Here is a 230,686-nt window from a genome sequence, read left to right as displayed (position 1 = left end):
GCCCTACGGCATGACCGTGGAGCAGCTCCAGGCGTCCGAGAGCTTCGCGGACGCCCTGGAGACGCTGGACGACAGCGCCGGCCAGGTGGAGCGGTACGAACACTCCGCCCTCGAGGACCTGGAACCGGCCCGGCCCGGGAGCACCGCAGCGTTCCAGGCGCTGATCACCTGGGTCACCGAGCGGGTGCAACAGCCCCCGTCGGTGTACCTCGCCCAACTCCCGCAGCGGGCGACGCACGCCGGCGTCGAGGCGCAGCTCCAGGAGACCCAGCGGCGCGCCGCCGCCGAGGTGCAGCTCCAGGCCCTCCGCGACCAGGGCTTCACGCCCGAGGACATCGAGACCTACGCCCGGGGGATCGACGCGGCCGACGAGCACGCCTGGGTGGCCGACTTCGTCCGCGAACACGGCCGCCTCCCCGAGCAGGAGGTCAACGGTCTGGCCCGGGCGCTGCACGTGCCCGGGTCCCTGGCACCGGTCCTGTACGACGTCGCCCAGCTCCTCGGCCTCGGCGCCGACGAGTACCACCTGCTGCGAGGGCTGCGCGCCTCCCTGCTGGACCACCTGTCCGAGGGCGGGGCCTCCCGCACCTGGCTGGAGCAGGTACTCGAAGAGGAGTGGGAGGGCCTGGGCGCCGAACCGGAGGCCCTCTACCTGGGCCGCCCCGGCGAGACCCGCTACCTGCGTAAACTCCTCACGATCCTCGACACCCACCACCTCCGCCTCGGGGACCTGGACCCCCTGGGCAACCACCTGTCGAGCTTCTCGGGGATCGGCTCACTGAGCGGCGTCAGCGAATACGGCACCGCGTCGCGCGCTGAGCGCCGGGGCTTGTGGCAGTACTTCTCCTACGCGGGCGACCTGGCCGTCCAGGCGGTCCGGGAGTGGCGCGAGCAGCGGCTGACGGCGGAGCAGCCGGCGTGGTACGACGCCGACGCCCTGTGGCAGCTCGCCGATGGCCTGGGGATGACGGAGACCGGTCCGTTGCTGGCTCTTGCCGAGGAGCTTCAGATGGTTCCGCAGGGTTTGGCGGAGATGGTCCGGGAATCTTCTGACGGCCCGGTGGTGCGGGATCCGGCGGAGCTGGTCGAGGCGCTGCTGAGGGAAGGCGTCGGCGCGGTGCGTATCCGGCTGGCGTCCGCCATCCTGCGCTGGCCGCCGGTGATCGGCACCGACACCGAGGCGCAGCTGCGCCGCGCCGCCACCGCCCAGGCACTCCAGGAGGTCGCGGACGTGCTGTTCCGGCAGGGCCGACGGGCCGCCGAGGAGACCGCCCGCCGTCTCTCCGACCGGGAACGGGGCGCCTCCGTGCTCCGCCTGCCGCAGGACCGGCACGCGGGGGCCGTCTCCTGGATCGGCACCGAGACGCAGCGCCTCAACCGGCGGCCGGGCAGTGCGGGGCCGATGCGCAATTGGCACGGTCAACAGAGTCGACCTGGCCCCGCGGATCCGTACGCGGCCTCCGGCTCGGGGAACGGCGGGCGATCCGGTGCGGGCGCCGGCTCCTCGTCCGGGCAGGACACCACGGACCCCAACGTCCGGCGCCTGGTGCGGTCGCTGGAGAGGGCCTCTGCGCCGGAGAGCGCACTGGCGCAGCCTGTACAGACATGGCTCATGGGGTACAGCCGCGTCACGCGCATGAATTACGTCAGGGACATCGAAGAATGGTGGCAATTCGCACGGAGTCGTCACCAGAGCCTGCTGAACCCGTCGCCCGTCACGGTGGCCGATTACGTCCGGGATCTGCAGACGAAGCTGGAGGACGAGACGCTCTCCGCCGGCCAGGTCAGGGCGGCCGTGGGCGCCCTCCGGGCCTTCTACGCCTCGCTGCCGGAGGAGTGGCACGGGCCCGTCGGCCAGGGCTTCCCGTTCGAGTTCGTGAGGGTCATGCAGGACCAGGTGGTGATGGACCCCATGTCGGTCGTCTCCGCGGAAGCGAGCGCTCTGCTCGCCAACGGGGGGCCACCGCTTCCGGAGCGCGGCCGGTCGGCCATGCGTGAGCCGTTCCGGCGGGAGATCTGGAATCGCCATCGGACCGATCCGGAGATGGCGAGGGCGATGACCGCGTTCGGCACCGCCGCTCTGGCCAATGACGATATGACCAGAGGGCTGACGGACGTCCTGGCGTGGCTGGCCTATGTCGGCGACCGCTCGTGGCGCGAGCTGCCGCTGCCCGCGAACGATCCCGCATTCCGGGACTTCGCGCTGCGGCACCGGGCCCAGGAATCCGGGGGGCCCGACGACACGGTCGCCTCGAAAACACACCGGAGGAGGATCAACAGAGCCCAACGCTTCGCCCGATTCCTGCACGGCAACTCCTGGCTGTGGCAGCAGCACGAGGAGGAGTGGCACGAGTCTCGCGGTGGCGGGAGCGACGCGTTGACCGGGGTGCATGGCACGGGAAGGGCGGAGGCTTTTCTCGCCTGGGCCGAAGGGTTTGTGGGCGCGGTTTCGTTCGCGCAGCTTGATGAGGGGTGGCGGCTGCTGGCTGACGAGGATGCCAAGGTGCACCGTGAGGGTGCGAGTGCTGAGGTCCGTGACAGGTTGCTGGCCCAGCTGCAGCGGCTGGTGCGCGCGACCCCGGATTTCCAGGAGGAAGTGCCGTATCCGTACGGGTTGCCGGCGGAAGGTGCTTCCGATGAGGAGTGGGCCGGGTGGCTTTCCCAGGTCGCCCGCTACGTCCGCTTCCCCGAGTCCGTGATCGCAACCGGCGCCGACGGCATGGCTCCCATGAGGGAACAGCTCCTTTTCCGCATCTCCCTCGGTGAAAAGCTTCGGTGGCAGCTGTGGAACGGCCGGACGGTGCATCATCTCCGGCCGGAACTTCGGGCCGCGTACAGCCGGGGCATCGACCACACGTTGGTCCAATTGCGTGCCGATGACGGGTGGTACGGGTCGGCGATCACCCAGCAGTACCTCGTCCCTCCGGGAAGGTCCACCACCCAGAATTGGCTTCCCGTGGTGCGGCGGCTTCTGACGGGCCTGATGCGGGAGCGGGAACCCCAACTCGCCACCGCTGTTTACGGCTGGCTGCTGGAGCAGCCGCTGCCCCGCCCCACCCGGGGTGCCTGGGCCGGTGCCTTCCAGGAGTGGCGTCGTTACCTCGCGCGGCCTGAGATCGGTGAGCATCCGTTGACCACGCTCCGTCGACCGGACGAGGAGTTCGCGAGCTGGCTCGCGGAACAAGGGAACACGACGGACGCCGGCGGTGCTGTCGCCAGCTTCTACGCTTATGTGCAAGGGTCCTGGTTGCGACCGGAACGGAGCGCAGGGCAGGAGGAGCCGCCTCCGGAGACCGGTGGTGACGAGCTGTTCGACCTGGACCCCTTCGAGCGCCCGGATCTCGCCTCCGCTCCGGTCGTGCAGGGGCACCCGGAGCAGGTCCCGTCCTCGGACACGGACCTGGTGAGGGGTACCGAGCAGGGGCCGGGGTCGTCCGGGGGTGACGACTGGGACAACCTGGTCGGGGACGAGGCGTTGTGGGACGTGGTGGAGAGCGGTCAGGCGGCGGATCCGTTCGGACCGGATCCGTTCGGACCGGACCCGCTCGTGAGCGGTCCGCACGGCACGGAAAGGGTCGGGACGGAGCTGAACACCTCCGGTCCGGACAGGGACTCGGCCGATGTGGAGATGCAGGAAGCGGACGGAAGTGAGCCGCAGTTGCCGGGTCCGTCCGAGGACCAGGACCTGCAGGAGCTGTCAGACCCGGACGGGAGCCTCCTGGACTTTCTCAACACCCACCCCTTCGACGGCCCCTACCCGGACCTCTCGCAGAACACCCTCCCCGACTCCACCTCGTTCCTGACCGAACCGCTCGGACCGGGCCCGCTCGTGAGCGGTCCGCGTGGCACGGGAAGGGCGGAGGCTTTTCTCGCCTGGGCCGAAGGGTTTGTGGGCGCGGTTTCGTTCGCGCAGCTTGACGAGGGGTGGCGGCTGCTGGCTGACGAGGATGTCAAGGTGCACCGTGAGGGTGCGAGTGCTGAGGTCCGTGACAGGTTGCTGGCCCAGTTGCAGCGGCTGGTGCGCGCGACCCCGGACTTCCAGGAGGAAGTGCCTTATCCGTACGGGTTGCCGGCGGAAGGTGCTTCCGACGAGGAGTGGGCCCGGTGGCTCTCCCAGGTCGACCGCTACGTCCGCTTCTCCGAGTCCGTGATCGCCACCGGCGCCGACGGCACGATTGCTCCGTTGAGGGACCAGATCCTTTTCCGCATCTCCCTCGGTGAAAAGTTTCGGTGGCAGCTGTGGAACGGCCGGACGGTGCCTCATCTCCGGCCGGAACTTCGGGCCGCGTACAGCCGGGGCATCGACAACACGTTGGTCCAATTGCGTGCCGATGCCGAGCAGTACGGGGCGGCGGTCGCCCGGCAGTACCTCGTCCCTCCGGGAAGGCGCAACCCCCAGAATTGGCTTCCCGTGGTGCGGCGGCTTCTGACGGGTCTGATGCGGGAGCGGGAACTCCAACTCGCCACCGCTGTTTACGGCTGGCTGCTGGAGCAGCGGCTGTCCCGCCCCACCCGGGGTGCCTGGGCCGGTGCCTTCCAGGAGTGGCGTCGTTTCCTCGCGCGGCCTGAGATCGGTGAGCATCCGTTGACCACGCTCCGTCGACCGGACGAGGAGTTCGCGAGCTGGCTCGCGGAACAACGGAACACGACGGACGCCGGCGGTGCTGTCGCCAGCTTCTACGCTTATCTGCAACGGTCCTGGTTGCGGCCGGAACGGAGCGCAGAGCACCCGGAGCAGGTCCCGTCCTCGGACACGGACCTGGTCATGGAAGCTGACTGGGAGCCGGAGCCGGCCGGGGGCGATGCCGTGAACAATGCCTCCGACCACCCGGGGTTGTCGGCCCCGTATGAGCGCGGTGGCGGGAGCAACGCGTTGACCGGGGTGCATGGCACGGGAAGGGCGGAGGCTTTTCTCGCCTGGGCCGAAGGGTTTGTGGGCCCGGTTTCCTTCGCGCAGCTTGACGAGGGGTGGCGGCTGCTGGCTGACGAGGATGTCAAGGTGCACCGTGAGGGTGCGAGTGCTGAGGTCCGTGACAGGTTGCTGGCCCAGTTGCAGCGGCTGGTGCGCGCGATGCCGAACTTCCAGGAGGAAGCGCCTTATCCGTACAGGCTGCCGGAGGAAGGCGCTTCCGATGAGAAGTGGGCCCGGTGGCTCTCCCGGGTCGACCGTTACGTCCGTTTCTCCGAGTCCGTGATCGCCACCGGCGCCGCCGCCACGATTTCCCAGGCGAAGAGAGAGCTCCTTTTCCGCATCTCCCTCGGTGAAAAGCTTCGGTGGCAGCTGTGGAACGGCCGGACGGTGCCTCATCTCCGGCCGGAACTTCGGGCCGCGTACAGCCGGGGCATCGACAACACGTTGGTCCAATTGCGTGCCGATGCCGAGCAGTACGGGGCGGCGGTCGCCCAGCAGTACCTCGTCCCTCCGGGAAGGCCCACCCCCCAGAATTGGCTTCCCGCGGTGCGGCGGCTTCTGATGGACCTGATCCGGGAGCGGGAACCCCAACTCGCTACCGCTGTTCACGGCTGGCTGCTGGAGCAGCCGCTGCCCCCCGACACCCAGGGTGCCTGGGCCGGTGCCTTCCAGGAGTGGCGTCGTTACCTCCAACGGCCTGAGATCGGTGAGCATCCGTTGACCACGCTCCGCCGACCGGACGACGAGTTCACGAGCTGGCTCGCGGAACGGAACACGACGGACGCCGGCGGTGCTGTCGCCGACTTCTACGCCTATGTGCAACGGTCCTGGTTGCGGCCGGAACAGAGCGCAGAGCACCCGGATCAGGTCCCGTCCTCGGACACGGACCTGGTGAGGGGCACCGAGCAGGGGCCGGGGCCGTCCGGGGGGGACGACTGGGACAACCTGGTCGGGGACGAGGCGTTGTGGGACGTGGTGGAGAGCGGTCAGGCGGCGGATCCGTTCGGACCGGACCCGTTCGGACCGGACCCGCTCGTGAGCGGTCCGCACGGCACGGAAAGGGCCGGGGCGGAGCTGAACACCTCCGGTCCGGACAGGGACTCGGCCGATGTGGAGATGCAGGAAGCGGACGGAAGTGAGCCGCAGTTGCCGGGTCCGTCCGAGGACCAGGACATCCAGGAGCTGTCAGACCCGGACGGGAGCCTCCTGGACTTTCTCAACACCCACCCCTTCGACGGCCCCTACCCGGACCTCTCGCACAACGCCCTCCCCGACTCCACCTCGTCCCTGACCGAACTGGAGCAGATGCCCTACCTCAACCCGAACCCGCCCACCCTGGAGGAGCTGCTCCGCGACCAGCAACAGCACGCACCCGGCACCGGCGCGATCGAGGCGGCGCACCCCACGGACGGCGCGGCGCAGCCCAGGGCGGGGGACACCGAGACCGCCCCGTCGACGGGCCCGTCGACCGCCCCGCCGACCGGCCCGGCCTCCTTCCCGCTGCTGGAGGAGCTGGACCCGCACCCCGCGGACAGGACCCAGCGGGAGGTGACCCGGGCCCGGAACGCGCGGCGCACGCTCCGTACCCACCTGGCGACCTGGGAGCAGTCGCGGCAGCCGCAGGGCGACCGGACCTGGCATCCGCTGCTGACCGGCGTGCAGACCTCCTTCGCGCAGCGCATGAGCGAGTTGGAGGCGTTCCTCGACGGGCACTCCGGGCTGATCGACGGCTGGGGCGGCCCACGGCACGACGAGGCCGTCGCCCGCTTCCTGACCGAACAGGTCGAGCCGTGGACGCGCGACGAGCCCCCGCGCCCCCCGGTCCTGCGGGACCTGCTCCGCGCCGGGGCCGACCCGGCCCAGATGCTCGCCCACTTCGGGAAGGACGACCCGGTCCTGGCCAAGGCCGTCGAGGACACCCTCGCCGCCGACCGAAGGAACTCCGGCACGGACCGGATCGTCCGGGCCCGGCAGTTCCTCCGGCTGGCCTGGCCGAAGCAGCCGGTGGCCGGACGGGTCCTGCCCGTGGACGTGCTGCTCACCGCGGCGCTGGTGGAAGGGCTCGGGATGAACCTCGGACGGGCCCTCTTCTCGCCGCCGCCCGAGGAGCTCTTCTCCCAGCAGCGCCGCCTCTTCGGCGGCGACCGGGCCGTCCGCGCGGCTCTGGAAGCCGTCGGCGCCCGCGACACGTTCGCCGCGTACTTCGACGGCGGGACCGACGCGCGGAGCGTCTTCGCGCACGTCATGGACGCCTTGGCGCGGCTCGACGGCTGGGACGGCAACTTCCCCGCCCGGCTGTCCGATCCCGTGGTGGAGAAGGTCCGCGACCTCTTCCACGAGCTCCACCAGTTCTTCCAGGCGTACGCCTCCGTGCCGTACGCGCACGCCGAACCGGCCTCGCAACCGCCGCGGCACACGACCGGCCCGGTCTTCGCCTACCAGGACAACCACGAGGGCCGCCCGCACCTCCCGGGCAGGCGCGCCCTGGTGCCCGAGGGCGGCGTCTTCCGCTATGACGGCGTCCACCGGCAGCGCTACCAGGAGCTGGTGCAGCTGTTCGCGACGGACGGGGCGGTCCACGAGGCGTACCGCAGGGTCAAGGGAGCGCAGATCGAGGAGGATCTCTGGAGGAACGGCTGGCTGCTCGCCGATGACCCGGTGGGCCTCATCCGCGACGGACACCAGCCCGTCGGGCGGGACTACGCCGTCGTCCGCGGGAGCTGGGGCAACCGGCCGCCGCGGAACCCGGCGCTGCTGCCGGAGCACCTGGTGCAGCAGCTCCTGGACAACGGCGTGCCGGACGCCGGCGCCGCCCGTACCGCGCTGAACGCCGTCATCGACTTCGCCGCCGGCAAGCCGTCCGCCTTCTGGGAGGAGTTCGGCGTCCGCGAGCCGTCCGCCATGGCCGCCGTCTCCGTCGCCGTCACCGGTATGCAGGTGCTGCCCGGCCACACCGGTGCCGTCCGGGAGCTGGTGACGACGGAAGAGGTGCCGTTCGAGATCGGCGAGGAGATGGACCTGGACCTACGCCACGCCGACCGGGTGCCGGGCCTCCCGAAGACCGGCGTACCCGGTGCGGCCCCCCGCTCCGGCGCGCAGACGTCGTACACCGCCACCATGGAGATCGTCTACGAGGGCTTCGACACCGTGGACGCGCACGCCCTGGCCCCCGGCAAGGTGCTGTTCCGGCCGAAGACCCGCGGGGTGGTCGTCTCGGTGCAGCGGGCACCGGAGCTGGACCTGACGGTCGCCTGGAAGCGGGACGGCCTGCCGGTCATCCGCCACGGCCACCGGGTCACGGTGGTGCCGATGGGGGAGGAGATCGGACCGCGCGTCGAGGTGCAGGCTCCCCCGAAGGAGTTCCAACGGTGGCTGGGCTCGCTCGGCCCGATCTGGGCGCAGCGGTTCGAGGTACGCCGCTACCAGCTCGGCGACGGCACCCGGCTCAGCCGTCTGATCGCCCGGCACCATCTCGCCCCCGACGCGGAGATCACGTGGAAGGGGCGGGCCGAGAGGATGCTGGCCGAGAAGAAATGGCAGGCCAAGGAGGCCGGGAAGCTCTACCACAACGTCGGACACCGCTTCCCCGACGGCGACCTGGTCCACTTCGCGGTGGAGTTCGTCACCGGCAAGGCCGTCCGCCACCACCACGTGGACCTCAAGCCGGGCCGCGGCCGGGAGAACAACCTCACGTGGTTCGAGAGCACCCCGACACACGTGATCGCGCACGAGTTGATGCACAACTACGGCACCTCCGACTGGTACGCGGAAGGCTGGCCGCGGCCCCTCGACGAGGACGGCTCGCTCATGTCGGGGACCGTCATCGACCGGTGGGGCCGCATCCCGAACGGGAACCTTCCGTCCGACGCCGCCGGGCTCCCGCCCAACCTGCGGCTGGCCGTCCACGACCTGACGATGATCTGGTCGTCCATCCAGCGGAAACGGCACCTGCTGGCAGAGGAAGCCACCACGACGAGCGGGACGGACCGGGCGACGGGCACGCCGAAGGACGCGAAGGGCAAGGCGAAGGGCGGACGGGACGGCTGGCTGCTCTCGACGGAGGCGGGGAACAACGAGGTGGAGGCCGCGACGGACGCCACGCCCAAGCCCCTGCCGCTCACCTTCGACCGGGTCACCGTCCCCCTGGAGGTGCGCCGCAGGGTGCTGTGGGGCGACTCCGGCACCTTCCGCGCCGGACGTATGGCGCCGCGCAACCACTCCAGCGTCCGTGAACGGCCCCTGCGGGTGGGCCCGCTGCTGCCCAACCACACCTACTGGGCGACGTTCCGGTCCTGGCAGTCGTCCGACGGCACCTTCGTCACCCACCGCGGCACCGTCGACGACAGCGCAGGGGTCTCGTCCGATCCGGGCGCGCCGGTGCTGATGTTCCCCGACACCCGGACCGAGGACGAGATCGTGTACGCGGCCCGGCAGGCGTACGTCGACTGGCGTGACCGGGGCGGCACCCCGGACCCGGGCGCCGGGCGGACCACGTTCGACGGCGTCTACCAGGGCCTGCGCATCCGTGGCGTCATCGATGCCACCGGCCGGATCCTCGATTTCGCCCCGCACGAGGACCAGACCGACCCGAGAACGGGCAGGCCGCTCCAGGCACCGCTCTTCCTCGACCAACTGCCCGGCCCAGCCCCCTTCGGGCTGCCGCGCCTCACCCGTTCTCTGGAGCGGTTCCTCTTCGTCGGCGACCGCGCCAAGCGGGTGGGGGGCTACTTCCTCTTCGACCAGAAGGTCCAGAGCATCCTCGGCACCTTGTACGAGCCTTTGGTGCAGCAGAACCCCAACGGCACTTTCTACGCCGAGGTGGAGGCCCTCGACGTGACCCTCGGTACCGACCGTTCCGAGGCCCAGGACCCCAACCGCTGGCACCCCATGCTCGACGCCCACCAGGGACGGCGCCTGCTCTTCCCGCGGGGCTGGAGCGAGGAGTACCCGCAGGGCTGGTCGGCGGACCTGCTGTGGCGGCATGTGCAGTCCGCCTATCGGAACGCCATGGAAAGCGGCCGGTTCGTCTGGCCGGTCGGGGAGGCCCGGCACCTGCACGCGGGCTACCTGTGGACGGGCGAGAGCGACGGCGTCCGCATCCAGGGCTACACCCTCCAGGGACGGCACATCTGGGTGCGGCCCGCCCCCTACCAGCCGCTGCCGACCTGGACGGACAGCAGCGTCACGGTCCATGCCCGGACACTGCCGGAGCAGCACACCCTGGAGATCGGCCGGAACGGGTGGAACTCCTACGGTCTCTCGCACGCCGTGCTCGCCGACGGGGACTTCGCCCTGCACGTCTGCCTCGACGTGCCCGTACCGTCCGGCATGACGCCCGAACAGATCGACCGGGCCTACGAACAGCTGGGCGCGATGCAGCAGGAGCTCGACGCGACGTACAACAAGCTGAGCCGGATCGACGGGGCCCCGGTGATCCGCTTCGCGATCCGGACGGCCCTGGAGAGCGACGCGCCGTCCGACGAGGCGATCACGGACTTCCTGGAGTTCTGCGGGACCACGGAACTGGCCCTGGCCGTGGAGGAGCTGGTCGGCTTCGAGGCGACGGAGGAGAACCTCAAGGCCCTGCTGGCCGCCGCCCGCGCGGCGATGGGTCCGCCGAACCCGTACGCACCGCAGCAGTGGGTGGAGGGGTCGCGGATGGACATGGCCTTCATCGCGATGTACCACAGCAGCGTGGAGGAGATCCTCTGGGACCCCCAGGCGGAGAAGCTGCTCAACGCCTACCAGGCGCAGGAGCTGGCGCCGTTCACCACCCGTGAGGACACCGTCGCGGAGCTGCTCACCCAGCAGGGGCACCGGTTCACCGAGCGCGCCCGGCACAAGACGCTGACCGGCCTGCCGCCGGACCTCACCATGGACGACGTCCGTCTGCTGGCGATCCGCACGGCCCTGCGGATCCAGAACGAGAGGCCGTCCGGTCAGTCCGCCGTCGGCTGGGTGCCGGACCACAGCGATCTCCAGATCCATGTCGAGCTGGACCCCGCCGGGCTCGTCGACGACTTCTTCCTAGTCCGCAGCGACCCTCCCGCGCCGCCGCCCGCCCCGCACGACGGGGGCGACAGCGGCAGCGACATCCTGGAGAGCGACATCCGGGTCCGTGACGAGGAGGAACCGGAGAAGGACGACATCCTCGACGTCCTGAGCGGCGGCGGCCAGGGCACGGAGAAGACCGACGACGCGGCCCACACCGCCGTCACCGCCGTCACCGCCGTCACCGACGACCAGGAGATCTCCGGCACCGGGCCGGTCCTCTCCGCCCCGCTCACCGGCGACGCGCCCCCGCACTTCACCGAGAAGCTGGCGCAGTTGCTCCTCCACGGCGACCGGGACCGTGGCCTCGCCGGCCGTCTTCTGCAGAACGCGGACGAGCAGCGCGGGCACGGCATCGTCTACGCCCCGCGCAAGAAGGTGCTGCGGGACGCCGACCGGAACCTGTACGAGGAGGACTGGCTGCACACGGACAACGGCATCCGTATGGCGAAGGTCCGGCTGCTGGACGAGAACGGGACGGAGCACGGCCCGGTCGGCGCCGCGTGGAAGGAGATCTTCCCGGCGGGGTGGACGCTCGACACCCTGCGCGACGCCGTGACCGCGGCCCACGAACACGCCTTGGAATCGGGGGAGGTGAGCCTGCACGGCGACGGCTACCTGTGGGCCGGTACCGGCAACGGCGTCCGCATCGAGGGGTACGTCCGCAACGGTGAACACCAGTGGATCCGCCCGGCGCGCCACCTCCAGCCGCCGGCCGGGCCGGAGACCGACGCGGAGGTGATCGCCCACACCGCCCCGGTGACGGTGGAGCTGCCGGGCGACGGCGGGCCGCTCCCGCTGACCGTCCGGCACGCCCTGCGGACCGACGGCGCGGCCGTGGTGCAGCTCACCGTCGCCCTGCCCCGCCCGGCGTCGGGCGGCACCGACGACGCCGCGTACGCCACCGCCCTCGCCCGGCTCCAGGAGCACCTGGACACCGTGCACCGGGGGCACACGGGGACGGCGCAGCTGGTCGCCGTCACGGTGGCCGCGGCGGAGCCCGGCGCCCACCCGGGCAGCGGCGACGACATCCTTCCCCTCCTCCTCTCCGGCGACGACGCGGACCTCGCCGCCGCGGCACAGCGGGTGCTCGGCACCGCGCCGGCCGCCGCGGGACCGGACGCCCTCCTCGCCGGGGTGCGGCGGCTCGTCCCCGTCCCCGGTGAGGCTGCCGCCTGGCAGCCGCGGACGGGGTACGGGACACCGCACCTCACCCCGGCGCTGCGGACGCGGGCCGCGGCCCATGTCACCGCGTTGACCACCGACGCCGAGGTCCGTGTGGTGTCCGGCGACCCGGATGCCGTACCGCACGGATCCGGCGCCGCCCGGCTGGCCGGTCAGCTCCGCGACCGGTTCGCACCGCAGGCGTGGCAGCGGCGGTACGCCCCGCAGTTCCTGCCGGAGGGCTGGAGCACCGACCGGCTGCGCGTCGCCGCGTATCTGACGGCCCGCAGCGGCCGGACCACCCCGCCGCCCGGCGCGTCGGAGTTCACCGTCGACGCGGGGCCCGAGGTCCCGTTCGCGATGACGGTGACCGTCGACGCCCGCACCGGGAACGTCCTCGACTACGAACTGCCCGATGTGCCGCCGGCCGGCACCGCCCCCGTGCCGTGGCCGGGCGCCACCCCGGGCGGCACCGGGAACGGCACCCCGCCGCCCCCCACCGGCGGCGGGAGCGGCGTGCCGGCCCTGCTGCGGGACGCGGACCGGCGCGCCGCGGCCGGTTCGCAGGCCCTGCACAGCGCGCCGAACGTGCCGCCCGGCGCCCCGCGGCAGCGGCGGGGCGCCTTCGGCGGCGCCCCGACCTCCGGCACGCTGCTGTCCCCGGGCCGTATCCGCGCCCAGGCCGTCGTGCGGCGGCACCTGGACACCGCGCGGTCCCTCGCCTCGGTGCTGAACGAGGTGGAGGCGGCGGCCGGTTCGCTGCCGCAGGGGTCCGTCGCCGGACTCGGCCTCGACCAGGCGGCGGTCGTCGCCCATCTGGCCGTCGTCCGCACGGCGGCCCGGGCCGCCGGTCTGCTGCTGGCGAACCCGGTGCCGCACCGGGAACTGCTGGACCTCCTCGGTGCGCCCGGTGGCAGCCACCCGGTCCCGGACCGGAGTTTCGAGAGCGGCTTCCGCTCGTACACCGGTCTCACCCCGGTCGACGCGGTCCGGCGCGCGGTGGAGCAGCGCCGCCTGGGCGCGGAGTGGTGGCAGCCGCTGATGGCGGCGCTCGGCCACCCCGAGGCCCCTGCCGCGAGCGCCCTCGCGCCCGTGGAGGTCGCGCCGTACGCCCTGCCGCAGCAGCTGCCGCAGGTCGTCGCGTTCGCCGGTGAACTCCACACACAGCTGCGCAACGGGGCGTTCGACAGCGCCTTGCAGCTGCTCGGCGGACTCCACCGCGACCTGCGCAAGCTGTGGGCGGTCCAGGACGCCTGGACCGCGGCGTACCACTCCGACCTGGAGAGCGAACTGCGCACCCTCGCCCCCCGGCGGGACCCGGACATCTCCTACGCGCTGGGCCTGGGCACGAGGGACGTGGTGAGCCGGGAGCTGGTCGACGGCTGGTACGAGGATCTGTCCCGGATGTACTACCACGACCACCAGTTGGGCGAGCTGCCGATGCCGCACGGCCACCCGGAGGACGGCTGCTATCTGCGGGCGCACCACATCGCTCTCAAACTCCAGCAGTGGAACGCCCCCGTCCGCAAGATCACCGTGGCGCGGACCGAGCCCCGGCTCCACGTCGCGAGCCCGAACGCCGCCGGAGCCGACAACGCCAGCGCCGGACGCGTCGAATGGGACTACCACATCGCCTGCGCGGTCCCCGTGCGTCAGGAGGACGGCAGCGTCGTCCTCCTGGTCCTCGACCCGGCCCTCGGCAGCGGTGTGCTCACCGGCGACGAATGGCTCGCCGCCATCGGTGTCGCCCAGGACGAGGGGCTACGGCTGATCGGCCCGCTGCAGGAGGTGCACACCGCGCTCATCGCCAACTACCTGGAGAACCCGGGCGGCTGGAAGGCGATGAGCGGCGGGGGGCTGCTGCCCCACCAGGCGATCACCGTCGTCACCGACCCCTACGCGCAGTACTTCCCCAATCCGAATCTGCCGCAGTGCCGCTCGCTGCGCGAGGCGGACGCCATCCAGCGCAACTTCAGCGACACCCTGCGCACGCACAGCCTGGAGGTGATGGAACGGGACATGGTCCGCGAACTCCGGCAGGAACTGACGGCCCGGGAGAACGGCGGTGGCACCGGCGGCACGGAGTGGGCGGCGGTCACCTACGACACGCTCGGCGCCACGGGCACCCTGGAGCGCCACCCGGATCTGGAACGCCGGCTGCGCGCACACCTGCCGGCCGGCCACCCGGCCCCGTCCGGGGCGCCAACCGCCGCCGGGGGCAGCCCCGTGGAGGGTGCGGACCTGGATATGATCCTCCAGGGCGCGAACTTCCTCGCCACCCCGGTCCTCGGTTCCATGTCGCCCGCCGCCTTCCAGGCACTGGTGAACTGGGACGGGCTCTCCGACACCGCCATGGACCAGACGCCTGGCCCCGGAGCCGGACCGTGACCCCGCCCCCGGCGACCCGCCCCGCGGACACCACCACCTCACGGACGCGCCCCGGCCCTTCCCGGGCGCGTCCCCCGAAGGCCCGGACGGCCGCCCCGGCCCCGTAACACCCTCCGTACACCCACCCGGAACAACATCAGCAGAAGGAGACGATGGCGCCCATGGAGCCGGAAGAGTCCCGTAAGGGGAGCGGCGCACAGCAGAACGCGGGCGGCGAGGCGGCGGCCGTCGAAGCGGCCGGAGCCGATGCGCCCGCCGCGCCGCCGGCCCGGGGGACCGGCAGGCCGCCCCGCACGGACGGCGCGACCGTGCCCGTCCTCTCCGCGGACACCGCGCCCACGCCCCGGCCGGCGGCGCACCGCACCCCCGAGACCCCGGCCCGTACCGCGGCTGCCGGCCGGACGGACGCGGCGGCAGACCCCGCCAAGGCGACGTCCGCCAAGGCCACCGCGCCGACCGCCGCCGCGTCCGACACCTCGACGGGGCTGGTGGCATCGGGCGGCCGGGTCTCCAAACCCATGGTCGCCGCCGCCGGTATCGCCGGTGTCCTGCTGCTCTGCTCGCCGTTCCTCATCTCGAAGCTGACGGCCGGCGGCGGGCACGACAAGCAGCCGCCGGCCGCCGCGTCCGAGTACGACGGGCAGGGCCGCGGTGCCGGGGTCGTGCCGGGGGCCGATCAGCCGCAGGGGCATCAGGCACCGCAGGACGGCGGCGCATCGGGCGGCTCCGGCGGCGGGGAGGGCGGCGCCCCGGCGGGCGGGGACGCGGCCACCTACACCGCGACGGCCGGGCCGGGCTGCACCGACAAGTCCACCGGATACAAGGAGCACGGCACCTACACCGACGGCGACGCGGGCTGGACGACGCACAAGGGCGGTTGGGCCAAGGACGGCTGCGACGGCTCCTTCGTCTCCGTCCCGATGGCGGGCGACAAGGCCGACGACGGCAACTACACCCTGTGGACCTTCGCCACCGGGCCGGTGAAGTCCGGCAGTTGCCAGGTCCGGGCCTTCGTCCCCGGGGACGACGACGTGAAGCACGTCGGCGGACACCCCACCCGCTACTCGGTGTTCGCCTCCGCGGCGGGGACGGGCAAGGCGCTCGGTGACTTCACCGTCGACCAGACCAAGAAGCGCGGTGACTGGGCGCCCGGCGGCACCTTCCAGATCACCGGCGGGCACCTCTCCGTCAGGCTCCACACCCAGGGCACCGACTTCGGCTCCGGCTTCGACGGCGCCCACCACGCGGCGTCCGCCGTCGCCGTGCGGTGCACCGGCTGACGCCCGTCACCCGCCCGCTCCCGACGTCCGCCGTGGCGCCGGGAGCGGCGGACATCCGGGCGGGGACGCAGGTCCGTCCGCGCGTACCGGACCATGACACCTCTTCGGGGGACACCCCGTGTTCACCTGGAATTTATAGGGGTCGCTAGGGGTTGGGGTGCGCTGCGCAGGGGGTTCGGGGCCTGGACAATGGAGGGGGACGACCGGGGCCGCGCGGTGAGCGGGCGGCCGGGCCCGTGCCACGGCGGTTTCCGCCGGGCCGGAAACGGAATGTCGCCCGGCGACCGGGGCGCGGACCTTGTCCGCCGCTTCAGGGGCCCTGGGGCGACCGGGAGCGAGGGTGCGACGCCTTCGGCGTGGAACCCTCCCCACCTGGTGCGGTAGGCAACCGAACGGGCCGACGACGGTCCAGACCACCGAGTTGGGCGAGCGGGGCGCAATCCGTCCCGGAACACGGACACAGCGGCGGGCGGTACAAGCGGAACGGCGCGGGGCGGTCGCTCCGCCTGCCCGACATCCGGCCGCGGCGCGCGGCGGGCGAGAGGAATGAGATGGGTATCGCTTCCGAGGCGGACACGGGTGCGGGGCGGACCGCGCCGGAGGAGGCCGACGCCATAGCGGTCGTCGGGCTGTCCTGCCGATTCCCCGGGGCCGACGGCCCCGACACGTTCTGGCGGCTGCTCCACGACGGCCCGGAGGCGCCCGGGGCGTCCGGCGGCAGGCGGTTCGGGCCCGGCGGCGCGGCCCGCTGGTTCGGGCCGGAGTCGCTGGGGGTGCCCACCGAGGACCTCGGCGCCCCCGACCCGCGGCAGCGGCTCTCCGCCGACCTCGCCCGGGAGGCCCTGGAGAGCGCCGGGATCCTCCCCGAGGGGCTGGCGGGCAGCGGCACCGGTGTGTTCCTCGGCGCGTCGGCGTGCCCGCGGCCCACGGTGCGCGGTGCTTCCGGCACCGACCGCACCACCCTCGCGAGCCGGCTCTCCGCCACCCTGGGCCTGCGCGGCCCGAGCCTGGTCGTCGACACCGCGCGCTCCTCGGCCCTGACCGCCGTCCACCTCGCCTGTATGGCGCTGCGCGGCGGCGAATGCGACGAGGCGCTGGCCGGCGGGGTCACCGTCCGGGCGTCCGCCGGCGCCACGGCGGAGGAGGCCGACGGCGGGCTCCTCGTCCTCAAGACGCTGCGCCGGGCGCTGGCCGACGGCGACACCGTGCACTGCCTGATCCGCGGCGGTGCGGTGAGCCACGACGGCGGCGCAACCGCGGGGCCGGACACCGCCCAGGAGGAGGCGGCGCGCCGGGCCCGCGCCCACGCCCGGGTCGACGCCGCCGCGGTCCGCTTCGTCGAACTGGCCGCCGCCGCGGGCCCGGTGCGCACCGCGGTTCCCGCCGGTTCGGGCGGCCGCCCGGTGCGGGAGCCGCTGCCCGCCGACGCCGGTGCGCAGCCCGAGGGTGCCGCCGCCGCGCTCCTGAAGACGGTGCTGTGCCTGCGCGCCGCGGCCCGTGTGACCGGTGAGGCGGCGGCGTGGACCGGCGCCCCGGAAGGGACGGGCCGCGCCGTGGAGCCGCTGTCGCGCCGGGGGAGCGAACCGGTGCTGGCGGGCGTCGGCGCGGACGGCGACGGCGGAGCCTGCCATCTGGTGCTGTCCGACTGGGTCGGCCGCCCCGCGCCGGCTCCGGCCGCGCACGGGGTGCGGCCGGGCGGAGCCGGTGTCCGGCGGGCCGACGACGGGCCCGCCACCTCCCCGGCGGAGACCGCCGCGACGCTGCGGGCCCGCGCCGCCCGGATGAGCGTCCACCTCGCGACCCGCCCCGGCTTCCGCCCCGAGGACATCGCCGACGCCCTCGCCCCCACCCCCGTCCGCCGCCCCCTGCCGCCGGCCGCCCCCGGCCCGCTCCCGGCGGCCGTCCCCCAGCAGCAGCCGGACGCCGCGACGTCGGCAACGCCCGCTCCGGACACGGATGACACGGAGGATGACGCCTCCGTCGACCTGGCGGCCGGGCTCAACGACGAGCAGGTGCTGGAGATACTGGGCGAACTGCCCCTCCAGCGGCTGCGCGAGGAGGGGCTCCTCTCCCGGCTGCTGGAACTGGCCGGGCACCGCTGACCCCTACCGCTCCCCGCCGTACACCGTGGACGGCGCGGGCCGTGCGTACGGCCCGCGCCCGTACGTCTCACCCCTGCGCCGCGACACCGCCCCGGGACCCGGCGCGGTGTCGCGGCGTTCCGGCGCACGGGCCCACAGGTTTTCGGACGCCACGGGATTCACGGGGGTCCGGAACCCGGGGTAATCCCCGAAGGGGTCCAGGGGTTCTCGGGAATTTCTCAAGAACCACTGGAGTCCTTCTTCGGGGACACAGGTTGTAGGGGGCAGGTGCTTGAGGATGTCGCGAGGGCTGCCTGACGTGACGAATCGACAGCAGGGCCGCCCGGCGCACTGCCGCGCGTCCCGAATGCTCCCTCTCCATACCTGATGTGTATGCGATTTTTGCCTGTCCTTGAGAGACGCCCCGTGAGTCCCGTTCCAGGGGGTCCTTCTAGGGGTTCGGAGGCGAAACTGGGGTTCGCGGTAGGGGCACCGAGCAGTTAAGTTGACGGTACGTTATCGAGCGGCGACGCTGTGCGTGGCGGGAAAGAGCGCACCGGATGCGTACCCGCGGGAACATCTGCGGCCCACCGCCTTTCCTGCGGAGGATGCCCGAAAAGGAATGTGAGAACCGCATTCAGGGCGTCCGGACCGGTGAACCCCACGGCACCGGAAACCCTTTCCTGCCCGACCGCCGGCGTATACGGGATGACGGAATTCAGCTGGAGAGCGAGGAGCCATCGTGCGGTACGAAATTCTGGGGTCGCTTCGGGTGATCGACGATCTGGCCGTCGTGCCGGTGAGCGCACCGAAGATGCAGGTCCTGCTGGCGGCGCTGCTCATCCGGGCCAACCGTGTCGTCCCACGGGACGAACTGACGAACGAGATCTGGGGGAGCGCCCCGCCCCGGCGCGCCACCGCCTCCCTCCACGTCCACGTCTCCCAACTGCGCAAGATTCTCACCCGCCCGGGACGGTCCGGCACTCCGATCGCCACCACGGCACCCGGCTACGTCCTGCGGCTCGCCCCCGGCGAACTGGACCTCCACCGCTTCCAGTGCCTGCTCCAGGACGGCCGCCGTGCCGCCCGCTCCGGGAACCACGAGCGGGCCGTCGACCTGCTCGGTGCCGCGCTGTCGCTGCATCGGGGCGCAGTGCTGGACGGCGTCGCCGGAGGGCCGGTCGTCGGCGGGTGTGCACGGTGGGCGGAGGAGGTGCGTATCGAATGCGCCGAACTCTTCGTGACGTCCGGCATCGCCCTGGGCCGGCACCAGGAGATGGCCGGCGTCCTGCGCTCCCTGCTCGCCCGGCATCCGCTGCACGAGGCGTTCTACCGGCAGCTGATGCTCTGCATGTTCCGCTCGGGCAGGCGCGCCGAGGCGCTGCGTACCTACCACTGCGCCCGCGACGCCATCCGGCAGGAGCTGGGAATCGAACCCTCCCGTGAACTGCGCGAGTTGCAGCGGACGATCCTGCTCGCCGACGGTGCCCCGCGGGACATGCAGCTGGCGGGTTGAGGTGACCGTGCCGCCCCGTCCCGGCGGCTCAGCCGGCCTGGTCCTGTCCCGCCTGCACGAGACCGCACTCGTACGCGAAGATCACCGCTTGGACGCGGTCGCGCAGCTGGAGCTTGGCGAGCATCCGCCCGACGTGGGTCTTGACGGTTGCGCCGGACAGCACCAGGTGCTCGGCGATCTCCGCGTTGGACAGCCCCCGGGTCACCAGGAGAAGAACCTCCCGCTCCCGGCAGGTCAGTTGTTCCAGACCGCTTGTGTCCTGCGGCATCCACGCATAGCGGTGCGGCCGCAGCCGGCTGATCACCGTTGTTCTCCTTGGTTGTCGATCATCGCGGACGAGCATGCCGAAGGGGGTGCGCAGCAGGTACCCCCAGTTGGAGGGGCGCACCGTGAGCCCCTCCGGCTGAGGGGGGTATTCCGCTCAATTCCGCGGTCAACCTCTTGGAAAAGAAGAGAAAGGTGAGGAGTGTGGACGGGGAATAAGCTTCTCTTATACAGTGGGGTCTCCATATGGTGGAGGGAGGCTTCTTCGGTGAAGTTGGCCGCGGTTCTCCCTGCCCGCCCAGGAGAGCCGTTATGAAGCGGTTCTGAAGCGATTTCGAAGCGATTCCGAAGTCGCTCCCGAGGTGCCGGGTGGCCCGTCGATCGCGCGGAATGCTTTCCTCGCACTGCCCCGCAGTCGACCATGAACTGGGGAAACGCTCGCATCCCGGGGGGCCTCCCCCTGTGTGTGCCTCTGTGCCGCTCCCTTTCCCCGGTGCATGTGGCAGGCGGAAGGTTGCGCTTCCGGTCACCTTCGGCGTATCAAATGAACTGCTGCCCGGCCGGTCGCGATGCGGAAGGGGCCGGGTGGCGTCGACGCTTTTCCGCTGCCTGTGTGACCTCGGCCCACGGTGCCGTACGGATTCATTGGAGGGGCGTTTTCCCATGGCACCCCATTCGGTATTCGCCCGACGTCCCCCGGGCCGCTCCGGCCGCTCCGGCGATGGACGGCGCCCGCTGCTGCTCGGGCCGCTCCGCGTACACCCGGGCGAGGCGCTCGGCCACCCCGGGGCGGTGGACGCGTCCGAGGCGCCCCTCCGCGAGCTGGGGCTCGGCCCCCTCGCCGCGGCCGACCTGCGGAACCGACGCGGCACCGGGCTGCCCCCTACGTCTTCCGGCGCCGCCACCGGCTGCGCGCCGCACGCATCTGAAGGGCTGGTTCGCCATGCAGACCCCCGCCGTGCCTCCGCACCACCGCACCCTCGACGCCCGGCTCGCCTACCACGCCACCCATCGGCCCGAACACCCCGCGCTGCGCTGCGCCGGAGTCGAGGTCACTTATGGACGGCTCTACGCCGAGAGCGCCCGCGGCGCCCTCGCGCTCGCCGCCGCCGGTCTCACCAAGGGCTCCCGCGTCGGCTACCTCGGCAAGGAGTCGGTCCGCTTCTACGAGCTGCTGTTCGCCTGCGCCGCGAGCGGCGCGGTCCTCGTCCCCGTCAACTGGCGCCTGGCGCCCGCCGACGTCGCGTACATCCTCCGCGACTCCCACGCCGAACTTCTCTTCACCGATGCCGAGTTCCTGCCCACCGCCCGCGAGATCCGCCCCGACCTGCCCGACCTGCGGCAGCTGGTGCTCCTCGACGGCACCGGCAAGGCCGCCCGTACCTTCCGCGACTGGAAGGACGCCGGACGCGGCGCCCCGGCGCCCGCCCTCTCCGACACCGGCGACGCCGTCGCCCAGATGTACACCAGCGGTACCACCGGCCTGCCCACGTGCGCCGTCCTCGCCCACCGCAGTTTCTTCGCCGCCCGCGGCGGCCCCGACAACGCCGGACCCGACGAGATCGGTTTCCGCCCCGACGACATCAGCCTCATCGGCATCTCCGGCTCTCACATCGGCGGCCTGTGGTATGCCACCCAGGGCTTCAACGCCGGTGTCACCAATATCGCGCTGCGCTCCTTCGGCAGCCGCGAGGCGCTGGAGACGATCCGCGGTTCCGGCGTCACTACGGCCTTCCTCGTTCCCGCCATGCTGCTCATGCTGCTGGACGAACCCGGCGCCGCCGAAGCCGACTTCGTCACCCTGCGCAAGGTCGTCCACGGCGGCTCCCCGGTCGCCGGGCCCCTCCGGCGGCGCTGCATCGCCGTCATGCGGTGCGATCTGGCACAGCTCCGCGGCCTCCCCGGAAGCGGCGACACCGCCGGCGGCCTGCCGCCCGCCGGCCACTTCTCCGGCAGCCCCCACCTGCGCGCCACCGGACGCGCCTAGGGTCTGCTGACACCCTCCCGTCGTTCGCCCGGAGGGCGGGTCTCGCGGCGCGCGGTGGTTCCTTCGCCGCCGGCCCGTCAGCGGGCCGGCGCCACCGCCCGGTCCCGCGCCACGTGCAGCAACTGCACCGTCGCGCGGCTCACCAGCCGGTTGCGGTCGTCGAAGACCTCCGCGGACCACAGCTGCTGGGTGAAGCCGCGGTGGACGGGGACCGCGCAGAGATGGAGTGTGCCGTCGACCGCCGGGCGGACGTGGTGCATCTGGGTGTCCGCGCAGACCGCCGCCTCGCCCTCCCCGGCGTTGAGGGTTCCGCCCGCCGCTGCCGCGCTCTCCGTCAGCGCCGCCAGCACACCGCCGTGCACCGTGCCCGTCGCGCCGTGTATGCGCGGGGACAGGGTGAGCGAGGCGAGCACCCGCCCCGGGGACACCTCCTCGTAGCGGATGCCGAGCAGGTCGTCGAGTGGATGCCGTGGGATGGGCAGCAAGGGTCTGCTCCCTTCAGGTGGGCCGGCGCCGCGGGCGGCGCCGCTGCACGAGGGTCGGCGCTCGCGCGCGTGGACCCGGCCGCCCCGGGGCGGCCGGGCGGTGCGGGCCCCGCGACGGGCCCGCACCGGTGCTCAGATCCAGTCCGGCTGCTCCGGTGGGATCCGGCGGCCGTTGGCGATGAAGAACGACCGGATGACGTTGCCGCGGAACAGCTGGCGGTTGCGCGGTCCGTCGAGCGCCGCGGAGAACTCCTTGACCCGGTCGCTGTAGAAGCCGCGCTTGCGGTACTTGCGGGTCTCCTCGTTGAAGATCTCCGCGATCATCTCGTCCGGCGTCCGCCCGACGAACTCGGCGAACTCGGCGACCGTGCCGAGCCGGGCCTCGCGGTCCTTTGTGTCGAGGTCCGACAGTTGTGCCGCGTACCGCTGGACGGTGATCAGATCGTGAAAGGCAGTGTCGGTCATGAACTTTCCTCAGCAGGCGCCGGCGCGGGCGCCGTCGTGGTTCGGGGCTGGTGGGGAGGGGCGGCGCCGGCGGGCCCGGCGGGGGAGTCGAGGCCGTCGAGGAGGTGCCCCATCCGGGACCGCTTCGTGCGCAGATAGCGCAGGCTCTCCCCGTGTGCCGGGGCGAGCAGCGGCACACGGGCGGCCACCCGCACGCCGTGCCGGGCGAGCGCGGTGACCTTGTCGGGGTTGTTGGTCAGCAGCCGTACGCCGGTGATGCCCAGGTCGTGGAGGATCGCCGCGCCCGCGCCGTAGTCGCGGCCGTCGACCGGCAGTCCCAGGGCCACATTGGCGTCCACCGTGTCCAGACCGGTGTCCTGGAGCTGGTAGGCGCGCAGCTTGGCGGCGATGCCGATGCCGCGGCCCTCGTGGCCGCGGAGGTAGACCACGGCGCCGGTGCCCTCGGTCGCGATCCGCCGCAGCGCCTCGTCGAGCTGCGTGCCGCAGTCGCACCGCAGCGATCCCATGAGGTCGCCGGTGGCGCATTCGCTGTGCAGCCGCACCAGCGCGTCGGCCGCCCCGGACACCTCGCCCGCCACGAACGCCAGATGCTCCACGCCGTCCGCTGCCGCGTACGCCACGCAGTGCAGCTCGCCGTGGGCGGTCGGGATGCGGGCCCGGGCCAGGCGGCGGACTCCCGCGGAGCCGTCGGGGTGGGCCGGAGGCCGCGTCGGCGCCCGGGAACCGGGCACCACCGCAGCCTCCGACATCAGCTCGGTTCTCACTCGGGGAGACCGAACATCCCCGCCAGGGCACGCAGCTCCGCCTTGCGGTGCGGCAGCGGCGCGGGCGCCTGGATCATCCCGGCGTCGGACAGCTCGGCGACGACCGACTCGTCGTTGCCGTAGCTGGCGCCCCAGGTGCCGTCGAAGTACAGGTCCTCGAAATCGGGGCGGGGCCGCTGGCCGCCGGCCTCGGTGCTCTCGGCGGAGTAGCCGACCAGCTGGATCTGGGTCGGGATGACGCTGTCGGGCATCTTCAGCAGCTCGCGGATCTGGTCGCGGCGGCCGGTGACCAGACCGGTGCCCAGACCCTCGTCCGTGGCGGCGAGCAGCGCGGAGCCGACACCGAGACCGCACTCGAAGGCGCTGAGCCACTTGGCGAACTCGACGTCACCGGCGAGCACGTTGAAGTCCGGCGTCTTCATCACGACACTGTCGACGAACTCCTCGGACCAGCCGTAGCTGGAGGTCAGGGAGCCCGACTCGATCAGCTTGAGCAGCGCGGGCCGCAGCGGCTCCCAGCCGGCCATGTCGGTGCACCACACGATGGCGACCGGCGCCTGGTGGGCCTGCGGCTGGTTGTAGACCGCGTCGATCAGTCCGTCGCGCACCGCGTCCGGGGTCTCGCCCTTGGTGACGACGACGGCCTTACGGACCTCCTGCGCATTGCCGTGGTGCGACTGGAGCCGCGCGGCGTGCAGGATCTTCTGGACCTTCTCCTTCTCCACCGGGCGCCAGGCCTGGTAGTAGCGGGTGGTGCGGCGCGTACCGACGGCGCGCTTGAATTCCATGGATACTCCTCAAGTGGATGGATGGATATCCACCGGTGCGGGTGTCGTCAGTGCCCGCACCGGGTCAGCGACCGCGAAGCAGATGCTTGCGGATCTTGCCTACCGAGGTGCGCGGCAGCCCTTCGACGACCTCCACACACCCCGGAACCTTGAACGACGCCAGCCTGGCCGCGCACCACTCGATCAACTGGCCCTCGGTGAAGTGGTGTTGACCGTTGAGGACGACGAAGACCTTCACCGTCTCGTCCCGGATCGGGTCCGGGACCCCGACCACCGCCGACTCGAAGACCGCCGGGTGCGCATTGACGACCCGCTCGATCTCGCTCGACGACACGTTCTCGCCCGCGCGCTTGATGACGTCCTTGCCGCGGTCCACGAAGTGCACGAACCCGTCGGTGTCCACCCGGACGTGGTCCCCGGTCCGCAGCCAGCCACCGCCCAGCGCCTCGGCCGTCGCCCCCGGATCGCCCAGGTAACCGGCCATCAGGGTGCGCCCCGGGACACCGCCGACCAGCAGCTCGCCGCTCCGGCCGCGCGCGACGTCCCGCAGCCGCTCGTCGACCACCCGCAGCCGTGCGCCGTGCACCGGGCGGCCCATGCTCTGGTTGCGGCGCCGCCCGTGCAGCGGGTTCATCAGCGGCGGCGCCACGGTCTCGGTCATGCCGTACAGCTGGAGCAGCGGCACCCGGAACCGCTCCTCGAACTCCGCGAGTTGGGCGTCGGTGACGTTCTGCGCGAACATCACGGCCCGCAGCCGGTGCGCGGCGTCGTGCACCGACGGCTGCTGCGCCAGGATCATCCGGATCGGCGCGGCGAACAGGCTCGCCACCGTCGCCCCCAGCCGTACCGCCTGCGCGGACCAGCGCGAGGCGCTGAAGCGCGGCGTCAGCGCGATCGACGCGCCGGTGACCAGCGCGGACATCGAGGAGTAGTACTGCGCGTTGCCGTGGAACAGCGGCAGCACGATCAGCTGCCGGTCCTCCTGCCGCAGCCGCAGCTGCCGGGCCACCACCTCGCCGGAGTGCAGATACGCCGCGTGCGGGACCACGACGCCCTTGGGGCGGCTGGTGGTGCCGGAGGTGTAGAGCACGCCGAGCGGCGCGGACGGATCGTCCACCACGTGCGCGGGCCGGGCCGGCGCCGTCGCCAGCGCACGCTCCAGCGACTCCGAGCCGGTCACCAGCAGCTGTTCGCAGCAGGGCGAGTCGATGGCGGCGACCTGCGCGGTGGTGAGCAGTTCGGGCTGGGTCAGGCTCAGCCGGCACTCGGCGTGGGAGAGGACGTAGGAGAGTTCGTCGGCGGTGGAGAGGGGGTTGGTGGGGACCATGACGGCGCCTGCCTTCGCCGCGCCGAACCAGGCGTCGAAGAACTCGGGACGGTTGGTCAGATGGACGTGGAAGCGGCTTCCGGGGCCGACGCCCCGGCTGACCAGGAGGTCGGCCATCCGCTCGGCGCGGCGGTCCATCTCGCCGTAGGTGACCGTCGTGACCGCACCGGACTCGTCCAGGAAGGAGAGGAACGGGCGGTCCGGACGGCTCCGGGCGTGTCGCCGCAGGACACCGTGGACGGTGTCCTGTCCTGGGCTGCTCTGCCGTAGTGGTTGCACGCGAAACAGAGTCCGGGGCGTAGATCAGTTCCGGCGTAACGAACCATCAACTCGCTGTTAACGAACGGATGATGAGGTCAGCCCGTACGCACCCCGTATGCCGCCCGGAACGGGCGAGAGCACCGGACGGGCGGAGCGTCCGGTGCTCTCGGTGAAGGGGGCGGAGGGGCGGGCCCGCAGGGCGGAGTCGGGGGAACTCCCGGGCCCGCCCCTCCGGTGCCGGCCGCCTTCAGGGGGCGGTCGGCGGGGTGAGCCTCGCGGCAGCGGCGCGGCCCGGGCGGGGGAGGACGTCCCGGGACGCGGCCGTGAGGGTTGCCGCGAGGCGGTCGGAGGGTCAGGGGCGGTTCGAGCCGTGCCGCCCGGAGCCCGGCCGGGGCTCCTGGTGGCGGGGGCAGCGCGCGCACCGGCACGGCGGGAACGCGGCGCTGACCGCGGGGTGCGGCGGCGTCGTACCCAACGGCACGTCCACGTAACGGACTTCGGTCCGGGCGGACGTCGTGGGGTCGATCCGGTACACGTTCATGGTCATGCGGGGCACGCTGCACCTCCGGCGCGGCGTGCGGCGGGGACCGGGGCGGTGGCGCGTTCGACGGGCGCGGGCCGGGCGGGACGTACGAGGGCAGGGGGCATGGGGGCGGGTCCTCTCCGTCAGGCGGGGGGTGACGGCCCGGGGGAAGGCCAGGCCGTAAGCGGGGAGGGCCGGGCGGTACTCACGAAGGGGCGCCGGCCGACGCCGGACGGCAGAGCTGCCGCGGCGTCTTCCCGCCATGAAACCGCCCCCGCCGATCGGCGGGCACCCCCTCCTGGGTGCCCCCGGACGGGGGTAGTCACCCGGGCCGCGACGGCGCCCCCGGCGCCTTCCGCGGTACGGCGGATGCGGGGCCCGACGGTCCCGGCGGAACAGCGGCTCAACTCCCCGTTAAGGAACGACCGGGCCGTGCGAAGGGACCCTACCGACCGGCGGCCGCACGGAGCAATCCCCTACGGGCCGCTGCCCGTTCCGCCTTCCGTGCCGGCCCGCCCCTGGCATCGGGTGATCGGGCCGTGACAGGATGTGCCCGGGAGTCCCGACGGCTGACTTAACTCGCCGTTGGGTCCGTGGACAGGGCTGCGCACGGCCGGCGACGGCAACGGCCGCACACGGGGGAAGGGCTAGGGGATGGCTGCGAAGGACGACACGGAGCACACCGGGAAGCCGGGCAAGGGGAAAGCCGGAGACGCGGAGAGCACGGACGCGCGGAGCGGCGCCGGACGCGGCACGGCGGTGCGCGGTGACGCGGCGCGGCAGGACACCGGCACCCTCGCCGAGCGGCTGGGCCGCCTCTTCACCCACATGCACCCGCCCGGCGCGCCGTACACCAACGCCCATGTCGCCGAGGAGATCAGCGGCGACCCGGAGCAGTACGGCGGGGTGCGCCTGACCGAGCAGTACCTCTCCATGCTGCGCAACGGCCGCCGGAGCAACCCCTCGCCCGAAGTCCTGCGCGCCCTCGCGAAGTTCTTCGGCGTCCCGGCCGGATATCTCCTGGGCGATCTGTCGCAGCCGCAGGCCGAGCGGGTGGAGGAGGAGGTCCGCTTCCTCGCCGCCATGCGCGACCAGCGGGTCCGCGCCATCGCCTTGCGCTCGGTGGGCCTGCCGCCCGACGTCCAGGAGAGCCTGACCACCATCATCGACCAGTTCCGCCGCCAGATGGACCTGCCCGGCAGAGGCGGTGCCACCGATGACGGTTGACCTGCCCCGGGCCGACGGGCCGGACCGGCTCTTCGCCACCTGGCGGCGCACGCACGACGACGGGATGACCATGCGAGTGGGGCGGATACGCAGGCGGTGCAAGCGGCTCGTCAAGGAGCTGGCACTGCCTGCCACGGTCGATCTGCGGGGCCTGTGCGACCTCGTCGGCGCACGCGTGGGAGCCCCCGTCCACCTGGTGCCGATGAGCCTCGACGGCGCCGCCTCCGGGATGACGGCGGCCACCGACGACGCCTACTGGATCTTCTACGAGAGCCGCACCTCGCCCTGGCACCAGGCCCACATCGTCCTCCACGAACTCGGCCACCTCCTCCTCGGCCACGACCGCGACCCCGCGCTCACCGAGGACGCGCTCCGGCTGTGGACCCCCTCCGTCGACGCCGCGACCGCGCTGCGCCGGATGGGCCTGACCCCCGGTCTCGCCCGCCACCACGGCTACGACAACCCCGCCGAACGCGAGACGGAGGTCCTGGGCACCCTCCTGATGGAACGCCTCGCCCCGCCCGCCCAGGACCCGCCGCCCCCGCCGGACGGCCGCGCCGCCGAACTCGCCGCCGCCCTCGGCCCGGCCCTCCAGCACCTCCGCCGCCCGGACGCAGCACCCGCCGCGGCCTCCGACGGCGAAGGCCCCGGCCCGGCCGACGGCACAGACCCCGAAGCCACCGACCCCGCCCGCGACGACGGCGGTGAGACCCGTGCCTGATGTCTTCGACGTCCTCTACCTCTGCTTCGCCGCGGTCGCCTGGACCCTCGTCGGCTACAAGACCACCGCCTGGCTCCGCGACCGCGCCAACGCCGATCTGGGCCTGGCCTGCGTGATGACCGGCAGCGTCGCCACCGTCTTCCTCTTCTCCGCCCCCAGCCTCTACCGCGCCTTCGACCGCCTGCTGGGCGTCGCCAACCTCGCGATGGTCTTCCTCTACTCCGCCGTCATGGTCTTCGCCGTCGGCGCCCAGGTGATGCTGGCCCGCTGGGCGGCGGGCGAGGGGGACGCCGCCCGCCGCCGCGCCCGCACCCGGGCCCGCGTCACGGTCACCGCCGTCGCGGTGCTCTGGGCGGTCGCCGTCACCGGCTTCGCCGTCGGCCGCCCCGACGCCGTCGAGCACCCCCGCGACTTCAGCACCGCCTACACCGGCGCCCCCGGCGTGATGGTCTTCCTCGGCCTCTACCTCGCCATCTTCGGCGCCAGCCTGGCGGCCCTCGGCACGCTCTGCCTGCGCTACGCCGCCACCCTCGGCGCCTCCTGGCTCGCCCGCGGCCTGCGGGTGATGTCCGCCGGATGCCACCTCGGCCTGGTGTACTGCGCCGCCAAACTCCTCGGCTTCGCCCTGTCCTGGGCCGACCGCCCCGCACCCTGGCTCTCCAACGGCGTGGCCCCGCTCAGCGCCTCGGTCGCGGCGCTCCTCGTCCTCACCGGTTTCGCCCTCCCGGCCGCCGGCCCGCGGGCGTCGGCCTGGCGCCGTCTGCGCCGCCTCACCCCGCTGTGGCGGCAGGTCACCGCGGACGATCCGGAGGTCACGATGGAGCGCGAGACCTGGCCGGGGCGGTGGCCCTTCGCCGACCTGGAGTGGCGGGCCAACCGCCGGATGGCCGAGATCCGCGACGTCCAGCGCGCGCTGCGCCGCCACGTCGAGTCCGACACCCTCGACATCGCCGGGGAACGCGCCCGCGCCGTGGTGCCCGACGAACGCCAGCGCGCCGCCGTCGCCGAGGCCGCCGCGCTCCGCCGCGGCCTGGAGAACCGCGCGGTGGGCCATGTGCCCCCGCACGCCGCCGACACCGTCGTCGTCGGCCACGCCACCGGCGACGGCCGCCTCGCCGCCGAGTACGAGCATCTGGCCCTGGTCGCCGACGTCTACCACTCACCGCTGATCGACACCGTCCTCACCGAGCTGCGCCAACGCAGCGCGACGGCCAGCCGCTGACGGCGGCACACCGACGGGGTGGCCCGGTACGGGGGTCCGGGCCGCCCGCACCACCTCCGCCGCGGGCGGCGACTTCCCGGTCCCGGACCGGGAAGTCGCCACCCGCGACCGGGGGAGCGCCCGGCCTTCCCGGACCTCAGTACCCTTGCCCGGCCGGGGAGTTCGGCCCGCGCGGCCCGAGCCGCCTAGAGTCGGGCACCATGCAGAACACCGCCGAGACCGGCCCCGCAGCACCCGTCGATGTGACGCCTCTGCTCGACGATCCGCACACCGCGTACGCCGCCCTGCGCGAGAGCGGCCCCGTCCACCGCATCGTCGGCCCCGACGGACAACCCGCCTGGCTCGTCACCCGCTACGACGACGTCCGCGCCGCGCTCGCCGACCCGCGGCTCTCCCTCGACCGCCGCCATGCCACGCCCGGCAGCTACCGCGGCTTCGCGCTGCCCCCGGCGCTCGACGCCAATCTCCTCAACATGGACCCGCCGGACCACACCCGGGTGCGCCGTCTGGTCGTCCGCGCCTTCACCCCGGGCCGCGTCGAGGCGCTGCGCCCCTCCGTACGCCGCCTCGCCGACGAGCTGCTCGACGCCGTCGAACCGGCCGGACGCGCCGACCTGCTCGCCGACTACGCCGGGCAGCTGCCGATCGTCGTCATCTGCGACCTGCTCGGCATCCCCCGCGCCGACCGGCGGGACTTCCGTGCCTGGACGGACCGGCTGATCACCCCCGACCCGTCCCGCCCGGAGCTGATGAAGCAGGCCGTCGGCGAGCTGTTCGCCTACTTCACCGGCCTCATCGCCACCAAGCGCGCCCACCCCGCCGACGATCTGCTCTCCGAACTCGTCGCGGTACGCGACACCCCGGACGCCACCGCACCGGACGCCCCCGCGCCCGGCGGCGACCGGCTCTCCGAGGACGAACTGACCTCGCTGGCCTTCCTGATCCTCTTCGCCGGATACGAGAACACCGTCCACCTCATCGGCAACGCCGTCCTCGCCCTCCTCGACCACCCCGAGCAGTTGCAGGCGTTGTGCCGTAATCCGGCCGAACTGCCGAACGCCGTGGAGGAGTTCATGCGCTTCGATCCGCCGGCCCCGCTCGCCATCCGGCGCTTCCCCCGCGAGGACCTGGAGATCGGCGGCGTCCGCGTCCCGGCGGGTGACTGTGTGCTGCTCTCCGTCGCCTCCGCCAACCGCGACGAGGCCCGTTTTCCCGCCGCGGACCGCCTGGACCTCGCCCGCGGCCTCTCCGGCCATCTCGCCCTGGGCCACGGAATCCACCACTGCCTGGGGGCGCCGCTGGCCCGGATGGAGACGGCGGTCGCGCTCGGCGCGCTCCTCGAACGGTTCCCCGGGCTGCGGCTGGACGTCCCGCGGGAGTCGCTCACCCACCGCCGGACGCTACGCGCACGTGGCCTGAACTCGCTGCCCGTGACGTGGTGAGCCGCCGACGAACACGCTTTCCGAGGCATAAGTGTTCTGCGATGCGGTAGAAAGGTGTTGAGACCCGCCCGGTGTGCATCCCCCGTCGCACCGGGCGGGTCGCTGTGCGTGGGGGCGCGCCGCAGCGGGCCGCGACTGTCGTCCGTCTGGCTCAGCCGCCCTGCGGGACACCCGGCAGCTCCCTAGCGTGATCGTCATGTCACTCGATGCATTCCTGTCCCGGAAGGCCGGTGCACTGGCGGTGCTCGTCGTCACCGGCGTCTCGTCGGCCTGTATACCGGCCCCGGCTCTCGCCGCCGACGCGCACCACCCGCCCGCTCCGGCCGTCGCCGGGGTGCAGGTGGCCGACGATCCCGGGGTGCCCCCGCTCCCGGAGAACCTCTCCGCCCTGTCGTGGGCCGTCACCGACGCCGACTCCGGCAGTGTCCTGGCCGCCAAGGACCTGCACCGCAAACTGCCGCCGGCCAGCACCCTCAAGACCCTGTTCGCGGTCACCGCGCTGCCGAAGTTCGCCGCGGACTCGGTGCACCGGGTCGAGCCCGCCGAACTGGAGGGGGTCGGCTCGGGCAGCAGTCTCGTCGGTGTCGAGGCGGGCAGCAGCTATACGGTGGCCGACCTGTGGCGCGGGGTGTTCCTGCGCTCGGGCAACGACGCGGTGCACGTCCTCGCGTCGATGAACGGCGGCTGGGAGGCGACCGCCCGGGAGATGCAGGCGAAGGCCCGGGAACTCGGTGCCAAGGACACGACCGTGAAATCCCCGGACGGATACGACACGCCGGGCCAGGTCTCGTCCGCGTACGACCTGACGGTCTTCGCCCGGGCGGGGCTCGCCAACGCCGACTTCGCGCGCTACTGCTCCACCGCCCGGGCCGACTTCCCGACCGCCGGCGGGGTCACCCGCATCGAGAACACCAACCGGCTGCTGTCCGGCACCAACGGGATGGCCCGCTACCCGGGGATCATCGGGGTGAAGAACGGCTACACCACCCACGCGGGCAACACCCTGATCGCCGCCGCCCGGCGCAACGGGCACACCCTGCTGGTGACGGTCATGAACCCGCGGTCCGGCGCGGCCAACGGCGTCTACAAGGAGGCCGCCGCGCTGCTGGACTGGGGTTTCGACAGCGTGGGCACCGCGGAGCCGATCGGCTCGATGACCCGCGCGGTGGCCCCGGGCCCCGATACGGAGCCCGCCCCGCACACCACCCGCACCGACGAGGCCGGCAACTCGCCGTGGCGGGACGCGCTCGCCCTGTGGGGCGGCGCCGTCGGCGCCGCCGTCCTCGCCATGGGTGCGGCACTGGCCCGGCGTCAGCATCTGCGCCGCCGGGCGGACGAACGGGACGGACCGCGGGCGCCGTAAGGGCGGTGCCGCCGACGGGCCCCGGCGTCGTGGCTCAGCCGCGCAGCCGCGGCGCCGCACCGGCCGCCGGGACCGGATCCGCCGGGGCGTCCCGCAGCCGTGCGGTCAGGCGCCGGGCCCAGGCGGTCAGCGCGGCGATGTCGATGCCGTACGGAGCGGTGTCCGCGTACGGGGCGAGGGCCGCCGCGCCGCGGTCGAGCAGGGCGACGGCGCCGGCGGCGTTGGCGCGGGCCGCGTGGGTGAGGCCGACGGCGAGCTGCGCCAGGCCACGCCAGAGGGCGCGCTCCGCTTCGCCGGCGGTCTTCCAGGCGTCCTCCAGCACCTCGTGGGCGTGGAACGGCATCCCCGCGTCGAGCAGCCGCTGCGCCTCGGTCACTGTCGCCTCCGGCGTCCGGACCACGCCCTCGGGCTGGCGGGCCACGCCCGGTGCGCCGTACGGCAGCGGCCGGCCGAGCCCGTCGCGGGGCCGCGCGTTGCGGGCCCGGCCGTCGGCGTCCCGGTCACGGCGGCGGACGGCCGTCGGCGGTGTGGCCGGGGCGGGCTCCGCCGCCTCCTCGGCGCAGAGGCGGCAGCCGTCGCGCGCCCCGTCCGGCCGGTCGTCGATCCGCCCGCAGACCTCGCAGACCCGGTCCAGCCAGCAGGCCGGGTCGCCGGCTTCGGCGGCGGGGCGGGGGGTCTCGGGGAGGGTGTCCCTCTGCTCGTCACTCACCCTTCGATTGTGCGCCGGGAACGGGGCCGCCACGCGTCCGGGTCACGGCACCCGGGCCGGGGACGAGGCATCGGGGACGCGCAGGGCGGGGGAGCCGTGGCCGTCGGCGGGCACGGTCCAGATGTCGCTGGAGCCGCTCTCCTTGCCGGGCAGCGCATAGGCGAGCGTGGCGTCGTCCAGCCAGGCGGCCTGGTCGTCGACGCTGCGGGTCTCGGCGAGCGGACGCTCCTGGAGGGTGCGCAGATCGAGGACGTAGAGCCGCCACGGGTCCCGGGCGCCGTCGCGGACGCGTTTCTTGAACGCCAGGCGGGTGTTGTCGGGGGAGAGCGAGGGGCACTCGACGTTCTCGCGGAGCGTGCGGGCCCGCCATCGGTGCAGGTCGCCCTTTACCAGGTAGGTCTTGCCCGCGGTGGAGACCGTCGCGTAGAAGGTGTTGTCGTCGCGGGCGAAGGTGACGCCCCAGTAGTTGACGTCGGGGGCGTGGTAGCGGCGGCCGTCGAGGGTGAGGGGGATGTCCTCCATGTTCTTGATCAGGTAGCCGGTGCGGGTGTCGAGGATCGAGGTGCGGGTGGAGAAGGACGTGGTGGCGTACGAGTCGCCGGTGGCGAACATCGTCCACGACAGCATCCGGCCGGACGCCGAGACCCGCGCCCGGTTGGGGATGCCGGTCAGCCCGATGCGGCGCTTCTCGCGCAGTTGCTCGTCGAGGACGACGGCGTACGAGCGCGGCGGGATGCCGGGGCGGCGCGTCAGGCACAGCCCGGTGCGGGCCGCGGCGTAGAAGCGGTCGCAGCGCGGGCCGCCGGTGGTGCGCCGCCCCGGTTCGTGGGCGGCGGGGGAGACGGCGGCGCCGGTGGCGGGCAGCCGGGCGACGCGGCCGGTCCCGGCGCCGGTCGAGCGGAAGTACAGCTGGCCGTGGTCGAGGCCGAACGCCGAGACGGGGTCGGCCGGTTCGGCCCGGCGGGCCGCGCCCACGGTGTACGCCACGGCGACCCCGGCCAGCAGCGCGCCGGTCACGGTCAGCGCGAGGACGCGGATCCGCAGCGGCAGCGCGGCGAACCGGGCCGCGGCCCCGGCGGCCGGCCGGGCGCCCGGGGAGGCGGTGCCCGGCCCGGGGCCCTCGGGGCGCGGGTTCTCGGGCTCCTGGGCCGCGGGCTTCTGGCGTCGAGGTGGGTTCATGCCGATGTGAGGTGCCTTTCCGTGCGGGGGAGCAGGAGGACCGCGGCGAGCAGGGCGACGGCCAGTGCGGCGACCGCGGCGATCAGCGCCGGACGGGTGCCCCACAGCGTCCAGGCGGCGCCGAACCCGGCGGCCGCCAGCAACCGGCACAGCGCCTGGCCGGTCTGGAGCAGCGCCATCCCGCTCGCCCGGCGTTCGGCCGCGAGGACCGGCCCGGCCAGCGCCATCAGGACGCCGTCGGTCGCCGCGTAGAAGACGCCGAGCAGCAGCAGGACGGCGGCGAGCAGCGGCAGCCCGGCGCCGGAGGTCAGCAGCAGGAGGTAGCCGCCGAGCAGGGCGGCGTGGCCGGCGAGGAACGGCACCCGGCGGCCGATGCGGTCGCCGAGCCGTCCGGCGGGCACCGCCAGCAGCAGATAGACCGCCGCGGCGCCCAGCGGCAGCAGCGGGAACCAGCTGACCGCGAACTCCAGCCGCCGTTGCAGCAGCAGATAGAGGAACGAGTCGCCGATGGTCGCGGCGCCCAGCAGCGCGGCGGCGACGAAGATCCGCCGGAACGCCCCGTCCCGCAGCGGGGCCAGCAGCGCGGCGCGCGGCCGGGGCGTGGTGGGCTGCGGTACGGGCGCCGCCGCGCGGTCCGGTACGAGGACGACGAGCAGCAGCACGCCCAGCAGCCCGACGCAGAAGCTGACGACGAAGACCGCGTCGTAGGCGTCGGCGGTGGCCCACAGCAGCGCGAACGCGGCGAGCGGGCCGAGCAGCGCACCGGTGGTGTCCATCGCGCGGTGCACCCCGAAGGCGCGGCCGAGCGCGTTCGGTGGGGCGCTGAGCGAGATCAGCGCGTCCCGGGGGGCGGTGCGGACGCCCTTGCCGAGGCGGTCGGCGGCGAGGGAGGCGCCGATGCCGAGGGTGGCGCCGCCGGAGAGCAGCAGCCCCAGGCGGGAGAGGGCGGAGAGGGCGTAGCCCCAGCCGGCGACGAGTTTGTGGCGCCCGCCGCGGTCGGCGGCGTGCCCGCCGAGCAGCCGGACGAGGGCGGTGGCGCCGTTGTAGAGGCCGTCGAGGAAGCCGAACTGGAGGGGGGAGAGGCCGAGTTGGATGACGAAGTACAGCGGTAGCACGGCGGTGACCATCTCCGAGGAGATGTCGGTGACGAGGCTGACCGCGCCGAGGGCCAGTACCGGCCCGCCGACGCGGCCCCGCGTCACCTTGGTCGCCGTGGTGGCCGCGTCCGTGGTAGCGAGATACATGGTGCCCGGTGCCCGCCTTCGGGATCAGTGGCAGGTGTAGGACGGGCTGCTGTCCTTGGTCTTGCCGTCCGTGCCGACCAGGTCCCAGGAGAAGCCGGTGTCGGTGAAGTTGAGCTTGACCACCCCGAAGGTGTCGGTCAGCCGCTTCTGGCTGTTGGGCTGGACCTCCTCGATCTTGTACGGGTGGGCGCCGCCCATGCCGCCGAGGAGTTCGACGATGCCGTTCTTGTCGTCCCGCTTGCCGTCCGGGTTCTGCGGGGCGAACCGCTCGTAGTGGTGGTCGTGGCCGTTGAGCACCAGCTCCGCCTTGGCGTCGTAGAGCGCCTTCCAGACGGGGCGGCTGACCGGGTCGTTGCCGTGTTCGCCGGAGGAGAAGAGCGGGTGGTGGAAGTAGGCGGCGACGCACTTCTTGGACGTGGCCTTGAGGTCGGCCTTGAACCACTTCAGCTGGGCGGAGGTGAGGTTGTTGGTGTCGAGGGCGATGAAGTGCCAGTTGCCCTCGTCGTAGCTGTAGTACGGCTTGCCGTCGGGGTAGGCGATCTTGCCGAAGTAGGACTTGTAGCCCTTGAACTCGCCGTCCGGGTCGTAGGTCTCGTGGTTGCCCGGGATGGGGTGGGTCTTGTTCTTGAACACGCCCCAGGTCTTGTCGTAGTAGCGGGTGAAGTCCTTGAGGCGGGCGTCGTCGTACTGGTTGTCGCCCATCGTCATGATGAACTTCGGGTTGATCTTCTTCACCAGCGCGGCGGTCTTGGGGTGTTCGCAGTCGCTGCTGTCCGCGGTGCACTGCTCGGCGATGTCCCCGGCGGCGACGGCGGTGAAGCCGCCCGCCGCGCGGTGCGGGGAGGCGTCGGCGCGTCCGGCGGGGGACCACATCAGCACGCCGCCGGCGAGCGCGAGGGCGGCGGCGCCGGCCGCCGGGATGCCGATGCGGGGGTTCTTGTGGAGGGGCTTCTTGGCGCGGGGGGTGGGCGTCATGTGCGTCTCCTGGTTCGGCACGGGGAGCCGTTCCCGAGGAATCCTGACGCCGAGTCATGTACGGGTCAAGACGTCTGCCCGTCATTGTTAGGAAACTTTCCTACTGCCCTCTCGTGAGGGCTGTGCAGGCATCAAATACCAGTCTGTCGGCAGGAGTTGACGTACCCGGGTGCGGCTTGCGGTACCGGCTCCCTCGGCCCTTCCCGTGCCCGAGAGCCCCGCTACGGCTTCTCCCTGACCCCGAAAGTGCGCCAGCTGGCGTTGCGGACGCCGTAGGGGCATCCGGCCTTGGCGTACCTGTACCGCCAGGCGCTGCGGACGGCGGTTCCGTCGTACACGCAGGTGTCGCGGCGCGCTCTCGCCCGGTTCCTCAAGGCTGCCACCGAACCGGCGCCGCCATCCCCGCACGACGCCCCGTGTTCCGGCGCACAGGCGCGCCGGGGGCGCGTGCGCCGGAGCCGGAACGCAGACGCCGGGGCCCTCGGAGGATGTCCTCCGAGGGCCCCGGCGGCGGCGCGTCAGACCGCGCGGATACCGCGTCCCGCCCAGGCGGGTGCGGGCACCACCAGCCCGGTGAGCCGGCGGTGCGTCGCCTCGGGCAGCGGCGCGGAGCGGCCCGTGCCCTGGTCGACGTGGAGCGCGAACAGCTCCTCCGTCGCCACCGGCGCCTCGCCCGGCTCACCCACGAACATCTCGTGCGCGAACCGCACCTTCTTCGCGTCGACGCCCAGCACCGAGGTGCGGACCGTCAGCGCGCTGCCGCGCGCCACCTCGTCCAGATAGCGGACGTGCGCCTCGACCGTGTACAGCGAGCAGCCCGACTCCGCGCGGTAGGCGTCGTCCAGCCCGGTCTCCGCCATCAGCGCGTCCGTCGCGAACCCGAAGACGAGAACGTAGTACGCCTCGCTGAGGTGGCCGTTGTAGTCGATCCACTCGTCCCGGACGGTCTGCCGGAAGAGGGGGAGCGGAGCCGTCATCGGGCGGTGCCTCCCAGGCGGCCGGTGGCGCGCAGCACGTCGATGACGCCCTGGTCGCGCTCGGCGACGAGATCCGCGTACGTCCGCTCGCCGGCGGCCTCCTCGCAGCCCTCGACCATCGCGTCGCGCAGCTCGCGGTCCAGCTCGGGGGCCTCCAGGCGGGTCCACGGCGACTTCAGCGACGGGCCGAAGTGGTCGAGCATGTGGCCCATGCCGCCCTCGCCGCCGGCCAGCGCGAAGGTCAGGCAGGGGCCCATGAACGCCCAGCGCAGCCCCGGGCCCTCGGTGATCGAGTCGTCGATGTCCTTCACCGTCGCCTCACCGTTGGCGACCATGTGCAGCGCCTCGCGCCACAGCGCCTCCTGGAGGCGGTTGGCGATGAAGCCGGGCAGCTCGCGGTCCATGGTGATGACGGACTTGCCCGCCACGTCGTAGAAGCGCGACGACCAGGCGACGGCGTCCGCGGCGGTGGTCTCGCCGCCGACGACCTCGACCAGCGGGATCAGGTACGGCGGGTTGAACGGGTGGCCGACGACCAGACGGCCCGGGTCGGCCGCCTCCGTCTGCATGTCGGTCATCGGGTAGCCGGAGGTCGACGAGGCGATGACCACGCCGGGCGGGGTGGCGGCGTCCAGCTCGGCGAGGAGGGAGCGCTTCAGCTCCAGCTTCTCCGGGGCGCTCTCCTGGACGAACTGGGCGTCGGCGACGGCCTCGGCGAGCGTCGTGGTGACCGTCAGCCGGTCCTGCGAGGCGCCCTCGGCCAGGCCGAGCTGCTCCAGCGCGGGCCAGGCGGCGGCGACCAGCCGGCGCAGCTTCTCCTCGGCGTCGGGGGCCGGGTCCCAGGCGGTCACGTCGTAGCCGCGGGCGAGGAAGTGGGCGACCCAGCCGCCGCCGATGACACCGGCGCCGATGCAGGCGACGCGGCGGACGTCCTCGGGGGCGCAGGGGGCGGGAGGAGTGGTGGTCATGGGGAACTCCAGGTGGTCCGGGTGGGGGAGGACGGGGCGGGGGCGGACGGTCAGCCGCGGGGCTTGAGGCCGAGGCGGGCACGGGCCTGGTCGGGCGTGGCGACCGAGGCGCCCAGCAACTCGGTGACCTGCACGGCGCGCTCGACGAGCTGGCCGTTGGTGGCCTTCACGCCCTTGCTGAGGTAGAGGTTGTCCTCCAGGCCGACGCGGACGTTGCCGCCGAGCAGGATCGACTGCGCCACCCACGGCATCTGCATCCGGCCCAGCGCGAAGCTGGCCCACTGCGCGCCCTCGGGCAGCATGTTCACCATCGACTGGAGCACGCCCGGGTCGGCGGGAGCGCCCCACGGGACGCCCATGCACAGCTGGAAGACGGTCGGGTCGTCGAGCAGCCCCTCGGCGAGCAGCTGCTTGGCGAACCACAGCTGACCGGTGTCGAAGATCTCCAGCTCCGGCCGCACCCCCAGCTCCTGGATGCGCTTGGCGCCCTTGCGCAGCATCTCCGGGGTGGAGATGTACAGATCGTCGCCGAAGTTGAGCGAACCGCAGTCCAGCGTGCAGATGTCGGGGAGCAGGTCCTCGACGTGCGGCAGCCGCTCCAGACCGCCGACCAGGTCGGTGCCGGGCAGCGCGCCCTTCTCCAGCGGCTGGTCGGCGTCGAGCACCAGGTCACCGCCCATCCCGGCGGTGAGGTTGATGATGACGTCGGTGCCGGTGTCCTTGATCCGGGCGACGGTCTCCGCGTACAGCTTCGGGTCGCGCGAGGGCGCGCCGGTCTCGGGGTCGCGGACGTGGATGTGGACGACGGCGGCGCCGGCCGCGGCCGCCTCGACGGCGGAGGCGGCGATCTGCTCCGGCGTCACCGGGACGTGCGGGGAGCGGCCGACGGTGTCGCCCGCGCCGGTCAGCGCACAGGTGATGATGACCTCGTTGTTCACGGGATTCCCTTCGGAAGGGGGCAGGGGAAGGCCGGCGCCGGGGCGGCGGCGGCCGGGGGAGCGCGCGGACTCAGTCCGCGGTGACCTCGCTCGCCACGAAGGCGAGCAGGGCGTCGTGCATGGTGTCGGGGCCGGTGCTGTCCGGCGCGGTGGCCAGGACCTGGGTGGCGAGACCGTCGATCAGCGCGGTCAGCCGCAGCGCGGTGAACTCCGGGTCCAGGTCGCGGAAGACGCCCTGGTCGATGCCGCGGCGCAGCACATCGGCGACGGTGGTGCGCCACTGCCGGTAGTAGTGCTCGTGGAGGCGGCCGATCGCGGTGGAGCGGGCGGCCTGCGCCCACAGGTCCAGCCAGACCAGCCACTGACGGCGCTGCTGGTCGGTGCGGGGCGTCTGAAGGGCGATCAGGTGCAGCAGCTCGCCGCGGGCGTCGGCCGCGGCGGCGAGGCCCGCAGCGCGGCGCGCGGTGTCCTCGTCCATGCACCAGCGCACCGCGGCCTCCAGCAGCTCGTCGCGGCCGGGGAAGTGGTAGTGCACCGCCGCGGTGCTGGTGCCGCAGGCCGCCGCGATGTCGGCGACCCGGACGCCGTGGAAGCCGTGCTCGGCGATGAGCCGGACGGTCTCGCGGACGATCTGGAGCGGGCGGCCGCCGTCCGGCACCGCCACCGGACCGGCCGCGGCCGGTGGTGCGGGGCGCTGCGCCGGGCCGAGGAGGCGCCCCGCGTCGACACCGGTGATGTCGGCGATGCGGACGATCTCGGCGACGGTGAAGCGGCGGCTGCCGTTGAGGGAGCGGGAGAGCTTCGAGGGGTCCATCACGATCCGGCGGGCGATCTCGCGGCGGCTGCATCCCAGCCCGTCGATCGCCTGCCGGACACGTTCCGTGAGCGCCCCGGCCTCATCGGGCACCCGGGCTGCGGGGTCGTCCGTCATGGTCCGGGACCGTAGCAGCCACGTTGAGACCATCGCAACGATGTGCGCTGATTACGTCAGCTAAACCTGCCATGAGCAGGCAATTTCTCGCGTTGAGCACACTGACTGATGCGCAAGTCAGTTGTGTGGTGTGCGAGGGCGGAGAGGCGGTCGAAAAGCCCTGATACCGGGGTGTGTGGGACAGTGGCCGCATGGCTGACCGGGGAGCTCAGCGGCCCACCGTGTCGGTGCCGGACGACTGGCCCGCCCACCCGGATCTCACCCTTGCCCTCAACCGCATGGGCGGATTCGACTGGGACCTCGACCGCGGGCTGCTGCACATGGACCCGCCCGCGCTGCGCCTCTTCGACGTGCCCCCGCAGGTCTACGACGACCGGCCCGCCACCCTCGGCGACCGCATCCCGCCCGGCGAGGCCGCCCGCCTCGACGCCCTCGTCTCCCGCGCGCTCAAGGACGGCAGCGACTCCTACGGCGCCTACTACCGCGCCCGCCACCGCGACGGCTCGCTCCACTGGATCCACAGCCAGGGCAGCATCCGCCGCGACGAAACCGGCCGCCCCGTCCGCATCATCGGAGTGGTCCGCGACGCCGAGGAGGAGTACCGCCACGCCGCCGAGCGGATCGCCGTCGACGAGGAGCGCCGCCGCCACACCGACGTCGTCCAGCGCACCACCGCCGCCCTCGCCCACGCCCGCACCGTCCACGACGTCATCGCCGTCCTCGCCGACGACCAGGGGCTGAGCCGGCTGCGCGCCGAGAACGTCATCCTCGGGCTGGTCGAGTCCGGCCGCATCCGGCTGATCTCCGAGGGCAAGGCGGGCAGCTTCGTCCCGGAGCTGGGGCTCACCCGGATCGGCGACGAGTTCCCCATGAGCGAGGTGGTGCGCACCCTCACCCCGCGGTTCGTCGGCAGCCGCGCCGAGTTCGAGGACTGCTACCCGCGCATCTGGCCCGCCATCGAACCCCTCGACGTGGGCTCCGCCGCCTACCTCCCGCTGATCGCCCAGGGCCGCCCGATCGGCGTCATCGGCATCTTCTTCCAGCGCGAGTCGGACTTCGGCGAGCAGGAACGCGCCCTGATGGTCGCCCTCGGCACCAGCATCGCCCAGAGCCTGGCCCGCGCCATGCTCCACGACCAGGAGCACGATCTCGCCGCCGGCCTCCAGCAGGCGATGCTGCCGCGCCGCATCCCCGGCGTCCCCGGCGCCCAGATCGCCGTCCGCTACCGCTCGGCCCGCCTCGGCCGCGACATCGGCGGCGACTGGTACGACGTCATCCCGCTGCCGCACGGCCGGGTCGCCGCCGTCGTCGGCGACGTCCAGGGCCACGACACCCAGGCCGCCGCCCTCATGGGCCAGCTCCGCATCGTGCTGCGCGCCTACGCCGCCGAGGGCCACGCCCCCGCCACCGTCATGGCCCGCGCCTCCGCGTTCCTCAAGGAGCTGGACACCGACCGCTTCGCCACCTGCGTCTACGTCGACGCGGACCTGAGCACCGGCTCCGCCCGCTTCGTCCGCGCCGGGCACATCGACCCGCTGCTGCGGCACGCCGAAGGGCTCTGCCGGCCGCTGCCCGTCGCCGGGGGACTGCCCCTCGGGCTCTCCGCCGAATTCACCCGTCTGGATTACCCCGTCACCACGGTGCAGCTCGCTCCGGGTGACACGCTGCTGCTCTGCACCGACGGCCTCGTCGAGACGCCGGGCATCGATCTCGGCGACGGCATCCGCGAGTTGGCCGCCGAGGTGCGCCGCGGGCCGCAGGACGTCCAGCGCCTCGCCGACCGCCTCTGCGACCTCGCCGACCGCGACCCCGGCGAGGACGACATGGCCTTCCTGCTGCTGCGCCGCCTCGGCGATCCGCACCAGGACATCGCCGGCCGCGTCCGGCGGCAGATCGCCCCCGCCGACCCGGAGGGCCTGAGCGCCGCCCGCCACATGATCCGCTCCGCCGTCCGCGCCTGGGGCGCCGGGGACCGCGCCGAGGAGATCGAACTCGTCGCCGACGAGCTGATCACCAACGCCCTGCTGCACACCGACGGTTCCTGCACCATCGCCGTCGAGATGCCGCACAGCGCCGTCCGGCGGCTGCGGCTGGAGGTCGAGGACGAATCCAGCAACCTCCCCCGGCGCCGCGAACCGGGCGAGGCCGGGGTCTCCGGGCGCGGTCTGCTCCTCGTCGACCGGCTGGCGGATGTCTGGGGAGTGGAACCGCGGGGCGGCGGCAAGTGCGTATGGTGCGAGTTCAACTGCCCCTGAGCCAGGGCCCGACGGCCACCCGGCAGGGCGCGCGGCCGGCCCGCCCCGCGGACGGACGCGCCCCGTGGGCACACCGGACGCCGAGACATCGGCACGCGCGAGGTAAGGACGCACCATGGAATCGCGGTCGGCACAACAGTCGGCACAGGCCCAGCAGCTGGCGGCGCGGCTGGACGCCGAAGGGGTCCGCAACACCGCCCTGACCTGGGTCGACAACGCGGGTATCACCCGCGTCAAGGCCGTCCCGGCACACCGCCTGGAGCAGGTCGCCCGCCGCGGCGTCGGCATGTCCCCGGTCTTCGACGTCTTCACCTCCGACGACGCCATCACCGAATCCACCCACATCGGCGGCCCCGACGGCGATCTGCGGCTCTTCCCCGACCTGGACCGCATCACCCCGCTCGCCGCCCAGCCCGGCTGGGCCTGGGCGCCCGCCGACCGCTACGACCAGCTCGGCGCCCCGCACCCCGCCTGCCAGCGGCAGTTCGCCCGCCGGATGACCGAACGGGCGGCGGAGCACGGCCTGGGGCTGCGGATGGGCTTCGAGACCGAATGGGTCGTCACCCGCGCCCCCGAGCCCGGCAGCCCGGCCGCCACCGACCCGGACGCCCCGCTCGACTTCCCCTGCGCCGGGCCCGCCTACGGCATGACCCGCGTCGTCGAACTCTCCGACTACCTCCGCGACGTCACCGAGGCGCTCACCGTCCAGGGCCTCGACGTCCTCCAGCTCCACCCGGAGTACGCGGCGGGCCAGTTCGAGGTCTCCACCGCCGCCGGCGACCCGGTGCGCGCCGCCGACGACGTCGTCCTCGTCCGGGAGACCGTCCGCGCCGTCTCCGCCCGCCACGGACTGCGCGCCTCCTTCGCCCCCACCGTCGTCGCCGGACTGGTCGGCAACGGCTGCCACCTCCACCTCAGCCTCCACCGCGACGGCCGCTCCCTGCACCGCGACCCCACCGCCGCCCACGGTCTGGCGCCCGACGCGGCGGCGTTCCTCGGCGGCGTCCTGGAGGCGCTGCCCGCCCTCCTCGCCCTCGGCTGCCCCTCGCCCGCCAGCTATCTGCGGCTCCAGCCGTCCCACTGGGCGGGCGTCTTCCAGTGCTGGGGCGTGGAGAACCGCGAGGCCGCGCTGCGGCTGATCACCGGGGCGCCCGACGACCCGGACGGCGGCCACGCCGAGCTGAAGCCCTTCGACGCCGCCGCCAACCCCTACCTCGTCGTCGGCGCGGTCCTCGCCGCCGGGCTCCACGGTCTGGCATCCGGCAGCGTGCTCCCCGAGCCGGTCAGCGGTGACCCGGGCGTCCTCGGCGTCCGCGAGCGCGGCCGCCGCGGCATCGTCCGCCTCCCCACCACCCTCACCGACTCCGCCGACCGGCTGGAGAAGTCGGCGCCGCTGCGCGAGGCGATGGGCGAGGTGCTGCACGGCGCGGTGCTCGCGGTACGCCGCGCGGAGGCCGCGCGGTTCGCGGGCGAGGGCGACGAGGAGATCGCCGCCGAGACCCGGTGGCGCTGGTGACGCCCGCGCCGCGGGACGGCCTGCCGCCGCTCGTCGACCACCACTGCCACGGCGTGCTCCGCCACCCCCTTTCCGCGGACGAGTTCGCCGGGCTCCTCACCGAGTCCGACCGGCCGGCCGCCCCGGGCACCAGCTACCTCGACAGCCAGGTCGGCTTCGCGGTCCGCCGCTGGTGCCCGCCGGTCCTCGGACTGCCGCCGCACTGCCCGCCCGCCGACTACCTCGCCCGCCGCGCCGCCGTCGGCGCCGACGAGGCCCGCCGCCTGCTGCTCACCGCGGCGGGCATCGGCACCTACCTCGTCGACACCGGGCTGCCCGGACCGCTCACCGGCCCCGCCGAGACCGCGGAGTCCGGCGGCGGCACCGGCCACGAGATCGTCCGGCTGGAGACGCTCGCCGAACACGCCGCCCGCCAGGCCGTGGACGCCGAGGAGTTCCTCGACGCCCTGGCCCGTTCGGTGCCCGGTGCCGCGGCGCACGCCGTCGCCTTCAAGACCGTCGCCGCCTACCGCCACGGTCTCGCCCTCCAGGCCCACCCGCCGGGCCGGGACGTGGTGCACGCCGCCGCCCGCGCCTGGCTGGCCGCCGGCGAGGACCGGCTCACCGACCCGGTCCTGCTCCGCCATCTCCTCGAACTCGCCGTCGCCACCGGCCTGCCGCTCCAGCTCCACACCGGCTTCGGCGACCCCGACCTGCGGCTGCACCACACCGATCCGGCCCTGCTCACCGACTTCGTCCGGGCCACCGCCGACACCGGTACCCCGCTCGTCCTGCTGCACTGCTACCCGTACCACCGCCAGGCCGCCTACCTCGCGGCCGTGTACCCGCACGTGTACGCCGACGTCGGCCTCGCCCTCGGCCACACCGGCGCCCGTGCCGCCGCGGTGCTCGCCGAATTCCTGGAGCTGACCCCGTTCGGCAAACTCCTCTTCTCCACCGACGCCTACGGCCTGCCCGAGCTGTACACCGTCGGCAGCGCCGTCTTCCGTACCGCGCTGCGCACCGTCCTCGACGACTGGACGCACCACGGCGCCTGGTCCTACGAGGACGCCGCCCGCGTCGCGGCGCTGATCGCGGCGGACAACGCACGGCGGCTGTACGGGCTGGGGGACGGCGCCTGAGGCGCGGCCGCACCGGGGCGGCGGCCGTCCGCCGGCCGCCGCCCGCGGTTCACCACCCGACCGCGTCGGCGAGCAGATCGATCTGTTCCGGGCCGCCGCCGTGCGGGAAGAGGATGAGTTCGTCGCAGCCGGCCCCGGCGTAGGCCGCCACCTCACGGGCCACCGCTTCGGGCGTCGCCAGCCCGGCCTCGATGCTCTTGCGGGTGAAGGTGCCGGAGGTGTAGTAGCGCTCCAGGCTGGTGCGCAGGCGCCGCTCCGCGCCCGGGCCCAGCGCGCAGTGGGCCGTCCCGACCAGACGCGGCGCGCCCGTCCTGCCCGCCGCCCGCCACGCCTGCCGGACGCCCGGGACGTGGGCGCGGAAGCTCTCGGCACCTTGGGCGCCGGCCACCCAGCCGCGGCCGTGGGTGACCATCCGCCGCAGCGCGGCTTCGGTGAAACCGCCCAGCAGCAGCGGGGGGCCGCCGGGTGTGGCCGGGCGCGGTCCGATGCCGTCGCCCTCCTGCCACTGTGCGGTGGCCGTTTCCAGCAGGGCGTCGAAGAGCGTGCCGCGGCGCCGGAAGGGCAGCCCGCCCGCCCGGTAGTCGTCCTCCCGGGCGCCGGGGGCCAGGCCCAGCACGAGGCGGCCGCCGGAGAGCCGGTCCAGCGTGGCGGCGGACTTGGCGAACAGCGCGTGGTTGGCGCGCAGCGGGGCCAGCAGGATGGTGGTGGCCAGCCGGATGCGGGAGGTGGCTCCGGCGGCGACGGCCAAGGCCATCAGCGGCTCGTACTGGTCGTAGACGAGCCGGTCGGTGGTGCCGAGCGTGGTGAAGCCGCGCGCTTCGGCGCGCCGGGCCCAGTCGGCGATCGACAGTTCCGGGTCGGGGCGCAGTACCGGCAGTCCGATGCCGATGTCCATGGGGCGTGCTCCTCCCGGGCCGGGCGGGACGGTCCGACCTCGTCGTGGGGCGACCGGGCAACCGGCCCGGTGGCGCCCGGGCGGCCCCTGCACGCTACCCGGCAGGGGCGCGCCCGCAGCGGTCACAGCCCGCGCGCGCCGCCCCCTGCCGGGCCCGTCACCCCATCGGCGTCAGCCGTCCAGCCGCAGCGCGTTCTTGGCGCGGTCCATGGCCTCGTCCGGGGCCGGGCCGTCCGGATGCTCCGTGGCCAGCGCCTGGTTGAGCGTGGCGAACTGACGCATCCGCCGCTCGTACCCGGCGAAGGCGGCACGGTGGTCGCCGCCGGCCCGGCCCACCTCGTCGGCGAGGACGTACGCCCCGGACAGCGCCAGGCTGCTGCCCTGCCCGGACAGCGGAGACGGGCAGTGCGCCGCATCGCCGATCAGCACCACCCGCCCTTCCGACCAGCGGTCCATGTGGATCTGGGCCATCGCGTCGAAGAAGAAGTCCGGCGCCTCGCGCATCGCCGCCAGCAACCGCGGCGCGGGGCCGCCCAGATGGCCCAGCTTCTCGGTGAGGAGCTGCTGTTGGGCGACGGTGTCGTGCCGGTCGAGGGCGAGGGGGGCGGAGCGGAAGCCGAGGATGGTGCGCAGCTCGGAGTTGTCGCGCGTCGGGTAGACACACAGGCTCGCGTTCCCCTCCCGCAGCCACAGCTGCCAGTCCTCCAGACCGAGGATGTTGGCGGAGCGGAAGACGCCGAGGTGGGCGCCCAGGTGGTGGACGTACCGCTCCTCCGGGCCGAAGGCCAGCCGCCGCACCGTCGAGTGCAGCCCGTCCGCGCCCACCACCAGGTCGAACGTCCGCCGCTGACCGCTGAGGAAGTCGACCCGCACCTCGTCCGCGTCCTGCTCCAGGGCGGTCGCGGAGTCGCCGAAGAGGTACTCCACGCCGTCCTGGGCGTGCCGGTGCAGCAGTGCGGTGAGGTCGTCGCGGAAGATCTCGATGTCCGGGCTGTCCAGCCGCCCGGCGCTCCAGGTCGCCTCGGTCGACCGCCACTGCTCGGCGCCCGAGCCGTCCAGCATCGACATCCCGCGCATCGTGGTCCGCGCCGCCCGCGCCTCGGCCAGCTGCCCGCCGCGCTCCAGCACGTCGAGCGCGACCCCGCGGACATCCAGCGCCTGGCCGCCCGGGCGCAGGCCCGGGGCGCGCTCGACGACGGTCACCGCGCAGCCGGTTCGGCGCAGCCAATGGGCCGCGGCGAGTCCGGCGACGCTGGCTCCGGAGATCAGTACGGACGTCATGGGTTCCCCCTCCATCGGTGTACGCGGCGGGGCCGCCGCGTACGCAGAACAGGAATGTACGGCGTACGCAGCGCCCGCGCCACCTCCGTGAACTGCATCTTCTATCGCTCAACTGTCCTTTGTGTACTAGGACATGAGGGGGTGTGGGGCCGTTCCCGCAGGTGGTCTCTGTCCTAGTACAGGAGCAGCGCGCGGGCAGAATTTCCGGAAGGATTGCGGCGGCGCGCCCGTACCGGTCGGCGCGCCGCACACGGAAGGAGCAGGACGTGGCCGAGCGCCCCGACCCGCCGTACCTGCGGATCGCCGCCGCGCTGCGCCGCCGCATCGAGAACGGCGAACTGGCCCCCGGCGACCGGGTGCCCGCCACCCGCCGCCTCGCCGAGGAGAGCGGCGTCGCCCTCGCCACCGCGACCAAGGCGCTCGCCGTCCTCCGCCAGGAGGGGCTGATCCACGCCACCGGGCGCGCCGGGACCGTCGTCGCCCCCCGGCCCGCCCCGCCCGCGCCCCGCCGCACCGCGCCCGCACCGCCGCCGGTCACCGCGCCCGCCGGGGACCCGGGGCGGGACCGCCTCGTCCGCGCCGCCATCGCGCTCGCCGACGCCGAAGGGCTCGCCGCGCTCTCCATGCGCGCCGTCGCCGGCCGCCTCGGCGTCTCCGCGATGGCGGCCTACCGCCATGTGCGGGGCAAGGACGAACTCGTCGCCCTGATGACCGACACCGTCCTCGGCGAGCTGGACCACCCGCGGACCCCGGCGCCGTGGCGGACCCGGCTGGAGGTGGGCGCCCGCGCCCTGTGGCGGGTGCACCGCGCACACCCCTGGCTCGCCCAGACCGGTCCGCTCACCCGCCCCCAACTGCTGCCGCGGCTGCTCGCCTACTCCGAGTGGATGCTCGCCGCCCTCGACGGCCACGGGCTGGACGCCGCGACCGTCCTCGACCTCAACGCCCTGCTCTACAGCCACATCCAGGGGCTGGCGGTGCACGCCGAGCGTGAGGCCCACGCCGCCGGGCAGACCGGGCTGACGGACGAGGAGTGGCTGGACACCCAGGAGCCCGCGATGTCCGCACTGCTGGGCTCCGGCGCCTACCCGACGCTCGCCCGGCTCCTCGACGAGGTGGGGGAGGACGGCTACGACCTGCGGCTCGACGGTCTCTTCGAGCGGGGGCTGCGGGCCCTGCTCGACCACATCGCCCGGCTCGTCGCGGAGTGCGCGCCGCCCGCCTGACGCCGCCGGGCGGGGGGCGCGAAAACGGCTCGCCGCCCCGTGGGGCAGGCATGCTTTACTTCCGCGTGCCCGATGCAACGAAATCCCCCGCGGACCCCGTACCGCTGCGCTCGCGAATATTCGCCGACCTCACACCGCTGCGCACCTCACCGGAGTACCGGCGGCTGTGGTGCGGCAACACCATCTCCTGGATGGGCCAGCAGATGACCGCCCTCGCGGTCTCCCTCCAGGTCTACGACCTCACCCATTCCACCTTCGCGGTCGGCCTGGTCGGCCTCTGCTCCCTCGTCCCGCTCGTCGTCTTCGGTCTCTACGGCGGCGCCATCGCCGACACCGTCGACCGCCGCAAACTCGGCCTCTACAGTGCCTCCGGCGCCACCGTCCTCTCCGTCGTGCTGGCCGTCGCGGCGCTCACCCACCGGCACCATGTCGCGCTGCTCTACGCGGTCGTCGCGCTCCAGGCCGTGTGCTTCGCGATGAACTCCCCGGCGCGGTCGTCGATGATCCCGCGGCTGCTGCCCGTCGAGCAGCTGCCGGCCGCCAACGCCCTCAACTCCCTGACCAGCAACCTCGGCCTGATGGGCGGCCCGATGCTGGGCGGCGTCATCGTCGGGCTGTGGGGCTATCAGGCCGCCTACCTGATCGATGTCGTCGCCTTCGGCGCCTCCCTCTACGCGATGTGGCGGCTGCCCGCGATGCTGCCCGAGGAGGACGACGGCGACGGCACACCGCGGCGCCGCGCCTCCGTCCTGGACGGATTGCGGTTCCTCGCCACCCGCCCCAATCTGCGGATGACGTTCTTCACCGACCTCTCCGCGATGGTGCTGGCGCAGCCGCGCGCGCTCTTCCCCGCCGTCGCGGTGCTGTGGTTCGCCGGCGACGCGAAGACGGTGGGGCTGCTGGTCGCCGCGCCCGCGGTCGGCGCCGTCCTCGGCGGACTGTTCTCCGGCTGGCTCGGCGGCATCCGCCGTCACGGCCTGGCGATCCTGCTGGCCGTCGGCGCCTGGGGCGCGGCCGTCGCCTGCTTCGGCCTGGCCCGCAACCTCTGGCTCGGCCTCTTCTTCCTGGCCGTCGCGGGGTGCGCGGACACCGTCTCGATGGTCTTCCGCTCCACCATGCTGCAGGCCGCGACGCCGGACCGGATGCGCGGCCGCCTCCAGGGCGTCTTCATCGTGGTCGTCGCGGGCGGCCCCCGCCTCGGCGACTTCCTCGCCGGTTCGGCCGCCGATCTGACCTCCCCGGCGGCCGCCGTCATCGGCGGCGGCCTCGCCTGCGTCCTGACCGTCACCGCCCTCGGCCTGGGCCGCCGCGCCTTCGCCCGCTACGACGCCCGCGACCCGCAGCCGTAACGGGCGACGGCGCGGGGGCCGTCCCGGCCGGGCGTGCGGCGCGGCCGGGAACGGGCCAGACTCGGAGACGGGGGGGATCCGCGCACGCAGCAGTCCACCTCCGAAAGGCACGCCGTGCAGCCGCAACCGATCCCGCACCGCGCCCGGGCGCGCGGCGGCGGCCCGGTGGCGTCCGGCGACCCGGGCCACGGGCGGTACGGCCCCGCCGCGGCCGACCCGGTCACGCCGCCCGGCCCCGGGGGCCCGGACCCGCTGCCGCCCGACCCCGGCGGTCCGCAACCGGACCCGGACGGCCCGCACCCGGAGCCCGGCGGTCCGCCGCCCGGGCCCGAGCCGCCGCCGGGGCCGCCCGGACCCGAACCCTCGCCGTCCCCGATCCCGCGCCCGCCGGGGCCCGATCCCGTACCGGACCCCTCGCCGGCCCCGTCGCCGCTGAGCTGAGCGGGGCGGGCCGCCGCCGGGCCGATCGTTCCGTCCCTCAGAGGAGGTGCTGTTCATGGCCATCGCCACGGTCAACCCGGCCACCGGCGAAACGCTCAAGACCTTCGAACCGCTCAACCCGGGCGAACTCGAAGACCGCCTGGTCCTCGCCGAGCAGGCGTACGACACCCACCGGCGCACCTCCTTCGCCACCCGCGCCGGGTGGCTGCACCAGGCCGCCGACCTGCTCGACGCCGACCACGAGACCGTCGCCCGGACCATGACCACCGAGATGGGCAAGACGCTGGTGGCGGCCCGCGCCGAGGTCGCCAAGTGCGCCAAGACCATGCGCTGGTACGCCGACCACGCCGCCGCCCTCCTCGCCGACGAGCACCCCGACCCGGCCGACGTCCGCGACTCCGGTGCCGCCCGCGCCGTGGTGCGCTACCGCCCACTGGGCGTCGTCCTCGCCGTGATGCCGTGGAACTTCCCGCTCTGGCAGGTCGTACGGTTCGCCGCGCCGACCTTGATGGCCGGCAACACCGGGCTGCTCAAGCACGCCTCCAACGTCCCGCAGACCGCCCTCTACCTGGAAGAACTCTTCCGCCGGGCCGGATTCCCGGCCGGCTGCTTCCAGACCCTGCTGATCGGCTCGGGCGCGGTGGAGGGGGTACTGCGCGACCCGCGGATCGCCGCCGCCACCCTCACCGGCAGCGAACCGGCCGGCCGCGCCGTCGCCTCCGTCGCGGGCGACGAGGTCAAGAAGACGGTGCTCGAACTCGGCGGCAGCGACCCGTACGTCGTGCTGCCCTCCGCCGACCTCGACGCCGCGGTGCGGGTCGCGGTCACCGCCCGGGTCCAGAACAACGGCCAGTCCTGTATCGCCGCCAAACGCTTCATCCTGCACGCCGACATCCACGACGCGTTCGCCGAGAAGTTCACCGCCGCGATGGCCGCGCTGACCGTCGGCGACCCGATGGACGAGAACACCGACGTCGGCCCGCTCGCCAGCGAGCAGGGCCGCTCCGATCTGGAGGAGCTGGTGGACGACGCGGTCCACCGCGGCGCCACCGCGCTCTGCGGCGCCCGCCGCCCGTCGCGGCCCGCCGCGGGCTGGTTCTACGAGCCGACGGTCCTCACCCACATCACCCCCGACATGCGCATCCACCACGAGGAGGCGTTCGGCCCGGTCGCCACGCTCTACCGCGTTGCCGACCTCGACGAGGCGGTGGCGCTCGCCAACGACACGCCCTTCGGCCTCAGCTCCAACGCCTGGACCCGCGACGAGGCCGAGCAGGAACGCCTCGCCCGCGATCTGTGCGCCGGCGGCGTGTACTTCAACGGCATGACCGCCTCCCACCCGGGCCTGCCCTTCGGCGGCGCCAAGCGCTCCGGCTACGGCCGGGAGCTGTCCGGCCACGGCATCCGGGAGTTCTGCAACGTCACGACGCTCTGGTACGGCCCGTAGGCCCGGCGCGGACGGCGCCGGCGGGAGGATCCGGTCGAGGCGGTAGCCGAGGATCCGCAGGACGTCCTCTGCTGCACGGCCGCCGACTGGGCCCACGGCCGCGCCAAGGCGCTCCCCACGGCCGCGCCAAGGCGCTCGGCCGCCGCGGCTGACCCGCCGGCGGGCGCGGGCCGGGGGAGCGGCGACCGGGGTGTCCCCCCGCGGCCCGCCTCACCCCTCGCCCGCCGGCCCTGCCCCGTCCGGGGCCGCCTCGCCGTCCGGCACCGTGAACTCGCACCACAGCGCCTTGCCGGAGCCGCGGGGCTCGGCGCCCCAGGAGTCCGCCAGCGCCTCCACCAGCATCAGACCGCGGCCGGACGTGGCGGTCTCGCCGGGGCTGCGGCGCCGGGGCCACTGGCTGGAACGGTCCTCGACCTCCAGCCGGATCCGCCGCGGCTCGCCCGCCAGCAGCTCCATCGTCACCAGCGCCCCGCTCTCCGTGTGCGTCAGCGCATTGGCGATCAGCTCGCTCGCCGCCACCTCGATGTCGTACATCACCGGCCCGGCCCGCCACTGGTCCACGGTGCGCCGCAGCGCCGAGCGGATGTCGGCGGCGCCCGCCGGATCGGCCTGGTGGACGTGGAGCCGCAGCCGCGGCAGGGCGCTGCCGCCCGGATCCGGCACCCGCCGCAGCAGCAACAGCGCCAGGTCGTCCTCCGACCCGGGCGCCGACCACAGCAGCTCCGCGAGCTGATCGGCGAGCGGCCCCAGCTCATCGGGCCCGGCCCGGACCGCCGCCGTCAGCGCGTCGATACCGACCGAGATGTCCTGCCCCGGCTGCTCCACCAGCCCGTCGCTGCACAGCAGCAGTGTCGACCCGGGCTCCAGGAACAGCTGGGTCTCGGGGAAGTGGTCGTGCCCGAACGCGGTCGCCACGCCGAGCGGCAGCCCGCCGCGGACCTTCGGCCAGTCCACATGCCCCGAGCCGTCCCGGACCAGCGGCCCCAGATGCCCGGCCCGCGCCACGTGCAGCGCCCCGGAGTCCAGATCCGCCTGGATGTAGGTGCAGGTCGCGAAGCGGTCGGTCTCCAGCTCCGCCAGGAACCGCGACGCCCGCACCAACACCGTCTCCGGCGGATGCCCCTCGCTCGCATACGCCCGCAGCGCGATCCGCAGCTGCCCCATCACCGCCGCCGCATGGGTGTCGTGCCCCTCGACGTCGCCGACCACCAGCCCCGTACGGCCCTGCGGCAGCGCGATCACGTCGTACCAGTCGCCGCCGATGTCGCGGCCCACGCTCGCCGGGTGGTACCGCACCGTCACCTCGCCGCCGGGGATCTCCGGCACCCGGCGCGGCAGCATCGTCGCCTGGAGACCCGTCGCGAACTCCCGCTCCTGGTCGAAGAGGGTCGCCCGCTGCAACGACTGCGCCACCACACCGGCCAGCGCCAGCGCCAGGTTCCGCGCCTCGGCGGACTGCCCCGACGGCTCGTTGCCGAACAGTCCCAGCGCCCCGATGACGGTGTCCTGCGCCACCAGCGGCAGGAACGACGCGCTGCCCGGCGGCAGCATCTCCCCGTACGGGCGCAGCCGCGGGAAGCGCGCGAGCAGCTCGCCGCGGGTGCGCAGGAAGCTGGGGCGCCGCGACGACACCGTGTCCGACAGCGGCAGCGTGTCGTCCAGCCGGGACCGCAGCATGTCCTCCGGTACGTCGCCCTCCAGCCCGGTCGCCGCGATCACCTCGAACCGGCCGCCCGCCACCAGCCCCAGGATCAGCGCGTCCGCCCCGAACCGCCGCGCCCCGCCCGGACCGGTCAGCACCCGCGTCACATCCGCCACCGACATCGCCCGCGCCAGCGCCGCCGTGGTCTGCTGCACCATCACCGTCTGCCGCTGCCGCTCCTGCTGCAGCGACCGCAGCAGCGCCGAGTCCGCCAGCTCGTTCGACGCCTCCCGCACCACCCCGATCACCCGGTACGGCAGACCGTCCGCGTCGTGCAGGATCCGGCCCTGGGAGTGCGCCCAGTGCATCGTCCCGTCGCGGTGGCGCACCCGGAAGTACGCACCGTACGAGGAGGCGCCGTCCTGGAGCGCCAGCGACAGCGCCCGGTCCAGGCGCGCGCCCTCCTCCGGCGGCACCCGCGGGGCCAGCGCCAGGGGCTCGCCGTTCCATTCGTCGGCCCGCAGGTCGTAGAGGCGCAGCGCACCGGCGTCGAGGTCCATGTGGCCGCGATTCAGGTCCCAGTCGAACGTGCCCATGAGGTTGAGATCGAGGCGGCGGCGCAGCCCGATCGGCTCGTGGTGCGAGACGCCCGGCGCCTCCTCGGGCACCGCGCGGACACCCGGGGCGGCCAGCGGGTCGTAGCGGCGCCCGGGATCGCCGCCGCTCCCGGCGGTCACCGAAGTGCCCGTCGCCCGGCTGTCACGGGCGGACGGGAACGGGCGGGGGACGGCGCCGCGGCCCGGTCCGGGCGGTGCGGCGCCGCGCGGGAGTGCGGGCCCCGGGCCCGCGGCCGCGCGCCGTTGACCAGGGCCGATATCCACCGGGACGCGGCCATGCGCTCACCCTAGGCCGGGGTGCGGCCCGCCGCATGTCCCGCTGCCCCGCCCGGGGCGTCGTTGACCGGGACCCGTCAGCCGCCGGGTCCGCCGCTACGCCGGTGCGCCCGCCCGCGCCCCGCCGACCGGCTCCGTGGTGCGGATCCGGTGGGCGCGGGTGGCCCTCCGGGCGGCGACGTCGACGGTGTACGCGTCGAGCGTGAGCGCGGCGCCCGACACCTTCAGCAGCATGAAGCCGTGGTCGGAGAAGTTCTGCCAGGCGGCCGGGTGGTGGAAGTGCGCCGTGCCGTCGCCGGTCTTGCCGGAGGCGCCGCACACCACCTGCCGGGTGCCGCCGGTCCGCGCCGTCGGCTCCAGCAGCTGGGAGGTGTGGTCGTGCCCGGAGAGGATCAGGTCGGCGCGCCCGAGGACGACCTCCTCGTACATCTCCTTGAGGTGGACACCGCTGGTGTAGTTCCCGAGGGTGAAGCCGTCGTACGCGCCGGCGCTGCCGTGCTTGCCGTTGTTGAGGTACGGGTGGTGGCCCAGGACGATCTTCCAGCGGGCCCGCGAGTCGCGCAGCGCGCCGTCCAGCCACTCCCGCTGCCCGCGCATGTACGGGCCGTCCCAGCGGTAGCGCGGGTCGATCTGGGCGACGTACGAGGACCACGGGATGGTGTCGATGGCGAAGAACTCCACCAGCGGCCGGCCGGCCGGGACCGGCACGCGGTAGTAGCGCTCCGGCATGTACCAGCGGCGGGAGGTCGCCGCGTACGCCACCTCGCGGTCGCCGCGGGACGGGTCGCCGCCGCTGCCCGGTATCAGCCCGGAGCAGTCGTGGTTGCCCAGCACCATCAGCCACGGCACGTCGATACCGGCGTTCGGCTTCTCGAACTTGTCCTGGAAATCCGTGTCGTGGTCGGACTCGGGCCCGTTCTCGTAGATGTTGTCGCCGAGTCCGACGGCCAGCTCCACGCCCTCGGCGCGGCAGACGTCCCGCGCCGCGGCGGCCACCGCGTACTGCGCCTCGTCGCCGGTGCCCGCGTCGCCCGTCACCAGGACGGCGAACTCGCCCCTGCGGTTGGGCCGTTCGGGGAAGGGGAACGCGCCGGGCGCGCCGCCGCGGGGCGCGGCGGCGGCCGTGCGGTCCCCGGCGCCGAGCGGCAGCACGCCGAGGGCGGCGCCGGCCACCGCGCCGCCGAGCAGTGTCCGCCGGTTCACCCACGGCACGGTGCGGCCCGTCGTCCGCAGCTCGGGCGCCCCCGCCGCGGGCTGCGCGGTCTCGTCCCGCAGCCACTGGTCCTCGGTCATGTCCGCGCGCGGCGGGATCAGTTCGTCGTCACACATGCCTCGCTTTTTCTCATGGGCGATGAGGCTGATGGTGAAGGTCCGATGAAGGCGAAGTGGACGTGTGTGCGACACCGGATGCCGGATGAGGGAGCTCTCGGTGCACTCGGTGCCATATGGGTCGCGGGGTGCGGTCCGCCGCGGCGCGGCCGGTGACGGCTCCCGCACCGCGCCTGCCCGCACGGCGGGTGGCCGTCCGTGCTCAGCGTGGCTGCCATCCCGTCGCGGCCGCCCAGCGCTCGGCGCCGCGCATCAGCACCTCGGTGGCGGGTTGTTTGATCTGCCCGTAGGCGGCGAGGTCCGCAACCCGCGCGGCCAGCCGCTGTTTGAACGTGCCCCAGGCCTGGCGGGCGTCCGCGTCCGCGCGCAGATGGTCGCGGAAGAGCAGCGCGAAGCGGGCGTTGGGCCCGTCGTGCTCCCGCAGGTGGAGGTTGCACCGGCGGGCGCCGGCGGGCGGGGCGAAGACCAGCTTGCGGCAGCGCCGGCCGGCCGCGACCTCGGTGCGGTTCCACGGCTCGGGGCGGCGCCGGAACCCGGCCGCCGTCAGCCGCGCCGTGGCCCGCGCGGCACACTGCTCGTCGAGCGGCCCCGTCCGCACCTGGATGTCCAGGCAGTCCTTGGCCGCCAGCCCCGGCACGGAGGTGGAGCCCACATGGTCGACCGCGACTGCGAGATCCCCCAGCACCTCCCGCAGCCGGGCGGCGTGCTCGGTGAACTCCCGCGGCCAGCAAGGCCGGTAGTCCACCACGGCGACCGGCGCGATCTCATCGTCGAAGGGCATGACCGGACGCTACCGCCCCGGGCGGCCCGGCCGCCCCTCCCGGTGCGCCCCGCGCCGCCGTGCCCGCCGGGCGCACCTCCGTCCACCGCCCGGGCCTCAGTGCGCGTCACCGGTACGGGTGCGTTCCAGGATCGCCGTCAGATCCGTGCCCGGCGGGAGGGTGCCGAAGGCGTTGCCCCACGCCCCGTCGAGCCGGGAGGCGCAGAACGCGTCGGCGACCGCCGGGGAGCTGTGCCGCACCAGCAGCGCACCCTGGAGCACCAGCGCCATCCGCTCGGCGACGGTCCGGGCCAGCAGCTGCGCACGCTCCGGGTCGGCCAGCTCGCCCAGCAGCTTCCGCAGCCCGGCGGCGGCCGCGTCCAGCCGCCGGTCGGCGCCCGCGGCGGCGTCGACCTCCGCGAAGTACGCCTCCAGCGCCTCCGGTTCACGCTGGAGGGCGCGCAGCACGTCGAGCGCCGCGACATTGCCCGAGCCCTCCCAGATCGACAGCAGCGGCGCCTCCCGGTAGAGCCGCGGCATCCCGGACTCCTCGACGTAGCCGTTGCCGCCCAGGCACTCCAGCGCCTCGCCCACATGCGTGCTGCCGCGTTTGCACACCCAGTACTTGGCGGCCGCCAGCGCCAGCCGCCGCAGCGCCGCCTCCCGGGCGTCGCCGGCCTGCGAGCGGTCCACGGCGGCCGCCAGCCGCATCCCCAGCAGCGTCGCCGCCTCCGACTCGACGGCGAGATCGGCGAGGACGGAGCGCATCAGCGGCTGGTGGTCCAGCGACCGGCCGAACGCCTGCCGGTGCGCGGTGTGGTGCAGCGCCTGCCGCAGCCCGGCCCGCATCGCGGCGGCCGATCCCAGCACGCAGTCCAGCCGGGTCATGTTGACCATCTCCACGATGGTGCGCACCCCGCGCCCCGGCTCGCCCACCGGCCAGGCCACCGCCGCCTCGTACTCGATCTCGGCCGAGGCGTTGGAGCGGTTGCCGAGCTTGTCCTTGAGGCGCATCAGCCGCAGCCCGTTGCGGCTGCCGTCCGGCAGGACGCGCGGCAGCAGAAAACAGCTGAGACCCTCCGCCGTCTGTGCCAGGGTCAGGAAGACATCGCTCATCGGCGCGGAGGTGAACCACTTGTGGCCGGTGATCCGGTAGCTCCCGTCGGCGGCGGCCACCGCGCGGGTGGTGTTGGCGCGGACGTCGGAGCCGCCCTGCTTCTCCGTCATCGACATGCCCGCGATCAGGCCCGACTTGGTCAGCGGCGGCCGCAGCCCGAAGTCGTAGACCCGCGAGGTGAGCAGCGGCTCGTACACCGCCGCCAGCTCGGGCGCCGCCCGCAGGGCCGGGACGGCGGCGTACGTCATCGAGACCGGACAGCCGTGGCCCGGCTCCGCCTGGGACCAGAGGTAGAACTTCGCGGCGCGCACCAGATGGGCGCCGGGCCGGTCGTCGGCCCAGGGCGCGCCGTGCAGCCCCTGCTCCACGGCGACCGTCATCAGCTGATGCCAGGCGGGGTGGAAGGTGACCTCGTCGACGCGGTGGCCGAAGCGGTCGTGGGTGTGCAGCCGGGGCGGCACCTCCTCCGCCCAGCGGGACTGCTCCTGGACGGCCGCCGTGCCCGCCAGCGCGCCGAGTTCGGTCACCTCCCGCTCGCCCCATCCGGCGCCTTCCCGGCGCAGGGTCTCCAGCAGGGCCGGCTCGTCCGCGGCGGTGAAACCGGTCAGCGGCGGCGGCTGATTCACGACTTCATGAGTGACGGTCATACCTCGACGTTACAGTTGTACGACAAGCGTGGAAAGGATGTAATGAATGAACGGCGCGGACGGCTGTGACCGCACCCCCGCAACGGCCCCCACGGGCACCCCGCGGAGTATGGCGGACGATGCGGAGGACCTGGGGGTAAGGCCGCTCACCGCGCGCTCCGTCGTCCTCAGCACCCTCCTGGGCAACCATCCGGCACAGCTGCCGGTCCGCGCCCTCGTCCGTATCGGGGAACTCTTCGGCATCGCCGAGGGCACGGTCCGGGTCGCACTCTCCCGCATGGTTGCCGCCGGCGATCTCACCCACGCCGACGGGGACTACGCCCTCACCGCACGGCTGCTGGCCCGCCAGCGCCGGCAGGACGACAGCCGCACCCCGCGCACCCTGCCGTGGTCCGGCGCCTGGGAGATCGCCCTGGTCACCGGCGAGCGCCGGACCGCCGCCGAACGCACCGCGCTGCGCCGCGCCATGGACGGACTGCGCCTGGCCGAGCTGCGCGAGGGCAGCTGGCTGCGCCCCGCCAACCTCGACCGCCCCCGCCCCTCCGTCGCCGACCAGTGCACCTGGCTCACCGGCACCCCCGACGGCGATCCGGTCGCCCTCGCGGGCAAGCTCTGGGACCTCGACGGCTGGGCCGCCCGCGCCCGTGACCTCGACGCCCGGCTCGGTGCCGCGGACGACCCCGCACACCGCTTCACCGTCGCCGCCGCGGCCCAGCGCCATCTGCTGACCGACCCGCTGCTCCCCGCCGAACTGCTCCCCGACGACTGGCCCGGCTCGACCCTGCGGGAGAGCTACGACGCCTTCGTCGACCATCTGCGCGATCTGCTCCGCCACTACCTCTCGCCGGTCGCCGCCCCCACGACGTCCGGCTCGGGGAGCGGCCCCGCCGGCCCCGGACGCGCCACCGGGGCCCGCCGCCGGAACTCGTAGCCCACCAGCACCACCGCCACCGTCACCAGGCTCAGCCAGAACTGCGAACGGCTGCCGGGGAGCACCGCCATCGCGGCGATCACCGCCGTCATCGCCGCGATGGTCAGCCGGCTCAGCCAGGGGAACAGCCACATCCGCAGCGTCAGCCGCGCCGGGTCCTCGCGCTCCAGCCGTCGCCGCATCCGCACCTGCGCGACGGCGATGGCCAGATAGACGAAGAGCGCGATGGCGCCGTAGGAGTTGATGAGGAACGAGAAGATCACGTCGGGGGAGATCCAGGCGGCGATCACCGACAGATAGCCGACCGACGTCCCGGCCAGCAGCGCCCGGCGCGGCACGCCGCCGCGGCTGACCTTCGTGAAGGCGCGCGGCGCGTCGCCGTTGCCGGTGAGGGCGAAGAGCATCCGTGACGACGTGTAGAGCGCGGAGTTCAGGCAGGACAACACCGCGATCAGCACCAGCGCGTTCATCACCGTCCCGGCGGCGGGCACCGCCAGCCGCTCCAGCACCGCCGCGTACGGACTGACCTCGATCGCCGGGGACGTCCACGGCACGACCGCGACCACCAGGAAGATCGACAGGACGTAGAACGCCACCACCCGCAGCACGATCGAGCGGATCGCGTCGGCCACCGCCCGTTCCGGCTCGACCGACTCCGCCGCCGCGATCGTCACGATCTCCGCACCGGTGAAGAACCCGACGCACGGCACCACCGCCGCCAGCACCGCGCCCACCCCCGCCGGCGCGAATCCGCCGTGCGTCGTCAGCAGCGCCAGCCCGCCCCGGGCGTGCGGCCACAGGCCCAACACGTACAGCGCGCCCAGGAACAGGAAGACGACGATCGCCACGACCTTGATCGACGAGAACCAGTACTCGAACTCGCCGTAGGACCGCGCCGACACCATGTTGGTCGCCGTCAGCAGGCCCATCAGGACCAGGCTGACCGCCCACAACGGCACACCGGGCAACCACAGCTGGACGATCCGGCCACCGGCCACCGCCTCCACGGCGACCACGATCACGAAGAAGTACCAGTACAGCCAGCCGACGGTGAAACCGGCCCGCAGCCCCAGCGTCTCGCGGACATGCGCGTAGAACGAGCCCTGCGCGGGCCGGGCGGCGGTCATCTCCGCCAGCATCCGCATGATCAGCACCGTCAGCACCCCGGCGGCCAGGAACGACAGCACCGCCGCCGGGCCCGTCGCGTGCACCACCACCCCGCTGCCGACGAACAGCCCCGCGCCGATCACCCCGCCGAGCGCGATCAGCCGCATATGACGGCGTTCGAGACCCTGCCGCAGCGCACCGTCCGCCGGTGCCGGGCCGCTCTGAGGGCCGTGCGCCCCCGGTGTCCGCGTACTCATGGGGGGCGACGCTAACTCCCGGACACTGCGGCACTGTTGCGGCAGTGTTTCACTCCCCGCGGGGCACCGGATTCCGTGCCGGTCGCGGGGCCCTCCCGCTCACCGCGGCAGCACGCACACCGCTGCCGCCGCCGCGAACGGCTCCCCGCGCCGCACCAGCGCCCCGGAGTCCGCGTCGACCGCGAAGACCGTCACCGTCCCCGACCGCTGGTTCGCCGCGAACAGCAGCCGCCCGTCCGGTGAGAAGGCGATCTGCCGCGGGAAGTCGCCGCCCACCGGCACCGTGTCCAGCAGCCGCAACCGCGCCCCGCCGTCCTCGACCGCGTACCGCGTCAGGCTGTTGTGGCCGCGGTTGGCCAGGAACGCGAACGCCCCGTCCGCGGTGACCAGCAGCTGCGCCGGATAGCTGGTGCCCTCACCGGTGCCGGTCGGCTGCGGCTCACCCGGCGTCAGCCGCCCGCTGCCCGGGTCGTAGCCGCAGACCACCACCGTGTTGTCGACCTCGTTCGCCAGATACGCGAACCGGCCCGACGGGTGGAACGTCAGATGCCGCGGCCCCGCGCCCGGCCGCAGCGTCGCCCGCGACGCCTCGGCCAGCTTCCCGGCGGAGGTGTCCAGCCGGTAGGTGTAGACGGTGTCGGTGCCCAGATCCACCGCCAGGACGTGACCGCCGTCCGGCGCGGTGAGGATCTGGTGCGCATGCGGCCCGTCCTGCCCGGGGCCGGGGGGCGGCGTGGAGTGGGTGACCAGGTCCGTCCGCTCACCGAGCGAGCCGTCCGCCGGGTCGATCGGGTGCACCGCCACGCTCCCGGACGTGTAGTTGGCGGACAGCAGCCAGCGGCCGCCCGGGTGGACCGACAGATGGCAGGGCCCGGCGCCGCCGGTGGGACGGCTGCCCAGCACCTTCGGCGGGCCCTGCGCCGGCAGCGCCAGCGCGGTCACCGCGCCCTCCTGCTGCTCGTCGACCGCGTAGAGCGTGCCGCCGTCGGGGGCGAGCGCCAGGTACGAGGGGTCGGGGACGCCGCCGACCGTGCCGGTGGAGGTCAGGGTCGCGTCCGCGGTGTACTCCGCGAGGATGATGCCGGCCCCTCCGGACGACGTGTACGTCCCCAGGAACACCGACCGGTCCGCCCGCGGCCGCCGGACCTCCTCCCGCTCCCCGCCCCGGCCCCGGGCCTGCGCCGGAGCGGCCTCGCGGCCGGTCAGCGCCACGCCCCCGGCCGCCACGGCGAGCCCGGCGGCGACGCCCCCGAGGAGACGCCGGCGCCCGATGCCGGGCCCCGTCCCTGCTGCGGTCATGCTCCACCTCGGTCTCCGGCGCTCGTGGCCCGCGAGGCCGCCGGCGACCAGCCACCCGCGGCCGGGCGGGGCCAGCCTGCCCCGGACGGCCGCGGCACGGCAAGGGGACGGCGGCCCCCGGTGCGGCGCCCCGAGCTGACACCTCGTCAGTGTGCGGTGGCCTTTCCGCTGTTGGTCGGGGGTTCCCGCGTACATCGCGGTGATGACGGCAGGGGTACGGCGTAGCACTTCAGAGGTACGCGAGGAAGGGCACTGCGGAGGATTCGGGCTACAGGTCCGACTTCATAGCGTCGTGATCAATACGGATCATGAACGAGAGGGCACCGCACCATGTACGGCAAGGCATTCGCGCCCGAGTACCAGGGCGCGCTGGGCGCGAAGCTCGGCGTCAACTCCTCCTACGAGGAGGTCCTGGCCGCCGCCGTCCGCGCCCACGAGGAGGCCGCGAGCCCGCTGGAACGTGCCCGCGCGGCCCTTGCGGCGGGTGAGGCCAACCGCCGGCTGGGCAGGGTCGAGGCGGCCGGCGCCGCCTGGCGCGACAGCTACCGCAGCGCCCGGGAGGCGGGCGACCGCGGCGCCATGGGCTGGGCGCTGTGGAGCGGCGGCACCCTCGCCCGCCAGTGCGGTGCCCTGCCGCTCGCCCGCCGGCTGCTCACCCACGCCGTCGCCCTCGCCGACGGCGCCGACCGGCTGGCCCACGGCTACGCCCTCGCCGGGCTCGCCGAGACCGGCCGTATCCAGGGTGACTACGAAGCCGTCGCCGACCTCCACGAACAGCTCCTGGCGCAGGCGCGCGCCCACGGCGAGCCCCGCCATGCCGTCTGGGCGCTGTCCGGCATCGCCCAGATGCACCGCAACACCGGCGACCTCACCGAGGCGCTGGCCCTCTTCGAGGAGTGCGTGGACATCGCCGCCGCGGCGGACGACAGCCGCGGCCACGCCTGGTCGCTGCGGGGCGTCGCGGACGTCCGCTCCGCGCTGGGCGAGACCGACCGCGCGCTGGAGCTGCTGTCCGAGGCGGAGGCGATATGCCGCGCCATGGACCTCGCCGCCGCCCTCGCCTACAACCACAAGATGCGCGGCAACGTCCTCTTCCGCGCCGAGCGGTACGCACAGGCGCGTGAGCTGTACGCCCTCGCGCTGGGGGAGTTCACGGACATGGCGGAGCCCCGCGGCCGCGCCCTGGCCGCGCTGGGCCTGGCGCGGTCCCGTGCCCGGCTGGGCCGCGACCACGTCGAGACCCTCGCCGAACTCGACGTGCTGGAGCGGGAGGTCCGCCGTATCGGGCTGCGGGAGGCGCTGCGGACGCTCACCGCCTTCCGGGGCGAGGTGACAGCGCGGTGGGCGGCAGAAACGGACGGACTTCTCGACGGTGCCACCATGCGCCCGACTCCCGTAGCTCGCGCCACGTCGTGAAGCGGTACTCGAAGAGCCGGGCCCGCACCCGCAGCGGCGGGGCGTCCGGGAACGGGTTGCCGCGCAGCAGCCGCAGCGTGTCCCGGTCGCCCGTGAGCAGCCGCTCCACGAAGCCGCCGAACCAGCCGGCGGCGTAGCCCGGCGACAGCGCGGCGAACCACATCAGCCAGTCGAGCCGCAGGTGGTAGGGGGCGAACTGGCGCGGCAGCCGCCCCACCTCACCCGGCTTCCCGTGGAAGGCGTACTCCTTCCACACCGTCTCCGGCCCGTCCATCGCCGACGCCGTCCCCTCCACCACCACCTCCCGCCGCACCCGCGTGACACTGCCGAAGGCGCCGTACGAGTTGACCAGGTGCAGCGGTTCGTACGAGGTGTTCATCCGCTGCTCACGGGCGAGGAGGTTGCGGGCCGGGCGGTAGCTGAGGGCCAGGACCCCGGCGGTCGCCGCGCAGACCAGGACGGTGAACCACAGCGGGGCGCCCGCCGGGAACGGCGGCGGGGTGACCCAGGGCCGGGCCCCGGCGGCGACGGAGAGGGCGAGCGCGAGGGTGAGCCAGTTCAGCCAGGCGAAGTTGCCGGAGAAGACCAGCCACAGCTGGGTGACGGCCATCGCCGCCGCCGCCCATCCGGCCACCGGCTGCGGGGTGAACAGCAGCACCGGCAGCCCCAGCTGCGCGACATGGTTGGCGGCGGTCTCGACCTTGTGCAGCGGGCCCGGCAGATGGTGGAAGAACCAGCTCAGCGGCCCCGGCATCGGCTGGGTCTCGTGGTGGTAGTAGAGGCAGGTCAGATCGCGCCAGCAGCGGTCCCCGCGCATCTTGATCAGCCCGGCGCCGAACTCCACCCGGAACAGCAGCCAGCGCAGCAGCCACATCACGACGACCGGCGGCGCGATGTCGCCGTTGCCGAGGAAGACCGCCAGCATCCCCGTCTCCAGCAGCAGCGACTCCCAGCCGAAGCCGTACCAGGTCTGGCCGACGTTCACGATCGACAGGTACATCACCCACAGCGCCGCCCACATCGCCATGGCCGCGCCCGGCGGCACCGCGTCGGCGGCGCCCGCGGCCACCGCGGCGGCCAGCAGCGCCCCGCACCACGACCAGGCGGCGAAGAATCGGTCCGAGTAGTGCAGGTGGAAGACGGACGGTGCGGCGCGGAACGGCACGCGCGCCACGAAGTGCGGCACGGGCAGCATCCCCTGCGCGCCGATCAGCGCCCGGAACTGCCGCGCCGCGGCGAGGAACGCGGTCAGATAGACGAGGGCCAGCAGCCGCTGGAAGACCAGGCGGCCGAGCCAGTAACCGGAGTCGGTGAACCAGTCCACCCGCCCAGGGGTAGCACCGCACGGTGCCGCCCCGCGGGCAGACGCTCCGGGCGCCACCCGACGCGCCGGTACGTCCGGGCGGCGGTGCCCGGCCGCAGAGGCGGCGGTCATCCGAATGGCGGGCACCGCAGGGCGGCCACGGCGCCCGCGGGCCGCCCCGTCCGGGCCGGTGACCGGGGCCGACGCGGTGCGGATCACCGTCATTCCGCGGAGAGCGGGGCAAAGCTGACGGGAAAAGTCGCGCGGGAGGGGGGAGGTGTCGTTAGGGTGGGGGACGACGGACGACCCTTCTGGGAGACGCCAACACCATTTGGCCCGTCGCGGGAACGCCACAAACCCTGGCCGATCTCCCGGTTTGTGAACGAGGCGCCACCGCGTCGGAACCAATACCTCTGATGAAGGAGTGCGTGGTGGCATTCGACAAGACGCAGTACAAGGAGCCCCGCCCGAAGCAGGGTGAACGTCCCGGCCGGATCAAGGAAGTCCGTAACCTTGAGGTCTGGGGACGCGGCGCTCCGGTCCGGCTCGCCGGCTGTGACGAGGAGCCCGTCGAGCCGCACATCTTCCGCGGCATCGACTGACCCCGGAGCACCTTCCCTCCCCGGTTCTCCCCGGGCGCGAAGGCACTCCCGGCACCGCAACCGCCCGTTCCCGCCAGGGAGCGGCACGACGGGGAGCGGCAGCGATCGGCTGCCGCTCCCCGTCGTCGTGTGCCGGAAGGCGACGCCCGTATACGGCGCGCAGCGCCTCCGTACCGATCACCGTTGCCCGGAAGGGCCGTTGCCGGGGCGATACCGCGCCGACCGGCCCTCGCCCCGTGCGGCGCCGGGCCCCCTTCCGAACCGTGGGCTCCACTGTCACCATGGCACCGCTTCCCATGAACGAACAGCGTTCCCGTACGTGAACGGGATGGGCTGCGCCGGGCCCCACCGCACGCTCCGCCGGTACCGCCCACGGCCCCGCGTCGCCCCCTCCGGGCAGTTCCCGGCCCCGGCCCGTCCCGTGGTGCTCGTGTCCGATCGTCGTACCCGGAAGGGGTGTGTCATGGAACGTCGGCACTTTCTCACCACCGGCACCGTCCTGGCCGTAGGGGGTGGACTCTCCCCGTTCACGGGGGGCGGTGACCGCGCCGCGGCGGCCGAGCGGGCGGCCGCGGGAGGCGGACTGCCCGCGCGGGCGGAGATCATCGCCGTGCTGCGGCGCGTCGCCGACCACTGGATCGGGGCGCACACCGACCCCGGCGACAACAAATGGGCCCGCGCCACCTTCTTCAGCGGACTGCTCGCCCTGCACCGGCTGACCGGCGAGCCCCGCTACGCCGCATACGCCCGCGGCTGGGCCGAGAAGCACGACTACGGACTCAACGACGGCTCCACCACCCGCCACGCCGACAACCAGTGCGCGGGCCAGGCATATCTGGACCTGTACGCACTGGACCCCGCACCGGACGAGGCGAAGATCGCGGCGCTGGACGAGTCGGTGCGCGCGATGGTCGACTCCGTGGCGGAGAAGCACTCCGACTGGACGTGGGACGACGCGCTGCACATGGCCATGCCGCCGTTCGCCCGCCTCGGCGCGGTCCGCGGCGACGACGCCTACGCGGCGGCGATGCACACCTTCTACACCCACACCCGCAACGCCGAAGGAGGCCCGGGCCTCTACGACGCCACCAGCGGCTTCTGGTACCGCGACAAGCGCTTCCTCCCCGGAGGGATCGTTTCTCCGGACGGCAGACCGGTGCTGTGGTCGCGCGGCAACGGCTGGGTCGCCGGCGCCCACACCAAGGTGCTCACCGCGCTCCCCGCCGACCACCGGCACGCGCCCGCCTACCGCACCGCCCTCCTCACCGAGCTGCGCGCACTGCGCCGCATCCAGCGCCCCGACGGCTTCTGGAACGTCAACCTCGGCGACCCCGGCCACCTGCCGGGCCCCGAGACCAGCGGCACCGTCTTCTTCCTCTACGCGACGGCCTACGCCCTGCGCACCGGACTCGTCCCGGCCCGGCTCTTCCGGCCGGTGGCCGCCCGCGCCTGGCACGCCCTGGCCACCCACGCCGTGCACCCGGACGGCTTCCTCGGCTACGTCCAGCCGGAGGGCGACCGGCCGGAGTCGGGCCAGCCGGTCGGCCGCGACACCACCGCCGACTTCGGCGTCGGCGGCCTCCTGCTGGCAGGGACGGAACTGGCGGCGCTGGTGGGATAGCGCCCGCCCCGCCCTCTCGCCGCGCCGGCCCGACCCGCCTCGCCCGGTCCCGCACCTGGGCAGGACCGGGCGAGGAAGGTGAGAGCCGCCGGGTCAGTCGGCCGATCCGTCGGGGACGATCTGGAGCTTGCGGCCGGTGCCCTTCTTGAAGGTCTCCAGCGCCTCGGCGTACCGGTCGAGCCCGAAGCGGTGGGTGATCATCGTCTCGGCGTCGATGACGCCCCTGCCCAGCAGCTCCACGGCGCGGCCGTAGCTGTGCAGGATCGCCATGCTGCCGACGATGCGGATCTCGTCGTTGTAGATGCGGAACGGTGAGAACTGCGCCTTCTCCTGGTCGGGGGCGCAGCCGAACTGCTGGAAGGTGCCGCCGCGGATGGGCCGGGTCAGCCCGTCCTCGATGGCGCGGATGTTGCCGGTGCAGTCGGTGACGACCTGCCAGCCGCGCGGGTGGTCGTCGGTGAGCGCGTCGGCGGTGGTGGCGACGGCGTCGGCGCCGAGCCGGCGGGCGACCGCGAGCCGGTCCTCGTTGAGGTCGACGACGGACACCGAGGCGGCGCCGGCCCGCCGGGCGACCTGGAGGTAGAGCAGGCCCATGGTGCCCGCACCGTAGATCAGGAAGTTGTCGCCGAGCTGCGGGGAGACGATGTCGAAGCCGCGGACGATCGTCGACAGCGGTTCGATGAGCGGGGCGTGCTCCAGGCGGACGGTCTCCGGCAGCCGGTAGAGGTTACCGACAGGGACCTTGACGTATTCGGCGCAGGCGCCGTCGACGGTGATGCCGATGGTGCCCCACTGCTCACAGAGGTTGCCGCGGCCGATGGCGCAGAAGTGGCAGGTGCCGCAGTAGATGGCCGGGTCGGCGGCGACGGCGTCGCCCTCCGCGTAGCCGGTGACGCCCGCGCCCACCGCGACGATCTCGCCGGAGAACTCGTGGCCGGGGATCACCGGGTAGCGGGTGGGCCCGAACTCACCCGCGAGCATGTGCACATCGGTGCCGCACAGTCCGGCGGCGGTCACCTTGACGACGACCTCGCCGGGGCCCGGGGTGGGGTCCGCGACGGTGGTCACGGTCAGCTTGTTCGGCTCCTCGATGACAACTGCGCGCATGTCGTTACCGCCTTTCGGAAGAGGGTGCGGGAGAGGGTACGGGGCTCCTGGGAGGGCATCGGGGCGGGGGCGCGGGCGAGGGCTCCGCGGCCCCGTCGTCAGGGCTTCCGGCCCCGTGGGTCAGGCGGTGAGGAGGTTGCGGGACTCGACCTGCCGGATCTTCTCGACCTTGGGCGCCGAGCCGCCGCCCGCGAACTCCGAGGCCAGCCAGTGCTCCAGGCAGACCAGCGCGGCCTCGACACCCATCGTGCGGTTGCCGAAGCAGGCGATCTGCGCGTCGTTGGACTTACGCGCCCGCTCGGCGCTGTAGCTGTCGGGGATCTGTGCCGCGCGGATACCGGGGACCTTGTTGGCGGCGATGGCCATCCCGATGCCGGTGCCGCAGATCAGCACGGCACGCTCGTGGTCGCCGCGGGCCACGCTCTGTGCGACGCGCTCGGCGACGTCCGGGTAGTCCTCGGAGGGCGCGGCGCTCAGATCGGTGACGGGGTAGCCCCGTTCGGTGAGGTAGGCGATCATCGCGTCCCGCATGACGATGCCGGCGTCGTCGGCGCCGATGGCGATGCGGACGGGGTCCTGGGCGGTGGTCACAGGGGTCTCCTGACGGGCGGGGCCGGGCGGCCGGGTGGATGGGGAAGGCGGCTCGGTCAGCCGCCGGCGATCTCCTCGACGACCTTGCGCAGGCCCTCGGTGTCGTGGGCGAGACGCCCCAGGAACAGTCCGTCGACGGCGCCGGCCAGTTCGGTGTACGTACCGGGGCCCGCGGTGCCGCCGTAGATCAGCCGCCCGCGGACGTCGTGGTCGCGCAGCGCGCCGCGGATCGCGTCGGCGACCGCCCGCACATGGCGCGCGGGGGCCGGTTCGCGGGCGCCGATCGCCCAGACCGGTTCGTACGCGACGACGATCTCGCTGCCGGGGGCGGCGCCGGACAGTGCGGCGCGGACCTGGGTGAGCGTCTCCTCGACGGCGTCCGCCAGGCCGTCGGCGCGGCGTTCACCGGCGCAGATGACGGGGATCAGTCCGGCGTGGGTGACGGCCCGGGTCTTGGCGGCCACCGTCTCGTCGGTCTCACCGAAGTGGCGCCGGCGCTCGGCGTGGCCGATCTCGACGTAGCGGGCGCCGGTCTCGGCGAGCATGCCCGCGGAGACCTCACCCGTCCAGGCGCCGCTCTCGGCCCAGTGGACGTCCTGGGCGCCGTAGCGGATGCCGGTTCCGGCCAGCAGGTCGCGGGCGTCGGCGAGTGCGGGGAAGGCGGGGAGGACGAAGAGGTCGACGGGGCGGGGGAGCGCGGTGAGGGCGTCGCGGAGCGCGGCCACCTCCGCGAGCCAGGCCCGGGTCCGCGCCAGGCCGAAGTAGAGCTTCAGCGAGACGCCGACCACCGGGCGCGGGCGCACGGAAGACGTCGAGTTCTCAAGGATCACGTCGTTCATGATGCTTCAAACAGAATCACATGTGAAGTTCTCAGATCAAGACGTGAATTTCACAAAGTGGGTGTGATGCGGTGGGCGTGGCCTCGGCTCGTCCGGCGGCGTCCGGCGGCAGACCCACCGCCGGACACCGCGGTCGCCCCGGGCGCCGGCCGCACCGCCCCGCTCCGCAGGCCGGCCGCCCGGCCGGGAGCTACGGCAGCCCCTCGCGCGGCGGCGGGAGGAACGCCGCCCGGTAGAGCTGGATCCCGTCGTTCCGCTGCAACCGGGAGTCCGCCACGGCGCGCAGACCGCGGCGGAAATAGGTGTGCCACCACGACCGGTGGTCCGCCGCCAGCGCGTCGTACGGCTCCGCGCCGGCGTCCCGCACCACCCGCAGCGCCCGGCGCCGGGCCGCACGGTCCGGGTGCGCCGGGACGACCGCCGCGTACAGGGTCCGCGCCCCGTACCCGTCGGCCCGCTCCCGCCACGCCGTGACCCGCGCCCCGCCGTCCGGCAGTGGCTGCACGGCGGCGTGCGCCTCGGCGTGCTCCTCGATCCGGGCGGGCGGCGGACCGGTGTCCCCCTCGGGCGCGGGCCCGCCCGCCCCGGCCGGACGGAACCGCCAGCGGAACGCCCGCTCCCCGGTGCTCGGGATCACCTCGACGGCCAGCAGGGGGCGCGAGGTGTGCACCAGCGCGCGCACCGTGAGGGTGCCGCGGTCGGTGGTGAGGGTGCCGGACAGCTCCGCGTCGCGCAGCCGCAGCCGCCAGTCCGCCCTGGTGACCGTGCCGCACGGCGCCAGCGTGAAGTGCCCCACCGGGGGCCGTACCGGACCGAGCGGCGCACCGTACTCCGGCCGGTGCTCGCGGACTTCGCCCTGCTGCACGGTGAACCGCACCGCGTCCGCGCCTGGTTCGGTGCACGCCCGGCCGCCCAGCAGCGCGTTCCCGAGGAACGGCGCCTCCTGCCACGCCGTGGGCAACCGCCGCCAGACGGGGTCGGCGTCGGCGAGCAGCCGCGCCCAGGAGTCGCCGGGCTCCGCCTCGCGCCCGGCCGCCCCGTCCTCGCCTCTGCCCGCCGCGGTCAGGGTGGGCGCCCCGAGGGCGCGCCGTCCCGGCGGGGAGGCGGGGGAGCGGTGGGACGGGGACGGTTCGACGGCCATGCGGCCTCCAGTCGGCGCGCGCGGCGGGGAACGGGCGCACGGAACGGCCGCCCGCCGCGCCGGCCCCTCCGCATGGTGGGTTCCCCGCCCGACGTTCCGGAAGCCCCCGCACGGGGCGTACGCCGAAGGGGGGAACACCTTCCGGACGGGCGACCGGCTTGCGGGAAAAGAGAGGCGGCGCGCGGTGCGAGCTGGATTCCCGGTGTGCCGCGCGGAGTGGGGGCGTGCTGCCGTACGCGTCCCGGGGCGCACGCCTCCGATGTCCGGGCGTCCGGGGCGGGCGCCGGTGAAGGGCGTACCCGTCAGGCTCCCGCGGGGGCGTCACCCGAGCCCCGGCCCCGACGGGCGCTCAGCACCCCGCCAGGTCCGCCGCCACCCGCGCCCGCCGCAACTCGTCCGCGCCGCCCGCCACGTCGCCGTGCGCCGCCTCGTGCAGCGCGCTCTCCACCCCGCGCGCCGCCGCCCAGGCCAGCAGCCGCGCCGGGTCCTCGTCCAGGGCGGCGCCGAGCAGCCGGGCGCGGGCGTGCAGCACCGGGCCCGGGTCGGGGTGTGCGAACGGGTCGTCGATCTGCGTCAGCAGCGGCCACGGGTCGTACGCCGGGTCGCCGGTCATCGGCTTGGGGTCGATGGCGAGCCAGGGGCGGCGCCGGGCGGCGAGGAGGTTGCCCGGGTTGGCGTCGCCGTGGACCACGACCGTCCGCCGGGCGCCGCGCGGCAGCGTCCGCAGCAGCCGGGCTCCCGACGCCACCAGCCCGGCGTCGTACCCGGTGCGCAGCCGCGCGGCCCGCTCCTCGACCAGCGCCGCCCACTCGTCGCACACCGCCACCATCGGCTCCGGCCCGCCGTCCGCCGGACGCGGCGCCTCCCACAGGGCGCGCAGCACCCCGGCGGCGAGGGTGAGCCGCTCCTCCGGCGGCAGCGGCGCGGCGGTGAGCGGGGTGCCCGGTGCGCACCGTTCGATGAGCAGCGCACCGAGCGCCGGATCGTGGTCGAGGAGCCGTACGGCGCCCTCGCCCGCCCAGGCGCGCAGCGCCGGAGCCTCGCCGTCGGCCTCGCGGTGCGGCAGCCCGACCTTCAGGACGGCGGGCGTACCGTCGGGCAGTTCGGCGGGCGCGACCCAGGAGCAGCTGCCGCCGTCGTACGGGGCGCCCAGCCGCAGCCCCCACCGCTCCTCCGCCGTCCGCACCAGCCCTGGCAGCCGCGCCAGCCAGGCCCGCCCGCCGGCCGTGCGGCGTGCCGTACGGAGCGTGGTCGGACCGGGCGGGAAACGGTCCGCGGGGTGGCGGCTGCCGGTGTCCATGCGCGCAGCGTAGAGGCGGGCGGGGCGCGACGGCAGGGCGTTCCGCGCCGGAGGGGCCGCCCGCCCTGTCCGCACGCCACCGGGTGCGCCCGCCGGGTCGTCGGGCCATCCGGCCGCCGTCCGGGCGATATCCCCGCAACCCACCTTTTCCGCTGCTTATCTGAAGAATCGTCTTGATATGCGTCAGGAATGAACCTGTACACCCGCTCCGCCGTGACCGCGCTGCTCGCCGCCCTCGCCGTCGGCTGCGGTGCCTCCCCGGCCGCCCACCCGCCCCGCCCGGCCCCGTCCGCACCGGCCGCGGCGGGCGGCCACGCCGGTGCGCCGCCACCCTCGGCCGCCAAGGCACCGTTCACCCTCGTCGCGTCCGGGGACGTCCTCGCCTCGTACCCGGCGGTGCTGGACACCGCGAAGGACGACGCGCCGGACTTCGCGCGGCCCGGTGCCGCGTCGACCGGCTACGACTACCGGCCGATGCTCAAGGGCATCAAACCCGTCATCGCCGAGGCGGACCTCGCGCTGTGCCATCTGGGCACCCCGCTCGGCCCGTTGACCGGCCCCTTCACCAGCTCCGGCGCCTTCCAGGCCCCGCCCCAGGTCGCCACCGCCCTCAAGGACGCCGGGTTCGACTCCTGCGCCACGGCCTCCGGCCACACCCTCGACCGCGGCGACGCCGGCGTCCGCACCACCCTGGAGGCGCTGGACACCGTCGGGATGCGGCACACCGGTTCGGCGCGGGACGCCGCCGAGGGCTCCCGGCCCGCGCTGCTGCGGGCGCGCGGCGGCGCCGAGGTCGCGCACCTCTCCTACGTACTCGGCGACCGCCGGGCCACCGCCCGCGGCGGCAAGCCCTGGACGGTGAACCTCGTCGACGAACAGCGGATCATCGCCGACGCCCGCGCCGCCCGCCGCGCCGGCGCCGACCTCGTCGTGGTCAGCGTGGAATGGGGCACCGAGTACCGCCCCGACCCCGACCCCGCCCAACTCGCCCTGGCCCGCACCCTCACCGCATCGGAGACCGACGGCCGCCCCGACCTCGACCTGATCCTCGGCACCGGCTCGCTCACCCCGCAGGCGTACGAGAAGGTCAACGGCGTCTGGGTGGTCTACGGGCTCGGCGACCAGCTCGCCGGTCCCATGAAGAAGTGGGCGGGCAACTGGGGCACCGTCGCGCGCTTCCGCTTCGCCCCGCCGGAGCGGCCCGGCGAGCGCTGGAAGGTGACCGACGCGGAGTACGTCCCGCAGCTCGTCACCCACGGCCGGCCGCTGCGCAGCATCAACCTCGGCTACACCAAGCTGTGGGCCAAGGAGCGCGCAGCGATCGGAAAGACCGTGCTCAGTAGGGGTGCCGCCGCATCGGGGCTCACGGCGGGACGCTGAGCGCGGGGTGCGGGCGGGCGTCGAAGGTGCGGATGCCGGCGGCGGTGAGGCAGGTCGGGCGCCCGGCGGTCCGGCACGGTGCGACGGGCGCCCGGCGGACATTCCGGTACGCGACCGGTGCGCGGCGCCGCCGCCCCGCACCGGGCCGGGCCCCGGCCCCGGGCGGGCGCCCGGTCCGTACCGGAATGCCGGACCACGGTGATCGCGCCCTGCCCGTCGTCCGCCGACGGAGGTACCGTCCTTTCCGCCGGATGATCGACCCCAACCCGCCCACACCCCCCAGGAGTTACCGGCCATGAAGATCACCGTTGCTGCCGATGCGTGCTGCGGCGCAGGTCAGTGCGTGCTCACCGCCCCCGACGTCTTCGACCAGCGGGACGAGGACGGCGTCGTCGTCCTGCTCGACGAGGCGCCGCCCGCCGAGCGGCACGAGGCGGTCCGCGAAGCCGCCGCCCTCTGCCCCGCAGGCGTCATCGAGCTGCACGCATGACGGCCCGCCCCCTCGCCGTCGTCGGCGCCTCCGCCGCCGGACTGGCCGCCGCCGAGACACTGCGCCGCTCCGGCTGGACCGGGCCGCTCACCCTGATCGGCGACGAACCCCATCTGCCGTACGACCGGCCGCCGCTGTCCAAGCAACTGCTGCACGGCACCTGGGCGAGCGAACGGCTGCTGCTGCGCACCGCCGGCCAGCTCGCCCCGCTCGACCTCGACCTGCGGCTCGGCACCCGCGCCACCGGCCTGGACGCCGCCACCCGCACCCTGACCCTCGACGGCGGCGAACGCCTCGTCTGCGCCGGCGTCATCGTCGCGACCGGCGTCACCGCCCGCACCCTGCCCGGCGCGGACGGCCTCGACGGCGTCCACACCCTGCGCACCCTCGACGACGCCGTCGCGCTCCGCGCCCGGCTGGCCGGTGCCGGGCACCGGCTCGTCGTCGTCGGCAACGGTGTCCTCGGCTGCGAAGCCGCCGCCGTGGCGCGGGAGCTGGGACACGAGGTGACGCTCCTCGGCCGCGACACCCTCCCGATGGCCCGCGCGGTGGGGCCCGAGGTCGGCATGTTGCTCGCCGAGGAGCACCGCACCCGCGGCGTCCACCTGCTCACCGGAGACGTCGCGGAGTTCCTCACCGGTCCGGCGCCCGGCACGGTCGGCGGCGTCCGCCTCGCCGACGGCACCGAGGTGCCCGCCGACACCGTGCTGCTGGCCATCGGCTCCGAACCGGCCGTCGGCTGGCTGCGCGGCGAGCCCGCCCTCGACACCACCGACGGGCTGCGCTGCGACGCGTACTGCGCGGCGGCGCCCGGCATCTACGCCGCCGGGGACGTGGCCCGCTGGGACCACCCGCTGCACGGCGTCCCGCTCCGCTTCGAACACCGGATGAACGCCACGGAACAGGGCATGGCCGCCGCCCGCAACCTCCTCGCCGAACTCGCCCCGGCGACCACGCCCGGCACGGACGCGCCCGAGCGCCGCCCCTTCGCCCCGGTGCCGTACTTCTGGTCCGACCAGTACGGCATCAAGCTCCAGGCGTACGGGCTCACCGCGGGCGCCGACCGGACGGAGACCACCGTCCTGGACCGCGCCGCGCGCAGCGCCGTCGCCCTCTACGGGCGCGACGGCTCCGCCACCGGCGTCCTCGCCGCCGGACTGCCGCCGCGCCAGGTCCGGGCGCTGCGCGCGGTCGTCGCCACCCCGCAGCCCTGGGAGGAGGCACGCGCCCGCGCCCGGGCGGTGCTCACCCCGGCCTGACGGTGCCCGATCATGGAGGGATGACCGACTCGTACGTACGGGTGCGCGGCGCCCGTGAGCACAACCTCCGCACCGTCGATGTGGACATCCCGAGGGACGCGCTGGTCGCGTTCACCGGGGTGTCCGGATCGGGCAAGTCCTCACTGGCCTTCGGCACCCTCTACGCCGAGGCGCAACGCCGCTACTTCGAGTCCGTCGCCCCCTACGCCCGCCGCCTGATCCACCAGGTCGGCGCGCCCAAGGTCGAGGAGGTCAGCGGACTGCCCCCGGCCGTCGCCCTGGAGCAGCGCCGCTCCGCGCCCTCCGCCCGCTCCTCCGTCGGCACCGTCACCACCCTCTCCAACTCCCTGCGGATGCTCTTCTCCCGTGCCGGTGATTACCCCGAGGGCGCCACCCGCCTCGACTCCGACGCCTTCTCGCCCAACACCGCCGCCGGAGCCTGCCCCGAGTGCCACGGACTGGGCCGCGTCCACCGCGTCACCGAGGACTCCCTCGTCCCCGACCCCTCGCTGACCATCCGCGAGGGCGCCGTCGCCGCCTGGCCCGGCGCCTGGCAGGGCAAGAACCTCCGCGACATCCTCGCCACCCTCGGCCACGACATCGACCGGCCCTGGCGCGAGCTGCCGGCCGCCGAGCGCGACTGGATCCTCTTCACCGACGAACAGCCGGTCGTCACCGTCGAACCGGTCCGCGAGGCGGGCCGCATCCAGCGCCCGTACAAGGGCCAGTACATGAGCGCCCGCCGCTATGTGCTGCACACCTTCGCCGATTCGAAGAGCGAGACGCTCCGCACCCGCGTCCGTGGCTTCATGATCACCGAACCGTGCCCGGTCTGCGCCGGACGGCGGCTGCGCCCCGAGGCGCTCGCCGTCACCTTCGCCGGCCACGACATCGCCGACCTGGCCGCCCGCCCGCTCGCCGCACTCGCCGCCCTGCTGGCGCCCACCGCGCGCCGTGACGACGACGGCGTCGCCGCCACCCTCGCCCGCGACCTCGTCGCCCGCATCGAGGTCCTCACCGAACTCGGCCTCGGCTACCTCGCCATGGACCGCCCGGCGCCCTCCCTCTCCGCCGGGGAACTCCAGCGCCTGCGCCTCGCCACCCAGCTGCGCTCCGGCCTCTTCGGCGTCGTCTACGTCCTCGACGAACCCTCCGCCGGACTCCACCCCGCCGACACCGAATCCCTCCTCGCGGTCCTCGGGCGGCTCAAGGAGGCGGGCAACTCCCTCTTCGTCGTCGAGCACGACATGGACGTGGTGCGCAGCGCCGACTGGCTGGTCGACGTCGGCCCGCGCGCGGGCGAACACGGCGGCCGGATCCTGCACAGCGGGCCCGTCGCGGGCCTCGCCGACGCCGCGGAGTCCGCCACCCGCCGCTTCCTCTTCGACCCCGCGCCGCCCCCGGAGCGCGCGCCCCGCACGCCCACCGGCACCCTCGCGCTGCGCGGTGTCACCCTGCACAACCTGCGCGGACTCGACGCCGACTTCCCGCTCGGCGTCTTCACCGCCGTCACCGGCGTCTCCGGCTCCGGCAAGTCCACCCTCGTCACCCGGGTCCTCGCCGACGCCGTCCGCGACCACCTGGGCACCGCGGAGGAACCGCCCGGCCCTCAGGACGACGGGGCCGCCGAGGACGCCGCCGACGACCGTGCCCGGATCGCCTCCGCCGAGGGCCTGTCCGCCGTCGACCGGCTGGTCCGCGTCGACCAGAAGCCCATCGGCCGCACCCCGCGCTCCAACCTCGCCACCTACACCGGCCTCTTCGACGCGGTCCGCAAGGTCTTCGCCGCCACCGACGCGTCCCGCGCCCGCGGCTACACCGCCGGACGCTTCTCCTTCAACGTCGCCGCCGGGCGGTGCGAGACCTGCCAGGGCGAGGGCTTCGTCGCCGTCGAACTCCTCTTCCTGCCCGGCACCTACGCCCCCTGCACCGCCTGCCACGGCGCCCGCTACAACCCCGAGACCCTGGAGATCACCTACCGGGACCGGACCGTCGCCGACGTCCTCGCGATGACTGTCGACGCCGCCGCGGAGTTCCTCGCCGACGTCCCCGCCGCCGCCCGCAGCCTGCGCACCCTGCGCGAGGTGGGTCTGGGCTATCTGCGGCTCGGCCAGCCCGCCACCGAACTCTCCGGCGGCGAGGCCCAGCGCATCAAACTCGCCACCGAACTCCAGCGCACCCGCCGCGGCCACACCCTCTACCTGCTCGACGAGCCCACCACCGGCCTGCATCCCGCCGACACCGAGGTGCTGCTGCGTCAGCTGCACGGGCTGGTGGACGCCGGGCACACCGTCGTGGTCGTCGAGCACGACATGGGGGTGGTGGCCGGCGCCGACCACGTCATCGACCTCGGGCCCGGCGGTGGCGCGGACGGCGGCCGGATCGTCGCCGCCGGCACCCCGCGGCAGGTCGCGGCCGCCCCCGGCAGCCGCACCGCGCCCTACCTGGCCCGCGCCGGTGCCCGACCTGCGGGTTAAGGTACGCGGGTCGCATCAGCGACACGGATCGTCCAGCACACGAAGGGGGCCCACATGGCAGACATCGAGAAGGCCAGGGAGCAGTTCGCGCGGTTCGACGAGGACGGCGACGGCCTGGTCACCGCCGAGGAGTTCCGGCGCGCCATGGCCGAGATGGGGGACCGGTACCTCACCGGCGCCACCGCTCAGACGATCATCAACTCCAAGGACACCGACGGCGACGGCCGGCTGTCCTTCGACGAGTTCTGGGCCTCGCTCCAGGGCTGAGCGCTCGTCCGGGGCGGACGCGGCGCACCGCCGCCCGCCCCGGACACCGCCCGGTCTCAGCCGGTCCGGCCCGGCCGCCCGGCCGCGTCCATCGGCGGCGGCGCATCCGCCGGCCCGGTGCCCCACCCGGACGGTGAGCCCCCCACGGTGAACGCCAGCTCCCGCGCCCCGCGCAGCTCGCCGGTGGTCAGATACGTCCGCTGCCGCACGGCGCCGTCGAGCCGCACCGACTGTACGTAGCGGTCCGTCGCGGACGTGCCGGGCGCCGTCACGGTGAAGCGGCCCGACGGGTAGAACCGCCGGTCGAGCCGCAGGTCGACGCGGTCGAAGACCGGGGCGCTCAGCCCCCAGGTGTCGGTGCCGGGCTGTACGGGGAACACCCCGATCGACGACAGCACCATCCACGCCGACATCGTCCCCAGATCGTCGTTGCCGGTCATCCCGGTCGGCCCGTCCGTGAACAGCGTCAGCGCCGCATGCACCACATCCGTCGTCTTCCACGGCTGACCGGTCGACAGATAGGTGTACGGCGCGATGAGATCCGGCTCGTTCTGCGGGTTGTACCTGTCCGCGTTGTAGTAGTCGTACGGACCGTTGACCCACACCTCGCGCGCCGTCTTCTCCGGGTCCTTCAGCAGCTTGTCGTAGGCGAAGAAGGAGTCCAGCCGCTCGGTGGCCTTCTCCTTGCCGCCGATGAGGGAGATCATCCCGGGCAGGTCCTGCGGCACCAGCCACTGGTACTGCCAGGCCGTCCCCTCGTGGAACCCCTCGCTCTTCGCCGGATCGGCGGGCCCGGTGAACGCGCCCTGCCCGTCCCGCGCCCGGAAGAAGCCGGTCGAGGGGTCGAAAACCGTGCGGTAGCTCTGCGCGCGGGCCGCGTACCGGTCGGCGTCCGCGTCGTGGCCCAGATCGCGCGCCATCCGCGCCAACGCCGCGTCCGCCAGCGCGTATTCGAGCGTCGCCGAGCCGCCGTGGTCGAAGTCGGAGTCCCCGGGCTTGGTGTGCGGACGGCCCTTGAGGAACGGGACGAAACCGTTCCTGAGGTACTCCGCGTTGCCTTCCCGGCCCACCGCGGGCGAATCCGCCGGCGGCACCCCGTCGGCGTTCCGCTTCAGCGCCGCGTACGCCTCCTCCTCGTGCCCTGCCAGCAGCCCCTGCCGGTAGGCGTTGGTCAGGAACGGCGTCACCGGATCGCCGGTCATGATGTTCGTCTCGACCGTGCCGTAGCCCCACTTGGGCAGCCAGCCGCTCTCCTTGCCGACCCGCAGCACCGACAGCGCCATGTCCCGCGACTCCTGCGGCGCGAGCAGCGCCAGCAGCTGCGCCTGGGTGCGGTAGGTGTCCCACAGCGACCAGTTCTGGTAGTACGTGAACCCGCGCGCCCGGTGGACGCGCTGGTCCCAGCCCCGGTAGCGGCGGTCCACATCGGTGCCGGTGTTGGGCGCGAGGAACGAGCGGTACAGCGACGAGTAGAACGTCCGCCGCAGCGCCGGATCGCCGCCGGCCACCCGCACCTGCCCGAGCCGCCGCTCCCACGCCGCGTCGGCCGCCGCCCGCGCCGCGTCGAAGGAGGCGCCGCCCTCCGCCCGCAGATTGCGCGCCGCGCCCGCCGCGTCCACATAGCTGATCGCGGTGGTCGCCTCGACGGTGCGGCCCTCGCGGGTGTCGAAACGGACGTATGCGCCGTGCCGCCCCGCCGCCGTCGAATCCGCCGCGCCGGGCGTCACCTTGTCGCCCTGCCACGTCCCGTAGGAGGCGAACGGCCGGTTGAAGCGGGTGAGCGTGTACACCGTGTACGGCCGGGTGTCCTGGCAGAAGCCGCGGCCGGTGACGGCGGTGCGCACGGTGCGCGAGTCCAGCACCTCCACCCGGCTGGAGACCACCTTGTGCAGCGCCTGCCCCGAGTTGAGCAGGACATTGGCCTTGTCCGTCGCCGGGAAGACGTACCGCTGCCGCCCGGTGTGCGCGGTGGCGGTCAGCTCGGCACCGATCCCGCCGTACGACGTCAGCCGGACCCGGTACGAGCCGGGGCGGGCCGACTCGTCGTCATGGCTGTAGGCCGCGGCGTACTTGGCGTAGTCGGTCTCGGTGATCTCGCCGGTGGTCGGCAGCACCGGCAGATCGCCGCCGAGACCGCAGCCCACGCCGGAGATGTGCACGGCGCTGAACCCGCGGATGTGGTCGTCGTCGTAGTCGTAGCCCGTGGTGTGGCCGGTGTCGGGGGAGAGCTGCACCATGCCGAACGGCACGGCGGCGCCGGGGTAGGTGTTGCCGTCGTTGCGGCTGCCGATGAACGGGTTGACGAGGTCGGTGAGGCGGCCGGACGGGGGCGCGGCCTGCGCGGCGGGGGCCGCGAGCGCGCCCCCGACGAGCGCGGCGGCCAGCACCGCACCGGCGGTGCGCAGCCGGGTGCGACGGGGCCATGGCATGGGTGGACCTCCGGGAGTGAGCGCTGCGCGGCCCACCGGACGCGGCGGGGCACCGGCACACCCGGCACGGCGGGTGCCGGGTCCGGCGCGGCGAGCGAGCCGACAACGTTGTCAGGGCGGGCTCATTCTTGGGGGCGGTCCGGTGCCCGTCAAGAGGGCGGACCGCCGCGGGAACGAGGGGTCACCGCCCGGTCTTCTTGACAATGACACGTCAAAAAAGTCCGCGGCAGTGCCTTGTTCTCTTCGCGGGGTCATGCCTCAATGGGCACCGCATTCAGGTTGCTGAACACACGTCAGATCCGTGTGCCGGCACGGGACCGCGCCGCGGCCCCGCGCGGACGCCCACCGCCCGCACCACGGCGGCCGGCGCCCCGACCACCTCATCGCCCCCCCCACGAAGGCGGAACCCATGAGACACGGCAAGCTCGGCAAGGCCCTCGGCAGCGCCCTCACCGTCGGCGCGGCGCTCGTCGGCACCCTCGCCATGGCGCCGGCCGCCGGTGCGGTGAACCCCGACACCGCCACCCTCGGCTTCGACTGCGGCACCTACGGCAAGGGCACCGCCACGCTCACCGCCACCCAGGACGGCACCGCCGCCACCATCAGCGTCTCGACCTCGGCCGTCACCGCCCCGATCGACGTGGCCGCGAACTCCGTCAAGTCCACCCTCACCCTCACCAAGAACGGCTCGGACACCGCCACCTTCAGCGGCAGCTCCAACCCGGCGATCCCGTCCGGCAGCGCCGTCAGCACCGGCCCGCTCACCGGCACCGTCGCCTCCGGCGACAAGCTCGAAGCCACCTCCCTCAAGGTCGTCGTCTTCGGCATCACCGCCACCTGCAAGGCCACCGGCCCCCAGGACCCGGGACCGTTCGTCTTCTGAGCCGCGAGGCGTCCGAGCCGCGAGGCGTCCGAGCCACGAGGCGCGAAAGGCGGCGGGTCCCGGGGATCACCCCGGAGCCCGCCGCCCGCACACCGGCCGTGCGGACGCCGTCAGCGCGTTCCGTCCTCCGCCTCCCGTCGCTCCGCCTTCGCGACCTCCGAGCGGCGGTAGGAGTAGCCGAAGTACACGCCCAGGCCGACCAGGAACCACACCACGAACCTGACCCAGGTCTGCCACTCCAGGAACGTGATCAGCCAGAGCGAGAAGAGCACGCCGAGCGCGGGGACCACCGGCATGCCCGGGGTGCGGAACGTGCGGGGGAGCTCGGGGTGTTTGTAGCGCAGCACGATCACCGCGATGCAGACGACCACGAACGCCAGCAGGATGCCGATGTTGGTCAGCTCCGCCGCCTCGCCGATCGGCAGGAATCCGGCGATGGCCGCCGACGCCGCCCCGACGATCCAGGTCACCCGGGTCGGCACATGCCGGGTCGGGTGGGTCTTGGCGAACCACTTCGGCAGCAGCCCGTCCCGGCTCATCGAGAACCACACCCGGGTCACGCCCAGCATGAAGGTGAACATCACGGTGAGGATGCCGATGATCGCGCCGACCGCGATGACGTCCGCGAGGCTGCTCAGCCCCACCGACTTGAACGCCGACGAGAAACCGCTCTCCGGGTCGATGTCCTTGTAGTCCTGCATCCCCGTGAGCACCAGGCAGGCCAGGACGTACAGCGCCATCGAGATGACCAGCGAGTAGATGATCGCCTTCGGCATGTGGCGCTGGGCGTCCTTCGACTCCTCGGCCGCCGTGCTCATCGCGTCGTAACCGAAGACGGCGAAGAAGACGGTGGCCGCACCGGTGAACGCGCCGCTCACCCCGAACGGGAAGAAGGGGTGGTAGTTGGCGGTGTTGATGTGGAAGAAGCCGACCGCGATGACGCCGACCACCACCAGCACCTTCAGCCCCACCACGATCATCTCGAAGCGCGCCGCGTTCTTGATGCCCAGCGTCAGCAGATAGGCGATGAGCAGGCAGAGGAGCGCCGCGAAGAGGTCCACCCGGTGACCCGGGCCGGTGCCGGGCGCGCCCAGCATCCAGTCCGGCAGCTTCGCCCCCATCTCGCCCACCAGGAAGCTGAAGTAACCGGAGATGCCGATCGCGACCACCGCCACGATCGCGGTGTACTCCAGCAGCAGATCCCAGCCGATGAACCAGCCCGCCAGCTCACCGAGGACCGCATAGCCGTAGGTGTACGCCGATCCGGCCTTCGGGATCAGACCGGCGAACTCCGCGTACGAGAACGCCGCGGCGGCGCTCGCGACGCCCGCGATCAGGAAGGAGATCAGCACGGCGGGCCCGGCCTTGCCGTTGGCGACGGTGCCGGCCAGCGTGAAGATGCCGGCGCCGATGATCCCGCCGACGCCGATCGCGGTCAGTTGCCACAGCCCCAGCACCCGCGTCAGCTGCTGGGCCGAGCCGCCCTCGGCCTCCTCGATGTGCTCGATCGGTTTGCGGCGCAGTACACCGTGTCCCGGACGCAACCCCATTGGTGACCTCCGTACCTCCGTCGTGGACTGACGGCGGCTCATGATGGACCCTCGACGGCCGGCGGGGAAGGCATCTCCCCGGGTGTTCACGCCGGCCGGGCGGGGAGTTCACCGGGGCACACCGCGGAGGGCGTCAGTCCGCGTTCTCCAGCCGGAAACCGACCTTGAGGCAGACCTGATAGTGCTCGACCTCGCCGTCGGCGAGGTTGCCGCGCACCTGGGACACCTCGAACCAGTCGAGGTTGCGCAGGGTCTGCGAGGCGCGCCGTACGGCGTTGCGGATCGCGGCGTCGACGCTCTCGTGGGACGTGCCGACGATCTCGGTCACCCGGTAGGTGTGGTTCGTCACGGTGGTCTCCCTGGCCGGGGCGGCGCTCCGCCCGTGCATCTCTCACCGTGCCCCAGCACACCCCGGCCCACCAGCGGAGTTGACCCGCCCGGTGCCCTGCGCGCTACGGGACGACCGTCACCGGCCAGCGCCCGGTCTTCACCAGCCGGACCGCCACCGACCCCATGATGCGGTGCCCGGCGGACTCCGAGGCGCCCACGACCACGGCATCCGCCCGCAGTTCGTCGGCCATCTGCACCATCCCGGCGTACGGGTCACCACGCAGCGTGTGGAACTCCCAGCGCATCTGGTACAGACCCTGCAACCGCTCCGTCGACCGGCGGATCTCCGCCATCAGCTCCTCGGCCACCTCGTGGGTGGCATCGACGACCGGCGCGCCCATCGTCGCCCCGGCGGGCAGCAGCGGCTGGATGTAGACCAGCGCCAGCTTCGCGCCCTGGCGGCGGGCCAGCCCGGCGGCGTAGGCGGCGGCGCGCCACGAGGAGCCGGAGCCGTCGACGCCGACGACGATGACCTTCGGGCCGTCCGTGCCCCGCTCGAACGCGGGCTGCTGCTTGTCCTCCACCCCTTGAGGTTATCCGTACGTCTGTCCGGACGGGCGGCCGGGCACCGGGTGGAGCGAGAGGCGGTCAGGCGGCCCGGGGCGGCCAGCTGCCCGGCTCCAGCACCCCCAGCACGTAGGCGCGGGCCACCAGCGCGGTACGGCCCTGGACCCGCCAGCGGCGCGCCAGCCGGGAGAGGTGGTAGTTGACGCCGTCCACGGTCAGCCCCAGCGCCGAGCCGATCGCCGCGGTGGTGGCGCCGCCCGCGGCCAGCGCCAGGATCCGGCCCTCCACCGGGCTGACCCGGCCGCGCGGTGCGGGCGGCGGCACCGACTCCCGGACCTTCAGCAGCGCCAGCAGCGCCGGGGGCCGCGCCGACGGATCGCCCACCGGGTCGAGGGACAGCTCGCCCTGCCGGGTCACCCCGTCCGTCCCCCGCCAGCCCACCGCCACCGGGTAGCGTGAGCGGCGGCCGAGCCGCAGCGCCTCCGTCAGCCGGTCCAACTGGGCCGTGTCCCGCGGCCGGAAGAGATCCAGCAGGTTACGGCCGCTGAGACGGCCGGGCGCGACACCCCACTCGGCGGCCATCGCGGGGTTGGCGATCAGCACCCCGCCGTCCGCCCGGCACACCGCGATCGGGAGGGGGAGCCGGTCGAGCAGGGCCAGGAAGTGGTTGCGCCACGGGTTCTGCGGGGCCGGTCCGGGCGGCGGAGGCACCTCCTCCGGCGCGTTCCCGGCGGCCCGCGGACCGCCTCCGTCCGGTGTTCCGCTGCGCACCGTGCCCGGCTCGGCTCCGTCCGCCATGCCCTGTCGCCCCTCCTCGTCCCGCCTCGCTCCGGCGGGAAACCCACTGCACAATCATGCAGTCGCCGCACCCGGCGGGGTACCCCTAAACCTGCGGTCCACCGTGTTGACCTGCGTCGGGGAAGCGCCGACGACAGGAGATCAGGGGTTGCCCCCCCCCGGTTCGCGCATCCGGTCCGCGGTGGGCGCCGGTGGCCGGTCGTGACGTTCTCCGGCGGGCGCGGGGGCGCGGCGGTTACGTTGACGGGGCCGCCGGGCCCGGGCCCGGCGGCACACGGCGCGGCGCCGGGCCACGCCGCCTTTGCCGGTCCGGTGCGGCCGGTGCCGGAACAGGGGAGTGTATGGCGAGGAAGGTTCTGATCGCTGGTGGTGGCATCGCGGGCACGGTGACCGCACTGGCGCTGCACAAGGCGGGAATCGCGGCGGAGATCTTCGAGGCGTATCCGGTCGGCGCCGATGACGTCGGCGCGTTCCTCGTCGTCTTCACCAACGGTCTGGAGGCGCTCCGGGTGATCGACGCGCACGGGCCCGTCGTCGAGCACTCCTTCGCGGCCCGGCGGGTCGCCCTGATCGGCGCGGACGGTGCGCTGCGCGGGGAACGCCCCATCTCCGGCGGTGACGGCCCCGGCCTCGGACCGCGCACCCTGCGCCGGGCCACGCTCCATCGCGTACTGCACGACGAGGCGGTCCGCCGCGGCATCCCCGTCCACCACGGCAAACGGCTGACCGGCGCCGAGACCGTACCCGGTGGGGGCGGCGAGCGGGTGGTGGCCGCCTTCGCCGACGGCACCACCGCCGAGGGCGACGTCCTCATCGGCGCGGACGGGCTGCACTCGGTGACCCGCACCCTCATCGACCCGGGCGCCCCGCGTCCGCGCTACACCGGGCAGCACACGGTCTGCGGCCGCTCCCGCGCCGACGGCCTCGCGTTGGCGCCCGAGACCTACACCATGATCGCCGGATCGCGGGGCTTCCTCGGCTGCACCCGGGCGCCCGACGGTGAGGTGTGGTGGTTCGCCAATGTGCCCGGCGGGGAACTGCCCCGGGGCGGCGGCCCGACCGCCGCCGAGTGGCGTACCCGCCTCACCGCGCTCTTCGCGGACGACGCCACGCCCGCCGCCGCCCTGGTCGGGGCCGCCGGTGACACCGCCGTCGCCTCCGGCTCCTACGACCTCGCCCGCACCCCGCGCTGGCACCGCGGCCCGCTCGTCATCCTGGGCGACGCGGCGCACGCGGCCGCACCCAACGCCGCGCAGGGCGCCTCCATGGCCATCGAGGACGGCGTGGTCCTCGCCCGCGCGCTGCGCGATCACGCCGACGCGCCGACCGCGCATACGGCGTTCGCCGCGTTCGAGGCGGCGCGGCGCGAGCGGGTCGAGAAGGTGGTCGCCGCCAGCGCCGGTCTGGCCGGACGGGTCGGCACGGCGGAGGGCAACCGCCGACGGGAGTCCGAGGGGGACGGCGGCTCGGAGTGGCTGACGGGGTATCGGATCAGCTGGTGAGCGGTGAGCGGTGGGCCGGGGCCGCGTTCCGTGCCGGGTCGACGGAAGGGACTACGCGTCCCGGGAGCGGCCGCCGTCTCCCGCCCCCTGCACCACCAGCAGCGCCAGGCCCGCCACCGTGAAGTTGCGGGTCGCCGCGTCCAGCCCGTTCCACTGCTTCGACTGCCACATCGCGAACCACTCGCCGCCGACCGCCAGGAACCCGGCGCCGAACAGCAGCAGCACCATCACCAGCCCGGCCACCGCGACCGTCCGCGCCCGTCCCGGGGACCCCCGTCGCAGCCGCAGCGCCCACCACACCGCGCCGACCGTCAGCAGCGCCGCGGCCAGCGTCTCCCAGACGATGATCGCTATGTATGCGCCGTCCTGCACTCCGCGGGAGGTCACCGCCCGCCACATCAGGTCCTGGTCCCGGAATGTCGTGTCCATCGCCAGCACATGACGGACGAACTCCTGGTTGGTGCCGAAATCCGTGATGTTGCCGAAGGCGACGAGCGCCATGTACAGCGCGACGATCCCGGTCAGCACGACCGCGGCGACCGGAAATCCGCTCCGCGGGGTCCGTTCGGACATGGTTGCTCCTCTGATCCGCCGGGCCCCTGCGGCCACGGCCCGTGCAGCCTGCCACGACCCCCGCCCGAAAGTGCCCGACCTGCCGTTTCCGGTCCCCGCCCGACGTCAACTCCCGTACTGTGCTGCCCATTCGACCGGGTGAGCGACCGGCGGACGGCGGCGCGGTGCGCGGCCGCGGATCGAGAGGAAGAGCGGGACGATGAAAAAGGTGTGGGGCGCGGGGGCGGTGGCCGTGGCAGCGGCCGGGATGATCACGGTGGCGGCCACCGCGGGCGCGGAGACGGCTCCGGTGACCTACGCGACCAGCACCTCCGTCGGTGTCCACAACGCCTACGAGAAGGACAAGTTCCCCTATCTCGCGGACGCGTTGGACTCCGGTGCCTCCCTCGTCGAGCTGGACGTCTGGACCAACGGCTTCGGCCGCTCCTGGCGCGTCTCGCACAGCAACCCGCTCGGCAACAACAGCAACTGCGAGGGCGCCACCACCCCGGCCGACCTGCGCACCAAGGGCCGCGACCAGGACTTCGGCGGCTGCCTCGCCGATATGCGCGCCTGGCACGACGCACACCCCGGCCACCGGCCCGTGCTCATCAAGGTGGAGATGAAGGACGGCTTCAACGACAAGGGCGGCCGCGGCCCCGCCGCCTTCGACGCCCTCGTCCGCGACAAGCTGGGCGACGCGGTCTACGGCCCCGGCGACCTCACCGGCGAGCACGCCACCCCGGACGAGGCGGTCCGCGCCGGCGGCTGGCCCCGACGGGACGCGCTCCAGGGGAAGTTCCTCTTCGAGCTGATTCCCGGCACCGTCGAGGAGAAGAACCCCCTCGACAAGCTCTGGACGGACGTCGAGTACGCCCGCCACCTCAAGGACCTCGCCGCTCAGGGCGAGCTGAAGCAGTCCACGGCCTTCCCCGCCGTGCACGGCGCCGCCGCCGGTGACCCCCGGAGCCGGTACGAGGACGCGGCGCTGCGCCCGTGGTTCGTGATGTTCGACGGCGACGCCTCGGCGTACCTCGCCGACGGCATCGACACCGCCTGGTACGACACCCGCCACTACCTGCTGATCATGACGGACGCCCACAAGGTGGCCCCGGCGATCGACGGAACCCGCCCGTCCGAGAGCGACGCCCTGGCCCGGGTCCGGCAACTGGCCGGCGCCCACGCCAGTTTCACCACCGCCGACTGGTATCCGCTGCCGTCCGTCCTCAAGACGGTGGAGTCGCGCGGCGCGAAGTGACGACGGCACGCCGGGGCCCCGGCCGCGCGGCCGGGGCGCTCACTTCCTCAGTTGCGTACGGCGGTTGACGAACAGCCGGGCGCCCGCGACGAGGCCGTGCTCGACCGCCTTCGGATTCCGCTCCAGCCAGGCGAGGGCCGGCTTCTGACCGGACTCGGACATCAGCGCGTACTGCTGGAGGTAGGCGGAGAGCCGGTCCAGGATCTTGCTGTCGGCAGTCCTGCGCAGGGGCTCCAGCGGATCGCCCGCCCGCTCATGGCTCGCGATCTGCTGGAACTCCTGCACCAGCATCTGCTGTTCCGGCGAGATCGACGAGGCGCCGAGCCCGGACACCAGACTGCTGAACGGCTTCTCCGACACCTCGTAGTGGTCACCGAGCGCCAGCTTCGCGGCGGCGGCCGCCTCGACGCCGAAGGCCCGCAACTCGGCGGTGATCTTGACGCTCCCCTGCTGGACGGTGCTGTCGTCGCTGTACGCCACGCTCCGGTCGGTGGGGAAGCGCTTGTTGACGTAGTCCAAGGCGTGCTGCAACTCGTGGGCCAGGGTCGTGGCGAACGCCCGCAGCTCCGCCGCGCCCGCCGTCGGGGGCGGGACGTCGAGGTAGAGGACGCCCTCCTTGGTCCCCGCGTCCACGTCGAACATCGCACGGCCGATCCGCGGCGCCCGCTCCACGAAGTTCACCTGGCGCCCGGCCTGCTGCACCTGCTGGACGAGGTCGGCGAAGGGCGCCACGACGTCCCTGCCCCGCCCGCCGGGGTCCGCTTCCCGTACCAGGTCCATGAACGCGCCGTCCCGGATGTACCGCTCCGCCCAGCCTCCGGACGGGTACGACAGACGGCGCTGCACCGGCGGCGGGTCCTGGTGGCCGGTGCCGGTGCCGGGGCCGTGGGCGGGCCGGCCGGTCTCCAGCAGCCGGGCGACCGCGGCGTTGCCGATGCTGCGCTGGAGTGCGCGCAGCGTCCCCGCCCGGTCGGTCGCGGGCGTCCGGGGCGTGGCGGGACGCGGACGGGCGCGGGCGGCGTCCCGGTCGGGGCTCTTGGCGGGGTCCTGCGCGCGCATGGTCGGCCTTTCGGGAAGACACGGGGCGGTTCTCCCCCTGCCTACCGTCCGCCGCCCGGCGGGGGGAGAGGCCATGGGGCAGACGTCCTGCCCCAACGGGCAGTCGCCACGCGCCGGGGCCCCGTGCGCCCTCACACCAGCGCGTCCCCGATGCTGTGCCGGATGAGCGTCTCGGCCAGTCCGGTCTCGTTGGGGAAGTCCATCGGGACGACGCCGAGACCCCGCCAGCCGGCCCCCTCGCCCTCCAGCAGGCTTTTGACCTTCGGGTTGAGGCGGTCCGCGTTGGAGCGGGGCGGCAGCAGTGCGGCGGTGCTGACGTGGTTGACGAACAGCTTGCCCGGCTCGGCGACCGCCTTGCGGAACTCCGCCTCGATCTTCGGGAACTTCCCGATCGGCTCGGCCATGTAGTCGTCCTGGATGTCGAACAGCTCCGGCGCGCCGTAGCGCACGCCCGGCATGTCGTCGGCGTCCGCCAGCAGCACCACCCGGCCGCGCGCCTCGCCCAGCGTCGGCAGCCCGCCGTCGAGCCGGAAGAGCGGGCGGTAGCCCTTGGCGTCGAGGTAGAGGTCGAAGATCCGGCGGAACTCCTCCGCCGCCACCTCGGAGTACTCCTGCTGCACCCGCATCAGCACCGTCTCCGACGGCTGCGCCGCGAGGAAGTCCCGGCAGGCGTTGAGTACGTCGCCGAACATCAACTCCTGGTAGAACGCGCCGTGGTGGATGGCGAAGACGTCCTCGATGGCGCGGCAGCGGACGTCGAGGTAGCGGATGCCGCTCGCCAGCTGCTCGGTGACCGAGGTGTTCTGGCACTCCACCCAGGGGCCGCCGTGCCGGGCGCCCGAATCGTGGGTGCCGGGGATCGAGAGCCGCTGGACCGGGGTGGCGTCGCCGACCGCGGCCAGCCAGTTCTCGGCGGAGACCGTCGCCGTACGGCGGCCGGGTGCGGCCACCGCGGCGCCCGCACCCGCGCCCGCCAGCATTCCGGCGCCCGCCAACGCCGCCGCGCCCTTGAGGAATCCCCGCCGGTCCAGCCCCATCCCCGCCACCCCTGCCCCTGGTCCGTCGTACGCCCGGGCCTACCGGTGCGTACAGGTGATCGAGGTATCGAACCACACGGGCCCGCCGGGCGGTATCCGCACGGCGGGCCCGAAAGGGCGGTGACGGGGCCGGATCCGGTCAGCGGCGGACCGAGAGCGACAGTGCGAAACGCCCTGCCGCATCCGTCCACCAGTGGGTCAGGTCCATTCCGGCGGTGGCGAGTTCGGTACGGATGCCGTCCTCGCGGAACTTCGCGGAGACCTCGGTGCGCAGCTCCTCGCCGTCGGCGAACGACACCTCCAGGCCGAGCGCCGGGATCTTCACCGTCAGCGCCCGGCGGGCGCGCAGCCGCATCTCGATCCAGGCGTCACCGGCGTTCCACCGGGCGAGGTGACTGAAGTCGTCCGGGTCGAAGTCGGCGTCCAGTTCGCGGTTGATGACGTGCAGGACGTTCCGGTTGAACGCGGCGGTGACGCCCTGCGGATCGTCGTACGCGGCGACCAGCGTCGCCTCGTCCTTGACCAGGTCCGTGCCGAGCAGCAGCGCATCGCCCGGGGCGAGCAGCGCGTGGAGGTCGCGCAGGAAGACGGCGCGTTCGGCGGGCAGCAGATTGCCGAGCGTGCCGCCGAGGAACGCCAGCAGCCGCGGCCCCGGGGTCTCCGGCAGTGTCAGCCCGTGCTGGAAGTCGGCGACCAGCGCGTGCACCGTCAGCCCGGGGTGCTCGGCGAGGAGGGATTTCCCGGCGGCCTCCAGAGCGGACGCGCTGACGTCGACCGGGACATAGGCGTCCAGCGTCCCCAGCGCGCCGATGAGATGACGGGTCTTGTCCGACGAACCGGAGCCCAGCTCGATCAGGGTGCGGGCGCCCGTCGCCGCTGCGATCGCGTCGGAGCGGGTGAGCAGGATCTCGCGTTCGGCGCGGGTCGGGTAGTAGACCGGCAACCGGGTGATCTCGTCGAACAGCTCACTGCCGCGGGCGTCGTAGAACCACTTCGGCGGCAGCTCCTTGGGGGCGTGGGTCAGCCCCCGCCGGACATCGGCGCGGAGCGCCGCCGCGGTGGCGTCGGTGGGCAGGGTGCGGGTGAGGGTGAAGGGGCTCACGGGGTGCGCTCCTTGAGCGGGGAGAGGCGGACGCCGCCGCGGGTGGCCCGCAGCAGGGTGGCGTCGGGCACCTCGGTCCAGTGGGGGGAGTCGTCGTACGGCTCGGAGGCGACGACCGTGCCGCCGCCGGGGATCGACAGATGGAAGAGGGTGTCGCCCCAGGCAGTGGCGGCGATGGTGGTGCCGTCGGTCAGCAGGAACGTCAGCCGGGAGCCGGGCGCCGCCTCGGCCACCGCCTCGACGGTGTGCGCCAGCGCCTGCCCCATGTCGTCGCCTTGGTCGAGCCGGCTGCGGATGAGGGCCCAACAGAACGCGGCGTCGCAGCGGGCCGCCAGCCGCAGCAGATCGGCCGGCGGCAGCGAGTTGGTGAGCGGCGCCAGCGAATCCGGCCAGCCGCGGACCGCGCCGTTGTGGCTGAAGAGGTACCCGTCGCCGGTGTACGGGGCGGCCGCCGCCTCGGCGTCGGCGCCCGACTCGGTGGCGTCCCGCACCGCGGCCAGCAGGGCGCCGGTGCGGACCACCCGGGCGATGCCGGGCAGACACTCGTCGGCCCAGATCGGCCCGGCGCGGCGGTAACGGGCCGGCTCGGGGTCGCCCGGCGCGTACCAGCCGACACCGAAACCGTCGGCGTTGACCGTGCCGTGCCGCTGGTGGCGGGGGGCCCACGACTGGCGGTACAGGCCGTGCGGCGGATCCAGGACGATCTGCCGCACGGGCACCGGCGGGCCCAGATAGGCGAGATGACGGCACATCGCTCACCACCCTCCCCACGGTGGCCCCGGGCGCCTCATGCGGCACCCGGGGCGGCGTCGCGGGCGGTGCGGAACCCGGCGAAGATCTGCCGCCGCACCGGAAGGTCCCAGTTGCGGAACGTCCCCCGGCACGCCACCGGGTCGACGGCGAACGAGCCGCCCCGCAGCACCTTGTACGTCCCGCCGAAGAACACCTCGGAGTACTCCCGGTACGGAAACGCGGCGAACCCCGGATACGGCAGGAAGTCGTCGGCGGTCCACTCCCACACATCGCCGATCAACTGCCCCACACCCAGCGGCGAACGGCCCTCGGGATAGCTGCCGGTGCGGGCGGGCCGCAGATGGCGCTGGCCGAGGTTGGCGTGGACGGGCTCCGGGTCCGCGTCGCCCCACGGATACCGCCGGGAGCGGCCGGTCGCCGGGTCGTGGCGGGCGGCCTTCTCCCACTCGGCCTCGGTGGGCAGCCGCCGCCCCGCCCAGCGGGCATAGGCGTCGGCCTCGTACCAGCTGACGTGCAGCACCGGCTCGTCGGGCGGCACCTCCTCGGTGACACCGAAGCGGCGGCGCACCCAGCCGCTGCCCTCGCGCCGCCAGAACAGCGGGGCGCGCAGGCCGTGTTCGCGGATCTGTGCCCAGCCCTCGGCGGCCCACCAGCGCGGCTCGTCGTAGCCACCGTCCTCGATGAAGCGCAGATAGGCGGCGTTGCCGACGGGCGCGGTGTCGAGATGGAACGGTGCGACGGTGCGGGGGTGCGCGGGCCGTTCGTTGTCCAGCGCCCACGGCTCGGTGGAGGTGCCCATCGTGAACGGGCCGCCGGGAACGAGGACTTCGGCGGGGAGCGGGCCGTCGGTGGTGTCCGGGGGCTCCGGTGCGGTGAGGGCGGCCGGGCCGCGGCGCAGCTGGTGGGTGATGAGCATCGTCTCGTCGTGCTGCTGCTCGTGCTGGGCGATCATGCCGAACGCGAAGCCGGCGTCCAGCAGCGGAGCGCCGTGCAGCGCGGCACCCTCCAGGATGTCCAGGACCCGGCCGCGGACCTCGGCGACATAGCCGTGCGCCTCGGCGGGGCCCAGCAGCGGCAGCGACGGGCGGCTGGCGCGGGGGTGGGCGAACGCGTCGTAGACGGAATCCAGCTCCGGACGGAGGGCGTCGCGGCCGCCGACGGTGCGCAGCAGCCACTGCTCCTCCTGATTGCCGATGTGCGCGAGGTCCCAGACCAGCGGCGACATCAACGGGGAGTGCTGGGCGAGGAGATCGGGCTCCTCGACACAGCCGGTCAGCAGGTGGGTGCGGTCGCGGGCGGCGAGCAGCGCGGTGGCCGCGCGGGCCCGCAGCGCCTCGGGATCGTGGGTCACGGGCTCTCCTTCCCGGAAGCTGTACCGGCCTCGGGCGGATCCACGGCGGCCACGTCCTCCAGAGCATCCAGATGATCGTCGGCGGGGCAGCGGCCACGGGCGACGTAGCGCGCGGTGAACGCGTCGACGGCGGCCAGCACCTCGGGCCCGGCGCCCAGCCGGGGCAGCGCCTCGCGTGCCGCGTCGAAGCAGGTCAGCGCGGCGGCGTGCAGCTCCGGGTCGGTCAGCGCGGCGCGCGCCGCGCGGCGCCACAGCGGGTTGCGGGGCGCGGGCCGGGTGCCGGCGGTCTCCGCGAGGGGTTTGACCGCGCGGTAGGCCCGCTCGGTGGCCTCGGGGTCGTCGAAGAGCGCGGTGGTGACGGCCAGCGGGACCACCCAGCCGCGCTCCCCGGGCTGCGCATCGATCATCCGCAGCTCCAGGTGGCCGCGCGGGCGCACCGGTGGGAACAGCGTGGTGACGTGGTAGTCGAGATCCTCCAGGGTCGGCGGCCGGGGCGCCGCGCCGCGGATCCAGTCGCGGAAGGTGAGGTCCTCGGGTGCCTCCCAGGGGCCGTCCGCACCGCGGATGCACATCACCGGGGCGTCGAGGACGTACCGGGCCCAGGCGGTGCGCGGGTCGCCGTCGGGCGGCGGGGCGAGGGTGCGTGCCGGATCGAGCCGGGACCACATCAGCTGCCGGGTGGTGCGGTAGCCGGTGGGACAGCCCTCGCTGGTGGGGGAGTTGGCGAACGCCGCGGCCAGGACGGCGCCCAGCAGATGGGCCAGCAGCCAGCGGCGGCCCAGGCCCAGCGGGCCGGGCTCCTCGTGGCCGGCGTCGAGGCAGACCTGTACCGACGCGGTGGCGCACATCATGGAGCGGCCGGCCGGGCCCCAGCGGTCGAAGTACGCCTCCATCGCGTCGTACCGGGGCTCGGCGAGGATCCGGCTGGGGGCGTGCCAGGGGTTGTGGCCGTGCCCGGCGAGGCCCAGGCCGTGGGCCCGCACGACGGGCCGGACCTGCGCGAGGTCGGCGGCGACCGTCTCGATGCAGGACATCAAGGAGGCCGAGGGCGGCGAGCTGAGCTCCAGCTGACCGCCGGGCTCGAAGGTGAGCCGGGACGCGAGGGGAAGCTCCCGCAAGGCGTCGGCGGCGGCGTGCAGCCGGGGTGGTGCGACGGGACTTCGGGGGGCGCGGGCGTCGTGGACCAGCCACTCGATCTCGACGCCGATCCGGCGGGGCGGACCGGTCTTGAAACAGATTCCGCGCAGATGGGCTTCGAGTTCGGCTTCGCTGACCGCGGGTCGTACGGGCATCGCTTCCCTCTCCCCTCCGGGGCGGCTGGGCTGCCGCCCTCCACCTAAGCCGCTGTGGCGCGGGTGCTCAAGGGGGCTTCGGGCCCCCGCGGGCGGCGGACGGCGGCGGACGGGCCGGGGCTGCCCGGCGCGGCGGGGGCGCACCGTACCCCCGGGCGGTACGGCCGTCCGGGTGAGGCGGTGCGGCGGCCCCGGGGGCCGGTCCCGGAGTGCGCTGCCCGGCGGCCGGTCACTGGCGGTAGCCGCCGAGGAAGCGGCCGATACGGCGGATGGCCGCGTCCAGGTCGTCGGCGTGCGGGAGGGTGAGGATGCGGAAGTGGTCCGGGCGCGGCCAGTTGAAGCCGGTGCCCTGGACGACCTGGATCTTCTCCCGCAGCAGCAGATCGAGGACGAACTTCTCGTCGTCATGGATCGGGTACACCTTCGGGTCCAGCCGGGGGAAGGCGTAGAGCGCGCCGCGGGGCTTGACGCAGGAGACGCCCGGGATCTCGTTCAGCCGCTCCCACGCCACGTCCCGCTGCGCCCGGAGACGGCCGCCGGGCAGTACCAGGTCCTCGATGCTCTGCCGGCCGCCCAGCGCCGCCTGGACGGCGTACTGCGCGGGCGCGTTGGGGCACAGCCGCATGGAGGCGAGGGTGCCCAGGCCCTCCAGGTAGTCAGCGGCGTGCTGCTGCGGCCCCGAGACGACCAGCCAGCCGGAGCGGAAGCCGGCGACGCGGTACGCCTTGGACAGCCCGCTGAAGGTCAGACACACCAGGTCGGGGGCGAGCGCGGCGGCGTGGTGGTGGATCTCGCCGTCGTAGAGGATCCGGTCGTAGATCTCGTCGGCGAGGACCAGCAGCTGATGGCGGCGGGCGAGGTCGAGCATGCCCTCCAGCAGCTCGCGGGGGTAGACGGCGCCGGTGGGGTTGTTGGGGTTGATGATGACCAGCGCGCGGGTGCGGTCGGTGATCTTCGACGCGAGGTCGTCCAGATCCGGCAGCCAGTCCGCCGACTCGTCGCAGAGGTAGTGCACCGCCTTGCCGCCGGCCAGGGTCGTCACCGCCGTCCACAGCGGGAAGTCGGGGGCCGGGATGAGGACTTCGTCGCCGTCGTCGAGCAGCGCCGTGACGGCCATGGAGACCAGCTCGGAGACGCCGTTGCCCAGGTAGACGTCGTCGACGCCGACCTCGGGCAGCCCGCGGCCCTGATAGTGCTGCGCCACCGCGCGGCGCGCCGCGAGGATGCCGCGGGACTCGGTGTAGCCGTGCGCCCGGGAGAGATTGCGGATGACGTCCTGGAGGATCTCCTCGGGTGCCTCGAAGCCGAACAGCGCGGGATTTCCGGTGTTCAGCCGCAGCACGCTGTGCCCGGCCTCCTCCAACGCGTCGGCCTGCTCGATCACCGGACCCCGGATCTCGTAGCAGACGTCGGCCATCTTGCTGGACTGCTTGAACTGCATACGGCGGCCTCCCCTTCGTCGTTCACCGGGCCGCGGGACGTGGCCGGGGCGCGTGGCGGGGTGTGCCCGCCCGCGCCGAACCGACCGGCCCGCGTCCGCCGCGCGGTGCGGCGGATTCCCGGTGTTCCTCACCGTACTGTGCACTTTGGTTTACCAAGCTCGCACTTGGAAAGTCCAACCATATGTCTATGCTGGAGTCATGTCGCGCCGAAGTTATGACCAGTACTGCGCCGTCGCCCGCGCCCTCGATGCCGTCGGTGACCGCTGGACGCTCCTCATCGTCCGCGAACTGCTGGGCGGGGCCCGCCGCTACACCGACCTGCACACCGACCTCCCGGGCGTCAGCACCGACATGCTCGCCTCCCGCCTCAAGGACATGGAGCGCGAGGGCCTGGTCACCCGCCGCCGCCTCGCCCCGCCGGGCGCCGCCTCCGTCTACGAACTCACCCCGCGCGGCCGGGAGCTGCTGCCGGTGCTCACCGCCCTCGCCGACTGGGGCGCCCCCGCCCTGGGCGAGCCCCGCCCCACCGACGCGGTCCGCGCCCACTGGTTCGCCGTGCCGCTCCTCACCCGCCTCGCCGCCCACTTCTCCGGCGACCCGGCGACCCCCGCCGCTCCCGGCATCGGCGTCCTCGACGTCGTCCTCGACGAGGGCACCTTCCACGTCACGCTCGGCGGCGACACCCCGGTCTACGGCGACGGCCCGGCCCCCGAACCGGATGTCAGCCTCCGGATGTCCACCGCCACCTGCGTCGACGTCGCCTACGACCAGGTCTCCCTCGCCCACGCGCTGGAGTCCGGCCGGATCGCGGTCACCCCGGCGGGCGAGGCCGACGCCGTGTCCGCGGGGGCGCGGGGAGCGGGCGGCACCTCATGACGCGGCGTCCCCTGGCGGTCTTCGATCTGGACGGCACGCTCGCCGACACCGGGCACCGCCAGCACTTCCTCGACCGGCGCCCGCGCGACTGGGCCGCGTTCTTCGCCGCCGCGCCCGAGGATCCACCGCTCGCCGAGGGGGTCGCCCTGATCCTGGCCGACGCCCGCGACTGCGAGATCGTCTACCTCACCGGCCGCCCCGAGAAGTACCGCCGCCCCACCCTCGACTGGCTCGCCGCCCACGGCCTGCCCGAGGGCGCGCTCCGGATGCGTGCCGACGGCGACCGCCGCCCGGCCCGCCACACCAAGCTCGACCTGCTCCGCCGCCTCGCCCGTGGCCGGGAGGTCCGCCATCTCGTCGACGACGACGCCCTCGTCTGCGAGGCGGGTGCCCGCGCAGGCTTCCCCGTCGTCCACGCCGACTGGGCCACCCCGTCGGCGGCCCTGCGCGACGCCCAGGAACGGGAGGGACGGACGTGAGAGGGGACGCGGGCGCGGCGGGGGAGGGGCCGGAGGGGACGGGGGAGAGCAAGGAAGCGCCGGAGGCCGTTCCGTGGAGCACGCACCGGGTGGTGCTCCTTCCCGACCGGGTCGTCAAGACGTACCGCCCGGGGCACGGCGACGCCCGGGCGCGTGAGATACGTGCCCTGCGGCTGCTCGCGCTCCACGCACCGGGGCTTGCCCCGGTGATCCTGGAGCACGGCGCGTCCCGGGCCGGTGTGCTGACGATGAGCCGCCTGCCCGGCACCCCCCTCCGCGGCCGCCCGCTGGGCGCGCCCGAGCTGCACGCCTGGGCCGCGGCGCTCCGGACCGTGCACACCGCCCTCCCGCCCCGGGAGCTGGCCGCGCTGCCGCTGCGGCCCGGTCACCAACGGGCGGTGACCGAGCGGCTGAGGCGCTGGTACGCCGCCCCGGCGGACCGCCCGCGCTCGCCCGTCGTGCGCCGCGCACTGGACGCGGGCCGTGCCTGGCTCGCGGCCGCCCCGCCCGGCGTCACCGGGGACGCCCCGGACCCCGGTGCCGTAGCGCCGGGCGTCACGCCCTGCTTCGGACCGGGCGACGGCAACGCCGCCAACTACCTCGGGGACGGACACCGGGTGCGGCTCGTCGACTTCGAGGAGTCCGGGCGCAGCGACCGTGCCTGGGAGATCGCGGAGATCACCGAGCATGTCGCCGGATGGGTGGCGGAGCCCCTCGACGTCCCCGCACTGCTGCGCGCCTGCGCCCTGACCCCGGCGGAGACCGCCCGGCTGGCCGACTGCCGCCGCCTGCTCGCCCTGGTCTGGCTCTTCCTGCTCGCCGCCGACGATCCGGCGCGCCCCCGCAACCCACCGGACACCGCGGAACGCCAGGCCCGCCGCCTCCAGGCGCTCCTGGAGAACTGACGGCCCGTCTGCTCCGGACGGCGGTACATCCGTCCCGCCGGGCACCGTTCGGCGGAGCCGTGTGGGACGTCTCCGGCGGCATCGGGCATGGCTCGGACCATGCATCGTCGCTCCTCGCCCCTGGCCCGTACCGGAACCGCCCTGCTGCTCGTCGCGGCCGCCCTGGCCGGACCGCTCGCCTCCGCCTCGCCCACCGCCGCCCTCACGACACCCCGTCACGATCCGGCCCGTACCGCCTCCGCCTGGCTGCCCTACTGGGGCGACGTGGACGCCGCCTACCGCGATGCGCTGCGCCACGCCGACCAGCTGCACACCGTCAGCCCGTTCTGGTACGAGGCGACCGGGGACAGTGCCGTCACCGCCCACCCGGGTGCCGGGCGCCGCGACATCGTCCGGGGGCTGCGGCGGGCCGGGATCAAGGTGGTGCCGACCGTCACCGAGACGCTCGGCGCGAAGGACATGGCGGGGCTGATGCTCGACCGGCGGCGGCGCACCGCGCACGTCGAGGCGCTGGTGCGTACCGTGCGCGGCCACGGCTACGACGGCATCGACCTGGACTACGAGACGATGGCGCTCACCGGCAGCGCCGCCGACCACGCCCGCGTCGCCACCGGGTACAATGCGCTCACCGCCGACCTCTGCGCCCGGCTGCACGCCCTCGGCAAGCAGTGCGTCGTCACCGTCCTGCCGCAGACCGGCGGCTCCGGCGCGGCGTACGACTACCGGCAGTTGGGAAAGGCCGCCGACCGGCTCCGCATCATGGGCTACGACCTGCACTGGTCCGGTGGCGAGGCGGGGCCGCTCTCCTCCCGGCAGTGGTACGACACGTTCCTGCGCCGGGCCACCGCCACCGTCCCCCGGCACAAGATCGAGGTCGCCTTCCCCGGCTACGGCTGGGACTGGGACCGGACCGCCGGCGGCCGCGCCACCCACCGGACCTGGAAGGAGGCGGAGGCGCTGCGCCGCAGCACGGGCGCCGCGTACCGCTTCGACGCCGCCTCCGGCACCCCGCACTTCACCTACCGGCGCGACGGCCACACCCACGAGGTCTGGTACCAGGACGCGCGGGGCGTCGCGGCGCACAGGGAGGTGCTGGACCGGTACGGCATCCGCGGCACCGGGCTGTGGGCGCTCGGCTTCGAGGACCCGGCGAGCTGGGCGGAGCTGCGGGGCCACGCGGTGCGCCACCGTCCCGTGCGGTGAACTGACGTCCGGTGAACCGCCGGGCCCCGCGCACCCGCCCGCGCCGGGTCGCGGGCGGGTGCGCGGGGCGCCCGGCATGCCCGCCGGACGGTTTCCGGAAGCGGTTCCCTCCGGGATACCGACCGCTTAGTATGCCCGTGGCGCGCCGGAGCCCCCACGGTCCGCGCGCCGTCCGCGTACCGACGGCCCGGGAGGCAGCTGGTGAAGGCATGGCGCGTACACGCGAACGGCGAACCGCGTGAGGTGATGCGGCTGGAGGAGGTGCCCGAGCCGCAGGCGGGCCCCGGGCAGCTGCTGCTGCGGGTGCGGGCCGCGAACGTCAACTTCCCGGACGCACTGCTCTGCCGCGGTCAGTACCAGGTCCGGCCGCCGCTGCCGTTCACCCCGGGCGTGGAGATCTGCGGCGAGGTGCTGGCCGTGGGCGAGGGCGCGTCCGGTGCGGTCGGGCAGCGGGTGCTGGCCCAACCGCCGCTGCCGGACGGCGGGTTCGCCGAGCGGGTGGCCGTGGACGCCGCGGCCGTGCGCCCGGCGCCCGGATCCCTGGACGACGCCGGGGCCGCCGCCCTCCACATCGGCTACCAGACCGGCTGGTTCGGCCTCCACCGCCGGGCCCGGATCCAGCCGGGGGAGACCCTGCTGGTGCACGCCGCGGCCGGTGGCGTCGGCAGCGCCGCCGTCCAGCTCGGCAAGGCCGCGGGCGCCCGGGTGATCGGTGTGACCGGCGGCGCCGACAAGGCCCGCGTCGCCCGTGAGCTGGGCTGCGACCTCGTCCTCGACCGGCGCGCCGACGACATCGTCGCCGCCGTGAAGGACGCCACCGACGGCCGCGGCGCCGATGTCGTCTACGACCCGGTCGGCGGCGACGCGTACACCAAATCCGTCAAGTGCATCGCCTTCGAGGGGCGCATCGTCGTCGTCGGCTTCGCCAGCGGCGCGATCCCCACCGCCGCCCTCAACCACGCACTGGTGAAGAACTACGCGGTCCTCGGCCTCCACTGGGGCCTCTACCAGACCAAGGACCCGGACGCCGTCGACGCCTGCCACGAAGCCCTCACCGAGCTGGCCGCCAAGGGCTCCGTCGCCCCGCTGATCGGCGAGCGCGTACCGCTCGAAGGCGCCGCCGACGCCGTCCAGCGCGTCGCCGACGGCACCACCACCGGCCGCCTCGTCGTCCTCCCAGGGACGGGGGACGGCCGATGACCGACGCCGCCGACCTGCGCGCCCGCACCGCGCGGCTGCTGGCCGCGCACCCGCCCGCCACCACCGCACCCCTCGACTTCCTGCGGGCCCGCTTCGACGCCGGACTGGCCTGGGTCCACTTCCCCGAAGGGCTCGGCGGGCTCGACGCGCCGCGCGCTCTCCAGGCGGTCGTCGACGCCGAACTGGCCGCCGCGGGCGCCCCCGGCAACAACCCCGGCCGCCTCGCCATCGGCCTGGGCATGGCCGCGCCCACCCTGCTGCGCCACGGCACCGAGGAGCAGCGGCGCCGCCATCTGCGGCCGCTGTGGACCGGTGAGGAGGTCTGGTGCCAGCTGTTCAGCGAACCGGGCGCCGGCTCCGACCTCGCGGCGCTCGCCACCCGCGCCGTCCGCGACGGCGACCGCTGGGTGATCGACGGCCAGAAGGTCTGGACGTCCAGCGCCCACCTCGCCCGCTGGGCCATCCTCGTGGCCCGCACCGACCCCGCGCTCCCCAAGCACCAGGGACTGACGTACTTCATCTGCGACATGACCGCCCCGGGCGTGGAGGTCCGGCCGCTGCGGCAGATCACCGGTGAGGCCGAGTTCAACGAGGTCTTCCTCACCGGCGTCTCGCTCCCCGACAGCCACCGCATCGGCGAGGTCGGACAGGGCTGGGAGGTGGCCCGCACCACCCTGATGAACGAGCGGGTCGCCATCGGCGGCGCCGCCACCCCGCGCGAGGGCGGCATGATCGGCATCGCCGCCGCCGACTGGCGCACCCGTCCCGAACTGCGCACCCACGACCTCCACCAGCGGCTGCTGACACTCTGGGTGGAGGCCGAGGTCACCCGGCTCACCGGCGAACGGCTGCGCCAGCAGCTCGCCAAGGGCGCCCCGGGCCCCGAGGGCAGTGGCATGAAACTCGCCTTCGCCCGCCTCGCCCAGCAGATCAGCGGCTGGGACCTGGAATTCCTCGCCGAGGACGGTCTGACGTACGACGACTGGACGCTGCGCCGCCCCGAGTCCGTCGACTTCACCGGACGCGAGGCCGGCTACCGCTATCTGCGCGCCAAGGGGAACTCCATCGAAGGAGGCACCTCCGAGGTGCTGCTCAACATCGTCGCCGAACGCGTCCTGGGACTGCCGCCCGAGCCGCGGACCGACAAGGACGTCGCGTGGAAGGACCTCCCCCGATGACCACCGGCACGCCCGCATCCGACCTGCTCTACGGCGAGACCGAGGACGATCTGCGCGCCGCCGTCCGCGCCCTGCTCGCCTCCCGCAGCGACCCCGCCACCGTCCTCGCCGACCTGGAGGCGGGCCGCGCCTGCGACACCGGCCTGTGGGACGCGCTGGCGAACGGCATCGGCGCCGCCGGACTGCTGATCCCCGAGGAGTTCGGCGGGGCGGGCGCGAGCGCCCGGGAGGCCGCCGTCGTCCTGGAGGAGACCGGCCGCTCCGTCGCCCGGGTGCCCTATCTGACCAGCGCCGTCGTCGCGGCCACCGCGCTGCTGGGCTGCGAGGCCGGTCAGCCGCCGGTCGGCGCGCTGCTCACCCGGCTGGCCGCGGGCGCCGTCGGCATCCTCGCCGTGCCCCTGTCCACCGCCCCCGACCAGCCGTTCCGGTCCGCGCGGCCGACGGTCCGGGCGGAGGCGGACGGCACCCTCCGCGGCACGGTCACCGCCGTCGCCGACGCCGCCTGCGCCGAGGTGCTGCTCGTCCCCGCCGACGGCCCGGACGGCCCGGCCCTCTACGCGGTCGAGGTACCCGCCGCGGGCGTGGTCACCACCCCGCTCACCCCGCTCGACCTGACCCGCCCGCTCGCCACGCTCACCCTGGACGGCGCCGCCGGGACGCCGCTGGCCACCGGCGAACGTGCCGTCGCGGCGGTGCGCGGGGCGCTCACCGCGGGCGCCGGGCTCCTCGCGTCGGAACAGCTCGGGATCGCCGAATGGTGCCTGACCACGGCCGTCGCGCACACCAGCACCCGCAACCAGTTCGGCCGTCCGGTCGGCTCCTTCCAGGCGCTCAAACACCGGATGGCCGCCCTCTGGCTCGATATCGCCTCCGCCCGCGCCGCGGCCCGCAACGCCGCCGACGCCCTGGCCACCGGCAGCCCGGACGTACCGGTCGCCGTCGCGGTGGCCCAGGCGTACTGCGCGCCGGTCGCGGTGCGCGCCGCCGAGGAATGCCTTCAGCTGCACGGCGGCACCGGCATGACCTGGGAGCACCCGGTGCACCTTTTCCTGAAGCGGGCCAAGAGCGACGAGAGCGCGCTCGGCGCCCCGGGCCGCCACCGCGCGGCCCTGGCGGAGCTGGTGGACCTGCCCGCACCGTGACCGCCCGGGGCGGGGAGGAACACACCGGGCCGCTCCCCGCCCCGGCTCGCCGGGCCTCGGTGTCGCTTCCCGCCGTCGCGGCTGATGTCCTGAATACGCCGTTCGGGTAGCGTCGTGGGCATGAAGACCGTCAGCCACCGTGTGCTGCTCCTGCCCCTCCTGGCCCTGCTGGCCGCGTTGCTGGTGCCCGCCGTGGCACCGGCGTCCACCGCGCGGGCGGCGGGCGGGCTCGATGAGGCGTCCGCGGCCCTCCGCAAGGGCCCGGTGTACGTCGACCCGCGCGCCGCCTCCCAGCTGCCCCGCGACCGGGCCGACGCCCTCGCCAAGAAGATCGAGAACTCCGGTAAGCCGGTCTTCGTCGCGGTGCTGCCCCGCACCGCCGAGTACCGCCCCGACACCCTGCTGCGCGATCTGCGCACCAAGACCGGCATCAGCGGCGTCTACGCCGTGGAACTGGGCGACGGCTTCAACGCCGGCGCCGACACCCGGGTGATGTCCCGCGGTTCGGTGCAGAACCTCGTCGGCGCGGTGAAGCGCTCCGGGTACCCGTCCGTCGACGAGCGGCTGAACAGCTTCGTCGACACCGCGATCCAGCAGGCGAACGGCCACGCCCCGGCCGCCTGGGAGGGCGACGGCGGTGGGGGCCCGGGCACCGGCACCCTCGTCGGACTGGGCGTGCTGGCCGTCGTCGGCGGTGGCGGCGCCTACGCCCTCACCCGCCGCAACCGCCGCCGCCGCGCCGAGCAGGAGCGGGCCGCCCTGGAGGACCTGCGGGTCGTCGTCGACGAGGACATCACCGCGTTCGGTGAGGAGCTGGACCGGCTGGACTTCCGCCCCGGTGAGCCCGGCGCCGACGACGCGATGCGCGACGACTACAGCCGCGCGCTCGACGCGTACGAGACCGCCAAGACCGCGATGGCGTCGGCCGAGCGGCCGGACGATGTGCGGGCGGTGACCGAGGCGCTGGAGGACGGACGGTTCTCGCTCGCGACGCTGGCCGCCCGCCGCGCCGGAGCCCCGCTGCCCGAGCGGCGCCTGCCGTGCTTCTTCGACCCGCGGCACGGACCGTCCGTGGTCGATGTGGAGTGGGCCCCGGCGGGCGGCGCCGCGCGCACCGTCCCGGTCTGTGCCGCCGACAAGGCGCGCCTCGACGACGGCCGCGAGCCGCTGGCCCGCACGGTCCGCACCGCGGAGGGCGACCGCCCCTACTGGGACGCGGGCCCCGCCTACGCGCCCTGGGCCGGCGGCTACTTCGGCGGCGGGCTGCTGCCCGCACTGCTGGTGGGCACCGTGCTCGGCAATCTGATGACGGCCCCGCACGCCTACGGCGCGGACCTCGGCGGCACCGAAGGCGGCGAGTTCTCCGGCTCCGACTTCGACCCCGGCGACTTCAGCGGCGGCTTCGGGGACGGCGGTTTCGGCGACGGCGGGGGCTTCGGCGGCGGTGGCGGGGACGGCTTCGGCGGCGGGTTCTGACGCCGGGACACCGCGGGCGGCGGCCGGGGGGGAACCCGACGCCGCCCGCGCCCGGCGGGTGACCGGACGGTCCGCCCCGCAGCGGCCGCCGGCCGGAGGCCCGCCGCCGCCCGGCGTCAGCCCGTCCGCTCTCCGGACTGCGGCCCCGCGCCCGTCCGCACCACCCGCTTGAACCCCAGCCTCCGCGCATACCGCGCCCGGGCCGCGAACTCCGCGTAACACCACACCGCCGGGCGGCCGACCTCCTTGCACAGGTGCAGCACCCGGTCCGGGCCCAGATGCACCCCGACGTGCGCGCCGTACCCCTCCGGGCGCCCGGCCACCGGCCCGCCGTCGAAGAGCACCAGATCCAGCGGGCGGGCCACCGTGACGCGACGGGTGGCGACGGTGTCCGCCCACAGCTCCGACGAGCGCAGCGGCGGTGCGACCAGGCCGTGGTGGTACAGCACCGCGTACGCGTAGAGCTGGCAGTTGGCGCCCACAGGTGGACCGGGGGCGCCGTTCCCTTCCGGTGACGGCCCATCAGGTGACATCGCTCCCGGATGGCGGGCCGCCGAGTAGGCGATGTCGCGCAGGGCCGCGGGCAGCCCGCCGAACGGGTCGGGGCCGTACGGTCCGGGGCCGGAGTTCCGCGTGTCGGACGTCATCGGGGCATCATCCCGCGCCGATCGCGCCCGCGCCGACGGCCGCGCGGTCGCGGAGGCTCGACGGGCCGACGTATCCGACCCGCGAGGAGAGCTCCATGCACCGTCGCCACCGCACCGCCGCCGTCCGGGGCGCGGCCGCCGCCGTCGTCCTGGCCGCCGTCACCCCGCTCGCCGCGGCGCACGCCGCGCCGCCCCCCGACCCGAGCCCGCAGCCCACCAACCGCGCGATGCTCGACGCGATGCGGCGCGACCTGGGCCTCACACCGGAGGGGGCGCGGGCCCGGCTCGCGCAGGAGACGGAGGCGGCGCGCGCGGCGAAGGCGGTGCGCCAGGCGCTGGCCGGACGCGCCGCCGGAATGTGGTTCGACAAGAGGAGCGGCAAGCTCGTCGTCGCGGTGACCGGGGACGCGGACGCGCGGCTGGTGAAGGACGCCGGGGCCGTCGCGCAGCGTGTCACGCACAGCCGCGCCCAGCTCACCGGGTTGCTGGAGCAGATCGACGCCAAGGCGGGCAAGGGCGTGCCGGGCGTGACCGGTTGGGGCGTCGACGAGCGCGCCAACGCCCTCACCGTCCGGGTCGACACCCGCGCCAGGACCGCCGCCACCGACTCCTTCGTCGAGGAGGCCCAGCAGCTCGGCGCCCCCACCGGCATCGCGGTGCACGTCGTCCGTGCCGCCGACGCGCCGCGCCGGCAGGGCGGCACCGTCGTCGGCGGTGAGAAGTGGACGCCGGGCGAGGAGGGCATCTGCTCCATCGGCTTCTCGGTGACCGGCGGCGGCCGCCGGGGCTTCCTGACGGCGGGTCACTGCACCGAGACCGCGGACCAGCCCGCGTACGGCAAGGACGGCAGCCGGATGGGCACCTCCAACCGCGGCGGCACCCACAGCGTCGACGACCGCGAGGGCGACTTCGGGCTCGTCGACGTGGATCAGCCGACCTGGAAGCTGAGCCCCGACGTGGCCGGTCAGCGAGGCGCCCCGGTCGCGGTCACCGGAGCGCAGGAGGGCATCGTCGGCACCTCCGTGTGCCGCTCGGGCGAGGCGAGCGGCTGGCACTGCGGGGAGATCACCGCCGTCGACCAGACCGTGGACTACGACGGCGGTGTGATCGTCGACGGCCTGTCCTTCACCGACGCCTGCTCCGCCGCGGGCGACTCCGGCGGCTCGTACGTCACCCAGCCCGGCGACCCGAAGGCGGTCGGCATCCACTCCGGCGGCGGGACCGCGACCTGCAGCACCGGCGGCGACACCATGACGGTCTTCCAGCCGGTCGAGGAGGCGCTGACGAAGTGGCAGCTCACCCTGACGACCGCGGGCTCCTGAAACGGCCCTGCCGCGACGGCGGTCGGCGCCGGGGCCCCGGATCCGTACGGGCCGGGGCCCCGGGGCCTCAGCGGACCCGCACCGTCGCGACGGCGGAGGTCCGCCAGGGCTTGGGGTGCCGGTCGTGCGGTCCGGTCAGCCCGTACGCCACCGCACGGAACTCCACCGGGCCGCGCCGCGCGCTCTTCGGGTGCGCCACGGCCCGTGCCTCCGGGCCGCCCCGGTCGACGACGGCGCCGCAGGCCACCTGGTGCCAGGTCTGCCCGCGGCCGCGTTCCTGCAGGCACACCCGCAGGTAGGAGGCGGCGTCGTCATCCCCGTGCGCGGAGACCGTGAAGGTCTTGCCGACGGCCGCGGTGCGGGGCGCCGTCACCTCCACGGTGCCTTTGGCGTACGCGGGCACGGCGGTGAGCGCCAGCGAGGCCAGTCCCAGCGCGGCGGTCACGGCCACCTGCCGCCGGCTCGGTGTGTACGTCGTCGGTGTCCCGGTCTTCGTCGTCCTGATCATGGGCTTCCCTTCCCGTGGCGCCTCCTCCGGACGGCGGCCACGGAGCATCTCGTCGTGCACTCGTGGTGTGACGGTCGAACGGGAGCGGCCCGTGGGTGGCGTGTCCCGCACCCCTCCAGAGGGCCGGGGCACGCCGCGGGTTGCGTCCGATGTGGGCGGCATTACGGATTCCTGACCATGTGCCGCCCCGGGCATGGGGAGGACGGTACGGGCGCGGTCAGACCGGGACCGTCCCGGTACGCACCGGAAGACGGTCCTCCGCCCGCTGGAGCGCCCGGAACTCGTCGTACCAGACCGGGCTGGGGGCGGGCGTACCGTCGGCGGAGGGCCGGACGGTGAGGTTGGAGTAGACGCTGTTCAGCAGCCACGGCGTGGACGCCGGCCCGATGTCGTGGACCATCGCGGGCCCCTGCGCGAGGCCGTACGCGGCGACCGCGAGGCGACCGGTGGCGCGGAACCGCTGCACCTGGCGCGTCAGGAAGTGCCGGTGGGAGCCGAACCACGGGCTGTCGAGCAGCAGACGCTCCCAGTCCGCCCGCGGGAGCGGGTGCGCGGCGGCGTCCCGGAGCGCCTGCCAGACGGGGGTGCCCGCCGGAACGCCGCGGCTGCGGGCGAACGAGGCGGGCACCCGGTCCTTCAAATGCTGCTTCCAGAGCCGCACCAGGGAGAACTCGGTGGCCAGGAAGCGCTGGTCGGGGCGTATCCGGGGCAGGACGTACGTCAGGTACGCCTCGGTGTCCTCGAACGCGGCGACATGGGGGTGGAGGTCGACGCCCTCGATCTCGTGGGTGTCGTGGACGAAGGCCAGCCAGCGGGCATGCGCGGCGTCGTGGGTGGCCGGGTCCTCCAGATGGTTGAGGGCGCCCATGTAGAGGCGGGTGCGGCAGCCGTCGGGGAAGCGCTGTTCGCGCCGCTCGACGATGTGCCGCGCGAGCGCCTCGTAGAAGGCGTTGAAGCGGCCGCGGCGCTGGTCGTCGGCGCGGGTTTCGAGGAACGGTTCGTTGCCGATGCCGAGGATGTCCACCGTGCCGAGCGTCGCGTCGAGGACCTGGTCGACGCGGTTCAGCTCGGTGTCCATGGCGGCGCTGCCGGGGGCGGGCAGCGGACGCCCGGTGAAGGGGAACTTCAACGACAGCACCGTGCCCCGCCCGGCGTGGCTCGCGGCCAGCAGGGCGGCGATGCCCCGCTGCCGGTCGGCATGACCGTCCTCGACCTCGGGCATCGGCACGAAACCGCGGACCCAGCCGGCCCGGACGTCCCTCAGCCGCTCGGGAGTGGTGCCGCGCGGATCCTCGTTGAAGTTCGCGGCGAGGACCCCGGAGGGGGCGTGACCGGGGGCCGAGGACGCGGAGCCCGTGCCGCCGTTCCCCGCCGCGCCGTCACCGCGCGTGGCACATCCGGCGGCCAGCAGCGCCCCGGCGGCGGACATGCTCCACAGGACCCGCCTGCGCGTCGGTGCCCCGCCCTGCCCGTCCCGCTCGTGCGCCACGTCCGCCACGCCCTTCATCCCTTCATCCTCTCGCCCGGTCGCGATCTCCCGTGCGCTCCAGGGAGTGTCTTCACACGGCCTTGAGTGGCGGATCCCGGACGTCGTGCCCGAACTCGGCCAGCGCCGTGGCTGCCGCGGCCACCGTAGCGGCGACCTGCTGACCGACCGGGCCGAACGCCGAGGTGGTCCAGCCGGTGCGCAGCCGGCCCCCACCGCGGGTGTGGCCTGCGGCGGGCAGCGCCACGGCGTAGGGGGCGCTGCCGTCGGGCCCTTCCATGAGGGAGAGCGCCAAGCGCAGGTCGCGCACACTGCGGGCCATGGGCCGCGCGTGCCACCAACGGCGCGGTGCGGCGGGAAAGTGGCCGGTCATCGGCACCCTGCCCCCCGGGGGTGCGCCGCGGGTGCTCCGCGAACACGAAGAGCAGCAGGCCGCCACCACGGCGAGCAGGTGGCGCACCGAAGCTGTCGGCACCCCGTCGGGGCACCTACGGCTTCGGGGCATGCCCTCCTCCGTGGGAGCGTGCCGCCGAGCGGCTGGGCGCCCCGGCAGTCCATGACGGCGCATCACCCGGCCGTGATCCGCCGCTCAAGGCCATGTGAAGCCCCTCCCTGGGGGCGTTCGGCCCGCGGGACGGTGCGGCGAACGGAGCGGGCCACGCCCTGCGGCCGGACGCGGAACACCCCGCCGCACTCCTCCGGCCGCCGCAGCCCGTGCTCGCACCGCCACCGGATCTGCGTGACGAGATCCACCTGGACGTGCTGGGTGCCGGGACCGTTGTCCGGCCCGCCCTCGGTGACCAGCGGCGCGGTGTTGAGCCGGGTGTGGTGCACCGTGCCGTCGTCGGTGGTGAACTGCGCCGCCAGGTCCCAGGTGCAGTACGTACCGGGCGGGGCGACGCCCAGCACGCTCAAGGTCTGCGGGGGAGCCGCGCCGCCGAGCGGAATGGTGTGGTGGGCGAAGTACGGCTCGCCCCAGTGCGGATCCTCGGCGTCGGTGATGAACCCGTTCGGCGCGCCGGCGGGTTGCGCCAGCTCGTACGCCAGTCCCTTGATCGGTGAATCCCCCTGGGCGGGGGTGTGGATCTCGGCGACCATCGCGGATTTCCGGCAGCGGATGTGTGTCGCGTCGATGCCGGTGACGGTGATCATCGAGCTGCTGTCGCTGACCAGGTCGACGTAGGAGACCTGCCCGCTGCCCGGCGCGGTGTCCCGCGCGCCGAGGCTGAACCCGGTGGCCGCCACGGCGTCCCGCAGGACGTCGGCGTCGTACTCGCCGCGGTGGACGCCGTCGATCTGGCGCGGGGTGAGCGGTGTCCGGGAGAAGGCGGAGTACGGCGGTCCGTAGGCGGTGCGGGGGAGGGGGCGGAACGCGGCGTGGAGGTAGCCCTTCTCCGCGTCGAGGGCGCTCTGCGCGGCGTCCCCGATCCGCGCCTCCGTCCCGGCGGTGAAGTAGGACCGCGCCAGCCCCAGCCCCACCAGGAACGCCGCGGTCAGCAGCGCGACGGCGTAGGTCGCCAGCCGCTTCCCGCGGCTCAGCCCGGCCGACTCCGGGTGGACGGTGTCGGCGACGAACCGCCCGCCGGTCCGGACCCACCGCCAGGCTCGCGCGCCCCGCCCCTGCCCCGTCCCACCGTCCGGTTCGTCGCTCACGGTCGCCCCCGTCCCGTAGGGGCAGCAGTCTGCCACCGGGATCCGCGCACCGGAACGGCTGCCGCAGGGCGTCCGGGGGCCGCGGCGGACCGCCGTCCGGAACCGGCCGGTACCGGAACCGACCCGCTTCGCGGGCGCCCCTTTACGTACGCTTTAATTGCGTTGACCATGCAATAGCGATCCCTATGCAGAGGAGATGAGGATGACGGCCCGGTTTCCACGGGGAGCCGCCGCGGTGACGCTGGCGGCCGGCCTCGCGCTGAGCGCGACGGCCTGTTCCACACCGGAGGACGGCAAGGCCGCCACCGGACGTACGGACTCCGCGGTGGTCGGCATCGCGTACGAACCGGACACGCTCAGCCCGCTCCTCGGCTACGGCAAGGACGGCAACTCCAAGATCTTCGACGGGCTGCTCACCCACGACGCCGGGATGCACCTCAAGCCCGCCCTCGCCACCACGCTGCCCAAGGTCACCGACGGCGGCCGGACCTACACCTTCGACCTCCGCCGGGGCGTGACCTTCAGCGACGGCAAGCCCTTCAGCGCCGACGACGTCGTCTTCACCTACTCCACCATCCTCGACACCAAGACCAACAACGCCTCCAAGGCGGAGCTGGACGCCCTCAAGGGTGTCGAGAAGAAGGACGACCACACCGTCGTCTTCCACCTCAAGTACCCCTACGCGCCGTTCGCCGAGCGCACCGTCCTGCCCATCGCCCCGCAGCACATCGCGGGCAAGCAGGACATCAACCACGGCTCGTTCACCACCAAGCCGATAGGCACCGGCCCCTACGTCCTCACCCACTGGTCCAAGGGCGAGAAACTCACCTTCAAGGCCAACCCGCACTACTGGGGCGGTGCGCCGAAGGTGAAGAACTTCACCATGGCGATCATCAAGGACGACGACATCCGCGCCACCCGGCTGCGCTCCGGCGACCTCGACGGCGCCATCCTGCCGCCGGAGCTCGCCGCCACCTTCAAGGGCGACAAGCACCGCACCACCGTCACCGCCACCACCTTCGACTACCGCAACGTCACGCTCCCCAGCGGCAACCCGGTCACCGGCGCCAAGGCCGTCCGCCGCGCCCTCGACCTCGCCGTCGACCGTGAGGCCATGGTCAAGGGCATCCTCAACGGCGCCGGGAAGCCCGCCTACGGACCGGTGCCCACCGACAGCCCCTGGTTCGCGAAGGGCACCGAGCGCCCGCACGACCTGAAGAAGGCCGAGCGCATCCTCGACGACGCGGGCTGGAAGAAGGGCCCGGACGGCATCCGCACCAAGGGCCACCAGCGCGCCTCCTTCACCCTCTGGTACCTCTCCGGCGACAAGCTCCGCCAGGAACACGCCCTCGCCTTCGCCTCCGACGCCAAGAAGGCCGGTATCGAGGCCAAGGTCGAATCCGGCACCTGGGAGGCGATCGAGCCGCGGATGGCCAAGGACGCGGTCCTCGCCGGCGGCGGCAGCCCCGCCGACCCCGACTTCGACCAGTACCTGCTGCTGCACTCCTCGCTCGCCGGGGACGGCTTCAACAACATGTCGCGCTACGCCGACAAGACCGTCGACGCCAAGCTCACCGAGGCCCGCCGCACCGACGACCAGTCCGCCCGCAAGGCCGCCTACGACGCCGTCCAGCGCCGCCTCGTCGACAACCCCGCCTACACCTTCCTCACCCACGTCGACCACGTCTATGTGATCGCCGACCGCTGGAAGGGCCTGACCACCCAGACCGAACCGCACGACCACGGCCTGGCCTCCGGCCCCTGGTGGAACGTCGAGGACTGGCAGCCCGCCACGTGAGGCACCGCACCTTCCTGCCCTGGGCGGCGATGGCACGGATGACCGGCCGGCGGGCGCTGCTCGCCGTGCCGGTCCTCCTCGCCGTCACCTTCGGAGTCTTCGCCGTCGCCGCGGCGTCGCCCTTCGACCCGGTCCGCGCCTACGCGGGCGACGCCGGGCTCACCGCCTCACAGGCCAACCTCGATCAGCTGCGCCACAACCTCGGCGTCGACCAGCCGCTGATCGGCCGCTGGTGGCACTGGCTCACCGCCGCGCTCACCGGCGACCTCGGCGACTCCGCCACGCTCCGCGCACCCGTCACCCAGGTCATCGGCGAACGCCTGGGCTGGTCGGTCCTGCTCTGCGCGCTCGCCTTCGTCCTCGCCGTCGTCGTCGGTACCGCCCTCGGTGTGGCCGCCGCCCGCCGCCGCGGCGGACTCCTCGACCGCGCCGTCACCTCCCTCGCCTACACCCTGGAAGCCGCACCGCCGTTCTGGCTCGGCCTCCTCGCCGTCTGGCTGTTCGCCCTGAAGCTGGGCGTCCTCCCGGCCGGCGGCCTCACCGACACCGGCACCGACCTCGCCACCCCCGGCCAGATCGCCCGCCACGTGACGCTGCCCGCCCTGGTCCTCGCCGTCTCCCAGCTCCCGTGGTTCGTGCTGTACGTACGGCAGGGCGTCGGCGACGCGCTGGAGGAGGACCCGGTACGCGGCGCCCGCGCCCGTGGCCTGCGGGAACGCACCGTGTTGCTGCACCACGCACTCCGCTCCGGACTGCTGCCGGTCCTCACGCTCATCGGCTCCCGGGTGCCGGAACTGATCACCGGCGCGCTGCTGGTCGAGACGGTCTTCAGCTGGCCGGGCATCGCCGCCGCCACCGTCGAGGCGGCGACCGCCGTGGACTTCCCGCTGCTCGCCGCCCTCACCGTCCTCGCCACCGCCGCCGTCCTCGCCGGCAATCTCCTCTCCGACCTGCTGTACGGTCTCGCCGATCCGAGGGTGGGCTTCGATGGCTGATGTGCACACCACCGCCCCCGGACCGGGTGCGGAACCCGGACCCGGCGCCGCCGCGGCGGCCGCACCGGCCGTGACCTGGCACCGCCGCCCCGGCACCGGCCGCCGGCGGCGCACCCGCACCGTGCGGGTGTGGGCCAGCGCCGTCCTCGTCGCCGCCGTGGTCCTCGCCGTCCTCGTCGTCCCGCTGCTGTTCCCGCTGGACAACCAGTCCGTCGACCTGGCCCGGAAGCTCCACGCCCCCTCCCTGGCCCACCCCTTCGGCACCGACGAGGTCGGCCGCGATCTGCTGCTGCGCTGCGTCTACGGCCTGCGGGTCTCGCTGCTGGTGGGTGTCGTCGCCGCGCTGGTCGCCGTCGGACTGGGCACCGCCGTCGGCGCGCTCGCCGGGGCGCTCGGCGGCTGGGCGGACCGCGCCGTGATGCGGCTCGTCGACCTCTTCTCGTCCGTGCCCCATCTGCTGCTGGGCATCTTCATCGTGGCGATGTTCCGGCCCGGCGTCTGGCCGGTGATCCTCTCCGTGGCGCTGACCCACTGGCTGTCCACGGCCCGGATCGTCCGCGCCGAGGTGCTCTCGCTGCGCTCCCGCCCCCATATCGACGCGGCGATCTCCGGCGGCGCCTCCCGGTGGCGGGTGGCCGTGCGGCATCTGCTGCCCGGCGTGCTGCCGCAGGCCGGACTCGCCGCCGTGCTGATGGTGCCGCACGCCATCTGGCACGAGTCCGCACTCTCCTTCCTGGGGCTGGGCCTGCCGGCGCACGAGGCGAGCCTCGGCATCATGGTCAACGCCGCCCGTGGCTCGCTGCTGGCGGGCGCCTGGTGGCCGACGCTCTTCCCCGGTCTCTTCCTCATCGTGCCGACCCTCGCCCTCGCCGGGCTGGCCGGCGCCTGGCGGGAGCGGATCAACCCCCGCCGCCGATCGGAGCTGATGCTGTGACCGCGTCCCGCACCGCCGCACCACCCGCCCCCGTTCTCTCGGTGCGCGATCTGTCGGTCCGCTTCCGGATGCGCGGCGGCCACCACGTCCACGCCGTCTCCGGCGCCTCCTTCGACCTGGCGCCGGGCAGCTGCCTCGCCCTGGTCGGCGAGAGCGGCTGCGGCAAGTCGGTCCTCGCCTCCGCGCTGCTCGGTCTGCTGCCGGGCAACGCCGAGACATCCGGCGCGGCCCACCTGACCGCCGCCGACGGCGCACCCGCCGTGGAACTGCTCACCGCCGACGAACAGCAGCTGGCCCGCACCGTCCGCGGCCGCCGCATCGGCCTCGTCCCGCAGAGCCCCGCCGCCCACCTCACACCCGTCCGCACCATCCGCGCCCAACTGGAGGAGACGGTGCGGGAACTGGGCGCCGGGCGGGCCGGACCGGAGCCGGCAGGAGCGGTGAGCGGCGCGTCCGCCGGACGGCGGCCCGGGCGGCGCGCGGCGCGGGAGGCACTGCGCGCGGCGGCGGAGCAGGCCGCGGCGCGCGCCGCGTTCCCCCTCGACCACCTGGACCGCTACCCGCACCAGCTCTCCGGCGGTCTCGCGCAGCGCGCGGCGAGCGCCCTCGCCCTGGTCGGCGACGCCCGGCTGCTGCTCGCCGACGAACCCACCACCGGCCTCGACCGGGACCTCGTCGACCGCACCGTCGACGCGCTCCGGGCCCACGCCGACGACGGCCGGGCGCTGCTGATGATCACCCACGATCTGGCGGCCGCCGAGCGGATCGCCGACCACGTCGCCGTCATGTACGCGGGACGGATCGTCGAACACGCCGACGCCGCCACCTTCTTCGGCGCCCCCGGCCCCCGCCACCCCTACGCCCGCGGCCTGCTGGACGCGCTGCCCGGCCGCGCCTTCGCCCCCATACCCGGGCTGCCACCCGAGCTGGGCGCCCTCCCGGACGGCTGCGCCTTCGCCGCCCGCTGCGCCCGCGCGGATGCCCGGTGCGCCGTCCGCCCGGAACCGTCCGGCGGCGTCGCCTGCCACCATCCGCACCCCGGCCCGCCCCCGGCCGACGCCCCCGAGAAGTCCGAGGAGAAGTCCGAGGAGAAGGGTGACCGCCGTGCTCGAACTGCGTGAGATCACCGCCGGATACGAGCGGCGGCGCCCGGTCGTGTCCGGTGTCTCCCTGACCGTCGCGGCCGGCGAGTCGGTCGGGCTGCTCGGCCCGAGCGGCTGCGGCAAGTCGACCCTGGCACGGGTCGCGGCGCTGCTCCACCGGCCGGACGCCGGGACGGTGACCGTGGACGGCGTGGCGGCCCCGGGCTGGCGCCACCGCGCGCCCCGCGCCCTGCGCACCTCCTTCGGTGTCGTCTTCCAGCAGCCCCGGCTCTCCGCCGACCCCCGGCTGCGGCTCGCCGACCTCATCGCCGAACCGCTGCGCGCCACCGGCCGCCGCACGGAGGCGCCCGCCGCCGTCGCAGAGCTGGCCCCCGCCGTCGGCCTCACCGCCGATCTCCTCACCCGCCGCCCGCACGAGGTCAGCGACGGGCAGCTGCAACGCGCCTGCCTCGCCCGCGCGCTGGTGCTGGAGCCGCGCTGGCTGATCTGCGACGAGATGACCGCGATGCTGGATGCGTCCACCACCGCGGCACTGGTTGCCGTCGTCGAGGCGTACCGCGCCCGTACCGGAGCCGGTCTTCTCGCCGTCGGCCACGACCGCACGCTCCTGGAGCGCTGGTGCGACCGGACGGTGCGGTGGTCCGACCTGGCGGAGACGGAGCGGGCCACCGCACCGGGGGAGGGGCCCGAAGCGGCGTGAGACCGCCGGGCCCGGTCCGCTACCCCCGGCCCTCCGCCGCGGCGATCAATATGCCGGTCAGCTCCTCCGGCCGGGAGACCATCGGCCAGTGCCCCGTGTCGAGATCGACGCGGCGCCAGGTGTCGTGCGTCAGCAGATCGGCCACCGTGGTGTCCGGCTCCGGGCCGTCGAGCAGGCACTTGACGTAGGTGGCCGGCAGGGCGCCGAGCGGGCGCGTCAGCTGCGCGGGCTCGGACAACGAGGCGCCCGGATGCGGCGTGGCGCCCGCCACAAGGCGTGCGATCTGCGCATCGGAGAGCCCCTGGCCGGCAAGGTCCGCGGCGGTCGGCGGCGCCCACCAGCCGTCGTTCGCGGCGAGCACCGAGGCCAGCCGCTCCGGCCCCTCCCACCAGCCGGAGACGAACGACTCGCCGTCGACCGGCACCTCGGAGTCGACGAAGACCACCCGGGACAGCCGCCCACCGATCCGCTCGGCCGCCTGACCCACCGGTATGCCCGAGTAGCTGTGCCCGACCAGCACCACGTCGTGCAGATCCCGCCGGGTGATCTCGTCGACGATGTCCTGCACATGGGTCTGCTGCCCGGCCGGGACGCCCCCCTTCTCCGCGACGCCGCTCAACGTCAGCGGATGGGCACCGTGCCCCGCCGCGCCCAGCAGCCGTGCCACATCGCCCCACACCCAGGCCCCGAGCCAGGCCCCCGCCACCATCACGAATTCCGTCATGCGGGCAACGTAACCGAGGGGTCTGACAACGCCCGCCCGCCGAAGGCCCGCAGCCGTTCGACGACGGCCCGGACGGCGGGCCCGGCTACCCCCGGACCCGGCCCCGCATACCGTCGTCACCGCAGCTCGGCGCCGGTGGCGCCGCAGCTCTCACGGCGCCACCGGCGGCTCCGCCTCGTGCGCACGGTGCAGCAGTGCCACGAAGTCCGGGGCCTCGGGCAGGACTTCGCCGCCGATGCGGTGGACGGCGACGGCGGGGGCCCGGGAGTTGAGGACCACCGCCCCGCGGGCCCACCCGGCGAGGCCGCCGGCCCGGACCTCGGCGTCGCGCTGGGGCACACCGAGCTTCCCCAACTGCCGCTTGACGATGCCCTGCATGACGCCGTCCAGTACCTCGGCGACCGGCCACACCACCGCCGTACCGTCCCAGAAGGCGAGGTTCCAGACCGTGCCCTCGCTCAGCCGCCCCTCCCGGTCGACGAAGGCCGCGTCGTCGAAGCCTTCCGCCACCGCCTGCCGCAGGAAGAACCGCTTCGCGGGCTCCCCGACATGCTTGACGGCCGGCTGGAACCGCTCGTGCACCACCGCCGCCAACGCCAGCGGACCCGACGGCGGGAGCCCGGCGGACGCCGTACGGATCAACACCTCGGGCTCACCCGCACCGGCCGCGAACGGATCGCCCGGCGCATGGACCAGCACCCGCAGCGACACATCGGCGGGGCTCACCGCCAGCGCCGCCCGCAGGTGGGCGCGGATCTCGTCGTCCGGGGTGGCCTTCCCGAACAGTTCCCGCGAGGCGTTGCGCAGCCGCGCCAGATGGAGGTCGAGTCCGCGGATCAGACCGCCGCGTACCTGCATGGCGGTGAAATGGGAGGGGCTGCCGAACGCGACCGCCGCCAGCTCCCCGGCCGTCGCGTCCCGGCCGTTGCGGTGCACCACATGAGTCGTCATGTGCGGCCAACGCCCCATCCGGTGCCGTGGTTCCCGTACGGAGGCCGGAAACGCGCCGCGCGCCCCTCCGGAGGAGAGGCGCGCGGCATACGGAGGCGGACCGCTCAGCGGCGCCGGACCAGCGGGAACGGCAGCGTCTCGCGGATCGACAGACCGGTGAGGAACATGACCAGCCGGTCCACGCCGATGCCCAGACCGCCGGTGGGCGGCATCGCGTACTCCAGCGCCTGGAGGAAGTCCTCGTCCAGCTCCATCGCCTCCACGTCACCACCCGCCGCCAGCAGCGACTGGGCGGTCAGCCGCCGCCGCTGCTCGACCGGGTCGGTCAGCTCGGAGTAGGCGGTGCCCAGCTCCGTGCCGAACGCGACGAGGTCCCAGCGCTCGGCCAGCCGCGGGTCCTTGCGGTGCTGCCGGGTCAGCGGCGAGACCTCCGTCGGGAAGTCCTTGTAGAACGTCGGCAGCGTCGTGCGCTCCTCGACCAGCCGCTCGTACATCTCCAGCACGACGTCGCCGCGGCTCATCTCCGGCTTCACCGGCACCGACGACGCGTCGCACAGCCGCCGCAGCACCCGTGCGTCGGTGTCCGCGTCGACCTCCTCGCCCAGCGCCTCGGAGATCGCGCCGTAGACGGTCTTGACCGGCCACGCCCCGGAGATGTCGTGCTCGACCAGCCGCCCGTTCGCATCCGCCTTACGGGCGGTCGCGGTGCCGAACGCGGCGACCGCGGCGCCCTGGATCAGCTCCCGGGTCAGATCGAGCATCACGTCGTAGTCGGCGAACGCCTGGTACGCCTCCAACATCGTGAACTCGGGGTTGTGCTTGTACGAGATGCCCTCGTTGCGGAAGGTCCGTCCCATCTCGAAGACCTTCTCCATACCGCCCACGCACAGCCGCTTGAGGTACAGCTCGGGCGCGATACGGAGGTACAGGTCGAGGTTGTAGGCGTTGATGTGGGTGTGGAACGGGCGGGCGTTGGCGCCGCCGTGGATCTGCTGGAGCATCGGCGTCTCGACCTCCAGGTAACCCCGGTCGATCAGCCCCTGCCGCAGCGCCTGCACCGCCGTGCTGCGGGCCCGTACGGTCTCCCGGGCGTCCTGCGAGACCACCAGGTCGACATAGCGGTGGCGGACCTTCGCCTCCGGGTCGGTCAGACCGCGGCGCTTGTCGGGCAGCGGCCGCAGGCACTTCGCGGTCAGTCGCCATTCGGTGACGAAGACGGTCAGCTCACCGCGGTCACTGGCGCCGACCTCGCCCTCCGCCTCGATGTGGTCGCCGAGGTCGATGTCGGAGCCGAAGCGCTCCAGCAGCTCCTTGCCGGTGGTGTCGCGGGTCAGCGCGATCTGGAGGTCACCGGACCAGTCCCGCAGCACGGCGAAGAGCACACCGCCGTGGTCGCGGGTGAGCAGCACCCGGCCGGCGATCCGCACCGTCTCCCCGGTGTGCGCCCCGGCCTCCAGCTCCGGGTGTGCGGTGCGGACCTCGCCGAGCGTGTGCGTACGCCGCACCCCGACCGGGTACGGGTCGGTGCCCTCGGCGCGCAGCCGCTCCAGCTTCAGATGGCGGGTGCGCACCTGCTCCGGCAGCGCGGCCAGCTCCCGTTCCCGCTGCTCCTCGGCGGTCGGCGCCTCGCTGACCAGGCCCAGCTCCTCCAGCGAGGGCAGTCCGGCGGTGCTCGCCGGGGCCTGCAGCTTCTTCTTGTGGCCCTTGCCCCACAGCTTGCCGAGGCTGGGTACGGCGACGAAGCCCTCGGCGATGCCGGAGGCGAGGCCGATCCGGGCCAGCGCACCGGTGTCGGCGTAGCAGAGGAACCGCGGGTACCACTCGGGGGCGTACTTCGCGTTGGAGCGGTAGAGCGCCTCCAGCTGCCACCACTTGGAGAAGAAGAGCAGCAGCCGGCGCCAGAACTTCAGCACCGGACCGGCGCCGATCCGCGCGCCTTCCTCGAAGGCGGAGCGGAACACCGCGAAGTTCAGCGAGATGCGGTGCACCCCGAACTGCCCGGCCTGGGCGCAGAGCTGCGCGACCATGAACTCCATGACGCCGTTGGGCGCGCTGCGGTCGCGCCGCATCACGTCCAGCGAGATGCCGTCGTCGCCCCAGGGCACGAACGACAGCAGCGCGATCATCCGGCCGTCGCCGTCGAACGCCTCGGCCAGCAGGCAGTCGCCGTCCTCGGGGTCGCCGAGGCGGTCCAGCGCCATCGAGAAGCCGCGCTCGGTCTCGGTGTCGCGCCAGGCGTCGGCGCGGTCGATGACCTCGCGCATCTCGGCGTCGGTGAGCGCCGAATGACGCCTTATCCGGCAGGTGGCGCCGGTGCGCTGGACGCGGTTGACGGCCTGCCGGGTGACCCGCATGTCGCGGCCGTCCAGCTCGAAGTCCTTGACGTGCAGGATCGCCTCGTCGCCGAGTTGCAGGGCGCCCAGACCGCAGCGGGCGAACGCCTTCGCGCCCTCCTCGCTGGCGCCCATCACGGCCGGCTGCCAGCCGTAGCGTCCGGCGACCTCCAGCCACGCCTCGATGGCCTGGGTCCACGCCTCGCGGTCGCCGACCGGGTCACCGCTGGCCAGGCAGACGCCCGCCTCGACGCGGTAGGTGACGGCCGCCTTGCCGCTGGGGGAGAAGACGACGGCCTTGTCGCGGCGGGTGGCGAAGTAGCCCAGCGAGTCGTCGCCGCCGTAGCGGGCCAGCAGCGCCCGGATACGGGGCTCCTCGTCGCCGTGGAGCGCCGCCTCCAGACGCTGTGAGCGGAAGAGTGTGGCGGCGGCGTTGAGCAGCGCGAGCGCGCCGAAGAGACCGAGCAGGAAGATGATCCAGTGCGGCGGGTGGCCCTCGACGAGCCGACCGCCGACCAGCCCGCCGCAGACGCGGTTGGCCGCCCACAGCAGCCGGTTGCCGGCGCCGTGCTCCAGCGAGCCGGGGAACAGCGTCACCAGGCCCCAGCCGAGCAGCACCGCGGCCACCAGCCCGGCCACCAGCACGCCCGCGGCGCGGGCGAAGGCGCCGCGCCGGGTGATGGCGTAGAACTCGCGGTGCGAGACGACGAGCAGGACGAGGATGGCGGTGCACACCGCCAGCGAGACGGCGAACTCCCAGTACCCGGCGGAGAGGAACAGCGCGTCGGCGAGGGCGACCAGCAGCATGTAGGCGACGACGAACCACAGCGCCACCCGTTTACGGGCGGCCATCGCCGCGCCGAGCAGGAACAGGAAGACGGCGTACGCGAAGTTCGGTGCCACCGGGATGGTAAGGGTGTCCAGCCAGTAGATCGCCGGGTGGAGCCCGCGCCGCAGCGGTCCGAAGAGCGCCGTGACGGCGCAGAAGAGGCCCAGCACACCGAAGGCGATGGCGAAGCCGTTGGGGACGCGGCGCCGGAAGCGCAGCCACCCCGTGAGTTGATCCTGGTCCTGCACGGTGCTCATTCCGTCACATTAAGCATGGAAAGGGGATATTCGGCTGATACGGGAGTGCACGGTCGCCGCGCACGGCGGGCCGCCTGCCCCGCGGGTCGTCGTGGGGCGCGCGGGGTGCGCGGTCGGATCATGGCGGTACTTCCGTCGGCCGGGGGTGTGCGCCGACGCGGATGGCGCCGGGCGTATCCGTCGCTAAGACGGCTGCGGCGGAGGCCCCGTTGCCCGCGGGAAAAGTGATCCGCGACACACGAATGCCGGGAACTCCGGGGTGCGTCCGGGGGTGCGGGCGGCGTGACCCGCAGTGATCACCCGGATGGGGCACCGTATCGCGGGTGGGGATTTGCCTGAAATGCGCCAAACTTGCCACTCCTAGCCGTCCGATCGGGCGGCCGTCGCGGAGGTGCACCCATGGCTCTGACGATCTCGGTCGTCCTGTTGCTGCTCATTCTGACAGCGATCTTCCTGCGCAGTGGAAAGCTCAAGCTCTCGCACGCCATCGTCTGCGCACTGCTCGGCTTCTACCTGGCGAGCAGCAACATCGCCCCGGACCTGCGGCACAGCCTCTCCGGCGCCGCCGACGTGATCAGCAGCGTCCGCCCGTAACCGGCCCCGGCGGCGGGCCGCGCACCGGCCGGGCGCGGTGTCATCCGCCCGTGAACACCCCGAGCGCGTTCGGCACCGGGCGCTCCGCACCGCCCGACGGATGGTTGCGCACCACGACCTGCCCGCCGTGCGGTGCGCGGGTCACCAGGGTCGAGGAGCCGCCGCCGTCCAGATCCACGCCGTCGCGCGCACCGAGCCCGCGCAGGAGCGTGGCCAGCTCGGCGAGGGTGAGCCCCGGCTCGCCCGGCGTGCCGTCCAGTGCCAGCAGATACAGCGTGCGGCCGCCGTCCCCGATCCCGGCGCCGGTCCGCACGGCCGGCGTGCCGGGATCGGTGCCCGGTACGGTCCGCCCGTCCCGCAGCACCGCGAACCCGCCGACCGCACACCGCAGCGGCGCACCGTCCCGGCCGGTCAGGCGGTGGCCGATGCGCACCGGATCGCCCGGCCGCAGCGCCGCCAGCCGCCGCGCGCCCTCCTCGCGGCCCAGCAGCACCTCGGTGCCGGGCGGCACTCCGGCGCCGGGCCGGTCGGCGACCGCGGCGACCCGGCCGTGGGCCACGGCCACCTCCCGTACGCGCGTGGCGCAGGGTGCCGCCCGGTCCGTGTCCGTGCCGCAGACGGCGCGCGCCCGCGCGGCCGGGCCCCAGCGGGGGGTGTACGCGCCGATGCCGTCCACCGGGAGCGCGTACTGGTTGAGCCCGGAGAGCGGCAGCGTGCCGTGGCCGCTCACCGCGGCGCCGTGCAGGGTGAGCCGGTCGAGCCGCGCCCGCCGGTCGTAGCCGATGCCGAGGACGTCCTCGGGGCTCGCGCCGGGCGGTGGCGCGGGGCCGAAGCGCTGGCCGGCGGGGACCGCGGCCTTCAGCCCGAGTCCGGCGGCGACGGCCGGGCCGGACGGGGCGCCGGTCGCCGGGACGCCGGGGTGCTGGGTCTCGATGAAGTGGAAGAAGTCGCCGTTGACCGCGGCGGTCGCCCCGCGCGCCGCGGCCAGTGCGGAGACCGGCGCCCGCGCGCCGACCGCGCCGGGGTACAGCAGGTCCACCGAGACGCGCGGTGCCCGCAGATCCACCGTCAGCAGGTGGCCGTGGGCGGTGCCGCGCTCCACGGCCACCTGGAACGTCGTATAGGTGACGCCGGGCGCCTGCCGGACGAAGGGCGCGGTGGTCAAGGTGGCGGCGGCGCTCGCCGGAGGGCTGCCGACCGCGGCCGGCAGGCTCCAGACGGCCAGCGCCGCCAGTGCGGTGTGCACCGCGCCCCATCGACGTCGCACGGTCCCTCCCGAGGTCGCACCGATCCTCGCGGATTCCGGCGTCGTCGCCGTGGCGCGGGGATGTCGGCGCGGCGGACATCTCGGGAACGCCGCCCGGGTGGCGGACCGTCAGGCGCGGCCCTTGACCAGCTCCATGTAGCGCGACCAGTCCCAGTACTGGCCCGGGTCGGTGTGGTCGGTGCCGGGGACCTCGACGTGACCGATGATGTGCTTGCGGTCCTTGGGGATGTTGTAGCGGTCGCAGATGGCCGCGGTCAGGGCGGCGGACTGCCGGTAGAGGGCGTCGGTGAACCACTTCGGGTCGTCGACCCAGCCCTCGTGCTCGATGCCGATGCTGCGGGTGTTGTAGTCCCAGTTGCCCGCGTGCCAGGCGACGTTCTTCTCACTGACGCACTGGGCGAGATAGCCGTCGGAGGAACGGACGACGTAGTGGGCGGCCGCCTTGTGGTTCGGGTCCTGGAAGAGCTTGAGGGTGTCGGCGAAGGTCTCCTGCGTCACATGGATGACGACCATCTCGACCGGATACTCCGTCGGACGGTTGGCCTCCGTGAAGTTGGCGGGGTCGGCGGCGGCCCAGTGCACGGGCGGATAGGCGGCCGCCCGGGGGCGGGCGGTGCGGGGGCGGGCGGCGGCGCTGCCGGCCGGGACCAGCGCGGCGGCCGCGGCGAGCGCGGCGGCGCCGGTGAGCAGGCGGCGGCGGGGCAGGGAGGTGCGGTCGGACTCCATGCGTACTCCTGACGAGGCCGAGGGGGGACGCGTACATGACACGTGTGGCCGGTGTGTTCATGATGCGCAGCCGTCCCCCGGATGCCAAGGGTCCTCGGATGGTGCCAATGGGCGAACCAAAGACGGAACTCGCAGGTCATACAGGAGAGTTGGCGGTGACACGCCGTCACTCGGATGCCGTAGCGATCGCCGTGCCGGCCGGGCGCGTCGCCCGGCCCGGCCCGGCGAGCGGCGGTGACGCGCCCGGAACGGCCCCGGAAGCGTCCCTCACCGCCGCAGCAGCGCGTCCCCGTCGGCCAGGGTGGCCGTCAGCCGTTCCCAAGTGGCGGTGTCCCGTTCGAGCGGTGCGTACGCGGTGCCGCGGGCGGTGCCCCAGCGCCGCGCCACCGCCGCCGGGTCCTCGCCCAGCAGCAACCCCGCGGCCTGCGCCGCGGCTCCCAGGGCGACCAGCTCACGGGCCTCGGGCACCTCCACCGGACGCCCCGACAGCCGTCGCACCGTCTCCCGCCAGGCCCGGCCCCGCGCACCGCCACCGATCAGCAGCAGCGGCGCATCGGCCGCCGACTCGGCGTCCAGCACCTGGTCCACCGCCTTGAGCAGCGCGAACACCGCGCCGTCGTAGGCAGCCTGCAGCACCTGACCGGGCGTCGTGTCGTGCCGCAGCCCGTGCAGCAGACCCGAGGCACCCGGCAGATTCGGGGTGCGCTCCCCGTCGAGGAACGGCAGCAACACCGCCTCGCCGCCCGGTTCGACCGCCTCCCGGTCACGGCCCAGCAGCGCGGCGATCCGGTCGACGGCCAGGGTGCAGTTGAGCGTGCAGGCCAGTGGCAGCCAGTCGCCGCGCGCGTCCGCGAAACCGGCGACCGTCCCGGACGGATCGGCCGGCCGCCGCCGTGAGACCGCGTAGACCGTGCCGGACGTCCCCAGGCTCAGCACCGGCCGGCCGGGCCGCAGCCCGAGCCCCAGCGCCGCCGCCATGTTGTCGCCGGTGCCCGCCGCCACCAACGCCCCGCGCGGCAGCGGCAGCTCATCGGTCCGTACCGTACCCGCGGCCTCCCCGGGCCGGGCGACGCGCGGCAGCGCGGCCGGGTCCAGCCCGATGTGGTCGAGGATCCCGGCGTCGTACGCCTCGGTGGCCGAGGCCCACCAGCCGGTGCCGGACACGTCGCCCCGGTCGGTGACCGCCTCACCGGACAGCCGCTCGGTGAGGTAGTCGTGCGGCAGCCGGACCGCGGCGGTGGCGGCGGCCGCGGCCGGTTCGTGCTCGCGCAGCCACGCCCACTTGGCGACGGTGAACGCCGCGCCCGGCACACTGCCGACCCGCTCGGCCCACGCGGCGGCCCCGCCCCGCTCCGCCACCAGCCGCTCCGCCTGCGGCGCGGACCGTACGTCGTTCCACAACAGCGCGGGCCGCACCGGCGCGCCCGCCGCGTCCAGCGTGACCAACCCGTGCTGCTGCCCGGCCACCGACACCGCGCCCGCCTGCCGCGCCGCGTCCCCGCACTGCCCCAGCGCCTCGGCGAGCGACGCCCACCAGTGCCCCGGATCGCTCTCCTTGCCCGCGCCGCCGCCGACGGCGTGCGGGGCCCGGCCGCGGGCGACGACCGTGCCGGACGCCGCGTCCACCACCAGCACCTTGGTGGACTGCGTCGAACTGTCCACACCGACGACGAGCGGTCCCGCTGCCTGTGCGCCCATCGCGCTCTCTCCCTCCGCCCGGCCGAGACCGGGCCGTTCGACCACCCCGTGCCCGGGGTGCTCCCCGGTGCGTGCCGCATGCTAGGGGGTGTCTTCCCGATCTCCGTGGGGCCGTGACGCCCGGCACCGCGACCTGATCGTCGAAGAGTGAAATGACACCCCCTGGGGGGGGGTGTCCGGGGAGCGGCGCCCCGGGCGTGTGGCCCGAGGCGCCCGGTGGCTCAGCCGAACAGCGCGCGGACGAACCGGAGCTGCTCGGTCCGCTGATGCCCGCCGCCGCCCTCGTGCCCGTTGAACCGCCACACCTGCTGCTCCTTGGGGCCCGCGTAGTGGTGGTACGCGGCGAAGCCGGTGGACGGCGGGGTGATCGGGTCGTGCAGCGCGGTGTCGAAGAGCGCGGGAGCCTGTGCGCGGACCGCGAAGTTCAGCCCGTCCACGTGGTCGAGGGTGGCCAGCGCCCGGTCGATGTGCAGCCGCTCGCCCGCGAAGTACCGGACCAGTTCGCCGTAGGGCTCCTCCTTGGTGATCTCCAGCGCCCGCCGGATGTCCGTCAGGAACGGGACGTCGATCAGCGCCCCGGCGACCGCCGGCACCAGGCCCGCCACCGCCAGCGCACACGCCCCGCCCTGACTGCGCCCGGCCACCACGATCCGCGCCGGATCCACCGCCGGATGGGCACCCGCCGCCTCCACCGCGCGGACCGCGTCCGCGTACAGCCGCCGGTAGTAGTACGTGTCCGGGTCGAGCAGACCCTGCGTCATCTTCCCCGGCACCCCGGGGTGGGCCGCGCCGACCGGATCGGGGGTGTCGCCCGGCCGGTTGGGGCCGCTCTGCCCGCGCGCGTCCATCACCAGCGTCGCCAGCCCGGCGCACGGCCACATCAGCCAGTCGTGGGGGTGGGCGCGCCCGCCGCCGTAGCCGAGGTACTGCACCACGCACGGCAGCGGCTCGGCGGCGCCGCGCGGGACGAGGAACCAGCCGCGGACACGGTGCCCGCCGAACCCGGCGAACTCCACGTCATAGGTGTCCAGGAGGGTCAGCCCGGCGTCGGTGGCGGTGAACCGCGGGTCGAGGTCGTGGGTGCGGGTCTCCGTCAGGGTCCGCTGCCAGAAGGCGTCGAAGCCGGGCGGTTCGGGCAGCGACGGGCGGTAGCGGCGCAGTTCGTCCAGGGGCAGGTCGATGAACACGTCAAACCTCCGGGCCGTAGGGTGGAGCGGTGGCTGCGGACCAACCCGTGCCCAGCTGCCGGTTAATTCAGACGTCGTTCGTCCCAGCTCTGTCACCGAGTTTCCCAAGACCCCGTAAAGAAGCGATTATCTCTGTCATGAGCTTTCCTCCGCCTCCGCCGCCCCCGCCGAACCAGCCTCCGAACGACGGTCAGGGCGGCTTCGGTCCGCCGCCCGGCGGCTACGGTGCCGGGGGCCCGGTGCCGGGTGGGTACGGGCAGGGCGGGTTCCCGCCGCCGGGAGGGCAGCCGGCCGGTCCGCCGCCCGGTGGCTTCGGCCCGGTCGGCCCAGGCTACGGCCCGGCGGGTCCGGGCGGTCCCGGCGCTCCCGGGGGCTGGCAGTCGCCGCCCCCGCCGCCGTCCGGCGGCGGCAACGGCAAGATCATCGCGGCGATCATCGGCGGCGGGGTGCTGGTGCTCGCCGTCGTCTTCGGCGTCATCGCGATGAGTGGCGGCGGCGACGACGACAAGAAGAACCGCGCCACTCCGTCCCGCAGCACCGACGTCTCGCCGAGCGCCACGCCGGACGACGGGCCCACCACCGCCACGGACTTCCCGTCCGACCCCGCGAGCGCCTCGCCGTCGGAGAGCACCATCCCGTTCTTCAAGCTGGAGGTCGGCGACTGCTACGACCTTCCGGCGGACGGCAGCGGCAACAACGACGCGGCGTCCTGCGACGACGCGCACGACGCCGAGGTCGTGAGCATCCACCAGCTGCGCTCCGGCTTCACGTCCAGCTCCGACATCAAGGACGAGGCCGCGAAGATCTGCAAGAGCGATCTGGAGAGCAAGGCCGCCCGCCAGCCCTCCGGCACCGCCGAGGGGACCTACGTGCAGTTCCCCAACCTCAAGGGCTACAACCTCGGCATCAAGAGCGTCAGCTGCAGCCTGATGGGCAACCGCTCCGGCACGAAGAAGCTGCACGCCCCGCTCTCCTGAGCGGTCACGGGTGCGCTGTCCGCCGCGGGCCGGGCGGCGCACCCGGATCGGCCGCGTACGGCCGAAACCTGCCGCTCCGGGGGCCCGGGCGGGCAGCTTCCCCCACGGATCGCCCGGCGGCGCACCGCGTGCACGCCGGGCCGGGCGGCCCTCGTGCAGGCCGGGCCCCTCACCCCCGCAACTGCGCCGCCAACGCGGCGATCTGCTCGGGGCCCACCCGGCAGCAGCCACCGATCAGCCGGGCCCCCGCCGCCGCCCAGCCGGTCACCTGCTCCGCACGGAACTCCGGCGCGCCGCACCACGTCCGGGCCCCGGCGTCCCAGCTCTCCCCGCTGTTCGGATAGACCACCACCGGCTTGCCGGTCACCCGCGCCGCCACCTCGACGGCGCGGTCCGCGTCCGCGGGCGCACAGCAGTTGACGCCCACCGCGACGATCTCGTCCGCATCCGCCGCCACCGCGAACGCCTCCTCCAGCGGCTGCCCCGCCCGGGTGCACGCCCCCGCCACGCTGTACGAGAGCCACGCCGGGACGTCCAGGCCGCGCACCGCCCGCACCAGGGCCCGGGCCTCGTCGGCGTCCGGCACCGTCTCCAGGGCCAGCACGTCCGGACCGGCCGCCGCCAGGACCTCCAGCCGGGGCCGGTGGAAACGCGCCAGCTCGGCCACGGTCAGTCCGTAGCGGCCCCGGTACTCCGAACCGTCCGCCAGCATCGCGCCGTACGGTCCGGCGGACGCGGCGACGTACAGCGGCCCGGCGACGCCGCCCGCCCGCGCCCGCCCGGCCGCCTCCCGGGCCAGCGCCACGGAGCGGCCGAGCAGCGCCCTGGTCTCGGCGGCGCCGATCCCGCGCCGGGCGAACCCCTCGAACGTCGCCTGATAGCTGGCGGTGATGGCCACCTGCGCGCCCGCCGCGTAATACGCACGGTGCGCCTCGATCGCCGCCTCGGGTTCCTCGGCGAGCAGCCGCGCCGACCAGAGTGCATCGCCGAGATCATGACCTGCGGCCTCCAACTGGTTGGACAGCCCGCCGTCGAGGACCACCGGCCCCGCGGCGAGAGCATCGGCGAACGGCGCGGACGTGCGGACCATCGGTAACCTCTCCAGGAGAACGGCGAAGGGGGACGGGCGTCACCCGGGCCCGTCCGTCCGGATCGTAACGCCGCCCGGTGACAGTGAGCCGTCACCCGGCGCCCGGATCCGGTGCGACCCTGGTCAGCGCCGTGTGCAGCCGCTCCAGCAGGCTCCGGACGGCCGGCCTCGGAGAACCGTCCGACCGCCAGGCCAACGCGACCCGGCCCCGCAGTGGCGGTCCGGTCAGCTCACGTGTCCACAGCCCGGCCTCCGCCGCGACCGCCGTCGGCAGCGCGGGCACCACGGCCACCCCGAGGCCCCGTGCGGCGAGCTGGGTGACCAGCCCCGGGGACGCCGCCTCGAAGGCGATGTCCGGCCGGAACCCGGCGCGCGTACAGGCGCGTTCGAGCACCGCGCGCAGGCCGGTGCCGCGCGGCAGCCCGATCAGCCGCCGCCCCTCCAGCGCAGCGAGCGGCAGCGCCCCACCGGCGGCACGCTCGAAGACCGGGTCACCGGGCGCGGCGGCCGCCACCAGCGGCTCGTCCACCACGAGCCGGAACGACACCCCGGGCGGTGGCTCCTCCTCGGTCAACCCGACTGCGGCGAGGTCCAGTTCGCCGCTGCGGAGCGCGGCGAGCATCCGTTCCGAGGTGTCCTCGGTCAGCGCGATCTCCACGCCCGGATGCCGTTCGTGGAAGCCGGCCAGTACGGAGACCACGTCGAAGGAGTGCCCCGCGGCGCCGGAGATCAGCCCCAGGCGGACCCGGCCCCGCAGCAACCCGGCGAACTCGTCGGCCGTCTGCCGTACACCGTCGACGGCCGCCAACGCGGCCCGCGCGTACGGGAGCACCGCCTCGCCGGTCTCCGTCAGCGTCACCCGCCGCCCCGAACGGTCCAGCAGCGGCTGTCCCAACTCCCGCTCCAGCTGCCGGATCTGCGCGCTCACCCCGGGCTGGGCGACGTGCAGCCGGGCGGCGGCACGGGTGAAGTTGGCCTCCTCCGCCACGGCCACCAGATAGCGCAGCTGCCGAAGCTCCATAACCACGGATTCTAGTGATCACAACAATCCGTTCTTGGACGCGGGGAGCGGCTCCCGTACACCCTGGAGACACGGTGAGCGGCTCCGCCCACCCCATGAGCACACGGGAGAACGACGATGGACATCAGGGCCCTGATCGCCGCGGAACGCCAGGAGCTGGCGGACGTCTGGGACGGCCTGCCGGACGCCTCCTGGGACGCGCCGACGCTCTGCGCGGGATGGCGGGTCCGCGAGGTCGTCGCCCATATGTCGCTGGGCTTCCGCTATTCGCTCGCACGAGTCGCACGGGAGCTGCTGGCGGCCCGCGGGAGTCTGCACCGGATGACCGACCGGTGCGCCCGCCGCGACGCCGCCGTCCTCACCCCGCGGGAGCTGGCCGAGGCGCTCCGCACCCATGCGCACCACCCCTGGAAGCCGCCGGTCGGCGGGTTCGTGGGCGCCCTGGGCCACGACGTGATCCACGGCCTGGACGTCACCGTCGCGCTGGGCCTGGACCGCCGCGTGCCCGAGGACCGGCTGAGCGTCCTCCTGGAGAGCGTCAGACCCCGGACCGTACGGTTCTTCGGCGCCGCGCTGGACGGTGTCGCGCTCCGCGCCGACGACCGGGACTGGACCTACGGCACCGGCGCCCCGCTCACCGGCTCCGCCCAGGACCTGCTGCTCGTCGCCTACGGCCGCAGGCTCCCGCCGGGCCGCCTCCGGGGCGAGCGGAGCGACCGCTTCACCCTGAGCTGAGGGAGCCTCGGCGAGACGGCCCGGTGCCCGCGTCACGGCCGCCTCACCGCACCGCGGAGAACGTGAACGCGAACCGGGCGGGCCCGGCCGCCAGCCGGTACCGGGGGAGCACACCGGGACCGCAGGAGCGGCTGCCGAGACCGTGCTGCGCGTGATCGAGGTGGAGCCACACCTGCTCACCCGGCGTCAGATCCGTGGTGTGCCGCGCCGCGTCCAGCTCCTCGGTGGTCCAGCGCCGGGCCGTGAGGAAGAACTCCGGTACGCCGTCGATCCGCAGGCCCGTACCGTCGGCCCGGGTCAGCTCCGCCCACCGCACACCGGGCCGGGCACCGTTCTCCTGCGGGCGGACGTACGGAGTCTGCAGCGCGTCGACGGACGACTCCCAGCGCCCCAGACGCGCGGCCGCCCGGCTGTCGGGGTAGCCCTCGCCGGGCCCGCCACCGCACCACCGCGCCCGGCCCAGGCTCCCCGCCACCGCCATCCGCAGGCCCAGCCGGGGGAGCGGCACGTGCCATTCCCCCTCGGGTTCGACGACCACCTCCAGCCGCAGCAGCTCCGCCGTGGCCGTCCAGCGGTGGACCACACGCAGCGCCGCATCCGTCCCGGCGGCCGCTACCCGGGTGTGCACCGTGAGCGCCTCCGACGAGACGGTGACGGCGTCGGTGCGGTGCCGCATCCGGTGCAGACCGGCCCGGCGCCAGGCGGCGGCGGGACCCGGATCCGGCTTGTCGGCCGCCGCCTCGTCGTTGTCGGTCGGCGCCCGCCACACATCCAGCCGCGGGCCGCGCACCGCCTCCCCCGCCACCGCGGTGAGCAGGCCCGTCGCCGGGTCGAAGACCCCGGGGCCCAGCGTGAGATCCGCCCCCGACCGGCGCGGCGCCACCGACGGCCGGGCGGGCGGGCCGGAGCGGCCCCCGGGCGCCGGTGCGGGCAGCTGGCCCCAGGCGACCTCGTGCCCGGCCGGTGCCCACGCCGTCGCCTCCGCCAGCACCGCCCGGACCGTCCACCACGCCTCCGGTGCACCCCCGTCGGCGCGCGTCCCACCAGGTGAGGGGGGCACCGGCGGCAGCGCGACCTCGGCCGTCGCGCCCGCCGCGGTGTCCGGGACGGCCAGCGTGCCCGAGGCGCGTGCCACTCCGTCCACCTCGTACGCCCAGTGGAACGCCAGCCCCGAAAGGTCCGCGAAGTCATGGAGATTGCGGATCACGACCGTCCGCGGCGGGCCCTCGGCGTCGCCGCCCGCCGTGATCCGTACCGGCTCGACGACCTTCTTCAGCTCCGTCAGCCCCGGGGACGGCGTACGGTCCGGGAAGACCAGCCCGTCGCAGACGAAATTGGCGTCGTGCAGCTCCTCGCCGAAGTCGCCGCCGTAGGCGTGGAATTCCGCTCCCTGCGGGGTGGTGTGACGCAGCCCGTGGTCGAGCCACTCCCAGACGAAGCCGCCCTGGCAGCGCGGGTAGGTCTCGAACAGCCGTTGATACTCACTCAGTCCGCCCGGGCCGTTGCCCATCGCATGGCCGTACTCACACAGGATGAACGGCAGGTCACGCCGCCGGGCGGCCAGGGCGGCGCCGGCCGGCGGCTCCTCCGTCCGCCGCCCGATCCGTTCCACCTCGGCGTGGTCGGCGTACATCCGGGAGTACACATCGGTGTCGGCGCAGCTCGGGTCGCCCTCGTAGTGCAGTGGCCGGGACGGATCGCGTCGCCGCATCCAGGCGGCCATCGCGGACAGCCCGCGCCCGGTGCCGCATTCGTTTCCCAGCGACCACATGATCACGCTGGGGTGGTTCTTGTCCCGCTCGACCGTGCGGCGGGCCCGGTCGAGCAGCGCGGGCTCCCACCGCGGATCGTCGACCGGGTTGTTCCGCCAGCCCAGCGCCCGGAAGCCGTGGGTCTCCAGATCGCACTCCTCGACGACCCACATCCCCAGCTCGTCACAGAGATCGAGGAACGCCGGATGCGGCGGATAGTGGCTGGTGCGCACCGCGTTGAGGTTGTGCCGTTTCATCATCAGCAGGTCACGCCGCATCGTCCCGCGGTCCAGGGCGCGGCCCCGCTGCGGGTCGAACTCATGGCGGTTGACGCCGCGCAGCAGGATCCGGCGGCCGTTGACCCGAAGCAGCCCGTCCGCCACCCGGACGGTACGGAAGCCGATCCGCAGCGGAATCCGCTCGCCCGGCGTGACCAGCTCGCCGTCGTACAGCACCGGGTTCTCCGCCGTCCACGGGCGGACGGCGACGGTCGCGCTCTCGCCCGTCGCCAGCTCCAGGCCGAGCGACGGCACCGTCACCCGGCCCGGTGGATCGCAGCTGACGCGGAGCGTGCCGAGGCCGGTGGTGTGGTCGTACCCGGCGTGCACGAAGTGGTCGGCGACCGCGCCCTCGGGACGGCTGTGCAGCTCCACCTCGCGGAAGATGCCCGGCAGCCACCACTGGTCCTGGTCCTCCAGATAGCTGCCCGACGACCACTGGTGCACCCGGACGGCCAGGACATTGCCGCGGGGGCGCAGCAGCGGGCCCACCGCGAACTCATGTGCCAGCCGGCTGCCCTGGAAATGGCCCAGCTCCGTGCCGTTGAGCCACACCCGGGCGCAGGACTCCACCCCGCCGAAGTGCAGGACCGACGGGCCGTCCGGCCAGTCCGGAGGCAGATCGAAGCGGTGGCGGTGATCGCCGGTCGGGTTCTCGTCCGGCACCCGCGGCGGATCGACCGGGAACGGGTACGCGGTGTTGGTGTACGCGGGCGCGCCGTGTCCCTGGAGCACCCAGTGGCCCGGAACCTCCAGCTCCGCCCACCCGGCGTCGTCGAACTCCGGGGCGGCGAAAGCGGTGTCCTGGTCGGTGGCGGTGGCCGACAGCCGGAACCGCCAGTGGCCGTTCAACGACAGCCGGACGGCGTCCGATCCGGCGTACCAGGGCCGGGGCGGCAGTGTGCCGCTCCCCGGTGACCGGTCCTCGTGATACGGCACGGTGGTCCGGCCGGGCGCCGGTGGGGTACCGGTCATGGCTCCTCCTCGCTGCGGGGCACCGGCCCGGTGGCGGGCCGTGGTGCGACGGGGGTCGGTGCGATGGGGATCGGTCCAGCGAAGCACGGCCCGCCGCCCGCCCGCAGGAGGGCGGCAGGGATCAGCCGGACACCCGGGCGCACCCGGGGGCCGGGGCGGACGACGAGCGCTACCCGGCGCCCGCCCCGGCCCGCGGATCCGGGGCGTCCGGGCCGGATATCGCGGTGACGAGCGCCGCCGCCGGATCCTCCGCCGCCGGTCCGGCCGGCGCCCAACGGCCCTGCTCCTTGCGGTACGGCCACCAGCGCCCGTCCCGCCCGTGACGCAGTTGCGCGTCGCCGCCCCGCACCGTCCAACGGGCCCGCGACATCCGCAGCTCGGGCCGCGCGGTCTCCGGCCAGGCGGCGGCCAGCTGCGCCCGGGCGCGTACCAGATCGGCCGGATCCGGCACCCGGTCCTCCTCCAGGACGTCGAGCGCCGCCGCGCCGCCCAGCCGCCAGGCGCGGACCGCCAGCGCCATGGCCCGCGCATCCCGCCCCGAACCCGCCGTCAGCCGTGCCGCGGCCTCGGGCCCGGGGCCGGCGGCGGCCAGCCGCACGGCGTCCTGCGCGCGGGTGAGCGCGGGCGGTGCCTGCCCGGGCCGCGCGGCGAGGGCTCCGGCCAGCAACTCCCGGGCCCGCGCCGCCGCGTCCGCCCGCAGCAGCTCCAACGCCGCGACCTCCACCCCGGGCTCGGGCGGGGTGCCGCCCGCGAGGGGAGCCGGGGCGTCCCAGGTCTCCACGGGAGGCGGCGGATCGGGCAGCGGCGGCAGCGCTTCCTGCGCCGCATAGACCTGCGCCGCGGGAGCGCCGACGACCGCCGGCGGCCGGTCCCCGGAGGCGTCGGCGGCCCGCGCCGCGCTCCTGGCCTGCAACTCGTCCAGCAACTCCCGCTCCCCGCGGCCGCGGACCAGCAACAGCAGGAACGGGTCCTCGTCCAGCAGCCGGGCCAGCTGGTGGCAGAGCGCGACGGAGTGCGCGCAGTGGTCCCACTCCTCGCAGCTGCACTCCGACTCCAGATCGCCGATGCCCGGCAGGAGTTCGATCCCGATGTCGGACGCGTCCTCGGCGAGCACCGGCGGCATGTCACGGTCCAGCAGGGCGGCGATGTGCCCGGCGCGGTCCGCCATCACGTCCAGCAGCCGGTCCCACTCCCGCGGGCTCAGCTGTTGCAGCAGGACATCGGTGCGGTGCCGGGTGTGATCGCGGTCCTGCACCATGGCCGTGATCCGGCCCGGACGCACCGACACGGCCCCCACCGCACCGGCCCGCGCATGCCGCCGCCCCTGCTTGACCTGCTGCCCGTCGAGCGCGGTGTCCTCCAGCGCCTTCAGCCACGCCCGGCCCCACCAGCTCTGCGCGAACGCCCCGCCGCGCACTGCGGGCAGCGCTGCGAACGTCCGCTCGGGCACCGCCTCACGCCCGCCGGAGGAAGCACCCCCGTACTCCGCCCGCATCTCCTTCACGAAGCCCGTCACCCCGTCCCCCTCGCCTTCCCGTACGTCGTGTCCGTCGTGCCCCTGATGCGGCCGCCCCGTCATCCGGGCTCTCCCCGCAGGGTGACCAGCTCCGCCAGCTCGGCGTCGGTCAGCTCGGTCAGCGCCGCCTCGCCCGCGCCGAGCACCGCGTCGGCCAACTCCTGCTTACGGGCGAGCATGCCGGCGATGCGGTCCTCGACCGTGCCCTCCGTGATCATGCGGTGCACCTGGACCGGCTGGGTCTGCCCGATGCGGTACGCACGGTCGGTGGCCTGGGCCTCGACCGCCGGATTCCACCAGCGGTCGAAGTGCACGACATGGGAGGCGCGGGTGAGGTTGAGTCCGGTGCCCGCCGCCTTCAGCGACAGCAGGAACACCGGCACCGCGCCCTCCTGGAAGCGCCGCACCATCTCCTCCCGCCGCGCCACCGGCGTCTGACCGTGCAGCATCTGCACGGGAATGCCGCGCCCCGTCAGATGCCGCTCCAGCAGGCGCGCCATCTGTACGTATTGCGTGAACACCAGCACACTCGCCTCCTCGGCCAGCAGGGTCTCCAGCAGTTCGTCGAGCAGTTCCACCTTTCCCGAACGCCCGGCGATCCGCGGGGAGTTCCCCACGCCCTCCGAAACCGGCGCACCCGTAGGAGCCCCGGTTTCCGTCACCGGAACGTGTGCCTCCGGCCGAACGGAGGAGATCGTGGCGGTGCAGTCCAGCTCCTTGAGGTACTGCGCCGGGTGGTTGCAGATCTGCTTGAGCGAGGTCAGCAGCCGGACCACCAGCCCGCGCCGCGCGAACCCGTCCGTCCCCGCGATCTCCGCGAGCCCCTCCCGCACCACCGCCTCGTACAGCCCGGCCTGTTCTGCGGTGAGGGCCACCGCGCGGTCGGTCTCCGTCTTCGGCGGCAGTTCGGGGGCGATCCCGGGGTCCGACTTGCGGCGGCGCAGCAGGAACGGCCGCACCAGCCGCGTCAGCCGCTCGGCCGCGGCCACCGCACCGGGGGAGGCGGCGCCGCCCTCGATGACCTGGGCGTATTGCCTCCGGAACCGGCCCAGCGGTCCCAGCAGCCCCGGTGTCGTCCAGTCGAGGACGGCCCACAGCTCGGAGAGGTTGTTCTCCACGGGCGTGCCGGTCAGCGCCACCCGCGCCCGGGCAGGCACCGTCCGCAGCGCCCGTGCGGTCGCCGAGGCGGGGTTCTTCACATGCTGCGCCTCGTCCGCGACGACCAGCCCCCAACCTGCCTCCGCCAGCCGCGCGGCGTCCAGCCGCAGGGTGCCGTACGTGGTGAGGACGAACGCGTCCGGCGCGAGACCGGCCAGACTGCGCCGCGCGCCGTGGTAACGGCGGACCGCGGTGCCCGGGGCGAACTTCTCGATCTCCCGCTGCCAGTTGCCCAGCAGGGAGGTGGGGCACACCACGAGTGTGGGGCCGGCGGTCTCCGGGGTGCCCGCACGGTGCAGATGCAGTGCGATGAGCGTGATCGTCTTGCCCAGCCCCATGTCGTCGGCGAGGCAGCAGCCCAACCCGAGTGAGGTCATCCGGTGCAGCCATTCCAGTCCGCGCAGCTGGTAGTCGCGCAGGGTGGCGGCGAGCGCCGCGGGTTGCGACACAGGTGCCCGGTCCGGGCGTTCCGGATCGGCGAGCTGGTCGCGCAGCGCTGCCAGTGGACCCGTCACCTCGACCGCGACCCGGTCGCCGGCATCGGTCTCGGCGCTGCCGGTCAGCGCGGCTCCCAAGGCATCGAGGGGCGTGAGGACGCGGTCCGTGCGCCCCCGGGCGGCTCGTAGCGCCTCCGTGTCGACCAGCACCCACCGGTCCCGCCACCGCACCAGCGGCCGGCCGGCCTCGGCGAGCCGGTCCAGCTCCGCCCGGCCGAGGGCCTGGCCGCCCACCGAGAAGCGCCAGCTGAACGAGAGCAGCGCATCGGCCGACAACAGCGCCGCCGCGCCACCGGACCACCCGCCCCACTCCGCACCGCCGTCCTCCCGCGGGGCGGCATCCGCGGCGCCGTCCTCGGCGGCCACCGCCGGCGCCGCCTTCCCCACCACCGCGTGGCTGGTCACGCCGGTGACCAGCTCCTTCGGCCAGTGCACCTGCACCCCGGCGGCGGCCAGCGACCGTCCCGCCGGACCCAGCAGGGCGACGACCTCCTCGTCGTCGAGCTCCAGCGTGTCCGGCACCGCCGCCGAGAGCAGCGGCGCGAGCGGCGCCCACGCGGCGGCCGCCCGACGCAGCGTGACCAGGGTGTCCATCCGGGCCCGCGCGCCGAACGCCTCCCCGGTCGCCGGGCTCCCGGCCCACACCTCCGCCGCGTCCGCCACCACGCCCGGATCCGTCACGCTGTGCACCTGGAGGACGGCCGCGAAGGTGAGGCTCCCCGGGGCGGCGAGGAGCTCCGGCGCGCCCGCCCCGGAGGCCGTGGACAGACCGCCGGGCCCGCGGACCTCCAGCCGCAGCGAGAGCCGTACGCCCGCGTCGTGCCCGGCGGCGATCTCCGCCGCCCAGGCGTGCTGCTCCGGGATGTGCTGCGGGGCGGGCGCGGCGAAGGCCGGGGCGCCGGTGACGAGATCGGCGGCGGGGGAGCGGGGCAGCCCGTCGGCCACCGCATCGAGGAAGGCCCGCAGATGCCGCTCCGCTTCCGGCAGCACGACGCCGTCCGGAGCGGAGCTGTCCGCAGCGGGGAGTGGCGCGGCGCGCGCGTACGGCGGCATGGCGGCGGCCAGGGCACGCACCCGCTCCCCGTCCGCCGCATCGAACGGCCCCAGCCGCCAGGCGTCGTACCCATGAGGGCTCAGCCCGGGCAACAGCCGCCCCCGCGCGACGAGTTGCAGCGCGACCAACGCCGCCGTACCCCAGAAGGCGACGGAGGGCTCCGCGCCGCCCCCGCCCCGGGCGCGCGTGAGCAACGGGAGCGCCGCCGCGACGGGCAGCAGAAGGGCCGGTACGTCACGGAGCGCGATGCCGTTGCCGTCGCCGGGGAGCGCGACCGTCAGCCGATCGGTGGTCGCGGGCAGCTGCCCGTCCGGCACCGGTACGAGGGCGGCACCGGGCACCGTGGTGGTCGCGGCGTTGAAGGAATCCAGGGCGGTGTCCAAGGGCGCACCGTCCGGACGCCAGAAGGCGATCTGTCCGGTACGCGGTGGGTCCGCCGGCAGGAAGGTGGCCGTGCAGCCGGCGAGGGCGGCCGACAGATCCGGCCGACGGGCGGAGGGTGACAGCGGGAGGCGGGTCACGGCGAAACGGACTCCTCAAGTTTGACTACTGTCCGATGTGGCGCCCGAGGGTACAGGACGCGCAAGCTGTTCATGGAACCTGCGGCGCCTGGACGGCGTTCAAGAAGTGACAGAGCGCGGTACGTGCCGCGGAAGGGGAGTGAATCGATGTCCACACGCGCGAAGGTCGCAGTGGGTGGCGTCGCGGCAGGAGTCATCCTGCTGTGGCTGCTGCCGCTCTGGGCGGCCCTCCTGGTGATGGTCGGGGTGCCGGTCGTCGCCTATCTGACGCTGGACCCCTCCCAGCGCCGCCGCCTGCGGCACGTGAGCCGCAAGCAGCTGGGTCGCTGAGACGGGCAGGAACCGGGGCGCCTTCCGCCGGCAGCGGGCGAACACCGTCTGCCGACGGGGGCGCCTCCGGCCTTCCTGAAACCGCCGGTGACCCGGCGCTGTCCGCGATGCATGCGAAGACCGCTCGTGGCACATGCATCCACCCTGCGACGTGCGCCTGAGGCCGTTCGCGCCGACTGAGGTGCCCTCTGCGATGCCGTCGGACCACTCCCCTGCGCGCCCGGCGCCGAAGCGCCCCCCGCCTCGTGAGGGCACGCCCCGACGCCGCGTTCCCCGCCCGTCGGGCGAACGACAGCACTCTGCGCGCACGCCCCGGCTGCGCACCCGCCCTAGGTCTCCGGACCCGGACGTCTTCCCGGGGACCGAGACCATGGCCCGATGCCGGCACGCCCCTCCCGTACCTACGCTCGCGGACACGACCACAGGCGGCCCGTCCGCCGTCGACATCTGCGGCCAAAGGGGGCCACCGTGCCGTTCACCGGCGCCAGCCACATCCGCATCGCCCGGCCTTCCCGCGATCTCGTCCGGGCCGAACGGTTCTGGGTGCGGGGGCTGGACCTCGCGGTCCTCTACCGGGTGACCGGCGAGCCCGGGCTGCCCGACCTGCTCATGGTCGGGCACCCGGACGCCTCCTGGCACCTCGAACTGGTCCATGACGCCCAGCACCCTGAGGAGCCCCGCCCCACCGAAGAGGACCTGCTGGTCATCTATCTGGACGGGCCCGTCCCCGACGAGCTGGTGTCCCGACTCGTCACACACGGCGGCAAGCGTGTCAGCTCACCGAACCCCTACTGGAACGAATGGGGCGTCACCCTCGAGGACCCCGACGGCTACCGTCTCGTCCTGTCCACCCGCGGCTGGTCGAACTCCTGACGGTCCTCCGGGCTGGCCGTCCGGCCCGGGAAATGCCCCGGGCCGGACGGCGTTCCCTCCCCTCTCCTGGCCCTGTCACACCGATCCGCACGCCGTGCCGGTCAGTCCGTGCTCACCCCCGTCGTACGGCCTGCGCGCCCGTGTCAGCACACCGGTACGCCGGGCGCGGCGCCACCGGCCGGTGGTTGTCCGAAGGGTGCCTGCGGACTCCGGTGACCGTGACGGCCCTCCTGCGCAGCCCCGCGCGGGTGTGACCCGTCGCAGAGGCACCGCCGTCCTGGAACACCGCGCCGCGGGACCTACCCGAACCACAGCCGCGGCCCTCTCCGCGAGCCGTCGCGGCCCCCGCGTCCGCGCCCCCTGCGGGCGCTCCGGCGTCCGCCGTGCCGGGCGGGCGCCCCGCCGTTGCGAAGGTCCGTGCGCGTACCTGTCCCGCCACCGTCATCCGAACGCGCGCACCACTCATCACCTGCATCAATGCCTCCCCGTGAGCCTTGTCGACCGATGCAGGACAAGTCCATCACGAGGGTCTGACAATCGACGTCGACGCACCCGGCGACGCCCGGACCACCCTCAGACGGGGCGCGCCGCGAGCGCGTCCAACGACGCCAGCAGCGCGGGGAGTTCCGGGCCACGTCCCACGGGGTGCACCTCGCCCGGCTCCTCGTCCAGCAGCACGAACGCGATGTCGTCGGTGCGGGCCACCATGCTCCACCCCGGGCCGTCCACCCGCAGGGTGCGCGCCTCGCCCGCGGCGAACGACGACCGGACCCGCCCCGGCGGCGGAGGCTGCGTCACATAGCCGCGCGCCTCGTCCAGAACCCGCCGGACACCGCCGTGCGGCTGCGTGCCGGGCGCCACGAATGTCACCTCGCCGGCGGCCTGTTCCCGCCACACCGCCCACTGCATCGCGATCTCGTCGGCACCCAGCCGCCGCTGCGCCGGGCCCCACGCGGAGGCGTCCGGCGGGGTCAGCGGCGGCCGGCCGCCCTCCTCGGGGGCCGGATCGTGCGGCTCGGGTATCCCGGGCGCGGCCACTGCCAGCGCCAGCGGCCAGCCGGGCAGCGCGGCGACGACGCTGTCCTCCCCGGGGGAGAGGTCGTACTCCATACCGCAGTCCCAGGCGGCGACGGCACACGCCACCAGGGACACGTCCTCGGTGGCCACCGTCCACCGGGCGCCCCGGGCGTCCTGCCCGAGGACCAGGCCGTACCCCTCGGCGTACGGTTCGAGGCCGAGGCCCGCGCACACCTCGGGATAGTCGTCGCCCAGCACGCTCGGGAACTGCGCGGGCGTCAACAACACCGCCGTCAGCACGAACAACTCGTCGTCGCCGGCGCCCTCGCTCGTCGCCACGCACGCCACCCCATCCGGTCCGTCCGACATCGTCGGCGCACCTTAAATGGCTCGGTACGGCCTTGTCACCAGAAGCGGGCGCCACCGCCCGCCGTCCGGGGGCCGGACCGCGCCACGGCATCTTCCGGCCACGCTGTCCGGCGTATGGCCGGGACGCGCTCCCAGGCGCCTACAGTCGAAGCCTTCCAACCGAACGGCCGGGGCGTACCAGGTGCAGCGCTACGACTGGCTGAAGGAAATCCGGCGACTCGATCCGGACCGCGACTTCCTGCGGATCTACCGCATCACCGCGACCCACGAATTCCCCTGGGACATGACCCGGGCCCTCGAACTGGCCCTCTACCGCACCTATGCGGTGCCCAGTATCGGCCGCCTGCTGGCCGAGACCGCCGAACTCACCGACCGCACCCAGAAACGCTACGACGACACCGCGCTCCTCCTGGGCGCCGCCGTCGAGCACGGCTTCGACGGCAATCGAACGGCCGCACCGCGATCCGCCGCATCAACCAGATGCACCGCAGCTACGACATCAGCGACGACGGCATGCGCTACGTCCTGTGCACCTTCGTCGTGGTGCCGAAACGCTGGATCGACCAGTACGGCTGGCGCCGGCTGAGTGACCACGAGACCCGCGCCATGGCGACGTATTACGCCACTCTCGGCCGTCACATGGGCATCACCGACATCCCGCGTACGTACGAGGAGTTCGCCCACTGCCTCGACAGCTACGAGGCGGCCCACTTCGGCTGGGACGAGGGCGCCCGGCGGGTTTCGGATGCCACCTTGGACCTCATGGCGGGCTGGTACGGCCCGCTTGCCCCGGTGGTGCGCGGCGCGAGCATGGCCCTCCTGGACGACTCCCTGATCACCGCCTTCCGGTACAGGCCGCCGCATCCGGCCGTCCGTACGGTGGTGCGTACCGCCCTGCGGCTGCGCGCCCGCGCGGTACGGCTGATGCCGCCGCGCCGGCACCCGCACTACGCCCGGCAGAACCCCGAGATCAAGGGCTACCCCCACGGCTTCCGCGTCGCCGACCTCGGCACCTTCCCGGGGCGCTGCGCCGGTGCCTGCCCGGTGCCGCATACGGAAGGCCCGAGTCCGTCGACTGCCCCAGAGGCAGCCGCCCCGGGCGACGCTCCCTAGCGCTCACCTCTGCGCACGGCCACCGCCAGATAGCGGTTCTCCTCGTCCGCGTACCGCACCAACTCCCAGCCCGCGGCGGCCAGCAGGGGCCGCAGGTTAGGCTCCGCCCGCAGGTCGTCCGGGGTGAGCGCCCGGCCCTTCCGGGCGGCGAGTGCGGCCCGGCCGACCGGATGGAACAGCACCAGCCGTCCCCCGGAACGGACCGCCCTGGCCCACTCGGAGAGGCTGTCCGCAGGGTCCGGAACATGCGAGATCAGCCCCGCGGCGAAGACGGCGTCGAGCGCCGCGTCGCCGACGGGAAGGCGGGACGCGTCCGCCAGCAGCAGCGAAGCCGACGCGTCTCGCCCGGCCCGTACGGCGGCGCCCAGCATCTCCGGGGTGAGGTCGGCGCCCAGGACGGTTCCGCGCGCCCCCACCGCCGCCCGGAGTGCGGGCAGTGCCCGGCCCGTGCCGCAGCCCGCGTCCAGGACCCGCTCCCCGGGCCGCAGGTCCAGTGCGGCGACCCCGGCGGCGTAGGCCGGTCCGTCGTCCGGGAAGCGAGCCTCCCAGTGGGCCGCACGCGGACCGAAGAACTCCCGTACCTTCTGCGGGTGTCGGATCTCTCCGTCGGCCATCGGGTTCCTCCGGGGCAGGACGGCGGTCGCCCGGGGAGGGCGGCGCCGGGGCGGAAGGCGCGGTGGACGGGCGGGCCGCCACCGCACCGGTGTCGTGGCCCCAGTGTGCCGCGCGCCGCGCCTTCCAGGGCGACGCGGCCCGAGACCGGACGCCGCCCCGGGTTCATGCCGCGAGGTCGGCCATGGCGATCACCTTGTCGACACGGACCCGGACCACCAGTTCGCCGGGGACTCCGTTGCGCGCCCCGAACTCCTCGGCCCGCTCCTCACCCATGTAGCGCGCCGCGATGCGGGTGGCCCAGTGCCGGACGTCCGGCACGTCCTCACCGATCTCGGCGGTGCCCTGGACGACGACGAACGAGAACGGCGGCCGCTCGTCGTCCACGCACAGCGCCACCTTGCCGTCCCGCAGCAGATTGCGGCCCTTGACGGTCTCCTTGCCGGTGTTGAACACCAACTCGTCGCCGTCCACGACGAACCAGACCGGAGCCACATGGGGGCGGCCATCAGCCTGTACGGTCGACAACTTGCCGGTGCGGGTTCCCTCGGAGAGGAACTTCAGCCACTCTTCTTTCGCCATTTTTCGTGCCATGGGCACATACTCCCCATCCGCAGCGATCGTGCTGCGCAGGGCGCGCCGCAGGGCCGCTTGCCGAGACGCCGGAGGTGGGCCACGCTGGCACAGCAGTCATGTACCGGCTGCCGTCCGCGCCACAGGTGGGGACGGGGACACGGGGAGGAAGCAGCATGGCACTGACCAGCGGGCTCGACTGGCTGCTGGATGATCTGACGCAGCGTGTGGAGAAGGTGCGGCACGCGCTGGTTCTCTCCAACGACGGCCTGGTCACGGGCGTGAGCCAGGGCCTCGCACGGCAGGACGCGGAACATCTGGCCGCGGTCGCCTCGGGCCTGCACAGCCTCGCGAAGGGCTCCGGGCACCACTTCCGCGCCGGCCGGGTGCGGCAGACGATGGTCGAATTCGACGACGTGGTCCTCTTCGTGACCGCCGCCGGGGACGGCAGCTGCCTGTGCGTACTGGCGGGCCACAACGCCGACATGGGGCAGATCGCGTACGAGATGACGCTGCTCGTCAACCGCGTCGGCGAACATCTCGGCGTCGCGGCCCGCAAACCGCAGAGTTATCCACAGGGTCGAGAGCGGAGTTGACCGGCTGTCACACACCCCCGCTACAGTCGTGACTGTCAGTGACCAACTGGATTGCGGGGGATTCCCATGACAGTCATGCACGACGGACAGCAGACGCTCACGATGAGCCGGGCTGCCCATGAACTGGAGCTGAGGACGGGGGAGCTGGAGCTGGCCATCCAGCTCGGCGCGGTCCGCACGGTCCCGGCGGGGGATGCTCCGCGGCCCGCCGCCGCGCACCTCCGGCGCCGAGTCCCCGTCGGAGAGATCCACCGACTGCGGTCCGGGCCGGACTACCCGGACGCCTTCCGGGAGCGGATCCGCACCGTCGGCACCACGGAAGCCGCCGCTCTCATGGGCATCGGCCCCGGCCGCTTCCTGCGCCTGACCAAATCAGGCTGCTTCACCCCGGTCCGGTTCTACGTCAACCGCTACGGTGCCCTCGTCTGGCTCTACCTCGCCTCGGAGGTCGCCGTCTTCGCCGACCGCGCACCCGAGCTGCTGCACTCCAACACCCCGGCGGCGGTACGGACGATGCTCGAAGAGGGCCAGGACTGGCGCGCCCGCCAGTGGCGTGGCCGACGCGTCGCCCAGCTCATGGGACAAGCGGCCGACGCCTGGGAAGCGGCCGCGGTACTCGCTGCGGTGCTGCCTCCGGAGGAATTCGCCTCCGTCGTCCCCGACACGGCGGAACGGGCCGTGCTCCGCGACCTCAAGCCCCACTTCGCCTCCGTGATCACCGCCACCCCGGCCGCCCGCGAGGCCTACGAAAGCGTCCTGGTCGCCGACGCGTTCGACGAGGTGCTGTGGTACCGCGTCAACCTCAACCGAGCCGTCGAACGGGCCCGCGACGAGGCACCACACCGCCCGCGGAGCGTCACCAACGGACCGTCCGCCGTGCCCCGCCGCCGACGCCCCACGGCACCGGCCGGGCCCGGCCGACGCGGACCGTCGGCCTCTCACACCGGCCGGAAGAGGCCCTCCTGGACGACGGAGACCAGCAGCCTGCCCTCCCGGTCGTAGATCGAGCCGCGGGCCAGGCCCCGGCCGCCCGTCGCGATGGGGGACTCCTGGTCGTACAGGAACCACTCGTCGGCGCGGAACGGCCTGTGAAACCACATGGCGTGATCGAGAGAGGCGAGATCGAAGCCGCGTGGCCCCCACAGCGGCTCGACGGGCAGGCGGACCGCGTCCAGCAGCGTCATGTCGCTGGCGTAGGTCAGCGCGCAGGTGTGCACCAGCGGATCGTCACCGAGCGGCCCGACCGCGCGCATCCATACCGCGCTGCGCGGCTCGGCGCCCTCGAGCTGCTCCGGCGTCCACCGCAGCCGGTCGACATACCGGATGTCGAAGGGCTGACGGCGGGCCATGCGCTCCAGGGCCTCGGGCACCGCGCCCAGATGCGCGCGGGCCTCCTCCGCGATCGTCGGCAGATTCTCCGGCCCGGGCACCTGACGGATCGGCGACTGATGGGTGAAGCCGGGTTCCGGCTTGTGAAAGGAGGCGGTCAGATTGAAGATCGTGCGTCCCTGCTGGACGGCGACGACCCGGCGGGTGGTGAAGGAACGCCCGTCACGCACCCGCTCGACCTCGTACACGATCGGCACCCCGGGGCGGCCCGGGCGCAGAAAGTACGCATGGAGGGAGTGGACCGGCCGGTCGCCCGCCACGGTCCGCCCCGCCGCCACCAACGCCTGGCCCGCGACCTGCCCGCCGAAGACCCGCTGGAGGGACTCCTGCGGGCTCCGGCCGCGGAAGATGTTCACCTCGATCTGCTCCAGGTCGAGCAGATCGACCAGCTTCTCCGCCGGATTCGTCATGGCCGGCAGCTCTCCGCCACGGCCTGCCACCTTGCGTTCACAGCTGCCCCACCTCCGTCACCCGCACCACCGCGCGCCCCTCCTCGTCGGAGGCGGCCAGATCGACCTCGGCGGAGATGCCCCAGTCATGGTCGCCGTTCGGGTCGGCGAAGGTCTGCCGTACCCGCCACAGACCGTGCTCCGCATCCTCCTCGATCTGCAGCAGTTTGGGACCACGCGCGTCCGGGCCCGTTCCCAGCTCTTCGTACTCGTCCCAGTAGGCGTCCATCGCGTCGCCCCAGGCATCGACGTCCCAGCCGGAGTCTGCGTCCAGCTCGCCCAGCTCCTCGACCTTGTCCAGCGCCGCGAGCTCCACCCGCCGGAACATCGCGTTGCGGACCAGCACCCGGAACGCCCGTGCGTTCGCCGTGACCGGCCGGACCTGATCCGCGCGCTCCGCGGCCTCCTCCGCCGTCTCCGTCTCCGGGTTGGCCAGCTGCTCCCACTCGTCCAGCAGGCTGGAGTCGACCTGCCGCACCATCTCGCCCAGCCAGGCGATGATGTCCTCGAAATCCTCGGACTTGAGATCGTCGGGGACCGTGTGGTCCAGCGCCTTGTACGCGCTCGCCAGGTACCGCAGCACGATGCCCTCGGTACGCGCCAGCTCGTAGAACGAAGTGAACTCCGTGAAGGTCATGGCACGTTCGTACATGTCGCGGATGACCGACTTCGGCGACAGCGGGTGGTCACCGACCCACGGGTGGCTGTGGCGGTACAACCCGTACGCATGGAAGAGCAGATCCGCCAGCGGCTTGGGGTACTCGACGTCCATGAGCCGCTCCATGCGGTCCTCGTACTCGACGCCGTCGGCCTTCATCTGCGCGACCGCCTCGCCGCGCGCCTTGTTCTGCTGGGCCGCGAGGATCTGCCGCGGGTCGTCCAGCGTGGACTCCACGACCGACACCATGTCCAGCGCGTACGACGGCGACTCCGGGTCCAGCAGGTCGAACGCCGCGAGCGCGAACGTCGACAGCGGCTGGTTCAGCGCGAAGTCCTGCTGGAGGTCGACGGTCAGCCGCACGATGCGGCCCTCTGCGTCCGGCTCCTCCAGCTGCTCGACGATGCCGCCGTCCAGCAGCGAACGGTAGATCGCGATGGCCCGGCGGATGTGCCGCAGCTGATTGCGGCGCGGCTCGTGGTTGTCCTCCAGCAGCCGGCGCATCGCCTCGAACGCGTTGCCCGGCCGGGCGATCACGGACAGCAGCATCGTGTGTGTCACCCGGAAACGCGAGGTCAGCGGCTCGGGGTCGGAGGCGATCAGCTTCTCGAAGGTGTTCTCGCCCCAGTTGACGAACCCCTCGGGCGCCTTCTTCCGCACCACCTTGCGCCGCTTCTTCGGATCGTCGCCCGCCTTCGCCAGCGCCTTCTCGTTCTCGACGACGTGATCGGGGGCCTGCGCCACGACGAAGCCCGCGGTGTCGAAACCGGCCCGGCCGGCCCGCCCCGCGATCTGGTGGAACTCCCGGGCCCGCAGCGTCCGCACCCGGGTGCCGTCGTACTTGGTCAGCGCGGTGAACAGCACCGTACGGATCGGCACGTTGACGCCGACGCCGAGCGTGTCCGTCCCGCAGATCACCTTCAGCAGACCGGCCTGCGCCAGCTTCTCGACGAGCCGCCGGTACTTGGGCAACATCCCCGCGTGGTGCACGCCGATGCCGTGCCGCACGTAACGCGACAGGTTCCGCCCGAACTTCGTGGTGAACCGGAAGTTCCCGATGAGCTTGGCGATCTCGTCCTTCTCGGCGCGCGTGCACATGTTGATGCTCATCAGCGCCTGCGCCCGCTCCACGGCGGCGGCCTGGGTGAAGTGCACGATGTAGACCGGCGACTGGTGGGTCTCCAGCAGTTCGGTCAGCGTCTCCGTCATCGGCGTCGCCCGGTACTCGTACGACAGCGGAACGGGCCGGGTCGCGGACCGCACCACCGACGTCGGCTTGCCGGTGCGCCGCGTCAGGTCCTCCTCGAACCGCGACATGTCACCGAGCGTCGCGGACATCAGGATGAACTGCGCCTGCGGCAGCTCCAGCAGCGGAATCTGCCAGGCCCAGCCGCGGTCCGGCTCCGCGTAGAAGTGGAACTCGTCCATCACGACCTGGCCGATGTCGGCGTCCTTGCCGTCCCGCAGGGCGATGGAGGCGAGCACCTCGGCGGTGCAGCAGATCACCGGGGCGTCCGCGTTCACGGACGCGTCGCCCGTGAGCATGCCGACGTTCTCGGTGCCGAACAGCTTGCACAGGTCGAAGAACTTCTCCGACACCAGCGCCTTGATCGGCGCGGTGTAGAAGGTGACCTGGTCGTTGGCGAGCGCGGTGAAGTGGGCACCGGCCGCCACCAGGCTCTTACCGGAGCCGGTCGGGGTCGACAGGATGAGGTTCGCGCCCGAGACCACTTCGATCAGCGCCTCCTCCTGGGCAGGGTAGAGCGCGATGCCCTGCTGCTCGGCCCAGCTCGAAAAGGCTTCGAAGAGGGCATCGGGGTCGGCGTCGTTCGGCAAATGATCGATGAGGGTCACGCCCCCATACTGCCTGGCCCCGGCCCGTATCCGGGAACCGGCCGCTCATATGGAGATCATCTGGCGTTACGCTGTGTGGCCGACCAGGCGTCACAGAGACCGGACACCGGAATTCAAGGGGTGGGGAACGACCATGATGGGACCGGCGCATTCGCTGTCCGGGGCCGCGGCCTGGCTGGGGGTGGGTGCGGCGGCCGCAGGCGCCGGGTATCCGATGCCCTGGCCCGTGCTCGTCTGCGGAGCTCTGATCTCCGCCGGGGCGGCGCTCGCCCCCGACCTGGACCACAAGTCCGCGACCATCTCCCGTTCCTTCGGGCCGCTGTCGCGGATGGTCTGCGACGTGGTCGACAAGCTTTCGCACGCCGTGTACAAGGCGACGAAGATGCGCGGCGACTCGAACCGTTCCGGCGGCCACCGCACGCTCACCCACACCTGGCTCTGGGCGGTTCTCGTCGGCGGCGGTATGTCGCTCCTCGCCGTCGAGGGCGGGCGGTGGGCGGTGCTGGGCATCCTCTTCGTCCACATGGTGCTGGCCATCGAGGGGCTGCTGTGGCGCGCGGCCCGGGTCTCCAGCGACATCCTGGTGTGGCTCCTGGGCGCCACCATGGCGTGGATCCTGGTGGGCATCCTCGACCAGCCGGGCAACGGCGCCGGCTGGCTCTTCACCGAACCGGGCCAGGAGTACCTCTGGCTTGGTCTGCCGATCGTCCTCGGTGCGCTGGTGCACGACATCGGCGACGCCCTGACGGTCTCGGGCTGCCCGGTCCTGTGGCCGATCCCGATAGGCCGCAAGCGGTGGTTCCCGGTGGGGCCGCCGCAGGCCATGCGGTTCCGCGCCGGAAGCTGGGTGGAGCTGAAGATCCTCATGCCCGCGTTCATGCTCCTCGGCGGCATCGGCGCCCTGGGAGCGCTCGGCTACGTCTGACCCGCAGCCCGGCCCGGGCGGCGCGGCCCGCCGCTGCGCCCGGGCCGACCGCCGTCGCCGCGACCGGCCGGGGCGCCGTGGCGGCCGGGCCGACGCCCGCCGTGCGGGTGCCCGGCCGCCACGTACGGAAGCGCCCCGGCCGTGCGGCCTGGCGCGCCCCCGTCTCAGCCGTGCCAGGAACGCCACAGCGCCGCGTACGCACCGTCGGCGGCGACCAGCTCCTGATGGCTGCCCAGTTCGCTGATCCGGCCGGCCTCGACCACCGCGATCAGATCCGCGTCGTGCGCGGTGTGCAGCCGGTGGGCGATGGCCACGACCGTACGGCCGTCCAGGACCTGCCCGAGCGACCGCTCCAGGCTGCGGGCCGCCCGCGGGTCGAGCAGCGAGGTCGCCTCGTCGAGGACGAGCGTGTGCGGATCGGCCAGCACCAGCCGGGCCAGCGCGATCTGCTGTGCCTGTGCCGGGGTCAGCGCATGACCGCCGGAGCCGACCTCGGTGTCCAGACCGTCCGGCAGCGACCGCGCCCAGCCCTCGGCGTCGACCGCGGCCAGCGACGCCCACAGCTCGTCCTCGGCCGCGCCGGCGCGGGCCAGCCGCAGATTGTCGCGGAGCGAGCCGACGAAGACATGGTGTTCCTGGTTGACCAGCGCCACATGCGAGCGAACCCGTTCGGCAGGCATGGCGGACAGCTCCGCGCCGCCCAGCGTCACCGACCCGGTCCGGGGCCCGTAGATCCCGGCCAGCAGTCGGCCGAGTGTCGACTTCCCGGCCCCGGACGGACCCACCAGCGCGAGCCTGCTGCCGGGCCGTACCCGCAGCGACACCTCGTGCAGCACATCCACGCCCGGCCGGTAGCCGAAGCGCACCCCGTCGGCGTGGACGTCCCGGCCGTCCGGGGTGAGCGCCGCGTCGGTGGCGTCCGGTTCGATCTCCCGGACGCCGACGAGCCGAGCGATGGAGACCTGCGCCACCTGCAACTCGTCGTACCAGCGCAGCACCATGTCGACCGGCTCGGTCATCATCTGCGCCAGCAGCGCACCGGTCGTCAGCTGCCCGGGGGTGATCCAGCCCCGCAGGACGAAGACGCCGCCGAGGATCAGCACCGTGCCGTGGAGCAGCACATACGTCACGTTGATCACCGGGAAGAAGACCGACCGCAGATAGAGCGTGTACCGCTCCCAGCGGGTCCATTCGTGCACCCGCTGCTCGGAGAAGGCCACCCGCCGCCGGCCCAGGCGGTGCGCCTCGACGGTGCGGCCCGCGTCGACGGTCTCGGTGAGGGCGGCGGCCACCGCGGCGTACCCGGCGGCCTCGGAACGGTAGGCGCGCGGGGCGCGGGCGTAGTACCAGCGGCAGCCGATGATCAGCAGCGGGAGCGCGATGACGACGGACACGGCGAGCGGCGGCGCGGTGACCACCAGCCCGCCCAGCAGCAGGGCGATCCAGACCACCCCGATGGCCAGCTGCGGTACGGCCTCTCGCATGGCCTCGGACAGCCGGTCGATGTCCGTGGTGATCCGGGACAGCAGATCGCCGGTGCCCGCCTTCTCCAGGACACCCGGCGGCAGCGCCACCGACCGGACGAGGAAGTCCTCCCGCAGATCCGCCAGCATCTCCTCGCCGAGCACCGCCCCGCGCAGCCGCACGATGCGGACGAAGACGGTCTGCACCAGCAGCGCGGCGAGGAAGAACGCGACGGTGGTGCCCAGCGGGAGGGAGGTGGCGCCGGAGGAAAGGTCCTCGACGAGCCCGCCGAGCAGATAGGGGCCGGCCATCGATGCGACGACCGCCGTGGTGTTCACGCCGATGAGCACGGCGAACGCCGTGCGGTGGCGCCGCAGCAGCCCGGCCACGTAGGACCGCACCGTCGCCGGGGAGCCGACCGGCAGGGTGGTGGCGGTCTGCGGGGTGTCCGGATCGTGCTCCGGTGGAGCCAGGCCGATCATGCGGTCTCCTCGATGGGTGCGGTACGGGCGGTGGCGCCCGCGGGCTGCGGGCGGTCGCCGTCGGGGAGGTCGGGCGGCGCGGTGTCGCGGGTGACGACGGCGCGGTACGCGGGGCAGGTACGGAGCAGTTCGCGGTGCGGAGCGGCGGCGACGAGGACGCCGTCGCGGAGGAAGACCACCTGGTCCGCCCGGTCGAGCATCAGCGGGCTGGCGGTGAGGACGACCGTGGTCCGGCCGGTGCGCAGCGCCCGCAGCCCGTCGGCGATCCGCGCCTCGGTGTGTGCGTCGACGGCGCTGGTCGGCTCGTCGAGGACGAGGACCTCGGGGTCGGCCACCAACGAGCGGGCGAGGGCCAGACGCTGGCGCTGGCCGCCGGAGAGGGAGCGGCCGCGTTCGGTGATCCGGGCCGTACCCGGATCGCCGGACGGGTCGGCCGATGCCTGGGCCAGTGCGGCCAGCACATCGCCGCACTGGGCCGCGGCGAGCGCGTCGGCGGGCTCCACGCGGCCCGAGGCGGGGATGGAGAGGAGGTCGCCGAGGGTGCCGGAGAGCAATGTCGGGTCCTTGTCCTGGACGAGGACGGTGGCGCGCGCCGTCTCGCGCGGCACGTCGTCGAGCGGGGTGCCGCCGAGAAGGACGGACGGCGGGGCATCGGCCGGGTCCGGGGGAGCGGCATCGGGCCCGTCGGAGTCGGTGGGCCGGGGTTCGGCGTCCGGCGCGTGGCCGCCGAGGCGGTCGGCGAGCCGTCCGGCGGCGTCCGGGTCGCCGCAGACCACGGCGGTCAACCGGCCCGCGGCGGCGGTCAGTCCGGTCACCGGGTCGTGCAGATCGCCGGTGAGCGGGCTGTCCGGGGCGACGCCTCCGCCGGTGGTGCGGGTCAGGGCCAGCACCCGGGCGGCGCGGTCGGCCGAGGGACGGGCGAAGGCGTACGCCATGGCCGTCTCCTCGAAGTGGCGCAGCGGGAAGAGGAGGAAGGTGACGGCGCTGTAGACGGTGACCAGCTCGCCGACGGCGATCCGGCCCTGGAGGGCGAGATGGACGCCGTACCAGACCACCGCGACGAGCAGCAGACCCGGGAGGGCGACCTGGACGGCGGAGATCAGCGACCACATGCGGGCGCTGCGGACCGCGGCCCGGCGCTGTTCCTGGGAGGCGGTGCGGTAGCGGTCGAGGAAGAGGTCCTCGCCGCCGATGCCGCGCAGGACGCGCAGTCCGGCGACGGTGTCGGAGGCGAGTTCGGTGGCGCGTCCGGCCTTCTCACGCTGGGCGTCGGCACGGCGGGTCGCGTGTGGCAGCAGCGGCAGCACCGCCAACGCCAGGACGGGGGCGCCGACGGCGACGACGGTGCCGAGTGCCGGTTGGTAGAGGACCAGGGCGACGCAGACGCCGACCGAGGTGACGGCCGCGGCGCCGAACCGGGAGACACCCTCGACGAGCCAGCCGATCTTCTCCAGGTCGCCGGTGCCGACGGTGGTGATCTCGCCGGAGGCGACCCGGCGGGTGAGGGTGGCGCCCATGTCGGTGGCCTTGCGGGCGAGGAGCTGCTGCATCCGGGCGACCGCGGTGATCCAGTTGGTCACCGCCGCCCGGTGCAGCATCGTGTCGCCGAGCGCGACGAGTGCGCCCAGGACGGCCAGCAGCCCGCCGGCGAGGGCCAGTCGGGAGCCGGACCGGTCGACGACCGCCTGGACGGCGAGGCCGACGGGTACGGGGAACGTGGCCTGCGCACCGGTGTGCACCAGCCCCCAGAAGAGGGCCTTGAGCTGGCCGCCCAGTTGGGTGCGGTAGAGCCAGCGGAGGAGTGCGCCGCCACTGCGGGCGTCGGGTACGCCGGGGTCGGCATGGGGAAGGTCGCGAATCTGCATGGTGTCCAGAGACGTCGGGGTGGGGCGCCGGGTGCGGCGCACGGGGGCGGCAGGGCCGGGTGCGGCCCGGGAAGCGCGGGGCGGACCGGGCGGGGAGCGGTGCACACGGTTCGTACGGTCGGTGGCGGTGGCGGATGCGGACCTGAGGGGGAGGGGAGGTCGGAGGGCCCGAGATGGTCGGCGTCGGAGGCGGGTGAGGTCCGGGGGACGGTGCGGTGCCCGTGGTGCCCGCGCCCGCCGCCGGTTCGGCTCCGGGCCGGCACCGTGCGGGTGCGCGCACCGGACGCCGCGGCCCCGCCGGGCAGGGCGGATGACGCGGCGTCGCGGACACGTTCAGGCAGGCTGGCGTGGCGGCCGGTTGATTTCAAACGGTTTTTCCGCGGTGCGGGCCGGTCCGGGCCGCTGCGGACCGGCCGACGGACCGTGACCGGCGGGCGCACGGACCGCGGCTGAGGCGTTGTCGGTGGCGGGTGGGAGCATGGGGACATGCGACATGCGGGTGGTGTGAGGCGAGCCGTGGCGGTGGCCGCGGCGGGGCTGGTGCTGCTGGTGGGCTGCGGCTCCGCCGGTCGGAGCGATGGGCAGGGCGACGACCACGCCGGTGCCCGGGCCCACGGCGGGCACCGTACGGATGGCGGGAGCGACGCCGCCCGCGCCGCTCCGCGCACGCAGGTCCCCGGCATCGGTCCGGCGCTGCGCGCCCGTATCCCGGCCGCCTCGCGCCAGGTCGTCGCCGTCTACGGCCGGGGCGCCGACTCTCCCGACGCCACGCTCGTCCTGTACGACAAGGGCGCCGACGGCTGGGAGGAGAAGGGGAGTTGGGCGGCGCACAACGGGCGCCACGGCTGGACGACGAACCATCACGAGGGCGACAAGCGCAGCCCCGTCGGCGTGTTCACGCTGACCGACGCGGGCGGGGTGCTCGCCGATCCCGGGGCCCGGCTCCCGTACACGCACACGGCGGCGTTCACCCCGCCCACGTACTGGTCGAAGAACACCCGGCACGACTTCGACTACGTCGTCGCCGTGAACTACAACCGCGTACCCGGCCGGTCGCCGCTGGACCCGGAGCGGCCCGAGGGGCAGGCCAAGGGCGGCGGGATATGGCTCCATCTCGACCACGGCAGCGGCACCTCGGGCTGCGTCAGCATCGCCAAGGAGGGCATGGCCGGTCTGCTCCGCGCCCTCGACCCGGCGCGCCGTCCGGTCGTGGTGATGGGGGACCGGGCCCATCTCGAAGGGTGACGCCCGGGCCCGGGCGCAGTGGCCCGGGCCCGCCGCCGGCGGTTACTCCGCGGGCTTCTCCGAGTCCATCCCCGGCCGGGCCTTCTTCCAGTGGCCGCGGGTGAAGTCGGGGATCTCCTGCGGTGTGCCGCCCGCCTTGATGGAGGCGTCGCTCAGCGGGACGGGCGCGGTCCAGGTGGCCGCGTCGTACACGTCGAAGTCCGGTACGAGGCCGAGCCGCATGCACTGCATCATGCGGAAGACCAGCATGTAGTCCATGCCGCCGTGGCCGCCCGGCGGGTTGGCGTGTTCCTTCCACAGCCAGTGGTCCCACTCCGCGTACTTCCCGAAGTCGCCCCACTCGTCGTTGCTGTGGTCGGGCTCGAGGTAGATGCGCTCCGGGTAGTCCTCGAAGACGCCCTTGGTGCCGCCGAGGCTGTTGATCCGGCTGTAGGGGTGCGGCGTGGAGACGTCGTGTTCGAGGCGGATGACGCGGCCCTTGGCGGTCTGCACGAGGCTGATCGTCCGGTCGCTCTCGATGTACGACTCCTTCCAGCTCGGGTCGCCGGGCGGCATGTGTTCCTTGCGGTAGGCGGCCAGGCCCAGTGAGGGGGTACCGAAGCTGGCGATGCGGACCGCGCGGTCGCCGCGGTTGACGTCCATGTAGTTGGCGACGGGGCCGAAGCCGTGGTTGGGGTAGAGGTCGCCGCGGAGGCGGGTGTGCCACAGGCGGCGCCAGGGCCCCTCGTAGTACTCCGGGTCGAACATCAGGCCGCGCAGATCGTGGTTGTAGGCACCGGCGCCGTGCAGCAGATCGCCGAAGAGTCCGGCGTGTGCCATGCGCAGCACCCGCATCTCGTTCCTGCCGTAACAGCAGTTCTCCATCTGGAAGCAGTGTCTGCGGGTGCGTTCGGAGAGGTCGACCAGTTCCCACAGCTGGTCGAGGCGGAGGGCGAGCGGGCACTCCACACCGACGTGTTTGCCGTGGCGGAGCGCGGTCGCGGCCATGTCGAAGTGGCGGTCCCAAGGGGTGGCCGCGTAGACGAAGTCGATGTCGCTGCGGGCGCAGAGGTGGACGAAGTCCTCCTCGCCGTTGGCGTAGACGGCGGGCGCCGGCTGTCCGGCGTCGGTGACCTTCTTCGCCGCCTGCGCGGTCTTCTCCTTCACCGGGTCGCAGACCGCGACGACGCGGACGCCGGGGACCGCCAGAAAGAGATCGATCATGCTGCCGCCGCGGTTGCCCAGCCCGATGATGCCGACGCGTACGGTGCTGCGCGGCTCGAACGGCACCCCGATCATGGTTCTTCCCCGGGGCGCCGGGGCCGCCGCAGCCGGCGCCGCGGCGGGAACGTGCGCGGGGGAGGCGGCTGCGGCCTGGCCCGCCGTGAGCCCGCCGAGGCCGAGGCCGGCGCCCGCGGCGCCCGCGGTCCACAGGACCGAACGGCGGCTGGGGCCGGGCTCGTCGGCGGGGGAGCCCGCGGCCGGGCGGCCGTCGGACGCGGATGCCTGGTTCTGCGGATGGGCCTCGTTCATCGGTCCTCCAGGGGAGCGGATGGCGGGTGCCTACGTGAACCTCGCCCAGGACCCTGGCGGTTGCGCGGCCGATGGCACAAGAGGGCCGGTTGGACGGAGCGTTCGGGCGCTTGGACTTCTCGTCGACCGCCTCGGCAAGGCGTCACGGAGTCCGGTCCGGGAGCGGGGAGGGCACGCCCGGCGACGCCCCATACGTCCCACCCGGCCCGCAATCCCTTGCGTAAATACCTGAAAAATCTTACGACGAGCCTTGACGTGTCCACGGAAGGGCGGCAGGCTCCGACGCGGAATCCCCCCACGGCGGCCTGGCGCCTGGCTGCCAAGGGCCGTCCCGTCATCCCTGGCGGGACAGCCCTTAGTTCCCGGGCGCGGCACGTCCGCGCCCGTTCGTCGAAGGAGCCGCAAGATGCAGCAACGTTCCCGAGTGCTGGGCGGGACGCTGGCCGGTGTGCTGGCCGCCGCCGGTCTCGCCGCGTTCATGCCCTGGCCGTCCCAGGCCACCCCGGGCGGAGAGCGCCCGGCCGCCGCCCCGGCCGGGGAGAAGACGGTCACCGCCACCCTCTTCGAGCGCCCGTTCGCGGAGGTCGCCAAGGCGTGCACCGACCAACTCGGCCCGGCCGGCTACGGCTACGTCGAGGTGTCGCCCGCCTCCGAACACATCCAGGGCGGCCAGTGGTGGACCTCCTACCAGCCCGTCAGCTACAAGATCGCCGGGCGGCTCGGTGACCGTGACGCCTTCGCGGCGATGACCAAGGCGTGCCATGCCGCCGGGGTCAAGGTCATCGCGGACGCCGTCATCAACCACATGTCCGCGGGCTCCGGCACCGGGACCGGCGGCTCGCAGTACACCAAGTACGACTACCCCGGCACCTACCAGGACCAGGACTTCCACGGCTGCCGCAAGGACATCTCCGACTACGGCAACCGTGACGACGTCCAGAACTGCGAACTGGTGGGCCTCGCCGACCTCGACACCGGCAGCGACGCGGTCCGCGGCAAGATCGCCGGCTACCTCGACGACCTGCGCACCCTGGGCGCCGACGGCTTCCGGATCGACGCCGCCAAGCACATGGCCGCCGACGACGTCGCCGCCATCAAGGCCAAGATGAGCCAGGACCCCGGCTACTGGGTCAGCGAGGTCATCGCCGGTGACGGTGAGGCCGTCAAGCCCGAGGAGTACACCGGCATCGGGGACGTCGACGAGTTCCGCTACGGCACCCACCTCAAGAGCGCCTTCCAGGCCGGCACCATCGCCCAGCTGAAGTCCGTCGGGGACGGCAAGCTCCCCGGCGACAAGGCCCGTACCTTCGTCGACAACTGGGACACCGAGCGCAACGGCTCCACGCTCACCTACAAGGACGGCGACCGCTACACCCTCGCCAACGTCTTCCTGCTCGCCTCGCCCTACGGCTCGCCCAACGTCTACTCCGGCTACACCTGGGACGACAAGGACGCGGGCCCGCCCTCCGGCGGCGACGGCTGGACGGACGAGCACGCCGCCACCGCCGTCACCGGGATGGTCGGCTTCCACAACGCGGTCGGCTCGGCGGAACTCGCCAACTGGTGGGACAACGGCGGCGACGCGATCTCCTTCAGCCGCGGCACCTCGGGCTTCGTGGCCCTCAACGACGGCGACGGCGACGTCTCCCGCACCTTCACCACCGGCCTGCCGGCGGGCACGTACTGCAACGTGGTCAAGGCGGCGCCCGGTGACTGCGCGGGCAACACCGTCACCGTCGGCGACGACGGCACCGCGCAGCTGACGGTTCCGGCACGGAGCGCGGTGGCGCTGCACACCGGCGCCGAGGAGTGACCCGCGCGGGGTGCGCGCCCGCCCCCACAGGGCACGCACCCCGCGCCTCAGCCGCCCTCCGGCCGCGTCGCCCGCTCCAGCTGCGTCAGCACCGAGCGGTAGCGCGGCGTACCGAGTGCGTGGTCCATGCCGACCTCGCACATCCGGTTCGCCGACAGGTACGCGTCCCACTCCCGGGCGGCGACCTCGGCGGCTTCCCGGGCGGTCGCCGACTCCGTCAGCTCCCGGTGCAGCATCCCGCGGTCCCCGGCGAACGCGCAGCACCCCGCGTCGTCCGGCACCACCACCTCCGCGGCGCACGCCTCGGCCACCTGCCGCAGCTCCGCCTCGTCGCCGAGGTGCTGCATGGAGCAGGTGGGATGGAGCACCGCGGAGCCGATGCGGTGGTGGATCTCCAGCCGCGGCAGCAGCTCGCGGGCGGCCCACACCACCGAGTCGACGACGGTCAGCTCCGCGTGCAGGGCGCGGTTGGCGGGCGTCAGATACGGCTCCACCTCCCGGGCGATGCCGAGCGCGCAGGACGAGGCGTCGACGATCAGCGGCAGCCGTCCGCCCGCGGTCCAGCCCCAGGCCGCCTCCACGATGCGGTTGGCCATCACCACATTGCCGCGGTCGTAGCCCTTGGAGTGCCAGATCGTGGCGCAGCACGTACCGGTGACGTCCGGCGGGATCCACACCGGCGTACCGGCCCGCCGCGCCAGCTCCACCACCGCCTCCGGCAACGACGGGCCGGTATCGCCCGCCGGGCCGCCGAAGATGCGGTTGACGCACGCCGGGTAGTAGACCGCGGTGGCCGCCGTCCGCCCGGTGGCGGGCAGCTCCCGGGCCGCGGCGCCGGGGAGTCGCGGCAGCCAGCGCGGGACGAGATCGGGGCGGACGGCCCTGCGGGCGGCGTCGGTGACCCGCTCCAGCAGGCGGCCGTCGAGATGCCCGGCGGCGGCCACGGCCAGCCGCGCGGCGCGTTCGACGCGTCCGAAGTGCCGGGCAGCCAGTGCCGCGGCCCGCTCCTCGCGCGGTGAGTGCCGCCGGTGGCGGAAATCCTTCATCAGCGCACCGGTGTCGATCCCCACCGGACAGGCCAGCTTGCAGGCCGAATCGCCCGCGCAGGTGTCGACGGCGTCGTACCCGTACGCGTCGAGCAGGGCATCGGTGACCCGGGAGGCGGGCGGCTGCCGCAGCATCTCGCGGCGCAGCACGATGCGTTGCCGGGGTGTGGTCGTCAGGTCCTCACTGGGGCAGGCCGGTTCGCAGAAGCCGCACTCGATGCACGGGTCGGCGATCGCCTCGACGGTGGGGATGGTCTTCAGGCCGCGCAGATGCGCCTTCGGATCGCGGTCGAGGAGGACGCGCGGGGCGAGGACGGAGTGCGGGTCGACGGTGCGCTTGATCCGCCACATCAACTCCGTGGCGCGCGGCCCCCATTCGCGTTCCAGGAACGGCGCGATGTTCCGCCCGGTGGCGTGCTCCGCCTTGAGGGCGCCGTCGAACCGGTCGGTGACCATCGTGCAGAACGCGTCCATGAACGCGGCGTAGCGGGCCACGTCGTCGGGGCGGGCGGCGTCGAAGGCGAGCAGGAAGTGGAGGTTGCCGTGGGCGGCGTGCCCGGCGACCGCCGCGTCGAAGCCGTGCCGGTCCTGGAGCTCCAGCAGCGCCGTGCAGGCATCGGCGAGCCGGTCCGGCGGCACCGCGAAGTCCTCGGTGATCAGCGTGGTGCCGGACGGCCGGGAGCCGCCGACCGCCGTCACGAACGCCTTACGGGCCTTCCAGTAGCCGCCGATCACCGCCGGGTCACGGGTGAAGGCATTGGTGACGGAGGCGGCCGGCGCGACCAGCTCCAGCCCGTCCAGCAGCCCCCCGGCAGCCTCCGCCCGTGTGGCGGCCGCCTCCTCGTCGGACTCCCGGAACTCCACCAGCAGCGCGGTGGTCTCCTTCGGCAGCCGCGCCCAGTCGGCCGGCGCCCCGGCCACGCGCACCGACGCCCGCAGCGTGTTGCCGTCCATCAGCTCCACCGCCCGCGCACCCGCGTCGTTGAAGCCGGGGACGGCGGCGGCCGCGGCGCGCAGGGTGGGGAAGAACAGCAGCGCGGTCACCGGGTACCGCTCCAGCGGCAGGGTGTCGAAGACGGTCTCGGCGACGAAGGCGAGCGTCCCCTCCGAGCCGACCGCCAGGCCCCGCAGGATCTCGGTGGGCGTCGTGCCGTCCAGGAACGCGTCGAGGCGGTAGCCGTTGGTGTTCTTCAGCGCGTACTTGGCGCGGATCCGGGCCACCAGCTCCGCGTCCGCCTCGATCGTCGACTTGATCCGCAGCAGCCCGGCGCACAGCTCCGGCTCGGCGTGCGCCAGCCGGTCGTCGGCGTCCGGCTCACCGGTGTCGACGAGGGTGCCGGACGGCAGCACGAGGGTCACCGACGCCAGCGTCCGGTAGGAGTTGCGGGTGGTCCCGGCGGTCATTCCCGACGCGTTGTTGGCGACCACCCCGCCGAGGGTGCAGGCGACGGCGCTGGCCGGGTCGGGGCCGAGCACCCGGCCGTGGCGGGCGAGCGCCGCGTTGGCCCGCAGCACCGTCGTCCCGGGCCGGATCCGCGCGCGGGCGCCGCCGTCCAGCACCTCCACGCCCCGCCAGTGCCGCCGCACGTCGACGAGGATGTCCTCACCCTGTGCCTGCCCGTTCAGCGACGTACCGGCCGCCCGCAGGACGACATGGCGGCCCTTGCCGTGCGCGTAGGAGAAGACGGCGGAGATGTCGTCGATGTCCTCGGCGACCACGACGACCTGCGGGACGAAGCGGTACGGACTGGCGTCGGAGGCGTAGCGGACGAGGTCGGAGACGGTGTGCAGCACCTTGTCCGCGCCGAGGAGCGCGATCAGATCGCCGCGCAGCGGTTCGGGGGTGCCGTCCGCGCGGTCCGGGGGGACCCGGTCCGGCGCGGCGCCGCCGGACGGGACGGGCCGCAGGGCCTCCGGTTCCGGCTCCAGCAGGGGCATGGGACTCCTCCGGTCGGCTCGTGCCCGGCCCGCCGGGCGGACGACGGGGCGTCAGCGGTGCGGGCCCTCCCGGTCGACCAGGGTGGCCAGCAGTCCGCCGAGCGTGTCGCGCTGTTCGGTGCTCAACGGGGCCAGGATGTCCTCCGCGGCGCTGCGGCGCGCGCAGCGCAGCGCGTCGAGCGTGGCGCGCCCCGTGCCGGTCAGCTCGACCCGGACCACCCGGCGGTTGGCGGGATCGGGGACCCGGCGCACCGCGCCCTGGCCCTCCAGGGCGTCGACCAGTGTGGTCACCGCCCGGGGCACCACCTCCAGGCGCGCGGCGAGGTCGGCCATCCGGGGCGGGGCGTCGCCGTAATGGGCCACCGTCCGCAGCAGCCGCGACTGGGCGGGGGTGAAGGCGAGGTCGAGCTGCGCCATGCGGTGCTTCTGGGCGCGCTGCATCCGGCGGGTCAGCCGGACCAGCTGCTCGGCGACGTTCGCGCCGCCGGGCGCGGGCTCGGCCGCCGGATCGGCCGCCCGGGCCGGGTCCGGCGAGGGCATCGGGTCGGAGGAGGGCATGATCAGAGGCTATCAGGACAGAGTTCATTATGAGCTTAGGTAACAATCGGCTAGGCTCCCGGGAAAACCACGCAATGCGCACCCGACACCCTCGAAGGAGCCCATGCGCCGCGACGAACCCGAGTGGACCCCGCCGGCCAAGGACCCGGACGCCCCGGATCAGCCGGTCCAGCTCCGGCGGATCCTCGCCCTCTTCCGCCCCTACCGCACCCGGCTGGCCACCGTCGGCCTGCTGGTCGCCGCCTCCTCGCTGGTCTCGGTGGCCGGACCGTTCCTGCTCCGCGAGATCCTCGACGTGGCGATTCCCGGGCGCCGCACCGGTCTGCTCACCCTGCTCGCCCTCGGCATGATCCTCGCCGCCGTGACCAACAGCGTCTTCGGCGTCCTGCAGACCCTGCTGTCCACCACCGTCGGCCAGCGCGTCATGCACGATCTGCGCACCTCGGTCTACGCGAAGCTCCAGCAGATGCCGCTGGCGTTCTTCACCCGCACCCGCACCGGCGAGGTGCAGTCCCGGATCGCCAACGACATCGGCGGCATGCAGGCCACGGTCACCTCCACCGCCACCTCGCTGGTCTCCAACCTCACCTCGGTGGTCGCCACCGTCGTCGCGATGCTCGCCCTCGACTGGCGGCTGACCTGCGTCTCGCTGCTGCTGCTCCCGCTCTTCGTCGGGATCAGCCGCCGGGTCGGCAACGAACGCAAACGGATCACCTCGCAGCGCCAGAAGCAGATGGCGGCGATGTCCGCCATGGTCACCGAATCCCTCTCGGTCAGCGGCATCCTGCTGGGCCGCACCATGGGCCGCGCCTCCTCCCTGACCCGCGGTTTCGCCGAGGAGTCCGAGCGGCTGGTCGGCCTGGAGGTCCGCTCCAGCATGGCCGGACGGTGGCGGATGGCCACCATCGGCATCGTCATGGCCGCCATGCCCGCGCTCATCTACTGGGCCGCCGGACTCGTCCTGCAACTCGGTGGTCCGGCCTTCTCCCTCGGGACCCTCGTCGCCTTCGTCACCCTCCAGCAGGGCCTGCTGCGCCCCACCGTCTCGCTGCTCTCCACCGGCGTGCAGATGCAGACCTCCCTGGCGCTCTTCCAGCGGATCTTCGAATACCTCGACCTGCCGGTCCCGCTGGCCGAAGCGGAGCGCCCCGTCCGTCTCGCCGAACCCCGCGGCGACCTCCGCTTCGAGAACGTCTCCTTCGCCTACGACACCGCCGCCGCGCCCACCCTGAGCGACATCGACCTCACCGTCCCGGCGGGCAGCAGCCTCGCCGTCGTCGGCGCCACCGGCAGCGGCAAGAGCACCCTGAGCTACCTGGTCCCCCGGCTGTACGACGTGAGCGCCGGCCGGGTCACCCTCGACGGCACCGACGTCCGCGACCTCGACTTCGACACCCTCGCCCGCGCGATCGGCGTCGTCTCCCAGGAGACCTACCTCTTCCACGCCTCGGTCGCCGAGAACCTGCGGTTCGCCAAGCCCGACGCGAGCGACGAGGAGATCGAACGCGCCGCCCGCGCCGCCCAGATCCACGACCACATCGCCACGCTGCCCGACGGCTACGACACCCTCGTCGGCGAGCGCGGCTACCGCTTCTCAGGCGGTGAGAAGCAGCGTCTGGCGCTGGCCCGCACCATCCTGCGCGACCCGCCGGTCCTCGTCCTCGACGAGGCGACCAGCGCGCTCGACACCCGCACCGAACACGCCGTCCAGCAGGCCATCGACGCGCTCAGCGCGGGCCGCACCACGGTCACCATCGCCCACCGGCTCTCCACCGTCCGCGACGCCGACCAGATCGTCGTCCTCGACCGCGGCCGGATCGCCGAACGCGGCACCCACGCCGAACTCCTCGCCGCCGACGGCCGCTACGCCGCACTGCTGCGCCGCGACACCCACCGCGCACCCGACGGCGATGCGGGTGACCCATCCCTCACCACCAGCGGCGATCTACCGGTGCCACAACAAGTGACTCGCGGGTAGGGTCAGGCGCGCGGCGGCCGGTTCAACGGTCGGGGCGGCCGCCGCACCCTTCCCTGCGCCGCCGTCCGGCGCCGCGCCTCCCGCGCCCTGCCGCTCTCCCCAGGGTGCGCACCCCGCTGCAACTCCCCGGCCCCGCCCGGTGTTTCCTCCGATGAACGACACGGCGACGAGCGCGTGGACCGGCCCGCCGCCCCGGGAGTTCATTGCCGTTTCCTTTCGTCCTCCGCAGCCCCTGGCGGACAGCCGTCCGGCCGGTACATGATCACGGGACGGCCCGGCCCCCCACCGGCAGCACCGGCGGAAGGCGAGCGGGACGGCAACGCCCCAGGACGTACGCAGGACCGAGCGGAGGACCATGTCGAGCGCAGAACACACCGAACCCCTGACGAAGGGCGCGCCCACCCGCTCGACGTCCCCGACGCGCCAACTCGCCGCCGCCTCGGTCGGCAATGCGGTCGAGTGGTTTGACTGGTACACATATACCTTCCTTGCCACGTACATCGCCGCGCAGATCTTCCCCGAGGAGGCGGCGAATTCGCTGGTGCCGCTGCTCGCGACGTTCGCGGTTTTCGCGGTGGGGTTCTTCATGCGGCCCGTCGGCGGGCTCCTGATGGGCGCGGTCGCCGACCGTCGCGGGCGCCGTGCGGCGCTGACGGTGACCATTCTGCTGATGGGTGGCAGCAGCCTCCTGGTGGGACTGACGCCGACGTACGCCACAGCCGGGGTCCTCGCACCGGTCATCCTCGTCCTGGCCCGGCTGCTGCAAGGACTGTCGGTGGGCGGTGAGTTCGCCGCGTCGACCACGTTCCTCGTGGAGTCGGCCGGGCCCGGGCGGCGGGGGCTCTTCTCCAGCTTCCAGTACGTGTCGACGACTGCCGGACAGCTCGTCGCGTCCGGCATAGCGGCACTGCTCGTCGCGAAGCTCGCGCCCGCCGCCATGGGCAGTTGGGGCTGGCGCGTCCCGTTCGTACTGGGCGCACTTCTGAGCCTCGTGGGCTTCTGGGTGCGGCGCGGTGCGCACGAGACGCGCAGCGAGGAGCAGACCGAGGCGCCCCGTCCGGGCCTCTTCGAGGCGCTGCGCCGCCATCCGCGCGAGTCGCTGCTGATCTGCGGCATCACGGCAGGCGGCACGCTCGCGTACTACACGTGGACGTCGTACCTGCCGACGTACGCCGAGCTCAACGCCGGGGTGGGGAAGTCCGACGCGCTGCTGGCGGGCACCCTCTCGCTGACGTTCTTCGCCGTGCTCCAGCCCGTCGCGGGCATGGTGTCCGACCGCTTCGGGCGCAAGCCGCTGCTGCTGATGTTCGGGATCGGCTTCGCATTGCTGAGCGTGCCGCTGCTGCGCGCGCTCGACGGTTCCTTCGTCACGCTGCTGCTCGTGCAGTGCGCGGGCATGATCCTGCTGAGCGGTTTCACAGCCATCTCGGCGGCCGTGAACGCGGAGACGTTCCCGGCGAGGGTGCGCGCCGCGGGCATCGGTTTCCCCTACTCCCTCACCGTTGCCCTCTTCGGCGGCACGGCGCCCTATATCGGCACGCTGTTCAAGGACCTGGGGCAGGCCGGCCTCTTCCCCGTGTACGTGGCCGTGCTGTGCCTGGTCTCCTCCGCCGTCTACCTCCGACTGCCCGAGACCGCCCACCGCACGTTGGAGAGGTGAGGAGGCGGGACACCGAACAGGGTCTGCTGCGAAAGTGGATCAAGGTCGCGGTGATCACGTCCGTGGGACCTGTGATCTGACGAGGGGGCAGTGAGCCTGACTTGAGCCGCCGTTGCCTGTGGGCAAGATCCCAGGCCGCCCGCGGACGTGGACGCGTCGACAGTTCGACGGCATACGGTGCATCGTGGCGCGACCTTCCGGAGAGGCACGGTCCGTGGGACCGGGCCTTCGGCTCTTCCGGCGCCGGCAGGGCGACGGCGCCTGGAAGTGGATCGTCGAGCAGCTGCAGGTCAGGGCCGATGCGGAGAATTCCTGGCCGCCGTCATCCGGCCTTCCCCGAAGCGCTCCTCGCCGCGTTGGGCGCAGCCGCCCGTGCCTGCAGACGAGCCACCCGCAGCGGGCTTCGGGCCGAGCGCCGAGATCCGGATCCGCGGCGGTCCCGGACCCGGCCCCGGAGCGGGCGACCCCGCAGGCGTAGGGGGTGCCGGGCTCGCGCCGTGGGCGGTCTTCCGTACACACGGAGGCGCCGCCCCTCCCTGGGACGGGGAGGAGCGGCGCCGCGGTGCGATTCGTCAGACGAGCCAACCCACGAGGTGGACGATGCCGGCGAGCAGGTTGGTGAGGATGTTCATCGCGGTGTTTCTCCTTGTGCGTATGTGTGTGGGACCAACTCTCCGGTCCAGCAAGGGATGTCGACCGGAGGCGCTGTGACGGTCTGCAGCCCCTCACTTGCGCCCCGTAATCATGACCCGGCCAGAGAGGTACAAGTGACCACTTCGGGGATCGATCACGCCTTCCGGCGAACACTCGATCCCGCGTTCGTGTGTTCCCTTCCCGGGTGAGCGCCGTCCTCCGTGCGGGCGTTCCGGGAGCCCGCCCCGTCCGCACCGGCTGGATGCGGCGGGCCGCCGAGCAGCTGCGCCAGGTCGTGGACGGCCGCCCGCCCGGCACGGTTCGCCCCGATCGTGCTCGCCGACGGCCCGTACCCCACCAGATGCACCCGCGGATCGCGCGCCGCCCGGGTGCCCGCCAGGCGAATGCCGCCGCCCGCCTCCCGCAGCCGCAGCGGCGCGAGATGGCCGATGGCCGCGCGGAACCCCGTCGCGTACAGCAAGGCGTCGGCGGCGACGGTGCTTCCGTCCGCCCAGACCACGCCGTCCTCGGTGATCCGCTCGAACATCGGCAGCCGCCGCAGCACCCCGTCCGCGCGGGCCCGGCGCATCGCCTCCGTCATCGGCAGGCCCGTCACGCTCACCACGCTGCGCGGCGGCAGCCCCTCACGGACCCGGCGCGCCACCGCCGCGACCGCCGCCCGGCCCTCCGTCTCGCCGAACGGACCGTCCCGGAAGACCGGCGGCCGCCGCGTCACCCAGACCGTGGCCGCCGCCACCGGCGCGATCTCCAGCAACTGCTGCACCGCCGACGTCCCACCGCCGATCACCACGACCCGCTTCCCGCGGAACGCCTCCGGCCCCGGATACCGCGCACTGTGCAACTGCCGCCCCCGGAACACCTCCTGGCCCGGCAGGCGCGGTACGAACGGACGGTCCCAGGTGCCCGTCGCACTGATCAGCCCCCGCGCCGCATACGTCCCCTCCGACGTCTCCACCAGCAGCCGAGCGCCGGGACCGGACCGTACCGCCGACACCTCGACGGGCCGGTGCGGACGCAGCCCGAAGCGCTCCTCGTAGCGGGCGAAGTAGCCGCCGATCACCTCCGCCGACGGGCGCTCCGGATCGGCGCCGGTCAGCTCCATGCCCGGCAACGCGTGCATCCCGTGGACCTTCGCGTACGTCAGCGTCGGCCAGCGGAACTGCCAGGCGCCGCCGGTGTGCGGCGCATGGTCGAGCAGTACGGTGTCACGGTCCGGCACATACCCCGCCCGACGCAGGTGGAAGGCGGCCGACAACCCCGCCTGACCTGCACCGATCACCGCCACCTCGACCTCACGCACCGCGCTCGGCCCACCGCTGTCGTCCATGCCCGCAGCAACGACGAGGGGCGGCCGGATCTTCCCGTACCGCCACCGACGTGACGGAACGGACCCGGCCGCCCCGGGGCAGGTGACGGCTCAGCGCCCGCCGGCGACCAGCAGCGGCGCCCCGCCCGGCGCGGACGCCGGACGGCCGTTGGCCGCCGGGACACCCTCCAGAGGCGACGGGACACCGGCGAGCAGCCCCCGCGCCGCCAGCTCGGGCCGGACGCCCTCACCGAACCAGTACGCCTCCTCCAGATGCGGATAGCCGGACAGCACGAAGTGCTCGATGCCCAGCGCGTGGTACTCCTCGATCCGGTCGGCGACCTCCGCATGGCTGCCGACCAGCGCGGTTCCCGCGCCGCCGCGGACCAGACCGACGCCGGCCCACAGGTTCGGCGCGATCTCCAGCTTGTCCCGGGAGCCGCCGTGCAGCGCCAGCATCCGCTGCTGGCCCACCGATTCGCTCCTGCCCAGAGCCTGCTGCGCCGCGGCCACGGTGTCCGGATCCAGATCCCCGAGCAGCCGGTCCGCGGTCGCCCACGCCTCCTTGGACGTATCGCGGGAGATGGTGTGCAGCCGGATGCCGAAGCGGACCCCGCGGCCCTCCTGCTCGGCCAGCCCCCGTATCCACGCGATCTTCTGCCGCACCTGCTCCGGCGGCTCGCCCCAGGTCAGATACACATCGACGTTCCGCGCGGCGACCGGCCCCGCGGCCGCCGACGAACCGCCGAAGAAGATCTGCGGCAGCGGGTCCGGCGGCAGCGCCGTCAGCCCGCCCTCCACCTGATAGTGCTCCCCCTGGAAGTCGAACGGCTTCCCGCTCCACACACCCCGTACGACCTGCAGGAACTCATCGGTGCGGGCATAGCGCCGATCGTGGTCGAGATGATCGCCGAACCGCTTCTGCTCGGTGGAGTCACCGCCGGTCACCACGTTCAGCAGCAGCCGCCCGCGCGAGAGCCGCTGATACGTCGCGGCCATCTGCGCGGCCAGCACCGGCGAGATCACCCCCGGCCGGAAGGCCACCAGGAACTTCAGCCGGTCGGTGACCTGCGTCAGCGCCGTCGTCGTCAGCCAGGCGTCCTCGCACCACGTACCGGTCGGGGTGAGTACCGCCTCGAACCCCAGCTGTTCCGCCGCCTTGGCGACCTGCGCGAGGTATTCGATGTCGGGCGCACGCACCCCGCTGGCCGGCGTGATCCGGTCACGCTTGATGCCGCCGTCGGTATAGGCGTGCCGGTCGACCAGAGTGCGCCCGTCGCCGCCGGTCGGCAGGAACCAGTGCAGATGTACGGACATGTCAGTGGGCCTTTCCGTAGGAACGCGGCGCCGTACCCGAAGGCGGCAGATCGCGGTTGAAACGGGGATCGACGAACTTCCCGAAGTCGAAAGAGCGCGGGATCAGCCCCTCATGGGCGAACGCGTCGACGATCCGCTGCTCGGAGGCGACAGCGGCCTTGTCCAGCGCGACCTGCACCGCCGTGCCCTTGGTGCGCCTGACCGCGTCCAGCGCCACCCGCTGCGGCATACCGGTCTCCCGCGCCCACACCTTCGCCCAGGCATCCGGGTGCGCGTACACCCAGTCCTGCGCCCGGCGCAGCCGCTCGACGTAGTCCTTCAGGGCCGCCGCCTTCTTCGCCTCACCGAGCGCGGCGGGCGCCGCCACCTGGAAACTCAGCCCGTTGACCACACCCTGCCCGGTGGCGAGCACCCGCGCGCCGGCCTGATCCAGCGCCTGCGAGGTGTACGGGTCCCAGACCGCCCAGGCGTCCACCTTCCCGCGGGTGAACGCGGCCAGCGCATCGGCCGGCTGGAGGTAGTTCAGCGTGACATCCTTCGGCGACAGCCCCGCCTTCCGCAGCTGCGCCAGGAGTTGGTAGTGCGCCGAACTGCCCTGCGCCACCGCGATCGCCTTGCCTTTGAGCTGCGCGGTCCGCGTCAGCGGGGAATCCTTCCGCACCAGCAGCGCATCGCCCTCGGCGCGGCTGTGCGCACCGGCCACGACCTTGATCTTCGATGCGGCCGCCGCGGCGAACACCGGGGGAGTGTTGCCCACCCCGCCGATGTCCACGGCACCGGCGTTCACCGCCTCCAGCAGTGGCGGCCCGGACGTGAACGTCGACCACTTGATCCGGTACGTGAGACCGTCCAGCTCCCCGGCGGCCCGCAGAATCGCCTCCGAACCACCCTTCTGATCCCCGACGTTGAGGGTCACCGACCCCTTCCCGTCGACGTCGCCGCCGCTCCCGCCCACCGCACCGGCCACCCGCGACGCGTCACCGCAGGCGGCCGGCAACACCGCGAGCGGCACCAGCAGCACCGACCGGGCAAGCCGCCGTACACGTGCTCTCATCAGCTGTCCGTTCCCTTCTCCCGCCACCGTCACCGCGCCACCCCGCCCACCGCGACGGGCTCACTCCCGGTGCCGCCGCCACCCGCCCGCTCCGCCACGCCGAGGTGGTCCAGCAACCGGGCCCGCAGCTCCGCGAACCCGGGATCGGCGGACGTACGCGGCCGGGGCAGCGCAATCGGCGTCTCATACGCGATCCGGCCCCCGTCCATCACCAGCGCACGGTCCGCGAGCAGCAACGCCTCGTCCACGTCGTGGGTGACCAGCAGCACCGCGCAGCCACGCTGCCGCCACACCTCCGCGACCAGCCGCTGCGCCGTGATCCGGGTCAGCGCGTCCAGCGCACCGAACGGCTCGTCGAGCAGCAGCAGGTCCGGCTCCCGCACCAGTGCCCGGGCCAGCGACGCACGCTGCGCCTCGCCACCGGAGAGCGTCCGCGGCCAGGCATCGGACCGGTGCCCCAGCCCGACCTCCGCCAACGCCCGCTCTGCTACTGCACGTTCGGGACGCCCCGGCAGCCCCAGCAGCACATTGCGCCACACCTTCTTCCACGGCATCAGCCGGGGCGCCTGGAACGCCACCGCCTTACGGCGCGGCACCCACACCTCGCCACCGATCTCCCGGTCGAGCCCCGCCAGCACCCGCAACAGCGTGGACTTCCCGCATCCGCTGCGCCCCAGCAGCGCGACGAACTCGCCCGGCGCCAGCGTCAGTTCCAGCTCGTCGATCACCCGCCGCCCGCCGAATTCCCGCACCAGCCCACGGGTACGGACGGCCGCCCCCCGGCCCTCGTCCGGCCCGGCACCTTCCGGCCCCTGGCTCACTTTCCGGTGAATGTCGGTCGCCATTGAAGCAACAGCCTTTCCAGGGTACGGACGAGGAAATCGGCAAACAGACCGAGCAGCGCGTACACCACCAGGCACACCACGATCACATCGGTACGGAAGAACTCCCGGGCCTGATTCATCAGGAATCCGAGACCGTCATCGGCATTCACCTGCTCACCGAAGACCAACGCCAGCCAGGCGGTCGCCAGCGAATACCGCAGCCCCGTCATCGCACCGGGCAACGCCCCCGGCAACACCACATGCCGCACAAGCCCCCACCGCCCGAGCCCCAACGACGTACCCGCCTCGACCAATTGCGCGTCCACGCCCCGGATTCCGGCGTACACATTCAAGTACAGATGGAACGCGACCCCCAAAGCAATCAGCGCGATCTTCGGCGCCTCACCGATACCCAGCCAGATGATGAAGAGCGGAATGACACCCACCCACGGAATGGACCGCAGCATCTGCACCGTCGCGTCGATCAGATCCTCCCCGGCCCGCGAAAGCCCGGAAAGCAGCGCCAGAATGATGCCGACCGCTCCGCCGAGCACCAGCCCGACGGCAACTCGCCGCAACGACACCGCCATCGCCGATGGCAACGTCCCGTCCGCGACGAGCCCCGCGGCAGTACGGGCGATGGCGCCGGGCGAGGCGAGCACGTCCTCCTGGAGCACCCCCGTTGTGCTGAGCAACTGCCATCCGGCCAGCAGCGTGACGGGCCCTGCCGCCCGCCGCAACCAGCGCGGAATCCCGCGCCGCCCTCCGGAGACGGCGACGACCGGCTCCAGCTCGGGTGCCCGCGGGACGGACCCCGCCACCGGCGCCGCCCCCGATCCACCGGGTGGCGCCGGTCCTGCTGCTGTGTGGCCGAGGTCGAGACTCATCGGGAACTCCAGGGGCGGCAGCCTCGGGGAAAGGCATGCCTTGAAGGGAATCACTCCCACCGAGAACGGCGCCCCGTACGCGGCAAGGGAATGCCGCCGTACGACATGAACGCCTCGCGGCTCGGGCGCGGCACGGTCCCACCACTGCGGGGTGGAAAAAGCCGTGCCGCCCCCGATTCACGGGAAGTGAGGAGAGGGGGAAGAGGAGGAAAAAGGGGAGGGGAAAGAGAGAGGGCGAGAAGCGCCGACGGGCAGATATGTATATGCCAGTCTTCGATGGACGTCAGTTCCCGCTGTGCGCCGACAGGCCGTCAGCAGCTGGAACGGACCTCAACAACACCGCAGCGGCAACACCGCGCCGCGCAGCCCCGCACTCCACCGCGACAACACGCGGCAGACGTCACTCGCAGCAGGCCGATATGACCACGCGTCGTGAGCAAGGCTGGCGTCCACATGCGCCGAACGTATCCGCGCCCTCGCGAACGGGTCAATCATCGTCTCGGCAGATGGATATTTATTGCGGACACATTGCGGGGCGCCGGGGGTTCTCAGGGGCGCGCTCCGGGGAACCACCGGAACGCGCTCTCCGGAAGATCATCGGACACGCGCCCGCCCGGAATCCACCGGCGGCATCACCGAGCCAGGCCAGACGACCGCACACGCCCGCACAGCACCCCATGCCCGCCCCACAATGGCTCCATGAGCACCGCATTCACCACCCGCACCCTGAGCGTCACCACCGGCACCCACGAGACCGTCGCGGACCTCACCGCCGACTGTGACGCCTTCCTCCGGGAGGCCGCGGCGGACTGCGACGGCCTCCTCAACGTCTTCGTCCCGCACGCCACCGCCGGCATCGCCATCCTGGAAACCGGCGCCGGCAGCGACGACGACCTCCTCGCCGCCCTCCGCACCCTCCTCCCGGCCGACAACCGCTGGCACCACCGCCACGGCACCCCCGGCCACGGCCGCGACCATGTCCTCCCCGCCCTCGTCCCACCCCACGCAACCCTCCCGGTCCTCGGCGGCCGCCTGGCGTTGGGGACGTGGCAGTCGGTCTGCCTGGTCGACACGAATATCGACAATCCGCGGCGGGAGGTCCGGCTGAGCTTCCTGGGCTGACCAAGATCGCCTCCCGAGGGGCGGCCGCCATTTCTCCGTACCCTGCGAGCTCGAAACGGAGCGACCTTGAGCGGTACGGACCAGAACATGATCGAACGATCCTATGACGGATGCGGTAAGTGTCTGCTCGGCGTGCGGCGACTGTCGCGCGTGAAGGCATCCACATCGTCACCGGAACGTCAGCGCAGTGATGTCCTCACGGCTGCTGCAGCGGTGGGCGGCCACATCATCGGCTGGGCCGACGACTGGGAGGTCTCCGGGGCGACGGACCCCATGACCCGCCCACAACTGGGCCCCTGGCTGCGCGGGGAGAGGGGTCCGCACGACGGCCTGGTGGCGGCTGCCGTGGACCGCCTCGGCCGTAACGTCGTCGACTGCCTGAACACCGGCTACAAGATGCGCGAGGGGAAGCACCTCGTCACGTACGGCCACGACGGTCCCTGGGATCTGAACGACCCGGCGGACGAGAACCGCTTCACGATCGAGGCATGGGGCGCGCAGATGGAACTGCGCGCCATCCAGCGCCGCAACCGCGACGCCACGCGGAAGATGCGGGCTGCCGGACGCCCGAAAGGGAAGCCGTCCTACGGCTTTCGGTTCGTCCGTCTCCTGCCGGGAGACCCGGTCGATCATGTCGAACTGGACCCGCACGCCGCGGAGGTGATCCGCCAGGTCGCCCGGCGGATCCTCGCAGATCCCAAGAACGTCATGCCGAGCAGCGAGGCGGCCCGCCTCAACCGCGCAGGCGAGCCGAGTCCCGTAGACCGCTGGGCCGTGATGTACGGCAAGCGGGCGCGAGGTCGCCCCTGGCACCCGACCAGCCTGCGGAACATTCTGCTGTCCGAAGCGGCCCTCGGATTCCTGATGCATCAGGGCAAGCCCGTGATCGACCAGCACGGACACCCGGTCCGGCTCTGCGAAGGGCTGTGGGACCGGACTACCCACGAGGCACTGAAGCGGGCAGTGCTCTCGCGGACGCTGCAACCTTCCCCGAAGCCTCCCCGAAACCTCGGAGAGGGCTCGGCGCCTGGATCCTGGATCTTCTTTCCCTACGGGGCACACAGTGCCTGCCGCCCAATGAACGCACGCTCCGGTGGTTTGGCCCGGCCGGGATTCGGCTCTAACCTGCCCGCCCACCAGGCGTGGACCAACCCGGTCGACGTGGCCGCCGCCTACGCCGAGGAGCTGTGATGGGCACCCGTACCCGCGAACCGCAGCTGCTCGGCGAGGGTGTCCTGGAGCGGATGGCCCGGATCCTGGCGGCCCGCAGCATCGGCCCGGCGTCGGTCGCCGCGCCGGCCGACGAGTCCGAGCCCTTCGCCCCGCTCGACGCCCTGTCCGCCGGCATGCCCCCGCGCTACAGAGATGCCGTTGCCGACCACCCCCAGGTTCTGGCTTGGGTCCGGAATGTCGCCGAAGCCGCGGTGGCCCCGAGCCGGGGAGCCCGGCGGCAGGTCGCCACCGGCCCCAGCCTGCTGATGGCCGGGGTCGTCGGCGCGGGCAAGACCCACCAGGCGTACGGCGCGGTCCGGAGACTGGTGCAGAGCGGCGTCGGCGTGCGCTGGCGCGTGACCACCGCCGCCGACCTGTACGCCGACCTCCGCCCGCGGGCCGGGGTGGACAGCGAACCCGGGACAGCCGCCAGTGGACCCTGCACCACCCGGCCCTCGCGATGGACTGGATCGAGGAACTCGTCCGCGACATCCGCCAGCAGAACCCGGAGAAGCGCCGGTGACCGCCAACGACCCGGCGCCCACCACGAACGGACAGCACCGCCACCCCACGACGGCTCCTGGCGGAGCAAGTTGTCGCGTACGACGGTCCTACGGTCCGTTGTACGCACTTGCCCCCGCCCAGGAGGGCGCGGGAAGCCCGGTTGGTCCCCGAGCGAGGGCGCACGGGGACCAACCGGATGCCCGGCACCAGGGGGCGCCGGCCGGAGGGGGAGAAGCCGACGGCAACGCCGGCCGCGAGCAGCCGAGCCCGAGCACGCCGGCCTTCCCCGACCGCACACCGCGCCGCCGCAGCCGCAACCCGAGCCCGCGCACCCGCAAGACGACCACCCGCCTCTCCGGCACCGAGAAAGCCGAGATCGACACCGCCGCCGCGCAGCGCGGCGTCACCGTCGCCCGCTTCCTCGCCACCGCCGGCCTCTCCGCCGCCCGCCACCACCCCCGTACACACCAACGAGCAGCTCGACACCGTCATCGACGAACTCGCCGCCCTGCGCACCGCCCTGGCCCAGGAGCTGGCCCTCCGTGGAATCCCCGTGACGGGCTCGGCCTGCCGCGCCCGACGCGACTGGCTGCTCATCAACCACGGCCGTAACGTCTGGGCCGTCTGCCGGTGCAGCAACCAGTGGCTCGAACCCGAGATCACCCGCGCCGACTTCGACGCCCTGATCGCCGTCCCGGACGGAATGACCTACCCCAGCGTCGAACAGGGCCTCGCCGCGCTCGGATTCGACGGGGCCTGCGCCGGTACTTACCTGCAGTAGTGCAGCGTCGTTCCGGGGTACTCCAACGACGAACGCTGAACACATCCCAATCCGCCCCCTCGGATTGCTAACTTTCTTACTTGGCCGCATGCGCGCGAAAAAAGCTGCAGTAACAACTTAAAGTGGCGCGACCGGGATCACGAAAAACTAAGACCGCGGGTAGGGGGTGCTGTCGCGAGCGCCGCGATACCGCCGCTCGGATCAGCTGGTGGCGGGCCTGCGAGGGTGGTTTGTCGTTGGGGGAGAGGTGCCCCATACGATCGGCCGAGAATTGACAGCTTGTTACTCGCTACCGCTGGTTCTCTGGTTTTTCTGGCCGAATCGGCCGAGACCTGACAGGGCGCACATGCCCCACGCCTCCGCATCCCGGACCGAGACGCATTTGCGATAGAGCGCACTCCAGCTCCTAGGTTCGGAAGTATGCGATACATCAAACTCGGGTCGACCGGACTGGAAGTCTCCGCCCTCACCCTCGGCTGCATGAGCTTCGGCGAGCCGGACCGGGGCGGCGAGCCCTGGTCGCTGGGCGAGGACGCCAGCCGGGACATCATCAAGCAGGCCCTTGAGAGCGGCGTCAACTTCCTCGACACGGCCAATGGGTACAGCGCCGGAAGCAGCGAGGAGATCGTCGGCCGGGCGGTCAAGGACTTCGCCCGGCGCGAGGAGGTCGTTCTCGCCACCAAGGTCTGGATGCGGATGCGCCCCGGTCCGAACGGCGCCGGGCTGTCCCGCAAGGCGATCTTCGCCGAGCTCGACGCGTCCCTGAAGCGACTGGGGACCGACTACATCGACCTGTACCAGATCCACCGCTGGGACTACGACACCCCGATCGAGGAAACCCTTGAGGCGCTGCACGACGCGGTCAAGTCCGGGAAGGTCCGCTACATCGGAGCCTCTTCCATGTACGCCTGGCAGTTCGCCAAGGCCCTGTACCTGGCTGATCTGAACGGCTGGACCCGGTTGGTGTCGATGCAGGACCACTACAACCTCATCCACCGGGAAGCGGAGCGGGAGATGCTCCCGCTCTGCGCCGACCAGGGTATCGGCGTGATGCCGTGGAGCCCGCTGGCGCGGGGCAGGCTGACGCGGGTCCGGGACACCGCCACGGCGCGTGCCGAGACCGACGCCGGCGGCACGATCCTCTATAGCGACGGGGACCGGGCCGTGGTCGAGCGTGTCCACGAGATCGCGGGCAAGCGGGGTCTGTCCCCGGCTCAGGTCGCCCTGGCCTGGGTCATGCGCAACCCGGTGGTGACCTCGCCCATCATCGGGGTCACCAAGCCGGCGCAGCTGGCCGACGCGGTCGCCGCGGTGGATGTCGAACTCGACGAAGACGAGGCCGCCTACTTGGAGGAGCCCTATCAGCCGCACGAGGCCGCCTACCTGGAGGAGTCCTTCTACAAGCAGCGGCCTGTGGCGGGCTCCCGGTAGTCCGGGCCGCCGCCGGGCTCGGTCTCCTGGCCGACACGCGGGCGGCTGTGGACGGCCCTGCCGCTCAGCCGAAGTGCGGCCGAGCTGCTGTTCCGAGCACCCAGAATCAGCAGGCATTCAAGATGTTCCCGGCTCCTGCGTGGCGGCTTCTGGACGGAGACGGATTCTTCCTGTCCAACCCGGGGTTCGAACACTGCTCGGGCACCGAAGCGACATGCGCGTGGAAGAAGATCTGATGTAACGGCGTGAGACACAGGTGAGAGGGGAAGCCCGGGCTTCCCCTCTCACCTTTGTCTATATGCGCAGTCAGGCCGTCAGGGGCGTCCAGAGGCGTTCGTCGTCAGGGTTGATCATGCTGCCCCACACAAGAGCGCCTTTGACGAGTCCGGGCTTGTCGGAGGTCGCCAGGCCGGGGGTTTCGAGAGAATCGGCCATCTCTTCAAGGAAGTCGGTCAGCGACTCGTAGGCGACTTCCGGATGGTGCTTTGCGTAGCGGGTCCAGCGGCACAGTCTTCCCGTTTCGGCGTCCAGGTAGAGACCGGAGGTCTGGTCGTCGGCGGAGAAGGAGAAGACGGGGATCCAGGCCGCGCGCCAGGTGATGGTGTCGTCGGTGTGGCGGCGCTGGTAGCTCATCTCCTGGCTGTACTTCGTGGCCACCGTCTCCAGGCGCATAAGGGCGTGGCCTCCCATGAGAAAGGTGGAGTACCGGTCTGCCTGCGTTCCTGCGCAGCAGGCCCATAGGGCTTGGAGGGAGACGGGTATGCGGACGCCGGTCTGTCTCTGGAGAGTGGCGACGGCGTCGGGGGAGGCGCCGGTGAGGAGGAGGGCGCGGGTGCGGGGGGGGCGTGGTGGGTGATCCAGGTTTCGATGCGGGCCCAGGCGTCTGTCACCTGCCGGGTTTCGATGTCCTGGGTGCTGGGGGAGTGGCCGGTCACCGGTTCTCCTTGCCGTGGCGGTGGTGGTTGTCCGGGGACAGTAGACGGCAACGGCCTGACCGACCGGAGATCATCGTGAAGCAAGTCGTTGTGCTCGCCCTCCTGCTCCTGATCCTGGGGTGGGCGATGGCGAGTGTGTGGAGCGCCTACCGCCTGTACGTGGGAATCCGCGACCGGCAGTGGCGCGACGCGAAATGGTGGGCCCACCTTCTGTCCGCGTCCCTGTTCACCGCCCTGGCGGTGTGGCTCCGGGGGCTGTTCAGCATGGGGCTCAACGTCCGCGAGGAAAGCCAGTTCACCCACCACCAGCCCTACGACGATGCGTACCAGGACGCGCACACCGCCGAGTACAACAAGTGGTTCCCGCTGCACAGCAAGTGCAATGCGAACTACGACATGGTCCCGGCGTGGGTGAATCCGGTCGTCGTGCTTGCCCTGGTCGTCGCCCTTGTCTCCCTCGCCGTGCTGGTGCAACGAGCAGCAACGCGGCGCTCTTCCTCGCCTGCAAAGGAAAACTCATCGTGCAGTTGACCGGCCCCTCCCGTCGCCAGGTCCTTTCCGTTGGCGCGGCCGTCACCGCGGCAGCGGTACTCACGGACCTCGGCGCCCCCGCTCAGGCCGACGCGGCCACAGTCACGTGGTCGAAGACCTCGTCCCGCAACGGCTGGCCCGTGCTCCGGGCAGCCGACTCGTTCGTCATCGAAGGCAGCGGCCGCAGCGTTCGCCTCGCCGGAGGCGACGCCGCCACCGTACTGCTGCACATAGCGCGCCGTTTCCACTATGAGATCGACGCCCTCCGCAGCGGCGACGTGCACGGGTGGACCGAAGACCACATCGTGTCCGAACCGTACGAGTCGAACTACCTGTCCGGAAGCGCTCTCGCCATCCGGTCGGCCGGCTACCCGGTCGGTGCGCACGGCAACTTCTACCCCAACGAGATGATCGTGATCCGCGACATCCTCGCCGAATTGGAGGCACCGTGGCATGGGGAGGGGACTTCTCGACGCCCAAGGAGCCACACTTCGAGATAGCCGCGCGGCCGGGACACCCAAGGCTCAAGGGCGTTGCCCGCAAGATCCGCGGCTGGGACGAAGACCCGGGCAACGCTGGCGCGGGCGCGACAGATGCCTTCGAGCCAGCCCGCATGAAGGAGGCGCGCGCGTTCGTCCAAAGCCGCTGATTCTGTCGACACAGCGTGGCCGGACCATTTGGCTTGCCGGGGTGCTGCCCGAGCCCGTCGGGCATGCACCCACATCCCGACTGGCTGGGGCCGGTGTCGGTGATCGTGGCCGACGCCAGCCACGGCCGCAGCGCCTCCTTCCGGGTCGCGTTGGTGGACCGCGGCGGGCCCAGCCGGCATCGATCAGCGGCTGGACGGAGTCGGCCCAGTACATCTACGGGCTCGCCAGGAAGCGTGCGTTGTCGTCGTAGGGGGCGGCTTCGGTGTAGTCCTGGGCCAGGGCGGTGGTGAGACCGGCGACGATCTCGGCCGGGGTGACATGGTTGAAGGACGCCGTCCAGCGAGGTGCGGAGGTGGCGTCCTCGGATGCGGTGATCTGCCACAGTTCGAAGTCGTCGCCGAACCAGCCGATCCGGATCCTCTGATCGGGCGAGGTGACGAGGAGTTGACAGGGGCCCTCGTCGAGGTCGTGGTGGGGCCAGTGGGCGACAGGGGCGAATCCGGCGTCGCCGGTTCCGTCGGAGCCGGCCAGGTACTTCGGGCTGACCAGTACCTGCTGGTGGGGATCTTGGGCGTGGGGCTCCTGGGTGTTCATCGTCGAGGTTCCGAGCGTGTGGGAGGGGAGCGCGCCCGCGTGCGGAGCGGATGGTCTGGTCGACTGCACGCGTGCGCCGTAGCGGCGTTGGAGAGACGCTGGTTCTCAGGGGCACCCCGATCACCGGCCGCGCGCGGGGGCCGACATGGCGGTGACCGCCGCCGGTGCCCGCGGTTGTGGCTGCGGTTGTGACTGCGGTGCGTGGCTGAACAGGGAGCTAGACGAGTTATTCCGATGTGATCAGTGGTCGTAGGCGATCAGAGACCGCATCACCGGCTGTGCGGTCTTGTGGTTGTGCCAGATCGCTGCGGCCAACGCGAGGACACGTTGGGCGACGCGGACAGCGACGCCCTCGAAAGTCCGGCTGCAGCAGCTGTGCCCTGCGCAAGGTCAGATCGGACTCGAACTCCTTGGAGGCGAAGCCTTTGTCTGCGATCAGCAGCAGGCCAGACCGGCCGGTGACCGCGTCCGGCTCGCGGTCCAGCATGGCCGTCAGCACCTCGCGTTCGTCCAGCTTGGGGTTCGCCAGGGCCCACAGGATCGGCATCCGACGCGAAGCCAAGCATCGCCTGGGCCACGGCGAGGCAGACCAGTCCGAGCTGCTGCAGTTCGTTCGATCCCGACGCCACGCGATCCTGCTCATCCGCCGCTCCGACGGCACCCGCAGGGCCCGCCGTTGATCTGCGGGCGACGACGGCGCGGCGCCGCCTGACGCGGCCCGGTCCAGGCGTCAACGGGTAGTGTGGGCACCGCCGTTGACGTGCAGCACCTGGCCGGTGAGGTGACGGGCGGCCGGGGACGCCAGGAAGGCGACCGTGCCGGTGACGTCGTCCGGGCGGCCGGGGCGGCCGGTGGCGGTGGCCGCGATCAGCTGCTCCCGGCGGGAGTCGGCGAGGTGGTCGCGGAAGAACTCGGTGTCGGCGATGTAGCCGGGCGAGACCACGTTGGAAGTGATCCGGCGGGCGCCGAGCTGCCGGGCCAGGTCGAGGTTCCAGGAGGCGAGCCCGGCCTTGGCCGCGCCGTAGGAGCCCGCCCCCTGGTCGGCGGCGATGGAGCCGATGTGGATCACGGCGCCGTCGGCCGCCAGCCGGTCGTCCAGGGCCCGGGTGGTCAGCGCGGCGCTGACGAGGTTGGCGTCGAGGTTGGCACGGAAGTCGCGGGCGTAGGCGGCCAGGTCGGCCGCGCCGTCGGCATCGAAGTCGGTGTTGCCGCCAGCGTTGTTGACCAGTACGTCCAGGCGCTCGGGCAGGGCCGCGGCGAGGTCGAGCAGCGCCGCGGGGTCGGTGTGGTCGCAGACCAGGGCGGTGGCCCCGGGGTGGGCGTCGGCGACCTCCTTGAGCGGGCCGGGGCGGCGGCCGGTGAGGAAGACCCGGTCGCCCTGGGCCGCGAAGTGCCGGACGAGGGCGCGACCGATGCCGGTGCCGCCGCCGGTGACCAGGATGGTGCGTGCCATGAGGTGGACTCCGTCCGTGACGTTCAGATCCCGCACACGGTGGTGTGGCGGGACCCTGTGTTCAGGGCTAAATTTAGACCTGAACTTAACACTTCCGGGAGGTCCCCGTGGCAAGCACACCCAAGGCTCAGGACGACGGCAACGACCGTGCGCCGGGCCGTACTTCGCCCTACCCGGTGGAGGAGATCGCCGTCGCCTGGCAGCGCGAGCGGCCCGGCACACCGGTCTCCTCCATCGGGATCGTCACGCCCCTGTGGCGACTGGCGAAGCTGCTGGGCGACGACCGGCGGCGGGTGCTGGCCCGGGCCGGGGTGGACACCGCCACCCTCGACCTGCTGAGCGTGCTGCGCCGCAGCGGCCCGCCATACACCCTGAGCACCCGGGAGCTCGGCCGGCGTTCGCTGATCACTGCGGGGGCGATCTCTCAGCGGGTGGCCCGCGCCGAACGCGAGGGCCTGGTCGGCCGCCGGCCCGGCGTGGGCCGCCCGCGGACCGTCCTGGTCGAGCTGACCCCGGCCGGCCACGATCTCGTCGAGGCCACCGTCGACCAAGTCCTCGACCGCGAGGCCGAGTTGCTCCACTCACTCTCCCCCGAGCAACAGGAGCAGCTCGCCGGGCTGCTGCGGATCCTCCTCCAGGACGTCCAGCACCGGCTGGGCGACGGCCGGATCAGCCACGTCGGTGAGGACTAGGCGGTTTCGTTTGGATCAGTTGGTCGTTGGTCCGGGTGCGCCGTTGAATGACGCGCAGCAGGTGAGGATTGCGTCGTTGCTCCCGGATCGGACACCGAGCGGGTGGCTGCTGGCGGGATCATCGTGAGGTGACTGATGCGATCGCCTGGTGGTGGGGGATCGGGGACCGGTGCTGCATTGCACTGCGGGGCAGGCGTGGGGGTCGGGACCGCGGAGGTCCAGCGACGGGAAGCCCTACTCGTCCAGGAAGCCAGCTTTCCTGCGGTTACAGCGGTTACGTGATTGCTGTGAACGTCTCCTGAGGGGTTTGGGGGAGTCGCTGCGTGCGGAGTTTTCGGTCACTAGACTCGACGCTCTAGTTAAGGGGGCACGGTGGTGACAGGCCGCGTATACCAAGTAGACCCAGACGTCGTATTCCAATCCTCGCTGGACTTTCTCAGGACCAAGGACTTCGTCTACAACATCGCCTCCGGCCTAGCAGGAGATCTATCCAACTCGGCAGGAATGGCGGGCGACGATAGTACCGCGCACAGTTTCGCCACAAAATACGAACCAGCCGCACGTTCAATCGTCTCCGCGATCGGTAAGCCGGGCAAGGTATGGCCGCCATCTCCAGTCGGCTGCTCGCCATGGCCACCAATTACCTCATGGCGGAAGACCATGCAACTCGTGCCCTCGCAGGGAAAATTGACACCACAAGCCCGCTCAAGTCGAGCCCAGGCGCATGTGACCCCAGCCAGGCACACAACTCCCTTCCCATGGTCACTGGCTCCAAGGAAGTTCACGAAATCCCAGTCATAGGGAAGTTCTGGCCGCAAGGTGACCCGGAAAAGCTCCGCAACGCTGCCCATACATGGGCTACCTGTGCCGACTTGATCGACGAGGCGCAGGGCAATGCTCGACGGCACGCGGCAGACGTCAAGGAACAGTGTCGCGGCGAGGCATTCGATCGCTTTCACGACTACACCGCCAAGGTCTACAGTGACCGCGCCAGCGGCGGGAAAAGTACCTCACCTTCACTGCCACTGATGGAGAACATCTCCGCCTCATGCCGCCTCATGCATGATGCGTGCAACGAATACGCAGACGCCATCGATACCTGCCGCCACACCTTGATCGGACTGGGCGTCGCCGCTGGTGTCGTCACTGCAGCGGGCGTCATCCTCACCGTCTTCACCCTCGGTGCCTCGGACGGAGCAGCAGCAGCCGGAGACGCCGCCCTGGCCGGGGAAGCCGCAGCCGCAGCTGGCGTCCTCGCCACAGCAGAAGCCGACTCGGCGGCCGCGGCAGCCGTCGCGGAAGCAGAAGCCATCGTCGCCCGCCTCGCCGCCCAGCTCAACGTAGGGGCGGGCACGCTGTCAGCCAACGGTGCCACACCGACAAACCTCCTCTCCTCCAGCTCCCCGGCCGGCCCCGTAGGGCCGGTCCCGCCACCGACTCCACCGCCCTACCCGCCCTACAGTCCCAGCGAGCAGGCCGCAGCAGCTGCATGGATCCAGACCTGCCCCCAACGGGCACCCAACTATGGGAACGCAGAGGACCGCGCCTACCAAGTGCGTGTCGCCGGCAGCCCCGAACGGAGCGTGGACGGCGCCGACGGATCGAAAATATGGGCCGATGGATACCGGCCCGCCGACGGCGCGCTCATCGACGCGAAAAACGTGCGCAAAATGGGCTGCAGCCCACGGCAGTTACGGGGAATACACGAAGATTCCTTCAGTACGGGCCTGATGCTCGGTAAGGATGACAGTGAGATAGCGCGCTACGGAGAAGCCCTGAGGAACCCCAACAATCACGCGCAATACCTTGAAGTTGACACGCCCGATCAATCGACGGTGGGGTACTGGCAGTACCTCTGCGCAAAGCACCACGTGCCGAGCAACGTCCGTCACGTCCCCTAGCGTGGGAGAGAAATCGTGATCACCGGAATCTTCATCGCTGCCCCTGAAGGCCACCAGTGGGCCCTGCGCATCGAAGAGTTCGAAAGTGCACTACAACAGCGCTTCCCTGATGTGCGTACGGCGACCCGTCATTCTCCCGTCACCGGAAACCGTGCTCTCGATTTCGATGTGGAGATCAATGGCGAGGATGTATGGGGTTCCTATGTCGACCGCACGAACCTGGTTCTTGCGGAAGGGGAACCCTCGCTCTGGGCAGAATCTGTCACTTGGTTTCTCAGCCTTCTCCCTGATGACGCCTCAGCTGTAGCTATGGTCGAGGCCAACCCTGACGAGGTCGCTCCAGTCCGCAGAGACGCGAACGCCGACTCCATCACGCTGCTGCTGGAAAGCCTCTGCGAAAGGGCGTAACCAGATGGGCCGTTGACGCAGCCACCGCCCAACCGAGGAGAGCCCACCCGGCCGGGGCGGCGCTATACCCGGGTGAGCCTGCTCATAATGGGAACTGCAGAGCGTGGGATGCTTCGCCTGGCCATCGAGGGATCCTCCAGGATGGGCCCGGCCCCTTGGGCTCCGGGCCCATCGTGTCCGGAGGCCGTGCGCCCCTTGAACTGGTTGATGCGCTTTGCAGGAGTGCCAAGTCGCCGCCGCAGGGAGCTCGTCGCGATCTCTCACCCCAACCCACGCAGCCCCGCCAACTGGCTGACGCCCTTCAACTCGCCGGTAGGCTGGGAGCCGGTGCCTGCCGGAGCGGGCACCAGCGGTCAGAAGTAGGGATTCCCGGTCGACCGGTCGGACGCGGTGGCGGCATCGAGCAGCTCGGTGAGGTCCTCGGGATCGGAGGCGCGCTGGTCGATCCACCACCCGGCACGGGTGAGAGTGCGGGCGGTCTCCTCCATCTCTGCCCACTCCGTCTCGCTGGTCTCCCCTTCGACAACCAGGGCGGTGTAGGCGGCGGCCAGGACCTGGTGGCGGCAGCGCACGCCCCAGGTGACGGCTCGCTCAGTCCCCTCCAGAGGAGGCATCCGGTACTGCTGCGATCAGGCTTCGGATGCGGCCTGTTCTTCGGCCCGCTTGGCCTTCAGCCAGGCGGCCCGTTCCTGTTCGTCGCCGTCCTTGGAGGCCCGCCAGCAGTCGGTGCACTCCTGCTTGGCGAGCCACGCGGCGAAGCCCGCGCGGCGGTCGGCCGCCCGGTCGGACAGGTCACGCCCCGGCCGAGTGGCCGCAGGAGTGGCTGATCTGCCAGATGGTCTTCACGGTCATGGGACCTGCTCCTTACGAGAGGGGCAGCGGGTGCGGGAGAAGGCGATGCGCGGGTCGACCGGGCTCCCTGCCAGGGCGGAGGCGGTGGGAGCGGGAACTGGCGGCTTGCCCGGGAGGACGGCGCAGGCGGGGCTGGCGGCGAGCGCGGCCGCGCCGAGGGGGGACGGGCGAGCGGTGAAGCCCTGGCCGTGCTCGGGGCGGACCGCGGGCGTGGGCGCAGGGGAGCGGCGCGCCGATACGTCCCGGGCGAGGCGGGGCTGTACAGCTACCTGGAGACCGAACCGGTGCATCGACACCGTGGTGTTGGCGACCTTCTCCAGGGCCTCGCTGGGGTCGATGGAGAGGGTCAGTGTGTAGACGTCCAAGTCAGGAGCATGCCGCCAGCCGTGCTCTTCCAAGACGTGTTGGCCGGCGAGTGCGGAGGAGTGGTCGCTGGTGGCTGCAGCGATACCGAGCTGCGGATTCGCGGCGAACGCGACATCGGGCTCTGCCCGCGGGACCAGGCCACGGTCGAAGGCCGCGCCGGAGTCCAGCGTGGGGTCGAATGCCGCGTCCGCGTCGACCTGATAGCCGGCCTTGCGCAGCAGCGCCACGGCCCGGGTGGCGCGGGTGGGTCCGTCATGCTGCTGGTCAGCCAGTGCGTACAGCGTCGGGTGGTCCGGGACGGGGTGGAAGTCGAGCCGTTCCAGCATCCAGGTGCCGGCGGCGAGTTGTTTCGGGTCCGAGGCAACGACGCCGTAGTCGGGGTGGCGGCCGACTGCGCATCAACACTCTGTGAACTGTCGGTCGAGCAGGCGGCGGAGGCGCTCCCGGCGCCGATGGCGAGGATCGGGACGGCCAGCAGCAAGGGTGCGGTGGCGCAGAGCCCGACCGTGGCTCCGACGGTCTTCTTCATCGCCGCCGCCGTTCACCAAGGCGACCACTCCGGACGCAGAGCGGCGCCGGGTCAGGGCGTGGGCGTATCAGGGCATGCTGCATCGCAGCGGCTCCTTGAGGTCGTAGGAGGCGCGGTGCCGACTTCTCGTGCAAAGCCGTCGGCACCGCGCCGATGTGAATCCGCCTCTTGGGGCGGGCCCGGGGCAGGGGAGTTGGTAGCTCCCGGACGCCGGTATCAGGTCACTTGCGGCAGCCAGTCGCGCTCGTAATCTCAGGCGATACACAAGGGGCTCCTCACGGAGTCGAGAACGGGGAGAACGGGCTGCCCGAGCCACGCACGAGACGCAAAAGCCCTGGTCAGCGCAGGTCAACAGGGGCGGAGCTGGGCTCCTTCCCAGTGATGAGGCGAGACAGTAGAGCGGATTTCCGGCCGCACCAAACGACTCCCATGCCCGGCCCTGGAGCACGGCACGGGTCGTTGGGTGCGGCTGGGAATCGCGGCTAACCTCCGGCGCGCCCCGCTCGACGACACCGCCGTCCGGAGAGCGGGGCCATTTCCTTCGCGCCCTGAGAGAGGCCCCTGCATGAGCTACACGCTGCACCGAGGCGACGCCCTCACCGTGCTGAAGAACCTGCCCGACGAGAGCGTCAACACCGTCATCACCGACCCGCCCTACAACTCCGGCGGACGCACCAGCTCGGACCGCACCGGCCGCACCGCCCGCGCCAGCATCGCCTCCATCCCGGCCTCAATCCGACGTTGAAGCTCAACCTCCAACGCCACCGTCGAACCCCGAAGCTCCACGTCACGGCCAGCAGCATCCTGCTGAAACAGCATCAGGTCGGTCACCAGGCCCCCTCCGCGATCGGTACAAGGGGGTAATCGAAACTGGCATACGAGTCTTCCGAGAGGAGCCACTGGCTGTGGGAACTACCTGTGACCTCGGCGTGGGCCAGCTCAGGCCGCCGCAGCTGAGGCGCGCTGCGGGCGGGGCTGGCCACCGGAGTGGGACCTCCCGACAACCACGGGCCGCGCCGCCTCGTTTCGCGTACGCGGTGATGTTGCGATCCTCGGCCGCCCCGAAGGGCCGTCGGGGTGCGGGAGCGGCTCCGCGTGGCGCCGGGGAGCGGAACCCTGGAAGTGTCCGTGAAGGCGAGCCGATATCGCGGGACTGCGGATGCGGCGAGGCGCTGTGTGCCGGAATTCCGTAGGGCTTCGCGGTGGTGTCACACCAGGTCGCGGCCCGGTGCATCGCTTGACCTCGGGGAACGAATGGCCTATCAGTTTGGGACAGATCACTGGAGCGCCACGATGAAGCCACTGGTCCGCAATGCAGCGCTGAGCAGCTACATGGAGCTCAGCGAGTCCCTCGGCGTCGATCCGCACGCCCTGATGAAGTGCGTGGGACTCGACCCGGTCGGGCTCGCCGTCCAGGACCGGTGGATATCCGGCACCGCCGTCACCGACCTCCTCGAACTCTCCGCCGTGGCCGCCCGCCGCGAGGAGTTCGGCCTGCTGCTCGCCGCGCGTCGCCGCTTCTCGAATCTCGGGCCCATCAGCCTCGTCCTGCGGGAGGAGCCCGATGTCCGCAGCGCCCTCCAACTCCTGATCCGCCACGAGCGGATGTGCAACGAGATGATGCGCAGCCGGCTCACCGAGGCGGACGGACTCGCCACCGTCAAGGTGAGCCTGGAGCTCGGTGAGGCGCGCCGGGCCCGGCAGGCCATCGAGCTGGCCGTCGGTGCCTTCCACGGATTTCTGCGGGTCTTCCTCGGTGCCCGCTGGCGGCCGGTGTCCGTGTGTTTCACCCACGGAGCCCCTCGCGACGCCACCGCACACCGGCGTTACTTCGGGCCGGTGGTGGAATTCGGCCGGGAATTCAACGGACTCATTGTCCACGCCACCGCGCTCGACACCCCCAACACGATGTCGGACCCCCTGCTGCGCGGCTACGCCCGCCAGTATTTCGAGTCCATCGTGGTGACGTCGGAGACCACCGAGCTGGACCGGGTGCGCGAACTGATCGAGGTCCTGCTGCCGACCGGGCGCTGCTCGATCGAACAGGTCGCGGGGAGCCTGGGCATCGACCGCAGAACCGTCCACCGGCATCTGGCCGCGTCCGGCGAGACGTTCTCCTCGCTCGTCAACGCCACGCGCGCACAGCTCGCCGAGCAACTGGTGGCGAACCCGCGCCGCTCCCTGACGGAGATCTCCGGCCTGCTCGGCTTCTCCGCCCCCAGTGCCTTCTCCCGCTGGTTCCGCGACCGGTTCGGAGTCAGCGCACGCGAGTGGCGCACCCGCCGGGCGGCCGGCCCTGTCCCCAACTGACAAGTCTCCTGTCACCTCCGGTGAAGCGCGGCACGTCACCCGCTCCTAACGTGGCCGTACCGCAAGGAAAACCGCAGATCCCGGAACAACGGCCTTGCGGGCGCACCGAGTTGACCCGACGGCGACTGGCGGTCCTTAAGGCCGTCGCCTGCGCTCACCAGGAGATGACCCGTGCACTTCCTCGATGACTCCCTGCTGCCCGAGAACCAGGAGAAGCTGGTGATCCAGGCCGCTCCCTACGGCCCGGAGTGGCTCCCCGGCGACACCGACGACCTGCCCCTGACCATGGACGAGCACGTCCAGGCCGCCGTCGACTGCTACCAGGCCGGCGCCACCGTGCTCCACATCCACGTACGCGAACTGGACGGTCATGGCTCCAAGCGCATGTCCATGTTCAACGAACTGCTCGGACGGCTGCGCGAGGCCGTTCCCGACATGGTCCTGCAGATCGGGGGATCGATCTCGTTCGCCCCCGAGGACGAGGGCGCCGAGGCGAAGTGGCTGAGCTACGACACCCGTCACCTGCTGGCCGAACTCACCCCGCGCCCCGACCAGGTGACGATTGCCATCAACACCAGCCAGATGAACATCGTTGAGATCATGTCGGACGACGACCTGGCCGGCACCTCGATCGCCAAGCCCGACTACTACCGGGCCTACCGCGACATGGTCGTCGAGGCCGGTCCCGACTTCTACCTCGAACACCTCAAACGCCTGCACGACAACGGCATCCAGCCGCACTTCCAGCTCGCCACCATGGCCCAGCTGGAGACCGTCGAGCGCCTCATCCGCAGCGGCGTCCACACAGGCCCCCTGGTCCTCAACTACGTGGCCATCGGCGGCGGGTTCGCCGGGCGTCACCCGGCCGACCTGATCGAGTTCGTCCGCCGGGTCCCCGACGGCGCCGTTCTCACCATCGAGTCCTCGATGCGTGCCGTCGCCCCCATGAACGCCATCGCCATCGCCCTGGGCGTGCACGTCCGCGTGGGCAACGAGGACAACCTGTGGGCGCGCAAGGGTGAGCGCATGAGCTCCGTCCGGCAGGTCGAGCAGATGGTGCGGATCGCCGACGCCCTCGGTCGCGACATCGCGAGCGGCGCGGAGGCCAAGGAGATCTACCACCTCGGCGAGTACTACGCCGACACCGACCAGACCCTGAGCCGCCTCGGCATGGTGCCCAACCGGCGCCCCGGACAGCGCGGGTTCATGCTCCGCGACACCACCCGCTGACCACCACCGAACGAAGAGAGCACTCCGTGGCACACGCCATCCGCTTCCACGAGACCGGCGGCCCCGACGTCCTGCGACGAGAGCAGGTCACCGTCGGCTCTCCGGGCCCCGGACAGGTCCGCGTCCGGCACGAGGCCATCGGCCTCAACTTCGCCGACACCTACTTCCGCACCGGCCTCTATCCCGCGCCGCTGCCCGCCGGTCTCGGCGTCGAGGGCGCCGGGGTCGTCGAGGCCGTCGGCACGGGCGTCACCCACGTCGCCGAGGGCGACCGCATCACGTACACCGGCAGCCCGCTCGGCGCCTACAGCACCGAACGGATCATGCCGGCTGCCCCGCTGATCCGGTTGCCCGACGGCATCGACTGCGAGACCGCCGCCGCGATGACCATGCGGGGCCTCACCGCTGCCTACCTGCTGCGCCGGATCCATCCGCTGAAGCCGGGGGACACCGTCCTGCTGCACGCCGCGGCCGGCGGCGTCGGCCTCATCGTCTGCCAGTGGGCGAAGCTGCTGGGCCTCACCGTGATCGGCACGGTCTCCACGGAGGCCAAGGCCGAACTCGCCCGGGCCCACGGCTGCGACCACACCATCCTGTACCGCCGGGAGGATGTCGCCGCGCGCGTGCGGGAGCTGACCTGTGGCGCAGGTGTGCCCCTCGTCCTCGACAGCATCGGCAAGGACACCGTCGCCGGGTCCATGGCCTCCCTCAGCCGCCGCGGCCTGCTGGTGTGCTTCGGCACGGCGTCCGGCGTGCCGCCCCTTGACGCGATGCAGCTCGCCGTCCACGGCTCGCTGTTCGTGACCCGGCCCGCGCTGGCCGACTACATCGCCGAGCCGGCGGAGCGGGACGATCTGGCCGGCGAGCTGTTCGGCCATGTCGCCGCCGGCCGGATCGCGATCCAGATCAACCAGCGCTACGCCCTCGACGACGCCGTGGCGGCGCACCGTGCACTGGAAGCGGGCCACACCACGGGTTCGTCCGTCCTGCTCCCCTGAGCCCCCGAACACTCCGAGCCACCCCGCCGTTCCGAGCCCCCGAACCGCAGGAGCGCACACATGACTCAGACCTCCACCCGGACCCGGATCCAGGCCGAACCGTTGACCTGCACCATCGGAGCCGAACTGCACGGCGTCCAGCTCAGCGACGCCACCCGCGACGACGCACTCTTCGCCGAGATCAAACAGCTTCTGCTCCGCCACAAGGTGTTGTTCCTGCGCGATCAGGACATGACCCGGGCCGAGCACGTCGCCTTCGCCTCCCGCCTCGGCCCGCTGGAGGACCACCCGGTCCTCGGCAGTGACCCCGAGCACCCCGGCCTCGTCCGCATCTACAAGGACCTGGACAGCAAACCCGAACACTACGAGAACGCCCTGCACTGCGACGCCACATGGCGCGACTGTCCGCCGATGGGCGCCGTGCTGCGCTGTGTCGAGACCCCCGAGGTGGGCGGCGACACGATCTGGGTCAACATGGTGGAGGCCCACCGCAGGCTCCCCGAGCACATCCGCACGCAGATCGCCGGCCTGCGTGCCCGGCACAGCATCGAGGCCAGTTTCGGCGCGGTCATGCCGAGGGAGGAGCGTCATCAGCTCAAGGCCCGCTACCCGGATCCGGAACACCCGGTGGTCCGCACCCACCCGGAGACCGGGGAGAAGATCCTCTTCGTCAACGCCTTCACCACCCACTTCGTCAATCATCACACCCCCGAGAACGTACGGTTCGGCCAGGACCACGCCCCCGGCGCGAATCTCCTGCTGAACTACCTGATCAGCCAGGCGGCGGTCCCCGAGTACCAGGTCCGCTGGCGCTGGACCGAGAACAGCGTGGCCATCTGGGACAACCGCTCCACCCAGCACTACGCGGTCCAGGACTACTGGCCCGCCGTCCGCAGGATGGAGCGTGCCGGGATCGCCGGTGACCGGCCCTGCTGAGCCGGTGACCCGCCGCTACGCGTGGCTGGTGTTCGCCCTCAGCTTCGGACTGCTGCTGTCCGACTACATGTCGCGGCAGGTCCTGAACGCGGTGTTCCCGCTGCTGAAGGCCGAATGGACGCTGTCAGACGCCCAGTTGGGGTCTTTGAGCGGCGTCGTCGCCCTCATGGTCGGCGTGCTGGCCTTCCCGCTGTCGCTGCTCGCCGACCGCTGGGGCCGGGTCAGGAGCCTGGTCGTGGCCGCGGTGGTGTGGAGCCTGGCGACCCTGGGCTGCGCCGTCTCCGCGAGCTACGGCCAGATGTTCCTGGGCCGCTTCATGGTCGGCGTGGGGGAGGCGGCCTACGGAAGCGTCGGCATCGCGGTGGTGCTGAGCGTGTTCCCGGCACGCCTGCGGGCCACCCTCTCCGGCACCTTCATCGCCGGCGGCGCCTTCGGGTCCGTACTCGGCGTATCGATCGGTGGGATCCTCGCCCAACACGTCGGCTGGCGCTGGACGTTCGCCGCCATGGGCCTGTTCGGACTGGCCCTGGCCGCGGTCTACGGCATCGTCGTGACGGACCGGAAAACGGCATCGGCCGATGCCGGAACGGGCGGCGCACCGGACACCGGGAAACCGCTGCGGTCGCTCCTGCCGCGGCTGTTCTCCCCCCTCTCCGTCCTGTGCGCCTACGTCGGCAGCGGATTGCAGATGTTCCTCGCGATGGCGCTGTTGACCTGGATGCCGAGCTTCCTCGACCGCTCCTACGGTCTGGCACCCGCCGAGGCCGGACTCGCCGCCGGCGTCTTCGCGCTGATCACCGGGGTCGGCATGGTCGGCGGCGGTATGGTATGCGACCGGCTCGGGCGCCGGAACGCCCAGCTGAAATGGACCGTCGCCCTTGTCTGCAGCGCCGGTTCGTTCATCCTCCTCACGGCAGGGTTCCACCTCCCTCCCGGCGCACCGCAACTCGTCCTCGTCGGCCTCGGCACCTTGCTGTCCAACGCAACGGCCGGACCTGCCGCCGCCATGGTGGTGAGCCTGACCCCGGCTGCCGTCGCGGCGACGGCCATGGCCACGCTCACCCTCGCCAACAGCCTGCTGGGCCTGGCACCCGGACCAGCGGTGACCGGAATCCTCGCCGGCCATCTGGGCCTGCCCGCCGCCCTCCGCATCATCCCGCTCGTCTCGCTGGTGGCGGGCTCGGCCTTCGCGTTCGGCAGACGCCATCACGACAAGGGCCTCGTCCCGCTCCCGGGCCGGGCCGGGCCCTGAGAGAATCGGAGTTCCCGACATGAACCCCACCCCCACGGTCGTGCTTGTGCCCGGCCTGCGTGACCACCTGCCCGACCACTGGCAGACGGTACTCGCCACCCGGTTCGCCGGAGCCGTGACCGTGCCGCCTTCGGCGCACGCCCGGCTCAGCCGCGACACGCAGGTGACGGCCTTGAACGACACACTGTCCCGGATCCGGGGACCGGTCGTGCTCGTCGCGCACAGCGCCGGGGTACACACCACCGTCCACTGGGCGGCCCGGCGCCAGCGCCCGGTGCGCGGCGCCCTGCTCGCGACACCGCCGGACTTCGACATCCCGCTGCCCACAGGCCACCCTGAACCACAGACCCTGCGGGAGAACGGCTGGCTGCCGACCTCGAGGACGCCGCTCCCGTTCCCCGCCGTCGTCGCGGCGAGCGCGGACGACCCCATGGCCCGGTTCGGCCGGGTCGTCGAAATGGCCCACGACTGGGGCAGCCGTGTCGTGGACCTCGGCCCGGTCGGACACCTCAACCCGGCATCCGGATACGGGGACTGGCCCCAGGCCCTGGACCTCCTCCGGGAATTCGGCTGCCGCCCGGCCCCGGACACCGAGGCGCCCGCATGAGTGCGCACCACCGCTACACCGCCGGCTTCCTGCGGCGGCAGGAGAAGCAGGTCGCGGCGGGCAGGGAGCACACCCGCCCGCGGATGGCCGGACGGATCCCGTCGCCCGCCTTCACTCCGTCCATCTGGGCGCGCGCAGCCGTACCGCGTATCCGCCTTCAGTCGTCGGCCCGGAGGTCAGGGTGCCTCCCAGGAGCTCGGCGCGTTCGCCGAGACCGGTCAGCCCGTGGTGGGAGCCGGGCAGGGGCAGGGCCGGGCGGTCCGGTGGCGTGTTGGCGACGTCGATGACCGGCCGCCGCGCTCCCAAGACCGGGCGCGAGGGCCGTCAGGCCGTCGTCAAGGTCCTCATCCGGGCCGCGATCCTGCTGGTGCTGGGCACGCTGCTGACCATGACCGGCACTCCCGTCGAGGTGATCCTCGCCTATTACGGGTTGTATTTCGTGCTGGTGCTGCCGCTGTACCGGCTCGGCGCCGGGCCGCCGGCCGCCCTCGCCGTCGGCACGGCGCTTGTGCTCCCGCAGGTGCGGTTCGTGGTAGCGGGAGCGGCGGTCCGGGAGCGGGCGGTCTCGGTGGCGGCCTGGTCGATCTGCTGGTCACCGGCAGTTATCCTGCGCTGAGCTGGCTGCCGTTCGTCATCGCCGGGATGGCTGTCGCCCGCCTCGACCTCGCCTCCACAGCGGTCCGCCTCCGCCTCGCGCTCACCGGCGCTGCCGCCGCTGTCCTCGGCTACGGCGGGTCCTGGCTCGCCCTGCCCCTGGTGCCGGGCGCCGCGGGAGCCCTCGCCGGGGCATACGGGCTCGGTGGGGGACCCGGTGCAGGCACCGGAGCGGTGATGTCGGCGTGGTGGTCGGACATCGCGGGCGATCCGGCCCACGACACCCCGGCCTGGCTGCTGACCGCCGCACCGCACAGCGAGACCACGCTGTCCATCCTGGCAACACGGGAGTCGCTGTGCTCGTGCTGGTCGCCTGCAGTCCGGCTTCCTTGCGGCGCCTGGCCCATCCGGTGATCGCGGTCGGCACCATGTCCCTGACCGAGTACGTCTTCCACATCGTCGCGATCAACCTGCTCGGTTTCGAGGAGCTGCCGGGCGAACCACTGCCGGTCCTGATCGTATTCACCGTGGTGACCGCGCTGTTCGCCGTCTCCTGGTCACGGCATTTCCCGCGCGGACCGCTCGAATCCTGTCTCAACGGCGCCACCCGGATCGCGAGGCACATCAAGTGAACCGTGCCGCCGCATCGGCCGCACCGCTCTTCACCGGCGCCCCGGCAGCGAAGCGAGCCCGCCGGGGCGCCCGGGGTGGCGCGGTGGCGGGCGTGGCCACCGGGAGCGGGCGGGGCGGGCCGCCGTGGCGGTCCGCCAGGGGCGCGTGGGAACACGGGTGACGCTCCGGCCGCCCAGGGCGCGTCACCCTTCGGTGCGCTGCCCTCTCACCCCTCCAGGAGAGCGCCCATCCAGGCTTCGATCGCGTCCGGAGTCCTGGGCAGTGCAGAGGACATGAGCTGAGCCCCCTCGGCGGTGATGACCAGATCGTCCTCGATGCGCACCCCGATGCCGCGCAGTTCGGGCGGCAGCGTCTCATCGTCCGGCTGGAAGTACAGGCCGGGCTCCACGGTCAGGACGTTGCCCTGCGCCAGAATGCCGTCCAGGTACGCCTCGGCGCGTGCCTGGGCGCAGTCGTGCACGTCCAGGCCCAGCATGTGGCCGCTGCTGCACAGTGTGTAGCGGCGATACCGGTCGCCCTGCGGAGACGTGAGGATTCCCCACTCGGCCAGCCCCTCGGCGATGACCCGCATCCCCGCACGATGGAAGTCGCGGAAGGTCGCCCCGGGGCGCAGAGCCGCCATGCCCGCTTCCTGTGCCGCGAGGACCAGTTCGTACACCTGGCGCTGGACGGGGGAGAAGCGGCCGGACAGGGGCAGGGTGCGGGTGATGTCGGCGGTGTAGAGACTGTCGGTTTCGACCCCGGCGTCGAGCAGGAGGAGCTGGGCCGGGTCGAGCGGGCCGTCGTTGCGGATCCAGTGCAGGACGCAGGCGTGGGCACCGGACGCCGCGATGGTGGCGTACCCGGTGCCGTTGCCCTCCGCGCGGGCCCGCAGGTTGAACACGCCCTCGATCCAGCGCTCGCCGCGAGGGTGGGCGAGGGCCCTGGGCAGTGCCCGCACCACGTCGCCGAAGCCGGCGGTGGTGTACTCCACGGCGAGCCGTAGCTGCGACACCTCCCACGCGTCCTTGACCAGCCGCACCTCGCTGAGCGCTGCGCGCAGCTCGGGATCGGTGGCGGCATGGCGGCCGGGTGGCAGCTCCCCGGAGCCGTCGAGGGGGGTGCAGCGGATGCCGGTCAGGCGCTCGGTCTCGTCGAGGTCGGGCCGGCGCCCCACCCAGAATTCGCCGTGACGGCGGTCACGGTAGAACTCGTCGCTGCCGACGCGGCGGGGGGAGCGGGGCCGGATGTGCAGAACCGCCTCGTGTCCCGAAGGTCCGCTCGGCTCCAGGACGAGGACATGACCCACCTGATCCTCGCCGGTCAGGCCCGTGAGATGGGCGTACGCGCTGTGCGGACGGAACCGGTGGTCGCAGTCGTTGGAGCGGACGCTGAGCTCACCGGCGGGGACGATGAGCCGTTCACCGGGGAAGCACGCGGACAGGCGCGCCCGCCGTTCGGCCGTCAAGTCCGTGACGGGGAGCGGAGTTTCACCGGTAGGCGGGCTCCCGGCCCAGTCGCCCGCCATGAACGCGGCCAGTTCCGGGGACACGGGGAGGTCATGGCTCGTGGTGTTGAGGCGCCCGGAGGCGGGGCGTGCGGGCAAGCCGGCCATGGGGTCTCCAGGGGGTGAGTGCCGCAACGGCTGAGGTGGCGGCAGCGGGTCCGTGAACGCTCTCCGGACCTCGGGCGGCTCCGGATCAGTGCAATGTCACATTGCCAGATCCCTTGGCGTAGCGGTACCTCGCCTTTCGGAAATCCGGGGGGGGGAGAGCGGGCCCGGTGTAGTTCGCCGCGAGTTCTGCCGCCGCGTGGCGTGAGGAGGCGATGCGGTCCAACTGGGCCTGCTGGAGGCGGGTATCGAAGGAGGACTGGTCCGGCGCGGTGTGGAGCGCCGTCGTCAGGGCATACGAGAAGTGCTCGGCCCGCCATATGCGCCGCAGACAGATGTCGGAGTAGGCGTCCAGCAGTTCCGTGGAACATGAGTCGTACAGCTCGGCGAAGGCGCCGGCGAGGACCGTGATGTCGGAGGCGGCGAGGGTGAGACCCTTGGCCTCGGTCGGTGGGACGGTGTGGGCGGCGTCGCCGGCCAGCAGGACCCGGCCGTACCGTATCGGTTCGGTGACCCGACTGCGCATCGGCAGTGGCCCGCCGCCACTCCCGGGTGAGCCAGTTGAGTTCGTGATGTCAGCGTGGCATCGGCCCTCGCGTCGCTGGGCGAAACGGCTGCCTTGGCCGCCGAGGAGCTCGTCACCGCGGGGAAGCTCACAGCCGACCGACAGCGCGGCGTCGACGGCCTGGCTGGGCGGGGGCACCTATGCGGTAGTTGCGTTGTCGCGGTTGTGGCCGTATGCGTATTCCTTCCCGTGGCCGGTCGCCCGGCAGACGGCCGGTGCTGTGGCCGACCGTCTGCCAGGCGCATGCGGAGAGGGACTTCCCGTCTCGAGAACCCTTCCTGCCGGGCCGCGTGCCAGTGCCTTGACTGTCACCACACGATGAACCTGGTGGCGGCCGCTGACAGCCAGCGCGGAGTCGGCTCCGCGCAACGCTCCCTTGGCAAGGGCTGGCCCACAGCCATGCGTCGAGGCTCCCGCATCGACAAGCCTCACAGCTACGCTGAGGGTTGCCCTGACGGAGTTTGGCGGACACGAATGTCGACAATCCGCGGCGGGAGGTCCGGCTGAGCTTCCTGGGTTGATCCTGAACCGGTCGCCTCTGCCGGGGCCGATGGGCCCCGGGGGACGTCGAGCACGACGGGTCCCACCTTGGTGATCACCGTCTGGACCGGGTGCCGTTGCGGGCATTGCCGTCGGCGGCCTTGTCGTGGCCGAGGTGGTAGGTGATCTCGCCTTCGAGGGCAGACAGGAGCTTCTTCGTGCGCTGCTGCAACAGCCTGCCCCGGCCGGTCGGCGTGACCCCGTCGGCCTTGGCCCCGTCCACCAGCTGGTTGATCAGAGGGCCGTCCAGAGCGTCCGGTGCCCCGGCGGGCTGCGCTTTCTCGGCGGCCTCATCCGAGACGCACACCTCTGTCATCGGCTGTTATTGAGCCAGAACCGTGAGGTTGCATTCTTGTACTGCGCTGGCCGGCCGTGATGTGACCTGGCGGCAGGCAACCAGGCTATTTCGGCTCAATACTTCCTGTTCGAAGATCCACCGTTGACCGTACAGACCTTCCCGCGGGTATAGCGGGTGGTTTGCCGGTACCACTGGTTGTCCCCGGCCAGCCACTCTTTGAGTGTGGTGATGAACCGGTCGATGCGGGCTCGGTCTTGGGGTGTGAGACACATGTCCTCGCACATGGCGGGGATGGCGGTCCTCTCTGTCTGGACGAATTCCTGGGTGCGTTGGGTGAACAGCCGGTAGGCGATGTCCACGGCTTGCTGTGTCGGGCAGCCGAAGAACCTTTCGAGGACGAGGACGCCGTTGCAGAGTTCGCCTTCTTCTTCGGTCTCCTTGGCGTAGGAGTAGATGTCGTTGCGGATGCCGATGGTGTCGGCGTAGGCATTGACGAGGGTCTGGAGCTCTTCTCGTTCCCATACACCAACAGGGAGTTCGTGGCCAGGGGTATGGACGGTCAGGGCGATGGAGATAGGGGTGCCGGAGGTGCGGCGTCGCATTTCGAGGTAGTCGACGGGTTCGGGCACGAGGCCGCGAGCGCTGTGGTCGAGTTCCCAGAGGGCGGTGGCAGCGAAGTCGTTGATCCCGTCGGGGAAGCGCCTGCGGAGGGCAGGAGGCATATGGGGAGCAGTTCGCGCCCAGGCGTCGGCGAGTGCGGCCTCCACCGGGTTGGCTGGGGCGGGGGTGGCGTGCAGGTCGCCGGGCATGAAGAGGGGGATGCGGTCGACGAAGGCAGCAGCTCCCACGGTGTCCCTTGCCTTCTTGAAGACGCGGGCCATGTAGTCGTCGATGGCGAGGGCGACCATGTCCCACTGGCAGACGCGGGTGAGCTGTTCCTCGTCCGCGTCGGGGTGGGTGAGGGCGGCGAACAGCGGCCAGTCCTCCCCGTTGAAACTTTCCTCCGTCCACAGTGGTGGGGCGAGGAGTCCGACGGTGCGGGCCCAGGTGCGGGTGCGGTCGCGAGCTGGAGCGAGGTGAGGACTCCGGCGCGATGGCCAAGGGAGGTCGAAAGACGGCAAGGCGAAGCGGTAGCCGGGTGTGGAGGGGATGGGCGCGCGGCCGGGGATGCGAGGCGCGGGGAGGGGGCGCCGTAAAGAGGAGGTTCCAGGGCCGCTGGGGCCACGGAGCAGGAGTGCGGTGCGACGGGGGCCGTGGGCGGCATTGTTCATGTAGCGGGAGGAGCGGGCGTGCCACTCATGGCTGCCTGCGGTCCAGTCCTTCAGCCCTTGCACCCACGCCTGGACGGCACCGCATGCGTCCCCGGTGGCGCGGTGCTCGGCGAAGAGGCGGGGAAGATCGTGACGGGCGGTGCGTGCGAACTGCCGCAACCGGGCGGTGCGTACCTGGTTGATCCATTCCGCGGAGTCCTGGAGGCTCGTGCCCAGGAAGTTGCGGGCCACGAGGACGCCGTTGTTCAGTTCCCCCTCGCTCTCGGTTTCTCGCTGGTAGGAGAACAGGTCGTTGAGGAGGTGCACGCCGTCAGCGAAGGTTTCCTTGAGTACCTGGATCTCTTGTGCCGTGGCGAGGGCTGCGGGTAATTCCCTGCCCGTGGCCAGCTCGACCAGGTCTGCGCTCCAGGGTGCGCCGCCGGAGGTGCGGCGGATCTTCATGTAGGCCAGCGGGTTGAATATCTCCCGGCTTTTGATCGCTGTCACTTCGTGGAGGCAGTTGATGATCAGGTGCCGACAACTCTGGGAGAACCGGCGCTGAAAGTGCTCGCTCATCCCTGACACGGTCCGGTGCCACAGATCGGTCAGGGCGTTCTCGTCCGGGTTCGTCGGGCGCGGCACGGGCGTGGGCCGGGAGGGACAGAAGAGAGCCAGGCGCTCCACGTAGGACTTGGCACTCTCGTAGTCTCCGGTGTCCTTGTAGCAGCGCAGGAAGCGGTCGTCGAAGAAGAACACCCAGACGTACCAGGCGGTGAGCAGGTCAAGGGTGTCCCTGGGGCAACGCGGGTGAACGTAGGCGTTCATCAGGGCGTAGTCCATGGCGTCCAGTGCTGTGGGTGTCCAGATGGGGGAGCCGTCGGGGCCGCGGCAGTCCAGGAATCCCATACGCTCCGCCCAGCGCCTGGCGTTGTGGCGGGCGGTGGGCAGATGGGGGTTGAGGTGGGCCGGCCAGGGCCGGTAGAGGTCTGGCATGGTGAACGGTTCGGGCGTCATCGCTTCGTAACCTCGTCGTGGATGGAGATGCCTTCGAGGACTCCGACGGCGTCGGGGACGAGGACGGCGAGGGAGTAGTACGCGCTGATGAGGTACGACATGACAGCTCTCTTGTCGATGCCCATGAAGCGAACGTTCAACGAGGGTTCGTACTCGTCCGGAAGGTTGGTCTGGTGAAGGCCGATGACTCCCTCATTGTCCTCGCCGGTGCGCAGTGCGATTACGGGGCTGGTGCGCTGGTCGCTGATGGGAATTTTCGAGCAGGGCAGGAGGGGGATACCGCGCCAGCCCAGGGCGCGGGTGCCCAGGCATTCGACGACATCGGGGGAGATTCCGCGTCGGGTGCACTGGCGGCCGAAAGCCGCGATCACTTCGGGGTGGGCCAGCAGGTACTGAGTGCCGCGCCGTGCGGTGATCAGGATGTCGAGATCGTCCTGAGTGGGGGGCCCGCCTGCCACCGTGATCCGTTGTTGTGACCCGGCGTGCGTGAGGAGCCCGAACGTCGGGTTGTTGACCATCTCGTGCTCCTGCTGCTCCCGTACGGCCTGGACGGTGAGGCGGATCTGTTCGTCGAGCTGGTTCATGGGGTCGCTGTAAAGGTCGGCAACGCGAGTGTGGACGTTCAGGACGGTCTGGGTGACCGACAGTCCGTACTCGCGTGGATCTTCCTCGTATGCCATGTGGGATGAGGGCAGTTCAGCACGCTCATCGTGTCCGGAGACCATGCCGTGTCCTGCGGGGACGGCCTGATTGACCCGATAGGTCCCGCCGGTCACCTCGACCCAGGGCAGGAGGCGCAAAAGCCACCGGGAGGTGATGCCGCGCATCTGCGGGCGGGTCTTGGTGGTGGTGGCGATGTTGCGGGCGGCTCGTGTGGACAGACACAGAGGCTCGTCCAGGCCAGGGACATCAGCGGTGACGGCGAAATCGGTGGACTGCGCGCTTTGGGCCTTCTGTCTGCGGGGCATGGCACATATCCCTCTCAGTCGAGTGCGGGGTGCTGCCGTCAGGGCCGGAGCGAGCCGGAACGAGCGGATGAGGACCTGGTCACGAAGATCCGGGCCGTCCGCGCCGACTCCGGCCGGCCCCGCGCATCACCGCGGAGCGGCGGGACACCTACGGCACGGCGGGCCACGAGAAGAGGGTTGCGCGGGTGATGCGCAAGTTCCGCACCACCGGCATCCGCCTGCGCAAGCGGGTCCACACGACCGTTCCGGAGCCGTCGGCGACACCGGTGCCGGACCTGTTCCCGCGGGGCCTCACCGCACCCGTTCCGGACCTGAAGTGCAGGGGAGACGTGACATATCTGCCGGTCGGAGACGGTGAGCGCCCCTACCTCGCCACAGTCTTGGACTGCTTCTCACGCCGCATCGCGGGCCGGCCGATCGCCGACCGCATGCGCACCGATCCCGTCGCCGCAGCGCTGAAGGCGGCCGCCCACGCGCGGACCACCAAGTGGCGTGCCGTGCCGCCGCGTTCATTCCACATCGGCTGTACAGGCGTTGGCCACCGTAACCGCGGGAGCGCCTTCCCGGTCGGCGCGGCAATGTCGGCCTTGCTCGATGACCTACCGATCGATCCGTCGGAGAGGTGCACCTCCTTCCGGCAGGGCTGATTCACGGGTATGGAGCATTGCTCGATCTCGTGCGTGGGCATCGTCCTCCCGTCCGCCCGGCTGATGCCGACGCAGAACGGGGGCCGAAAGGAAGGACCCGGCTGCGCAAGCCCGGCTCCACCGCCCGGCGGGCCTGGACCCGCAGTCTCCTCGCATCGGTGACCGGGGGGTGCTCTCCCGTCATGACACGCTCCACGGCAAGAGGGCTGCGCCCGCGGGCACCGACGGCACACCACGCCTTTCAGAAGTCCGTCATGCGGGCACGCATCCATCAGACACCTTTCCGGGCTATCACGGAATCCTGCCGTCGAGATCGACACGTGAAGGCGTTGAATGCTTGCGCGCTTGTGAGATGCGTCAGGAGGCGTTCCCGCCCGACGGGGAACGCGGGCGTCATGTCCGGCCGTCAGCACCACCGCCGTCCGGCGGCACTGCTCGCCGGGACCGGCACCCCGCATCCGGGCCCACCTCAACCCGCACCCCCGTACCGGCCCTCACCCAGGCGCCCCGGCGGAGGTGTTCGGTACGTGGAGGTGGTCCCAGGTGACGCGGCCCGGGATGCCGTCCGCGTCCTTGCCGTGGAAACCGAGCTTGCGCTGCCAGGAGGCGTAGGACTTGCGGTGGGCCTCGTTCCAGTCCGGGCCGGGGCCGTGCCGGTAGCGGTCGCAGCCCTCGGTCACCAGGCGTTCGCCCATCGCCGCGATCACCGGGCTGCGGGTACCGGGTCGGAAGAACTCGCGTCCGGGGAAGGGCTCGTAGGGCGGGTGCCGGGGCATCGGCGGCACCGGAGACGGACGGCCGTTACCGCTCCCGTCGGCCCCGCTGGGCCCACCTGCCTCATCGTCACCTCCGCCGGGGGCGTTCCCCAGGCCCCTGGCGCCCGGCCCACCGTCCCCGGGACCGGTGCCCGCGCCCTCGTCCGTGCTCGGCGCCGGCGGTCCCTCCGGGGCGCCGGACAGACGGGTTCCGATCCGGTCCCGGAGCGTGTCCATGGAGAAGCCGAGCGGGTCGATCTTCTCCCGCTGCCACTCCTTGTGGCCGATGACCGACCGTGCGCCCCAGCCGTGCGCCCGGCAGAGCGCCGCCGCGGCCTTCTCCACGGCCAGCAACTGGGCTGTCGGCCACGGGTCTTCACCGTCGCCGAGGTTGATGCACTCGAAGCCGTAGAAGCGGCGGTTGCCGTCGGTGTCGGAGAGGTGGGGCCTGGGGAGCGCCTCCTCCTCGATGACGGCCTGGAGGACGTTGCGGTCGCCGAGACCGGCGTGGTTGGCGCGGCCGTTGCCGACGAGGTGGACCTCGCCGGCCTTGTCGATGACCCCGTGGCACAGCGGGCCGGGCAGGTCCGGGCGCCCGTCGTAACAGAGGTTCACCGAGGCGTCGGTGCCCTCGGTGGCGGTGTGGTGGACGACCACCCCGTTCACCGGGCCCCAGCCGCCTTTGGTGTTGCGGTGGTGGCGGCGCCAGTCGCGGACCTCGTGGACGACCAGGCCCTCCGCCCGTAGCGCGGCGAGGAGTTGGGTGCCGGTCAGGGGAGTGGCCATCAGTCCACCACCCCCGTCTCGTCCACCTGGGCCTCGGCCTCCGCCGTCGTCTGCGAGCGGGGGTGCGCCGCAGCCGCGCCGGTCGGCGGTGTGCCGGTGCCGCCGTCGTCGGAGTCCGGAGTCGCTGTCCCGTACGGATCGTCCGGAGCCTCCGGCCCGCCCGCCGGGGCCGCTGCCGCATCGTCCGCCGCCTGGACGGGGGTCGCCAGCGGCCGGAACGCGTACCGCAGGTCGGGCACGGCCTCCTCGCCGTGCACCCAGGCCAGCGGGGCGTAGTGGACGACGATGCCCAGGGGGTGCCGGAGCAGCGGGCGGCGCGCCGGGTCGGTGGGCCACTCGACGCCGCCGGTCGCGGTGCGGGCCGGGATCAGCCAGAAGTCGCCGGTGCGGTAGCTGCCGCCGGTCTCGAAGTACACCTCGACGCCGTCCTCCAGCGGCAGCCAGCCGCCCTCCTCGACCGGCACCGCACCGTGCCGGAGCCGGCCGGCCCGCTCGCCGCGGCGGACCGTCCGGTGGTGGCCGGGCTCCTGGTGGTCCCAGCGGCGCAGGAACGGATGGAGCTCGGGCCGGCGGCCCACGCCCGGCGCCGGCTCGTCGGAGAGCCGCACCCGGCGGCCGGGCAGGTCGACCTCCTCCACCCGCAGCAGCGGCGCCGCCTCGCAGCGGCTGCTGTACGCGGTGTCCACGAACTCCACCCGGTCCCCGACGTGGAGGGAGAGCCTGTCGTCGCCCCCCAGGGAGGCCAGTTCCACCCAGGTGCCGTCGAGCGCGTCGACGGGGAAGGCGGGGGAGGCGTTCTCCCGGGACCACTTGAACGTGGCGTCCTCGGCGGTGCCGCCCTCGTGGACCTCGACGCGGTAGAGCTGGTTCTCCGGGCCGCGGTAGCGGGCCTCCGGGGCGACCAGGCAGGGGTCGTCGTCGCCGTGGTCGGGGCGCCGGCTGCGGGCCGCCAGCCGGCAGGCCGGGGCGGCGGCCTCGCGCGCCCAGTCGGCGAAGGCGGCGTGGATCTCCTCGGCCGGCGGGTTGTCACCGTCCAGCCGCAGCTCGGACGCGGGCAGCGGCAGCACCTGCCACACCACCTTGGTGCGGGCCGCGGTGTCCGGCAGCGCGGCGCCCAGCGCCACCTCGCGCAGCGCCGGGTCCTCGGCCGCGGTGACCAGCCGCTCCCACACCTTGAGGTAGACCAGGTAGGGGAAGTGCGAGGGGAGGCGGTCGCCCGGGCGTTCGGGGTCGCGGAAGGCGTCGGGCTGGTTCCAGTACGTCCAGGTCCCGTCGGCGGGGGCGTCCGTCCCCGCCGGGTCGGCCTCGCCCTCCGCGGCGGGGGCCGTCGGCACCGGTGTGCCGGGCCGGGGACGGGTGGCGTCGCACAGGATGCCGTCGACGTAGTAGCGGCCGCCGCCGATGACCAGATCGTCCAACTCGTGCGGGCCGCCGCGCAGTTCGACATGGAAGCCGGTGGCGCCCTGCGGGCCGCCGTGCCGGCCGATCAGGTCGGCGGCCAGCGTGCGGGACCGGAACAGCTGGATCGCGGTCTGCTCGTTGGCGTCGGCGTCCAGCTGGACCCGGCCCTGCTGCGCCACCACCGCGGAGTAGTGGCGCTCCGGCCGGTGGGTGAGACGGGAGAGGTCAGCGTGCATGGAAGGGATCCCCCTCGAACGGAAGCTCTGACGGTCGGTGGTGGTGGGCGCCCGCGCGCGGCCCGGCGGGCGGACGGTGGGACGACGGCGGGCGGGCGCGGGTCATGTCACGAACACGATCCCCGCCTCGGTGCCCGCCGGGGTGTACTCCGCGAGCCGGGCCCGCAGGCTGTCCGTCCGCTGCGGGAGGTAGAGGTCGTGGTACGCGCCGAGCTCGGCGCCGTCCTCCGCGCCGCGGACGATCTCCTCGGGGCAGTCCGCCGCCAACTGCCCGTACCACGGCGTGCCGTAGCGCACACCGCGCAGCAGCGGCCGGACCCGGGCGGCGTCCCCGCCGGGGCCGTCCGGCCGGCAGCGGTGGCGCCGCGGGGTGCGCGAGCCGGGCGGGAGGTAGCTGAAGCGGACGCAGCCCACCTGGCGCCGCGCCACCCGCACCACGCCGGTGAAGAGGCTGTTCTCGGCGATCCGCACCGCGTGCACATGGACCTCGCCCAGGACCGTGGTCCGGTGCGCCGACAGCTGCGCGTGCGCGTGCCGGCAGTCCGGCGCGGACAGGGCGGCGCGGTCGGTGCCGGTGGCGTCCAGGATGCTGTCGCGCAGGTGGATCGGGAGTGGATCGGTGCCGACCTCGTCGCCGATCACCTCGATGGTGCCGAGAACCGTACGGTCGATCTCCACACAGGCCGTGGTGCGGTCCAGGACCAGGCTCGGCTCCTCCGGGGAGACGGGGTGGCACGCCGGCTCCAGCGACCAGCCGGGCACCAGGGTGCAGTGCCGCAGCACCAGGGAGCCCAGCGGGCCGGTGACGTTCACACCGCGGCCGGTCACCAGCAGCCCGTCCAGCACCATCCGCGGGCGCTCGCCCGGCGCGCACCCGTCCGCCACGGCCCGGATGTTGAGCGCGTCCGGCCGGTTGCTGTACCAGTCCAGCAGCCGGATCACCGGGCGTGTGCCGTCCGCCGCGCGCAGCTGGAGGCGGTCGCCCGGCTCCAGATCGAAGTCCAGCTGCTCCTGGTAGGCGCCGCTGTGGACGATCTCGATGATCCCGTCGGGGCCGCACCGGCCGGAACGCCGGTCGTGCTGCCAGGCCGCGTAGGCGTCCGTGATCCGGTGGAACGGGGCGCCGGGTCCGACCCGGTAGACGGCGGCGGACGGCGGGGTCACCAGCTCCCGGTGGTACTCCCCGCCGCCCAGGTCGTCCCCGAACCCGTAGTGGTAGTCCACCCAGATGCCCTGCCGCGGCGCCGAGCGGGCTCCGAACGCGATCCGCCCCAGCTCCGGGTCGACGGCGACCTGCCCGCGCCGGGGCCGGTAGCGCCAGCCGGTGAGGTCCGCGACGACGATGTCGGCCAACGGGACCGGGTGGTCCTCGCCGTCCCGCCGGATCACGAAGCTCTTTCCCGGCCCGTAGTGGTCCGCCAGCCGGTCGTGCAGCCGGCGGCGGGTGATCAGCGCCGGGACGTTGTCGACGGTGGCGATGTGGGCCGCCGACGGCTCCGGCTCCGGGCGCGTCACCAGCGGGGTGTCGTTGCCGAGGATCGAGAAGGTGTAGAGGTTGCGCGCCCGGTCCAGGCAGTACGCCGGCGCGCGGGTCACCGGGTACGGCTTCAGCCGCCAGACGAACAGGCCGACCCCGGTGGGTGAGTAACCGCCTTGCGAGTGAAACGAGTTGGCGCGGCGCACGTCCACCGAGCGGGAGAGGGTGCCGAACGGACCGCCGGCCAGGTCCAGCGCCGCGCCGTCGCGGACGTCCACCAGCCGCCCGCGCCCGCGCCGCAGCGCGTCCGCCGCCTCGGTGGCCGCCCCGTAGAGCCGCACCGGCTGCTGGTGCGCCACCAGCCGGGAGAACTCCACCGCCCGCGCCGGCCAGCCCGCCACCCCCTCCGACAGCTCCTCCAGCAGCGCCAGGGTGCCCTTGCGCCGCCGGTTGCCGACCGTGGCGGCCACATCGCGGCGCGGCGCCAGCGCCTGGGCCAGCCGCCGTCGCGACGAGTCCGGCAGCCCGCCGTCCCGCAGCCCGGTGGCCGGCACCCGCTCGTAGCCGGGCAGCGGACGGTAGCCCACCAGATCGCCCAGGTAGGGCAGGACCCATTCGGCGGCGGTCTCCACGAACCAGTCGTCGTACTGCTGGGCGACGCCGTCCCGGACCCGGTCCACCTGCTCGGCGATCACCGCCAGCAGGGCCCGCAGCGGCTCGCCCTCCTCGGCGTCGCGCAGCCGGTGCCACTGCGGGAGCAGCTCCGCGAGCCCGTCCGGCTCCCTGTTGGTCGTCATCGGGTCTCCTCGGTAAGGATCAGCGCGTCCGCGACGTGCGGGGCGAACAGCGCGAGCTGCGCCGGCCGGACGCCGCGGAAGACGCAGACCGCGCGTCCCTTGGGCAGCGGGCGGGTGTCGGTGAGGTCGGGGTTCAGACGCAGCAGTTCGGCCAGCGGGATGCCGTACCCGGCGGCGACCGAGGTCAGCGTCTGTCCGCCGTCCGCGGTGACCTCGTGGATCCGCTCGTCGAAACGGGCGAGCCGGGACGGTACGGATGCCTGCGGCGGCCCCGCCAACGTGTCGGCCAGCGCGGCGAGTCCGGCCGCGGTGACGGACGCCGGGACGCCGGTGAAGGCGTCCACGTCCACGTGGTCCACCCCGGGCACCGCCTGGGCGGCGGCCAGCACCTCCGACAGCCGGGCCGGCTGCCCCAGCTCCCGGCCGTCGTAGCCCAGCCGCGCCAGCAGCGCCGCCCGGACCCGCGGCTCGACCAGCGGCCAGGCGTGGTCCGGGGCGACCTCGATCTTCGCCGCGCACAGCAGCAGCACCGGCTCCCGGACGTCGACCCGCACCGGCAGCCGCCCGTCGCCGTACTCCGCCAGCGAGGCCCGCAGCGCCCGCAGCACCTCCGCGTCCGGCGCGAGGGAGACGTCGTCCACCCCGGCCACCGTCACGTGCAGCACCTGCCGCCGCCCGTCGAACACCTCGCGGGCCGACGCCCGGCCGATACCCGCCCGGGAGCGCGCGAAGTCCTCGTAGTCGGCCGTCGACACCAGCCGGTCCAGGGCGGAGACCGCCAGCGGGACGGTGCGCCGGGTCAGCGCCGGGCCGTCCGCGTCCGCGCCGCCGGTGGCCGGCTGCGGATTGGTGACGGCGGTGACGCCCAGCGGGCGGGTGACGGCCTGGGTGATCCGGCCCGCCGCGACATTGGCGCCCCGGCCGGTGCCGAAGCGGTAGCGGGCCCGCACGTTGTCGTGGCCGGTCGGCACCCGGGCGCCGTGCACCCCGTCCCCGAACGTCACCGTCGTCCGCCCGTCCCCGGCGGTGCCGGTGACGTACACCCGCTCCTCGGGGCCGCGCCCGGCCAGGCTGTCCACCGGGTGCCGGCGCAGTCCGTCCACCCGGATCTCCAACTGCGGTACGGCGCCCAGGGGGTTGTCGGACGGCCGCCAGGTCAGCGGGGACTGCCACAGCGCGAAGGTCTGGTTGGCGCGCGCGGCGTCACCGCTGCCGATCGCCTCGTCGCGGCTCTCGCCGTGCGACGCCGGGACCACGTTGCCCTGGACCCGGACCGTCTCCCGCCGGTAGCGGTGGGCGAGGTTCCAGGTGAGGGTGAGCGTGGTGTGCACCCGGTCCCCGGGCAGCTCCGGGTCGAGGGTCTGCACCACCTCCGCGATCACCGCGAGCTCGGTGCCGCGCACCCCGGTCACGCCGGGGATGTCGGTCCGCTCGCCCGAGACGAGCAGCCGACGGCCCGGCCGCAAGCCGTCGTACAGCTCGGCGAGCTCCAGCCGGTCGCCGTGGACGTCCTCGCCCACCGGCTCGTCCGCCTGCGTCAGCTCCTGGCCCGCGGCGTGCACGGTGGTGTCCCGGATCGCGTCCAGCGTCACATCGTGCTCGTCCAGCCACGGGTCGGCCAGCGTCAGCAGGGTGCCCCGGCCGGTGATCCCGTAGCGGGCGTGCACCGCGGTGCGGACCGCGGTGACCCGGGTGGTGACGAACGCCAGCTTCTTGTCGCCGGGGATGCCGTCCGGGCCGTCGGCGCCCTTGCGGGGCCGCTCCACGGCGACCCAGCTGCCGACCGTGATCCCGTCGTACACCGCGTCCAGCGCCAGCGCGTGCCGGTCGGCCGGCGTGGGCACCGTCGCGATCCCGATCTCCACGCCCGGCGGCTCACCGCCGGCCGCCACCCGTACCCGCACCTCGAACGCGCCGTCCGTGACCTGCCGGCGCTCACCCGGCGCCACCTGCCAGGACCGCGCCGTCCCACCCTCGACCGAGACCTGCACCCGCCCGTCCTCACCGGGCCGGGAGACGAAGAGCGTCCGCTCCGGCAGCCCGGCCAGCAGCCGCGCGGTCACCCCGGCCTCCTGGGCGTCCGCGGAGCGCCGGCCCAGCCAGCTCACCTCGTGCTCGGGGCTCGTCCGGGAGTGCAGTTCGACGCGCCCCGGGCCCAGTTCGAAGCTGGTGTCGGCGGGCAGATTCTCCGCCCGCTGCACCGAGTTCCCGGCCTCCACATGCTGGACTTCGGCCCGGACCAGGGCCTTCCCCGCGGTGTCGAACACCACCCGCACCGTGGTCAGCGCCGCCCCGGTCAGCGGCCAGTCCGCGGTCCGCACGACCCGGCCGCGGTCGTCCTGCACGGGCTTGAGCGGAGCCGTCGCACCGAACGGGGCGGCAGTGACCCGCATCGCCAGCAGGGCCCGCAGCAGCGGCGGGTCCGCGGGCGCCGCGGCCCCGGCCCGGGCCGGGGCCGCGACGCTCCGCCACGCCGGATAGAGGCCGTCGGCGATCCGCGGGTCCAGCGCGGAGAGCAGCCGCGCGCCCAGGTCGGCGCCGGCACCGAACGCCTGCCCGGGACCGCCGGCCGCCCCCTGGGCCGCGGACGGCGGACGGACGACACCGGTACGCAGCGCGGGCAGCACGGTGGCGAGCGCGGCGAGCGCCCCCGGAAGCGGGGGAGCGGTGGCCGGACCCGCCTCGGAGGCGGGCCCCGATCCGGCGGCCGCGGCCGGTGCGCCGGGCGCACGCTCCCCGGCCGGAGCCGGGGCGCCGGGCGCGGGATCCGCCACCGGCTCCCCGGCCAACTGGCATGCCCTCCGCGCCAGTTCACCGACGGCCGCCTGCAGCTCCTCGAACCACGCCACGGCCTCCGGGTACCCGGCCGCCACCGCCTGCGCCTCCGCCAGCCGCTCATGCGGACCCGCCAGCCGCGCCGCGAACGCCTCCGGAGTGGCGAGCCCGTCCAGGTCCTTCCGCAGCGGTGCCAGCACCTGCGCGTCGAAGTCCGCGACGAACCGGCTGACCGGCCGCGGATGGGGAACCTGCGGCGAGGGCGGCCCGGGCAGGTCCGGATCGTCCGGGTCCACCGACAGCGGAGGCTCGGTGATCCACGCCCGCAGCTCGGCGACCAGCTCCGGCAGCGACGCCGGCGCCGCCTTCGGCAACCCCAGCCCGGTCACGTCCTCCGTGCGGTCCACCCGCACCGACGCCACCGGCAGCAGCACCCGCTGCGCCCCGAAGTCGAACAGCAGCCGGTCCCCGACGGTCAGCCCCGTGGACACCCCCGCGACCAGCAGCTCCGGGCGGGACGTCAGGTCCTTCGCGGTCAGCAGCGCGGGCCGCCGCTGCCGCACCCGGAGCGTGTTCCACGCCCAGCGCGCCGTGAGGTCCTCGTCGGTCTCGAAGGTCTGCGGCTCCTCGTCCGGCCCGGCCGGCACGCTGTGGCTGCGCGCCCCGCGCGGGATGACCACCGGCAGGTCCCCGGCCCGCGGATCGCGGTCCAGGGTGTAGGCGAGGTGGGTGGCGGCGGCGACCCCGGGCCGCGGGCGGTGCCCCACCAGCCGGCCCAGCAGCGCCAGTGAACGGTGCTCGTTCGCGGTCCGCAGATACCCCTCGTCGGCGATCCGCTCGCCGTGGAACGTCAGCAGGTCGCCGAGTACGGCCCAGGCGTCCAGCAGCCCGACGGAGGGGTCGTCGGGGGTGCGGACGGTCAGCCCGCGCAGCGCCGGATAGGCCGGCGACGCCAGCCGGTCCAGCATCGCCGCCAGGAACGAACCGTGGTCCCCGACACGGTAGTTCAGGGCGGTCCGGCCCGGCGGGTTGTGGAGCGCGGGCTCCGCCCGGCGCTCGTCGTGCCCGCCGCCCCCGCCTGCGTCGCAGCCACAGCCGCAGCTCTCGTGCTCCGTCATCGCCCACCCCCGAGCTCGATGACCAGCCGGCCGTTCTCCGGCCGGTCCGGGTCGTTGTCACAGCGGGCGATCTCCAGCGGCCCCAGCCGCACCACCCCCGCCTCCCGTTCCCCTCGGTCCTCGTGGAACATCCGGCGCAGCCGGCTCACCACCACGCTCTGTACGCCCGGCACCGCCGCGGCCACCGCGACCAGCCGGCTCAGCCGGACCGGCTCCCCGAACGTCACCGCGTCCGGATGGAAGAAGCCCAGCCGCCCGCCGGGCAGCGCCCGGCCGCCCAGCACCCGGTACAACTCGGCCAGGATCTGCCCGTGCTGGTGCCCCGGAGCCGCGCACACCGTCAGCGCGACGTCCAGCGGCACCCACCGCGCCGGCCGCACCACCAGGTCGTGCCCGATCCTGCGGTAGCGCTCCAGCGCGTGCCCGACGGCGTCCAGCAGGGCCGGGGGCGGCTCCTCGGTCCCGGCCGCGTCCACCGCGACATGCGCCTCCTGCACACTGCCGGTCCACCGGATCTCGGCCGCCGCCCGCCGGACGCCCGGCAGCTCACCGGCGAGCGCCGCGTAATCCCCTGCGGTCACCGCCCGCAGCCGGGTCCGCTTCAGGTCCAGCGGCGCCAACTGCCGCACCTGCTCCAGCGGTTCCGGATCCGTGCCGCCCACCGCGGGCAGCGGATTGCGCACCCCGGCCACCGAAGGGGGTATCTTCCGCGCGAGCGAAGCCGAGCGTGGGGGAGCACCGGCGGCCTCGGACTCCTCCGGGTCGCGCCGCAGCACCAGATGGCCGATCGCCTCGGCGCCGACGTTGCCGGCCGTGCCGCCGCCGAGCCGGTAGTGGGCGACGAGCCGGCTGCCGGGCACCGGCCGGGCCCCGTGGCGCCCGTCGCCGAACCGCAGCGCCAGCCGCCCGTCGTCCCTCAGCTCCCCGACGAGATGCCGGTCGCGGGGGCCGCTGCCGAGCAGGTCACGACGGGGCAGCCACTCGACGCACGCCGCCCCGCCGTCCTCCTCCGCGCCGTCCGCCCGCTCTTCCCGGAGGCGGACGGCCGGCAGGGCCTCCCGCGGGTCCTGGACGACGGCGGCGGCCGGACCGTGCAGCACCGGCTCGTCCGGACGCAGCCCGGCGGCGTACTCCGCGCCCCAGGTGTGCGCGATCTCCCACGCGGTCCGCCCGTCCAGCACCGTTCCGGCCCGCGCCCGCGCCACCAGCACCGCCAGCCGGCGCAGCTTGCCGTCCAGCAGCTGCGGGCTGCGGTGCAGCAGCTCCCGCAGCGCCCGCGCCGGATGCCGGGCCAACTCCAGGGCCTCCAGCGGAGCGACGCCGAACACCACGGTCAGCTCGGCGATCTCCGCCTCGTCCAGCCCGTCCCGGTCCCGGGCGCTGCGCCACAGCTCCACCAGCCGCTCCCGCACCCGCTCCGGGAGCGCCGCCAGCCGCTCCGCCTGCCCGGCCGCGACATCCCGCGGCTGCGGGAACGGCACCGCCTGGACGACCGGCGAGCGCCCCAGCACCGGGCGGAACCGCGGCGCGATCCCCGGGTACACCGACTGCGCCAGCAGCGTCCGCACCGCCGCGGCCTGCGCGTGCGCCGTCCCCGGCACCACCCGCTCGGTACGCAGCCCGGCCGACTCCAGCCCGATCCCGGCCCGCTCGGCGGCCTCCTCGCCCACCGCGGTGAACAGCCGCCGCACGTCGTCGGGCGTCAGCTCCCGCCCGTCCTCGGCCCGCTCGACGAGGTCGCCGAGCAGCTGCGCGACCTCGTTGCCGCCGTGCCCGCCGTCCCGGCAGCCGAACGCCGGCGGCCCGCAGGACGGCAGGACCGCGGGGACCGGCGGCACGGTCAGGACCTCGGGAACGTGCCCCTCGCCCCCGTCCGTCGACCACCCGTGGTCCACCAGCACCACATTGCCGCGCGCCACGCTCACGTCCTCGACGGGCGCGCAGTCCCGGCCGCCCGGGACGGACAGCCGCAGCGGGAACGCCAGCGCGTCCGCCGCGGCCCAGGTGACCTCCAGCACGGGCTGCCCGACGAGGTGGTCGACGGCCGGGGTGACCGAGGTCAGCCGCACCACCTGCCGGTGTGTGGGGTCCTGGTCGCCGGGCGTCCCGGTCCGCGCCCCCCGCACCTCCTCGAAGAGCAGCAGATCGCCGGGCGCGAACGCCAGCTCCCGTGCGCCGCCCTCCTCGTCGGCCCACCCGTCGGTGAGGGTGGCGGCGGTCGCCCCCTTGGGCAGCCCGCACACCTCCCCGCCCCAGGTCCACAGCCGGACCGCGTTGTGCCGGGGCAGCAGCACCAGCGGCGTGTCCCGCACCACCGGCTCGAACACCTCCAGCGACCCGCGCTCGGCGAGCACCGCCAGCTCCCGCTCGTCGATCACCGAGCCGAGCCGCGGCCGGTCCCGCGGCCCGTCCGCGCGGTGGTCGACGGCGGCGAAGCGGAACGAGCCCGGCGCCAGCGTCAGCGGCGCCACCACCTCCACCGTCACGAACGCCCGCGCCGTGCACCCGTCGTGCATCGGATAGTCGATCAGCCGCACATGCCGCCGCACCGACGTGCGCAGCCGCGCGGTGTCCAGATACGCCTCGGTCGCCACCGCGTCCTGCTGGTAGCTGATCTGGTCCGCGGTGTACGCGAGCAACTCGACCAGCGTCGTGCCGAGGTCGGCGGGGTTGCGCTCCTGCCACTCCGGGGCGGTCAGCCGCAGCCGGTCCAGGACGACCTGGCGGAGGGTGTCGTAATCCCGGGCGGTGTAGTCGATGACGGGCGCGGGCGGCCGGATGGCGTCCGGCAGCCGGCCCGCGGCGGCCTCGCCGTCCCCGTCGTCGCCGTCCCCGCAGTCGAACGGCGTCGGGCAGTCCGGCCGGAACGAGAACTCCGCCGAGAAGTACCGCTGGTCGAAGCCGGGGAACGGCTCGGTGCCCGGCCGCCCGTACGGGTCGGTCTCCACCACCGACAGCCGGTAGCCGGAGAAGTCACCGGCCCGGTCCACCTCCACCACGAGCCGGTCGTCGAGCTCGGGGTCCTCCTCCCGCTCGACGGTGATCTCCAGCGCCTCGATGCCGGTGATCCGCCGCCCGCCGTCGATCCGGACGTTCTCCGGACGCAGCCCGTGCGGGGCCTTGCCGAGGAAGGTGACGGTCAGCGTCCGCCCGTCCTCGGAGACCTCCACCGCGTCCACGCCGTTGCGGCGCGCCTGCCGGATCCGCTCCCGGCGCCCGGCCCCGCACGTGCCTGTGACCGTCATGCCGCCCCCCGGCCCTCGAACACCTCGTCGCGGCGGGCGGCGGTGGCGCGCACCACGTACCGGAGGTACACCCGCACCACGTTCTCCTCGCTCACCACGTCCAGCGACTCCACCTCGATCAGCTCGCCCAGCCAGCGCTGGAGCGACGCCTGCACGGACAGTTCGAGCGCCGAGGCCAGCTCCGGACTGTTCGGGGTGAAGACCAGGTCCAGCAGCCCGCAGCCGAAGTCCGGCCGCATCACCCGCTCGCCCGGACCGGTGAACAGCAACTGCTCGACCAGATCCCGCACATGGGCGTCGTAGCGCGCGTGCGCGGTGCGCCCCCGCCCGTCCACGCGGTACGGAAACGCCAGGTCCGTCCGCCGTACGTACTGCGCCGCCGACCTCACCGGCACGCCACCCCCTCGGAGCCGCCCGGCCGTCCCCGGCCGGCGGACGCGATCACCGGCGGGCCCTGCGGCACCAGCCCGGCGCTGAAACACATCCCCGCCGCCGTCTCCAGCAGCACCGGCACCCCGTCCACGCACACCTGCCCACCGCCGCCGCCGTCCGGCAGGAACCGCACGCCGGTACAGGGCTGCGGCCGCCCCGCGACCGTGTGCGCGCACCCGCTGACGGCGAACCGCTCCACGGCGGTCACCACCGCCGCTCCGTCGATCCGCACCGCGTCCGCGCCGCCGCCCCCGCCCGGGACCGGCACCACCAACCCCCCGTGCGGACACCCCATGACGACCCCGCCATGAAGGACGTTTCCGGATCCCATCCGCCCCGCCTCCCCGTCGCCCTCAGTGCTTCCGCGGCACGGTCAACCGGCCGTCGTTCAGCTCGACCTGCTCGCCGACCATGGAGATCGACGCCCCGTGCCCGTTGTCGATGTGGACCCCCGTGGCGTCGATGCGCACATACGCGCCGCCCGGCGCCTCCAGCAGAATTCCCTCGGTCGGCACATCCGACAGCACGATCTTGTGCTTCCCGGGCGTCTGGATCACCACCGGATGCGAGATCGCCGGATCCTTCCGCGCGTCCTCCGGCAACTCCTCCCGTCGCCCGTACCAACACCCCACCCACACCGGGAAACTGGGGTCGCCCTGCTCGAACTCCACCCACACCCCGGCCCCGACCGACGGCACCACCACCTGACCGGCCTCCGGGCCGGTGAACGGGAAACACGGCAGGGCCCAGGTCGACACCTCGTCGCCCAGGACGTCCGGGACCTGGACCTTCAACCGCCCGACTCCCATCGGGTCGTCGTTCGCCGCCACCCGGCCCCGGAACTTGCCGAGAAAGCGGTTGTTCGGTGCAGCAGCCATGCGTGGCTTCTCTCCTTACGGTCCCCGCGTACGGGCGACGGATGCGGATACGGCTGTGGCCGGACGGCGCCTAGGGGCGGACGGTGCCGCTGCGGGCGATCAGCCCCTCCCTCGACAAGGTGAAGTTCTGGAGGTACGAGCCGAGCCGCAGATTGTGCGTCACGGTCTTCACGTAGTAGTCCCCGTCGTAGGTGACCCCGGCGCCCCGCACCCCGACCAACTCCCGTGGCCGGAGCACATATCCGTGCCGCGTCACATCCAGCGAACCGGACCCCGAAATGGCGTCCGCGCTGGTGGCGGCGCGCCCCAGCGCCTCCGCCCTCGCCAGCCCCTCGTCCATCTTCGCCGTCCCGCTCAGCGTCTTCCGCTTGAGCGCCGGCGACCCGCGCAGCCCCAGCGGCGGCCGCAGCGGACCGATATCGGGCTGTGCCAGCAACGGCGCCCGCCGCGTCACCGGGTCCTGCACCCGCGCCTGCGGCTCTTCCCGCGCCGTCCCGTCGTACGCGAACGTCAGCTGATCCACCGTCGAATGCGCATCCATGTTCACGTTCAGCGCGTGCTGCCGCTGCCCCAGCCGCTGCTCCGGCCCCCAGAAAGCCGTCGACCGCCCCGGCACGGGCCCCGGCTCCAGATAAAAGGTGTAACCGTTCGCCCGCGCCAACTCGTTCACATACTGCAGATCCGTCCCCGTCTGGTAATCGACCCGCACCTGTTCCCGCGGCGGCTGCGGAATCTGCTCCCGGATGATCCGCGCATCGATCCCGTAGTCGGCGTACTTTCCCAGAATGCGCTCCACCCGCTGCGACGGCGCGAGATTCGGATACCGGTCCGTCCGCTCCTCCAGGTCCATCAGCAACGTCAGGTCTTCGCCGGTGAGGGTCAGCGTGCTCTGCCCGGGATGATTACTGCTGCCGACCTCCTGCCGCACGATCACCCCGTCCAGCAGCACCACCGGAGTCCCCTTGAGAGCAACGGTGAGAATGACCCGTGTCTTCGGATCGAAGAAACCCTCCGGCAGCAATCGCTCGACGATCGCCCCCTTCTTCGTCAGGTCGAACGCCAGCTGAAATCCGCTGCGTTCCCCCGCCGTACTGGTGATCTGCGCCGACAACAGCGCCTCCACCACCTCCTGAGGGACCGGCCGTGCCAGCTTCGGTCCCATGTACAGCGAGAGATGGATGGGCCCCCGCCCGACCGGCTCGTCCCCCTCAGGCATGCCCGACCCCCGGCCCGCCACCGATACCGCCGGCGAACCCTCCCGGCAACGGCACGGCTATCTCCACCCCGGCCTCCGCCGTCAGCTCCCGAGGCTCCAACACCGGATTGGCATCGGCGATCCGCCACCACTGCCCGGAATCCCCGAAATACCGCTGCCCCAACTGATCCGGCCGCTCACCGCTGCTGACGACATGCGGTACGGCGTCCTCGTCCGCCTCCGTCAGCGGCGGCAACAACCGTCGCTTCGCATACCGCACTTCCGTCCCGTCGGGCCCGGTGTGCACCCCGATACCGATCCCCGCATAGCGGCTGCTCCGCGGATACGGATGCGCCCCGGGCACATCGTCCAGCGCACTCTCGTACGGCTCGATGCCCATGCCTCAGATCCCCCTTCCGAGCCCCAACTGCGTCAATGTCCCGCCCCGCGCCCGCCGGGCCAACTGCTCCTTCTGTGCCAGATGCGCGAGATACAGCGCGGCCCCGGGATGCCCGGCCGGCAAATCACTCACCGTCAGCACCTTCATCCCGATGCTGAGCGAGGCCCGTATCGGATTGAGATTCACATCGAACGCCGACTCGTTCACCGACAATTCCGTCAACCGCACCGGCATCACACGTTTGCTGCCCCACGTGAAGAGCGTCAACGGCATCTCGATGGGACTGATCTCGATCGTCCCCTTCTTGGTCAGCTTCGACGCCGCCAGAAGCTGCGCGGTCGTCGGCTGCACCAACATCTCCAATACCGCCAGCTCCGGGTGAATCCCGTCCGGTGCCGCTACGTCCAGCTGGTCCGTCGCATCGATTTCCGCGGTGAACTTCCATGTCTCCTGCGCCGGGCCTTTCAGCCTGAGAGCTTCGTTGCGGTCACCTCCGCTCCCGCCCCCGCCGCCTCCGGCATCCCCTTCACCTCCGGCGGCCTGCGGCGCCACCTGCCGCTCCAGCGTGTCGGGGTTGAACTGCAACACGATGATCCGCTGCGGGATGTTGAGATCGGGGTCGACGACGACGATGCCGGAGCGGATGGGGTGGGGGATGTCGGCGTAGCGGGTCATGGAGCCCCTCCTTGAAGTAGGCCGCTCATCAGGTGGCGATTCGTGTGCGCATTCCGTGATCTAGGTGGTGGACGAGTCCTGGAACCGGTCGCGGACGATGGTCAGCGCTTCACGGGCGTCGGCGCGGACCGCCTCATCCGGATCGTGCCGGCTGACATATTCCAGCAGTGGATCGAGTTTCCTCCACGGCATGATGGATGATGCGAGGACGGCGACGCGACGCACCACTGGTTCCGGGTCGTTCAGCGCCCAACGGACAACCGCAAAAATTTCTGGATCGAAATCTTCGGAGCTCTGCATCGCGAGCATCCGCAGTGAATCCATGATGGTAAGTGTGTCCCGCTCACCGGTCGCGAGATCGGCCAGGGAAGCGGAGGTGTGTACCTCCACGTGATTCCGGATTTCGGAGATGACTTGCGCGCTGGATTCACCCTCGACGGCGATGTAGTGAACCCGGAACACGTCATCCTCGATCCAGTGGATGGCGGTGCGGTAATCTCCGAGTGCCCAGACTTCCTCATGGAGTTGAGCGTTGTCCGAGGGCTCCAGATCTACCGGTACCCAGTTCAGCTGCTCGGCCAGGTCGTGCATCCGTTCCCGGTCGAACGGCTTCTTGGGGATGATTTTCGTGAGTTGCGTCAACGAAATTCCTTCGATGTGAGGTCGCGCGCCTGATGTGCGTACGGTCCGTCAAGGGGTCACGGACCGGACCCGGAGGACCCTGGGGATATTATCCTTCCGCCGGGTGACAGGTAATGTGCGGTGTCCCGCAAGAGCCACCTTTCGAACTCCGCGATAAGTTGCTCGTCGCTGAGATAGTAATTATCGGCCTTGAGCTGGGCGAAGGCTCTTATCAGAAGGTTTGCCTCCCGTTCTCTCATCAACGGGGTGGTGGTGTTGATTTTCTCCCCGGGCTTGGTCAGCCCCGTCCCTCTCTTCTTTCCGTAAGCGGCTTGGAGTCCTTCCGGGTCATACATGAATGGTGCTGCTGACACCGCGTTCAGCGGTGACATGTAGTTCGTGTTGACCACGACGTCCCGCAACGTCCCTCCTGGGAACGTGGCGAGGCGCCAGGACAGGAGGTTGGCCACTGACGCGGGGTGGTGCCGTCCACCCTCGACGACGCCCATGAGCCGTGCGATGGCGGCCATGCCGGCAAGGGCTTTCGGGTCCCTGTGGAAGAACTCGTCGGTGGGCATCCTGCGCCGCAGAAGCTGTAGGTATGCCCGCTGTATGCGACTTCGAGTGATCAGGGAGGTTTCTGCGGCGCTGAGGTTCGTATGCCCCATGTTGATTGCCATGCGGCCTTGGAGTGCTTCCAGTGTTTCGGCCGCGGCGGGCATCGGATCCGCTCCATTCTTGCCCGGCTTGGCGGTGTAGTGCCCGGTGCCCAATCCGCTCCGCACGATGGTGTTCCCCGGGTTCGGCCTTCCTCGTTCGGCCACGATCGCCGATTCTCGGGATTGGGAGGCCATGTCGATGTTCTCTTCGCCTGCCGGGCGTCCGGTCCGCATCGCTGCGGACTCGACGACGGGTGCGGCGGCAGGGCGCACCACGGACTTGGCGGCGTTCGCCTCCTCGGCCGCGGAACCCTTTTGCTTCCGCACCTGTCGCTTGGCTTCTCCGCGCTGTGCTTGGTGTTCGTCCTGGGCTGCGTTGACGCGCTCGGCCAGCGGGCCTACTCGCGGATCCTGATGGGCCTTGTCGGCTACCCTCGTGAGTATTTCATGCAGCTTGGGTTGATTCTGCTCAACTATCCGCTGTCCCTCCTCCATGTTCTGCAGAGGGTCCCGTTCGGGATTCAGGACTGCGGTGATTTTGTCCCGATTGCCTTCAGGGAGCTTGCTGAGGGAGGTGAGGCGGTACCAGGTCTTCAACCCTCCCAGGAGTGCGCGAAGCGGGGCGCCCGCAATACCCCGCCGGACCACCCGTTCGAGTAGCGGGTGAAGCTTGGCGACGATCTTGTCGAGCCTGCTCTGCTTGGACTCCTTGGAGTTCTCCTTCTTCTTCCGGTCCTGCTTCTTCTGCTTCTTCTGCTCGGCGCGGTGCTTCTTGTGGCCGCGCAGGTGGTCGCGCTTCCTCTTGAAGAGGTCGCGGGCCTTCTTGGCGCCGTTCTTGAGGGCCTTGCCGAGTTTGGACTTGCGGAGCTTCTTGCCCAGGGACTTGCCGGCGTTGCGGACCTTCTTGAGGGCGGACTTGACCTTGGCCTTCACCTTTTTGAGGGCGCGCCCCAGAGCGGACGTGGGTTTGCGGGGCTTGGCGCGCTTGGGTGCCTCGGTTTCTTTCTTCTTCTTGGGGCTTCCGGGCCTCTTCTCCGGCGTGCGCTCCGGAGGTTTCTCCTCGTGCCCCTTCCCGGGTGTCTTGTTGCCGGGTTCTTCCCTCGTGGGCTTCTTGGGATCCGGCTGCTTCTTCGGGTCCTCGGCGTCCCGCTCGCGCCTGGCGGCGTCCTCCTCGCGGCGGCGGTCGCGTTCCTTGTCGGGGGTGCGGCTGGTGGGCCGGTCGTGGGAGGTGGCGGGGCCCTTGGCGTGCGGGTGTGCGGCGGGGTGGTGTGCGGTGGAGGCGCCGGGGCGGGAGGGGACCTTGGGGCCCCTCGGCTTGGTGGGCCCGGTGGGTTTGCGGAGGGCCTGGGCGGCCTTGCGGACGGCGCCGCGGGCACGGTTGACGGCGCCGCCGGCGGCCTTGCGGGCGCCCTTCCCGGCCTTCTTCAGACCCTTCATGATCTTCTGGGCGATGCCCTTGAGGCGGTTGCCTACGCCCTTGGCCGCACGGCCGAGGCGGGCCAGGAGAAGGTTGGTGATGAGTTCCAGGAGGGCGACGACGCCGGCGGCGACGGCCACCGCGAAGAGGCAGGCGGCCGGGCCGGACCTCACCGCCTTGAGGAAGGCGAAGAATTTGCCGAAGGCGGAGAGGATCGCGCTGACGGACTGCCAGGCGGCCATCAGCCCCTGAACGATGGTGAGGATCGCGCCCGCCGCGGGGATGATCATCGAGACGACCTTCTCGATGACGAGCTGGGCGATCATCATCGGAAGCGCGGCGACCACCGCGTTCCAGGCCATCTTGCCGATCTGCTTCAAGGACATACAGCCCTTGATCAGGACGTTGATGACGGCCTTGCCGAGGCCGAGAACGCCCTCGACCTTGGTGTCGAACCACTGACTGACGGCGGTCTTGATCGCTCCCCAGAGGTGTTCCTGGATGCCGGTCTTCGCGGCACTGCCGGCCTTGGCGAGCCAGCCGCCGGGGTCCGGGGCGATGTCCGCGACAAGAGCGGCGAATTGACCGAGCGCCTGGATCGCGGCCTGGGCGAATTTGAGGGCGCCGACGATCGCGTCGCGGAAGATCTTGATGGCGGCCTTGAGACCCGCCTCCAGGACCTTCAAGAGGGCGTTGAGTCCGGCGGCGAGGGCGTCGAGGAGGGCGCTGACGGCCTTCTTGAGGCCCTCGGCGAGCTTGTTGACCGTGGCGATGGCCTTGTCACGCAGGTCGTTGATGGCCTTGCGGAACTTGTCGCGGAGTTCGGGGAACGCGGCCAGCAGGACGTCGCCGATGGCGATGAGCGCGTCCGCCACCGCGTTGATGGCCTTGACTGCGAAGTCGCGGACCGCGTCGATCGCCTTGTTCGCCCAGTCCTTGAACGTGTCGATGATGCCGTTGATGGCCTTGCGGGCCTCGTCGAAGATCTTGGTGACGGCGTCGAGGAGGTCTTTGAAGAAGTCGGCGACGGCATGGACGATCTTGCCGAAGAGGCTGTCGGATCCCTTCTTCTTCTCTTCCTTCTTCTTCTCGGCGTCCTTGTCCGCCTGATCGGCCTTGCCGTTGATGTCCTTGTTGTCGTTGTTCTTTCGGTCCTCGACCTCCTTGTCCTTGGCGTCACGCTCCTTGGTGATCTTGTCGTTGCCGTCCTTGTGCTCCTTGTCGGTGTCCTTGTCGGCCTGCTCGATCTTCTTGTCCTGCTCGTCGCGCCAGTTCTGACGCTCCGTCCTCGCCTGGTCCGCCACCTGGCCGCGCTGCGCTGTCTGCTGCTCGGTGTTGCGCGCGACCTCGGTGTCGATCTGCTGCTGCTTCTCCTGCTTGGCCTTCTGCTCGCCCTGCTGCTGTTCCTTCTCCCCGGCGGCCACCTGGGTGCCGGCCCGGCCGGTGGCGCTCTTGATCTCGCCGCCGCGCTCCTGCTCGGCCACCGCCCCGGCGCCCGGCTTCACCGCACCGCCCGCCGCAGCGCCGCTCCCGCCCCCGGTCCGGCCGCCCTGCGCCTTCCCCCTGAGCTCCTCCTTGGGCGCATCGGGGTAGATCTTGTCCTCGCCCAGCGACTTGGACGCGTCCGCCCGTCCGGTGTCCTGGATCGTGCCCTGCTTCTCCTTGAGCTTCGCCGCCTGCTCGTCCGTGCGCTGCGGGTCGCTCTCCCCGTCCAGCTTGATCTTGGGGGCCGGGCCGACGGTCTTGTCGTGCAGCTCGGGGTCGGTGGTGGGGACCTGGTCGGCCGCCGCCGCCACGTCCCGGGCGTCCTTCTCCGTCAGCTTGCCGTCCTTCGAGGGCGGCACCTGCGGCGTCGGGACGTGGTCGGTCGGCTTGGCGCCCTCGGCCTTCTCACTGCCCTTGGCCCGCTGCTTCTCGCCCTCGTCCGCCGGACCGACCTTCTCCAGCTGCCCCGTCACCGGAGTCTCCGGAGCCTCCTCCGCCGGCTTCCCGTGCAGGGTCTGCGGCGCCCCCGAAGGACGTTCGCGCCTGGGCGGATCGGCGGCGAGCCGCCGCTGCTCGTCCCCCACCTTCTTGTCCGCCGCGCCGTCCAGCCCCGGCAGCGCCTCCTGCGCCTGGTCGGGCGCGAGCTGACCGACGGTGTTCAGCGCCGACCGGGGATCCTGCGCCGAGACGTCCGGCGCCTTCTCCTTCTTCTCCTCGACGGCCTTCCCGCCGCCGCCCCCGCCGCAGCCACCTCCGCCGCCCTCGTCCTTCTCGGCGGCCGGGGCCGGCGGGGCACACCCTCCGCCGTCCTTCTCCAACGAAGCATCCGGCTGCGCCTTGGTCCCCTCGGGGGCCGGAGCACCCATCTTGCCGGGACTGTCGGCCTGCTGGGCCGCCGGACCGACCGCGGCCTGGGCGACGGAGGGCGCGCCTCCGGGACCGGCGGCGGCCGACGGCGCGTTGCCCGGCTCGGTCCCGCCCACCGCCCCGCCGGGCGCCGCACCCGGCCCCGACTCCTTGGGCACCGCGCTCTTCGCATCCGGTGCGTCCCGCTCGGCCCGTACGGGCTCGGCACCCCGGCGCGCGGCGGGGGACGGACGCCGGTCCTCGGCAGGCGTGCGGTCCGTATGCGCACCGGCCGGCGGGGCGGAGGAGGGGGCCGACGCCGCGGCGGAATCCCCGCCCGCGCCCGCCGCACCGCCGGAGGGCACCCCGGCCGCCGCGCCCTCCGGCTGCCCCTGCGCCTCCCGCTTCTCCTCCTGGGCGTCCTGTTCCTTCTTCTCCGTCTGCTCGTCCTGCGCCTCCTTGGCGTCCGGCGCCTCCTCGCCGGTGCCGCCCTCCGCGTCGCGGTCCGCGTCCTTGTCGTCGGCGTCCTGCTTGGCCCGGCGGGTGCCGTCCTCGTCCTTGTCCTGGGCCTGTTCCGGATCCCGCTTCTCTTCGGCCTCCGGCTCCTGGGCCTGCCGGTCCTCGGCCTCCGGATCGGGGCCGACCTCCTGCTCGACCGGCATCGACGGCTGGAGGTCCTTCTCGGTACGGTCCCCGGCCTCGGCGGCCGGTCCGTGCTCCGGCTGCGGCGCCTCGCCCTCGACCGGACCCAGCTCCGCACCCGGCGGCTTGGTCTCGGCCTCCGGCTCGTCCTCGTGCTCCTCGTCGTCCGCCGCGTTCTCGCGCTCCCGATGGACCTGCTCGGCCCTGGTGGGCGGGGGAGCGGGGAACGTCGGCAGCGCGGCGCCGGGATGCTCGGCGGACGGTACGGACGAGACGTCCAGGTCGGCGTCCGGGAGGAAGTCCTCCGGCCGGAGCGCCGCCTCGCCCGGGCCCGCACCGCCCTTGGCCGCGGCGTCGGTGTCCCCGCCCACGCCGATGTCCTTCTCGGCGCCCGCCTCCAGCCCGATCGGCTGCTCCTCCTCGCGCGGCGGGCCGTCCTCTTCGTCCTGTGCGTTCAGCCCGTGCTCGGACAGCGCGCTGTCCCGCTGGTCGGCCCGTTCGTCGACCTTCTCCGGACGGACCGGTCCGGGCTGTTCCCGCTTCTTCTTCTCCAGCTCCTCCTGCTTCGAGCCGTCCGCCGGTTTCGTCGCGTCGTCCTGGCGCCGGCGCTTGTCGGCGCCGGGCCGGTTCGCCTGTTCCGGGTCGGCCTCCTCACGCTCCCGCTGCGCCTTGCGCTCCTCCTTGGTGCGCTCGGCGCCGTCCCGGGCCCGGTCGGCCCGGGCGGTGTCGGCCTGATCGGCCTCCTGGCGCTCCTGGCCCTGCCGCTCCTCGGCCTGCTGCTGCTCCTGCCTGGCGTCGGCGCTCTCGACGGCGCGTTCGTCCTCGTGCGCCGTGCGCTCCCCGGCCTCCTGCCGCTCCGCCGCCGCGTCGCGCCGCGCCCGGCTCTGCTCCTCACCCTCCGTCTCCGCCTGGCCCTTGGCGGCCTTCTTCTCCTCGTGGGTGTCCTCGTCCCGCTGCTTCTCCGCCCGCGCGGCGCCCTCGGCGTGCTGCTGCCGGGCCGTCCGCTCGTCGTGCACCTGCTCGACGGCGTCGGGCACCGGCTCGGGCGTCGACGACGGCTGGAATCCGACGGGCGGGACCTCGGACTCCGCCACCAGACCCAGCAGCCGGTCGAAGTCGGAGCTGAGCAGCCGCACCTCCAGCCGGTCCAGTACGGATTCCTGCAACTCCGGTGCCAGCCTGGCGATTTCGAGGCGTACCCGCCCCGATCGGTCCTCCGGGTCGCCCCGCAGTGACCGCAGCACCCCGCCCGCCAGCCGGTCCACCAGGGTCGCCGGGTCGAGGAGTTCCCGGCGGCGGCGGTCGGCGTCGGCGGTGGCGTAGCGGAGCCAGCCGGGGGTGGCGTGGCCGGGCTCGACCCCGGGCGTCGGGTCGTCCTCGCGGGTGGCGCCGAGCATCGCGGCGCGGACGGACTCCTGGGCCGCCGACTCCGCCTCCCGTTCGGCCGCTTCCTGGGGGAGGCTGACCGCGCCCAGGTCGCGGCCGGCCCGCAGGGCGCCCAGGCCGTGCGGATTCTGGACGGTGTGCAGGAGCTCGTGGGCGAGGAGGCGTCGGCCGTCGGCGGTGCCCGGGCGGTAGGTGCCCTCGCGGAAGAAGACGTCCTGACCGACGGCGAAGGCGTCGGCGCCCATCAGCTCGGCGAGCTGCCCCGCGTCGCGCCCGGTGTGCAGGCGGACCTGGCTGAAGTCGTGGCCGAGCTGTTCCTCCAGTTCGCGGCGGACGCTCAGGTCGAGGGGCTGCCCGGCGCCGCTGACGACGTTCTTCGGCTCGGGCGCCGCGGACCTGGCGGAGCGCTCCTTGCGTTTGCGCCGCTGTGCGTCGCGGGCGGACCGGGCGTTGCGGGAAGCGGACCGGGTCGCGTCGCTCATCGCGCCTCCCCCCGTCCCGCCAGGCCCGCGTGGACCGCGCGGGCCAGCGCCTCGCCCAGCCGTACGGGGTGGGTGGTGGCCGGCAGCGGCGGCAGGCCGCCCACCCCGTCGAGAGCGGCGCCCGCGCCGTCGGCGTCCGTGGCCAGCGGGACGCCGCGCTCCCGTACGAGGCGGGCCAACTCGGCCTGGAACGCGGCCGACAGCCGGTCCGGGTCGACGGCGCGGGCGTCGAAGCCGTCCAGGACCAATTCGCCGATGTCGATGCGGAACGTTCCGGTGGGGGAGGCGGGGGAGGAGGACGGTGGAATGCCGGGCGGCGGTGCCACCGGGTGGGGGGCGGTGGCCCGCACCGCCTCCTGGCCGACCTCGTGCGTCAGACCCATCCGTGGACCTCCGACGGTGTCAGAGAGCGTTCCAGCTTCAGATACTCGGTGCGGGCCGCGGCCAGCATGTGCCGCATCTGGAGGCGGTCGCCCTCCTCCGCGGCGAGGAAGGCGCCGGAGAGCGCGATGTTGCGGATCGAGCCGCCGGCGACGGTGAGCTGGGCCAGCAGGGACGGGTCGATGCCCTTGGTCGGGGCCTGCGCGGGCAGCACCCGGCGCCAGATCTCGGCCCGCTCCCGTTCGGTGGGGAAGGGGAAGTCGACGACGAAGCGGATGCGGCGCAGGAAGGCCGAGTCCAGGGCCTTCTTCATGTTGGTGGTGAGGACGGCCAGGCCGCGGTACGCCTCCATACGCATCAGCAGATAGCTGACCTCCAGGTTCGCGTAGCGGTCGTGGCTGTCCTTGACCTCGCTGCGCTTGCCGAACAGCGCGTCCGCCTCGTCGAAGAGGAGCAGCGCCCCGCCGCGCTCGGCGGCGTCGAAGACCCGGCTGAGGTTCTTCTCGGTCTCACCGATGTACTTGCTGACGACCTGGGAGAGGTCGATGAGGAAGAGGTCCAGGCCCAGTTCCCCGGCCATCACCTCGGCGGCCAGCGTCTTGCCGGTGCCGGAGCCGCCGGCGAAGAGGGCGGTGACGCCGAGGCCGTTGCGCAGCGCCTTCGCGAAGCCCCAGTCCTGGTGGACGGTGGCGCGCTGCCGCACATGCGCGACGATCTCCCGGAGGATGCGCGACTGCCGGTCGGCGAGGACCAGGTCGTCCCAGCCGGCCCGCGGCTCGATACGGCGCCCCAGCTCGTCCAGCCCCATCCGGGCCTCGGTGAGACCGGCCCGCCAGGCGAGTCCGGCGGCGCCGAGCCCGTCCGCGGCCGGCAGGTCGCGCCGGACGGAGGCGGCGGCGGAACGGACGACGTGCGGCGGGAGCTGGAACTGGGCGACGAGGGAGGTGAGATGGTGCCCGGTGATCCCGGGGACGCCGGTGAACGCGTCCGTCCACAGGCCCAGTTGCTCCTCGTCGGAGAGCTTGGGGACGGTGACGCGCGCGCCGCGCGGATGGCCGGTCCGCCGCGGCTCCTGACCGGAGACGACCAGCGGGACGGCGGCGCCCGCGAGGAAGGCGTCCACCGCGGCGTGCTGCTCGCGGTCCAGCTCGCCGATCTCGACCAGCAGCGCGGCCGGCAGGAGGATCGCCTCCCGCTGCCAGAGCCGGGAGAGCCGGTCCCGTTCGGCGGGGTCGGTCGGGATGTCCTCGGCGGCCATCGCGTACAGGCCGAGCCCGCTGCGGCGGGCCGCGGCCGCCGCGATGTCGGCGCGGCTGCGCAGCTCGCCGCCGACCAGTTCGACGCGGAGCGGGGCGTCCGGCCCGGCTCCCGTCCAGCCCGCCGCCACCCGTTCGGCGGCCGTCTCGTACGCGGGCGGCAGGGACTGCGGCGGGACGGTGCGGCGCAGTTGGCCGTGGAGCCGGGCGTCCAGGTACGGGGCGCCGGCGAGGAAGTGCAGGATGCGTTCGTCCAGACGCAGCCGGCTGGTGGTCAGCCGGGTCTCGTCCGTCAGCTCGACCAGCCGCCAGCGGCGCAACGGGGCGACCGGGGTCAGCGCGCTCCAATGGGGTGCGTCGAGCGCCGCCAGGGCGAGCGAGAAGGTGGGGTGCGGGCGCTCCGGGTCGCCGCAGGCGGCGGCGCAGCGCGCGCCGGTGGTCGGGTCCAGCTCGGCGGCCGCGGCGAGCAGGACGATCTCCCGCTCGAAGGGGGTGAGCCCGAAGCAGGCGGTGAGGGCGTCCAGGGCCCGGGGGGACGGAGCGGGCGCGGCGGGCGGATGGCCGACGCCGGTGCGCGGGCCGTCCCCGTGCGCGGCCGCTTCCCCGTCCCCCGCGCCGTCGCCGTTTCCGCTCCCGCGGGTGCGCGCGGCATGCGCGTCCAGGCGGGCGAGGACGGCGCGGACGGCGGCGGTCAGCGCCGCGCCCTCCGCCTCGTCGTCCGCCGTCTTTGTGCTCGTCCCGCCGCTGCCCGCCATGTCGTTCTCCGCCCCCGTCCCCCGCACCGCGCCTCAGCTCTCCCCGCCGTCGTCCGTACGGCTCGTGTCCGCGGTACGGCTCGTGCCGGCGGTACGGCCGGCGTCGGTGGCGCGGTCCGCGTCCCCCGGCTCGCCGCCGGCCGCCTTGCGGGTCCGGCCACGGCGGCCGGACGACCGCCCGCCGCTCGGGCTCTCCTTCGCCGCCGCCGGCTTGCGGGGCGCCGCCCGCCCGGCCGCCGTCTTCTTCGCGGCCTCCTCGGCGGGGGCCGCAACGGCGCCGGCGGCAGCGCCCTCGGCCGCCCCGGACTCCTCCTGTGCGGCCCCCGTGTCCGCCGCCGCTCCGGGCGGCGCGTCCGCCGACGGCGTCTCCGGAGGCACCTCCGGCACCACCGTCACCTCCGGCCGCCGCACCGGACGGGCCGGTGCCGGCTTCTGATGGCCGTCCAGCAGCACCAACGACGCCTGGTAGGCCACCGACAGGGAGTACGGCGTGTTGTTGAGCATCCCCCAGAGCTTCGAGGTCTCGTCGACGTCCATCTGCGTCGGCGTGAAGCGGACCTTCTGCGGCGACTCGGCCAGATCGCTCCCGGCCAGATAGGGGCGTTCGGCCGCCTCCTCGATCAACTCCCGTGGCAGCACCGGGATCTCGTGCAGCGTCCGCACCACGCTCCCGATCAGCCGCTGGCCGACCAGCTCCTGCTCCTCCCCGTACGCGCTGATCAGGAAGTGCAGGTCGATCGCCGCGGCCGGGCGCTTGAGCAGTGTGCCGTCGGAGGCGCGGGTGACCAGGTCGTTGTTGCGCATCGAGGGGTTGTGGGAGACCTGGTACAGGAAGACGGTGATCGTCGGGTCGGTCGGCGGATCGGACGGCGGTTTACGGGTCTCCACCGAGACGGCCAGGTCGATCTCGGGGTGCAGGTTGTGCTCGATCAGCAGCGCGAGGGCCTGGGTGACCGTCGCCAGGGCGAGTGCGTTGCTCAATGGGACCGTCCCCCTGAAGTCCGTTGCCGGGAAGCCAGATAGTCCGCCAGGCTCACCGCGGGCGCGCGCCGTTCCGGGCGCGCCGGGCGGCCACCCGCCGCGGGGTCTTCGGCACCGGCCGCGCTGACCTCCAGCCGACCGATCTGTACGTGCACCACGCGCTCGGCGGGGCCGCGCGCTCCGCGCCGGCCGGGCGCTGCACGGGGCGGTGCGGGGCGGCGCGGTGCCACCGGGGCGTCGGCGCGCGGACGCAGAGCGCCGGACGGTGCCGGGCCCGCCCCGTCCGCGTCCCACGGCGATGCCTCCCGGCCCCCGGCCGGTGCCTCCGCACCGGTGGCCCGCCCCCGCGGCCGTACTACGCGCTCGCCCTCGCCGGTCCGGGCCGTGGGTGCGGCCGTCGCCGTGGGACGGAGCAGCGGGGCGGGGCCCGGCCCCGGGCCGGCGGGGCCCCGGTCGGCCTCCGGGGCCGCCTCGGCGCGGATCACCGTCTCCCGTTCGGCCCGGGTGTGGAACTCCGACCGGTGCTCGGTGCGCGGCGGTGGTCCGGCGAACGGGGCCGGGGCGGGCCACCCGGGCGCCCGCGGGGACGGCAGCCCGACGCCGTCCGCGTCGCCGTCGGCCGGGCCGCGTACCGCCTCCAGCCGCTCGAACGGGCCGGGCAGCCGCGGCCGGACCAGCGCCCGTCGGTCCGGACTCCTGGTGCCCCCGGGCGGGCCGAAGGGATCGGTGGGCGGCGCCGGCGCCGCGGGGGCGTACCGGGCCAGCAGCCGGCCGAGGTAGTCGCCGGACGCGGCGGGGGTCCGCTCGGGCATCTCAGGCATCCGCGCACAGCTCCAGGTAGTAGCGGCGCCGCAGCGGGCTGAGCGCCAGGATCTCGGGCTCGCTCCAGCCGTAGGCCGAGGCGAGCAGATGGACGTCCAGGAGCAGGTCACGGGCCCAGGCGTCCAGTTCGGTCCACAGGTACGCGGCGATGTCCAGCTCGGCGGCGGTGGGCGCGCCGCACTCCGCACAGGCGACCTGAAGCGTCAACTCCGCGCCGGGGTCGGCCTCCTCGGCGGCCTCGGCGAAGCGCTTGAGCACCGGTTCGGGCAGCCGGGCGAGGTCCTCGGCGGTGGCCCGGCGGCCGGCCCAGTGGGCGGCGAGGACGCAGCGGGCCGCGAGCAGCTGCCCGGCGTGCCGCTCGTCCGGCGGACGGGCGGCGGCCACCGCGGCCAGGTCGGCGGGTCCGGGCAGCCGGAACCGCACGCTCCACTCGCCCTCCGCCACCCGGAGCCCGCCCTCCGGCGGCACGGGTCGGGCGGCCGTCAGCTCCCCGGCGTCCAGCTCGAACTCCAGCGCCGTGCCGCACTCCGCCACCGCGCAGTCGAGCGTGACCTCCATCCGGTCGCCGAACAGCGCCCGGCGCAGCGCGAAGAGGTCGGCCGCCCGCTCCCCGAGCGGCGCCGACAGCAGGGCGTCGGCCGGCTCGCCGGGGCGGGCCGCCCGGTGCAGCAAGAGGGCCCGGCCGGCGCCCTGTTCGGCCAGCCCCGCCTCCCAGGTGGCCAGCAGTTCCGCCGGCCCGGTGACCGCCATCCGCTACCTCGCCACCACCTCGTCGCCTCCCGCTCAGGCCGGGTGGGTGAACGAGGGCTCCTGCGGCTCGGGGACCTCGTAGTCGCGCTCCCAGCCCTCGCATTCGAGCTTCAGGCTCTGGATGGCCACCGCGTTGGCGTTGGCGTCCATCTCGCCCAGGACCTGGTACTCGCTCGGCCAGGACCGGTAGATCTTGTGCGAGACGGCGACCTGACCGGCCTCGTTGAGGACCTGGATGACGATGTCCTTGCGGAAGTCCGCGAGCGACACCTCCGAGCCCAGGCCCGCGCCGACCTGCCAGACCTTGTTGGCCCAGCGGTCGAACTCCGGGTCGTGGGTGACCCCGCGCTCCAGGGTGATGCCCTCGAACTCCGAGCGCCCCGGGGACTTGCGCGGGGAGCTGGGGTCGCCGCCGTTGCGGTGCTTGACGACCTCGGTGGTGCGCTTGAGCGGACTGATCTTGCTGACGCCCGCGACCGTACGGCCGTCCCACAGCACCAGGAATTTGAAGTTCTTGTACGGGTCGAAGCGATGGGCGTTGATCTTGAACTCAGCCATCGGATTCCTTCATGTCGGATTCCTTCACGTCGGCGTCGTGGGGCGCGCGGGTCCGGCCGCGGGGCCGGACCCGGCGCCCGGTGCCCTAGAGATCGAACTGGCCGGCCAGCTGCTGGATCCTGACGATCACGAACTCGGCCGGTTTGACGGGCGCGATGCCGACCACGACGTTCACGATCCCGTTCTCGATGTCCGCCTCGGTCGTGGTGTCCTTGTCGCACTTGACGAAGTACGCCTGTCGCGGGGTGCCGCCCTGGAAGGCGCCCTTCTCGAAGAGGGAGTGCAGATACGCCGAGGCGTTGAGCCGGATCTGCTGCCACAACTGCTCGTTGTTGGGCTCGAAGACCACCCACTGCAGACCGCGCAGCAGACTCTCCTCGACGTGCAGGGCCAGCCGCCGCACCGGGACGTACTTCCACTCGCTGTCCAGGGCGTCCGAGCCCTCCAGCGTGCGGGCGCCCCAGACCAGCGGGCCGACCATCGGGAAGGTCCGCAAGCAGTTGATGCCGAGCGGGTTGAGCAGGCCGTTCTCGCGGTCGGTGAGCTTGACGGTCAGCCCGTGCACACCGGCCAGCCGCGCCCCGGTGCCCGCCGGGGCCTTCCACACCCCGCGTTCGCCGTCGGTGCGGGCGATCACCCCGGCCAGCGCACCGGACGGCGGGAAGGAACGCAGCCGGCCGGTGAGCGGGTCGGTGAGCTGGAGGTGCGGGAAGTACAGGGCGGCGTGGTTGCCGCGCACCGCGTCGAACGCGCCGATCCCGGCCCGGGCGGCGTCCACGCTGCCCCAGGAGGCGGGCGCGTCGACCAGCAGGAACATCCGCCGCTCCTGGCACAGCCGCTGCGCCGCCGAGACCACCGTGAGCATGTCGTCGGTGGACTCGTACGACGCCAGCTCGGGCAGCGCGAGCAGGTTGACGTCGGGCAGGTCGCGCAGCGCCTGGAGGCCGCTCTTGCGGGCCTCGCTGCCGATCAGGTCGCGCGGGCCGGGCGGGGCGCCGTCCGCGCCGCCGCACAGCGCGAAGACCGGCGGATTGACCGAGGCCTCCAGGCCGAGGTCGTTGGCGCACTCGCCGACGAAACGGACCACGTCGCAGGGGGCGGTGGAGCCGGCCACGACCTGGAGGCGGCACCCGAAGGGGGTGACCCGGGTGCCGGCGAAGGCGTGCTTGCCCGGGGCGTCCGGCAGCGACCGCAGCTTGTGCTCCAGCAGCAGCGCTAGCTCGGTGACGTCGCACGGCGGCTCGCCGTCGCAGTCCGCGTCGTAGAGCGTGAACTCCCGCTCCACCTCGCCGATCTTCACCGTCAACTCGACGTCGAGTGCGGGAAGTTGGTGGTGGAAGGGCTTGGAGACGGTACCGGACGGGTCCGGGCGCCCCTCGCCCACCGCGACCACCCGGATCAGCGCCGAGCCGGAATTGACGGCCGTCTCCACGAACCGGCCGCTGCCGGGGTCCATGGACAGGCCGGTGAAGGACTCCCGGGCCGTGCCGTGTGCGTCGAGGACCTGGAGGTTGAAGGTCTCCTCCGGACCGGAGGGGTGGCGCGCGGCGCCTCCGTGGTCCACCGCCACCCGCAGGCCGTCGCCCCAGACGCCGGGCTCCTTGGCGTGCACCTCCAGCACCGGGCACTGGCTGCGGCCCTCGGTGGACTCCAGGGTGACGTGGGCCTCCTCGCCGCTGCCCGCCTTGGCGACCCGGACGATCACCGCGATGGCGCCGCCGTTGCCGAAGAACTGGTGGACCGCGTGGGAGACCGGGCTGCGGGAGGTCAGGCCGCCGAAGCGGCGCTCGAAATCGGCGAAGCTGGTGATCCGGACCGGCTGGTTGAGCGGCCCGCGCCGGGTGTGGCCGACGAAGGCGGTCACGGACGTCGTCACGGTGGTGATGCTGCGGATGCTGCTGGGAAGCTCTTCGACATGGACGCCGGGATAGGTCGTGTGTGTCGGCATTCCCCCTCCAATCCCTTCAGGCACCGAGTGTGAGGACACCAAGAAATCGAGAAAGCCGGGTGGGCGGCGGGAAGAAGGGGGAGGGGCGGCGGGTGCGGAAGAGTCCACGACCGCGCCCCGCGTCGCTTGTGGTCGTGCATCCCCCGCCACTCATCAAGTTCCCCCGTCTGCATCCGGTGCGAAGGTGACCCGTGATCCGTGGCCCGACCCGCACGGGACCAGGCCCGAGGTGTGCGGTCCGGACCTGTGACTCCTGATGCGTAAGTGCGCAACGCAGTTTCTTTCAAAGGGAGTTGACGGGTCAAGGACCTTTCAGGTCACCGCTTGCGGAGGTCCTGTGCGGGCGCACGGCACTTCATTCCCCAACGGTTTTCCGCCTCACCGCAACCGGAACCGCGAGGGCCGGGTCCGGCCCGGCGCGCCACCGAGTGACCGGCCCCGCCGCCGAACCCCTATTTCCTCGGCCCGCGCCCTGACCGGTCCGCATCACTGAGTACATTTCAGTTCGTTCCCAAGTCCCCTGGAAGGACTGTTCATGAGTCGATTCCTGATGCGACGCGCGCTGGTCGCGTGCACCGCGGCGGGCGCGCTGTGTGCCTCGTCCACAGCCGCCGCCCCGGCAGCTCAGGCCGCCGCCCTCCCCGTCGGCATCAATGCGCCCTACC

General features: G+C 73.2%; 175 protein-coding genes and 8 pseudogenes (2 of these 183 running past the window's edge). 76 read left to right on the top strand and 107 right to left on the bottom strand.

Features of this window, described 5'->3' with window-relative positions; genetic code table 11:
• The 4 genes from ACF1BH_RS13620 to ACF1BH_RS13605 form a co-directional block, all read left to right on the top strand.
• A protein-coding gene (locus tag ACF1BH_RS13620) for a protein-glutamine glutaminase family protein (RefSeq protein ID WP_391642667.1) crosses the window boundary here: on the top strand, positions 1-14,515 show its final stretch. It extends 24,107 nt beyond the left edge of the window; 14,515 of the gene's 38,622 nt are visible here — the last part of the coding sequence; the start codon falls outside the window, past its left edge; it ends in the stop codon at positions 14,513-14,515.
• Between the two features lie 161 nt (positions 14,516-14,676).
• Positions 14,677-15,795, top strand: a complete 1,119-nt coding sequence (locus tag ACF1BH_RS13615) for a hypothetical protein (RefSeq protein WP_391642628.1) — start codon at positions 14,677-14,679, stop codon at positions 15,793-15,795.
• Positions 15,796-16,346: 551 nt separating this feature from the next.
• Positions 16,347-17,897, top strand: a complete 1,551-nt coding sequence (locus ACF1BH_RS13610) for a beta-ketoacyl synthase N-terminal-like domain-containing protein (RefSeq protein WP_391642627.1) — start codon at positions 16,347-16,349, stop codon at positions 17,895-17,897.
• A gap of 721 nt (positions 17,898-18,618) precedes the next feature.
• Positions 18,619-19,392 (top strand): BTAD domain-containing putative transcriptional regulator, encoded by a 774-nt coding sequence (locus ACF1BH_RS13605; protein ID WP_391642626.1) that lies wholly within the window; start codon positions 18,619-18,621, stop codon positions 19,390-19,392.
• Between the two features lie 28 nt (positions 19,393-19,420).
• On the opposite strand, the pseudogene ACF1BH_RS13600 reads toward ACF1BH_RS13605, so the two are convergent.
• A pseudogene (locus ACF1BH_RS13600) lies at positions 19,421-19,639 on the bottom strand (response regulator transcription factor); the annotation flags it as partial.
• Positions 19,640-20,599: 960 nt separating this feature from the next.
• Here ACF1BH_RS13600 and ACF1BH_RS13595 point away from each other — a divergent pair.
• On the top strand, positions 20,600-21,643 hold the full coding sequence (locus ACF1BH_RS13595; RefSeq protein ID WP_391642625.1) for an AMP-binding protein: 1,044 nt from the start codon (positions 20,600-20,602) through the stop codon (positions 21,641-21,643).
• Between the two features lie 77 nt (positions 21,644-21,720).
• On the opposite strand, the gene ACF1BH_RS13590 is transcribed toward ACF1BH_RS13595, so the two are convergent.
• From ACF1BH_RS13590 to ACF1BH_RS13565, 6 genes and pseudogenes are all read right to left on the bottom strand, one after another.
• Complete coding sequence (locus tag ACF1BH_RS13590) at positions 21,721-22,128, bottom strand: PaaI family thioesterase (protein ID WP_391642624.1); 408 nt, start codon at positions 22,126-22,128, stop codon at positions 21,721-21,723.
• Between the two features lie 132 nt (positions 22,129-22,260).
• Positions 22,261-22,593 (bottom strand): hypothetical protein, encoded by a 333-nt coding sequence (locus ACF1BH_RS13585; RefSeq protein ID WP_391642623.1) that lies wholly within the window; start codon positions 22,591-22,593, stop codon positions 22,261-22,263.
• Positions 22,590-23,267 (bottom strand): annotated as a pseudogene (gene ribA, locus ACF1BH_RS13580) (GTP cyclohydrolase II); the annotation flags it as partial. The pseudogene ribA and the gene ACF1BH_RS13585, both read right to left, overlap by 4 nt.
• An 86-nt stretch (positions 23,268-23,353) precedes the next feature.
• Positions 23,354-24,145, bottom strand: a complete 792-nt coding sequence (locus ACF1BH_RS13575; RefSeq protein ID WP_391642622.1) for a nitroreductase family protein — start codon at positions 24,143-24,145, stop codon at positions 23,354-23,356.
• A gap of 64 nt (positions 24,146-24,209) precedes the next feature.
• Positions 24,210-25,751 (bottom strand): AMP-binding protein, encoded by a 1,542-nt coding sequence (locus tag ACF1BH_RS13570; protein ID WP_391642621.1) that lies wholly within the window; start codon positions 25,749-25,751, stop codon positions 24,210-24,212.
• A 334-nt stretch (positions 25,752-26,085) separates the two neighbouring features.
• Entirely contained in the window at positions 26,086-26,280 is a 195-nt protein-coding gene (locus ACF1BH_RS13565; RefSeq protein ID WP_391642620.1) for a hypothetical protein, read from the bottom strand.
• A gap of 630 nt (positions 26,281-26,910) precedes the next feature.
• On the opposite strand from ACF1BH_RS13565, the gene ACF1BH_RS13560 reads away from it, so the two are divergent.
• The 5 genes from ACF1BH_RS13560 to ACF1BH_RS13540 all read left to right on the top strand — a co-directional run bounded on the left by ACF1BH_RS13560 (position 26,911) and on the right by ACF1BH_RS13540 (position 32,231).
• A complete protein-coding gene (locus ACF1BH_RS13560; protein ID WP_391642619.1) occupies positions 26,911-27,483 on the top strand; it encodes a helix-turn-helix domain-containing protein in 573 nt (190 codons plus the stop codon).
• Positions 27,473-28,204 (top strand): hypothetical protein, encoded by a 732-nt coding sequence (locus ACF1BH_RS13555; protein ID WP_391642618.1) that lies wholly within the window; start codon positions 27,473-27,475, stop codon positions 28,202-28,204. Before ACF1BH_RS13560 ends, ACF1BH_RS13555 begins: the two co-directional genes overlap by 11 nt.
• The gene (locus ACF1BH_RS13550; RefSeq protein ID WP_391642617.1) at positions 28,197-29,426 is read left to right on the top strand and encodes an MAB_1171c family putative transporter; all 1,230 of its coding nucleotides are present in this window, start codon (positions 28,197-28,199) and stop codon (positions 29,424-29,426) included. The genes ACF1BH_RS13555 and ACF1BH_RS13550 overlap by 8 nt, the downstream gene beginning before the upstream one ends.
• Before the next feature lie 200 nt (positions 29,427-29,626).
• Positions 29,627-30,868, top strand: a complete 1,242-nt coding sequence (locus ACF1BH_RS13545) for a cytochrome P450 (RefSeq protein WP_391642616.1) — start codon at positions 29,627-29,629, stop codon at positions 30,866-30,868.
• Between the two features lie 196 nt (positions 30,869-31,064).
• Positions 31,065-32,231, top strand: coding sequence for a D-alanyl-D-alanine carboxypeptidase family protein (locus tag ACF1BH_RS13540; RefSeq protein ID WP_391642615.1), 1,167 nt, complete (start codon positions 31,065-31,067; stop codon positions 32,229-32,231).
• A 34-nt stretch (positions 32,232-32,265) separates the two neighbouring features.
• Here ACF1BH_RS13540 and ACF1BH_RS13535 read toward each other — a convergent pair whose 3' ends face one another.
• The 8 genes from ACF1BH_RS13535 to ACF1BH_RS13500 form a co-directional block, all read right to left on the bottom strand.
• The gene (locus tag ACF1BH_RS13535) at positions 32,266-32,940 is read right to left on the bottom strand and encodes a DUF309 domain-containing protein (protein ID WP_391642614.1); all 675 of its coding nucleotides are present in this window, start codon (positions 32,938-32,940) and stop codon (positions 32,266-32,268) included.
• A 42-nt stretch (positions 32,941-32,982) separates the two neighbouring features.
• A complete protein-coding gene (locus tag ACF1BH_RS13530) occupies positions 32,983-34,119 on the bottom strand; it encodes a hypothetical protein (RefSeq protein WP_391642613.1) in 1,137 nt (378 codons plus the stop codon).
• The gene (locus ACF1BH_RS13525) at positions 34,116-35,363 is read right to left on the bottom strand and encodes an MFS transporter (RefSeq protein ID WP_391642612.1); all 1,248 of its coding nucleotides are present in this window, start codon (positions 35,361-35,363) and stop codon (positions 34,116-34,118) included. The genes ACF1BH_RS13530 and ACF1BH_RS13525 overlap by 4 nt, the downstream gene beginning before the upstream one ends.
• Positions 35,364-35,387: 24 nt before the next feature.
• Complete coding sequence (locus ACF1BH_RS13520; RefSeq protein WP_391642611.1) at positions 35,388-36,338, bottom strand: metallophosphoesterase family protein; 951 nt, start codon at positions 36,336-36,338, stop codon at positions 35,388-35,390.
• A 518-nt stretch (positions 36,339-36,856) separates the two neighbouring features.
• Positions 36,857-37,315 carry a thioesterase family protein gene (locus ACF1BH_RS13515; RefSeq protein ID WP_391642610.1) on the bottom strand — a complete coding sequence of 153 codons (459 nt, stop codon included), beginning with the start codon at positions 37,313-37,315 and terminating at the stop codon, positions 36,857-36,859.
• Complete coding sequence (locus tag ACF1BH_RS13510) at positions 37,312-38,283, bottom strand: 3-hydroxyacyl-CoA dehydrogenase NAD-binding domain-containing protein (RefSeq protein WP_391642609.1); 972 nt, start codon at positions 38,281-38,283, stop codon at positions 37,312-37,314. The genes ACF1BH_RS13515 and ACF1BH_RS13510 overlap by 4 nt, the downstream gene beginning before the upstream one ends.
• Positions 38,284-38,333: 50 nt before the next feature.
• Positions 38,334-39,221, bottom strand: a complete 888-nt coding sequence (locus tag ACF1BH_RS13505) for a 3-keto-5-aminohexanoate cleavage protein (protein ID WP_391642608.1) — start codon at positions 39,219-39,221, stop codon at positions 38,334-38,336.
• Between the two features lie 70 nt (positions 39,222-39,291).
• On the bottom strand, positions 39,292-40,152 hold the full coding sequence (locus ACF1BH_RS13500) for a TetR family transcriptional regulator C-terminal domain-containing protein (RefSeq protein WP_391642607.1): 861 nt from the start codon (positions 40,150-40,152) through the stop codon (positions 39,292-39,294).
• A 191-nt stretch (positions 40,153-40,343) separates the two neighbouring features.
• Here ACF1BH_RS13500 and ACF1BH_RS13495 point away from each other — a divergent pair, with 191 nt between their 5' ends.
• The 3 genes from ACF1BH_RS13495 (at position 40,344) to ACF1BH_RS13485 (ending at position 45,044) form a co-directional block, all read left to right on the top strand.
• Positions 40,344-42,407, top strand: a complete 2,064-nt coding sequence (locus tag ACF1BH_RS13495; RefSeq protein ID WP_391642606.1) for a SpoIIE family protein phosphatase — start codon at positions 40,344-40,346, stop codon at positions 42,405-42,407.
• A gap of 115 nt (positions 42,408-42,522) precedes the next feature.
• Entirely contained in the window at positions 42,523-43,923 is a 1,401-nt protein-coding gene (locus ACF1BH_RS13490; RefSeq protein WP_391642605.1) for a glutamine synthetase, read from the top strand.
• Entirely contained in the window at positions 43,917-45,044 is a 1,128-nt protein-coding gene (locus ACF1BH_RS13485; RefSeq protein WP_391642666.1) for an amidohydrolase family protein, read from the top strand. Before ACF1BH_RS13490 ends, ACF1BH_RS13485 begins: the two co-directional genes overlap by 7 nt.
• 49 nt (positions 45,045-45,093) lie before the next feature.
• On the opposite strand, the gene ACF1BH_RS13480 is transcribed toward ACF1BH_RS13485, so the two are convergent.
• Positions 45,094-45,939, bottom strand: a complete 846-nt coding sequence (locus ACF1BH_RS13480) for an LLM class flavin-dependent oxidoreductase (protein ID WP_391642604.1) — start codon at positions 45,937-45,939, stop codon at positions 45,094-45,096.
• Positions 45,940-46,110: 171 nt separating this feature from the next.
• Positions 46,111-47,220, bottom strand: a complete 1,110-nt coding sequence (locus ACF1BH_RS13475) for an FAD-dependent monooxygenase (RefSeq protein WP_391642603.1) — start codon at positions 47,218-47,220, stop codon at positions 46,111-46,113.
• A 266-nt stretch (positions 47,221-47,486) separates the two neighbouring features.
• Between ACF1BH_RS13475 and ACF1BH_RS13470 the strand changes: the two genes are divergently transcribed.
• From ACF1BH_RS13470 to ACF1BH_RS13460, 3 genes are all read left to right on the top strand, one after another.
• A complete protein-coding gene (locus tag ACF1BH_RS13470) occupies positions 47,487-48,446 on the top strand; it encodes a GntR family transcriptional regulator (protein ID WP_391642602.1) in 960 nt (319 codons plus the stop codon).
• Positions 48,447-48,496: 50 nt separating this feature from the next.
• The gene (locus tag ACF1BH_RS13465) at positions 48,497-49,795 is read left to right on the top strand and encodes an MFS transporter (RefSeq protein ID WP_391642601.1); all 1,299 of its coding nucleotides are present in this window, start codon (positions 48,497-48,499) and stop codon (positions 49,793-49,795) included.
• A 496-nt stretch (positions 49,796-50,291) separates the two neighbouring features.
• Positions 50,292-51,683, top strand: a complete 1,392-nt coding sequence (locus tag ACF1BH_RS13460) for an NADP-dependent succinic semialdehyde dehydrogenase (protein WP_391642600.1) — start codon at positions 50,292-50,294, stop codon at positions 51,681-51,683.
• Positions 51,684-51,893: 210 nt separating this feature from the next.
• Here ACF1BH_RS13460 and ACF1BH_RS13455 read toward each other — a convergent pair whose 3' ends face one another.
• From ACF1BH_RS13455 to ACF1BH_RS13440, 4 genes are all read right to left on the bottom strand, one after another.
• Complete coding sequence (locus ACF1BH_RS13455; protein ID WP_391642599.1) at positions 51,894-54,062, bottom strand: SpoIIE family protein phosphatase; 2,169 nt, start codon at positions 54,060-54,062, stop codon at positions 51,894-51,896.
• 252 nt (positions 54,063-54,314) lie between these two features.
• Positions 54,315-55,547 carry a metallophosphoesterase gene (locus tag ACF1BH_RS13450; protein WP_391642598.1) on the bottom strand — a complete coding sequence of 411 codons (1,233 nt, stop codon included), beginning with the start codon at positions 55,545-55,547 and terminating at the stop codon, positions 54,315-54,317.
• A gap of 202 nt (positions 55,548-55,749) precedes the next feature.
• On the bottom strand, positions 55,750-56,328 hold the full coding sequence (locus tag ACF1BH_RS13445) for a GrpB family protein (protein ID WP_391642597.1): 579 nt from the start codon (positions 56,326-56,328) through the stop codon (positions 55,750-55,752).
• A gap of 96 nt (positions 56,329-56,424) precedes the next feature.
• On the bottom strand, positions 56,425-58,071 hold the full coding sequence (locus ACF1BH_RS13440; RefSeq protein WP_391642596.1) for an acyl-CoA dehydrogenase family protein: 1,647 nt from the start codon (positions 58,069-58,071) through the stop codon (positions 56,425-56,427).
• A gap of 109 nt (positions 58,072-58,180) precedes the next feature.
• Between ACF1BH_RS13440 and ACF1BH_RS13435 the strand changes: the two genes are divergently transcribed.
• Positions 58,181-59,002 (top strand): PaaX family transcriptional regulator C-terminal domain-containing protein, encoded by an 822-nt coding sequence (locus ACF1BH_RS13435; RefSeq protein WP_391642595.1) that lies wholly within the window; start codon positions 58,181-58,183, stop codon positions 59,000-59,002.
• Here the strand turns inward: ACF1BH_RS13435 and ACF1BH_RS13430 are convergent.
• Both ACF1BH_RS13430 and ACF1BH_RS13425 read right to left on the bottom strand, forming a co-directional pair.
• On the bottom strand, positions 58,906-60,366 hold the full coding sequence (locus ACF1BH_RS13430; RefSeq protein ID WP_391642594.1) for an amino acid permease: 1,461 nt from the start codon (positions 60,364-60,366) through the stop codon (positions 58,906-58,908). The genes ACF1BH_RS13435 and ACF1BH_RS13430 overlap by 97 nt on opposite strands.
• Positions 60,367-60,465: 99 nt before the next feature.
• Positions 60,466-61,665, bottom strand: coding sequence for a lactonase family protein (locus ACF1BH_RS13425; protein WP_391642593.1), 1,200 nt, complete (start codon positions 61,663-61,665; stop codon positions 60,466-60,468).
• A 330-nt stretch (positions 61,666-61,995) separates the two neighbouring features.
• On the opposite strand from ACF1BH_RS13425, the gene ACF1BH_RS13420 reads away from it, so the two are divergent.
• Positions 61,996-63,081 carry a tetratricopeptide repeat protein gene (locus ACF1BH_RS13420; protein ID WP_391642592.1) on the top strand — a complete coding sequence of 362 codons (1,086 nt, stop codon included), beginning with the start codon at positions 61,996-61,998 and terminating at the stop codon, positions 63,079-63,081.
• On the opposite strand, the gene ACF1BH_RS13415 is transcribed toward ACF1BH_RS13420, so the two are convergent.
• Positions 62,975-64,405, bottom strand: coding sequence for a lipase maturation factor family protein (locus ACF1BH_RS13415; RefSeq protein ID WP_391642591.1), 1,431 nt, complete (start codon positions 64,403-64,405; stop codon positions 62,975-62,977). The genes ACF1BH_RS13420 and ACF1BH_RS13415 overlap by 107 nt on opposite strands.
• Before the next feature lie 410 nt (positions 64,406-64,815).
• On the opposite strand from ACF1BH_RS13415, the gene ACF1BH_RS13410 reads away from it, so the two are divergent.
• On the top strand, positions 64,816-64,986 hold the full coding sequence (locus ACF1BH_RS13410) for a hypothetical protein (RefSeq protein WP_169749983.1): 171 nt from the start codon (positions 64,816-64,818) through the stop codon (positions 64,984-64,986).
• Between the two features lie 463 nt (positions 64,987-65,449).
• Entirely contained in the window at positions 65,450-66,607 is a 1,158-nt protein-coding gene (locus ACF1BH_RS13405) for a glycoside hydrolase family 88 protein (protein ID WP_391642590.1), read from the top strand.
• Positions 66,608-66,700: 93 nt separating this feature from the next.
• On the opposite strand, the gene ACF1BH_RS13400 is transcribed toward ACF1BH_RS13405, so the two are convergent.
• The 5 genes from ACF1BH_RS13400 to ACF1BH_RS13380 all read right to left on the bottom strand — a co-directional run bounded on the left by ACF1BH_RS13400 (position 66,701) and on the right by ACF1BH_RS13380 (position 71,585).
• Positions 66,701-67,714 (bottom strand): zinc-dependent alcohol dehydrogenase family protein, encoded by a 1,014-nt coding sequence (locus tag ACF1BH_RS13400; RefSeq protein ID WP_391642589.1) that lies wholly within the window; start codon positions 67,712-67,714, stop codon positions 66,701-66,703.
• A gap of 120 nt (positions 67,715-67,834) precedes the next feature.
• Entirely contained in the window at positions 67,835-68,305 is a 471-nt protein-coding gene (locus ACF1BH_RS13395; RefSeq protein WP_391642588.1) for an RpiB/LacA/LacB family sugar-phosphate isomerase, read from the bottom strand.
• A 56-nt stretch (positions 68,306-68,361) separates the two neighbouring features.
• Positions 68,362-69,135 (bottom strand): triose-phosphate isomerase family protein, encoded by a 774-nt coding sequence (locus ACF1BH_RS13390; RefSeq protein WP_391642587.1) that lies wholly within the window; start codon positions 69,133-69,135, stop codon positions 68,362-68,364.
• Positions 69,136-69,334: 199 nt separating this feature from the next.
• Positions 69,335-70,285, bottom strand: coding sequence for a hypothetical protein (locus tag ACF1BH_RS13385; protein ID WP_391642586.1), 951 nt, complete (start codon positions 70,283-70,285; stop codon positions 69,335-69,337).
• A 349-nt stretch (positions 70,286-70,634) separates the two neighbouring features.
• On the bottom strand, positions 70,635-71,585 hold the full coding sequence (locus ACF1BH_RS13380) for an aminoglycoside phosphotransferase family protein (protein WP_391642585.1): 951 nt from the start codon (positions 71,583-71,585) through the stop codon (positions 70,635-70,637).
• A gap of 189 nt (positions 71,586-71,774) precedes the next feature.
• Here ACF1BH_RS13380 and ACF1BH_RS13375 point away from each other — a divergent pair, with 189 nt between their 5' ends.
• The 5 genes from ACF1BH_RS13375 (at position 71,775) to ACF1BH_RS13355 (ending at position 77,458) form a co-directional block, all read left to right on the top strand.
• Positions 71,775-72,965 (top strand): CapA family protein, encoded by a 1,191-nt coding sequence (locus ACF1BH_RS13375; RefSeq protein ID WP_391642584.1) that lies wholly within the window; start codon positions 71,775-71,777, stop codon positions 72,963-72,965.
• Between the two features lie 295 nt (positions 72,966-73,260).
• A complete protein-coding gene (locus tag ACF1BH_RS13370) occupies positions 73,261-73,455 on the top strand; it encodes a ferredoxin (protein ID WP_391642583.1) in 195 nt (64 codons plus the stop codon).
• Complete coding sequence (locus ACF1BH_RS13365) at positions 73,452-74,714, top strand: NAD(P)/FAD-dependent oxidoreductase (protein ID WP_391642582.1); 1,263 nt, start codon at positions 73,452-73,454, stop codon at positions 74,712-74,714. The genes ACF1BH_RS13370 and ACF1BH_RS13365 overlap by 4 nt, the downstream gene beginning before the upstream one ends.
• Before the next feature lie 20 nt (positions 74,715-74,734).
• Positions 74,735-77,191 (top strand): ABC transporter, encoded by a 2,457-nt coding sequence (locus ACF1BH_RS13360; protein ID WP_391642581.1) that lies wholly within the window; start codon positions 74,735-74,737, stop codon positions 77,189-77,191.
• A gap of 54 nt (positions 77,192-77,245) precedes the next feature.
• Positions 77,246-77,458, top strand: a complete 213-nt coding sequence (locus ACF1BH_RS13355) for an EF-hand domain-containing protein (RefSeq protein WP_391642580.1) — start codon at positions 77,246-77,248, stop codon at positions 77,456-77,458.
• A 56-nt stretch (positions 77,459-77,514) separates the two neighbouring features.
• Here ACF1BH_RS13355 and ACF1BH_RS13350 read toward each other — a convergent pair whose 3' ends face one another.
• Positions 77,515-79,887, bottom strand: coding sequence for a GH92 family glycosyl hydrolase (locus tag ACF1BH_RS13350; RefSeq protein ID WP_391642579.1), 2,373 nt, complete (start codon positions 79,885-79,887; stop codon positions 77,515-77,517).
• A 409-nt stretch (positions 79,888-80,296) separates the two neighbouring features.
• Here ACF1BH_RS13350 and ACF1BH_RS13345 point away from each other — a divergent pair, with 409 nt between their 5' ends.
• The gene (locus ACF1BH_RS13345; RefSeq protein WP_391642578.1) at positions 80,297-80,770 is read left to right on the top strand and encodes a hypothetical protein; all 474 of its coding nucleotides are present in this window, start codon (positions 80,297-80,299) and stop codon (positions 80,768-80,770) included.
• Between the two features lie 110 nt (positions 80,771-80,880).
• Here ACF1BH_RS13345 and ACF1BH_RS13340 read toward each other — a convergent pair whose 3' ends face one another.
• The 4 genes from ACF1BH_RS13340 to ACF1BH_RS13325 form a co-directional block, all read right to left on the bottom strand.
• Complete coding sequence (locus ACF1BH_RS13340) at positions 80,881-82,320, bottom strand: amino acid permease (protein WP_391642577.1); 1,440 nt, start codon at positions 82,318-82,320, stop codon at positions 80,881-80,883.
• Between the two features lie 133 nt (positions 82,321-82,453).
• Positions 82,454-82,669 (bottom strand): dodecin, encoded by a 216-nt coding sequence (locus tag ACF1BH_RS13335; RefSeq protein ID WP_391642576.1) that lies wholly within the window; start codon positions 82,667-82,669, stop codon positions 82,454-82,456.
• A gap of 103 nt (positions 82,670-82,772) precedes the next feature.
• A complete protein-coding gene (locus ACF1BH_RS13330) occupies positions 82,773-83,234 on the bottom strand; it encodes a universal stress protein (protein ID WP_391642575.1) in 462 nt (153 codons plus the stop codon).
• A 64-nt stretch (positions 83,235-83,298) separates the two neighbouring features.
• Positions 83,299-84,015 carry a PAS domain-containing protein gene (locus tag ACF1BH_RS13325; RefSeq protein ID WP_391642574.1) on the bottom strand — a complete coding sequence of 239 codons (717 nt, stop codon included), beginning with the start codon at positions 84,013-84,015 and terminating at the stop codon, positions 83,299-83,301.
• A gap of 341 nt (positions 84,016-84,356) precedes the next feature.
• Here ACF1BH_RS13325 and ACF1BH_RS13320 point away from each other — a divergent pair, with 341 nt between their 5' ends.
• Complete coding sequence (locus tag ACF1BH_RS13320; RefSeq protein WP_391642573.1) at positions 84,357-85,517, top strand: FAD-dependent monooxygenase; 1,161 nt, start codon at positions 84,357-84,359, stop codon at positions 85,515-85,517.
• 51 nt (positions 85,518-85,568) lie between these two features.
• Here ACF1BH_RS13320 and ACF1BH_RS13315 read toward each other — a convergent pair whose 3' ends face one another.
• A complete protein-coding gene (locus tag ACF1BH_RS13315) occupies positions 85,569-86,090 on the bottom strand; it encodes a DUF2165 domain-containing protein (protein ID WP_391642572.1) in 522 nt (173 codons plus the stop codon).
• Between the two features lie 199 nt (positions 86,091-86,289).
• On the opposite strand from ACF1BH_RS13315, the gene ACF1BH_RS13310 reads away from it, so the two are divergent.
• Positions 86,290-87,327 (top strand): phosphatidylinositol-specific phospholipase C domain-containing protein, encoded by a 1,038-nt coding sequence (locus tag ACF1BH_RS13310; RefSeq protein ID WP_391642571.1) that lies wholly within the window; start codon positions 86,290-86,292, stop codon positions 87,325-87,327.
• Between the two features lie 39 nt (positions 87,328-87,366).
• Here ACF1BH_RS13310 and ACF1BH_RS13305 read toward each other — a convergent pair whose 3' ends face one another.
• From ACF1BH_RS13305 to ACF1BH_RS13275, 7 genes are all read right to left on the bottom strand, one after another.
• On the bottom strand, positions 87,367-88,386 hold the full coding sequence (locus ACF1BH_RS13305) for a hypothetical protein (protein WP_391642570.1): 1,020 nt from the start codon (positions 88,384-88,386) through the stop codon (positions 87,367-87,369).
• A 131-nt stretch (positions 88,387-88,517) separates the two neighbouring features.
• On the bottom strand, positions 88,518-89,423 hold the full coding sequence (locus ACF1BH_RS13300; RefSeq protein ID WP_391642569.1) for a phosphatidylinositol-specific phospholipase C: 906 nt from the start codon (positions 89,421-89,423) through the stop codon (positions 88,518-88,520).
• A gap of 139 nt (positions 89,424-89,562) precedes the next feature.
• Entirely contained in the window at positions 89,563-90,525 is a 963-nt protein-coding gene (egtD, locus tag ACF1BH_RS13295) for an L-histidine N(alpha)-methyltransferase (protein WP_391642568.1), read from the bottom strand.
• The gene (gene egtC, locus ACF1BH_RS13290; RefSeq protein WP_391642567.1) at positions 90,522-91,277 is read right to left on the bottom strand and encodes an ergothioneine biosynthesis protein EgtC; all 756 of its coding nucleotides are present in this window, start codon (positions 91,275-91,277) and stop codon (positions 90,522-90,524) included. Before egtC ends, egtD begins: the two co-directional genes overlap by 4 nt.
• 35 nt (positions 91,278-91,312) lie before the next feature.
• Positions 91,313-92,629 carry an ergothioneine biosynthesis protein EgtB gene (gene egtB / locus ACF1BH_RS13285; RefSeq protein ID WP_391642566.1) on the bottom strand — a complete coding sequence of 439 codons (1,317 nt, stop codon included), beginning with the start codon at positions 92,627-92,629 and terminating at the stop codon, positions 91,313-91,315.
• Positions 92,626-93,921: an ergothioneine biosynthesis glutamate--cysteine ligase EgtA gene (gene egtA, locus ACF1BH_RS13280; protein ID WP_391642565.1), complete on the bottom strand. Its 1,296-nt coding sequence runs from the start codon at positions 93,919-93,921 to the stop codon at positions 92,626-92,628. Before egtA ends, egtB begins: the two co-directional genes overlap by 4 nt.
• A gap of 229 nt (positions 93,922-94,150) precedes the next feature.
• A complete protein-coding gene (locus ACF1BH_RS13275) occupies positions 94,151-95,362 on the bottom strand; it encodes a pyridoxal phosphate-dependent aminotransferase (protein WP_391642564.1) in 1,212 nt (403 codons plus the stop codon).
• Positions 95,363-95,561: 199 nt separating this feature from the next.
• Between ACF1BH_RS13275 and ACF1BH_RS13270 the strand changes: the two genes are divergently transcribed.
• The 8 genes from ACF1BH_RS13270 (at position 95,562) to ACF1BH_RS13235 (ending at position 103,822) form a co-directional block, all read left to right on the top strand.
• Entirely contained in the window at positions 95,562-96,239 is a 678-nt protein-coding gene (locus ACF1BH_RS13270) for a winged helix-turn-helix transcriptional regulator (RefSeq protein WP_391642563.1), read from the top strand.
• Positions 96,236-96,718, top strand: a complete 483-nt coding sequence (locus tag ACF1BH_RS13265) for a hypothetical protein (RefSeq protein ID WP_391642562.1) — start codon at positions 96,236-96,238, stop codon at positions 96,716-96,718. Before ACF1BH_RS13270 ends, ACF1BH_RS13265 begins: the two co-directional genes overlap by 4 nt.
• 89 nt (positions 96,719-96,807) lie before the next feature.
• Entirely contained in the window at positions 96,808-97,623 is an 816-nt protein-coding gene (locus tag ACF1BH_RS13260; protein WP_391642561.1) for a phosphotransferase family protein, read from the top strand.
• A 99-nt stretch (positions 97,624-97,722) separates the two neighbouring features.
• Positions 97,723-98,826, top strand: a complete 1,104-nt coding sequence (locus ACF1BH_RS13255) for a glycosyl hydrolase family 18 protein (protein ID WP_391642560.1) — start codon at positions 97,723-97,725, stop codon at positions 98,824-98,826.
• Between the two features lie 201 nt (positions 98,827-99,027).
• Positions 99,028-100,026 (top strand): NADPH:quinone oxidoreductase family protein, encoded by a 999-nt coding sequence (locus ACF1BH_RS13250; protein WP_391642559.1) that lies wholly within the window; start codon positions 99,028-99,030, stop codon positions 100,024-100,026.
• Complete coding sequence (locus tag ACF1BH_RS13245) at positions 100,023-101,204, top strand: acyl-CoA dehydrogenase family protein (RefSeq protein WP_391642558.1); 1,182 nt, start codon at positions 100,023-100,025, stop codon at positions 101,202-101,204. Before ACF1BH_RS13250 ends, ACF1BH_RS13245 begins: the two co-directional genes overlap by 4 nt.
• On the top strand, positions 101,201-102,346 hold the full coding sequence (locus ACF1BH_RS13240; RefSeq protein WP_391642557.1) for an acyl-CoA dehydrogenase family protein: 1,146 nt from the start codon (positions 101,201-101,203) through the stop codon (positions 102,344-102,346). Before ACF1BH_RS13245 ends, ACF1BH_RS13240 begins: the two co-directional genes overlap by 4 nt.
• A 120-nt stretch (positions 102,347-102,466) precedes the next feature.
• Positions 102,467-103,822, top strand: a complete 1,356-nt coding sequence (locus tag ACF1BH_RS13235) for a hypothetical protein (RefSeq protein WP_391642556.1) — start codon at positions 102,467-102,469, stop codon at positions 103,820-103,822.
• A 116-nt stretch (positions 103,823-103,938) separates the two neighbouring features.
• On the opposite strand, the gene ACF1BH_RS13230 is transcribed toward ACF1BH_RS13235, so the two are convergent.
• Positions 103,939-104,469, bottom strand: a complete 531-nt coding sequence (locus ACF1BH_RS13230) for a cell wall hydrolase (RefSeq protein WP_391642555.1) — start codon at positions 104,467-104,469, stop codon at positions 103,939-103,941.
• A gap of 95 nt (positions 104,470-104,564) precedes the next feature.
• Here ACF1BH_RS13230 and ACF1BH_RS13225 point away from each other — a divergent pair, with 95 nt between their 5' ends.
• Entirely contained in the window at positions 104,565-105,791 is a 1,227-nt protein-coding gene (locus tag ACF1BH_RS13225; protein ID WP_391642554.1) for a S1 family peptidase, read from the top strand.
• A 67-nt stretch (positions 105,792-105,858) separates the two neighbouring features.
• On the opposite strand, the gene ACF1BH_RS13220 is transcribed toward ACF1BH_RS13225, so the two are convergent.
• The 4 genes from ACF1BH_RS13220 to ACF1BH_RS13205 all read right to left on the bottom strand — a co-directional run bounded on the left by ACF1BH_RS13220 (position 105,859) and on the right by ACF1BH_RS13205 (position 109,438).
• Positions 105,859-106,299, bottom strand: coding sequence for a hypothetical protein (locus ACF1BH_RS13220; RefSeq protein ID WP_391642553.1), 441 nt, complete (start codon positions 106,297-106,299; stop codon positions 105,859-105,861).
• Between the two features lie 217 nt (positions 106,300-106,516).
• Positions 106,517-107,806, bottom strand: coding sequence for a hypothetical protein (locus tag ACF1BH_RS13215; protein WP_391642552.1), 1,290 nt, complete (start codon positions 107,804-107,806; stop codon positions 106,517-106,519).
• A 52-nt stretch (positions 107,807-107,858) separates the two neighbouring features.
• Positions 107,859-108,107, bottom strand: a complete 249-nt coding sequence (locus ACF1BH_RS13210) for a hypothetical protein (protein WP_391642551.1) — start codon at positions 108,105-108,107, stop codon at positions 107,859-107,861.
• A 245-nt stretch (positions 108,108-108,352) separates the two neighbouring features.
• The gene (locus ACF1BH_RS13205) at positions 108,353-109,438 is read right to left on the bottom strand and encodes a hypothetical protein (RefSeq protein WP_391642550.1); all 1,086 of its coding nucleotides are present in this window, start codon (positions 109,436-109,438) and stop codon (positions 108,353-108,355) included.
• 202 nt (positions 109,439-109,640) lie between these two features.
• Between ACF1BH_RS13205 and ACF1BH_RS13200 the strand changes: the two genes are divergently transcribed.
• The 5 genes from ACF1BH_RS13200 to ACF1BH_RS13180 all read left to right on the top strand — a co-directional run bounded on the left by ACF1BH_RS13200 (position 109,641) and on the right by ACF1BH_RS13180 (position 114,968).
• Complete coding sequence (locus tag ACF1BH_RS13200) at positions 109,641-111,236, top strand: ABC transporter substrate-binding protein (protein WP_391642549.1); 1,596 nt, start codon at positions 109,641-109,643, stop codon at positions 111,234-111,236.
• A 29-nt stretch (positions 111,237-111,265) separates the two neighbouring features.
• Positions 111,266-112,231: an ABC transporter permease gene (locus tag ACF1BH_RS13195; RefSeq protein ID WP_391642665.1), complete on the top strand. Its 966-nt coding sequence runs from the start codon at positions 111,266-111,268 to the stop codon at positions 112,229-112,231.
• Positions 112,224-113,165, top strand: coding sequence for an ABC transporter permease (locus ACF1BH_RS13190; protein ID WP_391642548.1), 942 nt, complete (start codon positions 112,224-112,226; stop codon positions 113,163-113,165). The genes ACF1BH_RS13195 and ACF1BH_RS13190 overlap by 8 nt, the downstream gene beginning before the upstream one ends.
• 68 nt (positions 113,166-113,233) lie before the next feature.
• A complete protein-coding gene (locus ACF1BH_RS13185; protein WP_391642664.1) occupies positions 113,234-114,286 on the top strand; it encodes an oligopeptide/dipeptide ABC transporter ATP-binding protein in 1,053 nt (350 codons plus the stop codon).
• Positions 114,270-114,968 carry an ABC transporter ATP-binding protein gene (locus ACF1BH_RS13180; protein ID WP_391642663.1) on the top strand — a complete coding sequence of 233 codons (699 nt, stop codon included), beginning with the start codon at positions 114,270-114,272 and terminating at the stop codon, positions 114,966-114,968. The genes ACF1BH_RS13185 and ACF1BH_RS13180 overlap by 17 nt, the downstream gene beginning before the upstream one ends.
• 19 nt (positions 114,969-114,987) lie before the next feature.
• Here ACF1BH_RS13180 and ACF1BH_RS13175 read toward each other — a convergent pair whose 3' ends face one another.
• The 3 genes from ACF1BH_RS13175 to lysX all read right to left on the bottom strand — a co-directional run bounded on the left by ACF1BH_RS13175 (position 114,988) and on the right by lysX (position 120,062).
• Positions 114,988-115,692, bottom strand: a complete 705-nt coding sequence (locus ACF1BH_RS13175; protein WP_391642547.1) for an alpha/beta fold hydrolase — start codon at positions 115,690-115,692, stop codon at positions 114,988-114,990.
• Between the two features lie 150 nt (positions 115,693-115,842).
• On the bottom strand, positions 115,843-116,643 hold the full coding sequence (locus ACF1BH_RS13170) for an aminotransferase class IV (RefSeq protein WP_391642546.1): 801 nt from the start codon (positions 116,641-116,643) through the stop codon (positions 115,843-115,845).
• Positions 116,644-116,747: 104 nt separating this feature from the next.
• The gene (lysX, locus tag ACF1BH_RS13165; RefSeq protein ID WP_391642545.1) at positions 116,748-120,062 is read right to left on the bottom strand and encodes a bifunctional lysylphosphatidylglycerol synthetase/lysine--tRNA ligase LysX; all 3,315 of its coding nucleotides are present in this window, start codon (positions 120,060-120,062) and stop codon (positions 116,748-116,750) included.
• A gap of 399 nt (positions 120,063-120,461) precedes the next feature.
• On the opposite strand from lysX, the gene ACF1BH_RS13160 reads away from it, so the two are divergent.
• Positions 120,462-120,656, top strand: a complete 195-nt coding sequence (locus ACF1BH_RS13160; RefSeq protein ID WP_345087833.1) for a hypothetical protein — start codon at positions 120,462-120,464, stop codon at positions 120,654-120,656.
• Positions 120,657-120,696: 40 nt separating this feature from the next.
• Here the strand turns inward: ACF1BH_RS13160 and ACF1BH_RS13155 are convergent, their stop codons facing one another.
• From ACF1BH_RS13155 to ACF1BH_RS13140, 4 genes are all read right to left on the bottom strand, one after another.
• Positions 120,697-121,923 (bottom strand): phosphodiester glycosidase family protein, encoded by a 1,227-nt coding sequence (locus ACF1BH_RS13155; protein ID WP_391642544.1) that lies wholly within the window; start codon positions 121,921-121,923, stop codon positions 120,697-120,699.
• A gap of 108 nt (positions 121,924-122,031) precedes the next feature.
• Complete coding sequence (locus ACF1BH_RS13150) at positions 122,032-122,649, bottom strand: N-acetylmuramoyl-L-alanine amidase (RefSeq protein ID WP_391642543.1); 618 nt, start codon at positions 122,647-122,649, stop codon at positions 122,032-122,034.
• A gap of 267 nt (positions 122,650-122,916) precedes the next feature.
• Positions 122,917-124,347, bottom strand: a complete 1,431-nt coding sequence (gene xylB / locus ACF1BH_RS13145; protein WP_391642542.1) for a xylulokinase — start codon at positions 124,345-124,347, stop codon at positions 122,917-122,919.
• Positions 124,348-124,568: 221 nt separating this feature from the next.
• Positions 124,569-125,534, bottom strand: coding sequence for an acetylxylan esterase (locus ACF1BH_RS13140; RefSeq protein WP_391642541.1), 966 nt, complete (start codon positions 125,532-125,534; stop codon positions 124,569-124,571).
• 137 nt (positions 125,535-125,671) lie between these two features.
• Here ACF1BH_RS13140 and ACF1BH_RS13135 point away from each other — a divergent pair, with 137 nt between their 5' ends.
• The gene (locus ACF1BH_RS13135) at positions 125,672-126,511 is read left to right on the top strand and encodes a hypothetical protein (RefSeq protein WP_391642540.1); all 840 of its coding nucleotides are present in this window, start codon (positions 125,672-125,674) and stop codon (positions 126,509-126,511) included.
• A gap of 169 nt (positions 126,512-126,680) precedes the next feature.
• Here the strand turns inward: ACF1BH_RS13135 and mmuM are convergent, their stop codons facing one another.
• Together mmuM and ACF1BH_RS13125 are read right to left on the bottom strand one after the other, a co-directional pair.
• A complete protein-coding gene (mmuM, locus tag ACF1BH_RS13130) occupies positions 126,681-127,601 on the bottom strand; it encodes a homocysteine S-methyltransferase (protein ID WP_391642539.1) in 921 nt (306 codons plus the stop codon).
• Positions 127,602-127,692: 91 nt separating this feature from the next.
• Positions 127,693-128,622 (bottom strand): LysR family transcriptional regulator, encoded by a 930-nt coding sequence (locus ACF1BH_RS13125; protein WP_391642538.1) that lies wholly within the window; start codon positions 128,620-128,622, stop codon positions 127,693-127,695.
• Positions 128,623-128,739: 117 nt separating this feature from the next.
• Between ACF1BH_RS13125 and ACF1BH_RS13120 the strand changes: the two genes are divergently transcribed.
• Positions 128,740-129,357: a maleylpyruvate isomerase family mycothiol-dependent enzyme gene (locus ACF1BH_RS13120; RefSeq protein WP_391642537.1), complete on the top strand. Its 618-nt coding sequence runs from the start codon at positions 128,740-128,742 to the stop codon at positions 129,355-129,357.
• A gap of 43 nt (positions 129,358-129,400) precedes the next feature.
• On the opposite strand, the gene ACF1BH_RS13115 is transcribed toward ACF1BH_RS13120, so the two are convergent.
• The 3 genes from ACF1BH_RS13115 to ACF1BH_RS13105 all read right to left on the bottom strand — a co-directional run bounded on the left by ACF1BH_RS13115 (position 129,401) and on the right by ACF1BH_RS13105 (position 137,107).
• A complete protein-coding gene (locus ACF1BH_RS13115; RefSeq protein ID WP_391642536.1) occupies positions 129,401-132,361 on the bottom strand; it encodes a glycoside hydrolase family 2 TIM barrel-domain containing protein in 2,961 nt (986 codons plus the stop codon).
• A gap of 169 nt (positions 132,362-132,530) precedes the next feature.
• Positions 132,531-133,856 carry an SWF or SNF family helicase gene (locus ACF1BH_RS13110; protein ID WP_391642662.1) on the bottom strand — a complete coding sequence of 442 codons (1,326 nt, stop codon included), beginning with the start codon at positions 133,854-133,856 and terminating at the stop codon, positions 132,531-132,533.
• Positions 133,857-133,936: 80 nt separating this feature from the next.
• The gene (locus ACF1BH_RS13105; protein ID WP_391642535.1) at positions 133,937-137,107 is read right to left on the bottom strand and encodes an SNF2-related protein; all 3,171 of its coding nucleotides are present in this window, start codon (positions 137,105-137,107) and stop codon (positions 133,937-133,939) included.
• Between the two features lie 147 nt (positions 137,108-137,254).
• Between ACF1BH_RS13105 and ACF1BH_RS13100 the strand changes: the two genes are divergently transcribed.
• A complete protein-coding gene (locus ACF1BH_RS13100; RefSeq protein ID WP_391642534.1) occupies positions 137,255-137,437 on the top strand; it encodes a hypothetical protein in 183 nt (60 codons plus the stop codon).
• Between the two features lie 468 nt (positions 137,438-137,905).
• Positions 137,906-138,310, top strand: a complete 405-nt coding sequence (locus ACF1BH_RS13095) for a VOC family protein (RefSeq protein WP_391642533.1) — start codon at positions 137,906-137,908, stop codon at positions 138,308-138,310.
• Positions 138,311-138,883: 573 nt separating this feature from the next.
• Here ACF1BH_RS13095 and ACF1BH_RS13090 read toward each other — a convergent pair.
• Positions 138,884-139,696 (bottom strand): hypothetical protein, encoded by an 813-nt coding sequence (locus tag ACF1BH_RS13090; protein ID WP_391642532.1) that lies wholly within the window; start codon positions 139,694-139,696, stop codon positions 138,884-138,886.
• 181 nt (positions 139,697-139,877) lie between these two features.
• On the opposite strand from ACF1BH_RS13090, the pseudogene ACF1BH_RS13085 reads away from it, so the two are divergent.
• A pseudogene (locus ACF1BH_RS13085) lies at positions 139,878-140,809 on the top strand (oxygenase MpaB family protein).
• Here ACF1BH_RS13085 and ACF1BH_RS13080 read toward each other — a convergent pair.
• Together ACF1BH_RS13080 and ACF1BH_RS13075 are read right to left on the bottom strand one after the other, a co-directional pair.
• Positions 140,806-141,423 carry a class I SAM-dependent methyltransferase gene (locus tag ACF1BH_RS13080; protein ID WP_391642531.1) on the bottom strand — a complete coding sequence of 206 codons (618 nt, stop codon included), beginning with the start codon at positions 141,421-141,423 and terminating at the stop codon, positions 140,806-140,808. The pseudogene ACF1BH_RS13085 and the gene ACF1BH_RS13080 sit on opposite strands and share 4 nt — an antisense overlap.
• A gap of 163 nt (positions 141,424-141,586) precedes the next feature.
• Positions 141,587-142,015, bottom strand: a complete 429-nt coding sequence (locus ACF1BH_RS13075) for a PPOX class F420-dependent oxidoreductase (RefSeq protein WP_391642530.1) — start codon at positions 142,013-142,015, stop codon at positions 141,587-141,589.
• Between the two features lie 155 nt (positions 142,016-142,170).
• Here ACF1BH_RS13075 and ACF1BH_RS13070 point away from each other — a divergent pair, with 155 nt between their 5' ends.
• Positions 142,171-142,590, top strand: a complete 420-nt coding sequence (locus ACF1BH_RS13070; RefSeq protein WP_391642529.1) for a roadblock/LC7 domain-containing protein — start codon at positions 142,171-142,173, stop codon at positions 142,588-142,590.
• A 66-nt stretch (positions 142,591-142,656) separates the two neighbouring features.
• Positions 142,657-143,592: a DUF6397 family protein gene (locus ACF1BH_RS13065; protein ID WP_391642528.1), complete on the top strand. Its 936-nt coding sequence runs from the start codon at positions 142,657-142,659 to the stop codon at positions 143,590-143,592.
• Here ACF1BH_RS13065 and ACF1BH_RS13060 read toward each other — a convergent pair.
• On the bottom strand, positions 143,529-144,389 hold the full coding sequence (locus tag ACF1BH_RS13060) for an acyl-CoA thioesterase (RefSeq protein ID WP_391642527.1): 861 nt from the start codon (positions 144,387-144,389) through the stop codon (positions 143,529-143,531). The genes ACF1BH_RS13065 and ACF1BH_RS13060 overlap by 64 nt on opposite strands.
• A gap of 37 nt (positions 144,390-144,426) precedes the next feature.
• Complete coding sequence (locus ACF1BH_RS13055) at positions 144,427-146,940, bottom strand: DEAD/DEAH box helicase (RefSeq protein ID WP_391642526.1); 2,514 nt, start codon at positions 146,938-146,940, stop codon at positions 144,427-144,429.
• A 133-nt stretch (positions 146,941-147,073) separates the two neighbouring features.
• Between ACF1BH_RS13055 and ACF1BH_RS13050 the strand changes: the two genes are divergently transcribed.
• Entirely contained in the window at positions 147,074-147,865 is a 792-nt protein-coding gene (locus ACF1BH_RS13050; RefSeq protein WP_391642525.1) for a metal-dependent hydrolase, read from the top strand.
• Between the two features lie 164 nt (positions 147,866-148,029).
• On the opposite strand, the gene ACF1BH_RS13045 is transcribed toward ACF1BH_RS13050, so the two are convergent.
• A complete protein-coding gene (locus ACF1BH_RS13045) occupies positions 148,030-149,811 on the bottom strand; it encodes an ABC transporter ATP-binding protein (RefSeq protein ID WP_391642524.1) in 1,782 nt (593 codons plus the stop codon).
• Positions 149,808-151,676 (bottom strand): ABC transporter transmembrane domain-containing protein, encoded by a 1,869-nt coding sequence (locus ACF1BH_RS13040; protein ID WP_391642523.1) that lies wholly within the window; start codon positions 151,674-151,676, stop codon positions 149,808-149,810. The genes ACF1BH_RS13045 and ACF1BH_RS13040 overlap by 4 nt, the downstream gene beginning before the upstream one ends.
• A 504-nt stretch (positions 151,677-152,180) precedes the next feature.
• Between ACF1BH_RS13040 and ACF1BH_RS13035 the strand changes: the two genes are divergently transcribed.
• Positions 152,181-152,921 (top strand): L,D-transpeptidase family protein, encoded by a 741-nt coding sequence (locus ACF1BH_RS13035; RefSeq protein ID WP_391642522.1) that lies wholly within the window; start codon positions 152,181-152,183, stop codon positions 152,919-152,921.
• Positions 152,922-152,963: 42 nt separating this feature from the next.
• Here the strand turns inward: ACF1BH_RS13035 and ACF1BH_RS13030 are convergent, their stop codons facing one another.
• A complete protein-coding gene (locus tag ACF1BH_RS13030; RefSeq protein ID WP_391642521.1) occupies positions 152,964-154,433 on the bottom strand; it encodes a Gfo/Idh/MocA family protein in 1,470 nt (489 codons plus the stop codon).
• A gap of 406 nt (positions 154,434-154,839) precedes the next feature.
• Between ACF1BH_RS13030 and ACF1BH_RS13025 the strand changes: the two genes are divergently transcribed.
• Complete coding sequence (locus ACF1BH_RS13025) at positions 154,840-156,246, top strand: alpha-amylase family protein (protein WP_391642520.1); 1,407 nt, start codon at positions 154,840-154,842, stop codon at positions 156,244-156,246.
• Positions 156,247-156,293: 47 nt separating this feature from the next.
• On the opposite strand, the gene ACF1BH_RS13020 is transcribed toward ACF1BH_RS13025, so the two are convergent.
• Together ACF1BH_RS13020 and ACF1BH_RS13015 are read right to left on the bottom strand one after the other, a co-directional pair.
• Positions 156,294-159,230, bottom strand: coding sequence for an FAD-binding and (Fe-S)-binding domain-containing protein (locus ACF1BH_RS13020; RefSeq protein WP_391642519.1), 2,937 nt, complete (start codon positions 159,228-159,230; stop codon positions 156,294-156,296).
• A gap of 51 nt (positions 159,231-159,281) precedes the next feature.
• A complete protein-coding gene (locus tag ACF1BH_RS13015; RefSeq protein WP_391642518.1) occupies positions 159,282-159,788 on the bottom strand; it encodes a MarR family winged helix-turn-helix transcriptional regulator in 507 nt (168 codons plus the stop codon).
• Between the two features lie 103 nt (positions 159,789-159,891).
• Between ACF1BH_RS13015 and ACF1BH_RS13010 the strand changes: the two genes are divergently transcribed.
• Together ACF1BH_RS13010 and ACF1BH_RS13005 are read left to right on the top strand one after the other, a co-directional pair.
• Positions 159,892-161,766: an ABC transporter ATP-binding protein gene (locus ACF1BH_RS13010; protein WP_391642517.1), complete on the top strand. Its 1,875-nt coding sequence runs from the start codon at positions 159,892-159,894 to the stop codon at positions 161,764-161,766.
• Positions 161,767-162,121: 355 nt separating this feature from the next.
• Positions 162,122-163,426, top strand: coding sequence for an MFS transporter (locus ACF1BH_RS13005; protein WP_391642516.1), 1,305 nt, complete (start codon positions 162,122-162,124; stop codon positions 163,424-163,426).
• 787 nt (positions 163,427-164,213) lie between these two features.
• Here the strand turns inward: ACF1BH_RS13005 and ACF1BH_RS13000 are convergent.
• From ACF1BH_RS13000 to ACF1BH_RS12980, 5 genes are all read right to left on the bottom strand, one after another.
• Positions 164,214-165,407, bottom strand: coding sequence for an NAD(P)-binding domain-containing protein (locus tag ACF1BH_RS13000; RefSeq protein WP_391642515.1), 1,194 nt, complete (start codon positions 165,405-165,407; stop codon positions 164,214-164,216).
• 90 nt (positions 165,408-165,497) lie between these two features.
• Positions 165,498-166,703 carry an LLM class flavin-dependent oxidoreductase gene (locus tag ACF1BH_RS12995; protein ID WP_391642514.1) on the bottom strand — a complete coding sequence of 402 codons (1,206 nt, stop codon included), beginning with the start codon at positions 166,701-166,703 and terminating at the stop codon, positions 165,498-165,500.
• Position 166,704: 1 nt separating this feature from the next.
• Complete coding sequence (locus ACF1BH_RS12990; protein ID WP_391642513.1) at positions 166,705-167,757, bottom strand: ABC transporter substrate-binding protein; 1,053 nt, start codon at positions 167,755-167,757, stop codon at positions 166,705-166,707.
• 29 nt (positions 167,758-167,786) lie between these two features.
• The gene (locus ACF1BH_RS12985) at positions 167,787-168,602 is read right to left on the bottom strand and encodes an ABC transporter ATP-binding protein (RefSeq protein ID WP_391642512.1); all 816 of its coding nucleotides are present in this window, start codon (positions 168,600-168,602) and stop codon (positions 167,787-167,789) included.
• Positions 168,575-169,468, bottom strand: a complete 894-nt coding sequence (locus ACF1BH_RS12980; RefSeq protein ID WP_391642511.1) for an ABC transporter permease — start codon at positions 169,466-169,468, stop codon at positions 168,575-168,577. The genes ACF1BH_RS12985 and ACF1BH_RS12980 overlap by 28 nt, the downstream gene beginning before the upstream one ends.
• Before the next feature lie 699 nt (positions 169,469-170,167).
• Between ACF1BH_RS12980 and ACF1BH_RS12975 the strand changes: the two genes are divergently transcribed.
• Both ACF1BH_RS12975 and ACF1BH_RS12970 read left to right on the top strand, forming a co-directional pair.
• On the top strand, positions 170,168-170,590 hold the full coding sequence (locus ACF1BH_RS12975; protein WP_391642510.1) for a YjbQ family protein: 423 nt from the start codon (positions 170,168-170,170) through the stop codon (positions 170,588-170,590).
• Positions 170,591-170,677: 87 nt separating this feature from the next.
• The gene (locus ACF1BH_RS12970; protein ID WP_391642509.1) at positions 170,678-171,781 is read left to right on the top strand and encodes a recombinase family protein; all 1,104 of its coding nucleotides are present in this window, start codon (positions 170,678-170,680) and stop codon (positions 171,779-171,781) included.
• Here the strand turns inward: ACF1BH_RS12970 and ACF1BH_RS12965 are convergent.
• Positions 171,763-172,101, bottom strand: coding sequence for a hypothetical protein (locus tag ACF1BH_RS12965; protein WP_391642508.1), 339 nt, complete (start codon positions 172,099-172,101; stop codon positions 171,763-171,765). The genes ACF1BH_RS12970 and ACF1BH_RS12965 overlap by 19 nt on opposite strands.
• A 758-nt stretch (positions 172,102-172,859) precedes the next feature.
• On the opposite strand from ACF1BH_RS12965, the gene ACF1BH_RS12960 reads away from it, so the two are divergent.
• Both ACF1BH_RS12960 and ACF1BH_RS12955 read left to right on the top strand, forming a co-directional pair.
• Positions 172,860-173,087, top strand: a complete 228-nt coding sequence (locus ACF1BH_RS12960; protein WP_391642507.1) for a hypothetical protein — start codon at positions 172,860-172,862, stop codon at positions 173,085-173,087.
• 420 nt (positions 173,088-173,507) lie between these two features.
• The gene (locus ACF1BH_RS12955) at positions 173,508-174,518 is read left to right on the top strand and encodes an aldo/keto reductase (protein WP_391642506.1); all 1,011 of its coding nucleotides are present in this window, start codon (positions 173,508-173,510) and stop codon (positions 174,516-174,518) included.
• Positions 174,519-174,824: 306 nt separating this feature from the next.
• On the opposite strand, the gene ACF1BH_RS12950 is transcribed toward ACF1BH_RS12955, so the two are convergent.
• Positions 174,825-175,280, bottom strand: a complete 456-nt coding sequence (locus ACF1BH_RS12950) for an SMI1/KNR4 family protein (RefSeq protein WP_391642661.1) — start codon at positions 175,278-175,280, stop codon at positions 174,825-174,827.
• Between the two features lie 248 nt (positions 175,281-175,528).
• Here ACF1BH_RS12950 and ACF1BH_RS12945 point away from each other — a divergent pair, with 248 nt between their 5' ends.
• Complete coding sequence (locus ACF1BH_RS12945) at positions 175,529-175,984, top strand: hypothetical protein (RefSeq protein WP_391642505.1); 456 nt, start codon at positions 175,529-175,531, stop codon at positions 175,982-175,984.
• Positions 175,975-176,484 carry a hypothetical protein gene (locus tag ACF1BH_RS12940; RefSeq protein WP_391642504.1) on the top strand — a complete coding sequence of 170 codons (510 nt, stop codon included), beginning with the start codon at positions 175,975-175,977 and terminating at the stop codon, positions 176,482-176,484. Before ACF1BH_RS12945 ends, ACF1BH_RS12940 begins: the two co-directional genes overlap by 10 nt.
• A gap of 366 nt (positions 176,485-176,850) precedes the next feature.
• On the opposite strand, the pseudogene ACF1BH_RS12935 reads toward ACF1BH_RS12940, so the two are convergent.
• From ACF1BH_RS12935 to ACF1BH_RS12925, 3 genes and pseudogenes are all read right to left on the bottom strand, one after another.
• Positions 176,851-177,228: pseudogene (locus tag ACF1BH_RS12935) on the bottom strand (DUF317 domain-containing protein); the annotation flags it as partial.
• Between the two features lie 226 nt (positions 177,229-177,454).
• A complete protein-coding gene (locus ACF1BH_RS12930) occupies positions 177,455-177,775 on the bottom strand; it encodes a hypothetical protein (protein ID WP_391642503.1) in 321 nt (106 codons plus the stop codon).
• Positions 177,776-177,958: 183 nt separating this feature from the next.
• Positions 177,959-178,681, bottom strand: coding sequence for an SDR family NAD(P)-dependent oxidoreductase (locus tag ACF1BH_RS12925; protein ID WP_391642502.1), 723 nt, complete (start codon positions 178,679-178,681; stop codon positions 177,959-177,961).
• A 107-nt stretch (positions 178,682-178,788) separates the two neighbouring features.
• Here ACF1BH_RS12925 and ACF1BH_RS12920 point away from each other — a divergent pair, with 107 nt between their 5' ends.
• The 3 genes from ACF1BH_RS12920 to ACF1BH_RS12910 all read left to right on the top strand — a co-directional run bounded on the left by ACF1BH_RS12920 (position 178,789) and on the right by ACF1BH_RS12910 (position 181,682).
• Positions 178,789-179,373 (top strand): MarR family winged helix-turn-helix transcriptional regulator, encoded by a 585-nt coding sequence (locus ACF1BH_RS12920; protein ID WP_391642501.1) that lies wholly within the window; start codon positions 178,789-178,791, stop codon positions 179,371-179,373.
• A gap of 599 nt (positions 179,374-179,972) precedes the next feature.
• Positions 179,973-181,274 (top strand): restriction endonuclease fold toxin-2 domain-containing protein, encoded by a 1,302-nt coding sequence (locus ACF1BH_RS12915; protein WP_391642500.1) that lies wholly within the window; start codon positions 179,973-179,975, stop codon positions 181,272-181,274.
• A gap of 15 nt (positions 181,275-181,289) precedes the next feature.
• Positions 181,290-181,682, top strand: coding sequence for a hypothetical protein (locus tag ACF1BH_RS12910; RefSeq protein ID WP_391642499.1), 393 nt, complete (start codon positions 181,290-181,292; stop codon positions 181,680-181,682).
• A gap of 353 nt (positions 181,683-182,035) precedes the next feature.
• Here ACF1BH_RS12910 and ACF1BH_RS12905 read toward each other — a convergent pair.
• Positions 182,036-182,534 (bottom strand): annotated as a pseudogene (locus ACF1BH_RS12905) (hypothetical protein).
• Complete coding sequence (locus tag ACF1BH_RS12900; RefSeq protein WP_391642498.1) at positions 182,531-183,226, bottom strand: hypothetical protein; 696 nt, start codon at positions 183,224-183,226, stop codon at positions 182,531-182,533. Before ACF1BH_RS12900 ends, ACF1BH_RS12905 begins: the two are co-directional and overlap by 4 nt.
• A gap of 768 nt (positions 183,227-183,994) precedes the next feature.
• Between ACF1BH_RS12900 and ACF1BH_RS12895 the strand changes: the two are divergent.
• From ACF1BH_RS12895 to ACF1BH_RS12865, 7 genes and pseudogenes are all read left to right on the top strand, one after another.
• A pseudogene (locus ACF1BH_RS12895) lies at positions 183,995-184,138 on the top strand (site-specific DNA-methyltransferase); the annotation flags it as partial.
• Between the two features lie 584 nt (positions 184,139-184,722).
• Positions 184,723-185,739, top strand: a complete 1,017-nt coding sequence (locus ACF1BH_RS12890) for an AraC family transcriptional regulator (protein WP_391642497.1) — start codon at positions 184,723-184,725, stop codon at positions 185,737-185,739.
• Between the two features lie 171 nt (positions 185,740-185,910).
• Positions 185,911-186,969, top strand: a complete 1,059-nt coding sequence (locus tag ACF1BH_RS12885; RefSeq protein WP_391642496.1) for a 3-keto-5-aminohexanoate cleavage protein — start codon at positions 185,911-185,913, stop codon at positions 186,967-186,969.
• Positions 186,970-186,995: 26 nt separating this feature from the next.
• Positions 186,996-187,967, top strand: a complete 972-nt coding sequence (locus tag ACF1BH_RS12880; protein WP_391642495.1) for a quinone oxidoreductase family protein — start codon at positions 186,996-186,998, stop codon at positions 187,965-187,967.
• Between the two features lie 60 nt (positions 187,968-188,027).
• Complete coding sequence (locus tag ACF1BH_RS12875) at positions 188,028-188,903, top strand: TauD/TfdA dioxygenase family protein (protein WP_391642494.1); 876 nt, start codon at positions 188,028-188,030, stop codon at positions 188,901-188,903.
• Positions 188,887-190,155, top strand: a complete 1,269-nt coding sequence (locus tag ACF1BH_RS12870; RefSeq protein WP_391642493.1) for an MFS transporter — start codon at positions 188,887-188,889, stop codon at positions 190,153-190,155. The genes ACF1BH_RS12875 and ACF1BH_RS12870 overlap by 17 nt, the downstream gene beginning before the upstream one ends.
• A 19-nt stretch (positions 190,156-190,174) precedes the next feature.
• A complete protein-coding gene (locus ACF1BH_RS12865; RefSeq protein WP_391642492.1) occupies positions 190,175-190,762 on the top strand; it encodes an RBBP9/YdeN family alpha/beta hydrolase in 588 nt (195 codons plus the stop codon).
• Positions 190,763-190,873: 111 nt separating this feature from the next.
• On the opposite strand, the pseudogene ACF1BH_RS12860 reads toward ACF1BH_RS12865, so the two are convergent.
• Positions 190,874-191,047 (bottom strand): annotated as a pseudogene (locus ACF1BH_RS12860) (two-component sensor histidine kinase); the annotation flags it as partial.
• On the opposite strand from ACF1BH_RS12860, the gene ACF1BH_RS12855 reads away from it, so the two are divergent.
• Genes ACF1BH_RS12855 through ACF1BH_RS12845 form a run of 3 tightly spaced genes read left to right on the top strand, consistent with a single transcriptional unit; the run spans position 191,034 to position 191,988 of the window.
• Entirely contained in the window at positions 191,034-191,378 is a 345-nt protein-coding gene (locus ACF1BH_RS12855; protein ID WP_391642491.1) for a hypothetical protein, read from the top strand. The pseudogene ACF1BH_RS12860 and the gene ACF1BH_RS12855 overlap by 14 nt on opposite strands.
• Positions 191,379-191,404: 26 nt before the next feature.
• Positions 191,405-191,770, top strand: coding sequence for a hypothetical protein (locus ACF1BH_RS12850; protein WP_391642490.1), 366 nt, complete (start codon positions 191,405-191,407; stop codon positions 191,768-191,770).
• Positions 191,713-191,988: a DUF418 domain-containing protein gene (locus ACF1BH_RS12845; protein ID WP_391642489.1), complete on the top strand. Its 276-nt coding sequence runs from the start codon at positions 191,713-191,715 to the stop codon at positions 191,986-191,988. The genes ACF1BH_RS12850 and ACF1BH_RS12845 overlap by 58 nt, the downstream gene beginning before the upstream one ends.
• A gap of 206 nt (positions 191,989-192,194) precedes the next feature.
• On the opposite strand, the gene ACF1BH_RS12840 is transcribed toward ACF1BH_RS12845, so the two are convergent.
• The 5 genes and pseudogenes from ACF1BH_RS12840 to ACF1BH_RS12820 all read right to left on the bottom strand — a co-directional run bounded on the left by ACF1BH_RS12840 (position 192,195) and on the right by ACF1BH_RS12820 (position 198,215).
• Entirely contained in the window at positions 192,195-193,583 is a 1,389-nt protein-coding gene (locus ACF1BH_RS12840) for an aminopeptidase P family protein (protein WP_391642488.1), read from the bottom strand.
• Between the two features lie 85 nt (positions 193,584-193,668).
• Positions 193,669-194,115: pseudogene (locus tag ACF1BH_RS12835) on the bottom strand (FAD-dependent monooxygenase); the annotation flags it as partial.
• Positions 194,116-194,740: 625 nt separating this feature from the next.
• Complete coding sequence (locus tag ACF1BH_RS12830) at positions 194,741-195,001, bottom strand: hypothetical protein (protein ID WP_391642487.1); 261 nt, start codon at positions 194,999-195,001, stop codon at positions 194,741-194,743.
• A gap of 95 nt (positions 195,002-195,096) precedes the next feature.
• Complete coding sequence (locus ACF1BH_RS12825; RefSeq protein WP_391642486.1) at positions 195,097-197,226, bottom strand: germacradienol/geosmin synthase; 2,130 nt, start codon at positions 197,224-197,226, stop codon at positions 195,097-195,099.
• 17 nt (positions 197,227-197,243) lie between these two features.
• Complete coding sequence (locus tag ACF1BH_RS12820) at positions 197,244-198,215, bottom strand: hypothetical protein (RefSeq protein WP_391642485.1); 972 nt, start codon at positions 198,213-198,215, stop codon at positions 197,244-197,246.
• Between the two features lie 188 nt (positions 198,216-198,403).
• On the opposite strand from ACF1BH_RS12820, the gene ACF1BH_RS12815 reads away from it, so the two are divergent.
• Complete coding sequence (locus ACF1BH_RS12815) at positions 198,404-198,862, top strand: DDE-type integrase/transposase/recombinase (protein WP_391642660.1); 459 nt, start codon at positions 198,404-198,406, stop codon at positions 198,860-198,862.
• Between the two features lie 494 nt (positions 198,863-199,356).
• Here ACF1BH_RS12815 and ACF1BH_RS12810 read toward each other — a convergent pair whose 3' ends face one another.
• From ACF1BH_RS12810 to ACF1BH_RS12715, 20 genes are all read right to left on the bottom strand, one after another.
• A complete protein-coding gene (locus ACF1BH_RS12810; RefSeq protein ID WP_391642484.1) occupies positions 199,357-200,403 on the bottom strand; it encodes a peptidoglycan-binding protein in 1,047 nt (348 codons plus the stop codon).
• Positions 200,403-202,040 carry a DUF6519 domain-containing protein gene (locus ACF1BH_RS12805; RefSeq protein WP_391642483.1) on the bottom strand — a complete coding sequence of 546 codons (1,638 nt, stop codon included), beginning with the start codon at positions 202,038-202,040 and terminating at the stop codon, positions 200,403-200,405. The genes ACF1BH_RS12810 and ACF1BH_RS12805 overlap by 1 nt, the downstream gene beginning before the upstream one ends.
• A 102-nt stretch (positions 202,041-202,142) precedes the next feature.
• Positions 202,143-204,314 carry a hypothetical protein gene (locus ACF1BH_RS12800; RefSeq protein WP_391642482.1) on the bottom strand — a complete coding sequence of 724 codons (2,172 nt, stop codon included), beginning with the start codon at positions 204,312-204,314 and terminating at the stop codon, positions 202,143-202,145.
• Positions 204,311-208,207 (bottom strand): putative baseplate assembly protein, encoded by a 3,897-nt coding sequence (locus ACF1BH_RS12795; protein WP_391642481.1) that lies wholly within the window; start codon positions 208,205-208,207, stop codon positions 204,311-204,313. The genes ACF1BH_RS12800 and ACF1BH_RS12795 overlap by 4 nt, the downstream gene beginning before the upstream one ends.
• Positions 208,204-211,452, bottom strand: coding sequence for a putative baseplate assembly protein (locus ACF1BH_RS12790; protein ID WP_391642480.1), 3,249 nt, complete (start codon positions 211,450-211,452; stop codon positions 208,204-208,206). Before ACF1BH_RS12790 ends, ACF1BH_RS12795 begins: the two co-directional genes overlap by 4 nt.
• The gene (locus ACF1BH_RS12785) at positions 211,449-211,847 is read right to left on the bottom strand and encodes a GPW/gp25 family protein (protein ID WP_391642479.1); all 399 of its coding nucleotides are present in this window, start codon (positions 211,845-211,847) and stop codon (positions 211,449-211,451) included. The genes ACF1BH_RS12790 and ACF1BH_RS12785 overlap by 4 nt, the downstream gene beginning before the upstream one ends.
• Entirely contained in the window at positions 211,838-212,155 is a 318-nt protein-coding gene (locus ACF1BH_RS12780) for a hypothetical protein (RefSeq protein WP_391642478.1), read from the bottom strand. Before ACF1BH_RS12780 ends, ACF1BH_RS12785 begins: the two co-directional genes overlap by 10 nt.
• An 82-nt stretch (positions 212,156-212,237) precedes the next feature.
• Entirely contained in the window at positions 212,238-212,762 is a 525-nt protein-coding gene (locus tag ACF1BH_RS12775; RefSeq protein WP_391642477.1) for a phage baseplate assembly protein V, read from the bottom strand.
• A gap of 70 nt (positions 212,763-212,832) precedes the next feature.
• On the bottom strand, positions 212,833-213,978 hold the full coding sequence (locus ACF1BH_RS12770) for a hypothetical protein (protein ID WP_391642476.1): 1,146 nt from the start codon (positions 213,976-213,978) through the stop codon (positions 212,833-212,835).
• On the bottom strand, positions 213,971-214,357 hold the full coding sequence (locus tag ACF1BH_RS12765) for a hypothetical protein (protein WP_391642475.1): 387 nt from the start codon (positions 214,355-214,357) through the stop codon (positions 213,971-213,973). Before ACF1BH_RS12765 ends, ACF1BH_RS12770 begins: the two co-directional genes overlap by 8 nt.
• A gap of 3 nt (positions 214,358-214,360) precedes the next feature.
• Complete coding sequence (locus ACF1BH_RS12760) at positions 214,361-215,032, bottom strand: hypothetical protein (protein ID WP_391642474.1); 672 nt, start codon at positions 215,030-215,032, stop codon at positions 214,361-214,363.
• A gap of 60 nt (positions 215,033-215,092) precedes the next feature.
• Complete coding sequence (locus ACF1BH_RS12755) at positions 215,093-215,674, bottom strand: HEAT repeat domain-containing protein (RefSeq protein WP_391642473.1); 582 nt, start codon at positions 215,672-215,674, stop codon at positions 215,093-215,095.
• 56 nt (positions 215,675-215,730) lie between these two features.
• Positions 215,731-222,570 carry a DUF4157 domain-containing protein gene (locus tag ACF1BH_RS12750; RefSeq protein WP_391642472.1) on the bottom strand — a complete coding sequence of 2,280 codons (6,840 nt, stop codon included), beginning with the start codon at positions 222,568-222,570 and terminating at the stop codon, positions 215,731-215,733.
• On the bottom strand, positions 222,567-222,953 hold the full coding sequence (locus tag ACF1BH_RS12745; protein WP_391642471.1) for a hypothetical protein: 387 nt from the start codon (positions 222,951-222,953) through the stop codon (positions 222,567-222,569). Before ACF1BH_RS12745 ends, ACF1BH_RS12750 begins: the two co-directional genes overlap by 4 nt.
• Complete coding sequence (locus tag ACF1BH_RS12740; protein WP_391642470.1) at positions 222,944-224,962, bottom strand: ATP-binding protein; 2,019 nt, start codon at positions 224,960-224,962, stop codon at positions 222,944-222,946. Before ACF1BH_RS12740 ends, ACF1BH_RS12745 begins: the two co-directional genes overlap by 10 nt.
• A gap of 33 nt (positions 224,963-224,995) precedes the next feature.
• Positions 224,996-225,943 (bottom strand): DUF4255 domain-containing protein, encoded by a 948-nt coding sequence (locus ACF1BH_RS12735; protein WP_391642469.1) that lies wholly within the window; start codon positions 225,941-225,943, stop codon positions 224,996-224,998.
• Positions 225,940-226,764: a hypothetical protein gene (locus tag ACF1BH_RS12730; RefSeq protein WP_391642468.1), complete on the bottom strand. Its 825-nt coding sequence runs from the start codon at positions 226,762-226,764 to the stop codon at positions 225,940-225,942. Before ACF1BH_RS12730 ends, ACF1BH_RS12735 begins: the two co-directional genes overlap by 4 nt.
• Positions 226,757-227,515 (bottom strand): hypothetical protein, encoded by a 759-nt coding sequence (locus ACF1BH_RS12725; RefSeq protein ID WP_391642467.1) that lies wholly within the window; start codon positions 227,513-227,515, stop codon positions 226,757-226,759. Before ACF1BH_RS12725 ends, ACF1BH_RS12730 begins: the two co-directional genes overlap by 8 nt.
• Positions 227,516-227,548: 33 nt before the next feature.
• A complete protein-coding gene (locus tag ACF1BH_RS12720; protein ID WP_030279463.1) occupies positions 227,549-228,073 on the bottom strand; it encodes a phage tail protein in 525 nt (174 codons plus the stop codon).
• 85 nt (positions 228,074-228,158) lie between these two features.
• Positions 228,159-230,021: a phage tail sheath family protein gene (locus ACF1BH_RS12715; RefSeq protein WP_391642466.1), complete on the bottom strand. Its 1,863-nt coding sequence runs from the start codon at positions 230,019-230,021 to the stop codon at positions 228,159-228,161.
• A gap of 535 nt (positions 230,022-230,556) precedes the next feature.
• Here ACF1BH_RS12715 and ACF1BH_RS12710 point away from each other — a divergent pair.
• A protein-coding gene (locus tag ACF1BH_RS12710; protein ID WP_391642465.1) for a chitinase crosses the window boundary here: on the top strand, positions 230,557-230,686 show its 5' end (the start). It continues 857 nt past the right edge of the window; 130 of the gene's 987 nt are visible here — the first part of the coding sequence; it begins with the start codon at positions 230,557-230,559; its stop codon lies beyond the right edge, outside the window.

The sequence above is a fragment of the Streptomyces sp. NPDC014733 genome (genome assembly GCF_043083385.1).
Classification (GTDB): domain Bacteria; phylum Actinomycetota; class Actinomycetes; order Streptomycetales; family Streptomycetaceae; genus Streptomyces.
Note: the sequence above shows the minus strand (reverse complement) of the source record. Positions and strands in the feature narration are given on the sequence as shown.

What these genes read in the sequence shown, in the direction of transcription:
- ACF1BH_RS13420 (WP_391642592.1), top strand. Translation starts at nt 61,996, where the DNA reads ATGTACGGCAAGGCATTCGCGCCCGAGTACCAGGGCGCGCTGGGCGCG.
- ACF1BH_RS13515 (WP_391642610.1), bottom strand. Translation starts at nt 37,315, where the DNA reads ATGACGGCTCCGCTCCCCCTCTTCCGGCAGACCGTCCGGGACGAGTGG.
- ACF1BH_RS13210 (WP_391642551.1), bottom strand. Translation starts at nt 108,107, where the DNA reads ATGGCCCGCAGTGTGCGCGACCTGCGCTTGGCGCTCTCCCTCATGGAA.
- ACF1BH_RS13080 (WP_391642531.1), bottom strand. Translation starts at nt 141,423, where the DNA reads ATGGCCGACGGAGAGATCCGACACCCGCAGAAGGTACGGGAGTTCTTC.
- ACF1BH_RS12730 (WP_391642468.1), bottom strand. Translation starts at nt 226,764, where the DNA reads ATGCCTGAGATGCCCGAGCGGACCCCCGCCGCGTCCGGCGACTACCTC.
- ACF1BH_RS12765 (WP_391642475.1), bottom strand. Translation starts at nt 214,357, where the DNA reads ATGGGCATCGAGCCGTACGAGAGTGCGCTGGACGATGTGCCCGGGGCG.
- ACF1BH_RS13220 (WP_391642553.1), bottom strand. Translation starts at nt 106,299, where the DNA reads ATGATCAGGACGACGAAGACCGGGACACCGACGACGTACACACCGAGC.
- ACF1BH_RS13560 (WP_391642619.1), top strand. Translation starts at nt 26,911, where the DNA reads ATGGCTGCGAAGGACGACACGGAGCACACCGGGAAGCCGGGCAAGGGG.
- ACF1BH_RS12850 (WP_391642490.1), top strand. Translation starts at nt 191,405, where the DNA reads ATGGCTGTCGCCCGCCTCGACCTCGCCTCCACAGCGGTCCGCCTCCGC.
- ACF1BH_RS13245 (WP_391642558.1), top strand. Translation starts at nt 100,023, where the DNA reads ATGACCGACGCCGCCGACCTGCGCGCCCGCACCGCGCGGCTGCTGGCC.
- ACF1BH_RS12750 (WP_391642472.1), bottom strand. Translation starts at nt 222,570, where the DNA reads ATGAGCGACGCGACCCGGTCCGCTTCCCGCAACGCCCGGTCCGCCCGC.
- ACF1BH_RS12760 (WP_391642474.1), bottom strand. Translation starts at nt 215,032, where the DNA reads ATGACCCGCTACGCCGACATCCCCCACCCCATCCGCTCCGGCATCGTC.
- ACF1BH_RS13010 (WP_391642517.1), top strand. Translation starts at nt 159,892, where the DNA reads ATGCGCCGCGACGAACCCGAGTGGACCCCGCCGGCCAAGGACCCGGAC.
- ACF1BH_RS12865 (WP_391642492.1), top strand. Translation starts at nt 190,175, where the DNA reads ATGAACCCCACCCCCACGGTCGTGCTTGTGCCCGGCCTGCGTGACCAC.
- ACF1BH_RS13185 (WP_391642664.1), top strand. Translation starts at nt 113,234, where the DNA reads ATGCGCGGCGGCCACCACGTCCACGCCGTCTCCGGCGCCTCCTTCGAC.
- ACF1BH_RS12890 (WP_391642497.1), top strand. Translation starts at nt 184,723, where the DNA reads ATGAAGCCACTGGTCCGCAATGCAGCGCTGAGCAGCTACATGGAGCTC.
- ACF1BH_RS12725 (WP_391642467.1), bottom strand. Translation starts at nt 227,515, where the DNA reads ATGGCGGTCACCGGGCCGGCGGAACTGCTGGCCACCTGGGAGGCGGGG.
- ACF1BH_RS12720 (WP_030279463.1), bottom strand. Translation starts at nt 228,073, where the DNA reads ATGGCTGAGTTCAAGATCAACGCCCATCGCTTCGACCCGTACAAGAAC.
- ACF1BH_RS13160 (WP_345087833.1), top strand. Translation starts at nt 120,462, where the DNA reads ATGGCTCTGACGATCTCGGTCGTCCTGTTGCTGCTCATTCTGACAGCG.
- ACF1BH_RS13060 (WP_391642527.1), bottom strand. Translation starts at nt 144,389, where the DNA reads ATGACGAATCCGGCGGAGAAGCTGGTCGATCTGCTCGACCTGGAGCAG.
- ACF1BH_RS13365 (WP_391642582.1), top strand. Translation starts at nt 73,452, where the DNA reads ATGACGGCCCGCCCCCTCGCCGTCGTCGGCGCCTCCGCCGCCGGACTG.
- ACF1BH_RS13465 (WP_391642601.1), top strand. Translation starts at nt 48,497, where the DNA reads ATGCTTTACTTCCGCGTGCCCGATGCAACGAAATCCCCCGCGGACCCC.
- ACF1BH_RS12915 (WP_391642500.1), top strand. Translation starts at nt 179,973, where the DNA reads ATGGCCGCCATCTCCAGTCGGCTGCTCGCCATGGCCACCAATTACCTC.
- ACF1BH_RS13320 (WP_391642573.1), top strand. Translation starts at nt 84,357, where the DNA reads ATGGCGAGGAAGGTTCTGATCGCTGGTGGTGGCATCGCGGGCACGGTG.
- xylB (WP_391642542.1), bottom strand. Translation starts at nt 124,347, where the DNA reads ATGGGCGCACAGGCAGCGGGACCGCTCGTCGTCGGTGTGGACAGTTCG.
- ACF1BH_RS13170 (WP_391642546.1), bottom strand. Translation starts at nt 116,643, where the DNA reads ATGACGACTCATGTGGTGCACCGCAACGGCCGGGACGCGACGGCCGGG.
- ACF1BH_RS13450 (WP_391642598.1), bottom strand. Translation starts at nt 55,547, where the DNA reads ATGTGTGACGACGAACTGATCCCGCCGCGCGCGGACATGACCGAGGAC.
- ACF1BH_RS12970 (WP_391642509.1), top strand. Translation starts at nt 170,678, where the DNA reads ATGATCGAACGATCCTATGACGGATGCGGTAAGTGTCTGCTCGGCGTG.
- egtA (WP_391642565.1), bottom strand. Translation starts at nt 93,921, where the DNA reads ATGCCCGTACGACCCGCGGTCAGCGAAGCCGAACTCGAAGCCCATCTG.
- ACF1BH_RS13480 (WP_391642604.1), bottom strand. Translation starts at nt 45,939, where the DNA reads ATGGACATCGGCATCGGACTGCCGGTACTGCGCCCCGACCCGGAACTG.
- ACF1BH_RS13135 (WP_391642540.1), top strand. Translation starts at nt 125,672, where the DNA reads ATGAGCTTTCCTCCGCCTCCGCCGCCCCCGCCGAACCAGCCTCCGAAC.
- ACF1BH_RS13020 (WP_391642519.1), bottom strand. Translation starts at nt 159,230, where the DNA reads ATGCCCCTGCTGGAGCCGGAACCGGAGGCCCTGCGGCCCGTCCCGTCC.
- ACF1BH_RS12745 (WP_391642471.1), bottom strand. Translation starts at nt 222,953, where the DNA reads ATGGGTCTGACGCACGAGGTCGGCCAGGAGGCGGTGCGGGCCACCGCC.
- ACF1BH_RS13495 (WP_391642606.1), top strand. Translation starts at nt 40,344, where the DNA reads ATGGCTGACCGGGGAGCTCAGCGGCCCACCGTGTCGGTGCCGGACGAC.
- ACF1BH_RS12985 (WP_391642512.1), bottom strand. Translation starts at nt 168,602, where the DNA reads ATGGCGACCGACATTCACCGGAAAGTGAGCCAGGGGCCGGAAGGTGCC.
- ACF1BH_RS13435 (WP_391642595.1), top strand. Translation starts at nt 58,181, where the DNA reads ATGGCGGACGATGCGGAGGACCTGGGGGTAAGGCCGCTCACCGCGCGC.
- ACF1BH_RS13445 (WP_391642597.1), bottom strand. Translation starts at nt 56,328, where the DNA reads ATGCCCTTCGACGATGAGATCGCGCCGGTCGCCGTGGTGGACTACCGG.
- ACF1BH_RS13015 (WP_391642518.1), bottom strand. Translation starts at nt 159,788, where the DNA reads ATGCCCTCCTCCGACCCGATGCCCTCGCCGGACCCGGCCCGGGCGGCC.
- ACF1BH_RS13325 (WP_391642574.1), bottom strand. Translation starts at nt 84,015, where the DNA reads ATGGCGGACGGAGCCGAGCCGGGCACGGTGCGCAGCGGAACACCGGAC.
- ACF1BH_RS13370 (WP_391642583.1), top strand. Translation starts at nt 73,261, where the DNA reads ATGAAGATCACCGTTGCTGCCGATGCGTGCTGCGGCGCAGGTCAGTGC.
- ACF1BH_RS12995 (WP_391642514.1), bottom strand. Translation starts at nt 166,703, where the DNA reads ATGTCCGTACATCTGCACTGGTTCCTGCCGACCGGCGGCGACGGGCGC.
- ACF1BH_RS13315 (WP_391642572.1), bottom strand. Translation starts at nt 86,090, where the DNA reads ATGTCCGAACGGACCCCGCGGAGCGGATTTCCGGTCGCCGCGGTCGTG.
- ACF1BH_RS12740 (WP_391642470.1), bottom strand. Translation starts at nt 224,962, where the DNA reads ATGGCGGGCAGCGGCGGGACGAGCACAAAGACGGCGGACGACGAGGCG.
- ACF1BH_RS12875 (WP_391642494.1), top strand. Translation starts at nt 188,028, where the DNA reads ATGACTCAGACCTCCACCCGGACCCGGATCCAGGCCGAACCGTTGACC.
- ACF1BH_RS13030 (WP_391642521.1), bottom strand. Translation starts at nt 154,433, where the DNA reads ATGAACGAGGCCCATCCGCAGAACCAGGCATCCGCGTCCGACGGCCGC.
- ACF1BH_RS13430 (WP_391642594.1), bottom strand. Translation starts at nt 60,366, where the DNA reads ATGAGTACGCGGACACCGGGGGCGCACGGCCCTCAGAGCGGCCCGGCA.
- ACF1BH_RS12990 (WP_391642513.1), bottom strand. Translation starts at nt 167,757, where the DNA reads ATGAGAGCACGTGTACGGCGGCTTGCCCGGTCGGTGCTGCTGGTGCCG.
- ACF1BH_RS13575 (WP_391642622.1), bottom strand. Translation starts at nt 24,145, where the DNA reads ATGGAATTCAAGCGCGCCGTCGGTACGCGCCGCACCACCCGCTACTAC.
- ACF1BH_RS13275 (WP_391642564.1), bottom strand. Translation starts at nt 95,362, where the DNA reads ATGCAGTTCAAGCAGTCCAGCAAGATGGCCGACGTCTGCTACGAGATC.
- ACF1BH_RS13490 (WP_391642605.1), top strand. Translation starts at nt 42,523, where the DNA reads ATGGAATCGCGGTCGGCACAACAGTCGGCACAGGCCCAGCAGCTGGCG.
- ACF1BH_RS12805 (WP_391642483.1), bottom strand. Translation starts at nt 202,040, where the DNA reads ATGCACGCTGACCTCTCCCGTCTCACCCACCGGCCGGAGCGCCACTAC.
- ACF1BH_RS13525 (WP_391642612.1), bottom strand. Translation starts at nt 35,363, where the DNA reads ATGTATCTCGCTACCACGGACGCGGCCACCACGGCGACCAAGGTGACG.
- ACF1BH_RS12810 (WP_391642484.1), bottom strand. Translation starts at nt 200,403, where the DNA reads ATGGCCACTCCCCTGACCGGCACCCAACTCCTCGCCGCGCTACGGGCG.
- ACF1BH_RS12790 (WP_391642480.1), bottom strand. Translation starts at nt 211,452, where the DNA reads ATGACGGTCACAGGCACGTGCGGGGCCGGGCGCCGGGAGCGGATCCGG.
- ACF1BH_RS12980 (WP_391642511.1), bottom strand. Translation starts at nt 169,468, where the DNA reads ATGAGTCTCGACCTCGGCCACACAGCAGCAGGACCGGCGCCACCCGGT.
- ACF1BH_RS13040 (WP_391642523.1), bottom strand. Translation starts at nt 151,676, where the DNA reads ATGCAGATTCGCGACCTTCCCCATGCCGACCCCGGCGTACCCGACGCC.
- ACF1BH_RS13190 (WP_391642548.1), top strand. Translation starts at nt 112,224, where the DNA reads ATGGCTGATGTGCACACCACCGCCCCCGGACCGGGTGCGGAACCCGGA.
- ACF1BH_RS13175 (WP_391642547.1), bottom strand. Translation starts at nt 115,692, where the DNA reads ATGACGGAATTCGTGATGGTGGCGGGGGCCTGGCTCGGGGCCTGGGTG.
- ACF1BH_RS13555 (WP_391642618.1), top strand. Translation starts at nt 27,473, where the DNA reads ATGACGGTTGACCTGCCCCGGGCCGACGGGCCGGACCGGCTCTTCGCC.
- ACF1BH_RS13195 (WP_391642665.1), top strand. Translation starts at nt 111,266, where the DNA reads ATGGCACGGATGACCGGCCGGCGGGCGCTGCTCGCCGTGCCGGTCCTC.
- ACF1BH_RS13305 (WP_391642570.1), bottom strand. Translation starts at nt 88,386, where the DNA reads ATGCGCGCGCAGGACCCCGCCAAGAGCCCCGACCGGGACGCCGCCCGC.
- ACF1BH_RS13500 (WP_391642607.1), bottom strand. Translation starts at nt 40,152, where the DNA reads ATGACGGACGACCCCGCAGCCCGGGTGCCCGATGAGGCCGGGGCGCTC.
- ACF1BH_RS13110 (WP_391642662.1), bottom strand. Translation starts at nt 133,856, where the DNA reads ATGCGGGCGGAGTACGGGGGTGCTTCCTCCGGCGGGCGTGAGGCGGTG.
- ACF1BH_RS13595 (WP_391642625.1), top strand. Translation starts at nt 20,600, where the DNA reads ATGCAGACCCCCGCCGTGCCTCCGCACCACCGCACCCTCGACGCCCGG.
- ACF1BH_RS13230 (WP_391642555.1), bottom strand. Translation starts at nt 104,469, where the DNA reads ATGACGTCCGACACGCGGAACTCCGGCCCCGGACCGTACGGCCCCGAC.
- ACF1BH_RS12925 (WP_391642502.1), bottom strand. Translation starts at nt 178,681, where the DNA reads ATGGCACGCACCATCCTGGTCACCGGCGGCGGCACCGGCATCGGTCGC.
- ACF1BH_RS12930 (WP_391642503.1), bottom strand. Translation starts at nt 177,775, where the DNA reads ATGCCGATCCTGTGGGCCCTGGCGAACCCCAAGCTGGACGAACGCGAG.
- ACF1BH_RS12775 (WP_391642477.1), bottom strand. Translation starts at nt 212,762, where the DNA reads ATGGCTGCTGCACCGAACAACCGCTTTCTCGGCAAGTTCCGGGGCCGG.
- ACF1BH_RS13235 (WP_391642556.1), top strand. Translation starts at nt 102,467, where the DNA reads ATGAAGACCGTCAGCCACCGTGTGCTGCTCCTGCCCCTCCTGGCCCTG.
- ACF1BH_RS12955 (WP_391642506.1), top strand. Translation starts at nt 173,508, where the DNA reads ATGCGATACATCAAACTCGGGTCGACCGGACTGGAAGTCTCCGCCCTC.
- ACF1BH_RS13150 (WP_391642543.1), bottom strand. Translation starts at nt 122,649, where the DNA reads ATGGAGTCCGACCGCACCTCCCTGCCCCGCCGCCGCCTGCTCACCGGC.
- ACF1BH_RS13025 (WP_391642520.1), top strand. Translation starts at nt 154,840, where the DNA reads ATGCAGCAACGTTCCCGAGTGCTGGGCGGGACGCTGGCCGGTGTGCTG.
- ACF1BH_RS13200 (WP_391642549.1), top strand. Translation starts at nt 109,641, where the DNA reads ATGACGGCCCGGTTTCCACGGGGAGCCGCCGCGGTGACGCTGGCGGCC.
- ACF1BH_RS13460 (WP_391642600.1), top strand. Translation starts at nt 50,292, where the DNA reads ATGGCCATCGCCACGGTCAACCCGGCCACCGGCGAAACGCTCAAGACC.
- ACF1BH_RS12825 (WP_391642486.1), bottom strand. Translation starts at nt 197,226, where the DNA reads ATGCCAGACCTCTACCGGCCCTGGCCGGCCCACCTCAACCCCCATCTG.
- ACF1BH_RS12795 (WP_391642481.1), bottom strand. Translation starts at nt 208,207, where the DNA reads ATGACGGAGCACGAGAGCTGCGGCTGTGGCTGCGACGCAGGCGGGGGC.
- ACF1BH_RS13510 (WP_391642609.1), bottom strand. Translation starts at nt 38,283, where the DNA reads ATGACCACCACTCCTCCCGCCCCCTGCGCCCCCGAGGACGTCCGCCGC.
- ACF1BH_RS13265 (WP_391642562.1), top strand. Translation starts at nt 96,236, where the DNA reads ATGACGCGGCGTCCCCTGGCGGTCTTCGATCTGGACGGCACGCTCGCC.
- ACF1BH_RS13100 (WP_391642534.1), top strand. Translation starts at nt 137,255, where the DNA reads ATGTCCACACGCGCGAAGGTCGCAGTGGGTGGCGTCGCGGCAGGAGTC.
- ACF1BH_RS12820 (WP_391642485.1), bottom strand. Translation starts at nt 198,215, where the DNA reads ATGCCCCGCAGACAGAAGGCCCAAAGCGCGCAGTCCACCGATTTCGCC.
- ACF1BH_RS13530 (WP_391642613.1), bottom strand. Translation starts at nt 34,119, where the DNA reads ATGAACCCACCTCGACGCCAGAAGCCCGCGGCCCAGGAGCCCGAGAAC.
- ACF1BH_RS13225 (WP_391642554.1), top strand. Translation starts at nt 104,565, where the DNA reads ATGCACCGTCGCCACCGCACCGCCGCCGTCCGGGGCGCGGCCGCCGCC.
- ACF1BH_RS13120 (WP_391642537.1), top strand. Translation starts at nt 128,740, where the DNA reads ATGGACATCAGGGCCCTGATCGCCGCGGAACGCCAGGAGCTGGCGGAC.
- ACF1BH_RS13115 (WP_391642536.1), bottom strand. Translation starts at nt 132,361, where the DNA reads ATGACCGGTACCCCACCGGCGCCCGGCCGGACCACCGTGCCGTATCAC.
- ACF1BH_RS13000 (WP_391642515.1), bottom strand. Translation starts at nt 165,407, where the DNA reads ATGGACGACAGCGGTGGGCCGAGCGCGGTGCGTGAGGTCGAGGTGGCG.
- ACF1BH_RS12715 (WP_391642466.1), bottom strand. Translation starts at nt 230,021, where the DNA reads ATGCCGACACACACGACCTATCCCGGCGTCCATGTCGAAGAGCTTCCC.
- ACF1BH_RS13440 (WP_391642596.1), bottom strand. Translation starts at nt 58,071, where the DNA reads ATGACCGTCACTCATGAAGTCGTGAATCAGCCGCCGCCGCTGACCGGT.
- ACF1BH_RS13300 (WP_391642569.1), bottom strand. Translation starts at nt 89,423, where the DNA reads ATGGGGCTGGACCGGCGGGGATTCCTCAAGGGCGCGGCGGCGTTGGCG.
- ACF1BH_RS13385 (WP_391642586.1), bottom strand. Translation starts at nt 70,285, where the DNA reads ATGGCCGTCGAACCGTCCCCGTCCCACCGCTCCCCCGCCTCCCCGCCG.
- ACF1BH_RS12900 (WP_391642498.1), bottom strand. Translation starts at nt 183,226, where the DNA reads ATGCTGGAACGGCTCGACTTCCACCCCGTCCCGGACCACCCGACGCTG.
- ACF1BH_RS13215 (WP_391642552.1), bottom strand. Translation starts at nt 107,806, where the DNA reads ATGAAGGGCGTGGCGGACGTGGCGCACGAGCGGGACGGGCAGGGCGGG.
- ACF1BH_RS13075 (WP_391642530.1), bottom strand. Translation starts at nt 142,015, where the DNA reads ATGGCACGAAAAATGGCGAAAGAAGAGTGGCTGAAGTTCCTCTCCGAG.
- ACF1BH_RS13045 (WP_391642524.1), bottom strand. Translation starts at nt 149,811, where the DNA reads ATGATCGGCCTGGCTCCACCGGAGCACGATCCGGACACCCCGCAGACC.
- ACF1BH_RS13005 (WP_391642516.1), top strand. Translation starts at nt 162,122, where the DNA reads ATGTCGAGCGCAGAACACACCGAACCCCTGACGAAGGGCGCGCCCACC.
- ACF1BH_RS12800 (WP_391642482.1), bottom strand. Translation starts at nt 204,314, where the DNA reads ATGACGACCAACAGGGAGCCGGACGGGCTCGCGGAGCTGCTCCCGCAG.
- ACF1BH_RS13585 (WP_391642623.1), bottom strand. Translation starts at nt 22,593, where the DNA reads ATGACCGACACTGCCTTTCACGATCTGATCACCGTCCAGCGGTACGCG.
- ACF1BH_RS13360 (WP_391642581.1), top strand. Translation starts at nt 74,735, where the DNA reads ATGACCGACTCGTACGTACGGGTGCGCGGCGCCCGTGAGCACAACCTC.
- ACF1BH_RS13425 (WP_391642593.1), bottom strand. Translation starts at nt 61,665, where the DNA reads ATGACCGCAGCAGGGACGGGGCCCGGCATCGGGCGCCGGCGTCTCCTC.
- ACF1BH_RS13475 (WP_391642603.1), bottom strand. Translation starts at nt 47,220, where the DNA reads ATGACGTCCGTACTGATCTCCGGAGCCAGCGTCGCCGGACTCGCCGCG.
- ACF1BH_RS12975 (WP_391642510.1), top strand. Translation starts at nt 170,168, where the DNA reads ATGAGCACCGCATTCACCACCCGCACCCTGAGCGTCACCACCGGCACC.
- ACF1BH_RS13050 (WP_391642525.1), top strand. Translation starts at nt 147,074, where the DNA reads ATGATGGGACCGGCGCATTCGCTGTCCGGGGCCGCGGCCTGGCTGGGG.
- egtC (WP_391642567.1), bottom strand. Translation starts at nt 91,277, where the DNA reads ATGTGCCGTCATCTCGCCTATCTGGGCCCGCCGGTGCCCGTGCGGCAG.
- ACF1BH_RS13255 (WP_391642560.1), top strand. Translation starts at nt 97,723, where the DNA reads ATGCATCGTCGCTCCTCGCCCCTGGCCCGTACCGGAACCGCCCTGCTG.
- lysX (WP_391642545.1), bottom strand. Translation starts at nt 120,062, where the DNA reads ATGAGCACCGTGCAGGACCAGGATCAACTCACGGGGTGGCTGCGCTTC.
- ACF1BH_RS12815 (WP_391642660.1), top strand. Translation starts at nt 198,404, where the DNA reads ATGCGCAAGTTCCGCACCACCGGCATCCGCCTGCGCAAGCGGGTCCAC.
- ACF1BH_RS13340 (WP_391642577.1), bottom strand. Translation starts at nt 82,320, where the DNA reads ATGGGGTTGCGTCCGGGACACGGTGTACTGCGCCGCAAACCGATCGAG.
- ACF1BH_RS13345 (WP_391642578.1), top strand. Translation starts at nt 80,297, where the DNA reads ATGAGACACGGCAAGCTCGGCAAGGCCCTCGGCAGCGCCCTCACCGTC.
- ACF1BH_RS12830 (WP_391642487.1), bottom strand. Translation starts at nt 195,001, where the DNA reads ATGACAGAGGTGTGCGTCTCGGATGAGGCCGCCGAGAAAGCGCAGCCC.
- ACF1BH_RS13125 (WP_391642538.1), bottom strand. Translation starts at nt 128,622, where the DNA reads ATGGAGCTTCGGCAGCTGCGCTATCTGGTGGCCGTGGCGGAGGAGGCC.
- ACF1BH_RS12770 (WP_391642476.1), bottom strand. Translation starts at nt 213,978, where the DNA reads ATGCCTGAGGGGGACGAGCCGGTCGGGCGGGGGCCCATCCATCTCTCG.
- ACF1BH_RS13405 (WP_391642590.1), top strand. Translation starts at nt 65,450, where the DNA reads ATGGAACGTCGGCACTTTCTCACCACCGGCACCGTCCTGGCCGTAGGG.
- ACF1BH_RS13380 (WP_391642585.1), bottom strand. Translation starts at nt 71,585, where the DNA reads ATGGACACCGGCAGCCGCCACCCCGCGGACCGTTTCCCGCCCGGTCCG.
- ACF1BH_RS13310 (WP_391642571.1), top strand. Translation starts at nt 86,290, where the DNA reads ATGAAAAAGGTGTGGGGCGCGGGGGCGGTGGCCGTGGCAGCGGCCGGG.
- ACF1BH_RS13610 (WP_391642627.1), top strand. Translation starts at nt 16,347, where the DNA reads ATGGGTATCGCTTCCGAGGCGGACACGGGTGCGGGGCGGACCGCGCCG.
- ACF1BH_RS13540 (WP_391642615.1), top strand. Translation starts at nt 31,065, where the DNA reads ATGTCACTCGATGCATTCCTGTCCCGGAAGGCCGGTGCACTGGCGGTG.
- ACF1BH_RS13565 (WP_391642620.1), bottom strand. Translation starts at nt 26,280, where the DNA reads ATGACCATGAACGTGTACCGGATCGACCCCACGACGTCCGCCCGGACC.
- ACF1BH_RS13240 (WP_391642557.1), top strand. Translation starts at nt 101,201, where the DNA reads ATGACCACCGGCACGCCCGCATCCGACCTGCTCTACGGCGAGACCGAG.
- ACF1BH_RS12840 (WP_391642488.1), bottom strand. Translation starts at nt 193,583, where the DNA reads ATGGCCGGCTTGCCCGCACGCCCCGCCTCCGGGCGCCTCAACACCACG.
- ACF1BH_RS13355 (WP_391642580.1), top strand. Translation starts at nt 77,246, where the DNA reads ATGGCAGACATCGAGAAGGCCAGGGAGCAGTTCGCGCGGTTCGACGAG.
- ACF1BH_RS13545 (WP_391642616.1), top strand. Translation starts at nt 29,627, where the DNA reads ATGCAGAACACCGCCGAGACCGGCCCCGCAGCACCCGTCGATGTGACG.
- ACF1BH_RS13065 (WP_391642528.1), top strand. Translation starts at nt 142,657, where the DNA reads ATGACAGTCATGCACGACGGACAGCAGACGCTCACGATGAGCCGGGCT.
- ACF1BH_RS13615 (WP_391642628.1), top strand. Translation starts at nt 14,677, where the DNA reads ATGGAGCCGGAAGAGTCCCGTAAGGGGAGCGGCGCACAGCAGAACGCG.
- ACF1BH_RS13520 (WP_391642611.1), bottom strand. Translation starts at nt 36,338, where the DNA reads ATGACGCCCACCCCCCGCGCCAAGAAGCCCCTCCACAAGAACCCCCGC.
- ACF1BH_RS13070 (WP_391642529.1), top strand. Translation starts at nt 142,171, where the DNA reads ATGGCACTGACCAGCGGGCTCGACTGGCTGCTGGATGATCTGACGCAG.
- ACF1BH_RS13400 (WP_391642589.1), bottom strand. Translation starts at nt 67,714, where the DNA reads ATGCGCGCAGTTGTCATCGAGGAGCCGAACAAGCTGACCGTGACCACC.
- ACF1BH_RS13270 (WP_391642563.1), top strand. Translation starts at nt 95,562, where the DNA reads ATGTCGCGCCGAAGTTATGACCAGTACTGCGCCGTCGCCCGCGCCCTC.
- mmuM (WP_391642539.1), bottom strand. Translation starts at nt 127,601, where the DNA reads ATGGTCCGCACGTCCGCGCCGTTCGCCGATGCTCTCGCCGCGGGGCCG.
- ACF1BH_RS13090 (WP_391642532.1), bottom strand. Translation starts at nt 139,696, where the DNA reads ATGTCGGACGGACCGGATGGGGTGGCGTGCGTGGCGACGAGCGAGGGC.
- ACF1BH_RS13350 (WP_391642579.1), bottom strand. Translation starts at nt 79,887, where the DNA reads ATGCCATGGCCCCGTCGCACCCGGCTGCGCACCGCCGGTGCGGTGCTG.
- ACF1BH_RS13375 (WP_391642584.1), top strand. Translation starts at nt 71,775, where the DNA reads ATGAACCTGTACACCCGCTCCGCCGTGACCGCGCTGCTCGCCGCCCTC.